Origin of the sequence: Aquimarina algiphila (assembly GCF_007489275.1) — a bacterium.
Taxonomy (GTDB): domain Bacteria; phylum Bacteroidota; class Bacteroidia; order Flavobacteriales; family Flavobacteriaceae; genus Aquimarina; species Aquimarina algiphila.
Window position 1 is genome coordinate 1 of the sequence record NZ_VLNR01000003.1, and the last position, 218,688, is coordinate 218,688.

At 33.2% G+C, this 218,688-nt stretch carries 195 protein-coding genes, 3 tRNA genes, 3 rRNA genes and 1 pseudogene; 119 read left to right on the forward strand and 83 right to left on the reverse strand.

What is annotated here, in order from left to right; all coding sequences use genetic code 11:
- Positions 1–303 precede the first annotated feature (303 nt).
- The 3 genes from FOF46_RS01685 to FOF46_RS01695 form a co-directional block, all read right to left on the reverse strand.
- A complete protein-coding gene (locus FOF46_RS01685; protein ID WP_333924395.1) occupies positions 304–1,089 on the reverse strand; it encodes a glycosyltransferase family 2 protein in 786 nt (261 codons plus the stop codon).
- A 19-nt stretch (positions 1,090–1,108) separates the two neighbouring features.
- Entirely contained in the window at positions 1,109–2,170 is a 1,062-nt protein-coding gene (locus tag FOF46_RS01690; protein WP_143915282.1) for a glycosyltransferase family 9 protein, read from the reverse strand.
- A 73-nt stretch (positions 2,171–2,243) separates the two neighbouring features.
- Positions 2,244–3,059, reverse strand: a complete 816-nt coding sequence (locus tag FOF46_RS01695) for a 2,3,4,5-tetrahydropyridine-2,6-dicarboxylate N-succinyltransferase (protein ID WP_143915283.1) — start codon at positions 3,057–3,059, stop codon at positions 2,244–2,246.
- A 126-nt stretch (positions 3,060–3,185) separates the two neighbouring features.
- Between FOF46_RS01695 and ruvX the strand changes: the two genes are divergently transcribed.
- The 15 genes from ruvX (at position 3,186) to FOF46_RS01770 (ending at position 22,937) form a co-directional block, all read left to right on the forward strand.
- The gene (gene ruvX / locus FOF46_RS01700) at positions 3,186–3,596 is read left to right on the forward strand and encodes a Holliday junction resolvase RuvX (protein ID WP_109437076.1); all 411 of its coding nucleotides are present in this window, start codon (positions 3,186–3,188) and stop codon (positions 3,594–3,596) included.
- A gap of 26 nt (positions 3,597–3,622) precedes the next feature.
- Positions 3,623–4,213, forward strand: a complete 591-nt coding sequence (def, locus tag FOF46_RS01705; protein ID WP_109437075.1) for a peptide deformylase — start codon at positions 3,623–3,625, stop codon at positions 4,211–4,213.
- Between the two features lie 83 nt (positions 4,214–4,296).
- Entirely contained in the window at positions 4,297–4,719 is a 423-nt protein-coding gene (locus FOF46_RS01710; protein ID WP_109437074.1) for a DUF5606 family protein, read from the forward strand.
- A 204-nt stretch (positions 4,720–4,923) separates the two neighbouring features.
- Positions 4,924–6,564, forward strand: a complete 1,641-nt coding sequence (locus FOF46_RS01715; RefSeq protein ID WP_109437073.1) for a CTP synthase — start codon at positions 4,924–4,926, stop codon at positions 6,562–6,564.
- A gap of 189 nt (positions 6,565–6,753) precedes the next feature.
- Positions 6,754–8,643, forward strand: coding sequence for a membrane protein insertase YidC (gene yidC, locus FOF46_RS01720; protein ID WP_109437072.1), 1,890 nt, complete (start codon positions 6,754–6,756; stop codon positions 8,641–8,643).
- A 175-nt stretch (positions 8,644–8,818) separates the two neighbouring features.
- On the forward strand, positions 8,819–9,475 hold the full coding sequence (locus FOF46_RS01725; protein WP_167571724.1) for a toxin-antitoxin system YwqK family antitoxin: 657 nt from the start codon (positions 8,819–8,821) through the stop codon (positions 9,473–9,475).
- Between the two features lie 301 nt (positions 9,476–9,776).
- The gene (locus tag FOF46_RS01730; protein WP_143915284.1) at positions 9,777–10,082 is read left to right on the forward strand and encodes a carbohydrate-binding protein; all 306 of its coding nucleotides are present in this window, start codon (positions 9,777–9,779) and stop codon (positions 10,080–10,082) included.
- 67 nt (positions 10,083–10,149) lie between these two features.
- On the forward strand, positions 10,150–11,487 hold the full coding sequence (locus FOF46_RS01735) for a hypothetical protein (protein WP_143915285.1): 1,338 nt from the start codon (positions 10,150–10,152) through the stop codon (positions 11,485–11,487).
- Positions 11,488–11,963: 476 nt separating this feature from the next.
- Positions 11,964–13,151 (forward strand): tRNA 2-thiouridine(34) synthase MnmA, encoded by a 1,188-nt coding sequence (mnmA, locus tag FOF46_RS01740; protein WP_109437068.1) that lies wholly within the window; start codon positions 11,964–11,966, stop codon positions 13,149–13,151.
- 36 nt (positions 13,152–13,187) lie between these two features.
- Positions 13,188–14,132, forward strand: coding sequence for an NAD(P)H-dependent flavin oxidoreductase (locus FOF46_RS01745; protein WP_143915286.1), 945 nt, complete (start codon positions 13,188–13,190; stop codon positions 14,130–14,132).
- A gap of 9 nt (positions 14,133–14,141) precedes the next feature.
- A complete protein-coding gene (mazG, locus tag FOF46_RS01750; protein ID WP_143915287.1) occupies positions 14,142–14,915 on the forward strand; it encodes a nucleoside triphosphate pyrophosphohydrolase in 774 nt (257 codons plus the stop codon).
- Positions 14,916–15,215: 300 nt separating this feature from the next.
- A complete protein-coding gene (locus tag FOF46_RS01755; RefSeq protein ID WP_143915288.1) occupies positions 15,216–16,742 on the forward strand; it encodes a helix-turn-helix domain-containing protein in 1,527 nt (508 codons plus the stop codon).
- A 204-nt stretch (positions 16,743–16,946) separates the two neighbouring features.
- A complete protein-coding gene (locus tag FOF46_RS01760) occupies positions 16,947–18,410 on the forward strand; it encodes an AraC family transcriptional regulator (protein ID WP_143915289.1) in 1,464 nt (487 codons plus the stop codon).
- Positions 18,411–18,671: 261 nt separating this feature from the next.
- On the forward strand, positions 18,672–21,479 hold the full coding sequence (locus tag FOF46_RS01765; RefSeq protein WP_143915290.1) for a TonB-dependent receptor plug domain-containing protein: 2,808 nt from the start codon (positions 18,672–18,674) through the stop codon (positions 21,477–21,479).
- 24 nt (positions 21,480–21,503) lie between these two features.
- Positions 21,504–22,937 carry a tetratricopeptide repeat protein gene (locus FOF46_RS01770; protein ID WP_109437062.1) on the forward strand — a complete coding sequence of 478 codons (1,434 nt, stop codon included), beginning with the start codon at positions 21,504–21,506 and terminating at the stop codon, positions 22,935–22,937.
- A gap of 88 nt (positions 22,938–23,025) precedes the next feature.
- Here FOF46_RS01770 and FOF46_RS01775 read toward each other — a convergent pair whose 3' ends face one another.
- The 9 genes from FOF46_RS01775 to FOF46_RS01815 all read right to left on the reverse strand — a co-directional run bounded on the left by FOF46_RS01775 (position 23,026) and on the right by FOF46_RS01815 (position 37,340).
- A complete protein-coding gene (locus FOF46_RS01775; protein WP_143915291.1) occupies positions 23,026–26,460 on the reverse strand; it encodes a starch-binding protein in 3,435 nt (1,144 codons plus the stop codon).
- 225 nt (positions 26,461–26,685) lie between these two features.
- On the reverse strand, positions 26,686–27,315 hold the full coding sequence (locus tag FOF46_RS01780; protein ID WP_143915292.1) for a class I SAM-dependent methyltransferase: 630 nt from the start codon (positions 27,313–27,315) through the stop codon (positions 26,686–26,688).
- Between the two features lie 8 nt (positions 27,316–27,323).
- Entirely contained in the window at positions 27,324–29,561 is a 2,238-nt protein-coding gene (locus FOF46_RS01785; RefSeq protein ID WP_143915293.1) for a DUF349 domain-containing protein, read from the reverse strand.
- Positions 29,562–29,701: 140 nt separating this feature from the next.
- A complete protein-coding gene (locus tag FOF46_RS01790; protein WP_109437058.1) occupies positions 29,702–30,433 on the reverse strand; it encodes a shikimate dehydrogenase family protein in 732 nt (243 codons plus the stop codon).
- On the reverse strand, positions 30,430–31,455 hold the full coding sequence (locus FOF46_RS01795; RefSeq protein ID WP_244299550.1) for a DUF368 domain-containing protein: 1,026 nt from the start codon (positions 31,453–31,455) through the stop codon (positions 30,430–30,432). Before FOF46_RS01795 ends, FOF46_RS01790 begins: the two co-directional genes overlap by 4 nt.
- Before the next feature lie 5 nt (positions 31,456–31,460).
- Positions 31,461–32,426 carry a DUF368 domain-containing protein gene (locus FOF46_RS01800; protein WP_109437057.1) on the reverse strand — a complete coding sequence of 322 codons (966 nt, stop codon included), beginning with the start codon at positions 32,424–32,426 and terminating at the stop codon, positions 31,461–31,463.
- Positions 32,427–32,512: 86 nt separating this feature from the next.
- The gene (locus tag FOF46_RS01805; protein WP_109437056.1) at positions 32,513–33,904 is read right to left on the reverse strand and encodes a tetratricopeptide repeat protein; all 1,392 of its coding nucleotides are present in this window, start codon (positions 33,902–33,904) and stop codon (positions 32,513–32,515) included.
- Positions 33,905–34,251: 347 nt separating this feature from the next.
- The gene (locus FOF46_RS01810) at positions 34,252–35,427 is read right to left on the reverse strand and encodes an aspartate aminotransferase family protein (protein ID WP_143915294.1); all 1,176 of its coding nucleotides are present in this window, start codon (positions 35,425–35,427) and stop codon (positions 34,252–34,254) included.
- A gap of 143 nt (positions 35,428–35,570) precedes the next feature.
- Entirely contained in the window at positions 35,571–37,340 is a 1,770-nt protein-coding gene (locus FOF46_RS01815) for an OstA-like protein (protein WP_143915295.1), read from the reverse strand.
- 490 nt (positions 37,341–37,830) lie between these two features.
- Here FOF46_RS01815 and FOF46_RS01820 point away from each other — a divergent pair, with 490 nt between their 5' ends.
- Positions 37,831–39,210 (forward strand): TolB-like translocation protein, encoded by a 1,380-nt coding sequence (locus FOF46_RS01820; RefSeq protein WP_143915296.1) that lies wholly within the window; start codon positions 37,831–37,833, stop codon positions 39,208–39,210.
- A gap of 119 nt (positions 39,211–39,329) precedes the next feature.
- Here the strand turns inward: FOF46_RS01820 and FOF46_RS01825 are convergent, their stop codons facing one another.
- The 11 genes from FOF46_RS01825 to thrS form a co-directional block, all read right to left on the reverse strand.
- Positions 39,330–40,601, reverse strand: coding sequence for an adenylosuccinate synthase (locus tag FOF46_RS01825; protein WP_109437053.1), 1,272 nt, complete (start codon positions 40,599–40,601; stop codon positions 39,330–39,332).
- Positions 40,601–41,071: a Fur family transcriptional regulator gene (locus tag FOF46_RS01830; RefSeq protein WP_109437052.1), complete on the reverse strand. Its 471-nt coding sequence runs from the start codon at positions 41,069–41,071 to the stop codon at positions 40,601–40,603. Before FOF46_RS01830 ends, FOF46_RS01825 begins: the two co-directional genes overlap by 1 nt.
- A gap of 164 nt (positions 41,072–41,235) precedes the next feature.
- The gene (locus FOF46_RS01835; protein ID WP_109437051.1) at positions 41,236–43,449 is read right to left on the reverse strand and encodes a RelA/SpoT family protein; all 2,214 of its coding nucleotides are present in this window, start codon (positions 43,447–43,449) and stop codon (positions 41,236–41,238) included.
- Between the two features lie 169 nt (positions 43,450–43,618).
- On the reverse strand, positions 43,619–44,851 hold the full coding sequence (locus tag FOF46_RS01840) for a M48 family metallopeptidase (RefSeq protein ID WP_109437050.1): 1,233 nt from the start codon (positions 44,849–44,851) through the stop codon (positions 43,619–43,621).
- A gap of 94 nt (positions 44,852–44,945) precedes the next feature.
- Complete coding sequence (locus tag FOF46_RS01845) at positions 44,946–45,755, reverse strand: TrmH family RNA methyltransferase (protein ID WP_143915297.1); 810 nt, start codon at positions 45,753–45,755, stop codon at positions 44,946–44,948.
- Between the two features lie 43 nt (positions 45,756–45,798).
- Positions 45,799–48,561: a PAS domain-containing hybrid sensor histidine kinase/response regulator gene (locus tag FOF46_RS01850; protein WP_143915298.1), complete on the reverse strand. Its 2,763-nt coding sequence runs from the start codon at positions 48,559–48,561 to the stop codon at positions 45,799–45,801.
- A gap of 6 nt (positions 48,562–48,567) precedes the next feature.
- Complete coding sequence (locus FOF46_RS01855) at positions 48,568–48,972, reverse strand: hypothetical protein (protein WP_109437047.1); 405 nt, start codon at positions 48,970–48,972, stop codon at positions 48,568–48,570.
- A gap of 175 nt (positions 48,973–49,147) precedes the next feature.
- A complete protein-coding gene (rplT, locus tag FOF46_RS01860) occupies positions 49,148–49,492 on the reverse strand; it encodes a 50S ribosomal protein L20 (protein WP_109437046.1) in 345 nt (114 codons plus the stop codon).
- A gap of 134 nt (positions 49,493–49,626) precedes the next feature.
- Complete coding sequence (gene rpmI / locus FOF46_RS01865; protein WP_027394180.1) at positions 49,627–49,824, reverse strand: 50S ribosomal protein L35; 198 nt, start codon at positions 49,822–49,824, stop codon at positions 49,627–49,629.
- Between the two features lie 63 nt (positions 49,825–49,887).
- Positions 49,888–50,397 carry a translation initiation factor IF-3 gene (gene infC, locus FOF46_RS01870; RefSeq protein WP_255412242.1) on the reverse strand — a complete coding sequence of 170 codons (510 nt, stop codon included), beginning with the start codon at positions 50,395–50,397 and terminating at the stop codon, positions 49,888–49,890.
- A gap of 81 nt (positions 50,398–50,478) precedes the next feature.
- Positions 50,479–52,425: a threonine--tRNA ligase gene (thrS, locus tag FOF46_RS01875; protein WP_143915299.1), complete on the reverse strand. Its 1,947-nt coding sequence runs from the start codon at positions 52,423–52,425 to the stop codon at positions 50,479–50,481.
- A gap of 807 nt (positions 52,426–53,232) precedes the next feature.
- Here thrS and FOF46_RS01880 point away from each other — a divergent pair.
- The 5 genes from FOF46_RS01880 to rrf all read left to right on the forward strand — a co-directional run bounded on the left by FOF46_RS01880 (position 53,233) and on the right by rrf (position 58,630).
- Positions 53,233–54,754 (forward strand): 16S ribosomal RNA (locus FOF46_RS01880).
- Positions 54,755–54,955: 201 nt separating this feature from the next.
- Positions 54,956–55,029, forward strand: a tRNA-Ile gene (locus FOF46_RS01885).
- Positions 55,030–55,207: 178 nt separating this feature from the next.
- Positions 55,208–55,281, forward strand: a tRNA-Ala gene (locus FOF46_RS01890).
- A 233-nt stretch (positions 55,282–55,514) separates the two neighbouring features.
- Positions 55,515–58,336, forward strand: a 23S ribosomal RNA gene (locus tag FOF46_RS01895).
- A gap of 186 nt (positions 58,337–58,522) precedes the next feature.
- Positions 58,523–58,630: ribosomal RNA gene (rrf, locus tag FOF46_RS01900) — 5S ribosomal RNA — on the forward strand.
- Together the 16S, 23S and 5S rRNA genes with 2 tRNA genes alongside form the textbook arrangement of a ribosomal RNA operon.
- Positions 58,631–58,700: 70 nt before the next feature.
- Here the strand turns inward: rrf and FOF46_RS01905 are convergent.
- Positions 58,701–59,741 carry a LacI family DNA-binding transcriptional regulator gene (locus FOF46_RS01905; protein WP_109438397.1) on the reverse strand — a complete coding sequence of 347 codons (1,041 nt, stop codon included), beginning with the start codon at positions 59,739–59,741 and terminating at the stop codon, positions 58,701–58,703.
- A gap of 138 nt (positions 59,742–59,879) precedes the next feature.
- Between FOF46_RS01905 and FOF46_RS01910 the strand changes: the two genes are divergently transcribed.
- The 5 genes from FOF46_RS01910 (at position 59,880) to FOF46_RS01930 (ending at position 67,343) form a co-directional block, all read left to right on the forward strand.
- Positions 59,880–62,471 carry a TonB-dependent receptor gene (locus FOF46_RS01910; protein WP_143915300.1) on the forward strand — a complete coding sequence of 864 codons (2,592 nt, stop codon included), beginning with the start codon at positions 59,880–59,882 and terminating at the stop codon, positions 62,469–62,471.
- Between the two features lie 90 nt (positions 62,472–62,561).
- On the forward strand, positions 62,562–63,878 hold the full coding sequence (locus FOF46_RS01915; RefSeq protein WP_143915301.1) for an MGH1-like glycoside hydrolase domain-containing protein: 1,317 nt from the start codon (positions 62,562–62,564) through the stop codon (positions 63,876–63,878).
- A gap of 10 nt (positions 63,879–63,888) precedes the next feature.
- The gene (locus FOF46_RS01920; RefSeq protein ID WP_143915302.1) at positions 63,889–64,506 is read left to right on the forward strand and encodes a GNAT family N-acetyltransferase; all 618 of its coding nucleotides are present in this window, start codon (positions 63,889–63,891) and stop codon (positions 64,504–64,506) included.
- 52 nt (positions 64,507–64,558) lie between these two features.
- The gene (locus FOF46_RS01925; protein WP_109438401.1) at positions 64,559–66,160 is read left to right on the forward strand and encodes a sodium:solute symporter family protein; all 1,602 of its coding nucleotides are present in this window, start codon (positions 64,559–64,561) and stop codon (positions 66,158–66,160) included.
- 31 nt (positions 66,161–66,191) lie between these two features.
- Positions 66,192–67,343, forward strand: coding sequence for a glycerate kinase (locus FOF46_RS01930; protein WP_109438402.1), 1,152 nt, complete (start codon positions 66,192–66,194; stop codon positions 67,341–67,343).
- A gap of 296 nt (positions 67,344–67,639) precedes the next feature.
- Here FOF46_RS01930 and FOF46_RS31315 read toward each other — a convergent pair whose 3' ends face one another.
- From FOF46_RS31315 to FOF46_RS01940, 3 genes are all read right to left on the reverse strand, one after another.
- Positions 67,640–67,792: a hypothetical protein gene (locus FOF46_RS31315; protein ID WP_167571725.1), complete on the reverse strand. Its 153-nt coding sequence runs from the start codon at positions 67,790–67,792 to the stop codon at positions 67,640–67,642.
- A gap of 766 nt (positions 67,793–68,558) precedes the next feature.
- Positions 68,559–68,759, reverse strand: a complete 201-nt coding sequence (locus FOF46_RS01935) for a hypothetical protein (protein WP_109438403.1) — start codon at positions 68,757–68,759, stop codon at positions 68,559–68,561.
- A gap of 158 nt (positions 68,760–68,917) precedes the next feature.
- On the reverse strand, positions 68,918–69,097 hold the full coding sequence (locus tag FOF46_RS01940) for a hypothetical protein (protein ID WP_109438404.1): 180 nt from the start codon (positions 69,095–69,097) through the stop codon (positions 68,918–68,920).
- Between the two features lie 405 nt (positions 69,098–69,502).
- Here FOF46_RS01940 and FOF46_RS01945 point away from each other — a divergent pair, with 405 nt between their 5' ends.
- Together FOF46_RS01945 and FOF46_RS01950 are read left to right on the forward strand one after the other, a co-directional pair.
- Entirely contained in the window at positions 69,503–71,146 is a 1,644-nt protein-coding gene (locus FOF46_RS01945) for a helix-turn-helix domain-containing protein (RefSeq protein ID WP_160114325.1), read from the forward strand.
- Positions 71,147–71,271: 125 nt separating this feature from the next.
- Positions 71,272–71,460, forward strand: a complete 189-nt coding sequence (locus tag FOF46_RS01950; RefSeq protein WP_109438406.1) for a hypothetical protein — start codon at positions 71,272–71,274, stop codon at positions 71,458–71,460.
- A 91-nt stretch (positions 71,461–71,551) separates the two neighbouring features.
- Here the strand turns inward: FOF46_RS01950 and FOF46_RS01955 are convergent, their stop codons facing one another.
- Positions 71,552–72,694 carry an acyl-CoA dehydrogenase gene (locus tag FOF46_RS01955; protein ID WP_109438407.1) on the reverse strand — a complete coding sequence of 381 codons (1,143 nt, stop codon included), beginning with the start codon at positions 72,692–72,694 and terminating at the stop codon, positions 71,552–71,554.
- Positions 72,695–73,151: 457 nt separating this feature from the next.
- Here FOF46_RS01955 and FOF46_RS01960 point away from each other — a divergent pair, with 457 nt between their 5' ends.
- From FOF46_RS01960 to FOF46_RS01995, 8 genes are all read left to right on the forward strand, one after another.
- Positions 73,152–74,378, forward strand: a complete 1,227-nt coding sequence (locus tag FOF46_RS01960) for a Glu/Leu/Phe/Val dehydrogenase dimerization domain-containing protein (RefSeq protein ID WP_109438408.1) — start codon at positions 73,152–73,154, stop codon at positions 74,376–74,378.
- Between the two features lie 27 nt (positions 74,379–74,405).
- On the forward strand, positions 74,406–75,875 hold the full coding sequence (nhaB, locus tag FOF46_RS01965) for a sodium/proton antiporter NhaB (RefSeq protein WP_109438409.1): 1,470 nt from the start codon (positions 74,406–74,408) through the stop codon (positions 75,873–75,875).
- 82 nt (positions 75,876–75,957) lie between these two features.
- Complete coding sequence (locus tag FOF46_RS01970; RefSeq protein ID WP_109438410.1) at positions 75,958–76,644, forward strand: MotA/TolQ/ExbB proton channel family protein; 687 nt, start codon at positions 75,958–75,960, stop codon at positions 76,642–76,644.
- 1 nt (position 76,645) lies between these two features.
- Positions 76,646–77,038, forward strand: coding sequence for an ExbD/TolR family protein (locus FOF46_RS01975; protein WP_109438411.1), 393 nt, complete (start codon positions 76,646–76,648; stop codon positions 77,036–77,038).
- 4 nt (positions 77,039–77,042) lie between these two features.
- Positions 77,043–77,936, forward strand: a complete 894-nt coding sequence (locus FOF46_RS01980; RefSeq protein WP_109438412.1) for an energy transducer TonB — start codon at positions 77,043–77,045, stop codon at positions 77,934–77,936.
- An 8-nt stretch (positions 77,937–77,944) separates the two neighbouring features.
- Positions 77,945–79,162, forward strand: coding sequence for a bifunctional folylpolyglutamate synthase/dihydrofolate synthase (locus FOF46_RS01985; protein WP_143915303.1), 1,218 nt, complete (start codon positions 77,945–77,947; stop codon positions 79,160–79,162).
- Positions 79,163–79,231: 69 nt separating this feature from the next.
- Positions 79,232–79,306: transfer RNA gene (locus FOF46_RS01990), tRNA-Val, on the forward strand.
- Positions 79,307–79,691: 385 nt separating this feature from the next.
- On the forward strand, positions 79,692–80,777 hold the full coding sequence (locus FOF46_RS01995; protein WP_109435248.1) for a DUF2652 domain-containing protein: 1,086 nt from the start codon (positions 79,692–79,694) through the stop codon (positions 80,775–80,777).
- On the opposite strand, the gene FOF46_RS02000 is transcribed toward FOF46_RS01995, so the two are convergent.
- Both FOF46_RS02000 and gldJ read right to left on the reverse strand, forming a co-directional pair.
- Positions 80,774–82,051 (reverse strand): UDP-N-acetylmuramoyl-tripeptide--D-alanyl-D-alanine ligase, encoded by a 1,278-nt coding sequence (locus FOF46_RS02000; RefSeq protein ID WP_109435247.1) that lies wholly within the window; start codon positions 82,049–82,051, stop codon positions 80,774–80,776. The two genes, FOF46_RS01995 and FOF46_RS02000, sit on opposite strands and share 4 nt — an antisense overlap.
- Positions 82,052–82,125: 74 nt before the next feature.
- Positions 82,126–83,802 (reverse strand): gliding motility lipoprotein GldJ, encoded by a 1,677-nt coding sequence (gene gldJ / locus FOF46_RS02005; protein ID WP_109435246.1) that lies wholly within the window; start codon positions 83,800–83,802, stop codon positions 82,126–82,128.
- A 979-nt stretch (positions 83,803–84,781) separates the two neighbouring features.
- On the opposite strand from gldJ, the gene porV reads away from it, so the two are divergent.
- From porV to FOF46_RS02035, 6 genes are all read left to right on the forward strand, one after another.
- Positions 84,782–85,951, forward strand: a complete 1,170-nt coding sequence (gene porV, locus FOF46_RS02010) for a type IX secretion system outer membrane channel protein PorV (RefSeq protein ID WP_109435262.1) — start codon at positions 84,782–84,784, stop codon at positions 85,949–85,951.
- A gap of 143 nt (positions 85,952–86,094) precedes the next feature.
- A complete protein-coding gene (locus FOF46_RS02015) occupies positions 86,095–86,577 on the forward strand; it encodes a cytidine deaminase (protein WP_109435245.1) in 483 nt (160 codons plus the stop codon).
- Positions 86,578–86,729: 152 nt separating this feature from the next.
- Complete coding sequence (pdhA, locus tag FOF46_RS02020) at positions 86,730–87,731, forward strand: pyruvate dehydrogenase (acetyl-transferring) E1 component subunit alpha (protein WP_109435244.1); 1,002 nt, start codon at positions 86,730–86,732, stop codon at positions 87,729–87,731.
- A 3-nt stretch (positions 87,732–87,734) separates the two neighbouring features.
- Positions 87,735–89,345, forward strand: a complete 1,611-nt coding sequence (locus FOF46_RS02025; protein ID WP_143915304.1) for a pyruvate dehydrogenase complex dihydrolipoamide acetyltransferase — start codon at positions 87,735–87,737, stop codon at positions 89,343–89,345.
- Positions 89,346–89,428: 83 nt separating this feature from the next.
- A complete protein-coding gene (locus FOF46_RS02030; protein WP_143915305.1) occupies positions 89,429–90,400 on the forward strand; it encodes a M28 family metallopeptidase in 972 nt (323 codons plus the stop codon).
- A 48-nt stretch (positions 90,401–90,448) separates the two neighbouring features.
- Positions 90,449–91,129 (forward strand): SDR family NAD(P)-dependent oxidoreductase, encoded by a 681-nt coding sequence (locus FOF46_RS02035; protein WP_143915306.1) that lies wholly within the window; start codon positions 90,449–90,451, stop codon positions 91,127–91,129.
- Positions 91,130–91,513: 384 nt separating this feature from the next.
- Here FOF46_RS02035 and FOF46_RS02040 read toward each other — a convergent pair whose 3' ends face one another.
- Both FOF46_RS02040 and FOF46_RS02045 read right to left on the reverse strand, forming a co-directional pair.
- Positions 91,514–91,984, reverse strand: coding sequence for a hypothetical protein (locus FOF46_RS02040; RefSeq protein WP_143915307.1), 471 nt, complete (start codon positions 91,982–91,984; stop codon positions 91,514–91,516).
- Positions 91,981–92,802: a hypothetical protein gene (locus tag FOF46_RS02045; RefSeq protein WP_143915308.1), complete on the reverse strand. Its 822-nt coding sequence runs from the start codon at positions 92,800–92,802 to the stop codon at positions 91,981–91,983. Before FOF46_RS02045 ends, FOF46_RS02040 begins: the two co-directional genes overlap by 4 nt.
- A 217-nt stretch (positions 92,803–93,019) precedes the next feature.
- Here FOF46_RS02045 and FOF46_RS02050 point away from each other — a divergent pair, with 217 nt between their 5' ends.
- The 5 genes from FOF46_RS02050 to FOF46_RS02070 all read left to right on the forward strand — a co-directional run bounded on the left by FOF46_RS02050 (position 93,020) and on the right by FOF46_RS02070 (position 98,674).
- Complete coding sequence (locus FOF46_RS02050) at positions 93,020–94,597, forward strand: vWA domain-containing protein (RefSeq protein ID WP_143915309.1); 1,578 nt, start codon at positions 93,020–93,022, stop codon at positions 94,595–94,597.
- 55 nt (positions 94,598–94,652) lie between these two features.
- Positions 94,653–95,456, forward strand: a complete 804-nt coding sequence (locus FOF46_RS02055) for a DUF4349 domain-containing protein (protein ID WP_167571726.1) — start codon at positions 94,653–94,655, stop codon at positions 95,454–95,456.
- Positions 95,457–95,541: 85 nt separating this feature from the next.
- A complete protein-coding gene (locus FOF46_RS02060) occupies positions 95,542–96,138 on the forward strand; it encodes a SprT-like domain-containing protein (protein ID WP_109435237.1) in 597 nt (198 codons plus the stop codon).
- Positions 96,139–96,141: 3 nt separating this feature from the next.
- A complete protein-coding gene (locus FOF46_RS02065) occupies positions 96,142–97,221 on the forward strand; it encodes a mannose-1-phosphate guanylyltransferase (protein WP_143915311.1) in 1,080 nt (359 codons plus the stop codon).
- Positions 97,222–97,228: 7 nt separating this feature from the next.
- Positions 97,229–98,674 carry a DUF389 domain-containing protein gene (locus tag FOF46_RS02070; protein ID WP_143915312.1) on the forward strand — a complete coding sequence of 482 codons (1,446 nt, stop codon included), beginning with the start codon at positions 97,229–97,231 and terminating at the stop codon, positions 98,672–98,674.
- A 28-nt stretch (positions 98,675–98,702) separates the two neighbouring features.
- Here the strand turns inward: FOF46_RS02070 and FOF46_RS02075 are convergent, their stop codons facing one another.
- Together FOF46_RS02075 and FOF46_RS02080 are read right to left on the reverse strand one after the other, a co-directional pair.
- Positions 98,703–99,449 carry a leucine-rich repeat domain-containing protein gene (locus FOF46_RS02075; protein WP_143915313.1) on the reverse strand — a complete coding sequence of 249 codons (747 nt, stop codon included), beginning with the start codon at positions 99,447–99,449 and terminating at the stop codon, positions 98,703–98,705.
- Positions 99,450–99,451: 2 nt separating this feature from the next.
- Entirely contained in the window at positions 99,452–99,706 is a 255-nt protein-coding gene (locus tag FOF46_RS02080) for a hypothetical protein (protein WP_143915314.1), read from the reverse strand.
- A 352-nt stretch (positions 99,707–100,058) separates the two neighbouring features.
- Between FOF46_RS02080 and FOF46_RS02085 the strand changes: the two genes are divergently transcribed.
- The 4 genes from FOF46_RS02085 (at position 100,059) to FOF46_RS02100 (ending at position 102,471) form a co-directional block, all read left to right on the forward strand.
- A complete protein-coding gene (locus tag FOF46_RS02085; protein ID WP_109435233.1) occupies positions 100,059–100,985 on the forward strand; it encodes an AraC family transcriptional regulator in 927 nt (308 codons plus the stop codon).
- 120 nt (positions 100,986–101,105) lie between these two features.
- Positions 101,106–101,498, forward strand: coding sequence for a VOC family protein (locus tag FOF46_RS02090; RefSeq protein ID WP_109435232.1), 393 nt, complete (start codon positions 101,106–101,108; stop codon positions 101,496–101,498).
- A gap of 58 nt (positions 101,499–101,556) precedes the next feature.
- On the forward strand, positions 101,557–101,880 hold the full coding sequence (locus tag FOF46_RS02095) for a winged helix-turn-helix transcriptional regulator (RefSeq protein ID WP_143915315.1): 324 nt from the start codon (positions 101,557–101,559) through the stop codon (positions 101,878–101,880).
- Positions 101,881–101,952: 72 nt separating this feature from the next.
- Positions 101,953–102,471 (forward strand): flavodoxin family protein, encoded by a 519-nt coding sequence (locus FOF46_RS02100; RefSeq protein ID WP_143915316.1) that lies wholly within the window; start codon positions 101,953–101,955, stop codon positions 102,469–102,471.
- Between the two features lie 197 nt (positions 102,472–102,668).
- On the opposite strand, the gene FOF46_RS02105 is transcribed toward FOF46_RS02100, so the two are convergent.
- Together FOF46_RS02105 and FOF46_RS02110 are read right to left on the reverse strand one after the other, a co-directional pair.
- Entirely contained in the window at positions 102,669–103,433 is a 765-nt protein-coding gene (locus FOF46_RS02105) for an ABC transporter ATP-binding protein (protein WP_143915317.1), read from the reverse strand.
- Entirely contained in the window at positions 103,433–104,170 is a 738-nt protein-coding gene (locus FOF46_RS02110; protein ID WP_109435228.1) for an MlaE family ABC transporter permease, read from the reverse strand. Before FOF46_RS02110 ends, FOF46_RS02105 begins: the two co-directional genes overlap by 1 nt.
- Positions 104,171–104,283: 113 nt before the next feature.
- Between FOF46_RS02110 and pafA the strand changes: the two genes are divergently transcribed.
- Positions 104,284–105,921 carry an alkaline phosphatase PafA gene (pafA, locus tag FOF46_RS02115; RefSeq protein WP_143915318.1) on the forward strand — a complete coding sequence of 546 codons (1,638 nt, stop codon included), beginning with the start codon at positions 104,284–104,286 and terminating at the stop codon, positions 105,919–105,921.
- Positions 105,922–106,023: 102 nt separating this feature from the next.
- On the opposite strand, the gene FOF46_RS02120 is transcribed toward pafA, so the two are convergent.
- From FOF46_RS02120 to gcvP, 6 genes are all read right to left on the reverse strand, one after another.
- The gene (locus FOF46_RS02120; RefSeq protein ID WP_143915319.1) at positions 106,024–107,430 is read right to left on the reverse strand and encodes a TlpA family protein disulfide reductase; all 1,407 of its coding nucleotides are present in this window, start codon (positions 107,428–107,430) and stop codon (positions 106,024–106,026) included.
- A 92-nt stretch (positions 107,431–107,522) separates the two neighbouring features.
- Positions 107,523–108,371, reverse strand: a complete 849-nt coding sequence (locus FOF46_RS02125; RefSeq protein ID WP_143915320.1) for a glycosyltransferase family 2 protein — start codon at positions 108,369–108,371, stop codon at positions 107,523–107,525.
- 36 nt (positions 108,372–108,407) lie between these two features.
- Positions 108,408–108,938: a methyltransferase gene (locus FOF46_RS02130; protein ID WP_109435224.1), complete on the reverse strand. Its 531-nt coding sequence runs from the start codon at positions 108,936–108,938 to the stop codon at positions 108,408–108,410.
- 84 nt (positions 108,939–109,022) lie between these two features.
- Positions 109,023–110,081: a 3-oxoacyl-ACP synthase III family protein gene (locus FOF46_RS02135; RefSeq protein WP_109435223.1), complete on the reverse strand. Its 1,059-nt coding sequence runs from the start codon at positions 110,079–110,081 to the stop codon at positions 109,023–109,025.
- Positions 110,082–110,198: 117 nt separating this feature from the next.
- A complete protein-coding gene (locus tag FOF46_RS02140) occupies positions 110,199–110,564 on the reverse strand; it encodes a group III truncated hemoglobin (RefSeq protein ID WP_143915321.1) in 366 nt (121 codons plus the stop codon).
- A 70-nt stretch (positions 110,565–110,634) separates the two neighbouring features.
- Positions 110,635–113,493: an aminomethyl-transferring glycine dehydrogenase gene (gene gcvP, locus FOF46_RS02145; RefSeq protein ID WP_109435221.1), complete on the reverse strand. Its 2,859-nt coding sequence runs from the start codon at positions 113,491–113,493 to the stop codon at positions 110,635–110,637.
- A gap of 137 nt (positions 113,494–113,630) precedes the next feature.
- On the opposite strand from gcvP, the gene FOF46_RS02150 reads away from it, so the two are divergent.
- The gene (locus FOF46_RS02150) at positions 113,631–114,461 is read left to right on the forward strand and encodes a UbiA prenyltransferase family protein (protein WP_143915322.1); all 831 of its coding nucleotides are present in this window, start codon (positions 113,631–113,633) and stop codon (positions 114,459–114,461) included.
- Here FOF46_RS02150 and FOF46_RS02155 read toward each other — a convergent pair.
- The 10 genes from FOF46_RS02155 to FOF46_RS02200 form a co-directional block, all read right to left on the reverse strand.
- Positions 114,450–114,704, reverse strand: a complete 255-nt coding sequence (locus tag FOF46_RS02155; protein WP_109435219.1) for a hypothetical protein — start codon at positions 114,702–114,704, stop codon at positions 114,450–114,452. The genes FOF46_RS02150 and FOF46_RS02155 overlap by 12 nt on opposite strands.
- 58 nt (positions 114,705–114,762) lie before the next feature.
- Positions 114,763–115,017: a hypothetical protein gene (locus tag FOF46_RS02160; protein ID WP_109435218.1), complete on the reverse strand. Its 255-nt coding sequence runs from the start codon at positions 115,015–115,017 to the stop codon at positions 114,763–114,765.
- Between the two features lie 6 nt (positions 115,018–115,023).
- Positions 115,024–115,578, reverse strand: a complete 555-nt coding sequence (locus tag FOF46_RS02165; protein WP_109435217.1) for a sigma-70 family RNA polymerase sigma factor — start codon at positions 115,576–115,578, stop codon at positions 115,024–115,026.
- A 128-nt stretch (positions 115,579–115,706) separates the two neighbouring features.
- Complete coding sequence (locus FOF46_RS02170) at positions 115,707–116,165, reverse strand: SRPBCC family protein (RefSeq protein ID WP_143915323.1); 459 nt, start codon at positions 116,163–116,165, stop codon at positions 115,707–115,709.
- Between the two features lie 8 nt (positions 116,166–116,173).
- Entirely contained in the window at positions 116,174–117,082 is a 909-nt protein-coding gene (locus FOF46_RS02175) for a TIGR01777 family oxidoreductase (RefSeq protein WP_143915324.1), read from the reverse strand.
- A gap of 13 nt (positions 117,083–117,095) precedes the next feature.
- The gene (locus FOF46_RS02180) at positions 117,096–117,977 is read right to left on the reverse strand and encodes a methyltransferase domain-containing protein (RefSeq protein ID WP_143915325.1); all 882 of its coding nucleotides are present in this window, start codon (positions 117,975–117,977) and stop codon (positions 117,096–117,098) included.
- Positions 117,978–118,031: 54 nt separating this feature from the next.
- Positions 118,032–118,445 (reverse strand): hypothetical protein, encoded by a 414-nt coding sequence (locus FOF46_RS02185; RefSeq protein WP_109435213.1) that lies wholly within the window; start codon positions 118,443–118,445, stop codon positions 118,032–118,034.
- Between the two features lie 11 nt (positions 118,446–118,456).
- On the reverse strand, positions 118,457–118,807 hold the full coding sequence (locus FOF46_RS02190) for a hypothetical protein (RefSeq protein WP_109435212.1): 351 nt from the start codon (positions 118,805–118,807) through the stop codon (positions 118,457–118,459).
- A gap of 4 nt (positions 118,808–118,811) precedes the next feature.
- Positions 118,812–119,255, reverse strand: a complete 444-nt coding sequence (locus FOF46_RS02195) for a hypothetical protein (RefSeq protein WP_143915326.1) — start codon at positions 119,253–119,255, stop codon at positions 118,812–118,814.
- 89 nt (positions 119,256–119,344) lie between these two features.
- Complete coding sequence (locus FOF46_RS02200; protein WP_109435210.1) at positions 119,345–119,848, reverse strand: GbsR/MarR family transcriptional regulator; 504 nt, start codon at positions 119,846–119,848, stop codon at positions 119,345–119,347.
- Positions 119,849–120,020: 172 nt separating this feature from the next.
- On the opposite strand from FOF46_RS02200, the gene FOF46_RS02205 reads away from it, so the two are divergent.
- Positions 120,021–122,189, forward strand: a complete 2,169-nt coding sequence (locus FOF46_RS02205; protein ID WP_143915327.1) for a M20/M25/M40 family metallo-hydrolase — start codon at positions 120,021–120,023, stop codon at positions 122,187–122,189.
- Between the two features lie 72 nt (positions 122,190–122,261).
- Here FOF46_RS02205 and FOF46_RS02210 read toward each other — a convergent pair whose 3' ends face one another.
- The 3 genes from FOF46_RS02210 to FOF46_RS02220 all read right to left on the reverse strand — a co-directional run bounded on the left by FOF46_RS02210 (position 122,262) and on the right by FOF46_RS02220 (position 126,593).
- Positions 122,262–124,283 (reverse strand): M3 family metallopeptidase, encoded by a 2,022-nt coding sequence (locus FOF46_RS02210; protein ID WP_143915328.1) that lies wholly within the window; start codon positions 124,281–124,283, stop codon positions 122,262–122,264.
- 575 nt (positions 124,284–124,858) lie between these two features.
- Positions 124,859–125,344: a 5-(carboxyamino)imidazole ribonucleotide mutase gene (gene purE, locus FOF46_RS02215; RefSeq protein WP_109435207.1), complete on the reverse strand. Its 486-nt coding sequence runs from the start codon at positions 125,342–125,344 to the stop codon at positions 124,859–124,861.
- An 88-nt stretch (positions 125,345–125,432) separates the two neighbouring features.
- On the reverse strand, positions 125,433–126,593 hold the full coding sequence (locus FOF46_RS02220) for a 5-(carboxyamino)imidazole ribonucleotide synthase (RefSeq protein ID WP_109435206.1): 1,161 nt from the start codon (positions 126,591–126,593) through the stop codon (positions 125,433–125,435).
- A gap of 166 nt (positions 126,594–126,759) precedes the next feature.
- On the opposite strand from FOF46_RS02220, the gene FOF46_RS02225 reads away from it, so the two are divergent.
- Positions 126,760–127,866 (forward strand): adenylate kinase, encoded by a 1,107-nt coding sequence (locus FOF46_RS02225; RefSeq protein WP_109435205.1) that lies wholly within the window; start codon positions 126,760–126,762, stop codon positions 127,864–127,866.
- Between the two features lie 100 nt (positions 127,867–127,966).
- Positions 127,967–128,965 carry a GTPase ObgE gene (gene obgE / locus FOF46_RS02230; RefSeq protein ID WP_143915329.1) on the forward strand — a complete coding sequence of 333 codons (999 nt, stop codon included), beginning with the start codon at positions 127,967–127,969 and terminating at the stop codon, positions 128,963–128,965.
- Positions 128,966–129,115: 150 nt separating this feature from the next.
- On the opposite strand, the gene FOF46_RS02235 is transcribed toward obgE, so the two are convergent.
- Both FOF46_RS02235 and FOF46_RS02240 read right to left on the reverse strand, forming a co-directional pair.
- Positions 129,116–129,550 (reverse strand): DoxX family protein, encoded by a 435-nt coding sequence (locus tag FOF46_RS02235; RefSeq protein ID WP_143915330.1) that lies wholly within the window; start codon positions 129,548–129,550, stop codon positions 129,116–129,118.
- Between the two features lie 17 nt (positions 129,551–129,567).
- A complete protein-coding gene (locus FOF46_RS02240; RefSeq protein WP_109435202.1) occupies positions 129,568–130,020 on the reverse strand; it encodes a carboxymuconolactone decarboxylase family protein in 453 nt (150 codons plus the stop codon).
- Between the two features lie 311 nt (positions 130,021–130,331).
- On the opposite strand from FOF46_RS02240, the gene FOF46_RS02245 reads away from it, so the two are divergent.
- Positions 130,332–130,943 (forward strand): fasciclin domain-containing protein, encoded by a 612-nt coding sequence (locus FOF46_RS02245; protein WP_143915331.1) that lies wholly within the window; start codon positions 130,332–130,334, stop codon positions 130,941–130,943.
- A 61-nt stretch (positions 130,944–131,004) separates the two neighbouring features.
- On the opposite strand, the gene FOF46_RS02250 is transcribed toward FOF46_RS02245, so the two are convergent.
- Both FOF46_RS02250 and FOF46_RS02255 read right to left on the reverse strand, forming a co-directional pair.
- Positions 131,005–131,658 carry a DUF2459 domain-containing protein gene (locus FOF46_RS02250; RefSeq protein WP_143915332.1) on the reverse strand — a complete coding sequence of 218 codons (654 nt, stop codon included), beginning with the start codon at positions 131,656–131,658 and terminating at the stop codon, positions 131,005–131,007.
- A gap of 74 nt (positions 131,659–131,732) precedes the next feature.
- The gene (locus FOF46_RS02255; RefSeq protein ID WP_244299551.1) at positions 131,733–137,780 is read right to left on the reverse strand and encodes an alpha-2-macroglobulin family protein; all 6,048 of its coding nucleotides are present in this window, start codon (positions 137,778–137,780) and stop codon (positions 131,733–131,735) included.
- Positions 137,781–138,194: 414 nt separating this feature from the next.
- Here FOF46_RS02255 and FOF46_RS02260 point away from each other — a divergent pair, with 414 nt between their 5' ends.
- Positions 138,195–139,553, forward strand: coding sequence for a UDP-N-acetylmuramate--L-alanine ligase (locus FOF46_RS02260; protein ID WP_143915334.1), 1,359 nt, complete (start codon positions 138,195–138,197; stop codon positions 139,551–139,553).
- Here FOF46_RS02260 and FOF46_RS02265 read toward each other — a convergent pair.
- The 3 genes from FOF46_RS02265 to FOF46_RS02275 all read right to left on the reverse strand — a co-directional run bounded on the left by FOF46_RS02265 (position 139,550) and on the right by FOF46_RS02275 (position 141,147).
- The gene (locus tag FOF46_RS02265) at positions 139,550–140,149 is read right to left on the reverse strand and encodes an FMN-binding negative transcriptional regulator (RefSeq protein WP_143915335.1); all 600 of its coding nucleotides are present in this window, start codon (positions 140,147–140,149) and stop codon (positions 139,550–139,552) included. The two genes, FOF46_RS02260 and FOF46_RS02265, sit on opposite strands and share 4 nt — an antisense overlap.
- 5 nt (positions 140,150–140,154) lie before the next feature.
- The gene (locus FOF46_RS02270; protein ID WP_109435196.1) at positions 140,155–140,598 is read right to left on the reverse strand and encodes a DUF1569 domain-containing protein; all 444 of its coding nucleotides are present in this window, start codon (positions 140,596–140,598) and stop codon (positions 140,155–140,157) included.
- Between the two features lie 105 nt (positions 140,599–140,703).
- The gene (locus FOF46_RS02275) at positions 140,704–141,147 is read right to left on the reverse strand and encodes a hypothetical protein (RefSeq protein WP_143915336.1); all 444 of its coding nucleotides are present in this window, start codon (positions 141,145–141,147) and stop codon (positions 140,704–140,706) included.
- Between the two features lie 229 nt (positions 141,148–141,376).
- On the opposite strand from FOF46_RS02275, the gene radC reads away from it, so the two are divergent.
- From radC to FOF46_RS02305, 6 genes are all read left to right on the forward strand, one after another.
- Positions 141,377–142,075, forward strand: coding sequence for a RadC family protein (gene radC / locus FOF46_RS02280; RefSeq protein ID WP_143915337.1), 699 nt, complete (start codon positions 141,377–141,379; stop codon positions 142,073–142,075).
- Between the two features lie 142 nt (positions 142,076–142,217).
- On the forward strand, positions 142,218–143,525 hold the full coding sequence (locus FOF46_RS02285; RefSeq protein WP_143915338.1) for a polysaccharide deacetylase family protein: 1,308 nt from the start codon (positions 142,218–142,220) through the stop codon (positions 143,523–143,525).
- Complete coding sequence (locus tag FOF46_RS02290; RefSeq protein ID WP_109435192.1) at positions 143,515–144,201, forward strand: YjjG family noncanonical pyrimidine nucleotidase; 687 nt, start codon at positions 143,515–143,517, stop codon at positions 144,199–144,201. Before FOF46_RS02285 ends, FOF46_RS02290 begins: the two co-directional genes overlap by 11 nt.
- A gap of 51 nt (positions 144,202–144,252) precedes the next feature.
- Positions 144,253–144,828, forward strand: coding sequence for a hypothetical protein (locus FOF46_RS02295; RefSeq protein ID WP_143915339.1), 576 nt, complete (start codon positions 144,253–144,255; stop codon positions 144,826–144,828).
- Positions 144,825–146,210, forward strand: coding sequence for a DUF5723 family protein (locus FOF46_RS02300; protein WP_109435190.1), 1,386 nt, complete (start codon positions 144,825–144,827; stop codon positions 146,208–146,210). Before FOF46_RS02295 ends, FOF46_RS02300 begins: the two co-directional genes overlap by 4 nt.
- A gap of 5 nt (positions 146,211–146,215) precedes the next feature.
- Positions 146,216–147,010: a hypothetical protein gene (locus FOF46_RS02305; RefSeq protein ID WP_109435189.1), complete on the forward strand. Its 795-nt coding sequence runs from the start codon at positions 146,216–146,218 to the stop codon at positions 147,008–147,010.
- A gap of 48 nt (positions 147,011–147,058) precedes the next feature.
- Here FOF46_RS02305 and FOF46_RS02310 read toward each other — a convergent pair whose 3' ends face one another.
- Positions 147,059–148,336, reverse strand: a complete 1,278-nt coding sequence (locus FOF46_RS02310) for a replication-associated recombination protein A (RefSeq protein ID WP_109435261.1) — start codon at positions 148,334–148,336, stop codon at positions 147,059–147,061.
- Positions 148,337–148,499: 163 nt separating this feature from the next.
- Here FOF46_RS02310 and FOF46_RS02315 point away from each other — a divergent pair, with 163 nt between their 5' ends.
- On the forward strand, positions 148,500–149,261 hold the full coding sequence (locus FOF46_RS02315; protein ID WP_109435188.1) for a rhomboid family intramembrane serine protease: 762 nt from the start codon (positions 148,500–148,502) through the stop codon (positions 149,259–149,261).
- A gap of 11 nt (positions 149,262–149,272) precedes the next feature.
- Here the strand turns inward: FOF46_RS02315 and rlmB are convergent, their stop codons facing one another.
- The 6 genes from rlmB to FOF46_RS02345 all read right to left on the reverse strand — a co-directional run bounded on the left by rlmB (position 149,273) and on the right by FOF46_RS02345 (position 161,147).
- Positions 149,273–150,007: a 23S rRNA (guanosine(2251)-2'-O)-methyltransferase RlmB gene (rlmB, locus tag FOF46_RS02320; protein ID WP_109435187.1), complete on the reverse strand. Its 735-nt coding sequence runs from the start codon at positions 150,005–150,007 to the stop codon at positions 149,273–149,275.
- Between the two features lie 105 nt (positions 150,008–150,112).
- Positions 150,113–151,504: a SusD/RagB family nutrient-binding outer membrane lipoprotein gene (locus FOF46_RS02325; RefSeq protein ID WP_235010918.1), complete on the reverse strand. Its 1,392-nt coding sequence runs from the start codon at positions 151,502–151,504 to the stop codon at positions 150,113–150,115.
- A gap of 11 nt (positions 151,505–151,515) precedes the next feature.
- Complete coding sequence (locus tag FOF46_RS02330; RefSeq protein WP_109435186.1) at positions 151,516–154,698, reverse strand: SusC/RagA family TonB-linked outer membrane protein; 3,183 nt, start codon at positions 154,696–154,698, stop codon at positions 151,516–151,518.
- A gap of 330 nt (positions 154,699–155,028) precedes the next feature.
- Complete coding sequence (locus tag FOF46_RS02335) at positions 155,029–156,078, reverse strand: hypothetical protein (RefSeq protein ID WP_143915340.1); 1,050 nt, start codon at positions 156,076–156,078, stop codon at positions 155,029–155,031.
- Positions 156,079–156,126: 48 nt separating this feature from the next.
- A complete protein-coding gene (locus FOF46_RS02340; RefSeq protein ID WP_143915341.1) occupies positions 156,127–157,869 on the reverse strand; it encodes a SusD/RagB family nutrient-binding outer membrane lipoprotein in 1,743 nt (580 codons plus the stop codon).
- A gap of 14 nt (positions 157,870–157,883) precedes the next feature.
- The gene (locus tag FOF46_RS02345; protein ID WP_143915342.1) at positions 157,884–161,147 is read right to left on the reverse strand and encodes a SusC/RagA family TonB-linked outer membrane protein; all 3,264 of its coding nucleotides are present in this window, start codon (positions 161,145–161,147) and stop codon (positions 157,884–157,886) included.
- 514 nt (positions 161,148–161,661) lie between these two features.
- Between FOF46_RS02345 and rpsL the strand changes: the two genes are divergently transcribed.
- The 38 genes from rpsL (at position 161,662) to FOF46_RS02535 (ending at position 185,779) form a co-directional block, all read left to right on the forward strand.
- A complete protein-coding gene (gene rpsL, locus FOF46_RS02350; protein ID WP_024770883.1) occupies positions 161,662–162,036 on the forward strand; it encodes a 30S ribosomal protein S12 in 375 nt (124 codons plus the stop codon).
- A gap of 23 nt (positions 162,037–162,059) precedes the next feature.
- Entirely contained in the window at positions 162,060–162,536 is a 477-nt protein-coding gene (gene rpsG / locus FOF46_RS02355) for a 30S ribosomal protein S7 (RefSeq protein ID WP_024770882.1), read from the forward strand.
- Between the two features lie 10 nt (positions 162,537–162,546).
- Positions 162,547–164,673, forward strand: a complete 2,127-nt coding sequence (gene fusA / locus FOF46_RS02360; protein WP_143915343.1) for an elongation factor G — start codon at positions 162,547–162,549, stop codon at positions 164,671–164,673.
- A gap of 11 nt (positions 164,674–164,684) precedes the next feature.
- The gene (rpsJ, locus tag FOF46_RS02365; protein ID WP_010181931.1) at positions 164,685–164,990 is read left to right on the forward strand and encodes a 30S ribosomal protein S10; all 306 of its coding nucleotides are present in this window, start codon (positions 164,685–164,687) and stop codon (positions 164,988–164,990) included.
- A gap of 147 nt (positions 164,991–165,137) precedes the next feature.
- A complete protein-coding gene (gene rplC, locus FOF46_RS02370) occupies positions 165,138–165,755 on the forward strand; it encodes a 50S ribosomal protein L3 (RefSeq protein ID WP_143915344.1) in 618 nt (205 codons plus the stop codon).
- The gene (rplD, locus tag FOF46_RS02375) at positions 165,755–166,384 is read left to right on the forward strand and encodes a 50S ribosomal protein L4 (protein WP_109435180.1); all 630 of its coding nucleotides are present in this window, start codon (positions 165,755–165,757) and stop codon (positions 166,382–166,384) included. The genes rplC and rplD overlap by 1 nt, the downstream gene beginning before the upstream one ends.
- A 5-nt stretch (positions 166,385–166,389) precedes the next feature.
- Positions 166,390–166,680: a 50S ribosomal protein L23 gene (rplW, locus tag FOF46_RS02380; protein ID WP_109435179.1), complete on the forward strand. Its 291-nt coding sequence runs from the start codon at positions 166,390–166,392 to the stop codon at positions 166,678–166,680.
- Positions 166,681–166,689: 9 nt separating this feature from the next.
- Positions 166,690–167,514, forward strand: a complete 825-nt coding sequence (gene rplB, locus FOF46_RS02385) for a 50S ribosomal protein L2 (protein ID WP_109435178.1) — start codon at positions 166,690–166,692, stop codon at positions 167,512–167,514.
- 6 nt (positions 167,515–167,520) lie between these two features.
- On the forward strand, positions 167,521–167,799 hold the full coding sequence (rpsS, locus tag FOF46_RS02390) for a 30S ribosomal protein S19 (RefSeq protein ID WP_024770876.1): 279 nt from the start codon (positions 167,521–167,523) through the stop codon (positions 167,797–167,799).
- An 8-nt stretch (positions 167,800–167,807) separates the two neighbouring features.
- The gene (gene rplV / locus FOF46_RS02395; protein WP_109435177.1) at positions 167,808–168,215 is read left to right on the forward strand and encodes a 50S ribosomal protein L22; all 408 of its coding nucleotides are present in this window, start codon (positions 167,808–167,810) and stop codon (positions 168,213–168,215) included.
- An 8-nt stretch (positions 168,216–168,223) separates the two neighbouring features.
- Positions 168,224–168,952, forward strand: a complete 729-nt coding sequence (rpsC, locus tag FOF46_RS02400) for a 30S ribosomal protein S3 (RefSeq protein WP_109435176.1) — start codon at positions 168,224–168,226, stop codon at positions 168,950–168,952.
- Positions 168,953–168,972: 20 nt separating this feature from the next.
- Entirely contained in the window at positions 168,973–169,392 is a 420-nt protein-coding gene (gene rplP, locus FOF46_RS02405; protein ID WP_109435175.1) for a 50S ribosomal protein L16, read from the forward strand.
- 13 nt (positions 169,393–169,405) lie between these two features.
- Complete coding sequence (gene rpmC / locus FOF46_RS02410; protein WP_025666452.1) at positions 169,406–169,600, forward strand: 50S ribosomal protein L29; 195 nt, start codon at positions 169,406–169,408, stop codon at positions 169,598–169,600.
- Positions 169,601–169,612: 12 nt separating this feature from the next.
- Positions 169,613–169,870, forward strand: coding sequence for a 30S ribosomal protein S17 (gene rpsQ / locus FOF46_RS02415; RefSeq protein WP_024770871.1), 258 nt, complete (start codon positions 169,613–169,615; stop codon positions 169,868–169,870).
- 2 nt (positions 169,871–169,872) lie between these two features.
- A complete protein-coding gene (gene rplN / locus FOF46_RS02420) occupies positions 169,873–170,241 on the forward strand; it encodes a 50S ribosomal protein L14 (protein WP_027392543.1) in 369 nt (122 codons plus the stop codon).
- Between the two features lie 13 nt (positions 170,242–170,254).
- The gene (rplX, locus tag FOF46_RS02425) at positions 170,255–170,566 is read left to right on the forward strand and encodes a 50S ribosomal protein L24 (protein WP_109435173.1); all 312 of its coding nucleotides are present in this window, start codon (positions 170,255–170,257) and stop codon (positions 170,564–170,566) included.
- A gap of 2 nt (positions 170,567–170,568) precedes the next feature.
- Complete coding sequence (gene rplE / locus FOF46_RS02430) at positions 170,569–171,120, forward strand: 50S ribosomal protein L5 (protein WP_109435172.1); 552 nt, start codon at positions 170,569–170,571, stop codon at positions 171,118–171,120.
- A gap of 2 nt (positions 171,121–171,122) precedes the next feature.
- Positions 171,123–171,392 (forward strand): 30S ribosomal protein S14, encoded by a 270-nt coding sequence (rpsN, locus tag FOF46_RS02435; RefSeq protein WP_108866676.1) that lies wholly within the window; start codon positions 171,123–171,125, stop codon positions 171,390–171,392.
- A 70-nt stretch (positions 171,393–171,462) separates the two neighbouring features.
- On the forward strand, positions 171,463–171,861 hold the full coding sequence (gene rpsH, locus FOF46_RS02440; RefSeq protein ID WP_109435171.1) for a 30S ribosomal protein S8: 399 nt from the start codon (positions 171,463–171,465) through the stop codon (positions 171,859–171,861).
- Positions 171,862–171,882: 21 nt separating this feature from the next.
- The gene (gene rplF / locus FOF46_RS02445) at positions 171,883–172,425 is read left to right on the forward strand and encodes a 50S ribosomal protein L6 (protein ID WP_109435170.1); all 543 of its coding nucleotides are present in this window, start codon (positions 171,883–171,885) and stop codon (positions 172,423–172,425) included.
- 11 nt (positions 172,426–172,436) lie between these two features.
- Positions 172,437–172,793, forward strand: coding sequence for a 50S ribosomal protein L18 (gene rplR / locus FOF46_RS02450; protein WP_109435169.1), 357 nt, complete (start codon positions 172,437–172,439; stop codon positions 172,791–172,793).
- A gap of 6 nt (positions 172,794–172,799) precedes the next feature.
- Positions 172,800–173,324 (forward strand): 30S ribosomal protein S5, encoded by a 525-nt coding sequence (rpsE, locus tag FOF46_RS02455; protein WP_109435168.1) that lies wholly within the window; start codon positions 172,800–172,802, stop codon positions 173,322–173,324.
- A 10-nt stretch (positions 173,325–173,334) separates the two neighbouring features.
- Positions 173,335–173,514, forward strand: a complete 180-nt coding sequence (rpmD, locus tag FOF46_RS02460) for a 50S ribosomal protein L30 (RefSeq protein WP_027392536.1) — start codon at positions 173,335–173,337, stop codon at positions 173,512–173,514.
- Positions 173,515–173,523: 9 nt separating this feature from the next.
- The gene (gene rplO, locus FOF46_RS02465) at positions 173,524–173,976 is read left to right on the forward strand and encodes a 50S ribosomal protein L15 (protein WP_109435167.1); all 453 of its coding nucleotides are present in this window, start codon (positions 173,524–173,526) and stop codon (positions 173,974–173,976) included.
- Positions 173,977–173,986: 10 nt separating this feature from the next.
- Complete coding sequence (gene secY, locus FOF46_RS02470; protein ID WP_109435166.1) at positions 173,987–175,327, forward strand: preprotein translocase subunit SecY; 1,341 nt, start codon at positions 173,987–173,989, stop codon at positions 175,325–175,327.
- Complete coding sequence (infA, locus tag FOF46_RS02475; protein ID WP_008613577.1) at positions 175,327–175,542, forward strand: translation initiation factor IF-1; 216 nt, start codon at positions 175,327–175,329, stop codon at positions 175,540–175,542. Before secY ends, infA begins: the two co-directional genes overlap by 1 nt.
- A 117-nt stretch (positions 175,543–175,659) precedes the next feature.
- On the forward strand, positions 175,660–175,776 hold the full coding sequence (gene ykgO, locus FOF46_RS02480; protein WP_013621733.1) for a type B 50S ribosomal protein L36: 117 nt from the start codon (positions 175,660–175,662) through the stop codon (positions 175,774–175,776).
- Between the two features lie 2 nt (positions 175,777–175,778).
- Positions 175,779–176,153: a 30S ribosomal protein S13 gene (gene rpsM, locus FOF46_RS02485; RefSeq protein ID WP_109435165.1), complete on the forward strand. Its 375-nt coding sequence runs from the start codon at positions 175,779–175,781 to the stop codon at positions 176,151–176,153.
- Positions 176,154–176,161: 8 nt separating this feature from the next.
- A complete protein-coding gene (rpsK, locus tag FOF46_RS02490) occupies positions 176,162–176,545 on the forward strand; it encodes a 30S ribosomal protein S11 (RefSeq protein WP_025666464.1) in 384 nt (127 codons plus the stop codon).
- A gap of 135 nt (positions 176,546–176,680) precedes the next feature.
- Positions 176,681–177,286, forward strand: a complete 606-nt coding sequence (rpsD, locus tag FOF46_RS02495) for a 30S ribosomal protein S4 (protein ID WP_109435164.1) — start codon at positions 176,681–176,683, stop codon at positions 177,284–177,286.
- A gap of 23 nt (positions 177,287–177,309) precedes the next feature.
- Positions 177,310–178,302 (forward strand): DNA-directed RNA polymerase subunit alpha, encoded by a 993-nt coding sequence (locus FOF46_RS02500; RefSeq protein WP_024770856.1) that lies wholly within the window; start codon positions 177,310–177,312, stop codon positions 178,300–178,302.
- A 60-nt stretch (positions 178,303–178,362) separates the two neighbouring features.
- Positions 178,363–178,842 (forward strand): 50S ribosomal protein L17, encoded by a 480-nt coding sequence (rplQ, locus tag FOF46_RS02505; RefSeq protein WP_109435163.1) that lies wholly within the window; start codon positions 178,363–178,365, stop codon positions 178,840–178,842.
- Positions 178,843–179,051: 209 nt separating this feature from the next.
- Positions 179,052–180,167 carry a glutamine-hydrolyzing carbamoyl-phosphate synthase small subunit gene (gene carA / locus FOF46_RS02510; RefSeq protein WP_143915345.1) on the forward strand — a complete coding sequence of 372 codons (1,116 nt, stop codon included), beginning with the start codon at positions 179,052–179,054 and terminating at the stop codon, positions 180,165–180,167.
- Positions 180,168–180,353: 186 nt separating this feature from the next.
- Positions 180,354–181,643, forward strand: coding sequence for a phosphopyruvate hydratase (gene eno, locus FOF46_RS02515; protein WP_143915346.1), 1,290 nt, complete (start codon positions 180,354–180,356; stop codon positions 181,641–181,643).
- Positions 181,644–181,816: 173 nt separating this feature from the next.
- Entirely contained in the window at positions 181,817–183,103 is a 1,287-nt protein-coding gene (locus tag FOF46_RS02520) for a citrate synthase (RefSeq protein ID WP_109435160.1), read from the forward strand.
- A gap of 214 nt (positions 183,104–183,317) precedes the next feature.
- Entirely contained in the window at positions 183,318–184,232 is a 915-nt protein-coding gene (locus tag FOF46_RS02525) for a dimethylarginine dimethylaminohydrolase family protein (protein WP_109435159.1), read from the forward strand.
- Between the two features lie 85 nt (positions 184,233–184,317).
- Entirely contained in the window at positions 184,318–185,250 is a 933-nt protein-coding gene (gene ctlX, locus FOF46_RS02530) for a citrulline utilization hydrolase CtlX (protein WP_143915347.1), read from the forward strand.
- 118 nt (positions 185,251–185,368) lie between these two features.
- Entirely contained in the window at positions 185,369–185,779 is a 411-nt protein-coding gene (locus tag FOF46_RS02535; protein WP_109435157.1) for an RrF2 family transcriptional regulator, read from the forward strand.
- A gap of 8 nt (positions 185,780–185,787) precedes the next feature.
- Here FOF46_RS02535 and FOF46_RS02540 read toward each other — a convergent pair whose 3' ends face one another.
- From FOF46_RS02540 to FOF46_RS02550, 3 genes are all read right to left on the reverse strand, one after another.
- Positions 185,788–186,411, reverse strand: a complete 624-nt coding sequence (locus tag FOF46_RS02540; RefSeq protein ID WP_109435156.1) for a chromophore lyase CpcT/CpeT — start codon at positions 186,409–186,411, stop codon at positions 185,788–185,790.
- Between the two features lie 80 nt (positions 186,412–186,491).
- Positions 186,492–187,919 (reverse strand): SDR family oxidoreductase, encoded by a 1,428-nt coding sequence (locus tag FOF46_RS02545; RefSeq protein WP_143915348.1) that lies wholly within the window; start codon positions 187,917–187,919, stop codon positions 186,492–186,494.
- Positions 187,920–187,979: 60 nt separating this feature from the next.
- Positions 187,980–188,411, reverse strand: coding sequence for a hypothetical protein (locus FOF46_RS02550; protein WP_109435154.1), 432 nt, complete (start codon positions 188,409–188,411; stop codon positions 187,980–187,982).
- Positions 188,412–188,499: 88 nt separating this feature from the next.
- Between FOF46_RS02550 and argS the strand changes: the two genes are divergently transcribed.
- Complete coding sequence (gene argS / locus FOF46_RS02555; RefSeq protein ID WP_143915349.1) at positions 188,500–190,278, forward strand: arginine--tRNA ligase; 1,779 nt, start codon at positions 188,500–188,502, stop codon at positions 190,276–190,278.
- Positions 190,279–190,415: 137 nt separating this feature from the next.
- Positions 190,416–190,889 carry a GNAT family N-acetyltransferase gene (locus FOF46_RS02560; protein ID WP_109435152.1) on the forward strand — a complete coding sequence of 158 codons (474 nt, stop codon included), beginning with the start codon at positions 190,416–190,418 and terminating at the stop codon, positions 190,887–190,889.
- Here the strand turns inward: FOF46_RS02560 and FOF46_RS02565 are convergent.
- From FOF46_RS02565 to FOF46_RS02575, 3 genes are read right to left on the reverse strand one after another with little or no spacing between them, the layout of a single operon-like run.
- Complete coding sequence (locus FOF46_RS02565) at positions 190,879–193,341, reverse strand: TonB-dependent receptor (protein ID WP_143915350.1); 2,463 nt, start codon at positions 193,339–193,341, stop codon at positions 190,879–190,881. The two genes, FOF46_RS02560 and FOF46_RS02565, sit on opposite strands and share 11 nt — an antisense overlap.
- A 53-nt stretch (positions 193,342–193,394) precedes the next feature.
- Complete coding sequence (locus tag FOF46_RS02570) at positions 193,395–194,300, reverse strand: FecR family protein (protein ID WP_143915351.1); 906 nt, start codon at positions 194,298–194,300, stop codon at positions 193,395–193,397.
- A 55-nt stretch (positions 194,301–194,355) separates the two neighbouring features.
- A complete protein-coding gene (locus tag FOF46_RS02575; RefSeq protein ID WP_143915352.1) occupies positions 194,356–194,871 on the reverse strand; it encodes an RNA polymerase sigma factor in 516 nt (171 codons plus the stop codon).
- Between the two features lie 101 nt (positions 194,872–194,972).
- Here FOF46_RS02575 and FOF46_RS02580 point away from each other — a divergent pair, with 101 nt between their 5' ends.
- From FOF46_RS02580 to FOF46_RS02600, 5 genes are all read left to right on the forward strand, one after another.
- Positions 194,973–195,635 carry a hypothetical protein gene (locus FOF46_RS02580; protein WP_143915353.1) on the forward strand — a complete coding sequence of 221 codons (663 nt, stop codon included), beginning with the start codon at positions 194,973–194,975 and terminating at the stop codon, positions 195,633–195,635.
- Between the two features lie 174 nt (positions 195,636–195,809).
- Complete coding sequence (locus tag FOF46_RS02585) at positions 195,810–197,147, forward strand: fasciclin domain-containing protein (RefSeq protein ID WP_143915354.1); 1,338 nt, start codon at positions 195,810–195,812, stop codon at positions 197,145–197,147.
- A 122-nt stretch (positions 197,148–197,269) separates the two neighbouring features.
- Entirely contained in the window at positions 197,270–199,465 is a 2,196-nt protein-coding gene (locus tag FOF46_RS02590; protein WP_244299552.1) for a fasciclin domain-containing protein, read from the forward strand.
- Between the two features lie 239 nt (positions 199,466–199,704).
- Positions 199,705–201,033, forward strand: coding sequence for a signal recognition particle protein (gene ffh / locus FOF46_RS02595; protein ID WP_109435145.1), 1,329 nt, complete (start codon positions 199,705–199,707; stop codon positions 201,031–201,033).
- 43 nt (positions 201,034–201,076) lie between these two features.
- Complete coding sequence (locus FOF46_RS02600; RefSeq protein WP_109435144.1) at positions 201,077–201,964, forward strand: bifunctional 5,10-methylenetetrahydrofolate dehydrogenase/5,10-methenyltetrahydrofolate cyclohydrolase; 888 nt, start codon at positions 201,077–201,079, stop codon at positions 201,962–201,964.
- A gap of 215 nt (positions 201,965–202,179) precedes the next feature.
- On the opposite strand, the gene FOF46_RS02605 is transcribed toward FOF46_RS02600, so the two are convergent.
- From FOF46_RS02605 to rho, 3 genes are all read right to left on the reverse strand, one after another.
- A complete protein-coding gene (locus FOF46_RS02605) occupies positions 202,180–203,328 on the reverse strand; it encodes an SH3 domain-containing protein (RefSeq protein WP_143915355.1) in 1,149 nt (382 codons plus the stop codon).
- A 608-nt stretch (positions 203,329–203,936) separates the two neighbouring features.
- A complete protein-coding gene (msrA, locus tag FOF46_RS02610; protein ID WP_143915356.1) occupies positions 203,937–204,608 on the reverse strand; it encodes a peptide-methionine (S)-S-oxide reductase MsrA in 672 nt (223 codons plus the stop codon).
- 176 nt (positions 204,609–204,784) lie between these two features.
- Positions 204,785–206,413, reverse strand: a complete 1,629-nt coding sequence (gene rho, locus FOF46_RS02615) for a transcription termination factor Rho (protein ID WP_143915357.1) — start codon at positions 206,411–206,413, stop codon at positions 204,785–204,787.
- A gap of 198 nt (positions 206,414–206,611) precedes the next feature.
- Between rho and FOF46_RS02620 the strand changes: the two genes are divergently transcribed.
- Entirely contained in the window at positions 206,612–207,019 is a 408-nt protein-coding gene (locus tag FOF46_RS02620; protein ID WP_109435140.1) for a DUF4293 domain-containing protein, read from the forward strand.
- A 57-nt stretch (positions 207,020–207,076) separates the two neighbouring features.
- Here FOF46_RS02620 and FOF46_RS02625 read toward each other — a convergent pair whose 3' ends face one another.
- Positions 207,077–207,571, reverse strand: a complete 495-nt coding sequence (locus FOF46_RS02625) for a metallophosphoesterase family protein (RefSeq protein ID WP_143915365.1) — start codon at positions 207,569–207,571, stop codon at positions 207,077–207,079.
- 203 nt (positions 207,572–207,774) lie between these two features.
- On the opposite strand from FOF46_RS02625, the gene truA reads away from it, so the two are divergent.
- Positions 207,775–208,521, forward strand: coding sequence for a tRNA pseudouridine(38-40) synthase TruA (gene truA / locus FOF46_RS02630; protein WP_143915358.1), 747 nt, complete (start codon positions 207,775–207,777; stop codon positions 208,519–208,521).
- Entirely contained in the window at positions 208,522–210,285 is a 1,764-nt protein-coding gene (locus FOF46_RS02635) for an ABC transporter ATP-binding protein (RefSeq protein ID WP_109435138.1), read from the forward strand. It begins immediately after the preceding gene.
- A 16-nt stretch (positions 210,286–210,301) separates the two neighbouring features.
- Here the strand turns inward: FOF46_RS02635 and FOF46_RS02640 are convergent, their stop codons facing one another.
- From FOF46_RS02640 to folP, 3 genes are all read right to left on the reverse strand, one after another.
- Entirely contained in the window at positions 210,302–211,090 is a 789-nt protein-coding gene (locus FOF46_RS02640) for a DUF3667 domain-containing protein (protein ID WP_143915359.1), read from the reverse strand.
- Positions 211,090–211,866, reverse strand: coding sequence for a diadenylate cyclase CdaA (gene cdaA, locus FOF46_RS02645; protein ID WP_109435136.1), 777 nt, complete (start codon positions 211,864–211,866; stop codon positions 211,090–211,092). Before cdaA ends, FOF46_RS02640 begins: the two co-directional genes overlap by 1 nt.
- A gap of 83 nt (positions 211,867–211,949) precedes the next feature.
- Positions 211,950–212,768 (reverse strand): dihydropteroate synthase, encoded by an 819-nt coding sequence (gene folP, locus FOF46_RS02650; protein ID WP_109435135.1) that lies wholly within the window; start codon positions 212,766–212,768, stop codon positions 211,950–211,952.
- A 184-nt stretch (positions 212,769–212,952) separates the two neighbouring features.
- Here folP and FOF46_RS02655 point away from each other — a divergent pair, with 184 nt between their 5' ends.
- The 6 genes from FOF46_RS02655 (at position 212,953) to FOF46_RS02680 (ending at position 218,427) form a co-directional block, all read left to right on the forward strand.
- Positions 212,953–213,495 (forward strand): DUF1599 domain-containing protein, encoded by a 543-nt coding sequence (locus tag FOF46_RS02655; RefSeq protein ID WP_109435134.1) that lies wholly within the window; start codon positions 212,953–212,955, stop codon positions 213,493–213,495.
- Between the two features lie 89 nt (positions 213,496–213,584).
- The gene (locus tag FOF46_RS02660) at positions 213,585–215,258 is read left to right on the forward strand and encodes a BT_3928 family protein (protein WP_143915360.1); all 1,674 of its coding nucleotides are present in this window, start codon (positions 213,585–213,587) and stop codon (positions 215,256–215,258) included.
- A gap of 2 nt (positions 215,259–215,260) precedes the next feature.
- Positions 215,261–216,334, forward strand: coding sequence for an ABC transporter permease (locus FOF46_RS02665; protein WP_143915361.1), 1,074 nt, complete (start codon positions 215,261–215,263; stop codon positions 216,332–216,334).
- Between the two features lie 60 nt (positions 216,335–216,394).
- Positions 216,395–217,147, forward strand: a complete 753-nt coding sequence (tpiA, locus tag FOF46_RS02670) for a triose-phosphate isomerase (RefSeq protein WP_143915362.1) — start codon at positions 216,395–216,397, stop codon at positions 217,145–217,147.
- Between the two features lie 102 nt (positions 217,148–217,249).
- On the forward strand, positions 217,250–218,089 hold the full coding sequence (prmA, locus tag FOF46_RS02675; protein WP_143915363.1) for a 50S ribosomal protein L11 methyltransferase: 840 nt from the start codon (positions 217,250–217,252) through the stop codon (positions 218,087–218,089).
- Positions 218,090–218,151: 62 nt separating this feature from the next.
- On the forward strand, positions 218,152–218,427 hold the full coding sequence (locus FOF46_RS02680; protein WP_109435129.1) for an ATP-dependent Clp protease adaptor ClpS: 276 nt from the start codon (positions 218,152–218,154) through the stop codon (positions 218,425–218,427).
- 149 nt (positions 218,428–218,576) lie between these two features.
- Here FOF46_RS02680 and FOF46_RS32440 read toward each other — a convergent pair.
- Positions 218,577–218,688, reverse strand: a pseudogene (locus tag FOF46_RS32440) (IS982 family transposase); the annotation flags it as partial.

The window sequence follows — 218,688 nt, forward strand, 5'->3', positions numbered from 1 at the left end:
AATCCTTTTAAAACCTTGAGTATTTTATCGTAATTTGCTTGAAAGTTGTGCATATGAATTATAGTGTCGTAACTACAATTTACTGCCTTTTAGCAGTTTGCGCAACTTTTTCTAAATGCACAACGGGTTTCTTTAGTTCTTATGTATAAGGAAGAAGCTTGAAAAAACCTGATAAACCTGTTTTTTCTGTAATTAATAATGTTTTAGTTTGGCATTTTTTAGTTCTGAAACTCAGTTTTCAATATCATTTTTAATGAAAAACTACTTAGAAAAGAATGGTTTAAAAAGGTATAAAGATTGAGTTTATTTTCGATCTCTACGAAGCAACCATAATTTTACATACCTCATAAAGACAGTGTACCCTTGTATGTAACCAATAACCAAACCAGGAAGTCCATCTCTAAACCCACTTTGAATAATATAATGTTTAAAGAATCCCCAGAAAGGTTTGATAACAAAATGATATGGAGTTAATTTACCAGTTTTTTTATCATAATCATTTGCTTGCCACGCCGCATATCTATTCATTTTTGTATAATAAGCATCAAGAGTTGTATATGTATTGTGATAAAATTTGTTTTTTAAAAATGCTATTTTTCCATCTGTTTTTATTTCAGCATGTACTTGTTTGTCTTGGTATGAGCACCGATCTCTATGAAAAAGGCGGATTACTTTATCGTTTCTCCACCCGCTATAATTTATGCGCTCTCCCATAAAATGATTCATACGCTTTATCCAGTATCCAGTTATATTATCAACTCCTGGATTTTCCAAAGTTTTTAAAATTTCATCTTTTAGCTCTGGTGTAACACATTCATCGGCATCAACAAGTATAATCCATTCGTGATTAGCTTGTGGGATAGCCCAGTTTTTTTGTGAAGCAGAATATTCATATTCCCGTTGGATTATAAAATCGGTATACTCCTTAGCTATTTCTATAGTTTTATCTGTGCTAAACGAATCAACCACCATAATCTCATCAGCAAATGATACAGATTCTAATACTTTTCTGATATTATGTTCTTCGTTATAGCAAGGGACAATAGCCGTAACTTTTTCTCTATGTGAAGCTTTTTTTTCTATGATGATTTGGTTTTAGAAATGCAAATTACAAGTTTTTGTTCAAAAAGTTATATAATTGATCAATGAATAATTCTGGTTTGAAATAAGGGTAAAGTTCTAATGATTTCTTTTTAAGTTCTTTACCGTTTTTATGTAAAAATAATCCTGGTAAATAATCTGATAGGTGGACAGATATTTGTGTTTCTCCATCTTCAAACATATTCCAATCTTTTTTATGAATCCAAGGAGAGAAAATAGTAAATGTTGGTATGTCTAACGCTTTTGCCATGTTTACAGCTCCGCCTTCATTACCTATTAAAGAGTCGCAATGCGATAGAATAGCCAGAAATCCACGTAAACTTTTTGCAAACACATCAAAATGAATATGCCTTTGCGTTTTTGGCATAGTAAGGTTGTAAACAGCGCGAGCATCTTTTTCTTGATTAGGGATATAATTAAAAAGGATATTTGCTCCAGTTGTGTTCACTATTACATCAATCATTTTGGCCATATAGGCAAAAGGGAGTGTTTTTTTTGTTTCGCTTCCTAAAACGCTGATCATGATTAAGGGAGTTTTTGATTTGATTCCGTTGGATTCTAAAAACTCCCCTGCTTTTTGTTTTTCTTCTTTCGTTAAAAATATTTTAGGCCTTGTGATTTCGGCGGTAATTCTATTTTCTGGAAAAATTAAACGAAGCCTGTTTTCTATTGCTATACTAGCATTTGTAATAGAGTCAGAACTTCTTTTAATCGTTTTTGTATATAAAAATTGTGTATACCATTTGTGGAAAGACACTTTTGTTGGAGCTCCAGTGAATAGTGTGATAAGATTACTTTCTAACTTCCCGTAAACATCAATGACATGATCATATCTGGTTTCCCGAATCTTTTTTAAAAAAGCGTAGAAAGCCTTTTTACTATCTTGATATTCTTTTTTAAATTCTACAATATGGTCAAAAAAAGGATTTTCTGTTAGAACCGGTTTTGTATTTGAGTTTACTAAATAATCAATAGTCGCATCAGGGTATTCTTTTCGCAATGCTTCACAAATAATAGTGCTTGTGAGCACATCTCCAATCATTTTTTGTTGAATAACCAAAATCTTCATAAGTCGGGGTCAAAAATAATAGAGCTTGCCTAAAAAAAATAAAGACAAGCCCAAAATCTTTATGTATTTTTTACTATACAGCTACATCATACTCTCTAAGCGCTTCATTAAGAGAGGTTTTTTTGTCGGTGCTTTCTTTTCGTTTTCCAATAATTAATGCGCAAGGTACGTTATATTCTCCAGTTGCAAATTTTTTGGTGTAACTTCCTGGTATTACCACAGAGCCAGCAGGAACTATTCCCTTTCTTTCTACAGGAGTATCCCCAGTCACATCGATAATCTTAGTTGATGCTGTTAATACCACGTTAGCTCCAAGTACAGCTTCCCTTTCTACACGAACACCTTCAACAACAATACAGCGAGATCCAATAAATGCATTGTCTTCAATAATTACAGGAGCGGCTTGTAATGGTTCTAATACTCCACCAATACCAACACCTCCACTTAGATGCACATTTTTACCAATTTGTGCACAACTACCTACAGTTGCCCATGTATCTACCATTGTTCCCTGATCAACATATGCGCCAATATTTACATAACTAGGCATTAAGATAGTACCTGGAGAAATATAAGCTCCATGACGTGCTACAGCATTTGGCACCACTCGAATCCCTTTTGCTTCATATCCCTTTTTTAATGGGATTTTATCATGATATTCAAAGATTCCTGCTTCAAGAGTTTCCATTTTTTGAATGGGGAAATAGAGTACAACTCCTTTTTTAACCCATTCATTAACTTGCCAACCTCCTTCAATAGGTTCAGCAACTCTTAGCTCTCCGGCATCTAATAAATTAACAACTTCTCTTATCGCGCTTTGCGTATTTGATTCTTTTAAAAGCTCTCTGTTTTCCCAAGCTTTTTCTATGGTTTCCTTTAGTTGGTTCATCGATTAAAAAATTTTGGTAAAGATAATAGCTTAGTTGGAAAAAAATACTGATTGAGCATATTTTAGGAATCCATTAATAAATAAGGTGTTTTTATAATAATGTTATATTTTTGCAGAAAAATAGATATGGGGCGAATTTTGGCAATAGATTATGGAGGAAAACGTTGTGGGATTGCGGTGACAGATGAATCTAAAATTATAGCTTCTGGTTTGACTACTGTTGACACCAAGGATATATTATCTTGGTTAAAAGAATATATATCTAAGGAAGAAGTCGAACTTTTTATAGTAGGAGAACCAAAAAGATTACATGGAGCTCCTTCAGAAAGTGAGAAGTTGATTCAACCATTTTTAAAAAAAATAAGTGAAGAAATTCCTAATATTCCTGTAAAAAGAATTGATGAACGTTTTACTTCAAAGATGGCTTTTGACACAATGCTTGCTAGTGGGATTTCAAAAAAGAAACGAAGGAATAAGGCGTTAGTAGATCAAATTAGTGCAACGATTATACTGCAGGATTATCTTTATAATCAGTAAATTAATAGAAAATAAGTAAGAAATATATGATACTTCCAATTGTAGCATACGGAGATCCGGTATTGAAAAAAAAAGGAAAAGAGATAACAAAAGATTATCCTAAATTATCTGAATTACTGGATAATATGTTTGAAACTATGTATAATGCCCATGGAGTAGGGTTGGCTGCTCCTCAGATTGGACTTCCGATACGTTTGTTTTTGGTAGATACAGAACCTTTTTCTGAGGATGAAGAATTATCTGAGGAAGAAGTAAATCAATTAAAAGGTTTTAGGAAAGTTTTTATTAATGCTCAAATTTTAGAAGAAACTGGAGAAGAGTGGGCCTTTACAGAAGGTTGTTTGAGTATCCCTGATATTAGAGAAGATGTTTTTCGAAATGAAACTATAAAAATTAATTATTTTGATGAGAATTTTGTTGAGCATACAGAGGTTTATAGTGGATTAGCAGCAAGAGTAATTCAGCATGAATATGATCATATAGAAGGAATTTTGTTTACGGATAAACTATCTAGTCTTAAAAAAAGGTTAATAAAAGGAAAACTGGCGAATATTTCTAAGGGTAAAATTAATTCTGAATATCGAATGCGTTTTCCTTTAGTGAAAAAAGGGAGATAATTTACTTTTAAATATTTATGTTGGTTAATGTTTGATTTTTTAAAACGAACTACTGATATTTGCCAACTTTGAAACGAACATATATGAGCTTAGATAAAATATTAGCAATTTCGGGTAAACCTGGTTTATATGAGTTAAAAACGCAAACACGAAGTGGGTTTTTGGCTGAATCCTTATTAGATGGGAAAAGACTGTCTGTAAGTATTAGACATAATGTAAGTGTATTAAGCGAAATTGCGATTTATACATTCACAGAGGAGGTGCCATTGCGAGAAATCTTTAAAAAGATTCAGGAAAAAGAAAATGGAGAGCAAGCAATAAGCCATAAAGAATCAAAAAATAAATTAGAAGCTTATTTTAGTGAAGTCTTACCAGATTATGATGAAGATAGAGTTTATGTGAGTGACATGAAAAAAGTAATTCACTGGTACAATATTCTTCAAGCAAAAGGAATGAATGATTTCTCTGAGCCAGAAGAAGATAAAGCTTCAGAAGAAGAAGAATAAATACACACTTTTTAATTATAAAAATCCCGTCTGATGTCGGGATTTTATTTTTTGAGCTTGTTGTGAATTCATTTTCAGTTTTTTACGTTGTTAACGGAATATGGAAAAGTTATGTAATATTGATTGATTTTCAATGTATGATTTCGTGACTTCTTTGTATTTTTGCGCAAAATTTTAATACAATCTTACTAATATTTAGTTTACATGGCTAATACCAAATATGTTTTTGTAACCGGAGGTGTGTCTTCCTCTTTAGGAAAAGGAATTATAGCTGCTTCCTTAGCAAAGCTATTACAGGCAAGGGGATATAGAGTTACAATTCAAAAACTGGATCCGTATATTAATGTTGATCCAGGAACTTTAAATCCTTATGAACATGGAGAATGCTATGTAACTGATGACGGAGCAGAAACAGATCTGGATTTGGGACATTATGAAAGATTTTTAAATACACCAACTTCTCAAGCTAATAATGTAACTACAGGTAGAATTTATCAAAGTGTTATTGAAAAAGAACGACGTGGAGAATTTTTAGGAAAAACAGTTCAGGTAGTTCCTCATATCACTAATGAAATAAAAGAAAGAATTCAGATTTTAGGTAAAAGCGGGAACTATGATATCGTAATTACTGAAATTGGAGGTACGGTTGGAGATATTGAATCTTTACCATATATAGAGGCTGTACGTCAACTAAAATGGGAGCTTGGAGATTCTAATGCTTTAGTGATTCATTTAACCCTAATACCTTATCTTTCTGCAGCAGGAGAGTTAAAAACCAAGCCAACCCAACACAGTGTAAAAACTTTGATGGAAAGTGGTATAAAAGCAGATATTCTGGTATGTAGAACAGAACATGAATTATCGGACGATTTACGTAGGAAATTAGCACTTTTCTGTAATGTTAAACAAGAAGCAGTAATAGAGTCTATAGATGCCTCGACTATTTATGATGTGCCTAATTTGATGCTCGAAGAAGGCTTGGATGCAGTTGTGCTAAAACAATTGGTACTTAGAGATGATAACGTTCCTAACCTTGATAATTGGAATAGCTTTTTACAAAGACATAAAAATCCAAAACATCAAGTTACTATTGGGCTTATAGGGAAATATGTAGAATTACAAGATTCTTATAAATCAATTCTTGAGGCGTTTATTCATGCAGGTGCAGAAAATGAAGTAAAAGTTAATGTAGTAAGTATTCATTCAGAATATATTACAGATACAACAATAAAGAAGAAAATTGCTCACCTGGATGGAGTTTTGGTTGCTCCCGGATTTGGTGAGCGCGGTATAGAAGGAAAAATAAAAGCAGTGCAATTTGCAAGAGAAAATGGGTTACCGTTTTTTGGAATTTGTTTAGGAATGCAGATGGCCGTTATCGAGTATTCTCGTAATGTTTTAGGGTTAAAAGATGCCTGTTCTGTAGAAGTAGATGAAAATACTCCGCACCCCGTAATTGATCTTATGGAAGAACAAAAGAGTATTACAGATATGGGAGGCACAATGCGATTAGGTGCATGGGAGTGTGAATTAGTAGAAGGTAGTATTGTGTATGAAGCATACGGAAAGTCACTGATTGAAGAACGCCATCGCCATCGTTATGAATATAATAATAATTATAAGGAGCAATTAGAAAATGCAGGGCTTAAAACCACAGGTGTTAATCCCAAAACAGGATTGGTAGAAATTATAGAATTGCCAAATCACCCTTGGTTTGTGGGTGTGCAATATCACCCAGAATATAAGAGTACTGTGGCTAATCCACATCCATTGTTTATAGCTTTTGTAAAAGCTGCGGTAGAATATTCAAAAAATAGTAAGAATGCCAAAGTGTCACAAGAATAGTAATTGGCTAGATAATTGACAACAGGATATAACAATATATAATTTTTGAAATAAGTATAATAGCAAATTTTGATACCAACTAAGAATTACTAGTATACGAATTCTAATCCGACCTTTGAAAAATAAATAAATATAAATAGACAAAAGCCTTTCTGAGTTATCGGATAAAGGCTTTTTATACTTACATAAATGGAAGAAAAGAAATTTGATCTTAACTCGATAATTGGATTTGCACTTATTTTTGGAATCATCGTTTGGATGTTCTATTTAAATCAGCCGACTCCTGAAGAAATTGAAGCAGAAAAAGCTAAAGAAGAACAAGTAGCAAACGAGAAAGAGGCAGATAATAAGGATACAACCCCAGATTTTGTTCAAGAAAGCAAACCTATTGTTGTTAATCCGCAAGATTCTGTGGCACTCTCAAATGCAAAATCTCAATTGGGTGCATTTGCGTACTCAGCTAGTTTAGCATCTGCAAAGGAGGAATTTACCAAAGTAGAAAACGAAGTATTAAGTTTAAAAGTAAATAATAGAGGAGGATACATTTCTGAGGCATTATTAAAAAACTTTAAAACCTATGATTCTGTACCCGTGTATTTGATTAAGGATGGCAAAAATGCTTCTTTAAATATTAATTTTGGCACTACAGATAATAGAATTCTAAATACCAAAGACCTGTTTTTTGAACCTACAGTGACCAAAAATGGAGAGAATACAATCTTATCCATGAAACTTAAAGTTTCTGACACAAAATACCTTGAGTATAGATATGAGTTAAAGCCAAATGAATATATGGTTGATTTTACAATTCGATCTCAAGGATTACAACAAGTAATTAATAGTAGTCAAACGGTAAACCTAGATTGGAAACTTCAAGGGATTAGACATGCTAAAAGTGCAGCTTATGAAAATCGTTATACAGAACTTAAATATGAGTATGATGGTGATAAAGATGATTATTTGGGAGCAGGAGAGTTTACAGATGATGAAGAAGAAAATGTATCTTGGATAGCATTTAATCAACATTTCTTTACTTCTGTTTTGTTAACAGATACACCATTTAAAAAAGCATCTTTTACTTCAAAAAACCTTGCTGGGTCTACAGATTTGGATGATAAAGATATCAAGGTTACCAAAGAGTTTTCTGCATCTATGCCATTAGAATTACAAGGTGGAGAGCTTAATTATGCTATGGATTGGTATTATGGACCAACAGATTATAGAATTGTAAATACATATGACCGTAATTTGGATGAAATAGTACCTTTGGGTTGGGGAATTTTTGGAATCATAAATAAATACTTATTTATTCCGTTTTTTGCATTTTTAAGTAGCTTCCTTCCTTATGGTATTGCTATTATAGTAATGACTATTATTGTTCGTATTGTTCTGTCTCCAGTGACTTATAAGTCATATGTGTCACAAGCAAAAATGAAAGTTTTGCGACCAGAGATTACAGAAATTAACGAAAAATATAAGGACAATGCGATGAAGAAGCAACAGGAAACTATGGCATTATATGGCAAAGCTGGTGTTAATCCAATGAGTGGTTGTTTGCCTGCATTAATGCAAATTCCTGTTTTCTATGCTTTATTTAACTTTTTCCCAAGTGCTTTTCAGTTACGTCAAAAGAGTTTCTTGTGGGCAGATGATTTATCTAGTTATGACAATATAGCTCAGTTACCGTTTACTATTCCTTTCTATGGAGATCATATTAGTTTATTTCCAATTTTAGCATCAGTTGCAATTTTTATTTATATGACGATGACTACTGGACAAACAATGCAAACACAACAACCAGGAATGCCAAATATGAAATTCATAATGTATTTGTCTCCGGTGATGATGTTATTTTTCTTTAATAACTATGCAAGTGGATTATCATTGTACTATTTTGTTTCTAATTTGATTACCATTGGTATTATGTTGGTGATTAAAAATGTAATTATCAATGAAGATAAAATCCATGCTAAGATTCAGGAAAATAAGAAAAAGCCTAAAAAACAGGGTAAATTCCAGAAAAAGATGAAAGAGCTAATGGAGCAAGCAGAACAGCAAAAAAATACCAAGAAGAAATAATTTATTTTTAAATATCTTATAAAAAAGCTCCTCTTTGGAGCTTTTTTATGCTTTCGACTTCATTTTATCATTATGATTTTATAATATTGGTATACTTTTTGGAAGTTACTTTCGTTGAAATAATGTCCCAAATTAAATAGTAGTTATGCGAAGTATATTGTTATTTTGTGTTTTAATGTTTACATGTTTACCCATTTTAGGGCAAGAGTACAATAAATATGATAGTGAAGGTAAACGACACGGTAAATGGCGAAAGAAATATGATAATAGTGATCAAATTCGATATGAAGGTACTTTTGATCATGGGAAAGAGATAGGGAGTTTTAAATTCTACAAACCTAGCAGCGGTGATTCTCCTACAGCTGTAAAAACATTTTCAAAAAATAGTGATACTGTTAAGGTTAAATATTTTACCCAAAAGGGAAAAGTGATAAGTCAAGGTCAAATGATTGGCAAAGAACGAATAGGGTTATGGGAATATTATCATAATAGTTCTAAAAAAATTATGATGACTGAACATTACTTGTCGGGAAAACTTGATGGAGAGCAACGTACTTATTTTGAAAGTGGTCAATTAACAGAGAGTACTTCATATGTTAATGGAAAAAGACAAGGTAAAAGACTAATTTATTCAGAAAAAGGTATTGTTATTAAGGAGTTTATATACGAAAATGACCAGCTTCATGGTATAACCAAATATTACAATACCAACGGTGATTTGATTATAGAAGGAAACTATAAGAGAGATCGTAAGGATGGTATTTGGAGCTATTACACTGATGGAAAACTATCCGAACAAAAATTGTTTCCCGTTCAAAATAAGGGATTTTAATCGTATAAGATCTTTAAAATTACATGATAATTATCTAAAGAGTTTTTTGAAGCTGTTATATAATAATGGTTAATATTTTTGTGCTTTAGTCTGTGGCTAATACACAACTTTTTAAATATGAATTAATACTTCTTATCCTCTTCTTCTCTTCAAAAGCTATACTTGTAAATTGCAATCTATTCGCAGAGAATTAACCATGTGTGGTAATAAATAGGATATATCTTACAAGGCATACGTTAAATTATTTGGATTTTTGTTTGAATGAACATATTTAGATTAAAAGCATTTAAAAATTTAACGTATGATACTAGAAGTCTTAAAAATTGTATTATTCTTTAAAAAGATTAAGAGAAATGCTATTACAATTTCTTTGTTTTGTTTAATAACGATGACATCGATAGGTCAACAGACAAAATATGGAGGCGGTAATAATATGCCAGGAGTTATTGAGGCTGAAAATTTTGATTTAGGAGGAGAGGGCGCTATCAAAGAAAATAATGGATTGTATGTAAGTCATAATAACGGTAGCCTTACAGGTTTTACCTGTGATAAATCTGTAGTAGGTAATCATGAGAAGTTTATTGTAACTGACCTTACTTCAGAGTAATATATATACTCTTAAAAGATTTTTTAATCATTAATTATATCATAAAACCCTAAAATTTACAAGTAAAATGAAGTCAAATTTGTTTTTAAAAACTTTAAAAGAAAAATTTATTATCGTTTTTGTATTTTGTTTAGTAGCTGTGTTTTCTTGCAATGCTAAAATATTATCGATAATCAATCTAACAGATCATAATGTGGTATTACATAATATTAATACCGATATTTTGAATAAAGAAATTTCTAAGTTTTCTCATGCTAAAAGTTTAAAATTTAAAGGTGATGAGAGTTTTATTAGTGCGTATACTATTGTGAAAAATGAAAGTATCGAACTGTCTTCAAATAGTATTGCTAATCACGCTAACATACCCACACCTTTTTTTGGAGCGGATAGAGAAAACGTATTGGAAGAAGATATTCAATTGTTAGAAGTAGCAGATCAGTATCCATCTAAGAGTTATAATTTTAAGTTAAAGTATAAAGCAAAGAAAGAACGAGAAATTCATTTAGAAATCAGAAGTCCAGAAAATGTTTGGTTAGGATTTAACAAAGTAATCGTAAAAAAAGGATCACGAAAAATAGATCTTGCTGTAGGTTTAGTGAATGAAGCCATAATTGGAAATGGTTATAAAGTAATAGCTACATTGGTTCCGCTAGGTAAAGATTGGAAAGAAAAAATCGTAAATAGTGAAAAAGAATTTAATGTGATACCACAAGAAAATGTTGATCACGCAGAGATGGAAGAAAATCTTGAAATAATGCCTTTGCCAGATCAAAAACCAGCTGATCGCTATACTTTTGAATTAAAATACACAGCAAAGAAAGCAAGAGATATTGTTGTAGAGATCAGGAATCAGCGAAAACAATGGTTAGGATCAAAAAAAGTAACAGTACCAGAGGGTTCTGAAACGATTTTTGTTACTGTAAAAATACCTAATACAGCAGAGATTGCTAATGATTATAAAGCAATATCTTTATTATTACCGGTAGGTAAAGATTGGCAAGATAAAATCAAAAATACTTCTCGAAAATTTAACGTGACTAACGGTACTAAATCAGCCAGTACAGAAGGAGTTTCAACGTATATTCCTCCAAAAGAAGAATTTATTGAATTATTAGAGGTGCCCAATCAAAAAAAGTCGGAGAATTTTACTTTTAGCGTAGAATATGATGTAAATCAAGAACGAGAAATCCAAGTAGAAATTAGAGATCCGCAACATAAATGGTTAGATCTAATGAGTGTTAAAGTAAGTAAAGGCTCAGGAAGAACTAGTGTTATAATGAATGTTCCTAAAAAAATAGTAATAGGTAGTGGTTATACAGCAACAGCTTTATTGGTTCCTGTAGGTAAAGATTGGAGAGATAAGATCAAAACAAGTACTCAAAAATTTAGTGTTGTTCGTCGTTAAGTTTTATATGTTATGGATCAATGTGAATTTCGAAATGCTAAGGGTGAAAAAATATTCAGTCCTTTACCATAGATTACGGATTTAACAGGAAAATTGATACAGAGAAAAGACTTAGGTGTATTAAAGTTAGGTGAGTCTTTGATTTCTCTTTGTGAAATGATAAGCTCAATTAAGACGAATGGTTTTTATTAGTAGAAGTTATATTAGGAGAAAATAGTATACTTAAAAAGAAGATGATGGTAGAATTTTAATTAGTTATTGAATACTGTCGTATTTGTTAAAATGGATATTTGATTTGTCAAATATCCATTTTTTATGAACTGAGCTTTTAATTAGAAAGAATCAACTCTTTTGAGTCTATTATAACATTCCAAAATTAGTTAAAGCTGAATATTCTGATAGCTTGTCTCTAAGATATTTACTTAGTACTTTTGTAAAATAATTATAAAGAATAAAATAAAGAAAGGATTTTTTTGATGAAGAGAGTAATCGTAGGATTATCAGGGGGAGTTGATTCCAGTGTAGCGGCATATTTATTAAAAGAGCAAGGATATGAGGTTATTGGATTATTCATGAAGAATTGGCATGATGATTCAGTAACAATTTCTGACGAATGTCCATGGCTGGATGATAGTAATGATGCGTTATTAGTAGCAGAGAAATTGGGGATACCATTTCAGACGGTAGATTTAAGTGAGCAATATAAAGAACGTATTGTGGATTATATGTTTAATGAATACGAAAATGGTCGTACTCCAAACCCCGATGTGTTATGTAATCGTGAAATTAAGTTTGACGTATTCTTAAAAATTGCATTATCTCTTGGAGCTGATTATGTTGCGACTGGGCATTATTGTAGAAAGGATACGATACGCAAAGAAGGAAAAGAAATTCATCGTCTTATAGCAGGAAAAGACTCTAATAAGGATCAATCTTATTTCTTATGCCAATTGTCTCAGGAACAATTAGCAAAAACGTTATTTCCTGTTGGTGAATTATTAAAACCAGAAGTTAGGGATATCGCTAAAGAACAAGATTTGGTGACAGCGGATAAAAAAGATTCTCAAGGATTATGTTTTATCGGAAAAGTTCGTTTGCCCGAATTTCTTCAACAAAAGTTACAACCAAAACAGGGAGATATTATTGAAATATTATCTTCTGAAGAAAAATATCAACGTACAATACCTCAGTTTAAGTCTAAAAGAGAAGAATTAGAGTTCTTGTCCAGTAAATATCAGTATGACACCAGAGATGGCAAGGTAGTAGGAAAACATCAAGGAGCGCACTACTATACCAAAGGGCAACGTAAAGGGTTGGCTGTAGGAGGAACTCCAGAGCCCCTTTTTGTTATTGAGACTGATGTTGAAACAAACACAATTTATACTGGACAAGGCAAAAAGCACCCAGGTTTGTATAGAAAGGCGTTGTTTATAACTAATAAAGAGTTACATTGGGTTAGAGAAGATCTTAGGCTTAATGTAGATGAAGAACTTGAAGTTATGGCTAGAATTCGATATAGACAACCACTAGAAAAGGCTACATTACACGTTATAGATTCTGGTATGTATGTTGTTTTTGAAAACGATCAAAGTGCGATAACCGAGGGGCAGTTTGTAGCTTGGTATATTGGTGAAGAATTGGTTGGTTCTGGTGTAATCTCATAATAAACTAATTATTTATATATTCTGATTTAGAAATTAATGAATAAAATAAAAGAATTATTCAATATTCAGTACCCGATAATTCAAGGAGGAATGATATGGGCAAGTGGCTGGAAATTAGCGAGTGCAGTAAGTAATGCAGGAGGACTAGGTCTTATAGGATCTGGATCTATGTATCCTGATATATTAAGGGAGCACATACAAAAATGTAAAAAAGCTACAAATAAGCCTTTTGGGGTTAATATTCCAATGTTATATCCTAATCTTGAGGAAATTATTCAGATAATAATCGAGGAAGGTGTAAAAATAGTCTTTACTTCTGCGGGAAATCCAAAAACATATACGGCTTATCTTAAAGAAAAAGGTATTACAGTAGTTCATGTGGTGAGTAGTCTGAAGTTTGCTTTAAAAGCCCAAGAAGCAGGAGTAGATGCTGTAGTAGCAGAAGGTTTTGAAGCAGGAGGGCATAACGGAAGGGATGAAACTACATCATTAACATTAATACCAATAGTTAAAAAAGAGGTAAGTATACCTTTAATTGCTGCAGGAGGGATTGCAACCGGATCTGCTATGTATGCAGTGATGGCTTTAGGGGCAGATGGAGTTCAGGTTGGAAGTCGCTTTGTAGCAAGTGACGAAGCTTCTTCGCATATAGATTTTAAAAAAATGGTGGTAGAGGCTAAGGAAGGAGATACGCAATTAACGTTAAAAGAGTTAGCGCCTGTTCGTTTACTTAAGAATAAATTTTATAATGATGTCACAGAATTATATAGTAAAGGACCTTCTATTGACGAATTAAAAGCATTATTAGGTCGTGCTAGAGCAAAACGAGGAATGTTTGAAGGAGATTTGAATGAAGGGGAGCTAGAAATTGGTCAAGTTTCAGGATTAATTCAAGATATCAAACCGGCAAAGGTCATTGTTGATGATATGATTAAGGAATTTCAAGAAACCAAAAAGAGCATGGAACAAGTCGCTATATAAATATTAAAGATGAATTCGAGAAAAGATCAACTTAATGCTTTTGATAGGTTACTAACTATTATGGATGAGCTTAGGGAGCAATGTCCATGGGATAAAAAACAAACACTGCAGTCTTTAAGGCATCTTACTATAGAGGAGACGTATGAACTTGGTGATGCAATCTTAGATAATAACCTCGAAGAGGTGAAAAAAGAACTAGGAGACTTACTATTGCATATTGTTTTTTATGCTAAAATTGGTAGTGAAACTAAAGATTTTGATATAGCAGATGTAACAAATGAAATTTGCGATAAACTGATCCATAGACATCCACATATTTATAGTGATGTTAGTGTAGAAGATGAAGAAGAGGTGAAACGTAACTGGGAAAACTTAAAGCTTAAGGAAGGGAAGAAAAGTGTTCTTGAAGGGGTGCCTCAATCGCTTCCGGCTATGGTAAAGGCAAGCAGAATCCAGGATAAAGTAGCAGGAGTTGGGTTTGATTGGGAAGAACCATATCAAGTGTTTGAAAAGCTTAAAGAAGAATTAGGTGAACTACAACACGAAGTAGAGGTGCAAGATCAGGAAAAAATAGAATCAGAGTTTGGAGATGTGCTTTTTTCTATGATTAATTATGCTCGTTTTTTAAAAGTAAATCCAGAAGACGCATTAGAACGAACAAATAAAAAGTTTATAAAGCGTTTTCAGTATTTAGAATCTAAAGCAAAACAAAACAACCAAAATTTAATGGACATGACTCTTTCTGAAATGGACATTTTTTGGGAAGAAGCTAAAAGGTTATAGAACATAAACTTCTTTATTTATACCTTCATAAAATGGATTTTATATTCTTTTACGAATTTTCTTAATTCTATCAGAATTTTGGTAAAAAATCGTGTTTTTTACTTAAGTTTTACTTGTAAGAATGCTGTTTTATAACTCTTTTTCTACGGTTTTCACTTATGTATTTTTTTTATTTGCACTTTGTTAACCCCTGTTATTGTTGGTTTTTTGAGTAAGATATTATCGGGACACCCTTTTATAACAAAATTTTAAGAAAAACAAATCGTAAATTAGACGTATTAAACATCAATCAATCAAACTGTGCGGCTAACTCAAAGAAAAACAGAATTATCATTATTGTTTTTCGGTCTTATTTTATTAATATCAGTAAAAGGATATAGTTTATCTTTTGGAGTTGATATAAAAAATGAGAGCGAAAGTTCTTATGTCTCTATCTCATCAATAAAGAATCTTTCCAATAATGATAAATCAAAAACAACTTTTCAGCACAGTAAGGTGTTGGAAAAAGATGCAATTGATTCAACCTACATATATAGAGAATTGGCATTTTCTTATGCAAATGCTAATGAATCAGAATTAGCTTGTGAATTTATCGAGAAATATATAGAATCAACGTTAGATGTTACTTTTGTAGGTCATAGTTATTTTGATCAAATTAGTACTTCGGAAGCACATATTGCATTAGCAAATAAATACCTTAAGCAATTTGGATGGTGGGCAATCTTTTGCTTTTATGTTGCTTTTGTTGGCTTTTTCTTATCTGTAGTTATAAATTTTAGAAAACGTTCTGATAGGGTAGCAAATTTGCTAATGAGCTGTTTTGTATTACTTCACTCATGCTTTATGATTCATATGGCGCTTTACTTTATGAATTATGAGTATTATTTACCGCATACATTATATCTATTTACAACATTTTCATATTTATACGGGCCATTAATATTTTTCTATTTTAAAAGAGTGACCGAGCAATATAAATTTAAACTTACTGATCTCTTACATTTATTACCAACAATATTTCTTGTGATATTGTTATTGCCTATCTACCTCTTACCAGGAGAAGAAAAATTACGTATGGTAATATATTATGAGCGACCTTACCTTACGCTAATTTCAATTTCCAAACTAACTTCTTTATTGGTTTATGGTGTTTTGGTGGTTAGATTATATATAAAATCACTTAAAAGTGAATTGTATGTTGCTAAAATAGTTAAAAACTGGCAGAGGAATATAGTGCTTTTTTGTTCTATATACATACTTTCTTATGCCATATATGCAATATTAAATATGAGTCATATTGGTAGTGGCTTTCTGTTTAATTTTCAAGTAGCTTCGATAGCTGTAATGGTGCTGTATGTTAGCTATTCTGCATTTGTGCAACCTTCACTGTTTGGAAATCTCAAAATTATAGTAACACCTCCTGTAATACAAAATACAGTAGTAAGTAATAATAAATATAAAAAATCAGGACTTACGCAAAGTTTGTCTTTAGAGCTCAAATCAAAGTTGCTGTTTCTTCTAAATGAAGAGAAAATCTATAAGCAAAATGATATTACGCTCCAAAGAGTATCTGAGTTGTTAGAAACAACAAGGCATAATACTTCACAGGTTATAAATGAACATTTTGATCTTAACTTCTTCGAATTAATTAATAAATATAGAATTGAAGAAGCAAAGGAGCTATTAAAAGGAGAGAGGTATAAAGGATTTAATATTATAGATGTTGCTTATGAAGTTGGTTTTAATAATAAGGTAACTTTCAATAAATCTTTCAAAAAATATAATCAAATAACACCATCCGAGTATCTAAAACTGTTTGTTGCATAAATGAATGATGGGGTTGAAGATATCTTTTTGTGATATTTCCCGTTTTTAGTCATAATCAATCTTTTGTGATAACAATATAATTACGTGTAGCAATGTAATTTTTGTTTGTTTAAATCGACTACTCTATAATAACAAGGTTTAGAAAATATTATGTAACAATATTTTTTATGTTATATAGATCATCATAATTTCCTGAGAGTAATTATGCGGCTAACTCGAAGAACACAAACTCTGGTTTTGATTACTATCGTTTTGTTTATTTCATCAAGTCTGTATTCATATGCAAATGAAATTGAGGTAAAAAATAAGGATAAAGATCGCTATACCCTTTTATTTTCAGATAAAATATATAAAAAAGAGTCAAATACGCATAGCGTTGACTCTATTTTGATGTTTAAGGAATTGGCACTTTTCTATGCTAAGAAAAATAAAGCAGAGTTAGCATGTGAATACCTCGAAAAATATATAAAAAGTAGTTTAGATGTCGCTTTTATAGGACATAGTTATTTTGATTCTATTAATAGTTCGAGTTCTTATGTTAAATTGGCAGATAAGTATCATAAAAAATTAGATTTTTGGTGGATACTCTGTTTATATGTAGGTTTTGTTGGTGTGTTTATCTCTATCGTTCTGAATTTCCGAAAGAGATCTGATAAAATTGCAAATCTTTTGATGAGTGTATTTTTGTTTCAACACTCTGTCTTTATTATTAATATTAGTTTGTTGCCGACAAATTATGAATTTTACTTACCGCACTCTCTGTATTTATCAACATTGTTTTCGTTTTTGTATGGTCCTCTTATTTATTTTTACTTTAAACGTGTGATTTTAAAATATAGATTTGTTTGGTTGGATGTGTTGCATTTAGTACCAACAGTTTTACTTCTGTTTTTATTGCTTCCTGTTTATAGCCTACCTGTAGAGGAGAAACTAAGGATAATGCTTGATGATAAACGGCCATATATAACTTTAATCTCAGATGTTAAGCTTATATCCTTATTGGTATATATGATTTTAGTTATTAGAATGTATGTTAAATTGGTTGTTGGTAATTCTCTTATATCCAGAGTACAACATAATTGGCAGAGAAATATCGTTGTTTTATGCTCAATACATATTGTTTCTTATGTTGTTTATAATATTTTGATGATTCGTAGAGTAATAGATGGTTTCCCTGTTCATTTTCAAATCATTTCGATTGCATTATTGATTTTGTATATAAGTTATACGGCATTCGTTTATCCTAGTATTTTTGGTGGAGGATTAAGAATGATTAAAGAGGAAGTGCAAAAAGAGCTAGATAAATATAGAAAATCAGGTTTAACAGAGACACTTTCTATAGAATTAAAGGAAAAGCTTTTATTTCTATTGAATCAAGAAAAGGTGTATATGAAAAATGACATTAATCTTCAGAAATTAGCCGAATTATTGAATACTACTAGACATAATACTTCGCAGGTAATAAATGAGCATTTTAATCTTAATTTTTTTGAATTAATTAATCGATATCGAATAGAAGAAGCTAAAAAACTTTTAAAAAGTGAGAAGGATAAGAAGGTAAATATTATAGACGTTGCTTATGAGGTAGGTTTCAATAATAAAGTTACTTTCAATAAATCCTTTAAAAAGTACAACAGAATTACTCCCTCTGAGTATGTCAAATCCTAATTGTTGACGATTACAATAGCTTTAGTAAATCTTCTTCGGAATGAGGTAAAACCTTATAGGGGTTACCTGTTTTTATGCTTGTCCCACGTTTCTTTGATCTTGTAATCATAATTTAGGAAGGGCGAATGTTATTATTTCCATTTAAACTTTGTTCAAGTTTTGTGAGAGTAAATTTGAGTTAGCCATCAAAATATTCCACCCCTTCCTTTTTATGATTATATCTAATAACTTAAGTATAATTTTTTGAAAAATTTTTTATCTATGAAAGTACATTATTACAAGTTTCTAATGTTTTTTTTCTTTGTATGTAGTTTATCATTTGCTCAGGAAAAAAATGTGTCAGGAACTGTCACAGATGACCAGGGATTACCGCTTCCGGGCGTTAATGTTATTGTCAAGAATACTAGTGGGGGAACGCAAACCGATTTTGATGGAAATTACTCTATATCGGTAAATCGAGGAGCAGTAATTTCGTTTAGTTATGTTGGTTTTGAAACCAAAGAAGTAGTTGTTGGGGATAGCGATACAATTAATATGAAATTATCAGCTTCTGCTTCAGAATTAGAAGAAGTTATTATTACAGGACAAGGTTCTGGTATTGCTAAAAGAAAATTATCTACTACGGTAGATGTTTTAAAAGCAGATGAGATTGATAAGTTGCCTTCTAATCAAATAGACCAATTACTTCAATCTACAACACCTAGTGCACAAATTAGATTAAGTTCTGGACAACCAGGTACTGCAGCAATTATTAGAACTAGAGGTGCAATATCTGCCTCAACTTCAGCTACGCCTATTGTAATAGTTGATGGTGTTAGAGTTGATAATTTGAATTCAAATGCTCAGCTAGGTATTGTTACAGGTGGAGCATCTGTATCAGCTCTAGCAGATATCCCTACAGAATCTATTGAAAGGATAGAATATATAAAAGGAGGTGCTGCTACAACATTATATGGTGCAGATGCAGCGAATGGTGTTATTCAAGTTATTACAAAGAAAGGTACTAAAGGAAAATCTAAGATATTTTATGAAGCCAGAGTTGGTGTAATAAAAGCAACTGAAGATTTTTTAAAATATGATAGAACGGCTGAAGCCTTTTTTGAGCCAGGATTATCTTTAGAACATAGAGTTGGTATAAATGGTGGTGGAGATAAGGTCACTTATAATTTTGGAGGAAGTATCTACGCTGATGACTCTTTTAATGATATTAATAAACAAGTAAGAAGAAGTTTGTCATTCGGTCTAAATGCTAATGTAACTGATAAACTTAGATATCAAGCTTCTTTTTCATATGTAGGAACAGAGACTAATTTGGATTTTAATGCAAATAGTGGTAATGCAAGATTCTCAGATTTTGAAGGTGGTGACTTGGGTGATTTGGATGTTATTTCTGATACTGATTTTGCTCCTATTAGAGAGAATTATGCTTTAATAGGTGCTTTAACGAGTAATGAATCAACAATAAATCGTTTTACCAACTCGAATAAGTTTATATATGATGTAAATGATAATTTACAAGTTAATGCTACTCTTGGTATAGATTATAGAACCGTGGTCCAAAATCAAGCTGTATCAAATGCATTACAAATCTCAAGAGGCGCTTTTCCTGATGGAACATCAGATAGAGGTGCTCTTACAAGAGCTACAAGAAATAATTTTATTGTAACTGGAGATTTAAATGTAACTCATAAGGCAGCACTTGATAACTTTTCTTTTGTTACTATATTAGGAGGACAGTTTTTTAGAAATACAGATAGACAGAATCGAATAGAAGGATCGGGTGGTGTAGATGGTACATCTCGAATTGGATTCTTTCCTACTCAGGTAGCTAGAGATTTTGTATTAGAGAATGCTAACTATGGTTTATATTTTTTAGAAAATATAGGAATATATGATGTTGCCTTTTTAGAATTTGGAGGAAGATTAGATGAAAATACTTCTGCAGGTGCTAATACAGACCCGTTATTTCTTCCAAAAGTTGGTATTACTTATAACATATCAGATCACGATTTTTATTCAGAGAGTGGTATGAGTAACATTCTTTCTAGTATCAAATTAAGAGCAAATTATGGTGAAGCTACCAATTTTGCACAACCTTTTTCAGAGGTTAAAACATTTGTACCTGATGTTTTCCTTGGCGGCTTAGCTGTTCGTTTTGATCAGCCTGGTAACACTGATTTAGTGTCTGAAAGAGTTAAAACTACAGAATTTGGTCTTGACTTAGGTTTTTTAAATAACAGAATCAATTTTAGTAGTACAAGATATGATGGGAAAACAGAAGATGCCCTATTTGTTCCTAATGCTTTACCTTCTTCTGGATTAAGAGCTCAGGTAACTAACCTTGGAGAAATATCAAACAGTGGATGGGAATTTGCTTTAAATGCAGACGTAATTAAAACTAGTGATCATTTACTAAGTGTTAATTTTTCATACAATACCAATGATAACTCTGTAGAAGATAGTGGAGGTTCACCTGCTTTCGTAGTAGGAGGGTTTAATGTAATTGGTTCTGTAATAGAACAGGGACAAAGTTTAGGTTATTTAAGAGGAACTTCTGCAACCAGAGCAGCCGATGGGACATTTACTTTTACTCCTAATGATGCTTTAGGTGATACTTTTGCTCCTAATTTTGGATCGTTTGGAATAAATTATCAATATAAAAACTTTAATCTTTTTATGACTGGTGATTATCAGTTTGGAGGTAGCTATGTAGATTTAAATTTCTTGCTAAGACATTTAAATGGAGTTGATAATACTGGTATACCTGATGACCTTGTTGGAACAACAAGTCCATTTAATTATGTTAATTTCTTTGTTTTTGACAATGACTTTGTGAAAATAAGGAATATAGGAGCTACATATTCTTTTGGAGATAAATTAAAGCCTTTTTCTAATGTAATTCTTGGGTTTACAGCAACAAATCCATTCAACTGGACATCTGGACCTGCTGATCCCGAAATTACTGGTTCTGGAATTGCTGCTCAAAATGGTTTCTCCAGTGGAGGTTTTGCCTATGGAACGGAGTCAGCTCCAAGGATATTTTTAACTTCACTGAAGTTTCAGTTTTAATTAACTTAAAAGATGAAGAATACGATGAAAAAGCTATTAATTATATTATTAACAATTACTTTATTGGTCAACTGTACAGATGATCTTAAAGATGCGACAGATTTTACCTCTGTAGAAAATCCAAACTTATTAGAAGATTCGTTTTTAGGACAATCCAATTCTTCTGGTGTTTGGTTAGAGGGTATGGACAGACAGATGTCTCTTTTCCTTAACGAAATATTAATCTTATCAGAACTAGGATCAGATAATTATGTGAATACACAGACTTTCTATAATCAATTTATGGATAATTTGGAAATTAGAATAGATGACCCTGATATGAGAGATACCCAAAATGACCTTGCCAGATTAAGAGAGATGGCAGATTTTGGTTTAGAAGAAGTAGGGCCTCAAGATCCATTATATAGTGAAGATACAGAGGCTGAGTATTATTTCTTTAAAGGTATGTCAAACTTGTTTGCTGGGATGTATTTTTCAAGAATACCTGAAGAACCAGGTGCAGTGCCTTTGACAACAGAAGAAAACTATGCAAGTGCTATTGCTTCTTTTACTTCAGCAATCGAAAGAAATAATAGTCAACCCGAATATTATTTAGCTAGAGCAAGAGCTTATTACTATTTGGGAAGAAAAGTTGAAGCTGTTGCTGATGCTCAAATGGTTATTACAATGGATAGTGATTTTGTAAGATTTGCTAGATTTGATGAAACAGATACTACTACACAACCAGCGGTTAACATTTTTGAAAATGCATTATATGAAAGAGCTATTTTTGATGATTTACAACCATTGCCGACGTTAGATTTTCTTGATCCTAAATATTCTTTTCTTACACCAGAAGAGGATGCTCCTGTATATTATCTTAAAGCAGAAGAGGCATATTTTATATTGGCAGAAGCCAATTTATCAGATGGTAATGCTTTAGCTGCACAAGGAAATATGACAGATTTGTTAGCTTTAATTGGGACTAGAGAAGTTAGAACAATTGATGACACAACAGAAGGTAGAACTCAAAGAGCACCAGGTTCAAGACCAAATAATTCTGGTGTTGTAGTAAATGGTAGACCTAATTTGGTTTTAGATAGAGATACTAGTGTTATGGTATCTTCAGTTTCAGGAACTTCACTAACACAACCAGAAATAGATGCTATGGCTAATGACGATGCAGCTTTAGAACTTCTTTATAGAACAAGACAGGAAGTTTTTATTGCAGAAGGTATTCGTTTTGCAGATATGGGAGTAAAGTTAGTTATGGATCTTAACGAGATTTTATTAAATGAAAATGTTTCTGAAGGAGATGCTGGTACTATAGCTGTAATTCCTCCGTTTGTTGATGCAGTAAAAAATGATTTGGATGCTATAACTTACGATGCTGATGCGGGAATAGCTAATACTACAATAGATTTAACAGCTATTTTGGTAGCAAATAAATCATCTGATCAAGTATTACCATTTCATTAATTTTTGAAATAATTTAATTTTAAAAAATAACCCACCAGTTTACTACTGGTGGGTTATTTCATTTATATAGGGGGCAAAATATAAAGATTTACTGTTTGATTATTTTTTTCAGTAAAGTATGATCATCAATAGTCATTTTACAAAAATAGATTCCTGAACTTTTTGAATTCATATGTTCACTTAGATTAATAGTATGTTTCCCACTAGTAGTTATTTTACTATAAATAGTTTGAGTAACCCCATATACGTCTATAATTTCAATTTTAATTTTGTTGTCATTATTTTTAGTATACCATTGTATTATTGAATTTTCATTAATAGGGTTTGGAGAAATAGTAATTTGTGAACTAGAAATTGAGGTATCTAATTTGTTACGATTTGGTTTGTTATCATACCACGTCCCATTATAATACCAACCATTTTTACATCTTAAAAGATCAGATGTTTGTGAAGCTCCATTATTACTAAAGATCATATTCGCACAAGAAGTATTTGCAAATGAATAACTATACCACCCATCTCCATTATCTGTCATAAGACTACCTGGCCACATTGTATTATTTTGTGAAGGTGTAAGGTCCCAATAATGAATAGTTGGAGAAGAATAAGAATCTGACCTAAAATAGACAGTTAGGTTTTCTGATACTTGTTCTGGATTTGTATCATACCATGTTCCTTCAAAATACCACCCGCTACCACATCGATTAAGATCTTCAGTTTGATTATTTCCATTAGTGTTAAAAATAAGATTAGTACAAGAAACACCGTCTAATGTATATGTAAACCAACCATTGCTTGCTTCGGTCATGTTTACACCAGGCCAATTAGTATTTATTACTGATGGACTTGTATTCCAAAAATATAAATTAGGGTTGTTCAAAGAACCTTTGTAATGTATAGTCATTGATTCTGTTGAAGTTGAGAAGGTAAACGTATTATTAACTGTATTAGATGCCAAACCTTCAGAATCATATGCAATTGCTTGTATTGTTGTGTTTTCAGTAATTATAATTTCCGAAGTATATAGCCTAGATGAGGTAGACGGATCATCTCCATTTAGTGTGTAATATATATTTGTGCCAGGAGTATTATCTGTGGCACTTAAAGTTACTGAAATGGATTCTCCTTGTTTAAATGAACCACCATTAGGAGACATAGTAAGAGAAGGAGGTGTGTTAGAATTATTTCCCGGTTGATTATCAAACCATTGACCATTGTCATACCATCCATCTTTATTTCTAGAAAGGTCATTGGTTTTTAATCCTCCATTATCATTAAACACAAGGTTAATACTTTCTACTCCTTCAAAAATGTAGGTATACCAATCCGAATTTTCAATTCTTGTCATTTGTGGACCAGGCCAATTGCTAGTAGTTAAGACATCTGGGAGTTCATTCCAGTAATGAACGTTTGCTTGCGACCAGTTTGCAGGTTTTTTAAAATGTATTTGTAAACCTTCGATAGGGCCAATGCTATAGTTTTTTGTTGAAATGTCAGATACAAGGCCGTTTTTGTCATATACAATAGCTTTGATTAAAGCGGATTCGGTTATTGTAAAAGTCCCAGTATATCTTGTACTACTATTACTAGGGATTTGACCATTGGTAGTGTAATAAATTGTATAAGGACTTCCAGCACCTCCAATACCTTCTAAGGTTACTTGAATTGGATTTTCAGACCTAGTAATATTTGGATTAATGATAGCAGTAGGTTGTATAGGTCCATTTACGCAGTTTTCAAAAAAACCACCACCACAACTTCCAATTAATCCCGGACCGTTTAAAACATAAATTCCTGCAGAACCTGAAGTTACACTAAAATTCAGATTACCATTAGTAGCGGCAATCTCTCTACCAGTAACAGCATCTCTATAAATACCATTGGTCATTCCAGAAATAGAAAAAGAAGCGTCCCCATCTTTTGCAAGGCCTACTATAACTTCACTATTCTGAAAAACACGGCGATACGCAACGGCATTTCCAGGAGCATTTTTCCAACTCCACGTTCCTTTTTGTAATGCAGGAACAGCTTTACGAATTGCATTCAATTTTTTAATATGTTTATATATTTTGTGCCCCGGAGCTTGATCCATAATATCTCCGTAATAGGCTCTACCAGTCTCATCAATAGATTTTTGAATACCCGAAGCATCGTGAATATCATTAAATTCTCCAGCTTTGAAGCGCATTTCCGTACCATAGTATACCGTGGGAATTCCACGCCAGGTGAACATAAAATTCATACAGGCGGCTAGATTTTCATCAGAACCCCCATAACGTCTGTTCCAGTCGTTGTTAGGTCCAAAATCATGATTATCTAACCAGGTTACTAATGTAGATGGATCGCTATACAGGTTATCATATCTGGCAGCGGCTTTTACTGTAGGAAATGATTGTCCTTCTTCAAAAGTACCATGAAAAGTTGCTTCTCCGAAAAAATCTATTACAGCTAAATCTATAGGAGCAGAATTGTTTACTGCACCTCGCCAGGTATAATAATGAGGATTTGTTTCTTCGACTGGGTGTAACTCATGACGTTTTTGTGCTACTTCGCCAAAGATGAATAGATCTGGATTTACAGCTTTAAAAGCATCATAGAAGTATAAGATATCTTCTTTGCTCATATGTTTTACCGTATCCCATCGAAAAGCATCTACTCCCATATTAATAAATGTAGTATAGGCATTAACCAAGTAATCTCTGACTACTTGATTTCCGGTATTTAAGTCTGGTGTATCCCCAGCTAAAGCACGATTTTGTAGGTTTTCTACATCATCAAACCCTTGAGCGAATCCATTTCCGGAGTGATGATACCAGTTTGGATCAGAAGTATCAACATAGTTTTCTTTACTGGGGAAATTAAATGCTTCCAAATTTTGATTATAGGGAGGGGGCATTTTAGCTAAATTGGCTCTACTCCAGATTAAACCATCTTCTGGATTAGGAGTTAATCCATCATATGCCCAATTAGAGTTGTCGGGAGCGTACCAGGTAGCTGAAGGGTCAGTATTGTATTTGATTTCAGCTACATCTTTTATTCCAAATCTCCCTGAGTGGTTTGTGACAATGTCCAAAACAATTTTCATATCACGAGCATGAATTTCATTAATTAGGTCCTGAAACGTAGCACCAGGAGATTCTAACCTAGGATCAACTTTGGTAAAATCCCATGCATGATATCCATGATAATCCAATGGACTTCGGTTATGGACTATAGGGGTAATCCATATTGCAGTGAACCCTAAATCTTTGATGTAATCTAGTTTTTGTATAAGACCTTTAAAATCTCCTCTCCACGTGACATCATTTGGATCTGTAATTGTAGGATTTATTAAAGGGTCAGGGTTGTAAGAAGACCATTCTGTTGGAGCATTATTTGAAGAGTCTCCATCAAAAAAACGGGAGGTCATTAAGAAGTAAATAGTTTCTTCTCTAAAATCGGTTTGACTGCTAGTCGATAATGGAGACAGGTATATGGCTCCTGTACATACCGTACAAAATAAAGTAAGTAGTAAATTTTTCATTAGTGTGTGTGTTTGTGTGAAATAAATTGGTTGTAACTATTTGTTTTTCATTTAATTTTTTTTTTTTTGTAAAAAGACAATTTAGATAAAATCTTGAAAGCGTTTTACCAGATTGATAGACGAAAACGTTTTCGTGTTAACAAATACATAATAAACACTCTTTTTATACTTGTAAAAAGTGTTATTATTTCAGCTTTAAATATTGTGAATAAGAGAAACTTAATATTACTCTTTTCTTAAAACGATAAAATTATCTGTGATTTCTAAGGATTTGAATTGAAATTTTTCTTTTATCCAATGCAGTGTTTTTGAAGAATAAAAGAATACATGTGTGGTATCATTTTTATACCACCATGTTTTAAAATCAATTGAAGAGTCATACAGATTAGTTTTACAGTATAGAGCTCCATTAGGAAGTAGAATAGAGTGTAAGAGTTTAAATTCTTTACTAGGAGAATAGAAATGCTCCATTACCTCACAACAAACAATGTAATCATACTTTTTTTTAAGAGCATCATCATTGATGTCAAAAAAAGGATCATAGGTGCTTATATGATATTTATTGTTGTTTAATAAATATGTAATGACAGAATTACTTCCAGACCCAAAATCTAAACCTTTATGGTTTGATGAATAATCATTTTGTACTTGCTCTATAATGGGATACACAAAATTTTGATACCCAGAATCAGTTACATCATTTTGATGTAGTTCATAACGTTCTTTTTCTGCTACGACAGACAAGAAATGTGAAGTATGAAGTAAAATACCATCACATGTAGTACACTTGCAATATTTTTTATTTTGTATTTCAGAATATAGTATAGTTTCTGAATTACAGAGTGTACATCGCATGATGATGACTAAAGTTGTTTAATCTTCTTTAGTTTGGCTTTCCAGACGTCTAAATTCTCTTTGTGTTTTTCAATATTTTTCTTAACATCTCTTACCATTGGATTATCATCCTTGGCATGTTTGAAAAATTGAAGGTTATTTTCGAGTTGACGTATTTCACCATTTACTTCTTCGATTTTTTTACGAATAAAATTCTGTTCGTTTCTAAGTGCACGATCATCTGTTTGTCCTGATAATGTATTTAACTTATTTTCATACTTAATAAGTTCTGTTTCTTTACGGCTTAAGTTAAGCTGCTGAAAAAGGCTATCGAGGACTTTATTATATTCTACTTCTATGTTTTTCTTTTTGTAAGGTACTCTTCCCAAAGTTTTCCAAATAGCAATATTGTCTTTTATTGTGCTAAGGTCAGCCTCTGGATCGCCAGAAAGTTTAATTTCTTTAAGAGCTTCAATATGAGCTTGTTTCTTTTCTAGAGAAATCACTTCTTCTTTATTAGCTTCATTTCTTTCTGCATGAAGCTTGTCAAAATAAGTATTACAAGCGTCTTTAAATCTTTTCCAAATTCGATCACTATCTTTTCTAGGAACATGACCTATTTTTTTCCAATCAGCTTGAATTTTTTTCATGAGTGGAGTAGTAACGGAGTAATCATCACTATCCTTGTTGTCTTCAGCGATTTTAATCAGTTCCATTTTTTTATTTAGATTCTCAAACTGATCTTTTTTGAGACTCTTGTAAAATGCATTTTTATTGCGATTAAAATCCCTAACAGCGGTTTTAAATTCACTCCAGGTTTGTTCATTTACATTTGAAGGAACTTTTCCTGCTTTAAAAAAGTCATCTCTAAGAGCTTCAATTTCTTTTATTTTTTGTTGCCAACCACTATGATTATTTGGGTGTTCAGAACTGACCTTGGTTATTTTTGAAATAATTTCTCTTTTTACCTCTAAGTTTTTTTCAAAAACTTTATCGAGATCTTTGAAGTACGCTTGTCGATTTTCATGAATTTGTCTGGTTAAAGCACTAAACTTTTCCCAAATAGGTTCTCTGTATTCTTTTCCTACCGGCCCTAAATCTTCTTTCCACATTTTGTGAAGTAGCTGTAATTCTCTAAAAGCCCTATTCACATCTGTTTCCTGTGCTAGTTCTGTAGCTCGTTCTATAATTTTAAGTTTTTGCTCTAGATTATGCTTAAAATCTAAATCTCTAAACTCTCGGTTAAGGTGCAAGAAATCATAAAAATTTTCGGTATGATGGTGATAAGTGTTCCAAACTGTATTGTATTTATCTCTAGGAATTGGTCCTGCGTTTCTCCACCTTTCTTGTATACTTTTAAAATGATTATAAGTAGTATTTATATTTTCATCTACATTAAGTAAACCTTTTAATTCGTCTATTAATTCTAATCGTCGTTTAAGGTTTTCCTGTAAGTCTTTTTTTAGATTTTGATAATATGAATTTCGTTTTTCTTTATAGTCAAAATATACAGAGTTAAATTCTTTTTTTATAGGTGTAGAATAATAGAAATCAATTATATCTCCTCCATCTGCTAGAAATTCCTCTTTTTTCTGTTCTACTTCTTCATTAAACTTTTCATTAAACTCATTCTTGATTTCGTCAACATGCTCTTTAATTGCCTGAATTTTTTCATTCCTGATCAAGTCTCTAAGTTCTTTAATCAATTCCTCTTTATTCATGGCATGATAATCTTTCTTCTCTATATCATGACGTTCCTGAGTAGTTTCGTCTTCACTATGTTCTGCAACAGCTTCGTTCATTTCATCCTGAATTTCATCAGGATCATTTTCGTTAGTATCATTAGCGTCAACAACTACTTCTGGTTTTGTAGTTTCTTCTTTTTTAGTTGCAGCACTATTAGAAATTATGGCTTCACCCTCAGGAGTATTCTCATTTTTTTCTGCCTCAACACTTTCTTGTTCTGTAGGAGTTTCTGTCTTTTCCTCTTCTTTTTCTTCAGAATTAGACTCTTTAGTCTCATCACTTTGAGACTCAGGTTGTGCTTCTACAGCATCTGTAATTTGCGGATTGACTATCTCAATAGATGCTTCAGGGTTTTCTTCATTAGATTGTATTGATGTTTCAGTAGGAGTTTCATCTGTTGTCTCTGATGAAACTAATTCTTTATTATCATCAACATCTGAAGTTTCAGAATTTACTTCTAAAGCTTTAGTCTTATTTTCTTCATTTCCATCTGCCTTAGGCAGGTTATCGCTTGTGGACATTGTGTGAACGTTTTTGTTTGTCTCGGCTTAATGCCTGACTAAGATACTAACATATTAGAAAACCTCAAAGTTATTGATAGGTTTTAAGAGTAGTAATAACAAATTTTAGTAAGAATTTTATGACAAAATTTACTAAGAAATCAGGTATTCCAGATTTCCCAGGACTTTTCTGCCTGAAGTATTAACATTCGTAATCCATTAGTTACTGTAGCTCCTTTTTCTTTTCCTTTCTGCATAAAAACAGTTTCTGCAGGATTATATATAAGATCATAGAGTACATGGTTTTTAGTAATATACTCGTATGGGATGTCGGGATAATTTTGGACATCGGGGTGTGTTCCTAATGGAGTACAGTTAATTATTAGAGTGTATGTTCGAATAATATCTTCATCCAAATTAGTATAACTTAGCTCATTAAAGTCTGGATTTCGAGATACAAATGTATATTCGATATTGAGTTGCTGAAGCGCATAAGCAATAGCTTTTGAAGCTCCTCCTGTTCCAAGAATTAATGCTTTTTTTACAGTATTGTTTAATAATGGTTTTAGAGATTCAGTAAATCCATAATAGTCACTATTAAAACCTTTTAATCTTTTGTCTTTATCAAATTTGATAACATTTACGGCTCCAATTTCTTTGGCTATGGGATCCAAATCATGTACAAATGAAATTACTTCTTCCTTATATGGAATGGTTACATTTAGACCTTTGACCACAGGATTGTTAATAATTTCTTTTACATCTTCTATTTGAGATATATCAAAATTCTTGTACTCACAATCTAAGTTTTCTTCTTCAAATTTTTCTGAAAAGTAATTTTTGGAAAATGAATACCCTATGTGTCTGCCTAGCAAACCGTATGTTTTTTTCATTGTGAAGTTTTTTGTGTTCGTTGACCATACCACTCTAACCATAGCACAATAGCGATACCTACAATGATATAGAAAAGACCTATATAGGTTTCTAAAATGGTTAAATCAGGAAAGTAACGATCATAGTTGTCTAAAATGGGATTGCCTAATGCATCAATTTGAGTATTTCCTAAAGTATCTGTTTTGTAAATTTTATATTTCCAAGGCCAAACAACACCTAATGAGCCTGTTATAAACCCTATGATAGCAGCAAAAGTTGCACTTTTATAGTGTTTTAATACATATCCTAAGAAGTGCGATAATGTGACAAGACCGGTTAAAGATCCAATACTAAATACAACAAGTACTTTTAGTAACCGTATTCTATTGGTGTTTTCAGTAAAAGAAAAATCCCAACGAATTAGATCTGCAATGGTATCATATAAAGCATTGACAGAATCAACAAGTAATAATACATAATTGCCAAGTAATATGAGAATAAAAGAACCTGATAATCCTGGTAATGTCATACCTGATACTCCAATAATACCACAAATAAATACAAACCATAGATTGTCATTTTCTTTTGCAGGATCTAATAAACTAATACTAATTCCGACTATTATACTTATTATAATAAGACAAATATTTCGTCTACTCCAATCATCAAAATCTTTTACGATATAATAAATAGAACCCACTATCATTCCAAAAAAAGAAGCCCAGACATATAATTCATAATGAATGATGAGGTAATCCAGAATTTTTGAAACACTAAAATAACTAATTAACATTCCTAAAATCAATAATCCGAGAAACCTACCATTTATGTATCTCCAAAAACTTTTAAATCTAAAATTAATAAACAACTTAAAAGCTTTAAAATTAATCTTTTGAAGAGAGTAAATGAATTCTTCATAAAAACCTGCAACAAAGGCAACTACACCTCCTGAAACTCCAGGGACTTTATTAGCAGCACCCATAGCAAGACCTTTTATAACAAGAAATAATCTATCAGTAAAGGTTCGGGTACTTTGTTGCATAGGTATTAGTCTTCTTTTTTCACAGAAAGACGTTCTAAGATAAGAATTAATAAAAAACCTATTGTTATAAAAAGTAAAACCCAGATGATCTGGGCGTCACCTTCATACTGTGTTGGAAGTATACTTTTTTCAATAAAAGGAACCTTAAGTCCTTCAGAGTTTGTTCTCCATGACAACACTTTTTTCCAGGGCCAAAGTTTATTAAGAGAACCTATCATAAACCCGGTAAGTATAGCTAAAGTGGTATTGTTATGATTTTTAAACATCCAGTTCAGTACTTTAGAGAATAACTTTAAACCTGCAATTGCACCAATACCGATGATAAGAATTTTAGAGACAGCTTGCCACAGAAGATCGATATTCATAGTAACTAATCCATCACGTAATTGATTTAAGATGGAGATGAATGTTTGATATGCTCCTAGAAGCAGGAGTATAAAAGCTCCCGATACTCCTGGTAATATCATTGCAATGATGGCTAAAAATCCACAAAATAATAGATACCAATTGCTATCTGGGGAGGCAAAAGGCTCTGTTATCGTTATAAAATAGGAGAGTACAGCTGCTACAACAATACCCAATATTACTTTTGGTTTCCAGACTTTGATTTGTTTACCTATATAAACAATACTGGCAAGGACTAATCCAAAGAAAAAAGCCCAAAGTAAAAGAGGTTCGTTATGGAGTAGCCATTTTATTAATTTGGCAAGAGATAAGATGCTGATTGCTATTCCAAGGAAAAGAGCTGTCAAAAAGGAAAGATTGTATGTCTTCCAAGATGTTAGGAAGCCTTCTTTTTTCCAAACTGAAAAGAATTTAATGTCTAATCTGTTAATGGTTTCAATTAATTCCTCATAAATACCGGATATAAAAGCGATAGTACCTCCTGAAACCCCAGGAACTACATCTGCAGCTCCCATAGCAAGGCCTTTTATTGAGATTATCAAATAGTCCTTAAGACTTCTTTGCATTTGTGTTGTTTTTGATGTTTTTAATCAAAACAAATGTATGCAATTTTACAATCAAACCTAATACAAAAAAAATGGTCTTTTTAGAATTATTTATATTCTGAAATAATATTTTTAACCAAAGTAAGATTAAAAATCTTTTCGAATAGTTCTTCTAAAACAATATGGTATTCATAGTCGAGTTCTAGAGCCTTTCTGATATGGTATTCACCCTTCTCATAATCTTGCATTTCATAATACAATCCTGCAAGTCTGTATTGTACTTCGGGATTATCAGGGTAAAATTCGATAGCTTGATGTAAACTTTGTATAGCAGCATCAGATTCTCCTAAAAACCTAAGTATATCAAAGCGATTTAACCAGGTTTCTATTTCATAGTTTCCTAATTCTAATGCTTTTCTATATCCACGTTCTGCCTCTTCAAAAAAAGCAAGTCTATTGTTAATTTTAGCATACCTTTTCCAGTATAAAACATTTTCACCATCAATGTTTATTGCTTTATTAGTATAATATAATGCTTTTTGATAATCGCGTTTCCTCATATAAAAATCAGTAATGGCGATCCATCCTTTATCGAGTAAAGGATCTTCATGTACAGTTTTAGAATAATGCTGAATGGCTAAATCATCATTTCCTAATCGCTCATGACATTTTCCTATTCTTAATAGTGCAAAAGAAGTGGGATCATCTAATTCTAAAGTGATTCTATAATTTTCTATAGCTTCATTATATCTTTTTAATTTCTCTAATACTTTTCCTTTTTCAAGATAAGCTCCTATAAAATATTCATCGCTTATAATAGCAAAGTCAAACGCTGCTAATGCTTTATCATATTCTTTTAAATCAAAGTATTGTTTACCAACTTGATGCCAAGCTACCTCACAATAAGGATTTTTATTCAAGAACATGTTTAGATACTCAATAGCTTCCTCATGTTGCTCAAGAAAATCAAAACAATATATCACATTATATAAAGCAGAATAATCTTCATCATCTGCTTCTAAACATCTCATAAAATTGATTTTAGCATTTTCAAAATCATCCATAAATAGATACTCCATTCCTACCAAAGAATATATGTCGGCAGAATCATCGGTATAGCTCAGAGCCATAGTTAAAAGCTCTATAGCTTTTTCATGATTATTTTGTTTTGAGAGAATATTTGCTTTCTGGATGTAGATTTCTTCATTTTCTGGCTCTATAGCATGTAATTGTGCCAAAAGATTATCGGCTTTATCTAATCGGTTTTCAAAAACCAATACTTCTACTTGTAATAACTTTAAATTAACGGAAGATGGGTGTTGAGATAAACCTAGAGAAATTGCCTTTTTTGCTTTGGCAATTTTTCCATTTTCCAGATAGTGATGAATTATAGATTCAAACTCATCTGAATCAAAAAATTTAACATCATTAGATCTCAGCATAGACTCATATCGAGTAATTGAGAAATTATTTTCTTCTTCTTCGCGGTTAAATTTCATACACGTTGATTAAAGATGCTTCATAAATTGTAAAACAGTGAAAATACTTTTTTTGTTTTCCCCAACAAAAGAGAGTATTTAATAACTCCATTACTTAATCTATTTTCGCATTATTGATTTCCTCAGTATTAAAATTACAAATGAAATTGAATGATTATACTTCGATGATCAATTGTTTTTAACAAACTAATTAACAAAATACGTACCATTATATTGATAATGGATTAGAGTTTTTCTTTTTTGTAAGCTATTATGTGATACTGAATTTGTGAAAAGATAGGATGAGATACTTCAATATACGATATTTTTAATGATTTTTTAGTGATCAAGTCTTAAAATTTAGATTTTTATAGCTCATCTAGTACAGTAAGAATAATATTGCATCCTTCTCTTATTTCATTCTCAGATATAGTAAGCGGTGGGGTTATGCGAATTGCACGAGTTTCAAAAAGTAACCAAAAAAGAATGAGTCCTTTGTCTTGACATTTTAAAATAACCTGATTTGTGATCTCTGCAGAAGGAGTTATTAACGCAAGCATTAGGCCTAATCCACGTATTTCTTTAATGAGGGGATGAACTAATAAGGATCTAAATAGCTTTTCTTTTTCTAAAGTAGCTGCCATTAAGTCACTTTCTGTAATTTCTCGTAATGTTGCCAAAGCGGCAGATGCAATTACAGGGTTACCTCCAAAAGTTGTAATATGGCCTAGTTTAGGGTTGTCCTGAAGCTGGTTCATTATTTTTGTAGAGGCCGTAAAAGCGCCTATTGGTAGGCCTCCTCCCATTCCCTTACCCATAACAACTATATCAGGAACACTATCATAATTTTGAAAACCAAATAATGTGCCTGTTCTTCCAAATCCCGGCTGGATTTCATCAAGAATAAGCAATGCACCGACATCTGTACATCTTTTTCTTACTTTTTTAAGGTATTCATTTTTAGGTTCAATAAATCCTGCCCCTCCCTGTATGGTTTCAAGAATAACTCCAGCTGTTTTGTTTGTTATATGTTTTAAATCTTCTTCTTTGTTAAAAGATATAAAGGAAACATCAGGAATGAGAGGTCTGAACGCTTGTTTACGTTCTTCATAGCCCATTACACTCATAGATCCCATTGTATTTCCATGATATCCTAGGTTTGCAGCAATAATTTGACTTCGTCCTGTAGCTCTTCTTGCAAGTTTTAGAGATCCTTCTATAGCTTCAGTACCCGAATTAGTTAAATATGTCTTTTCTAATGGAGAAGGTAAATGATTCGCCAAAAGTTGAGTGAGTTCAACTGCTGGTTGTTGAATGTATTCTCCATACACCATTACATGAAGGTATTTATCCAGTTGTTTTTTTATAGCATCTACAACCTTAGGATGTCTATGTCCTAAACTACATGCAGATACGCCAGCAACAAAATCAAGATATTTTTTATTCTCTATATCATAGATATAACTACCATTAGCATGAGAAACCTCCATAGCCAAAGGGTGAGGAGAAGTTTGTGCTTGATATTTGAAAAAATTTTGTTTCAAAATATATTATTAGTAAATCAATCTGTGCTTTGTTCTATTTCTATACTTAATTTCTGATACTGTCTTTTGGTTTCTTATCAGAGTATTGTAGCGTGGTTACAGTAATACTATCTCTTTGTTTAGGGGTGCGAGCAAGGTCTTGATCAATAAAAGAAGTTTTTTTTTTGATTTTTTTTCTTTTCAGTTTTGATTTCTTCTTTTATGAATTTTTGAGATGGAATAGAATCGAGCTCTTCATTAGTTTTTTTAAGTTCTGCATCTTTTAATTCTTGTTCAAGCAATTGTGATTTTTCAGATTTATTATCTTCTAATCGTTTTACTGTTTCTTCATCAAAAAAATCGGCTTCGTCTTTTGGTAAGGGTATTCCAGTTATTTTTATGAGTTTTGGAGGAGATTCTCCTTTAAACAGATCTGCTTTAGTATTAATGCGCTCTTCTCCTCGCCAATTTAATCCAGAAAGTTCACGTGCATTTAATGGTAGGTCAATTTCGCGATATAAGGTGCCATCAACATTCTGATAATAATAAACATCTTCGATTTCTCTATCATTTAAAAGCATCTTAATCGAACTCGATAGTACTTTGTTAATTCCAATAAGTTTTAGTTCTCCATCGCTTTCTCTTTGAAAGAAGATTGTTTCCGTGTTTTTGTCAATATCAACTTGGTAAATCTCATTATCCTTAAACAAACCGTATAAGATTTGACCTTTTACTTGATTAAATCCTGCTTTTAAGGTGTCTTCTTGTGCAAGAAAAGCATTTTGGTATACAATAAGTGAGTCTAGTTTTTCTGTTTTGGTATTAGAAATAATTTTTATCGTATCACCTGTCATTTGATTTCTCTGTGACCAAATAATAGGTTTACCTATCATTTTGGTATATCCTGTAGTTTGATTTACATTTATTGAATCACTTTTACCACTCATATTACTCTTGTAAATCCTTACGTCATAAAAGCCATTCATTATTCTTTGTTCAGGTTTCCCTGTGATCATGAGTGTATCACTATGGATAAAGATAGAATCTTTCTCCTGTAGTGTGGCAGCAAGTGCTCTTTTGGTAATAAATACAGAATCTTTATCCTTAAATACTTCTGCATAGTGGCCAGTGATTAGCGAATTATTAGCTGTATCTAATACCTTGATGTTGTTTGTTGCAGAAGCGAACTGAATTGCGCTGTTATAAAATATACTATCCCCAAATACGGTACGTTTGTCATAATCTATTCGGGCATTTTTTATAGCATATCCTGTTTTAACCTTAGTGTCATAAAATCCACGTTCACAATATAATGTACTCTCTTTTCCTTTAACCGTAGAAGGTCCATAAAGGTAAGCATGTCCATTTTCTGTATAATAGTCCAGACGATCAGAGTCCACTGTATTTTCTGGATTAACAATTTTTACGGCTGTATTAAATGAATATTGCTTTCTATCCATAAAATAACGACCAATTTGACTTGTTAATGTATTTGAAGAATCTTTTACAGTTCCTCCACTTCTATAATATGCTTGTTGCTTTAACCTGTCAAAAAATAAAGTATCTGTGCGTAATGTATTAGACGGAGTTTCCATGAAAACATCATCCCGAGCATATGCAAATTGAGTATTCCCATTATATTCTGCATATTTACTAGTCATTGTCAGCGTATCTCCTTGCTTTATAATTACATTACCTGATGCCTTGACAAATTTATCTGCACCATAGTGCACAGCATTATCACACCAGATTTCAATTCCTTCATGCTGCATGTACACCTGTTTGTTTACCTTGGCTAAAATTGTAGCTCCAGGAAACCTGTTTTCATTTTTTATTGTACGATCTGATTGCACTTTAATTTGTTTTGCTTCTTGAGCAAAAGATGCCAAAGAAAACAAAAGAGCGAATGTTATGTAGAAAAAATTGTTTTTCAAGTGTTTTAAATTTGTATGCAAAATAACGAAAATTGTATCTAATGATTGTGGCGTACAACGTAAAATAAAAACTTAGTTACTACTAATCAATAACCGTTTGTTATACTGTATGTTGCATTTTTACAAGTCAATTCTATTTAATTTCATAAAAACATAGCTTAAAAAACGATCATAAAGCTTATGAAAATGGGAACACGTGTGATATGAAGAGCATTAAATTTGTCTAAAATTATGAGCGAAAAAAAGTTAAATAAATAAATTTTCGATTTTTTTAACACTTGATCTGCTTAAGCATCAGTAAATTGCGATAGAAAACAACAAAAGGGTACGATAGGTGCTATGGGGATAGCATCATTAACTTTTTTTATTTATTAGTTAAATCAGGACTATGTATTCTAGTGAGTGTTATAGAAATCACTTGGGATATTGATGTGCTTTTTACTAAGGAAAAAGAGTATAGATCGGGACACTATTGACAAAAAAATAATAGATGTTTTTGAAAAAAAACTTTGGGGCTCTATTTTTTTTGTTTTTTTGGGGAGCTGTATTTTCTCAGGAAAAGCAGTTAGAAAAAGCAAATAATGCATTTAAAAACTATGCCTTTATAGAGGCTAGAAAGATGTATTTAAAAGCATTAGAAAAGGGATGTTCATCAATGGAGTTATATGAAAAACTAGGAGATTCATATTACTTTAATGGAGAATTGGAAAGAGCTGCAAGATGGTATGAGGTTTTACAATCTTTATATCCAAAACAAATAACACCTGAATATCAGAACAAGTATTTCAATAGTCTGAAAAGTACTGAAAATAGTATTGAAGAGATTGAGGCGCTTCCCTTGTTGTATGCCAGTGATGATAATAACGAAATCGAAGTTGAGATAAGTAATACGACAATAGGTTATGATATTTCATCATCCGAGGATAAATCTGCAAATTTTATTATTGATGTTTTAAATATAAATTCAGAGTACTCTGATTATGCGCCTAGTTTTTATCAAAATGAATTAGTTTTTGCTTCTTCAAGAAATAAGAATAACTATTCTACAATACTTCATGAATGGAATAATCAACCTTTTTTAGATTTATATGCCACGAATACAGTAAAAACCGATGAAAAGAGTATAACTAGATTAAAGGGGGATATAAATACAAAGTTTCATGAATCATCTGCAACTTTTAGTAGAGATAGAAAAACAGTTTATTTTACAAGAAATAACTATTCTAAAAGAAAATCAAAAACAGATGAAAAGGGAACAGTGCTGTTAAAAATATATAGAGCAAGATATGATAGAGGAAAATGGGGAAGTGTTGAAGAATTGCCATTTAGTAGTGATGAATATTCTGTAGCTCATCCCGCACTATCTCCTGATGAAAAATTCTTATACTTTGCTAGTGATATGCCAGGAAGTAATGGTAAATCTGATTTGTATGTAGTAGAGATAAAAGAAGATGGAAGCTTTGGAACAATAAAGAATCTGGGGAAACAAATTAATACTTCTGGGAGAGAAACTTTTCCTTATATAAGTGATAAAGGTAGACTCTTTTTTGCAAGTGATGGACATGAAGGTTTTGGAGGATTGGATATTTTTATGACAATACCTAAAAGAAATGGCTCAATTAAAGTTTATAATTTAGGAAAGCCAATTAATAGTGTTAAAGATGATTTCACTTTTATTATTAATGAAGAAAATAAGAGTGGATATTTTGCAAGTAATCGTAAAGGGGGAAAAGGTGATGACGATATTTATGGATTTAGGCAAGTAACATCGTTTCCTGAGAGCTATGAAGATAGTAGGCCAAAAACCAGATTAAAACTAGAAAGAGTTATCAAACTTAAACCTAGTAAAGTTAGTACAACTTCATTATAAAGATAGCTTTTAAAGCTAAAAAGCTGTTTTAATTTCTTGAAATTCTAAGAGAGATTTATAATATTTTAATAACATTTCGATGTGATATGCAATCACATCGAAATGTTATTTTTTGTAGTTTACTTATGGATAGTTTGTTTTCTATCTGGTCCAACAGAAACTATTGTTATTGGAGTTTCTAGTTCTTTCTCTAAGAAAGTAATATAATCATTCAATTCCTTTGGTAGTTGAGAAGCATCTGTCATTTCAGTTAGATCTTCTGACCAACCTTTCATCTCTGTGTATATAGGAGTTACATTTTCAGGTTCAATATTGTAAGGTAAATGAGTGATTTTTTTACCTTGATATGTGTATGCAGTACATACTTTTAAGGTTTTAAACCCGCTTAGAACATCACCTTTCATCATCATTAATTTGGTTACACCATTAACATGAACAGCATATTTTAAAGCAACAAGATCTAACCATCCACATCTTCTTGGTCTTCCAGTTGTTGCTCCAAATTCATGTCCTACACGAGCCATAGTTTCTCCATCTTCGTCAAATAACTCTGTTGGAAATGGTCCGCTACCAACGCGAGTAGTGTATGCTTTAAAAATTCCAAAAACGTCTTTGATTTTGTTTGGAGCTATACCTAAGCCAGTACAGGCACCTGCTGCGGTAGTATTAGATGATGTAACAAAAGGGTAGGTTCCAAAATCTATATCTAATAATGATCCTTGAGCACCTTCTGCCAAAATTGTTTTACCATCCTTTTGAGCTTGATGTAAATATTCTTCGCTATCAATAAAAGTTAACGTTTTTAATACTTTTACAGCTTCAAAAAATTCACGTTCTAATTCTTCCAAATCGTATTCTATTTTGGCATCATAGAAATCAATCATAGCTTCGTGCTTATTAGCTAAGGTACGATAGCGTTCTTTCCAATCACTTAATTCTAAATCTCCAATACGAATACCATTTCTACCTGTCTTATCCATATAAGTAGGGCCGATTCCCTTTAAAGTAGAGCCTATTTTGGCTTTCCCTTTAGAGGCTTCAGATGCGGCATCAAGAATTCTGTGTGTTGGAAGAATTAAATGTGCTTTTCTGGATATTAATAATTTGGATTTGTAATCCAAATTAAACTTATCAAGATTATCTAATTCTTTTTTGAAAATAACAGGGTCGATTACAACACCATTACCGACAAGATTAATAGCCTTGTCATGAAAAATCCCGCTTGGGATAGTATGGAGTACATGTTTAATTCCATCAAATTCTAAAGTATGACCAGCATTAGGTCCTCCTTGAAATCGTGCAATAATATTATAATCTTTTGTAAGAACGTCTACAATTTTTCCTTTACCTTCGTCTCCCCATTGAAGACCAAGTAATAAGTTTACAGCCATTAGTTGTCTTGTTGATTAGTTGGTTTCTTTTTAGTGCCGTAGAAATACAAAGAGTGATTTGTAATGTCTACATCAAAAATTTCTTCGATTGTTTTCTTTATAGATTGGATTCTAGGATCACAAAATTCTAATACATCCCCTGTATCGGTTAGAATTAGGTGATCATGTTGTCTATCAAAGTATGATTTTTCGTATTGAGCTTGATTTTGCCCAAATTGGTGTTTTCTTACTAATTTGCATTCCAGTAAGAGTTCTATAGTGTTATATAGAGTAGCACGACTAACTCTATAGTTTTTGTTTTTCATTTTGATATATAATGATTCTATATCAAAATGTTCATCACTTTCATATATCTCTTGAAGTATAGCGTATCTTTCGGGTGTTTTTCTGTGACCATTTTCTTCTAAGAAACTGGTAAACACATTTTTAACGATAACTTGATCGTTTTGTGTAGTTGCTTTAGTACTCATACGTTTAAAAAAGCAAAGTTACATTATTTTTTATTAGCGAGACTCTGATTTTTAAAACGATTATTTAAACGTTTTAAAATTAATTAAATATAACTTATATAAGTTGTGGTAATGACCTGAAAAGAACAGAATAGCAGTAGGTTATAAAGTGTTCTTATATAGAATTATTCTCTGACTACTTTATCAATACCACTTATTTTAGAAAGACTTTTCATTACTGTTTTTAAAGTATTTTTATTTTTAACACCTACAGTTATTTTTCCCGTGAAAACACCATCATTAGTATCAAAGTTCATATTGTAAATAGCGAGATGCATATTGTTAGAAATGATCTGGGTCACTTCATTTACAACCCCAATATTGTCGATACCGTTAAGTTTGATTACTGCTTTGAATTCTTCCTGACTAGAATCAATCCATTTAGCAGGCATAATACGATATGCATAGTTACTTTGTAATTGCAATGCATTCGGACAATTATTTTTATGCACTTTTATTCCTTCATTAACAGTTATAAAGCCAAAAACATCATCCCCAGGTATAGGGTTGCAACAATTTGATAGTTTGTATTCTAACTTCTCTGAATCTTTACCAAAAACAAGTAGATCATATTTTGATGTAATTTCTTCTTTATCTACATCTTTAATGTTACCTCTTCGAATTCTGTTTTTAATAAAATTCATAAAGACATTGCTTCGAGTAGTAGCAAATTCTTTAATTTTTTGGTTGTCAATTGTTCCTATACCAACTCTATAAAATAAATCCAAACTTGTTTTAAGTTTAAAATAAAGAACAAGTTCATTTACTACTTTTTCTCCCATTGTAATTTTTTGGGAACGAAGTTTACGTTTTAGGATAACTTTACCATCTTCTGCTATTTGTTTTCTTTCATCTCGTAAAGCAGATTTTATCTTTGATCGTGCTCTTGCAGTAGTAGAGTAATCCAGCCAGCTGGAAGAAGGTTTTGATTTTGTTGAGGTAATTATTTCGACTTGGTCACCACTTTTAAGTTCGTGGCTTAATGGTACCAATTTGCCATTTACTCTTGCTCCCCGAGTTCTTAAGCCAACTTCTGTATGTACGCTAAAACCAAAATCTAAGGCAGTAGCTCCTTTGGGTAAGGATTTTAAATCACCTTCTGGAGTAAAAACAAAGATTTCTTTAGCATAAAGATTTAGTTTGAATTCTTCTACAAAGTCTACAGCATTGGTTTCAGAATTTTCTAAGGCTTCCTGTAGTCTGTTGAGCCAACCATCTAATCCTTGGTCCTCTTGCCTTTCTTCATTGTTTTTATACTTATAATGAGCAGCGTATCCTTTTTCAGCGATTTCATGCATACGATCACTACGAATTTGAACCTCTACCCATTTGCTATCTGGCCCGATAACCGTAATGTGTAAAGCCTCATAACCTGTTGTTTTGGGTTGATTAATCCAGTCCCTTAATCGAATTGGATTAGGCCTGTAGTAATCTGTAACAATAGAATAGATTTTCCAAGCTATGAATTTTTCATTTTCAGTGTCAGCATCGGACTTATAGATGATTCGTATGGCGAATTTATCATAGACTTCGTCAAATGATACATTCTGTTTCACCATCTTTCTGCGAATGGAGAAAATGGACTTAGGCCTTCCTTTTATTTCATAATTTAATCCTTCTTTATCCAGTCCTTCTCTAATTTTATCAGAGAATCTTTTGATATATTCATCTTGCTCTTCTTTACTCTCTTTAATTTTTTCGAGAATATCCTTATAAACCTCGGGTTCGGTATATTTGAGTCCCAGATCTTCAAGTTCTGTTTTGATGTTATATAAGCCAATTCTATGTGCTAATGGGGCATATATAAATAGTGTTTCAGAGGCGATTTTTACTTGTTTGTCTGGTCGCATAGCATCCATCGTTTGCATATTATGTAAACGATCGGCAATCTTAATGATAATAACTCTAACATCATCATTAAGAGTAAGGAGCATTTTTCTAAAATTCTCTGCTTGTAAGGATATATCTCTATCTTTTTTTAGAGAAGAAATTTTAGTTAAACCATCTACAATACGGGCAACCGTTTCTCCAAACATTTGCTCTATATCGACTAATGTATATTCTGTATCTTCTACAACATCATGAAGTAGGGCAGCAGCAATGGATGTGGCATCAAGTCCAATTTCACTGGCCACAATCTTAGCAACAGCAATAGGGTGAAAAATATATGCCTCACCACTCTTACGGCGTTGATCTTTATGTGCATCTACAGCAATATCAAATGCTTGTCGTATAAGTATTTTGTCCTCTTTGGTAAGATCCCTATAACTAATACGAAGCAATTCTTTGTATTGCTTTGCAATTTTTTTGTTTTCCTCGTCTATAGCAGCTTCGGTCATAACACAAAGTTTTTTAAGAAAGCCCTATTAAGCAATATGTGTGATATCCCCTTAGTCGTATTAGTTGTCAAAAATTATGCCTTATTTTAATAATTAAATAACAATTTTTTTCAATAATAATTAAAAGTACAATTAAGAAATGTAACCACCAAGCACTTAAGTGATGGATTTATTTTCTTAGATTTTTAATCCTTTGTGATAGGGTAGGGTGTGAATAATGAATGAATACCATAGCAGGATGAGGTGTAAGATTACTTAAATTATTTTTTGAAAGCTTTTTTAAACTACTAATTAAAGCTTCATTATTATATGTGTTTTTTGCATAGTCATCAGCTTGGTATTCAAATGCTCTAGATACTACATTCATTATTAACCCAGTTATTTCAGAAATAGGACTATATAAAATTCCGAAGGCTATAAGACCTATATGAAATGAAGGAGTTGCGACTCCAAGAGCTTCAGAAAGAAGTGGATTTGCTATGAAAAGAGATAAAAACCATAATGTCAAACCAGTAAGCGCTATAGATAATAGTAAATTAACGATTACATGCCTTTTTTTATAATGACCTACCTCATGAGCAAGTACAGCAACGATTTCTTCATTATTTAAATCTTTAATTAATGTATCATAAAGAGTAATTCTTTTTTCACTACCAAAACCAGAAAAATAAGCATTTGCCTTGGTACTTCTCTTAGAACCATCAATCACAAAAATATCTTTTAATTGAAATCCCACTTTTTTTGAATAAGCTTCAATCGTATCTCTAAGTTCTCCCGGTTCTAAAGGGGTCTGTTTGTTAAATATAGGTACAATAAGTTTAGCGTAGAACATATTCATTGCTAATGTAAAAATAGATACTAATGTCCAGGCATATATCCAGAATGACCTTCCTGTTAATTCATAAAACCATATAATTAATGCTAGTAGTCCTCCACCCACAACAATCATCATGATCATGCTTTTTATCTTATCAATAAAAAAGGTTTTTATAGTTGTTTTATTAAAACCAAATTTTTCTTCAATTACAAAAATTTTATAATAGACAGCAGGTGTAGATAGAATGTCACTACCAATCATAATAATTCCAAAAAAAAGAAGTCCTATAATAATAGAGTTATTAGAAATGCTTCTTGATATAGTATCTACCCAAGCAAAACCGTCTAAGAAGAAAAATAAAAGCATTATAATTAAGGATACAGTAGAAGAAACTAGTTTGAATTTATAATTTGCTTTCTTGTATGCTATAGATTTTTCATATTCTTCTTCTGGGTATACGTCTAAAAGTTCTTTAGGGATTTCATTATTGTAATGTCTGGCATTAAGTATATCTAATAGAGAATCTATTAAGAAAACAATTACAATGATGGCTATCAGTAAGTAAAATAGGTAATAAGGGGTCATCGGTTTATAGCAAATTAGAGTTCAAACATTTGGGACATGTAAGAATTCGTAAGATAATGAATTTTAATTTATTTTTAATATAATATTAAATCTTTTAGTTTGTAAAGCCCCGTTGACGTTTTGCTTCAAAAATCAAAATCCCAGCGGCTACAGAAACGTTCATTGAGTCTATTACACCATTCATAGGAATAATAATATTTTGAGTGGTATTTTCTAAAAACAGATCGCTTATGCCAGTAGCCTCAGTGCCAACAACAATTGCAGTGGGCTTGGTGTAATCTAATGTATTATAATTTACAGATGCTTGTAATGCTGCTCCATAGATATTCACTTGTTCTTTTTTTAGGAAATTTACGATATCAACTGTTGATCCTGTGGCAATTGTATTAGTAAACAGACATCCTACACTGGATCGTATGATATTAGGATTGTAAAGATCAGTTTTTGGATTGGCAATGAGAACAGCATCTAATTGAGCAGCGTCAGCAGTACGAAGCAGTGCTCCTATATTGCCTGGTTTTTCAGGGGCTTCTGCTACCAAAATAAGAGGGTTTTTAGAAGGTAAAGTCAATTTGTTTATATCTGTATTCTTGGATACTACAACGGCCAAGACCCCTTCTGTCGTTGCACGGTAAGCTAGCTTTTGATATATTTCTGATGTAATCTCGAATAACTCAATTTGATTGTTATAAGTTTTGGCTAGCAATGAAACCTCTTTATAGGTAATAATAGAAGAACAATAATATAATTGGGTAATAGTATAGCCGCCTTGTATTGCTAGAGTAATTTCACGCTTACCTTCAATGATAAAAAGTTTTTCTCTCCGACGAACTCGTGCCTTTTCTTTAAGTTGATTGAGAAATTTTACTTTATCATTCTGCAAGCTTTTTATTTGATTTTGCATAAATGCAAAGATAGTAATAGGCAGGAAAAAATGTTTTCTTTTTTTAGGTATTTAAAGAAGTTGGATCGTTTATGTATTGCTGGACTTCCTTGATGATTTTTGGGTAGTATCCATCTAAATCCTGAAATAGTTTTAAAAGCAGAGAGAATTCTAATTTTTCTTTCGAAGAACATTCTATGTTTTCTAGAATACTGGTTTCTTTTTGTAACCCAATAGTTTTAAAACTTGATTTAAGTTTATGAGCAATTCCTTGTATTACGTTTATATTTTTGTTTTCAATAGCCTCTTTTAATTTTTGATATTCTTCAGGAGTTTCTTCTATAAATATCTGAAGCACACTTTTGATAATTTCTTTATCGTCGTCAAAAGTTTTTTTCAGGAAAGATAAATCGCAGAACTTTTTGTTGTCAGCTATGGGATTAGTATCAGTATGAAAAGAAGTTTTATTTTTTATGTTGGATTGTAAGCTAAAGAGTATTTCTTCTAGAGCTTCCTCACTTAATGGTTTAGTTAAGTAAAAATTCATTCCAGATTCGATTGCTTTCTTTTTTGATTCTGGAAATACATCTGCAGAGCATGCCACTATTGGTAATTGGTTAATCCTGTTATTGCTAGATTTTCGTATGATTTCTGTTGTTTCGGGACCATCCATGACTGGCATATGCATGTCCATTAGTATAAGATCATAAATAGATTCTTCTAATTTTTCCAAAGCAATTTTTCCATTATCAGCAATATCTGCTTTGATGTTCCAGTTAGAAAATAATTGTCTCATAAAAAATTGATTCATTTTATTGTCTTCGACTACAAGAACTTTCATTCCTGATAAGCTGCGCTTATTTTCAGCTTGTGTGGTTAGTTTTTCGTTTTCTGAAGATTTATAACTGCTTTTAGCATAAGTAATAGAAAAATTAAAGGAAGAACCTTTTCCGGGTTGGCTTTCGGCCTTGAGAGTTCCCCCTTGTAGTTCTATAAGTTGTTTAGAAATTGATAAACCAAGACCAGTTCCTTCTATCTTGTTTTTGCCAGGTTTATGGACTTGATAAAAACTTTCAAAAATATTCTTTAGTTTGTTTTTTGGTATGCCTACTCCAGTATCTTTTACAGAAAAATTAATAGTAATATGAGTTTCAATAACTTCTTCTGTTTGTACTTGAATTATTATTTCTCCTTTTTGGGTAAATTTTATTGCGTTACCCAATAGGTTAATTAAAATTTGATTTAACCTAAGTTGATCTCCAATAATGAATTTAGGTACTGAAGAATCAATATGCATAATATACTTTAGTCCTTTTTCATCTGCTTTTATTCTAAAACCTCGAGAGATATTAGTAATGAGTTCTCGAACATTAAAATCGGTATTGTGTAATGTTAGTTTTCCTGCTTCAATTTTAGAAAAATCAAGAATATCATTAATAAGAATCAAAAGATTTTCAGCAGAAAATTGTATGCCATCTAGGTTTTTTCTATCGATTTGTGGAGTACTAAAATTACTTTTTTGTAAAATACCTGTAAGTCCCAGAATCACATTAAGTGGTGTTCTGATTTCATGACTCATATTAGATAAAAATACAGATTTTGCTTTTGCAGATTTCTCTGCTATTACTTTTGCTTCTCTAATTTCATTATCTATAATTTTTCTATTGGTTATATCCCTAAAGAAAGCATTAAAAAGATAATCGTTTTTAGTTTTAATAGCAATAATAGTAAGTTCGATATAAACAATAGAGCCATCTCTTCTGTTAATAGAGGTCTCTACTCTTTTATTTATGAGTTCATCTTCTCCTGTTTGTATATAATTGCTAAAACTGGTTTTTAATTGGTGTCTTAATTTTCTGGGTACCAAAGAATACAAATTCTTACCTATAGTTTCTTCTTTTTTTAACTCTAAAATTATTTCAGCTTGTTTATTCCAGTTTAATACTGTTCCTATACTGTTTACTAGGATTACGGCATCCATAGCAGTTTCTAGAATAGTTGTTTTTAAGTGTTCACTGTATTTTAGTTCTTCTTCTACTTTTTTTCTTTCAACAATTTCTTTGGTCAGTCTCTCGTTTATTTCTTCTAAGCTGTATAGCTGCTTTTGCAGCATCTTATGCATTTGTTGTTTGCTTGGGAAATTAATAAGATCTTTTGAAAGAATTTCTTCTGGGATAACATTAAGAGTAGCGGTGAAGGATTCTAGTAAATGATAGGATTGAAAATGCTTTTTATAGATAATGAGGTAGATGTTTGTAATAGCATTTATCCCTAAACTATTTTTTATTCTAAAAAATATTTGATTGGAGTATTCTAGTAGCTTTTTTCTTTCTTTGATCAGATCAATAGAATTAAAATCATATTCGGTGTCTAGATATTGTTTTATTTGCTGGATTTTTTGATCATTATAGTTGCCGACCAGTTCTGAAGATTTCTTTAGTACGTTCGAGAGAAAAACTTTACATAATATTAATTCTTGTTCCTTTAGTGGATCAAATATTAATTTGAAATTTTTGTATTTGAATAGAGGAGCATGTTGTTCGGCAACCTGATTTCTTATAAAATGTTTACTGGCAAGTTTTATTGTGTTTTTTTCGGTAAGATGTTCTTCGAGAAATAAATATACCTCGGGTAGGGACTCAATCTTTTTGGTGAGAGATAGTCCTTTATAAGCTTTAACCTTTGTTTTTAAGTTAGAGGCGTTTGCATGTATATCAACCTCATTCCATAGAAAATCAATAAGATCTATAATTTTCTGTTCTTCTTGGTTTTTTGAAGGATAAGCTTTCTTGGGGCGAAATATTCTTTTAAACCAATTAATGATCATCTAAGGTCATATTTTACTGGCTTTATATATTTTATAAAAACCCAGCGCAGATAACCCCCATGTAAGAATAAGAGCAATAAACCAGATATAATTACCCGCGGTGTCTCCAAATATATTTTTAAAAATATTATAATTAAAAATATGAGCTATTTGCATATGAAGATGTCCAAGAGCCATTACTACAAATCCCCATGCTAATAGTGTCATTCCTGATCCAAATTTTCCTCCCTTTAATCGTGTTGCTGTTAAGAAGCTAAAAACCAAAGCAATGGCAAGGAATGGCATTTCGAGAAGACCAAAAATCTGTTCTGCACCCATATCACTATCTGAGTGTCCAGTATGATCCTGTGCTAACAATTGTTGGCTACTAGAAAATAAAACGAATGTAAGTAAAAAGTAAGCTTTTTTCATATATGTCGAGTTTTCTTAAAAGTAATGAAAAAATACTGATTAGCATCCCTTTTTATAGTTAAAGTACTTGTTTTATCGACAAAATGCATTTTTGTAAAAACTAAATAGAACAAAAAACCCTGCTATATAGCAGAGTTTTTTTATAAGTGAGATTGTATTGTTTTTACTAAAAGAGTTATTTTACTTTTTCTACAATTGCTTGAAAAGCTTCAGGGTTGTTCATCGCTAAATCTGCAAGAACCTTACGGTTTAATTCGATATTATTAGCTTTTACTTGTCCCATAAATTGAGAATAAGACATTCCATGTAATCTAGCACCAGCATTAATACGGGTGATCCATAAAGCACGGAAAGTTCTCTTTTTGTTTCTACGGTCTCTATACGAATATTGCATCGCTTTGTCAACCGCATTTTTTGCTACAGTCCAAACATTCTTACGACGTCCGAAGTAACCTTTTGCTTGCTTAAGAACTTTTTTTCTTCTAGCTCTTTTTGCAACGGAATTTACTGATCTTGGCATAATTTAAATTTTTTAGTAGTAGGCGGTCGATATTTGACTCTTTTGTTTTATAGTATTTACATCTGTATTAGAGAGTTTATTACTATTGGCCTAACTCCTTGGTTTATATTAATTTTAACCTTATTAAAAAGTGATTACTTCAATCGTAATTGCTCTTTAATACTATTTTCATCGCTTTTGTGCACTAATGTTGAGTGCGTCAAAGCAAGCTTACGTTTTTTAGATTTTTTTGTCAAGATATGACTCTTAAACGCATGCTTTCTTTTAATTTTACCAGTACCGGTAAGCTTAAATCGCTTTTTAGCACTGGATTTTGTTTTCATTTTAGGCATTGTATCCTTGTTTTAATAATCTCACTTAATATTATTACAATTTCCTTTTTGTTAGGAATTTGTTTATTTTTTTGGTGCAATGAACATTATCATTCGCTTACCTTCTAGTTTTGGCATTTGCTCAACCTTACCATATTCTTCTAATTCTTGTGCAAGCCTAAGAAGTAAGATTTGTCCTTGATCTTTATATATGATAGAACGTCCTTTGAAAAATACATAAGCCTTTAATTTAGCTCCTTCGCTTAGGAATTTAATGGCATGTTTTTTCTTGAACTCATAATCATGTTCATCTGTATTGGGACCAAATCTAATTTCTTTAATAACAACTTTAGTGGCCTTTGATTTTAAGGCTTTGTCTCTTTTCTTTTGTTCATAAAGGAATTTTTTGTAATCCATTATTTTACAAACGGGGGGTACGGCTTTAGGTGAAATCTCTACAAGGTCGAGTTCTTGCTCTTCGGCAAGTTGTAAAGCTTTTTTTGTTGGGTATACACCAACTTCTATATTGTCACCTACAAGACGCACTTCATCAACACGAATTTTATGGTTGATTCTGTGAGCATCTTCTTTAATTACTCTTAGTGGTTTTTGAGACCTTCTTCTTCTAATTGCTATGACTTAATAATTTTAGTTAAACTTAATTTTTAGTATTCGTTATCCGTTAAACGGTTTTAAAGTTTTGTTAATTTCTTCGGTTACTAATTTAGAGAATTCTTCAATAGGTATTGCTCCTAAATCTTCTCCTCCATGTTTTCGAACAGAAATTGTATTATCTTTTTCTTCTTGTTCCCCTACGATTATAATATAAGGAAATTTATTCATTTCAGCTTCTCTGATCTTTTTGCCAATCGTTTCATTTCTATGATCCGAGAGGGCGCGAATTTCGTCATTTTCTAACAAATTTAAAACTTTTTCAGAGTATTTTTCATATTTCTCGCTGATAGAGAGTATAATAGCCTGTTCTGGCATGAGCCATAATGGGAAATTACCTCCCGTATGTTCTAATAAGATTGCGATAAATCTTTCCAGACTACCAAAAGGAGCTCTATGGATCATTATTGGTCTATGTAATTCGTTGTCGCTACCTTTATATGTAAGTTCAAAACGTTCTGGTAAGTTATAATCTACCTGGATAGTTCCTAGTTGCCAGCTTCTTCCTAAAGCATCTTTGACCATGAAGTCAAGTTTGGGACCATAGAAGGCTGCCTCACCACTTTCTATTACATAATTAAGACCTTTGTCTTTTGCAGCATTGATAATAGCATTTTCAGCTTTTTCCCAATTTGCTACATCACCAATATATTTGTCGGGATTTTCTAAATCCCTAACAGATACTTGGGCTGTAAAATTTTCGAAACCTAAAGAACCAAAAACATATAAAACTAAATCAATTACTTTTTTAAATTCATTATCTAATTGGTCTGGAGTACAAAAGATATGAGCATCATCCTGGGTAAATCCTCTTACGCGAGTTAAACCATGAAGTTCACCACTTTGTTCATATCTATATACGGTGCCAAACTCGGCATATCGCTTAGGTAAATCTCTATATGACCACGGTTCGCTATTGTATATTTCACAATGGTGAGGGCAATTCATGGGTTTTAATAGAAATTCTTCACTTTCAGCAGGAGTATTTATAGGTTGAAAGCTATCTTCTCCATATTTAGCATAATGACCAGAAGTTACATATAGCTCTTTTTGACCAATGTGTGGAGTAACTACCATTTCATATCCAGCCTTTTTTTGAGCTTTTTTCAAAAATTGCTCTAAACGATCTCGTAAAGCAGCTCCTTTTGGAAGCCAAAGAGGTAGTCCTTGACCCACTTTTTGAGAAAAAGTGAAAAGCCCTAGTTCTTTACCTAATTTTCTATGATCACGTTTTTTTGCTTCTTCTAGTAATTCTAGATATTCTTTTAATTCCTTTTGTTTAGGAAAAGATGTTCCGTAAACTCGTGTTAGTTGTTTATTATTTTCATCTCCTCTCCAATATGCGCCGGCAACACTCATGATCTTTACGGCTTTGATAATTCCTGTGTTAGGAATATGGCCTCCTCGACATAAATCAGTAAAAGTATCATGATCACAAAATGTAATTGTTCCATCTTCAAGGTTTTCAATCAGTTCAACTTTATACTCATTTCCTTCCTCTTTGTATTTGGCTAAAGCATCAGCCTTTGAAACAGCTCTCATTTTGAAGTTATGCTTGCCTCTTGCGATTTCGAGCATTTTATCTTCAATAGTCTTGAAATCTTTTTCAGAGATTGTTTTATCCCCTAGATCAACGTCATAATAAAATCCATTATCAATTGCAGGACCAATAGATAGCTTAACTCCAGGGTATAGTTCTTCAAGGGCTTGGGCTAAAACATGAGATGTAGAGTGTCTAAACGCTGTCTTGCCTTCGTCATCTCTCCACGTAAATAATATAAGGTTACCATCTGTGGTTAATTGGGTGGTGGTTTCAATAGTAGTTCCGTTAAACTTTGCAGAAATTACATTTCTTGCAAAACCTTCACTAATATCTTTTGCGATATCCATAGCAGTAACACCGCTATTATATTCTCTAACCGAACCGTCTGGTAACGTAATCTTGATCATGTTTTTCTAATTAAAGGGGCAAAGATAATACGATAATAAAACTCATACAATATATAAGACATATTTAATTGATGAATTCTTTTGATTATGTGAGATGACTACTATAAAGAGGGGTGAAGGTTAAATTTGATCTGACTTCATTATATATACTAAAGCTGCCTATAATTATTTATGATATGGGATAAAGCTTTTTTTGTGCTCATAAGTTGTAGTTTATCAGACTGTTAAAAAAAAGTTTTAAAATAGTTATGAAAATGTGTTGTCATAAAGAAAAAGGGTTCTATATTTGCACCCGCAAAACGGGGTATTGTTTTGTTTAGTTCATTGAGGTTTGGTTTATTTTTTTGGGGGGTTTAAGATGTTTTAAATTTTCTTAATAAATTTCTTGATATAATAAAAAAGGGTTGTATGTTTGCGCCCGCTCAGAGCGGTTATGTTTTTGAGTTTTTTTTATTGGATTTGAGGTTTAGAAAAACTTTTCAAAAATAAATTAAAAAAAGCTTTGTAGAATAAAAAAGGGTTGTATATTTGCACCCGCTTACAGAAACAGAGCGAAGTTCATAAGTTTAGAGATAGTACAGGAGTAGGGTGTTTTTTACGGCATTTATAAGGTTCGATTCCTTATGTATCAACAGGAATTACTAGCGATGAAGATTGCTTTAGTGATTACAAAAAGTTCATAGACATATTGATTGACAGCGCGTATTAAGACTAGAGATAGTTTTATACAAAGAATAAAGACTAGAAACATCATTGAGATACGAATTATAATTCCGTTGTATTGTTTTGAATAATATTTAAAGACAAACGATGAAGAGTTTGATCCTGGCTCAGGATGAACGCTAGCGGCAGGCTTAACACATGCAAGTCGAGGGGTAACATAAGTGCTTGCACTTGATGACGACCGGCGCACGGGTGCGTAACGCGTATAGAACCTACCTTATAGTAAGGGATAGCCCAGAGAAATTTGGATTAATACCTTATAGTATCCTAAGTGAGCATTCACTAAGGATTAAAGATTTATTGCTATAAGATGGCTATGCGTTCTATTAGCTAGTTGGTATGGTAACGGCATACCAAGGCTACGATAGATAGGGGTCCTGAGAGGGAGATCCCCCACACTGGTACTGAGACACGGACCAGACTCCTACGGGAGGCAGCAGTGAGGAATATTGGACAATGGAGGCAACTCTGATCCAGCCATGCCGCGTGTAGGAAGACTGCCCTATGGGTTGTAAACTACTTTTATAGAGGAAGAAACCGCGATATGTATATCGCTCTGACGGTACTCTACGAATAAGGATCGGCTAACTCCGTGCCAGCAGCCGCGGTAATACGGAGGATCCAAGCGTTATCCGGAATCATTGGGTTTAAAGGGTCCGTAGGCGGGTTTGTAAGTCAGTGGTGAAAGTTTTCGGCTCAACCGGAAAATTGCCATTGATACTGCAAGTCTTGAATCATTATGAAGTGGTTAGAATGTGTAGTGTAGCGGTGAAATGCATAGATATTACACAGAATACCGATTGCGAAGGCAGATCACTAATAATGTATTGACGCTAAGGGACGAAAGCGTGGGTAGCGAACAGGATTAGATACCCTGGTAGTCCACGCCGTAAACGATGGTTACTAGCTGTTCGGACTTCGGTCTGAGTGGCTAAGCGAAAGTGATAAGTAACCCACCTGGGGAGTACGTTCGCAAGAATGAAACTCAAAGGAATTGACGGGGGCCCGCACAAGCGGTGGAGCATGTGGTTTAATTCGATGATACGCGAGGAACCTTACCAGGGCTTAAATGTAGATTGACAGGTTTAGAGATAGACTTTTCTTCGGACAATTTACAAGGTGCTGCATGGTTGTCGTCAGCTCGTGCCGTGAGGTGTCAGGTTAAGTCCTATAACGAGCGCAACCCCTGTTGTTAGTTGCCATCGAGTAATGTCGGGAACTCTAGCAAGACTGCCGGTGCAAACCGCGAGGAAGGTGGGGATGACGTCAAATCATCACGGCCCTTACGTCCTGGGCCACACACGTGCTACAATGGTAGGTACAGAGAGCAGCCACTGGGTGACCAGGAGCGAATCTATAAAGCCTATCACAGTTCGGATCGGAGTCTGCAACTCGACTCCGTGAAGCTGGAATCGCTAGTAATCGGATATCAGCCATGATCCGGTGAATACGTTCCCGGGCCTTGTACACACCGCCCGTCAAGCCATGGAAGCTGGGAGTACCTGAAGTCCGTCACCGTAAGGAGCGGCCTAGGGTAAAACTGGTAACTGGGGCTAAGTCGTAACAAGGTAGCCGTACCGGAAGGTGCGGCTGGAACACCTCCTTTCTAGAGATTTCCTTAATTATTTAAGGAGACACAAGATAGTGCGATGGAATTGTATCGCAATTGTGTTTTTAGTCTTTTTGCTGTTAATTAATAAATTTAGTATTGAGTATTAGGTACTTAGTGCTAAGTTTTAAGTATTAAAGTATTATTATTAGAATAGTGATCTTTGTACTTACTACTTTGTACTCATTACTATATGAAAGTCTCATAGCTCAGCTGGTTAGAGCGCTACACTGATAATGTAGAGGTCGGCAGTTCGAGTCTGCCTGAGACTACAAGATTTAAAATGTAAAAGTTTAAATTTACAATGTAAAATTCGTTTTTATTTTAGGATTTTTCGGTTTTACATTTATAAGTTCATTGATTATATATTGAAAAGGAAATTTTAGAAGTTGAGAATTCATTACTTCATCATTCGGGATTCTGGATTCGTAATTCTGAATTTCAAATAATGGGGGATTAGCTCAGCTGGCTAGAGCGCCTGCCTTGCACGCAGGAGGTCATCGGTTCGACTCCGATATTCTCCACGATTCTTTAGATATAAGGATTTAATAGTTTATAAAGCACAGGATTCATTAGATGAAATAGTCTTTATATTCATTGATTTTATATTTATTATAGGAAAAACGTTCATTGACATATTGATTTAAAAATACGAGCATTAATTGTTTTACAATTAATGAAAAATAAAAGATGTTGATACTGATTTAGTTACTTTATTGGTATCGACAAAAACTAAAAGAGCAAGTTAAAGCAAGACGCATAAGCTAATTAAGGGCGTATGGGGAATGCCTAGGCTCTCAGAGGCGAAGAAGGACGTGATAAGCTGCGAAAAGCTGCGAGGACTGGCACATACAGACTGATCCGCAGATATCCGAATGGGGCAACCCACTATATTGAAGATATAGTATCCTTTCGAGGAGGCGAACCCGGAGAACTGAAACATCTAAGTACCCGGAGGAGAAGAAAACAAAAGTGATTCCGTTAGTAGTGGCGAGCGAACGCGGATTAGCCCAAACCAGTATTGTTACGGCAGTGCTGGGGTTGTAGGACTACGATATGAGTTGTGTAATGAATTAGAATCCTTTGGAAAGAGGAGCCATAGACAGTGATAGCCTGGTATAAGTAAAGATCATTAATTCTAGTAGTATCCTGAGTAGTGCGGGACACGTGTAATCCTGTATGAATCTGGCGGGACCATCCGTTAAGGCTAAATACTCCTGAGAGACCGATAGTGAACCAGTACCGTGAGGGAAAGGTGAAAAGAACCCTGAATAAGGGAGTGAAATAGATCCTGAAACCATACGCTTACAAGCGGTCGGAGCGCATTTATGTGTGACGGCGTGCCTTTTGCATAATGAGCCTACGAGTTACTTTTACTAGCAAGGTTAAGCACTTCAGGTGCGGATCCGTAGCGAAAGCGAGTCTGAATAGGGCGACTATAGTTAGTAGTAGTAGACGCGAAACCGTGTGATCTACCCTTGGGCAGGTTGAAGCTTTGTTAACCCAAAGTGGAGGACCGAACCCGTTGACGTTGAAAAGTCTTGGGATGACCTGAGGGTAGGGGTGAAAGGCCAATCAAACTCGGAAATAGCTCGTACTCCCCGAAATGCATTTAGGTGCAGCGTTGGTATAGTTTTATAGAGGTAGAGCTACTGATTGGATGCGGGGGCTTCACCGCCTACCAATTCCTGACAAACTCCGAATGCTATAAAATGTTTACCAGCAGTGAGGGCATGGGTGCTAAGGTCCATGTCCGAGAGGGAAAGAACCCAGACCATCAGCTAAGGTCCCAAAATATATGCTAAGTTGAAAAAACGCGGTTGAACTGCTTAGACAGCTAGGATGTTGGCTTGGAAGCAGCCATTCATTTAAAGAGTGCGTAACAGCTCACTAGTCGAGCGGTTCGGCATGGATAATAATCGGGCATAAGCATATTACCGAAGCTATGGGATAGAAATATCGGTAGGGGAGCATTGTAGTGACGTTGAAGGTGATTCGCGAGGATTGCTGGAGTAGCTACAAAAGAAAATGTAGGCATAAGTAACGATAATGCGGGCGAGAAACCCGCACACCGAAAGACTAAGGTTTCCTCAGCTATGCTAATCAGCTGAGGGTTAGTCGGGACCTAACGCGAACCCGAAAGGGGTAGTGGATGGACAACGGGTTAATATTCCCGTACCTGCTCACACTAAAAGTGACGGAGGCGAAAAGTTAGTGCGTACTGACGGAAATGTACGTTGAAGGGAACAGTAATGTCCCGATAGTACACTAAGGCTACGGCCGAGGTGATAATCTAGCAAATCGACTTCCAAGAAAATCAAGTGAAGCAGCCCGTACCGTAAACCGACACAGGTAGTTGGGATGAGAATTCTAAGGTGCTCGAGAGATTCATGGCTAAGGAACTAGGCAAAATCGACCCGTAACTTCGGGAGAAGGGTCGCCCATCTTCGGATGGGCCGCAGTGAAAAGGTCCAGGCGACTGTTTATCAAAAACACAGGGCTATGCTAAATAGAAATATGATGTATATGGCCTGACACCTGCCCGGTGCCGGAAGGTTAAGAGGAGATGTTATCTTCGGAGAAGCATTGAATTGAAGCCCCGGTAAACGGCGGCCGTAACTATAACGGTCCTAAGGTAGCGAAATTCCTTGTCGGGTAAGTTCCGACCTGCACGAATGGTGCAACGATCTGGACACTGTCTCAGCCATGAGCTCGGTGAAATTGTAGTATCGGTGAAGATGCCGGTTACCCGCTGTGGGACGAAAAGACCCCGTGAACCTTTACTATAGCTTAGTATTGACTTTGGATAAGTAATGTGTAGGATAGGTGGGAGACTTTGATCATGCGTCGCCAGGCGTGTGTGAGTCATTGTTGAAATACCACCCTTTGCTTATTCGAAGCCTAACATCGCGAGATGGACAGTGCTTGGTGGGTAGTTTGACTGGGGTGGTCGCCTCCAAAAGAGTAACGGAGGCTTCTAAAGGTTTGCTCAGTACGGTTGGTAATCGTGCGTAGAGTGCAATGGCATAAGCAAGCTTGACTGAGAGAGATACAGCTCGATCAGGTACGAAAGTAGAGCATAGTGATCCGGTGGTTCCGCATGGAAGGGCCATCGCTCAAAGGATAAAAGGTACTCCGGGGATAACAGGCTGATCTCCCCCAAGAGCTCACATCGACGGGGGGGTTTGGCACCTCGATGTCGGCTCGTCACATCCTGGGGCTGGAGAAGGTCCCAAGGGTTGGGCTGTTCGCCCATTAAAGTGGCACGCGAGCTGGGTTCAGAACGTCGTGAGACAGTTCGGTCTCTATCTACAGTGGGCGTTAGAAATTTGAGTGGATCTGACTTTAGTACGAGAGGACCGAGTTGGACGAACCGCTGGTGTATCTGTTGTTCCGCCAGGAGCATTGCAGAGTAGCTACGTTCGGAAGGGATAAGCGCTGAAAGCATATAAGCGCGAAACCCACCACAAGATGAGATTTCTTTAAAGGGTCGTGGGAGACTACCACGTTGATAGGCTATAGGTGTAAAGGCAGTAATGTCATAGCCGAGTAGTACTAATAACCCATAGGCTTATGCGCACACTCCGATAGGCAACTATCGGAGTGGAGAATTGCTTTGATAGCTTTGTTTAGTGTTCTTTTTATATCGTATATTAAATCAATATGTTAACTTATTATGTTAGTATTAAGTTTGTAGAATGAAGTATTAAGAGAACTCTTAGTACTGTTTACTTAACTACTTATGACTCTTTACTAATAACAGCTTAAGGTGGTTATAGCAATGGGGCTCACCTCTTACCATTCCGAACAGAGAAGTTAAGCCCATTAGCGCCAATGGTACTACAATCGTGGGAGAGTAGGTCGCCGCCTTCCTTGAAAACCCTTCAATATCAATATTGAAGGGTTTTTTTTATATCTATTATTTATGAGGGATATAGAGAGATTAAGAGATAAGATTACTGGATTCTCTTATGATTAAATTGGTTTTTAATTCAACAGTTTTAGAAGTTGTTTGGATATAATCATCTGATTTTAAGTTATCCCTTAGTGATTGTGTTAAATAAGAAACAGCGTATTTACCAATATCATATCCTGGCTGTTCAATAGATGTTAAGTTAGGCTCAATAATTGTTGCGTTTTTAGAATTACTAAAACCAACAATCGCTACTTCCTGAGGAATACTTATGCTATGATTTTTTAAGGATTTAATTGCTCCAATAGCAGCATTATCAGTAACTGCAAAAATAGCATCAAAATCTAAACCATTTTTTAGTGCTTGATCTACAATTTCTTTTCCTTCATCAATGGATACATTTTTACATTTTATAATACGTTCTTCAAGAACTTGGATGTCATGTAATTTTAGAGCCTTTTCATAACCTCTTAATCTTTTTCTTGCATTAAAAGAATGATCAGGTCCGTTGATGTATAAAATTTTTCTTCTTCCCTGTTCAATAAGATGTTCTACAGCTTTACAAGCTCCTATTTCATCATCTACAATGATTTTAGTACAGGGTACCTTATCAGAAACTTTATCATATAATATAATCGGACATGTATCCATGGCTTCAAGAACATGATCAATATTTTTAGTAAAATTGGTAAGAGAAAGCAACACTCCATCTACTCCTGATCGAATCATATTTTGTAAAATGTCTTTTTCTAATTCATAGCTGTGGCCAGATTCAGATATAACAAGTCTATATCCTTCTTCTCTTGATTGATGAATCATACCATTGATAACCTTTGAACTAAAATCTAGTTGAAGATTAGGAATAACAACTCCAATCGTTTTGGTACTACTATTTCTAAGATTTTGAGCTAAAGAATTAGGAACATAATTTAATTCTTTAGCAAGCCTTTGAACCTTATCTTTAGTTTCAGTACTGATATCCGGATGATCTTTTAATGCTCTCGAAACTGTAGATATGGATAGATTAAGCGAATTTGATAAATCTTTTAATGTAATACTTCTCTTACTCATTTATAAAATAAATTTCAAACGTTTTCGCAAACGTTTGCGTAGTTTTTTTGTTAAAAAATTGATATTATATTAATAATTGGGCTATACATTTATTAAAATATTATTGAAAATTTTAATGCTAATATAACAGACAAGTTTATGAAAAAACTAATTCTAAGTATGTTTTTTATATTTTCTTTATTTTTTGTTAATGCACAAACAGAGATCACGGGGAATATCAAAGACGCAAGGGGCAATCTAATTCCTGGAGCTAATATTTTATTAAAAGGAACTAGCTTGGGGACAACGACAGATTTTGATGGTAATTTTACACTCACTACCGATGTAACAGGAATATACACAATATTAATCTCATATATTGGATATAGTACTTTTGAAAAAGATATAGTACTAGAGAATAAACCAATTCAAGTGAATGCAATACTTACAGAGGGTGGAGAAGCATTGGACGAAATTTTATTGACCGCTACATCAACAACAAGATCACAAAAAGAAACAGCATTATCTATAACTGCGCTAAATGCTGAGCAGCTATCAAAAGTTAATACTAGTAGTCAAGCTGATGTTTTGAGAAGTGTCCCTGGGATAACTACAGAAGGTGGTGGTGGTGAAGTGGCTTCAAATGTTTTTGTTAGAGGGCTACCTTCAGGAGGACAATTTCAATTTAATCCATTACAAATTGATGGGATGCCTGTCTTAAGCACCTTTGGATTGAATTCATCGGCTCATGATGTATACTTTAGGAATGATATTGGTGTCAAAAGTCTAGAATTTGTTCGTGGTGGAGCATCAATTCTATATGGGGTAGGATCAGTTGCTGGAATTATTAACTACACCAGTATCACAGGTTCAGCGGTACCAAAAACTACGATACGTACAGAAGTAGCATCTAATTCGCGATATAAAGCAGATTTTGTAACTAGTGGACCTTTGGGTAATGAGGATTCAAATACATTTTATGCACTTTCTGGCTTTTATAGATACGATGAAGGTCCTTTGAAAACGGGATTACCAACAGAAGGTTTTCAGTTAAGAGGAAATATTAAACAGCTCACTAAAAAAGGGTCAATCACTATCTCAGGTCAATATATAGATGACCAAGTTCAGTTTTTTCTACCATTTCCACTAGAAGGTGGAAGCAGAGATCGGCCTAATGGGAATGATGGAAATGAGATATTAACTTTACAAACGGCTGATGCTAGTGATATTTCTTATGCAACTCCGGATGGGATTTATAATTCTCCAATAGAAGATGGAGTTTCAACTTCGGGTGGGTATATCATGGCGAACTTCAAACAGGATTATGGAACTTTTAAATTAGATGCCAAAGTTAGATATTCAAAGTATAAGCATCAATTTAATCTCTTTTTAGACGGTAGCGGTGTTAGTGGTGCCCGGCCTGTAGAAACACAACAGCAATACCTAGATACAAGAGGACTTGGGGCAGAAACGTTCACGTATTTAAATGGACAAGCGCTTCCTTCGAATGCACTATTATTTGAGAATCGAATATTAGATAGAAGTAGGCCGTTAAGAGAGTTAATGGCTGATATAAAACTTACAAAGACAATTGATTCTCATAATATTACACTTGGAGCATTTCTGTCCAGATCAGAAGCAGGCGATTTTAATGTAATTACAAGATATTTAAGTGAGTTTAATAATCGTCCGCGACTAGTTAATGTATCTAATCATACTGTTAATGGAGTTTCTAATAGAGGTCTTGGTTATCAAAACCGAAATATATCAAGTAATAAAGTTGCTGTGTTTTTAACTGATGAAATTCAGTTAGAACGTTGGAATTTTGATATTGGTGTGAGAATAGAGAGAGCTTCAGGAGATATAGAGAATGAAGGGACTTCATCTTTTTTAGTTGATAATACCAGTATTGATGGGTTAGATAATGTCATATGGGGTAATGGGAGTTTTACAAGAGGTCATGTTTCTGCGACCGATTTTGCAGTCGCGTTGGCTGGATTGTACAAGGTTAATGATGATATGAGTATATATGCTAACTTCTCAAGAGGGTATTTCTTTCCAGAATTAAGAGGAACAAGCTTTGATGGTAATGGTGATCCATCTTCATATGAAGCCGAAAGCATAATACAAGGTGAATTAGGAGTGAAATATGGGACCAGTAAATTTTCTGGGACACTTGCAGCTTATGCAACAGGACTTAATGATAGAAGATCAATCACTTTTATAAATGCCCCTGGTGGAGGATTTACAGAGGATGTAGATGTGCAAAACACGAGAACTGTTGGCTTAGAAGGAACTTGGAATTGGAAGTTTTATGACGCTTTTAGTTTAAGTGGATCTGTTACTTATCAGGAACATGAAATTACAAAATCAGAGAATGATCCGACTTTAGAAGGTAACGAACTAAGAAGACAGCCTAATTTCTTGGCCAATATAGGTGTTCAATATGATAACGGTAAGTTTGATAGTAGTCTTAGATATAATTATACCGGTGATAAATTCTCTAATCAAACGAACACAATTGAGTTAGAAGGTTTCGGGATAGCGAATTTTGATGCTGGATATACTTTTGATCTTACTGATGATGGCGAAACATTGCGTTTAGGAACACAAGTGTTTAATCTGTTTGATGATGCAGGAATAACTGAAGGATCCCCAAGATTAGGAGATGGTCAAACAGAAGCAGAATTTTTTGTAGGAAGACCGATTCTGCCAATTCGATTATTCTTCAATGCTACATTTAGTTTTTAATATTTTCATGATACCAGTTTAATTGTTTTTTAAGAATTAAAAGCATTAGTGGTGTTTTATATAACATCAATGCTTTTTTGAATATATACTATGGATAAAAGAAATTTGATTGAAGAAGCAGAAAAAGTCTTGAATAATAACTTTCAGAAAGAAGGGTTTACAATTCCTTGTGAAGGGTTGTATCCATTCCAATGGAAATGGGATTCTGGTTTTATTGCAATTGGTTATGCTTATTTTGATGTTGCAAAATCCAAAAAAGAAATAACTACATTACTAGATGCGCAATGGGAAAATGGTTTTATTCCGCATATTGTTTTTCACACAGATAGTGACACTTATTTTCCAGGACCTGATTTTCATAAATCTGAATTACATCCACAATCTTCAAGAGAATTCCGTTCTACAGGAATGACACAACCACCGATTACCGGTTTCATTTTAGAGGAAATGCATAGAATTGTGGAAGATAAAGAAGATATGTTGTCTTTTGTTAAAAGTCATATTGATAGAGTATATAAAAATCATGAATATTTTTATGGGCAAAGAGATCCTCGTAATGAAGGACTAGTGTATATTTATCATAATTGGGAGTCTGGAACAGATAATTCACCTATGTGGGATGATATATGGAAAACTATGAATCCTCCAGAATATGAATTTGAAAGAAGAGATACTACTCATGTAGATCCATCTCAACGCCCTTCAAAAAGAGAATATGATCATTACCTACATATTATAGAAATTGCAAAGAATCATAACTATGATGATAAAGCAATAGCAGAAACTTCTCCGTTTTTGATTCAAGATCCATTGTTTAACGCAATGCTTATTAAATCAAATGAATCATTAATCAATTTATATGAAGTAATAGGAGGTCACTCAAACAAAATTGATCAGTTAAGAATATGGCAAAGAAAAAGTATAAGAAGTTTTAATGAGAAGCTTTTTAATAATGAGTTAGGAGTATATGTTCATTATGACCTTAGAAATGAAAAACAGATTTCATTTGTTTCATCATCATCTTTTGCTCCATTGTTTGCAGGGATTCCAGATATAGATAAAGCAAAAGTTCTTGTCAATACAATGTTAGAACGTTTTGGAGGTGAGGATAAGTATTTGTGCGCTTCTTTTGATCCTGCAAATGAAAGATTTAATCCAAAAAAATATTGGAGAGGTCCAGTATGGATTAATCTAAACTGGATGTTGTATTACGGATTAAAGAAATATGGATATGATGAATTAGCTAAGAGAGTTAAAAATGATTCGGTAGAACTTATTGATAAGGCTGGTTTTTATGAATATTTTGATCCAAGAAAAAATATGTATAAGAATATGGAGCATGGTGGATACGGAGGAAGAAATTTTTCTTGGAGTGCAGCATTATTGATAGACCTTTTAAAAGATTAATTTTATAGATATGCATAAGCAAAAAATAAGATTTAATTTTTCAGATACGTATATTTTGGAGGATGATGTGGTGAAATTGGTTCCGCTAGAAGTTGAACATATTAAAAGCTTATTAGAAATTTCAAATGATCCGAATATTTGGATGTATTTTTTTGAAAAAGGAAACGAAATCAAGAATTTAACCAAATATGTCAAATCTGCAATTGAAAACCGAAGACGTAAGAAAGAGTATCCATTTGTTGTGTTTGATAAAAGAAAAAATAGATATGCAGGCAGTACTCGTTTCTATGAATTTATACCAGATCTTAATACTATTAAACTGGGACATACCTGGTATGGAAAAGAATTTAGAGGTACTGGATTAAATAAGCATTGCAAATATTTATTATTTGAATTTATGTTTGAAAAATTAGGGTTGGAAAGAATAGGCTTTGGAGCTTATGTTGAGAATGAAATTAGTATTGCGGCGATGACAAGTGTAGGATGTAAAAAAGAAGGAATATTAAGAGGTTTTTTTCCATCACTTAATGGAAAAGGAAGAACCGATGCTATAGTTTTAGGTATTCTTAAAAAAGAATGGAATGAAAATGTAAAATACCAATTGAAAAATAAATTAAATAAAGTCTGATTATTAAGGAATACTTGTTTTTAGCTGTTGTTAATACATTATACATAACCATATGAATTACTTGGATTATATCATTATCATTTTATACCTCGTAGGGTTTATTGGGATAGGTTACTTTTTTAAAGAAAATAAAACATCTCAAGATTATTTTTTAGGCGGAAAAAGCATGGGGTGGTTTCCTTTAAGCTTATCTACAATGGCTACACAATTATCAGCAATAAGTTTCATCTCGGCTCCAGCCTTTGTAGGCTTGAAAGATGGAGGTGGATTGCAATGGTTGACTTATGAATTTGGAGTGCCTCTAGCGATGGCTTTTTTAATGATTGCGATAATCCCTCCATTGTATAAATCGGGAATTATCAGTGTATACGAATTTCTTGAAAGAAGATTTGATGCTTCTTCGAGATTATTGATAAGTTTTGTGTTTCAGATTAGTAGGTCAGTAGCTACAGGAGTAATGGTATATACGATGTCTCTAATTTTGCAAGCAACCATTGGAATTGATTTCTGGGTATCCATTTTAATAATAGGTGTTATTACTTTGCTATATTCATATCAGGGAGGAATGAAAGCAGTAATATGGGGAGATGTAATACAAATGATCATTCTCTTTCTGGGAATTGTTATTTGTTTGATTTATGGTATTAGCGAATTGGGTGGTTTAGATAATTTTTTAACAAACGTAGATCAAGATAGAATTACTGCAATTGATTTTTCAAAATGGGGATTTAATAATGCTGATAAACAGGATGAATTTGGCTTCTGGCCAATGGTAATAGGTGGTTTCTTCTTATATGCTTCCTATTATGGTACTGATCAGACACAGTCTCAAAGATTATTATCAGCAAGTAATATGTCTACAATTAAAAAACTATTGTTAGCAAATGGACTTTTTAGATTTCCTATAACACTTACGTATTGTATTATGGGGTTAGTATTGGGAACACTTTTAGTAATGGATGTAAATTTTGCACAAGCAATGGATTCGATATATCAAGAAAATATTACATCATTAGAAGGAAAAAAAGCTGATTTAATGGTTCCAGTATTTATAATCCATTATTTACCCAATGGTATTATAGGAATCCTAATTATAGCAATCATGTCTGCGGCAATGTCTTCGCTAAGCTCCACCGTAAATTCCTTATCCGCCGTGACAATGGAAGATTTTATTAAGAGATACAAAAAAGATATTCCTTTGGATCGATATGTAACATATTCCAGGGTGCTATCGGTATTTTGGGGAATAGTATGTTTAGGTTTTGCATTTTTTGCAGGAAATATAGAAGGGACAGTAATAGAAGTCATAAATAAAATCAGTTCCATATTTTATGGGCCTATCCTCGCAGCGTTTGTATTAGCTATCTTAACAAAAAAGACTAGTGCATTTGGAGCTAACATTGGTATTATCACTGGTGTTTTATGTAATATGTATTTATGGTTATATGTTCCCGAAATATTTTGGTTTTGGTGGAATGCTATCGGTTGTCTCGTTACAATCATTATAGGGTATTCGATAAGCTTATTGTTAAAAAACAGAAATAATAATGTATTGGAGACCGTTTTTTACAAACAAAAAAAAGAAATATTTATTCTTTTGGGATATTTTATACTAATCATTTCTATTGCATGGTTTTTACCAAAACTATTCTAAATACAATTAATACTCGAAAAGATATAAGCGAATGAAATTTGTAATTGCGCCGGATAAGTTTAAAGGATCTCTTGATGGTTTTGAGTTTTGTGATGCTGTTGAAGAAGGTTTGCGGCAAGTAATTCCAAAAGCAAAAATAATTAAGCTTCCTCTTGCAGATGGAGGAGATGGAACAATGGAAGTTATTCGATATTATCTAAAGGGCGAAAAAGTCAGTAGTACAATAAACGACCCTCTTTTTAGAAAGATAAGTGCTAACTATCTCTTTAATTCTCAAGAAAAGATAGCATATATTGAAATGGCAGAAGCTTCTGGATTAAAATTGCTAAAAGAATCAGAACAGAATTGTATGAATACTTCTTCTTACGGAACAGGAGAATTAATAGTAGATGCAATAGACAAAGGAGCAGAAAGAATTATATTAGGAATCGGAGGTAGTAGTACTAATGATTGTGGAATTGGAATGGCAGAAGCACTAGGGTATAGGTTTTTAGATTGTGCTGGCAATAAAGTGACTCCTGTCGGAAAGAATTTGTCTTCAATAACAAAAATAAATACACATCATCTTCATCCAAAATTGGCAAATGTAAAATTTGAAGTGGCGTGTGATGTGAATAATCCTCTATACGGAAAAAATGGAGCAGCAAAAATATATGCAGCACAAAAGGGGGCTTCCAAAAGTGAAATAGAATTTTTGGATCTTGGGTTGCGACATTTTTCTAACCTATTAAAAGTAGAGTTTTCTAAAGATGTGCAAAAAGAAAAAGGATCTGGAGCGGCAGGGGGAATGGGAGCGGCAGCAATTACATTTTTAAATGCAAACTTAATATCTGGAATTGAGTTAGTTAAAAGAATGGCAGATATTGATATACATATTAAAGATGCTGATTGGGTGATTACTGGTGAAGGCAGATTAGATAGGCAAACATTAGCAGGTAAAACAATGAAAGGAGTTGTTGATAGTGCTAAAAAAATGAATATTCCGGTAGCTGCTTTTTGTGGAATTGTGGATATCCCAGATAAAGATTACCATCAATTAGGACTAAGATTCTCGACCTCAATTCTTTTGGATATTGTTCCCTTAGAAGAAGCGATTAAGAATAGTTATCAAAACCTAAGATTTTCGGTTATGAATTTTGCAAATGCGATATACCAAAATGAGGATAAAAAACTTGAAGGTTAAAGAGCATGTAAGCTAAATTCTGTCTGTACTAAATTTTAATTATTGATTTTACTATGTGGTATTATGACAAACGATGAACAAAAAGGATTTTAGAAAAAAGACTTGACCAGTCTATATGAGCATTCGGTTAGAACTTTTTTGAGAAAGACAGTCACATTTACTTCTATATCGAAAAGAAATGGAAGAGTCTTTTGTATAATTGAAGCCTTATAGTCCAATAATTTTATATTTAATTTAAGGAGAGGAATTGAAACAATGGATAAGATTTATTTATATACCCATCTTTAGCTTTCTAATTAAAGTACTAGTTCGGTATCGAACCCTGTACCTACAGGCTCTATACGTCGTTCAAGACCTGATGTGTCAATAGCAGTTACTTTAGGCCTGTCTCCTCCATAAACTTTTTTTAGTTGTTTTGCGTTTATTTTAAATTGCTTTAAATTTTTCATAATTAATTTTTAAGAATTATACCTACTCTATTTTTATTAAGCTTTTCGGTTTTCGCAAACTTTAATACAAAAGGAAACATTACTTTATTGATATGTATGGAACATGCTAGAAGGGATTTTGAAAAAACTCTGAATAGGGATGCATTCTGAGCCAGATATGTATTGGGGCAAAATCAAAAGCTATACGCTATAGAGTGAAAAGCAAGGAAACTTGAAAGTTCAGCTGAACAGAGAAACCGTTACCGCAAATTATATGCTGCTTCAATTTTAAATAGTTTTGAAAGTTAGTCTAAGGTACAGGTTCTTGAGGTTCTGCCTAAAAGTGCTAAGGGAAAAGCAATTGGATGTGCATTAAAATTATGGAACAAACTGAAAAGATATATCACTGATGTCATTTTGAGATTTACAACAATTAGGAGGAGAACATCATCAAACTATGGGCTCTAGGCAGAAAGAATTATCCGTTTTTCGGGTTTTCATAGAGCTGCTCAAAAAACTGTAATGTTATATTCTTTATTTACCAGTTGTAAAATTAATATTATAGCCCCATAGTATATGAAATTATGGAGGATAGTGAGGTGTTTTATCTCTTTACTATTTGTGGGGTTAGCCAATTCTGTAGATTTGCTATTAGTAAATTGAATGTATATTGGTTGCTAAACGCTACAATAAGAAAGAAGGATGTTTGGAAACACGATTTATTAGAAGCTTACAATTAATACCAAGCCCTATTTTATCTTTTCGTAGCGTTTAGCAAAAGTTTATTTTATTCAAGATATACAGTAGCAGATACACCACCTCTATCTCGGCACCAGCGGCTACCGCCTCGTTCTACTGAGCTTTCTGATTCTGCAGATGCGCTAAATGATTCTCCATTACCACAAATTACTAAACCATGCCCACCTGCATTGATTTTTGATAATAATTTCTTGTCAATTCTATACTTAGAAAAATTTTTTAAATACATAAAATGTAATTTTAAAGTGTTATTGAATAATTATCTAATCATAAGTAGTTAACATAGAACTTTTTTCGCAATAATTTATATTAACCGTTTGTTTCCGGAATTTATAAGTTAATATAATTACTTTGCTTATTTAAAGTTAAATAATGCTAACTTAATGTTTAGAATATATGATATACCCCTTCTGAATCAAGATATACCAATCTGTTAAGATCATTAGTAGGTGCGGATCCTTCATAACACCTTCCTATACTATGATCACATATACGTGCCCCGCCGACTATTTTTTGTTGTTGACTTTTGCTTAATGTTTTTCCGAAATCTAAAATCGATTTTTTCATAATATATATTTTAATTATTTGATACCACAATATGTTTAGTGTCGTTTGTGATTCTACGACTAAAATTTTTATACATTCATTTTATAGAAAATGATATGAATATACAGGTTGGCTGCATAGTTTTGAGATACTAAAGTATGTGTAAAAGGAAATTTTTTCAAGAGGATCTGGTCAGCATTTATAAATTTTACCTTATCGATTTATAAATTTTACCTTACCATTTTGTAACTTCTAATCCTTTTTAGAATTGTCATGATAACCTTGTTTTTTTGCATTTCCTTTAATATTCTTTGTATGTTTACCCAAAATTTTGTTAAAAACTAATCCTTGCCCTTGGTTAGAGTACATATGAGAGTTATTAGTTTATTTGTAATAATAGGATGCTTTATATCTACATTGTATTCTATGCAAGAACAGAAAGAAATCTATAATAGTTCTTCTGATTCACTAAAAGAGAAGACACTTCAAGAACTCAATACTCTTTTTTGGAATAGTAAAAATCAGGATTCAATAATCAAGCATGAGTTAGCGAATTTTTACATAGTAAAGGCTAAAAAGAATAAGGATAGAGAAAAGATTGCTGATGGATATCAAATGTTTCTTTCTATTTATGAAAAACAACCAGAGATATCATTACGGTATATAGATTCTATTATAAATGTAACAAAAGACTTAGAAAATAATCATTACCCATCCACGGGGTATATGATGAAAGGAAATTTATTAAGTGGAGTTGAAAGATATGATGAATCTTTAGAGGCATATTTAATAGCTAAAAAGTATGCGGAAATTAATGATAACAGTTGGCAATTGATGGGGTTGAAACATAACATTGCCTTATTAAAGACTATTCTGGGGAAAGAGGAGGAAGCATTATTAGTGTTTAAGGAGAATTATAATCATTTCAAAAAACAAGATGAAGTAGAAAAGCCTAGTCAGATCTATATTGCTACATTGTATGGGTTGTCAAAAAGTTACAATCGTCTTAAAAAATATGATTCGGCATATTTTTATTTGCAAAAAGGTATAAAATCTAGTTTATCTAGCAATCGTAAGTTCTATTATTCAGATTTGTTGTTTGCATTTGGGATAAATAGTTACTACAGGAATGAATACAACCCCGCGATTGATAGTTTACAAAAAGCGCTAAATTTATTTGAAGACGATATTAATAAATCACAGGTAAGAATTAGTTATTTATATTTAGGAAAGATCTATTTAAAGATAAAAGAAGAGCCCCGGGCACTAAGTTATTTACAAAAAGTTGATGCTGTAACCAATGATTCGAATTATAGATTAGAGATAAGAGACGCTTTTACTTTATTAATTGATCATTATAAAAAAAGTAATGATCAAAACAACCAATTAAAAGTAATGGAAAAATTGGTACGATATGATAGTATTTCTGCTATAAAACAGAGTCGTTTAAATAACTCAATTGTTAAAAAATATGATACTCCACAATTGATAAAGGATAAAGATCAATTGATAAGAGAAATTGTTAATAATAATAAGCGTTCAACTTATAGGTTGATAGTCTTAAGTGCTTTTGTAATGGTTGGGATAAGTTTTTTATTCAGATATTTTTATAAGAAAAGGAAAAGTGCTTACAAAACTTTGTTGAACAAGGAATTGAAAAGAGTTGAAGTTTTAGAGAAAAAGAATTCCAAATCTGTAAAGACAAGTTTAGACCTTTCTGTAGAGTTAAAACAAGAGATACTTAAGAAGTTAAGTGATTTTGAAAGTGATCTTGGGTATTTGAAAAATGATCTTACTCTAGCTAAGGTTTCAAAAAGTTTAAAAACGAATTCTACTTATTTGTCTAATGTTATTAATATGGAAAAACAAAAGAATTTTGCAACTTACATTAATGATTTGCGAATTGCATATTGTATTTTAAAGATAGAAGAGAATAAAATGTTTAGACAATATTCAATTAAGTCAATGGCAAAAGAAGTAGGGTTTAATAACATTCAATCATTTGCAAAGGCCTTTTCTAAAAATAAAGGGTGTAACCCTGCAGAATATGTTAAAAGGTATAGGGATTAGTTTGCTGTATATAGTTTTATATAAAAAAAACAGGTTAAAATTTATAAATTTTAACCGCTAAATAATTTTGAATCTATGTTGATCAATATTTCTTTTTTATTTTTAACTACTAATTAAAAGATGTTATGGAAAAAAGAAAAATCGGATTAAAAAAAATTAACATTACAAAATTGGGTATCTCAATGCAATATGTAAATGGGGGTAATGATTTAGAAAGAGCTTCAAGACTTGGTAATGATTGTAGTGGAGGAGGTTGTGTTTCTGATATTAAGCCTTGTGTTGGGACTGCTTTTAAAAGAATTGATGATTATTAATATTACATGATTTAGACTACCTAGAATGAACAACAAAAAGCCCAAATCAAGATTAGTGATTTGGGCTTTTAGATTAGAGAATTTTAACTAATTAATCTCTAAGAATGCTTCGTGATATTACGATCTTTTGGATTTCGCTGGTTCCTTCATAGATCTGAGTGATTTTAGCATCTCTCATTAATCGCTCTACATGATACTCTTTAACAAAACCATTACCTCCATGTACTTGTACTGCTTCTATACTAACATCCATTGCAGCTTGAGATGCAACAAGTTTTGCCATAGCTCCTGATAAGTCATAATTTTCGTGATTATCTTTGTCCATCGCTGCTTTATATACTAGCATACGAGCTGCTTCAATCTGTACATGCATGTCTGCAAGTTTGAAAGCGATTGCTTGATGATTCATAATTTCAGTACCAAAAGCTTTACGAACCTTAGCATATTCTTTTGCTAATTCATACGCTCCTGCTGCAATTCCTAGTGCTTGAGCTGCAATTCCTATACGCCCTCCAGCTAAAGTCTTCATTGCAAATTTAAAACCAAAACCATCTTCTCCAATACGATTTTCTTTAGGAACTTTTACATCATTAAAAATTAGAGAGTGAGTGTCACTACCACGTATCCCTAACTTATCTTCTTTGGGGCCAATTTCAAATCCTTCCCATCCTTTTTCAACGATAAATGCATTAATACCTTTATGTTTTTTTTCTTTATCCGTTTGCGCAATGACCAAATAGTAATCTGCAGATCCTCCATTAGTGATCCAGTTCTTGGTTCCGTTAAGAATATAATGATCTCCTTTGTCTACAGCTGTTGTTTTTTGAGATGTTGCATCACTACCAGCTTCGGGTTCAGATAAACAGAAAGCTCCAATAGATTCTCCTGTGGTAAGTTTTGTTAGATATTTTTCTTTTTGTTCTGGAGTGCCATAGGTGTCAAGTCCCCAGCATACTAAAGAATTATTTACAGATACAATAACAGAACAAGATGCATCTATCTTGGATAACTCTTCCATAACCAAAACATAAGAGATGGTATCCATTCCTCCTCCTCCATATTCTGGAGAAGCCATCATGCCTAAAAACCCAAGTTCCCCCATTCTTTTTACTTGTTGAGTAGGAAATTCTTGTTTGTTATCACGCTCAATTACTCCTGGTAATAATTCAGTTTTGGCAAAATCACGAGCTGCATCTCGTATCATTAACTGTTCTTCGGATAATTTAAAGTCCATATTTCTGTATAATTTACTGTGCGCGCATAACACGCAATTCTTACTTTTCGATGAAAATAAATCGAGATAACCTCGTAAATTTTATTAATCCCACAAATATAAGTGATAATATGATAGTTTTGCTGTTTTTTTCGTTTTTTGATATAATGATTTTTATTAGTGTTGTTTAAGAAATTTTTTGAATATGCTTTACTAAATTCTATGATAATATCTCAAGCGAAACATTCTGTTGTTTATTAGCATAATTTTATTTTTATTTATCCTTTTGACGTATTTAGTTTTTTATATTTGTGAAGTCTCATTTTGACTGTAATTTCAATGTATTGTAATACCTTATAATATGACTCAACTCTAACCTCTGTAATGGAGGGATTATTTTATTAAAAAAAAGACAATTATAAAGGATGTTGCTGCAAAAGCATACAGTTATGTATTCAATGGATTGAAATTTAAAAGAATGAAAGAGTTATTAAAAATATACGAAAATAAAGAGCCTGAAATAATTTTTAATTGGAAAGATGCAGAAACCGAAGCAGAAGGTTGGACGGTTATAAATTCTTTACGAGGAGGAGCAGCTGGAGGAGGAACAAGAATGAGAAAGGGTTTAGATATGAATGAAGTACTTTCTTTGGCAAAAACAATGGAAGTTAAGTTTACAGTATCTGGACCTGCAATAGGTGGAGCCAAATCTGGTATTAATTTTGACCCAGAAGATCCGCGTAAAAAAGGAGTGCTTAAACGATGGTACAAAGCAGTGTCCCCATTATTAAAAAGCTATTATGGAACTGGAGGAGATCTTAATGTTGATGAGATTCATGAAGTGATACCTATTACAGAAGAATGTGGAGTTTGGCATCCTCAGGAAGGAGTTTTTAATGGTCATTTTCAACCCACTGAGGCTGACAAAATAAATAGAATTGGACAGCTACGACAAGGAGTGATTAAGGTATTAGAAAATACTATGTTTTCTCCTAATGTTTCCAGAAAATATACTGTTGCAGATATGATTACTGGATATGGAGTTGCTGAAGCTGTTCGACACTATTACGATATTTATGGTGGAGAAGTAAAAGGGAAAAGAGCTGTAGTACAGGGATTTGGAAATGTAGGATCGGCAGCTGCTTATTATCTTTCAGAAATGGGAGCAAAGATTGTGGGAATAATCGATCATGCCGGAGGGTTAATAAATGAAAACGGTTTTTCTTTTGAAGAAATTAAACAACTGTATTTAAATAAAAAAGGAAATAAACTGTATAGCGAAAACCTTATTCCTTTTGAAGAATTAAATAAAAAAATATGGTCGCTCAAAACAGAAATTTTTACTCCATGTGCTGCGTCAAGGTTAATAACAGAAGATCAAATAAGTCAAATGATTAATTCGGGTCTTGAGGTGATTTCTTGTGGTGCCAATGTTCCTTTTGCTGATAAAGAAATATTTTTTGGACCAATCATGGAATATACGGATGAGAGAGTAAGTTTGATACCTGATTTTATCTCTAATTGTGGAATGGCAAGAGTTTTTGCATATTTTATGGAGCGCAAAGTACAAATGACAGATGAAGCTATTTTCATGGATACATCAGAAACCATAAAAAGAGCTATTCAAAGCACTTACAATAATAAACAAACACAAACTAATATAAGTAAAACAGCATTTGAGATTGCTCTCAAACAGCTGATATAGTATTAATCGCATTAATCAAGTACAACTATGTTTAAGTATTTTTTAGGTAATAGTCCGAAATGGTATAAAACTCTAATGATCGGATTTTTAATTTTTAATGTATTTTCTTATTTCATTTTGGGGCCAACCGTGACAGCTTGGCTATTTATTGGAGAATTTATTTTTACTCTAGCGATGGCACTTAAATGTTATCCATTGCAATCAGGAGGGTTACTGGCTATAGAAATTCTAGCATTAAATCTAACAACACCAAAAAACGCTTATCATGAGGTAGATCAAAATCTAGAAGTTGTGTTACTGTTGGTGTTTATGGTAGCGGGAATCTATTTTATGAAACCCTTGTTAATGTATATTTTTAGTAAAGTATTTACTAAAATAAAATCTAAAATGATACTTTCTTTACTGTTTGTGTTTTTAGCAGCAGTACTTTCTGCATTTTTGGATGCTCTAACGGTTACTGCTGTTTTGATAAGTGTAGCAGTAGGATTTTATGGAGTATATCATAAGATTCATTCTGGGTCTGGAGACTATGATGAGAGTGGAGTTTTAGATAAAAAAGAATTAAGTGGTGAAACTCTTGAGCAATTTAGAAGTTTTCTAAGAAGTTTGGTAATGCATGGTGTTGTAGGTACTGCGCTAGGAGGAGTATGTACATTGGTTGGTGAGCCTCAAAATTTATTAATTGGAGAGCGAATGGGATGGGATTTTATAGAATTTTTCCTTAAAATGGCACCAATTTCATTACCTGTTTTAGGAGCAGGGCTTATTACAACGGTTATTCTGGAGACTACAGGGTCCTTTGGTTTTGGTGCAAAATTACCAGAGGTTGCTAGAAATATTATTGAGAATTATACAGAAAAGGAAGATGCTAACAGATCTGATAAATCCAAATACGGACTAATAGTACAGGCTGTATCAGCTCTGCTTTTGATTGTTGGTCTGGCATTACATTTGGCTCCGGTAGGGTTTATTGGATTAGCATTAATTATTGTGCAGACGGCATTTATGGGGATTACAGAAGAGCACCATTTAGGAAAAGCATTCGAAGAAGCACTTCCATTTACAGGTTTGATTGTAGTTTTCTTTGTCATTGTTGCAATGATTCATGATCAGCATCTCTTTAAACCGATTATTGATTGGGCATTATCTCTAGATCCAGGACAGCAGCCTTCCATGTTTTATGTGGCTAATGGAGTATTATCTATGATAAGTGATAATGTTTTTGTGGCTACAGTATATATAGGAGAAGTTAAGCAGGCTTTTGATAACGGAGCAATATCTAGGGAGCAGTTTGAAAAATTAGCAATTGCAATAAATACAGGAACAAATTTACCAAGTGTTGCAACACCTAATGGGCAAGCGGCGTTCTTATTTTTACTAACTTCCTCTTTAGCTCCATTGATTGGATTGTCCTATATGAAAATGGTAAAAATGGCCTTTCCATATACAATAGTACTAGGAGGTATTGGTTTATTGGGAATAATATATATATTGTAAAGAGAAAAAACATACTTAACCTACAGAAATAACGTTAGTATACTAACACTAAATTAACAAAATCAAAATGACGTATTTATCTATGCTTGGTGTTTTAGCCCAAAACACCCCAGAAAATAACCCAGAATTAGAAGAAACTTCATTATCTATTATGGACCTTTTGTTTAGCGGAGGTACCGGTGCTGTAGTTATCATCTCTATTCTTTTTGTATTGCTCTTTGTAGCTGTATATATCTATTTTGAAAGACTCTTTGCAATTAAAGCAGCTTCAAAATATGACGAAGGTTTTATGAGTAAAATTAGAGATAGTGTAGTTAGTGGTAAAATTGAAGCAGCAAAAATTTTATGTGCTCAAACCAATAATCCCGTAGCAAGATTAACCGAAAAAGGAATTTCTAGAATAGGTCACTCTTTAGAGGATATAAATAAAGCTATTGAAAATGCAGGTAGACTAGAGGTATATAAACTGGAAAAAAATGTAAGTATTTTAGCAACGGTTGCAGGAGCAGCTCCCATGATTGGATTTTTAGGAACAGTAATTGGTATGATTTTGGCATTCCATAATTTGGCTTCTAGTTCAGGAACTGCCGATATGGGGGTTCTGGCTGAAGGTATTTATACTGCGATGACAACCACTGTAGGTGGATTAGTAGTAGGAATTGTAGCATATATTGGATACAATCATCTGGTAGTACGTACGGATAAAGTGATTCATAGTATGGAAGCTAACGCTGTAGATTTCTTGGACTTGTTAAACGAACCTGCATAGTATGAATTTAAGAGGAAGAAATAAGGTTAGTCCAGAATTTAGCATGTCTTCAATGACAGATATTGTATTTCTGTTATTGGTATTCTTTTTATTGACATCACCTGCAATTACTCCAGAGGCTTTGGATTTAATATTACCGAAGGCAAAAGGAAAAAGTTCTAATGCGCAGAACATATCGGTTAGTATTACAAATAAACTACAATACTATATTGATGAAGAACGTATAAGTCAAAGTAGGTTAGAATCTGAATTATTATCTAGATTACAAGGAAACAATGAGCCTACCATTATTTTAAGAGCCGAGGAAGGAGTTCCGATAGAGAAGGCGGTTGGTGTAATGGATATTGCGAATAGAAATAAATATAAAGTAATACTTGCGGTAAGACCTGAATAATAATATGATAAAGCTTGATACAAAACATAAAAGAAAATCCTTTATACTGACTATAATAGTTCACATTGGGATTATATTTTTATTGTTTTATCTAAGTTTAAGTTATATAAATCCTGAGGAGGAAAGTGGTATTGCGGTGAATTTTGGAACTACAGAGACGGGATCAGGTAATATTCAGCCTAATAAACCAATCAAATCTACGCCAAAACAAACCACACCAGAAACAACCTCATCTACTCCAGAACCACAAGAAGAAACACCCCAAATCGAAGATAAGGTGGTTACTCAAAATCTGGATGATGCTCCGGTAATTGAAAAAAAACCAAAAAAGAAGCCTAAAAAAAAGGTGGATGAACCTAAGAAAAAACCTAAGCCTTCTGATCAGAAACCTTCAAAGAATCAGACAGAAGAAAAACCTGTTAAGAAGGTAGAGGAAAAGAAACCAGATCCAAAACCAGATAAATCTACTCTGGATATATTGAATAGTTTTTCTAATGGCCCCAAAAGTGATGGTAAAGCCAAAGGAGGGGAAGGTGATGATAGATCACCTGGAGATAAAGGTCGTCCAGATGGAGATCCTAATGCTAAGTCATACTATGGCACAGGTAAAGGACTGGATGGCGATGGGAATTATCGATTAGGAGGAAGGAAAGCACTTAACAAAGAAAAATTTGTTCAGGATTGTAATGAATCTGGTATTGTTGTAGTGAAAATAGAAGTTAATCAAAGTGGTAAGGTAATACGAGCTACTCCTGGGATGAAAGGAACAACGAATAGTGCTTCATGCTTAATGGAGCCGGCAAAGAGAGCTGCTTTGGCTACACGATTTAATAATGATTCTAAAGCTCCCGCAAAACAAGTAGGAACTATTATCTATCAGTTTAAACTTTCCGAATAATATAGCATATGAATTATAGGGAAACTCTCGATTGGATGTTTGCCCAATTGCCAATGTACCAGCGTGATGGCGCTAGTGCATATAAAGTTGATCTTCATAATACCATTAAATTAGCTGCATACTTAGGAAACCCGGAAACCAAGTTTAAGAGTATTCATGTTGCAGGAACCAACGGAAAAGGATCCTCAAGTCATATGTTGGCATCGGTTTTACAAGAAGCAGGATATAAAGTAGGGTTATATACATCTCCGCACCTTAAGGATTTTAGAGAACGTATTCGTATTAATGGTAATGAGATCCCAGAACAGTATGTTGTTGATTTTGTTTCTACATATAAATCCTATTTCGAGGTAAATCAATTATCCTTTTTTGAAATGACAGTTGGGATGGCATTTCTTTATTTTGCAACATCAAAGGTTGATATTGCAATAATTGAAGTAGGGCTTGGAGGGAGATTAGATTCTACTAATATTATTATTCCAGAAGTTTCTGTCATTACTAATATAGGAATGGATCATGTTAAATTTTTAGGAAATACGCTAACAAAGATCGCAGGAGAGAAAGCTGGAATTATTAAAAAAAATGTACCTGTAATAATTGGGAGAACTACACCTGAAACAAAAAAAGTTTTTACAGAAAAGGCTAAAAAATGTAATAGTGATTTACATTTTGCAATAGAATATGATGGTCAGATGTATTCTTCAGATTTACTTGGGGTTTATCAGAAAGAGAATATTAGAACCGTACTGCAAACAATTTTGATCTTACAAAGACAAGGGTGGAAAATTAATGAACCTGCTATTTCAAGAGGTCTTACTAAGGTTGTAGTCAATACAGGATTGTTAGGAAGATGGCAAATCATACATAAAGAGCCTAAGGTTATATGTGATACTGCTCATAATAAAGATGGGTTAACCAAAGTTTTGGAGCAATTATTAGAAGAAAAATACGATTGCCTTCATATCGTTTTGGGAATGGTTAATGATAAAGATTTAGATAGTGTTATGTCTTTATTTCCAAAAGAAGCTCAATATTATTTTTCTAAACCTGATATCCCAAGAGGGTTGGATGCAAAAAAATTAAAGAAAAAGGCTTTAGAGTATAATTTGTTTGGCGAAGAGTATGGTACGGTAAAAGAGGCGTATGAAGCTGCATTACAGGTGGCTACAAAACGTGATGTTGTATATGTAGGAGGAAGCACATTTGTTGTTGCAGAAATAATTTAAATTTTCTTTAAAATTCTTTTGGTAGACTGTAAAACTGTCTTATATTTGCATCCGCAATCGCAAGATAGCGGGCGCTTAGCTCAGTTGGTTCAGAGCACTTGGTTTACACCCAAGGGGTCAGGGGTTCGAATCCCTTAGCGCCCACTTTAAATTAAAAACCTATACAATTTGTGTAGGTTTTTTTCATTTCCAGAAGAAACTCCAAATCAAAAATAAGAGTCTGATACTACCTTTTGAAAGTATAGATAATTTTTCGGGCTATAAATAGGTGATATAAATCAGAATTCTATGAAAGAGGTGTGCACTTGTGTTAGGATCGAATTATGAAGCTTAAAAAAGCTTAAAGAAAGGTAATTTATGTATTTACTAACGATTAAAAGTGTAATCTATCTCTTTAAATTGTATAGATTTGTATAGTATCGCTTATTTGATGTGATAATTGTGTTGTGGTACAAATTGATTTGAACAATGATATATGGAAAACACACATCATTTCTATTAGGTAAATTAGAGTATATTAAATATCTGCATGGCAAATTCATTATTGTTTATCCCTGATATTTCAGGTTTTACATATTTTGTTCAAAATACAGAGGTAGAACATAGTCAACACGTAATTTCTGAGCTGTTAGAAGTTCTTATTAATGCGAATACTCAGGATTTAAAACTGGCCGAGGTAGAGGGTGATGCTTTGTTTTTTTATAAAGAAAATGAGATTCCATCACAGGAAAAGCTTTTAGCACAGATAGAGACTATGTTTACTGGTTTTTATAGTCACCTAAAGCTTTTGGAGAAAAATCGTATTTGTCCTTGTAATGCTTGTGCTACTGCACCAAATCTGCAATTGAAAATTGTAGTACATTGTAGTGAATTGCAGTTTATTACTGTACAGGAGAAACGCAAACCATTTGGACAATCGGTTATTGAGGCTCATAGATTACTTAAAAATTCTGTTCCAAGTGATAATTATGCTTTATTAAGTAGTGAGGTTTCAAAGTTTATAGGTCTTCCGGTTCATTATAAAAGCAAGTTGTATAATTTTGTAGAAGGAAGTGATGTATATGATGGTAAAGAAATTAGGTATGTGTTCTCTGAGATAGATAAAGCCAAATTAAAACTTAATCCATTTGCAATTCCTGAAGTGGTAGATTTTAAATGTGCTCCGAGTGTTGTTTTGACTACAGAGTTTGGTATTTCTGGACAGCAGTTGTTTGAGTACATTACTAATTATAGTTATAGACACTATTGGGTGAATGGAGTGAGTGAATTCGAATATAACCCTGAAGAAGTTACCCGGTTGGGAACAGAGCATGTATGCGTTATTGATGGAAAACGATTGAACTTTACAACAGTTACGAAAGCAGCAAATGGTAATGAAATTGTGTATGGAGAACGTACAACAGATGTCCCAGTTGATGCTCTTTATAATTTTTTTATTATAAGACCTCTATCCGAAAATTCATGTTTATTAACCGTTGAGCTGTATCCCAAGGCTAAATCATTACTTAATAAGTTCTTGTTATGGCTTTTTATGAAAAGAATTTTTAGGAAATCTATGAGTACAACAATAAAAAATCTTGAAAACTTTGTCAAAAACGGGGCTGTTAATGGCTAAAGTAGCTCAAGTATTCTTTCTAGTTGCATTCCTCGAGAACCCTTGATGAGGATCGCATCTTTCTTGTTTTCTAAACTCCAATTGCTCATTAAATCCTCATAAGATTTGAATTTTTTAATTCGAGGATCTTTACATTGAGTGAGAAAAAAATTACTTCCAATTAAGTATATTTCATTAACATTTGTATTACTGATTATATCGGCAATGTTTTGATGTTCTAATGCTGCTGCTTCTCCAAGTTCAAACATATCGCCAAGAAATACAACTTTGTGACTATGGTTTAGTTGGGTAAAACTACTAATTGCAGCATCCATACTGGTAGGATTTGCATTGTATGCATCCAGAATAATAGTGTGATTTCCTTTTTCAAGAATTTGAGAGCGATTATTTTTTGGGATATAAGACTCGATAGCATTTTTAATGAGTTGAATATCTATCTCAAAATAACGCCCAATGGTTATTGCGGCTGCAATATTGGTGAAGTTATAAGCACCTACTAAATTACTGTTTATTGTTAAGTTTTGGTAAGTGGCTTTAACGTTGGGATTAGTTTCTGTTAATTGAATAGTAACATCGGTTTTAGAAGATGTAGAAAAAGTATAAGTATTAATGCCTAAAGAAGCATTTTGAAGTTTTTTGTCGTCAGAATTAAGAAAGACAAGTTTGTTGTTATTTTTTAAATAAGTGTATAGCTCGGTTTTACCTTTTAAAACACCGTCGATACCTCCAAAACCTTCTAGATGTGCTTTTCCTATGTTAGTAATGTAGCCATAGTCTGGGCTGGTAATTGAGGAGAGGAACTCGATTTCGCCCTGATGATTTGCTCCCATTTCTACAATCCCTATTTGCGTGTCTTTAGACATTGATAAAAGAGTAAGGGGGACTCCAATATGATTATTGAGATTGCCGATCGTAGCAGTCGTTTTGAAGCTAGAAGAGAGTACGCTGTTGATGAGTTCTTTTGTGGTTGTTTTTCCATTACTTCCAGTTAGAGCAATAATGGGAATGCCTAAATACTTTCGATGATAAGATGCTAGTTCTTGTAATGTTTTTAAAGCATTATTTACTAGAATGTGCTTTTCAGAAGTCTTGAACTCTTTTTCATCTACTATAGCGTAGGATGCACCTAATTCTAATGCTTTTTCAGCATATGTATTTCCGTTAAAATTCTCTCCTTTTAGAGCAAAGAAGATATCTTTTTTTTTAATTTTTCGAGTATCAGTGCATACGGTATTGCTTTCTAGAAACAATTGATGTATTTGGGCAATAGTCATTAAGTATTGATATTAAAAAAAGCCCTGACAAAATTGTACAGGGCTTTAATATTTATAACGAACTTTAAATAATCTTAATTTCTTGGTTTCTGATGTCTAGGTGTTTTTTGTTTTCTTGCTTTCGTACCAACACGAGACATAGCATTTCTGAAACCGATATAATCTGTAGCCATATATTGAGGCATAAATCTTCTTTGTGCTGGATCTAACCAGTACGCTCTGTCTTTCCAGGAACCTCCTTTGTAGACACGTACTTTATCATCAACGATTGTTGTTCTTTTGCTAGATTCATCATATTTTTTATCCATTTTTGTGCTATCTTCTGCACTAGGGCCTACATAATGAATCGGAGCATTATACATTCTTCTGTTCGGAAGATTTTCGTCTTGATATCCTTCATAGTATCTAGAAGAACTCTTGTCACCATCACGATAGTTCCTGTTATCACTATCAGTAAAGTTAGTTCTCATATAGGTTTCATTATCATCGATAGGAACCTGTAAAATACCACCAGGTAAAACTCTAGATATTATTCTACCATTACTTAAGGTGTCATATACTATAGAGTCTGTCATAACGATTTTTACAGTTCCATCAGGATTGATAGCATTTTTAGTATATACATTTCCTCTGTAGTAGTTAAAGTCATTGTACTCATCATCTACTATAGGTCTGTATACATCAGCAACCCATTCTGCAACATTTCCTGCCATGTCATATAATCCGTAATCATTAGGGTCATAAGACTTTACTGGGGCAGTAATATCAGCACCATCATCACTCCATCCTGCAATACCACCATAATCTCCATCTCCTTGCTTAAAGTTAGCTAATTGATCACCTCTAGTTCTTCTTTGTCCAGAACGAGTGTATTTTCCACTCCAAGGGTATTTTTTTCTACCTCTATAGATGTTATAGCTTCTAATTTCAACTAAACCTAAAGCAGCATATTCCCATTCTGCTTCTGTCGGTAGTCTATACTTAGGTAAAAGTAATCCATCTTTACGTTGAATGTATAAACCTGTAGAGTCGTTGTTTTTTTCATATCTTTCTGAAGCTCTTCCGCCGCGAATAGCTTCATCATTACCTCCGTATGTTTGAGAAGGAGCATTTAAATAAGTATCTGTGTCAAATGTACTTTCTGCAGAAACATCTTCGAAAGGAGCATTTTCTTTAATAACTTGTTCTTCTTCAAGAATTCTTTCATTAACGCGGTTAGTTCTCCAGTTACTAAATTCGATTGCCTGAATCCAGTTTACTCCAACTACAGGGTAATTAGCATATGCCGGATGACGTAAATAGTTATTTGTCATCATTTCATTAAACCCAAGTCGGTTTCTCCAAACTAAAGTATCAGGAAGAGCACCATAGTAAATGTTTCTGTATTTTGGTTCAGTAGGAGGATAAACACCTTTTAACCAATCTAAGTATTCCAGATACATTACATTAGTTACTTCTGTTTCATCCATATAAAAAGATTGAACATGCTGTTGAGTTGGAGTATTATTCCAGTCATGCATTACATCATCCTGTACACGTCCCATAGTAAAGGTACCACCTTCTATAAAAACTAAACCAGGTCCTGTTTCTTGCTCTTTATAATTTGTCTGTACCTGAAATCCACCATCCTTGGAATTGTATTTCCAACCTGTGGCTCTGGAATTGTCACCATAATTGTTCTTCGAACAACTAAATAGTAAAACACTAACGGAAAGTGCCATTAGCGACTTAAAAATAAACGCGTTTCTCATAATCTTAAGTTCGTTAAAGTAGAAATTAGGGCTTGCAATATAAATAATAAACGTTAAAATTACCCTAATTTTTTCAAAATATTATCAATTCACATTTTTTTATGAATTTATAACGACTTTGGATTAACGCAATATTTATAAATTTATTATTATTTTTTTTATAAAACTTGAAAGTTAGAATGAATTTAGAACCGTGTTCTTTTTTGGTTTTTTAATGTAATGAATTTGTTTTCAGTGACTAAGGGGTTGGGTGTGCGATGCTGCTTTTGCTGAAACAAATAGTCTTACAATTGAATAATAGTAAAATTTTCATTCTGAGTTTTAGAGAAAAAAATATGCAAAAAATAAACTCTTAAAATTTTATTTTTTTAAAAAATGAATACCTACCAATGTTTAAAGGTTAATTTTTACTCTAAAAAGCCCTGTGCAACCAACTTTTTTTAATAATTATGTCTGTGAATACTTCAGAATACCTTTTTTTGGGATTAAAAATATATTCGAATTTTATTCTACACGTTTTTAAACAACATTGATATTTATGAAAAATAAAAAGTAGTTGAATTATGAGTTCATATGTTAATATGTTCAAATTAAGGTTAAACAGTAATAAATAACTAAAAACCATATGTATTGCTAAAAAATCTTGTTATATATACATAATTATGTGCAACAGTGTTATTTTAGCTTAGAATTTGGTTGATATTTGAAAGTGTGATAAAACCAACAAATAATGAGTGGTTTGTTTTAATTAAAACAATGAGTGTAAGTGGTTGGTTTTTATTACTTTATGAAAGAATACGGTGGTTGTTGATTATGAAGAAGAAGATATTTTATTAAAATTAAACCTACCGAAAATTGAATGATATATAAGATATCTCTAAATTCGACGTTAATTAATCAGCAACTTGAAAAAATTAAGAACTCAATTATTCTTAATCACTAAATAACTATATATTTGTCAAACTCAATTTTAATGGATATGAAAAGAATATTAATCCTTAGCCTGGTATTTGCAACAATTTTTACTTCAAAAACAAGGTCTCAGGAACAGAACAGAGCGATTACTACAGCCACACCGTTTTTGTTAATTGCTGCTGATGCACGAGCAGCGGGTCTTGCAGATCAGGGGGTTGCAACGTCTGCAGATGCGTTTTCGCAGCAGTGGAACCCTGCAAAGTATGCCTTTATTAAAAATAAGCAAGGCGTAGGGGTTAATTATACTCCGTATCTTAGTAATCTGGTTAACGATATATTTTTAGGGAATGTAAATTATGTTAATCGTATAAATGAAAGAAGTGCTGTTGCGGCAAGTTTTAGATATTTTAGTTTAGGTGATATTGAGTTTAGACAAGGTCCTACAGATGCACCCAATGTGCAAAAGCCAAATGAGCTAACTTTAGATATTTCATATGCATTAAAACTGGATGATCATTTCTCTATGGCAGTAGCAGGACGTTATTTACGTTCTGATTTAAGACTTCAGGGTACTGGTGCCGATGCAAGTGCAGCAGGTAGTTTTGGAGTTGATATCGCAGGTTTTTACCGAAGTGATGAAATAGCTTTTAATTCTTTTAATGGTAGATGGAGAGCAGGTGCAACAATTTCTAATATTGGTCCAAAAATAAAATATGATGATGCAGGACAAGAGAATTTTATACCAACAAACTTTAGATTAGGTGGTTCTTTTGATTTTATCTTTAATGAAGATAACCGAATTACTCCATCGTTAGAATTTAGTAAACTTCTTGTTCCAACTCCGCTGGATCCTGATGCGGATGGTGATGGAACTATTACTCCAGAAGAACAACAAGCTGCAAATCAAGAATATAATGATAAAAGCGCTTTTGGATCTATATTTTCTTCATTTGGTGATGCACCAGATGGATTTAGTGAGGAATTAAAAGAAATTACATGGTCATTGGGAGCAGAATATATGTATAAAGAAGTATTTGCTTTTAGAGCTGGATACTTTAATGAAGCCGAAGAAAAAGGTGCTCGTAAATTTTTATCACTAGGTGCAGGTTTTAAATATAATATTATCAATTTAGATATTTCATATTTATTCTCTACATCTTCTGTTAGAAGTCCACTTGATTCAACGCTTCGTTTTGGTCTTTCGTTTAACTTTGGAGATGAATATTATGATTAAATCATAATATTGTAAATAATATCAAAAAAAGTATCAACTGTAAAGTTTGATACTTTTTTTGATTGTGGTACATTGTGAAGCTCTATTGGATGTTTAATAGGTGTAGAACTAGATGATCAAAAAATCATAAGACAAAAGTATAGATGAAGGAAGTAGAACTAAAATCTATTCTACAGGTATATGATTCATTTGATGAATTACCTGTAGATATACAAAAACTGATGCAACAATCTTTTGAGATTAGAGATAAAGCATACGCTCCTTATTCGGAGTTTCTGGTAGGAGCAGCCTTGTTATTAGAAAATGGCGAAGTGATTTTGGGGAATAATCAAGAGAATGCTTGTTATCCATCTGGATTATGCGCAGAACGTACAGCTATATATTATGCTGGAGCTAATTATCCAGGAATTCCCATTGTTACAATGGCATTATCTGCTAAATCCTTAAAACATCAATTGGTTACTCCAACACCTCCGTGTGGTGCCTGTAGGCAATCAATAGCAGAGTATGAGATAAAACAGAACAAGCCAATAGCTATTTATTTTATGGGAGAGACAGGAAAAGTGGTCAAATCTTCTTCTTTAGCTAATTTATTGCCGCTTATTTTTGATAATTCGTATTTATAACGTTTTCGTTGATTTTATGCGCAAACTCCTTTCTCCTTAATTCCGAATATGTTATTTTTGTTTTTCGTTCTCTTAATAAATAAGGAGGAAAAATTAAATAATTACTAGTTTTTAAACTGGTTTTTTATATATACATCAGCACACAATTATAAATGAAAAAGATCACTAAAGAAGTTTACCTAAATTGGTACGAAGAAATGCTTTTCTGGAGAAAGTTCGAAGATAAGCTGGCTCAGGTTTATATCCAACAAAAAGTAAGAGGCTTTTTACACTTGTACAATGGGCAAGAAGCTATTTTAGCAGGAGCCTTACATGCAATGGATCTTACAAAAGATAAAATGATAACAGCTTATCGTAATCATGTACAGCCTATAGGTATGGGTGTTGACCCAAAACGTGTAATGGCAGAGTTGTATGGTAAAGGAACTGGTACTTCTCAAGGTTTAGGAGGATCGATGCATATATTCTCAAAAGAACATCGATTTTATGGAGGACATGGTATCGTTGGAGGACAAATACCTTTGGGAGCTGGTTTGGCATTTGCAGATAAGTATCATAAAAGAGATGCAGTGACACTTACATTTTTTGGTGATGGAGCTGCTCGTCAGGGATCGTTGCATGAGACTTTTAACTTGGCGATGCTATGGAAATTACCAGTAGTGTTTTGTGTAGAAAATAATGGATATGCTATGGGTACTTCTGTAGAAAGAACAGCAAACCATACTGATATCTGGAAACTAGGACAAGGATATGAAATGCCTTCTGGTCCTGTAGATGCAATGAATCCTATAAAAGTTGCGGAAGCAATGGATGAAGCTATTACTAGAGCAAGAACAGGAGGAGGGCCAACATTTTTAGAATTAAAAACATATAGATATAGAGGGCACTCTATGAGTGATGCTCAAAAATATCGTACAAAGGAAGAAGTAGCAGAGTATCAAAAAATAGACCCTATAACTCAGGTTTTGGATATTATTAAAGATAAAAAATATGCTACAGATGAAGAAGTTGCTGAGATCGATAAAAGAGTAAAAGATAGAGTTGCAGAATGTCAGAAATTTGCTGAGGAATCACCATTCCCAGAAAAGAATGTAATGTACGATGTTGTATATGAACAGGATGATTATCCATTTTTATCACACAAACCACAATAGATTATGGCTACAGTAATTAATATGCCGCGATTGAGCGACACCATGGAAGAAGGAGTTGTTGCGAAGTGGCTTGTTAAAAAAGGAGATACAATTAGCGAAGGAGATATCCTGGCTGAAATAGAAACCGATAAAGCTACAATGGAGTTTGAGTCTTTTTATGATGGAGTACTACTTCATGTAGGAATCCAAGAAGGAGAAACAGCACCAGTAGATCAGTTATTAGCAATTATCGGAGAAGAAGGTGAAGATATTTCTGGTTTGTTGAATGGAAGTGCAGCACCAGCTGCTGATGCTCCAAAAGAAGAAAACACTGAAGAATCGGCGGTTCCAACGTCATCTGAATCTACAGCAATACCAGACGGAGTTGAAATTATTACTATGCCTCGTCTTAGTGATACAATGGAAGAAGGAACAGTAGCAACCTGGTTGAAAAAAGTTGGAGATACTGTAGAAGAAGGAGATATCTTAGCTGAAATAGAGACAGATAAAGCTACAATGGAGTTTGAATCCTTCTATAACGGAACTCTACTATATATAGGTATAGAAGAAGGGCAAACTGCAAAGGTTGATGTGCTGTTGGCAATAATAGGGCCTGAAGGCACAGATGTTTCAGGTTTAAAAGATGGAGTGACTGTTGCTAGTTCAACGGGTAGTGATCAAAAATCTGAGACAGAAGCAAAACCCGAAATAAAAACAGAAACGGCTCCTGTCGCAACAACTAATGGAGGTAGAATATTTGCTTCTCCTTTAGCTAAGAAAATTGCAGCGGATAAAGGAATTGATCTTTCCCAAGTCAAAGGAACTGGTGAGAATGGACGTATCGTTAAAAAGGATGTGGAAACATTTACGCCTTCTGCTCCTACTAGTACTCCAGTATCAACTAACGAAACAACCCCTACACCAATAGTACAAACATTTACTCCTGCAGGAGAAGAGAGTTTTGAAGAGGTAAAGAATTCGCAAATGCGTAAAGCGATTGCAAGAAGTCTATCAGCTTCTAAATTTACTGCACCTCACTATTATTTAACAATAGAAGTGGATATGCAGAATGCAATGGCTTCTCGAAAAAATATTAATGAATTACCCGATACAAAAGTATCGTTTAATGATATGGTGGTAAAAGCATGTGCAATGGCACTTCGTAAACATCCACAAGTAAATACGCAATGGACAGATAATACTACTAAGTATGCTAAGCATATTAATATAGGTGTTGCAGTAGCTGTGCCTGATGGTTTAGTCGTTCCAGTATTACCTTTTGCTGATCATATGTCTCTTACTCAAATTGGAGCTAAGGTTAAGGATTTAGCAGTTAGAGCTCGTGATAAGAAATTAACTCCACAAGAAATGAGTGGTAGTACTTTTACGGTGTCAAACTTGGGTATGTTTGGTATTCAGGAATTTACTTCTATTATTAATCAGCCTAACTCTGCAATATTATCAGTAGGAGCGATTGTAGAAAAACCAGTAGTAAAAGATGGTCAGGTTGTAGTAGGGAATACAATGAAAGTTACTTTAGCTTGTGATCATAGAACAGTAGATGGAGCTACAGGAGCTCAATTTTTACAGACACTAAAACAGTATTTAGAAAACCCGGTTACTATGTTGGCATAGTTTCAAATACTTTAAATAATATTCACAATTAATCCTGTCTCAAATGAGGCGGGATTTTTTATCTTTATCAAAAACATATTCTTATGCAGAAAAATATTTTTATCATTCTGATTGCGATCTTATTTATGAGTTGTAATCAAACTACTACTGCTCAGTCTCAAGTAAAAACAACTGAAGATGGTGGTTTAGGAAAAACCAAGGTTTCAGACGTTGCAGATATTATGAATTTTTTAGCGAGTGATGAGTTAGGTGGCCGGGATACAGGGAGTGAGGGTTTAGAAAAGGCAGCTCAATTTATTGAAGGGGAGTTTAAGAAATATGGTATTGCTCCTTATTTTGATACCTATAGAAATGCTTTTGATGTTAAAGGAACGGCGACATATAATATGGTAGGATACCTTAAAGGAACAGATGCTACTTTATCAAATGAATTCATCATTTTGGGAGCACATTTTGATCATATAGGAACAGGTAAGGAGGTTAATGGTGATACTATTGCTAATGGAGCTAATGATAATGCTGCTGGTAGTAGTGCGGTTATTTCATTAGCCAAGCAGTTTGCCCAATTAAAAAATAATAAAAGAAGTATCCTTTTTGTTTTATTTGGAGCTGAAGAAAGAGGGTTATTGGGTTCTGCACATTTGGCTGAAGTCCTAAAAGAAAAGAATATTAACCTATACACCATGGTTAATTTTGAAATGATAGGTGTGCCTTTAAATGATAAATCCTATAAAGCATATATTACAGGGTTTGAAATGTCTAATATGGCTCAAAAAATAAACGATTATGCTGGATCAGAATTGATAGGGTACTTGGCTAAAGCTAAAGAGTTTCAATTGTTCAGAAGAAGTGATAACTATCCTTTCTATGAACAATTTAAGGTGCCTTGCCAAACCATTTCTACCTTTGATTTTACAAATTATGACTATTACCACCATGTAGATGACGAAGTATCTGAAATGAATTTTGAATTTATGGCAGAACTGATTAATAATTGTGTTCCTGTTATTGAAAAAATGGCGAATACAACTGATAAAGAAATTAAGTTAAATTAACTAAGTACACCTCGCAGATTTTAAATCTATAACGTATATTCATATAGAATGAAAAACATTATCATAACCGGCGCTAGCAGAGGTATAGGCTTCGAACTGGCAAAATTATTTGCCGAAGAGGGACATCAGGTTTTAGCTTTATCCAGAAACGAAAAACCTATTGCTGAACTGCGACATAAAAACATACATTCGTTTTCTTTTGATATCTGTAATACAAGGGATTTAAAAAAGATGACAGATTATATTTCATCCACTTGGAAACAGGTAGATGTTTTGATAAACAATGCAGGTAAATTATTACATAAACCTTTTAGCGAAATTTCTACACAAGATTTTGAGGAAGTATATAAGGTAAATGTTTTTGGAGTAGCCGAAATTACACGTTTGATTTTACCTTTTATGACATCAGGTAGTCATGTGGTTACCATAAGTAGTATGGGAGGGATACAAGGAAGTATAAAATTTCCCGGACTGGCTGCGTATAGCTCTAGTAAAGGAGCAGTGATCACATTAAGTGAATTGTGGGCAGAAGAATATAAAGAAAGTGGTATTGCTTTTAATGTTTTAGCACTTGGAGCAGTTCAAACAGAAATGTTAGAAGAAGCGTTTCCTGGGTATCAAGCACCTCTAACCGCAATAGAAATGGCAAGTTATATCAAAAACTTTTCATTAACCGGGAACTCCTTTTATAATGGAAAAGTTCTTCAGGTTTCTAATAGCACTCCTTAGTAAAGTGAAAAAAGAGTTTTGCATTACATTTACAGTGTTTGGTGGTAAATTTTATCTTTTATCTGCTTTTTTGTTTAAAAACTCTGTTTTATAACTTAAGTGTTTTTTAATAATCTTCAAATTAGAAATCAGAAGCTGTAGTAATGATCTGTTAACTCTTGTAATATTATTTCGAATGATATGTATACCTGTTGTGGTTATGATAAACCATATGTGCTATAGATTTATCCAAAATATTTTTTTAATAGACGACATTTAATGATTTTTATATCGAGTTTTATTGATTGTTGAGTATGTCAATATAACTTAAGTTATACTTAAATTCTAATATAATTAGTTTGGTTATAGAATCCGTCAATAAATTTGACGGATTCTGTTTTTTAACTACAAGTCGGATGTGGATTTAGTTCCTATAGTGTCAAAAGTAATTTTTGTAGTTTTTAATAGTTCTCCTTCAATTTCTATGTTTGAAGTTTTGATAGTAGTGATGATTGTATCTATAGTAGTAGCAAAGACAACTTCTGTTTTTACTGTTTTTATAGAATCCGAAACAGTTTGAAAAGCCCCTATAAAGTTAACTTCTTTGATATTAGTATCTTTAATAGACAGCACACTATTTTGTTTACTTCTTGAACTAAAGTCTGGATGAGATTTTTCTAACGTTTCTTTGTCAATAAATTCCTGTAGTTTTTGTGTAATTAGGATGATATAAGCTTCATTTTCTGAAATGATAGGACGACTATCTTCTTCTAATGCTTCAATAGTTTCTGAAGCTTCCATGTCTAATTCTTTTGAAGGAGCTTTAGCGCAGGCAAATACTAATGTCGATATTATGATGTACACAAACTGTTTCATGATTTTACTTTAAATTTAAGTTTAACAATTTGTCCGTTTAATCTACGAGATTCTATAATTTCAATATTCTTTAAGCTTTTTGTAGGGGTAGTTAATTTATTTATAAATTCATCTTTTGTATGTATTTCAATACCTAATCCATAAGGCAAAACCTGAAAAATAGTTGCGTTATTTGCTATTATTCTGGATAGTTCTTTTTTCCTGTTTTTCCAATCTTTTACCTTTCCGTTAGCATAATAATGTAACATCAGCGCATAATCATCTGTTTGGATTTGTAATTCCTCTTGTGTGTCAGAAGAAGCTATTCTGTATATGGTATCTGTCTTATGATATGGAGACTGTATAATGAAATGAATAAAATCATCTTCTGTTTTCCAGGTGAAACAACCCAAACTATCGCTTTTTGAATGAAAAGGAGATTCTTTATCATTTAGTATGATAATATCTATAGGTATTTTGGTTAGAGGCTGATTTCTATCTTGATCAATAAAACAAAAGGTAAATGTTCTTTTGGTAGGGATTAAAAAGTAGATAGAAATGAATACACCAAACCCAAAAATTACTATCCAAAACCATTTGGGGATAGTAAAGGGTTTTGCAGGGTTGGAATCGATATTATGATTATTTTTAAAATCATTCCAGTTGATATAACCACAATATCTAGAAAGTAGATTTAAAATATCTACACGGGGTAATTTCTCTGAGGAGTTTTTGAAATAACTATAAAATGATTTTTCACTAATAGTCGCTTTAACTTGTTTTTGCAAATCTTCCTGAAAAACGACAATATCTTGCCCTTTCCACTCAGCAATATCCACGCTCGAAGCGTTATTTGCAGTTAAAAAATGTTGTGTAACTGCTTTTTTTAAGAGATCGAATAGTATTTTTTCTTCAGAAGTAATAATTGTATGATTTTGATAATAAGGTGTTTGTGTTTTGTAAAATGATTTACAATTGCTTTACAAGTGTTCTACAATAGATTCATCTGGTTAGCTTTTAAGTTTGTTTTCAGATAACAATATAAAAAGTATATAGATGAAAACAAAGGTGATTAAAAAAATCAAAGTAGTATTTATGGGATTATTAGTTTTAAGTATTGGTTCTTGTAATCAATTACCTAAAAGAGTCAACCATATTAATGAATCTGGTATTACAGAAGAAGAAGTTGATTTCGAATACAAATTAGAATATTTAGAGGGAGTAGATAAGAATTCAGAGGAGTATCAAGAAATACTAGAGAACAATTTTAAAAGGGTGAGTTTTTCGCCGGTCTCTACTTTTTCTATAGATGTTGATAGGGCATCATATAGTAATATTCGTAGAATGATAAATAATGGACAAGAAATCGAAAAAGATGCTGTTAAAATTGAAGAAATGATCAATTATTTTAAATATGAATATGATCAGCCAACCGATAAACATCCATTTGCAATTCATACAGAATCAGGAGCTACACCATGGAACAATAATACAAGATTGGTGAAAATTGGATTAAAAGGTAAGGAAGTACCTGTAGATTACATTCCAGCTTCTAACTTGGTGTTTTTGATAGATGTTTCAGGATCCATGGGGGAAACAAATAAATTGCCATTATTGAAAAGCGCATTGAAGCTGTTGGTCGGTCAGCTTAGAGAAAACGATAAAGTTTCTATTGTGGTATACGCAGGAGCAGCAGGAGTTGTTCTTGAACCCACTTCTGGTGACGATAAACAGAAAATTATACAAGCATTAGAGGATCTTATGGCAGGAGGTTCAACAGCAGGTGGAGAAGGTATTGAGTTAGCCTATAAAATAGCTGAGGAAAATTTTATTAAAAATGGGAATAATAGGGTGATTTTGGCTACAGATGGAGATTTTAATATAGGTGAAAGTTCGGATAAAGAAATGAAGAGGCTTATTGAAATTAAGAGAGAATCCGGAGTGTTTTTAACTTGTTTAGGGTTTGGGATGAATAACTATAAAGATAGTAAACTTGAAACATTGGCAAATACAGGTAATGGTAATCATGCATACATTGATAGTATGCAAGAGGCACAACGTGTATTAGGAACCGAGTTTGGCGGTACGTTGTTTACCATTGCTAAGGATGTAAAAATTCAAGTCGAATTTAATCCAGCAAAGGTTACAGCATATCGTTTAATAGGATATGAAAATCGATTGCTTGATGACGAAGATTTTATTGATGATACCAAAGATGCTGGTGAGTTAGGAAGCGGTCATACTGTCACTGCTCTGTATGAGGTAATACCTAAAGGAGTAGAAAGTAGATATCTCAAAGATGTTTCAGATTTAAAATACGCCAATAAGACGGAGAAAAACAACTATGGTAATGAAATGTTTACCGTTAAGGTAAGGTATAAAAACCCAAAAGAAAATCAAAGTATAGAAATGTTACATGTCTTTACGATGGATACAGAAATAGAAATGTCAACAGATTTTCAATTTGCTTCTTCTGTTGCTTGGTTTGGAATGAAGTTAAGGGATTCTAAATACCTCCAGAATCAGAATACAGAAGATATCATATCTCTAGCTCAAAATAATAAGGGTAAAGATGTTTTGGGTTATAGAGCAGAGTTTGTAAGGTTAATTAGTAGTTATGAAGGAGCAAAGTAATATTAAAAGTATGGGATTTAGATTCGCGAAAATATATTTTTGTTTAAGTGTTTTTATGTGTTCAATCTTCTCTTGTTCTAAATATGAGAACAAATATGATGAAAGTATCGCATTAGAGGAAACAGGAGAAACTGCTCTTTTAAATACACATCAGACTGAAGATGCTGGAGGGATAGAAGTAAAAAATAAAAATGTTATAAATAATCAGATAAAAATCATCAGAAATGCGAATTGCAGAATCAAAGTTGCAAGCGTTGAAAAAGCAACAATATTAGCAAAGAAGATTGCTTCAGAACATAACGGATATATTTCTGATGAAAGATTTACAAATACAAATTATGCTAAAGAAAATCGTTTCACTATCAGGATTCCTCAGAATGAATTTGATGTGGTGCTTGATGGTGTTTGTGGGCTGGCAGAATTTGTGGATTATAAAAATATTTCTACTGTAGATGTAACAGAAGAATATGTAGATATAACTTCTCGGTTAAAGACAAAATTTGAAGTAAAACAGCGTTACGAAAACATTTTAAGAACCAAGGCTAAGACAGTAGAAGATATTCTAAAAGCAGAAGAAAAACTGAGTAAACTTCAGGAAGAAATTGAGTCAGCACAAGGAAGATTAAATTATTTAACCAATAAAGTGTCTTTTAGCACAATTCAAATAGATATTTATGAGACCATTATCCCTAAAGAAGAACCAGCAGAGTATCGCCCAGGTTTCTTGGACAAAGCAAAACAAGGCATGTCATTTGGTTGGTCTATCATAGAAAATCTAACGTTGCTATTATTTTATATCTGGCCATTATTAATTTTAGGAACTTTGATTTTTGTGTATTTTAAGTGGATAAGGAAATAAAAAATAATAAATTAAGCGTACTATTCTGGTGCGCTTAATTTTGTATTTTGCAAAAGCAAAAAGGAAGATTAATAATTTTATACGCTTGAAAGAAATATTAAGGAGATATATTCCAGAACGATCTGTAGATAGGGCATTTGATTTGGTTGTAAAATGTAATGTACATCTTAAAATCGTTAATGAACGAGTTACCAGACATGGAGATTACCGCAAAATGCCTGATGGAAGACATCAGATTACAGTAAATGCCTCTCTTAATAAATATCGTTTTCTCATTACACTAATTCATGAAATTGCTCATTTGGTCGCTTTTGAACAGTATGGGAGATTCATAAAACCTCATGGTGTAGAATGGAAAAATACTTTTCAGAAATTGATGCTACCTTACATTAATCCAGAGATTTTTCCATCTAAGCTATTACCTGTCATAGCGAATCATTTTAAAAACCCAAGAGCAAGTAGTGATACTGATGAGAAATTAGCATTAGCATTAAAACAATTTGATCCTGCTAATGATAAAAATTATATCTTTGAATTACCCCTAGGAAGTGTTTTTCGATTATATAATGGAAAAATCTTCAAAAAAGGTAATAAGAAAGTAAAGCGCTATGAATGCGTAGAACTTGATACAGGAAGAGTTTACCTTTTTAATCCAAACGCAGAAGTTGAATTATTAAACTGACTTATGAACAAAAATTATTATGCTATTCTTATGGCGGGCGGAGTAGGCTCTAGGTTTTGGCCAGTAAGTACAACAGAATTTCCGAAACAATTTCATGATATGTTGGGTACAGGAGAAACTTTAATTCAACGTACTTTTTCTCGTTTAACTAAGATTATTCCAAAAGAGAATATATTTATTCTTACTAATCAGCGTTATAATGATTTGGTTTTAGAACAATTGCCAGAAGTACAACAGAAGCAGGTAGTTACTGAGCCAGCGATGCGTAATACAGCACCATGTATCCTGTATGCATCATTAAAAATTCAAAAAGATAATCCTGATGCAGTAATGGTTGTAGCGCCAAGCGATCACTGGATTGAGGATGAAACCGCCTTTATAGCAAATTTAGAACAAAGCTTTATAGCTTGTTCTAAAAGCGATATTCTCATGACTTTGGGGATTCAACCAACATTTCCTAATACAGGCTATGGATATATTCATTATGATAAAGAAAGCAAAGTTGCAAGAAAAAAAGTAATTCAGTTTACTGAGAAGCCAGATTATGATACTGCAAAACAGTTCTTGAGTACTGGGAATTATTTATGGAATGCAGGAATATTTATTTGGAGTGCTAAAAGCATTATAACAGCATTTAGTAGATTTCAAAAAGAAATGACTGCATTATTTGAAAAAGGAATACAGGTGTATAATACCAAGGAAGAAGGTGATTTTATCAATACTAATTACCCGCTAGCAGAAAATATATCTATTGATTATGCCATTTTGGAAAAAGCAGAGAATGTATATGTATTTCCTGCAACATTTGATTGGAATGATTTAGGTACCTGGGGATCATTATATGATAAACTAGATAAAACAGAAGCAAATAATGCTGTCGTTAATGCTAACGTTTTGGCAGTAAATGCGTCTAATAATATGATTAGAACTTCAAGCGATAAAATTGTCGTAGTTGATGGTTTAGAGGATTATATCATTGTTGATAAAGAAGATGTACTCTTGATTTACCCTAAAAGCAAAGAACAGGATATTAAAGTAGTACTTAAAAAAGTAAAAGAAAAATACGGAGAACAATACGGATAAATTTATTATGGAAGAGAATACCAACCAACCGATTCCTGATCAGGAAGAGATGGCAGAATCAGTAAAAAGAGATGCAAAAGGGCTTTTTGAAAGTATAAGCCAATTTCTTTCAGAACTTTTGGATATTCGATCAGAAACAGACAAAGATCAAACAATTGAGGATGTTAAAAATGATATTCCATTTAAAGGACATACTGCTTGGATTCTTATTTTTTCGGTATTTGTAGCATCTATAGGTCTTAATGTAAGTTCTACTGCTGTGGTTATTGGAGCGATGTTAATTTCTCCATTAATGGGGCCTATCGTAGGAGTAGGTCTATCTATTGCTATTAATGATATAGATACATTAAAAAGATCTATGGTCAATTTAGGAGTGATGGTAGGCTTAAGTGTAATTGCCGCTACACTTTATTTTTGGGTTTCTCCACTAACAGAATTAACTCCCGAATTAGAGTCACGAACAGCTCCTACTATTTTGGATGTATTGGTAGCAGTTTCTGGAGGCCTTGCATTAATTATCGCAAAATCCAAGAAAGGTACAATGCCTAATGCTATAGCAGGAGTAGCAATTGCTACTGCTTTAATGCCTCCTTTGTGTACTGTAGGATATGGTATAGCAGAGTGGGAGTTAGAATATGCCATAGGTGCTTTGTATTTATTTTCAATCAATGCGATATTTATAGCATTGTCAACATTTACGGTTGCAAAATTATTACGTTTTCCGATGATTCGTTATGCAAATTCTGCAAAGCGAAAACGTATTGCTCAACTTGCTTCTTTACTAGCTATATTTGCTATGATTCCTGCAAGTTATACATTTTATGTAACTCTTAATGAGAGTAATGCTAAGAGAGATTATAAAGCTTTTATGCTAAATGAGATTGATGCTAATGAAAACTTATATCTACGAAAAGATTTCTATGATTATGATAACGAATCTATAAAACTATATTTTGATGGAGAAATCACAGAAGCAACAGTAAGCGATTTGCAAAATGAAATTAAAAAGTATTCGAGTATTAGTGATTTTACATTAGCTATAAATGGAAATAAATCAAGAGGGATTGACCAGATCTCAAAAGCTTATGATCGTTCTATTGAGCAATTAAATCGTTTAGAAAAAGATAATGATAAACTTCTTGATGAAATTGAAGATCTAAAAATCCAGATAGCCGGATTAGAAACTCAACTTAAAGAGGCAAATAAAGTAGTGCCTGTGGATGTAATGCCTTATAGTAGTATTGCAAAAGATGCAAAAATCAGATTTCCAGACCTGGCAGAACTTGGATATGGTGAAGTGTTGAAATCGAATTTTTTAAAAGTAGATACAGTACAGGTTATTTTTCCTAGATGGAAATTTAAAGTATCAGATAGTCTGAATCAAATTAGGGTGAATGCATTACAAAAATGGATAACCAAGGAAATGAAAGCTGATACGTTACATATAGAATAAGTAAGAAGTGTAAATGGAAATTACATTATTACTTACATACATCAGTATCTAGAACGGCATCAGAAATACCACTTATAAAATCGCATTGTGATATAGATAAAATATCTAAGGAATTGTTTTGTAGATCTACGCTTCTAAGTGCCGTAAGATTTTCAATACTGTCTGGCAGTTTTGTTAGCTTATTGTCATTTAAATACAATTCTGCAAGTGTTTTAAGGTTTCCAATACTATCAGGAATACTTGCTAATTGATTATTAGATACACTTAATGTTATAAGTGCTTTAAGGTTTCCAATACTAACAGGAAGCCTTGTTAATTGATTCCAATATAAAACAGCATCTTCAAGTGCTGTAAGATTTCCAATACTATCGGGAAGACTAGGTATTTGATTATTAGATGCATTTAATGACATAAGTGCTTTAAGGTTTCCAAAACTATCTGGGAGAGTAGTTAATTTGTTGTTAGATACATCAAGGTATTCAAGCGCTACAAGGTTTCCAAAACTTTCAGGAAGACTTATTAATTTATTATGATTTAAAAATAAGTGTGTAAGTGTTTTAAGGTTTCCGAAACTTTTAGGAAGACTTGTTAATTGGCCTAGACGCAGCCTATTAGATGCGTTTAATATTTTAAGTGATTTAAGGTTCCCAAAACTATCCGGAAAGCTTATTATTGGATTATAATCTAAATATAATTTATAAAGCATGATAAGGTTTCCAAAACTATTTGGCAGCCTTGTTAATTGATTATCAGATAAAACTAATTCCGAAAGCATTGTTAGGTTCCCAAACTATCTGGGAGTTTTGCTAATTTATTATTATGTAAATCTAATTTGGTAACTCTTCCGTGCACTACAGTCACACCTTTCCAATCCTCTATGGTATTTGTAGTAATGTCCCAACCTAAAGTATTATCTTGATTTGCTTTATAGATATCTATCAATATGGAACGATCGTCTTGAGCAACGCCAATACCATATAAAAATAATCCCATCACTATAGATAGGTACTTAACAAAACATGTGTTTTTCATAAAACAGTATCTATTTTTAAGGACAAAGATGATAGTTTCAAGATCTGGATACTACCCTTTTTTCAGGGTTTTATCCATAAGTATAGCTACTATGTGTTCGAATGGTATTCTTTATGAAAAATGAAGAACATGAAAAATATGTATTGTACACGATTAAAATTAAAAAACCTAAGTAAATTGTAAAAATGACGAAATACTCAATGATATTTTCTTAGATAAATTAAAAGATTAAAAAGAGTCTATACAACAGGAAAAAAAAGAATAAATTAGATGCGTATTTCTAGTCTTAAAGGTTTTTAAAACCTTTGAGTTTTATGTTAATTATGGTAATTAATACAATACCAAAAAATAAATGATAATTTCAGAAAACGAGATTCGCAAAGATTATATTAATCGAGTTAACAAAGCTCTAAGATTTATTGATGATCATTTGGACTCAGAATTATCATTAGAGTCTGTTGCTAATGCGGCTCACTATTCGCCATTTCACTTTCATAGAATCTTTAAAGCGATGGTTAATGAAACTCTTAATGCTTATATTACAAGAAGGCGAATTGAAAAAATGGCTTCTATTCTGATGCACAAAAAAGAAGTACGTATTACAGAGCTTTCTCTTCAATATGGTTTTAATAGTAATTCTGCATTTACCAGGGCTTTTAAGAATTTTTACAGTGTATCTCCTTCAGAATTTAGAAAACTAAATCCAGGAAAATTTAGCAAGATAAGTAAAGTAGAAAGCAAGAATGGTCAAGAAAAACTGATCTTCGAAAAATATATTTGCAATATTAATAATCATTTAAATTGGATTAAAATGAATGCAAATATTGAAATTAAAGAAATACCAGAATTACATTTTGCCAGTAGCACTCATATTGGAATAGATGGAATAGAAAATGCCTTCGAGAGAATGTTAAAATGGGCTAGATCAAAAAGGTTATTGGATAATCCTGAGACTAAAATGACAAGAATTTTTCATGATAGCTTTAAAATAACAGCAGAAGATAAAGTGCGTATGAGTATTTGCGTACTCACAAATGAACCTTTTGAAGAAGAAGGGGAAATAAGTAAAGTTCAAATCAAAAAAGGAAGTTGCATCGTAGGCCGTTTTGAAATTACACCTGATGATTTTGAAAAATCCTGGAGCGGGATGTTTGTTTGGATGAGTAATAACGGATATAAAAGAGCAGAACAAAATCCATTTGAAATTTACCATAACGATTTCCGTAAACACCCAGAAAATAAGTGCGTAGTTGATTTATATATTCCGATCGAAAGGTAGAGTGTCAATATCATGTGTTACAATTATATGTTAGAAAACACATTGTTTTGTTTTACATTTTGTATTGGATTGAGATATGAGATAATAAGATTTTTGTATACCCTCGATAAAAAAGAAATTATGAAATTTGCATACACCATTATTTATGTAGAAAATGTTCCTGAAACCATTGATTTTTATGAGAAAGCATTTGGATTTAAAAAGAAATTTATAACACCAGAAAATGATTATAGCGAATTGATTTCTGGAGAAACAACAATTGCATTTGCATCAATAGAATTAGGAAACTCTAACGTTAAGGACGGATTTATAAAAAGCTCACTTCTAGAAAAGCCATTTGGAGTAGAATTGGCATTTACCACAGAAAATATTGATTTTGATTTTGAAAAAGCAATTAAAGCAGGTGCCATCGAGGTAGAAAAACTTATAACTAAACCTTGGGGACAAAAAGTTGGATATGTTAAGGATAATAATGGGTTTTTGATTGAGATATGTACTCCAATCAAGAATTGATAATTATCGACATTCATACGATTTATTTATATCTTCATTTTTGAATGAAATTTGAAACATGAGTGCATACCAGAGAAAAACCCCGTTAAAAAGTGATTGCGCTATAGAAAAGGCATTACATGTTATTTCGGGGAAATGGAAGCCCGCAATACTCAATGAGCTTTTGAAGAGAAATACTAGGCTTAAAGATATTCAAAAAGGCCTTCCCGAAGCTTCAAAAAGAGCATTAACGCAACAGTTAAAGGAAATGATTGATGATGGACTAATTCAAAAAAAGGATTTTAATGAATTTCCTAAACGAACCGAATATTCAATTACTGACTTAGGGACCAAACTTTCTTCAGTTTTTGAAGAACTTTCAAAATTTGGAAATACTTTATAGGGTAAAAATTACCCCTTATTTGATAATTGCTTTAAACAGAATAGCTTTGCTTTTTAATTAAATATATTCAAAATGAATAAAAAAGGAGTGCTTATTCAGGGAAGTTCGAGAAGCAAAGGAAACACTAATATAATTGTATCTTATATTAAAGAAAGGACAGGGTTTGATGTTATAGATTTAAAATCAAAACGCATTAGTGCATATGATTATGAATCAGAAAACATTGATGATGATTTTATTCCTTTAATGAAAGAAATTGTGGACACCTATGATATTATAATTTTTGCTACTCCTGTGTATTGGTATGCTATGAGTGGTGATATGAAAATATTTTTTGACAGAATAACAGACTGCTTGAAAATTGAAAAAGAGATCGGAAGAAAATTGAGAGGAAAAATAATGGGTATGGTAAGCTGTGGTTTTGATGCAGAGCTTAAGAATGGATTCACTATGCCTTTTATAGAATCTGCTAATTATTTAGGTATGCATTATCTTGGGGATATACATACCTGGATAGAGGGGGGAGCAATTTCTGAATCTTTGCAAAAAAAACTTAATAGTTTTATTGAAGAAAAAATAAAAATTATATAAAATTACTTAGTACATTTTTTTATGTATAAGATTATTTAAGATATACTGAATGAATAAAAAAGAATGAAACTAGAAGGTTTGTAGACTATAGCTTTTAAAACATTTACTATTTTATTGAAATTTTAGAAAATAAAACTTTTCTGAATAAGACAAGAGCTAATTACTACTAAAAAAGATAGACTTACTTTTCTTAAAATTTATAACCTTTTTATCTGCGCGTCACGTACTTTTTTGAAAAGGTTAGATGAATATACAAAATCGGTTACAGCTTTGTTATCAGTTTTGAAAATCTGGCTTTTGTCACCTTCCCATTCTAGGTATCCATTTTTAAGGAAAACAATCTTTTCTCCGATTTCCATTACAGAGTTCATATCGTGAGTGTTAATCACAGTAGTGATGTCATATTCTTCTGTGATTTCTTTAATGAGATTATCAATGACAATTGCTGTTCTTGGATCCAGTCCAGAATTAGGTTCGTCACAGAATAGATATTTTGGTCTGGTTACGATAGCTCGAGCTATAGCAACTCGTTTTTGCATCCCTCCACTAATTTCAGAAGGAAGTTTGTTATTTGCATTTTCAAGATTAACTCGATTCAAAACCTCATGAACTCTCTCAAGCATATCATCTTTTTTCTGCTTGGTAAACATCATCAAAGGAAACATTACATTCTCTTCTACTGTCATAGAATCAAATAATGCACTTCCTTGAAAAACCATTCCCATTTGTTCTCTTAAATCTCTTTGTTGTTCTTCGGATAGTTCAGAATATGTGCTGCCATCATAACATATAGCGCCTTGTTCTGGAGTAAAAAGACCAAGTAGACATTTTAAAAAAACAGTTTTTCCACTTCCACTGGTACCAATAATAAGATTGGTTTTACCTCGATCAAAGGTAGTAGTGATTCCTTTTAAGATTTCCTCTCCGTTAAATCCTTTATGTAGGTTTGTAACTTCTATCATTAGCTTAATAATAACTGTGTGAGTACATAATTAGAAATAATAATAACTACTGTAGTCCATACAAAAGCAGAAGTACTTGCTTTACCAACTTCTAATGCACCACCTTTCATGTAGTATCCATGAAATGATGGTATTGTAGCTAGTAAAAAAGAGTATAAAAACGTTTTAATAAATGCATAGACAAGATGATATGGGATGAATTCTTCTCTAAGCCCAGTTAAAAAATCTGATGTAGAAACAAATCCACCATAGACTCCAGCAACATATGCTCCAAATATACCTGTAAACATTGCAATTGCAATAACAAAAGGATAGGTGAGCATAGCAATGATCTTTGGGAAAATTAAGTAATTAAGAGAATTAATACCCATAACCTCAAGTGCATCAATTTGTTCTGTAACTCTCATTGTTCCTATGCTTGAGGTGATAAAAGAACCTACTTTACCGGCCATAATTACAGAAATAAATGTCGGCGCAAATTCGAGGATAACCGATTGTCTTGAAGCAAAAGCAATAAGTTTTTTTGGTATTAAAGGATTTGTAAGATTAAGTGCAGTCTGAATCGCAACAACAGCTCCGATAAAAAATGCAAGAAATACAGTTATACCTAAAGAACCAATAATGAGATCATCGATTTCTTTAAATATTAGATTTCGTATCACAGAACCTTTAGTCATTCGACTAAAAACTCCTTTTAACATTAAAAAATATCGACCAATATCGTCTAAGTAAAACATGCTGCATAATTAGAAAGGCTAAAATAGAAAAAAAAATAGCTACAGCATTTAACCTTCTATTAAAGTTTTACATTTGTACAAATAGTACTTTAGCGACTTAAATTTATAAAGTAATGACAAAGAAAGTATTTCTAATAACATGGTTAGCCTTACTGTGTATTCCTTGTAATTCGCAGGAGAATAAGATTAATAGTTCACCAAAACTTGTTGTTGGTATAGTAGTAGATCAAATGCGATATGATTATATCACAAGGTTTTATGGTAGATTTGGAGAAGATGGATTTAAACGTATGATTCGAGAGGGGTATAATTGTAAGAATAACCATTTTAATTATGTACCTACATATACAGGACCCGGCCATGCTTCTGTTTTTACAGGAACAACACCGCAAAACCATGGTATAATCTCTAATCATTGGTATGATAAGTTTAGTAAAGAGATGGTGTATTGTGCTAGTGATGCTTCAGTTAAGGCAGTAGGTTCAGAGAGTGATATGGAAAGAATGTCGCCTCATCGTATGAAAACCTCCACCGTAACCGATCAAAATAGATTACATACCCAGTTAAAGGGAAAAACTATAGGAATTGCAATAAAAGACAGAGGAGCTATTTTGCCTGCAGGGCATTCTGCTAATGCGGCATATTGGTTTAGAGGGAAGGACGAAGGAAAATGGATCACAAGTACATACTATCGAAATGATTTACCAGGTTGGGTTGAAAAATTTAATAACTCTGGTCAAGCCAAATCTTATTTTAAGGTATGGAATACATTGTATGATATTAAAACATATACCGAAAGTGGTGAGGATCAAAATAAATTTGAAGGAGGGTATAAAGGAAAAGAGACAGCTACATTCCCTTATGACTTGGCTAAATTAAAAGATGAAAATTCTGGATATGATATTTTAAAATCATCTGCATTTGGAAATAGTCTAACGGCTGATTTTGCAATAGCAGCGATTGAGGGAGAAGAATTAGGTGCTGATGAGGTTACAGATTTTCTAACGGTTAGTTTTTCTAGTACAGATTATGTTGGACATAATTTTGGAGTAAATTCAAAAGAAATTCAGGATACATATTTACGATTAGATAAGGATTTGGGACGTTTCTTTACTGCATTAGATACAAAAGTAGGTAAAGGAGAGTATACAGTTTTTTTAACAGCTGATCATGGAGCAGTTCATGTACCTTCTTACTTGCAGTCGGTTAAAATTCCTTCGGGCTATTTTGATAGAGATGCTTTTAAAACCAAAGTGGAGACATTTGTGAAAGAAAAGTTTAAAGTAGACGGATTGATTGAAAATATTTCTAACAATCAAGTGTTTTTTAACTATAAAACATTGTCAAAAAATAATGTTGTGTCAGAAGAATTGCAGAATGCAATAGCTCATTTTGTATTACAAGAAGATCAGATAGACAAAGTTTTTACCAGAAGTCAATTGCAAAATGGAGAGTTTTCTTCTGGTATTGTAGCTTTGGTACAGAAAGGATATAATCAAAAAAGAAGTGGAGATGTGGTTATTGTTTTAGACCCCGCTACGATTTCGTATTCAAAAACCGGTTCTACTCATGGAAGTGGCTTAAATTATGATACCCATGCTCCATTATTATTTTTTGGTCATGGTATTAAAAAGGGGAGCACAACAAGAAAAACACATATACCAGACATCGCTCCAACAATTTCTGCGTTGCTAGGAATTACTTTTCCAAATGGAGCGACTGGAGATGTATTGTCATTTGTTTTAGAATAATTAAATCAATACATACAATCGTAATAGTAAAAGGCTAAATCTTATTATCAATAGGATTTAGCCTTTTAAGTATGTCTTGATTTTTAATCAGAATAACTTCATTTATATTTTTAATTCCTTGAAAACATCAAGAAGTTTGGCATCAGATGGTCTAGGAGCACTGGCACTTACAATTTTACCGTTTGGGTCTATTAAAATGAACCTAGGTATTCCCTGTATCCCATAATCAACAATAAATTGAGAAGACCAATTGTTGTCGGCGAATAATTGAATACCGCCTAACTCTTTTTCTGTAACCATCTTTTTCCAAGCATCGTGTTGTGCTTTTTTATCAATAGATATACTAACGAATTCGATATTTTTATTATGAAATTCTTTTTCTTTTTTTTTAAGATGTGGAATTTCAGCTTTACACGGGCCACACCAGGTTGCCCAAACATCGATATATACGTATTTTCCTTTAAGGTCGTTTAGCGAAGTAGTTCCACCTGCAAAATTTTCATAATTATTAAATACAGGAGACTCATTTCCTTTAACTAATTGCTTTACTTTTTCGAATTGTTGTGTTAATTCACTTTTAAACTCTTCATCATCAGAGGCCGCCATAATCATGTTGTACAATTCAACAGCGTTATCATTCCTAGGAGAGACTTGATAAGCAATATTTTTAATCAAAATATTTCTAATATTTTTACTTTTAATCTTTGATAAGCTTTCCATTTGAGCTTTGTCAAACGGGATGTTATCTGCATCAGCTTTTTCGCTAGAGATTCTGTCAAAGACACTCATTACTAATCGTCTGTATGCTTGAGAAGATTCAAAATCTTTAGAATTATCAATATCAAAACTTGTTAATTCATCAAGGAAGCCTGCGGGAGTCTTATATCCTGTTTTTTTTGTGTAATATGCATGATTTCCTTTAAAATCATTAATCATAGATAGATATTCATAATGATTATCACTGGTTTGGATTGAGACAAATTCGGGGTTTATATTGGTAAACTTTTTCAAAAGTTCATTTTTAGCTTGCTCTTGTTTTAATGCTTCATTTTTGAATTCTTTAGCATCTTTGCTAAATAGATTTTTATATCCTTCAGGTCCTTCAGATAAAAAGCTTTCCTGTAATAAAAGTTTTTCTGCTAAATAGTTGTTTTCGTCTGAGCCAGCCCCTGTATATTTTATACTTTCATCAAATTCTTTAACATCAATTGATAAATTTAATTGATTTCCAAAATCTAAATATATACTAGAACGTTCTTGACCAATTATAAAACCATAAGTACCTTTAGTATCTATTTTTAAGGTGTCAGAAAATGTACCATCTTCTTTAATTACTATAGTTTGACCGAAATTATTACCATCTCCATATATTTTAATTTCATTTTCTACGGCATTCTTTACTGTTCCTGAGAAAAGAACATAATCTACTTTTTCAGTTTTGTTTTCTTTATTGCAAGAAACTAAAAATAGTACACAGCCTAGTGATAGAAGAAAAGATTTGATTTTCATGAGTCTATATTTTGAATGAGTTATGGGTTGAATATAAGAATTTTACAATGTCAATTTCAAAGCGTTAGCTATACTTTAAGATTTAAATAATGCTAGATCAATTTTTTTTTCATCTTTTTCCAGCGCAGATTCCTAATAAACTTTCCTTCAATTGGTGAAACGAGAAATGTTTGCTTTTTCTTTTTAGCTTTAAAATATCCTGCCAAATAATCTTTGATGAGTTTGGGTTGTCCTTTCCGTAACGCTAATTTGACAGAAGCTATTAAAGTAATCAAAAGACCATATCGCATACGGTAAAAAGCTTCTCCTTGTTTATATTTTGATTTTGAGTTATATGTGTTACCGGTAGGCTTTAGATGTTTTACATGTAGTGATGCATCTGTTTTAATTTTCCAATTATGGTATTGAGCTAATAATTCGTCTACGGTATCCCATCCCATTGCGGGTCTAAGACCATTAATGTCTTTAAAACATGCTTTTCGATATGCTTTTAATGCTCCCCGAATATGATCTTTGTTAGTTAAGTTTTCTAATTTCCATTCCTGATTTTTTTGGACGTAACAAAATCCTCCTGCAATTCCTATGCTACTATCTTTTTTAAAAAGTTCTATGATTTGTTCTATATAATTTGAAGGGAAAATCAAGTCAGCATCAAATTTACAAATGATATCATAATCAGTGTCAAGTGTTCTATAGCCTTGATAAAAAGCATTGATTACTTTACTGCCTGGCATATGTTCTTCTGAAGAATTGGTATCGATTAAACTTATGAAATCGTATTGATCAATAAATTTATTTACGATATCTACCGTAGTATCTGTGGAGTTGTCATTAACGATAACTATTTTTTGAGGTAAGACAGATTGTGATACCAAAGACTCAATAGTTTTAGCAATGAATTGTTCTTCGTTATGCGCTGGTATGACAATATATGTTTTCAAGAAATAGTATAAATTTAAATTTATAGAAGAAGCATACTAATTACTTTTGATTCTTTCTGCGTATACAATATAATACCTTGGTGTAAAAAATCGTAAAAGTGGGCGAAATCCAATTTTTTTAATAGGATGTGTCCATTTATCTCTGGCTATGATCTTCCACCCGGCTTTTTCAAGAAGCCAATCAAATTGCCAGTCTTCAAATTCATGATAATGTCGATCCCAAGGGTCGGTCTTACTTCGATAGGCAGGGGAGAACCATAATTTTAAGGGAATGGAGGCTACAAGCTTATCTGCTTTACAATCTCTTAAGACGTTAAATGGGGCGATAAGATGTTCAAAAATTTCAAAGGCCGTTAAGACTTCAACGGTATCAGTCTGGACAGCTTTGGTGTCAATGTCTAAATCTTCACCAGAAGTGTTTGAAACCGTATAGCCTTCCTTTTCCATGAAGTCCACAAAAGGATTTCGAACTCCTAAATCTAAAATAGTAGCGGGAGCAGGGACATTGTCTCTTAAAAATTCTAATGTTTTTTGATATCGTTTGTGAGGAAAAGTTCCTTCGTACATAATAATTAGGTCAATAATTATGATTGTAAAAATAGACAATTACATAGATTACCGAGATAGATCTAAAAGAATTTTATCAATGGATTAAAATTGATATAGGAAAGCATTAATGTTCATACCGGCTCCAACACTGGCGAATAATAAGATATCTCCTTTGAGAATAGATTGATTTTTTATTTTCCCCTTTAGAATCAGGTCATATAGTGTTGGAATTGTAGCAACACTACTATTTCCTAATTTTTGGATACTCATAGGCATAATATGATCAGGGACTTTTTGTTCGTAAAGGCTATAAAACCTTTTTACAATGGCCTCGTCCATCTTTTCATTTGCTTGATGGATAAGTATTTTTTTGACATCAAAGATATTAAAACCTGTCTTGTCAAGACATGCTTTCATTGCATTAGGAACATGGTTTAAGGCAAATTCATATATTTTTCTTCCATGCATCTTGATATATTTATTATGGTCTGAAGAAGTGTTGTTATATGTTTTTCCAAAGAACAAAAAATTACTTTCTTCAAAGGTGTAAGAAGCACTAACGGAAGATATGATCCCTCCCGATTCTTTTGTGTCTTCTAATATTACAGCACCTGATCCATCAGAATAGATCATAGAATCACGATCATGTTTATCGATAACTCGAGATAAAGTTTCTGCTCCAATGATAAGACATTTTTTTGCCATACCACTTTTAATGTATGATCGGGCTTGTATAACACCTTCTATCCACCCAGGACAACCAAAAAGGACATCATAGGCAACACAATATGGGTTTTTTATTTTTAATTTGTGTTTTACTCTTGCGGCGAGACTAGGTACGGCATCGCCTTGTGCAGAATTTTTGGTTACGTCTCCAAAGTTATGGGCTACAATAATATAATCAAGCGTTTCTGGGTTAATTCCAGAATTACCAATAGCTTTTTCGGCAGAAAGAAATGCTAAATCAGAAGTATTTTGTTGAGCAGAGGCATATCTACGCTCTTCAATACCAGTGATTTTTTTGAATTTGTCTATGACTGTAGTAGTGTCATGTTCGATTTGAACGCCGTCATTATTAAAAAACTGATGATTAACAAAATCCTCATTTTTCTCAATTTCACTAGGGATATAGCTTCCCGTGCCCGTTATTTTGATATTCATCGTTCCCAAATTGTATGTTGTACAAGGTAAGGTAAACATATGGGATTACTTTATTATGCGTGCATAATATTTTTTACAACGCCCAAACTTACTTTTGAAGTCAGAAATAAATATAAATTACTCAATTTTCAGTTGCATAACTGTGGCAATAGATAGCGCTCTTGTTTTTATAAGTTCTGCTTTTTCTCCTTCGAAATTAATATCTACTGTGTTACGAAATAGGGATAACCAAGTATCAAAATGAACTTTTTTAATTTTTTTTTGATTGTCTAAGTTTTTATGAATCCGGATTACATTTTTTTTATATCCTCCTGTTCTAAATAATTGTTGTTCCCAAAAATCTGTAATCTGCGGAATATGTTCTTTAAGATTGATTTTTGCGATTTCGGTAAAGTAAATACCTATCATAGGATCAGCAAATGCTTCCTTGTAAAATGTTTCCATTAGAAATATGATATCCTTTCGTGATGTAATATCTTTCATAGAATTTTGAGTTTAATCAAAAAGAGGCAACTATATAGTTGCCTCTTTTATAATTTGTATAGCTTAAATGTTAAGCTTCGGCTTCCATATATTCTTCAATAGGAGTACAGGTGCAAATTAGGTTTCTGTCTCCATAGGCATCATCTACACGTCTTACGGATGGCCAAAATTTATTTTCTGCTATATACGATAATGGATATGCTGCTTGCTCTCTTGAATATGGGAAATCCCAATTATCATCAGTTAACATTGCCAACGTATGAGGAGCATTCTTCATAACATTATTTGTGTTATCTGTAGTGATCTCTGCTATTTCCTGACGAATTGAGATCATTGCGTCACAAAAACGATCTAATTCTGACTTACTTTCACTTTCGGTGGGCTCTATCATCATAGTTCCTGCAACAGGAAAAGAAACTGTTGGGGCATGAAAACCATAATCCATAAGGCGTTTTGCTATGTCTGTTACTTCGATACCATTGGCTTTAAAAGGCCTGCAATCAATAATCATTTCATGAGCAGCTCTTCCTTTTTCGCCTACATAGAGCACACTATAATGGCCATCTAGTCTTTCTTTTATATAATTTGCGTTTAGGATTGCATATTCTGTAGCTTGCTTTAACCCTCCAGCTCCAAGCATGGTTATGTATCCATAAGATATTAAACATGCCAATGCAGATCCCCAGGGAGCTGCAGAAATTGCAGTAATGGCCTGATCTCCTCCAGTACTAATAATTGGATTACCCGGTAAAAAAGGAGCTAGTTGTTTGGCAACGCAAATTGGTCCAACTCCGGGGCCACCTCCACCGTGAGGTATTGCAAATGTTTTATGTAAATTAAGATGACATACATCGGCTCCAATAGCCCCGGGGTTGGTTAAACCAACCTGGGCATTCATATTAGCTCCGTCCATATATACTTGACCGCCATTATCATGGATAATTTTAGTAATCTCTTTGATTGCTGACTCATATACACCATGAGTTGAAGGATAAGTTACCATTAAAGCAGCAAGGTTATCCTTATGTTTTAAGGCTTTTTCTCTAAGATCCTCTACATCAATATTTCCTTCTTCGGTAGCTTTGGTAACAATTACTTTCATTCCCGCCATTACGGCTGATGCAGGGTTAGTTCCATGTGCAGAAGAAGGAATTAAGCATATGTTACGATGATGATCACCTCTCGATTCATGATAAGCACGAATGACCATTAAACCAGCAAACTCTCCTTGTGCACCAGAGTTAGGCTGCAAAGATGTAGCTGCAAAACCAGTAATCTCTGTAAGTTGATCCTCAAGTTTATTTAATACCTCTTGATATCCAATAGCTTGATTTATAGGAGCAAAAGGATGAATGTTACCCCATTGTGGATCACTGAGTGGCAACATTTCTGAGGCAGCGTTGAGTTTCATGGTACAAGAACCTAACGGAATCATAGAATGATTTAAAGAAAGATCTTTACGTTCTAGTTTTTTGATATAACGCATCAATTCTGTTTCAGAATGATAAGCGTTAAATACTTCGTTTGTTAAGAATTCGGTATTACGTTTTAAGTTTTGATCAATAGAATTTATATCTTCTATTTGTTCTATCTTATCAATAGTCTTACTATTAGTTACTTGTGCAAAAATTTTGATAATTGTATTTACATCTTCAATCGTCGTAGCCTCATTAAGAGAGATAGAGACTGTATTTGCGTCTGGATAGAAAAAATTAACTTCAAGGGTTTCGGCAGCTTTTCTAACTACGTTAGCATCTGCTTTTATACGTATAGTATCAAAATATGTTGCGTTAAGTTGTTCAAATCCTAAATTTTCTAGAGATTTAGCTAAAGTATTGACAGTTGCATTAACTTTTGAAGCAATATAGGTCAACCCTTCTGGACCATGATATACTCCATACATTCCAGCCATAACAGCAAGTAGTACTTGAGCTGTACAAATGTTTGAGGTAGCTTTATCTCGTTTGATATGTTGTTCTCTGGTCTGTAATGCCATTCGCAACGCTCGATTTCCATTTAAGTCCTGTGTAACTCCAATGATTCTACCGGGGATATTTCTTTTAAATGCTTCTCTTGTAGCAAAGAATCCAGCGTGTGGTCCACCATATCCTAAAGGAATTCCAAAACGTTGTGTAGTCCCTACTACAACATCAGCATCAAAACTTCCTGGTGATTTGAGCATTACTAAACTTAAAATATCTGCAGCAACCGCTACTTTAATTTCAGATTGATGTGCTTTTTGCACAAAATCGGCATAATCATAGACTTGTCCAGATTTACCCGGATATTGCACAATAGCACCATAGAAATCAGTAGAGAAATCAAAGTGTTGATGATCACCTATTACTAATTCTATACCTAAAGGAATTGCTCTTGTCTTTAATAAAGAAAGTGTTTGAGGAAGTATTTCTTCGGAAACAAAAAATTTATTAACCTCATTTTTTTTCTGTGCTCTAGAGCGAACTGCAAATAACATTGTCATGGCTTCTGCTGCTGCCGTACTCTCATCTAGTAATGATGCATTAGCCAATTCCATACCGGTAAGATCACAGATCATGGTTTGATAATTTAACAATGCTTCTAATCTACCTTGAGCAATTTCTGCTTGATATGGAGTATAAGCTGTATACCACCCTGGATTCTCAAGGATATTACGTTGAATAACTGCAGGTAAACATGCTTCATGATATCCTAAGCCTATATATGTTTTAAAGACTTTATTTTTTGCAGAAAGCTTTTGCATATGTGCGGAATATTCTTGTTCACTCATAGCAGAAGCAAGATTGAGTGGGTTTTTTAGAAGAATATCATCAGGAACAGTTTCATAGATAAGTTGATCCATAGAATCAACCTTTATTGTATTTAACATATTGCCTAAATCCTTTTCTGATGGACCAATATGGCGCAGTTTAAAAGAGTCAGTTTTCATAGCGAAAAAAACAGTTGAGATTAAGACCGCAAAAATACATATTTAAACCATAAAAATTTCACAATAAATTAACCATAAGGTATCAAGTTTTTAACCAATTTCGGGGTGTTATTAACACATACCCCTAAATTTATAACGTGAAAACCTTAAAAAGTATATTTAGATTTTACATCCATGGTAGTATACATGTTGCTTTAGCAAGTGTTTCTTTGGTTCAGATTACTTTAATGAAATATGGTATTTCGAGTGCATACATGTTTCTTTTCTTTAGCTTTTTTGGGTCTGTTACTGCTTATAATTTTGTGAAATATTCTAATGCATCCAAATTGTATCACAAAAGATTAACAAAATCAATGAAGGGGATTCGTGTATTAACGATTCTGAGTAGTTTGTTATTCACATATCTGGCATTTAAATTTTCTATCGAAATTCTTTTGTATATGATCCCACTTATTGCACTTACAGTGCTTTATATTGTACCTGTTTTTCCAAATAAGAAAAACTTGAGGAATGTTGCGGGGGTGAAAATTTTCATTATTGGTTTAATTTGGGCGGGTACTACTGTTATGATTCCTGTAGTTTTTGCAAAAGGGAGTTTTAATTTGGATTTTTGGATAGAGATGGTACAGCGTTTTCTTTTTATCATAGTAATGATGTTACCTTTTGAAATAAGAGATCTTCAATATGACGAGGCCACTTTGGAAACGGTACCACAGAAAATCGGAATAACAAGAACAAAAGTTTTTGGGAGTATATTACTAGTCGTTTTTTTGTTGCTAACGGCTACAAAGGGAGGATTGCTTCCCTCTGTAGAGATTTTAAGTACAATCTTAGTAACTACAATTAGTTTATTGTTTTTATGGGGAACAGAGAAAAAACAATCAGAATATTATTGTTCTTTTTGGGTAGAAAGTGTTCCTATTATGTGGTTGGGTATAGTAATCCTTCTACAGAATTTATTTGGTTAATTGTTCCTGTAGTTTTTGTTTCATAACTTCCTTGTCAGTAGAAGGTATTGACTGAATATTAGATTTATCCATTGCCTTAGTAAGCTTTCCATTCCTCTTTGAATATGCTCTCGTCATTTTACAATACATCAACCTAATATTAAGTTTGATAAGTTCTATGAATGTAGCTTCACCATACTGGTTTTTATCACAGATATACTTCGCTTCTTCACAGGATACAAATAGTCTAGTAGTTTTTTCCATTATACTATTATCGTAATTCTTTTATTTTGGGGTATTATATTTATGTATATGTCTTATGTTATTCAGACATTTTTTGTTTTAGTCTTTCTTTCATCGATTCTTTTTCTGATCGATTAATACTGATGACTTTTGGATCTTTTACTAATTTTGTTAATTTCATGTTTTTTGCAGTATATTTTCTGCATGCTCTACAATATATCAAGTGTATATTAAGTTTTACTTTTTCCCAAAAAGTAGCCTCTTTATACTGATTCTTATCACAGAAGTGATTTGCTTCTGAGCAACTGACTAAAATTCCCTTTTCTTTACTCATTTTTTATTAAAACCAATTTTTTTCTAAACATTCGGCCATTGCCGTACGGGCTCTATGAATGATAACCCATAGGTTAGACGCAGTAATATCAAATTCATTACAAATAGCTTCTGTATCGAAACCTTGTATTGTTTTCATTTTAAAAATAATGGATTGTTTTTCGGGTAGTTTTTCCATACAGTTATGTATTGCTAAACCCAATTCATCATTTTCTATTTCGCTTTCTGCATTACCGTCAAAAGGATCAGCAACTCTCTCTTCTAACCAATCACCTTCAGTTTCAGAATCAGTGCTATAATTAATTCTTACCTCTGCTTTACCTTTATTACTATTAATTTTTCTGTAATGATCAATGATTTTTCTTTTCAGGATGGAAATCAGCCAAGTACGTTCACTAGCTTCTCCTTTGAAATTTTTCATGGATTTAAGCCCGGCAAAGAACGTTTCTTGCACTAGATCTTGTGCGATTTCTTTATCATCAACTCTGACAATGGTATAGTTAAACAGATAATCACTGTACTTATCCACCCATGTGTTGGGGTCTATGGTGTTTGTTGACATGGTCTTTTCTATTGTTATGATCACCAAAAATAGGATAAAAAGTTGAATCTTATAAATGCTTTACCGAAAGAATACTCTATACGAATATTTATTTAATCTATACTAAATAAAGATCTTAGTCTTATTTTTTAGATTTCCTTACGTTCTAAGTGTAATTTTATTGATCTATTACGCGATAATAAGAATTTTGTAAGATGATTTTTTATGGCAATACTGTTTAGAATTCTTCCCAGAAAACCTAAAGGGACTTTATATTCTATTATGTCAATCATCTTTGTGCCTGATGAGGTTGTATTAAAAATATGCTGATGCCTAAAACTTTTAAAATGCCCATTAACCATTTGGTCTGTAAAGTGATTGGGGTAGTTATAGGCTGTGATTAAACTTTGATGTTTAAGATAGAAACCAAAATGTTTGCCTTTCCATGTAACGGTTTCATTTAATTCTATTAATCCAGAAATTCTTCCAGAAATTGCTTTTTCTTTTGTTTTGCTGGCAGATTCTACATGAAAATCTATACTTCTTGCCAAGTCAAACACTTTTTCAATAGGAGCATTTATTTTAGTAGTAAGGTGTATTGTTGTCATAAATAGTATTATGTAAGAGAAATTAAAGCGAGTTCGAGATCTGGATATAAAAACTGAAAACCATTATCTATAAGTTTTGAAGGAATTACATTTCTACTTTTGAGTATAAGTTCTGTATCTGTCCTTATAATTCGGGCTCCCAGTTCTAGTATTGGTTTTGGGATCGGAATTGCGATAGGGTTTTTTACAATTTTATTAAGTGTATTCATGAAGACCAAGTTAGTTGATGGTTTGGGAGCTACAATATTGATTACATCTTTAATATGTGAATTGTTTATTATAAACTCTACACTTCTTGCAAAGTCTACTTCGTGTATCCAGCTCAGTTTTTGATCCCCAGGACCTTGTTTTCCTCCTAAACCGATTTTTGTCAATCTTAGAATTGGGGGGAAAGCTCCTCCTTTTTTACCTAAAACAATAGAGGTTCGTAGTGCAATTTTTCTGGTCTTAAGAGTTTGTTGATTAAAAAAAGTTTTTTCCCATGATGTAGCGACATCAACAGAGAATCCACTACCAATTTCTCCGTCGGTTTCATTCATTTCTTTATCCAAAGAATGTCGATAGATGGTAGCCGTAGACGAATTTAACCAAGTTTTAGGTGGGTTTTTACACTTATTGACAGCTTCTCCTAAGATAGCGGTTGATGCTACTCTCGAGTTTAGAATGAGGTCTTTATTTTTTTGAGTGTATCTACAATCTACTGATTTGCCAGTCATATTAATAAGAACATCAGCATTTTCTAGTGTTATTGCCCAGTCTCCAATAGTTTTGGCATCCCAATGCACAAATCGAATATTATTTTCTGTGTTACTTTTTCCACGGGTTAAAATTATAATGGTTTCTGCTTTTGATTTAAAATACCTTACCAGTACTTCTCCAAGGAAACCTGTTCCAGCTGCGATTACTATTTTTTTCATTTCTTTTCTAATTTTATTTTTCTGCAGTGATTAGGTAATACCCAAAACTTCTCATGTGCAAGCCAGAGAGTAATGCGAATAAAGACCCTTTAAGGTTTTTCCAGCTTTGTGGTTTTAATGATTCTTTTCTAAAAAGTTTTTTGAACATAAAACCAGTGATAGCAAAAGGTACATGAAGTACAGAGGGAGCTACTCTTGCAGAAACATCTTCTATAACTATATTCTTGAAACCAATCTGTTCTAAAGTAAGCTTTATTTTATCCATACTTCCTAAGCCTTCTAGACTCCATCCTTTACAAAGTTGTTCATAACAATAGTTGCTTCCGACACATAAGTCTTCTTCATCTTTTTTTAAGAATGCATCTGCAATAACGAGTTTAGCACCTGGTTTTAATATTCGATATGCTTCTTTGAAAGCTGCTGCACTATGTCCAGAATGACAAAAGCTCTCTATAGCATAAGCACCATTTACGCTATTAGTTTTAAAAGATGTACGCGTATAGTTTTCTTCAAGAATCAATCCGTTCATATTCTGTAATCTTTTGTTTCCCTCACTAACCTGAAAAGGAGATACTGTTACACCAATGATACGTAGTAGAGGATATTTTCTAAGTGCATATCGCATAGCCCCACCGATTCCGCAACCCAGGTCAGCAATTAGTGCGTTTTGTTTTGAAACTTGTAAACGATCAAATACCTGCCCATTCATCTCGTTTAGCATAGTATCTCTTTTGAAAATACTGGTTTTAAACGGGATATAATACCCAAAATGCATATTGAAATCTTTACTCCAGAATTCATAATCCTCGGTTGCTTCATCATAAAACCTGATTATTTTTTCTTTGGTAGCGGATCTTTTGAGTTTTAGTTTATGTAATATGGTAAGTGTACTCATAACATTGCTATTTAACAGAGTGAAAAAAATACTCTTTGATTAGAACTAATTAATTTATAATCGAACTTCTGGACCTTGAGGCCTGGATACCTGAGATGACATTGCCATTCTTTTATTTGCTTTTTTTCTTCCTCTGAAAAATAAAAAGAGATTAAGGAATAACATGATGCCCAAATAAATGGAGAAACCTCCTATTTTAGAGCTTAAAACCTCGACTAGGTTTTGGTAGGTATTCTGAAATTGATAGGCATTAATTTTAAGGATTAGTAGAGCCCAGCCAATGTTTAAGAGATAAAAACCAACCTCAAATAATCGATTTGTAGCCAAAGCAATATCTTCTTTACCTTTAAAAATATCAATCATAAATGTTTTTCCGTTTTTGAATAGTGTTTTTGAAACGAAATAGGTTAGAATGATTGTAATAGGTAGATAAATCATATATCCGATAAAAATCTTAGAAGTTTCCATAAGTGTTGTATTTATAGTTTTTTACTAGTTTTAATAAATTTTGTAATCCAAAACAGATTGAAATAATGTAATGAAGCCAAAGCACATATAATGATGGCGGTATGATATGATATAATTTCTAGCATTTGAGGTAGATTGAGTATAGTTGACCAATTGGATAAAGTAACTACTGCGTATCCAATATTTAATAGATAATACCCCGTTAAAAGTAAATTGTTGATTCGTATACCATATTCTATATCATCGGGAATAAGATTAGAAATAAAAATATTTCCATTACGATGACAGATAGAACCCACTTTAATAATAATGATTAAAGTTATGAGTAAATAAATACTATATGCGATTAAGTTTAGGTTCATAGTTTTAATTGTGATTAAAAAAACCAATACAATTGTGAATAGTTAATAAGCTGTATACCAGGGTAAAAAGAATAAATAGACCATTCATAAAGTATCCGCCAATTTTAAATATTTGCTTTTTCGGGATTTCATACATGGGATAATAAGCTATTTGAGTAGCTACTTTTCCAACCCAGTACGCTGCTATTAATCCCGTTAAAGCAATTGCAAGGGGTGATTGTTCTTTTAAGTATGATGGGATCAGAATTGCAATTAATCCAAAGGAAAAATTAAGCCCCTGTATGTATCTTCCGTAAGTTTTTGCTATTTCTTGATTAAGGGGCTTTAGTTGTTTTACATCATTATACCAATCAAACACTCTATGCCTGATATAAGGGTAGATTAATGCGGTAAATATTTGGCCGATTCCTCCTATGACTATTAACCAGATTGGGATATTGAATTTCATATTTCGATTATTTTAAAGTTTCAGAAAAAACTGAAAGTATAATTGAAAATAAAAAGGAGTCTCCTCCTTCTTACTTTAGAATATTATTTTTATTTAATTAATTTTACCAATGCTTTTGTAATCCAATTATGATCCTGACCAACCACCTTATTCATCATAATGTCAAGGGTGTCTGCCATTTCGTGCAATGCTTTGGTTTGCTTTATTAATTCTTTTGTTTTGGCGGTGCCATCTTCATCAATATTCGAAACATCTTTTAAAATCTTGATGGTTGGTTTTAATTCTCTTCTACTTCTTTCTTTAGCAATTTGTCTTGCCAACTCTTGTACATCCTTCTCAGAAGTGAAATATTCTTTTCGTTCTCCCATTTTGTTTTCTTTGAAAACAATTCCCCAATCCATTAATTGGCGTAAATTCATGCTTGTATTCCCTCTGGAAATCTTTAATTCTTCCATGATATCTTCCATGGACATCGGTTCTGGTGAAACTAATAATAAGGCGTGTATTTGTGCCATGGCTTTATTAATTCCCCATAAAGATCCTAGAGATCCCCAAGTAGAGATAAATTTGTTTTTTGCTTCATCATAATTCATAGTACAAATATATAAAAAATTCTAAACTTTCAAAAAATATTGAAAGATATTTATGTTTATAATGAAAATTCACTTAAGCTTAAGTGTATACAGTTATTATTTTGCGGGGATACCATTTTTGTTAAAGGTTGATTTTGTGTAAGTTATAAGTCTAACACAAACTCATATAATAATGAAAAAATTTAATCGAATTATTTCAACACTTTTGCTATGCTTTTTTATGATGCATAGTTTTGGTCAAGAGGCAAGCAACATGTTTTTTGCTACAATGCAAACCAAAGATGCCCAAGGGCTCAAAATTAATCATCCAGAGGACATTAAAATCATTGATTCTGCTAATGGATATAGTGCAGTAATGCTTAGTCCTAATGCTGCAGAAGAATTACATCACAAAGTATTAGTTCATGGTCCCGGGTTTATTTATGAGACCTCAGAAAAGGCTGCACTTCAATCTATCCAAAACATTAATAAAAGAGAGGTTCAGAAGATGAGCACCAATTTTTCTATTACACAAGATGCTTTGGTACGGCAAAGTCTTGATTTGGTGAATAATGTTAATATTGCTAATCAGATTCAGGAGCTGGAGAATTATGGTACACGGTATCATACAACAAATAGTGCTCGTCAGGCTGTTTTGGATTTAAAAACAAAATGGGAAGGTCTCGCGCAAGGAAGAAGCGATGTTTCTGTACGCATTGTAAACCATAATAGTACAGCAATGCCATCTGTTATAATGACAATAACCGGAACGGAGGAGCCAGGTGAATTTGTCATCATTGGAGGGCATATTGATTCTACAACAAGAAATAATAATAATTCAAATGCTCCGGGAGCTGATGATAATGCTTCTGGGATATCAACTATTACAGAGGCAGCCAGAGTATTATTTGCAATGGACTTTAAGCCTAAACGCACTGTAGAATTTATGGCTTTTGCAGCAGAAGAAGTGGGACTTAGAGGATCCAAAGAAATTGCAGAAGATTATAAAAGTCGAAATGTAAATGTAGTAAGTTATATGCAATTAGATATGACTAATTATAAAGGCTCGACCAATGATGTATATGTTTCTACAGATTCATATAATGATGATACCTTGAATGATTTTCTTATCCAGTTAATGAATTATTATAATGCTTCAGGAACTCATAAAATTACTTATGGTACATCACAATGTAATTATGGCTGTTCTGATCATTATAGTTGGGCACAGCAAGGGTACGATGTAACTTTTCCATTTGAAGCGACATTTAACGAGAGTAATCCAAATATCCATACAACACGAGATACGTTTGATAGATCTCCCACACCTAATGCAACACATGCGGCTAAATTTGCAAAGTTAGCTTTAGAATACCTGATCGAAATATCTAATGGAGTAACCACAGGAGGTGGGGGAGGTAGCCAATGTACATCTAATATTACTGCATTTCCATATCAACAAGGATTCGAAGGTACTATTGGAGCCTGGTCACAATCAACTTCAGATAACTTAAATTGGACTATAGATTCAAATGGAACTCCTTCTAATGGAACAGGACCAAGCAGTGCGATAGAAGGGACTTCATATATTTATGTAGAAGCTTCAGGAAATGGAACAGGATTTCCTAATAAGAGAGCAATACTTACTTCTCCATGTTTTGATTTCTCGGGACTATCAACAGCTACGCTAAGTTTTCAATATCATATGCTAGGTAGTGCAGTAGGAAGTTTATCTGTAGAAGCTAGTACTGATAGCGGGACTACATGGACAAGTATTTTTAGTAAATCAGGGTCACAAGGAAGCAACTGGAATATAGCAACAGTTAATCTTGATGCATATACTGGAGGTGAAGTACAATTAAGGTTTAATGCGTTAACTGGTAATAGTTGGCAAGGAGATATTGTTATTGATGATATAAAGATGTCTGAAACCTCTGGAGGAGGGAATACAGATATTTGTGCCGGGGTCGCTCCATATAACTCCTCTGTTAGCTATCAACCTGGGGATCAAGTAACGTATCAGGGTAGTTTATATGAAAGAACCAATACAGGTTGGAATCGTATTGGTGAATGTGGACCATCTGCAAGAAGTTCAACAACGACAAAACTTATAGGTGATACTGCATTACTTGAGCTTTTTCCCAATCCGGTAGATGGGGAATATGTCACGGTTACTGTCAATAATGATTTATGGAAATCAGGTAGTATTCTTGTTGTGGATATTAAGGGTAATATTTTACAAGAGTTGAAGCTTCAGAACAAAATTACTCAGATCAATACCTCTAAGTTTTCTTCAGGAATTTATTTTTTGACACTTTTTAATGGAGCAAAGAGTTATACTAAACAAATGATAAAGAAATAATGTAACTAGTCATAAGGAGCGTAGTTGAGGTAAAATATACTTTTTCAACTACGCTCGATATGACATAAGATTTTATTTAATCAAACCAGCACGTTTTAAAAGTGCTTCAGGTTTAGGATCCTGTCCACGAAAACGTTTGTATAATGTCATAGGGTTTTCGGTTCCTCCCTTTGATAATACATGTTCCTTAAACTTGCCAGCAATTTCAGTATTAAAGATTCCGTTTTCTTTAAAATATTCAAAAGCATCAGCATCTAATACTTCAGCCCATTTATAAGAATAATACCCAGAAGAATAACCGCCTTGAAAAATATGTGAAAAAGCAGTACTCATACAGTTTCCTGACACATTAGGATATAAAGAAGTTTCGGCAAAAATCTTTTTCTCATGCTCTTTAACATTTTTAATAGCACTTGGATCTCCGGCATGCCATGACATATCTAATAATCCAAAACTTAGTTGCCTTAGTGTTGTCATTCCTTCCATGAAAGTGGCAGATTCTTTGATTTTTTGTACCAGTTCCATAGGAATAACTTCTCCTGTTTCATAATGTTTGGCGAATATTTCAAGAGCTTCCTTTTCGTAGCACCAATTTTCCATTACCTGGCTCGGCAGTTCTACAAAATCCCAATATACACTAGTTCCTGATAATCCCGGATATGTTGTATTGGCTAACATACCATGTAATGCATGACCAAACTCATGAAATAAAGTAGTAACTTCATTAAATGTCAATAATGAAGGTTTACTTGGGGTGGGTTTTGTAAAATTACAAACGATAGAAACATGTGGTCTTATGTTTTCATTATTTTTTCGCATTTGAGATTTATATGAAGTCATCCATGCTCCATTTCGTTTTCCGGGTCTAGGATGAAAATCAGCGTAAAATAATGCGATAAAATTGCCTTCTAGATCAGTTACGTTATAGGTCTTAACTTCTTCGTGATATTTATCTATAGTATTGATTTCTTCAAATTGGAGTCCAAATAATTTAGATGCTATTGTAAAGACACCATCAATTACATTTTCTAGTTTGAAATATGGTTTCAATTTTTCATCATCAAGATCAAAAAGTTTTTGTTTCAATTTTTCAGAATAATATGCGCCGTCCCATTTTTGCAATTGATCAATTCCATCAAGATCTTTAGCAAATGATTCGAGTTGACTAAATTCTCTTTTTGCTGCTGGTTTTGCTTTATCTAAAATTTCGTTTAGAAAAGAAAAAACAGTATCAGGAGTTTCTGCCATTCTTTCTTCCAGAACATATTCTGCATGAGAAGAATACCCAAGAAGTTGAGCACGCTCATGTCTAAGTTTGACAATTTTTAAAACAATTTCCTGATTATCAAGCTCATCATTGTGGAATCCTTTTGCACCAAAAGCAAGAGCTAGTTTTTTGCGTAGTTCACGATTATCGGCGTAGGTTATAAAAGGAATATAGCTGGGATAATCAAGAGTCACTAACCAGCCATCTTTGCCTTTTGCTTCTGCCATTGCTTTAGCAGCTTCTTTAGCTCCTTCAGGCAAGCCAGCTAAATCAGACTCAATAGTGAGTAGCATTTCAAATTTGTTAGTCTCAGCAAGTATATTTTCACCAAACTTTAAACTTATTGTTGAAAGTTCTTTATCAATTTCTCTAAGCTTTTCTTTCTTTTGATCAGGAAGATTGGCTCCATTTCTTGAAAATGATTTATACCTCTTTTCAAGTAATCTAGATTGTTCGGGAGTGAGTTGTAATATATCTTTCTGTTGATAAACAACTTCAATTTTTTTAAATAAATCAAGGTTAAGTGCAATATCATTACTAAACTCAGAAAGTAAAGGAGATGCTTCTTGTGCTATTTTCTGAATTTCCTCATTTGTTTCAGCACTATTTAAGTTAAAAAACACACTGGTAACCCTATCTAATAATTCTCCAGAATAATCAAGGGCTTCTATAGTATTGGAAAAAGATGGCTTTTCTGTATTAGAAACTATGGCATCAACTTCTTTTTTTGCGATATTAATACCGTTTTTGATAGCTGGTAAAAAGTGTGATGATTTTACTTCTGAAAATGGCGCTGCATCAAACGAGTTTAATAATGGATTTTTCATTGTTATATTGATAATTTCTTTTGTTGTTAATTATTTATGTTCTTATATCGAAAAAAATGACCTTTTGTCGAAGAACGTCTCTTAGTTATATCGATTTTAAACCAAACTAATTTTTATACTAATAGATTTGATCAGGTTTATTAGTATGGTCAAGTATTAAAATGGAATGTTATTTTTATTTGGGGTATGAATATTAATAATTGTTTTAATACGAAGACCAAATATATCGAAAGGGCTGCAATTTTTGCAGCTCTTTCTTTCTATTTTGAGCCAAAAAGGAGGTTTTTTTAAAGAAATTTTATGATTGTGTCTGTTTTTTCGATCAAAAAAGTGTTCTAAAAACGACAAAAAATGCAATTCGTCGACAAAAAATGCAATTCGTCGAAAATTGTATAAATTTTATGACTACTTTTATTGTGTAATTAAAGTAAGGTTTTACCTTTGTTGTAGGTTTTAAGAGTAATGGTCTTACAATGAATTTTTTTGTGTAATATATTTAAGTTGGTTAATAAATATTGTTATATTCTTTTGTGAGACCTGATATTCAAGAGAGCCACTGAAAAGTGGCTCTTTTTTTATTTCTTTATTTGCTTCGCTCCTTCGATTACCTTCTGTTTTAATCCTTCTTTATATACTAAAACCTTATCCAGAACACAAGTGTCACCTGTCCCTATGATCTGAGCAGCCAAGATACCTGCATTTAGAGCTCCATCCAATGCTACCGTAGCAACAGGAACCCCACCCGGCATTTGTAAAATTGATAATACAGAATCCCAACCGTCTATAGAGTTACGTGATTTAACGGGAACACCTATAACAGGTAAAGGAGATAATGATGCTACCATACCAGGAAGGTGAGCTGCGCCACCTGCACCAGCAATAATAACTTTAATACCACGGTTATGTGCATTTTTGCCGTAGTCAAAAAGTTTTTCTGGGGTACGATGTGCCGAAACGATATCTACTTCGACTTCAATGTCAAAACCTTGTAATATTTCTATAGCTTTTTCCATTACAGGCATGTCACTTGTACTACCCATTATAATTCCCACCTTGCTCATTATGATATGTATTAATGTTGTTGTCTTTATTATTTAATTTTGATAAGCCAATTTATGTTTAGAGATAAAATAGATTTCCCTAAAGTTATTATGTGTTACTAATCACTTTGATTGTATTTTTTACTTTTTGGGCAATTTCTCTTGCTTTATCAATGTCTTGATGAACAATAGTGACGTGCCCCATTTTTCTGAAAGGGCGTGTTTGTTTCTTACCATAAATATGTGGTGTCACCCCTTTCATTTTCATGATATCCTCTATGTTTTGGTATACTACATCGCCTGTATAGCCTTCGGCACCTACCAAATTTACCATAATACCAGCTACTTTACTTTCAGTGGCTCCAAGAGGTAAATTCAGGATTGCTCTTATGTGTTGTTCAAATTGATTTGTATAACTTGCTTCTATACTGTAATGCCCACTATTGTGAGGTCTGGGAGCAACTTCATTAACAAGAATCTGGTCGTCTTGGGTTTGAAACATTTCTACAGCTAAAACACCTACGTGTTCAAATGCCTGAGATACTTTTTCTGCAATTTCAACAGCTTTTCTGGCAATTTTTTCTTCTATTCTAGCAGGACATATTACATATTCGACTTGATTAGCTTCTGGATGAAATTCCATTTCTACCACAGGATAAGTTTTAATTTCGCCACTTACATTACGAACAACAATTACTGCTAATTCATTTTTGAAATCAATTAGACTTTCAGCAATACATTCTGTGTCAGGTAACTTTACCAGGTCTGCGCCATATTTTACCACTGTAACTCCTTTGCCATCATATCCACCTTGCGTACTTTTCCATACAAAGGGAAGTTTGATTTTATTGCTGGTGATTCCTTCAGTAAGATGGGCTTTATTAGAAAACCTGGTAAAAGCAGCTGTAGGGATTTTATGTTCCTGATAAAAAAGTTTTTGCCTGCCTTTATTTTGTATTTTTTCTAATGTTTTAGCACTGGGATATACTTTCTTCCCTTCTTTTTCAAGTTGAACTAAAGCTTGTAAGTTTACGGTTTCAATTTCAAATGTTAAGATGTCTACTTTTTTTCCAAAGTTATAGACGGTTTCATAATCCATTAAATTACCTTGTTGAAAATGATCACACGCTATTTTGCAAGGGGCATCAAGATTGGGATCAAGAACATGAGTTCTAATGTCATACTTTCGAGTTTCATATAACATCATTTTGCCTAGTTGACCGCCTCCTAATATTCCTAGCTTAAAGTTCGATGAGAAAAAATTTGTCATTGTAGGGTTTCAAATTTGCTTTAAAATGACAAAAATAATTTTTTCAAAAGGAATAACCATAATATTGTAAGGTAAATGCAATAGCTAAACTATTATAAGTCTTATTTGTAATTACTATCTTTGCGCCTTTAAATCAAAAAATAAGTAAGGGTAATTACAGAAAAGCATGATAAAACTGCACGACTTAGAGTTTGTTCCCTTTATTAGCGAGGATGAAATTGCAGTTGCAATAGATAAAGTGGCTATAGGATTAAACGAAGATTTAAAAGATCAAAACCCTTTGTTTATAGCAGTGTTGAATGGTGCTTTTATGTTTGCTTCAGAGGTTTTGAAGCGATTTAATTCTAATTGCGAAATTAGTTTTGTAAAACTGGCATCTTATGATGGTACCAAAACTACACATCAAGTTAACGAATTAATTGGGTTAAATGAAGATGTGTCAGGTCGAACGGTTGTCATTCTGGAAGATATTGTAGATACAGGTAATACGGTAGAGGTATTGACTACATTGTTAAAAGATAAAGGTTGTGCTACTCTTAAAATAGCTACTTTGTTTTTTAAACCCGAGGCTTATCATAAAGAAAATACTATAGATTATATAGGGATTGAAATCCCAAACAAATTTATTGTGGGATATGGATTAGATTATAATGGATTAGGTCGTAATCTCACTGAAGTTTATCAACTAAAATCAAGAAACATGACAAATTTGGTGTTATTTGGCCCTCCAGGAGCAGGAAAAGGAACACAAGCAGAAGTTTTAAAAGAGAAATACAATCTGGTGCATATTTCTACCGGAGATGTTTTTAGATATAACATAAAAAATGCTACAGAACTAGGTACGTTGGCCAAATCTTATATAGATAAAGGGCAACTTGTACCAGATGAAGTAACTATTGATATGCTTAATGCCGAAGTTGATAAAAATACTGATGCTCAAGGTTTTATTTTTGATGGCTTTCCCAGAACTGAAGCTCAAGCAGAGTCATTAGCGTCATTATTAGCATCAAAAGGTTCTGAAGTGAGTGCTATGGTAGCCCTTGAAGTCGATGATGAGGTATTAGTGCAACGATTGTTAGAAAGAGGAAAAACATCAGGGCGTCCAGATGATGCTGATGAAGGAGTGATTCGTAATCGTATTAAAGTATATTATGATGAGACCGCAATTTTAAAAAACTACTACCAGAAAGAAAATAAATATTTTGGAGTTAATGGAGTAGGTGCCGTAAATGAAATTACTATTCGCTTAAGCGAAACTATCGATAATTTGTAGTCCAGAGTTTAAGAGAACTACAATTACTATAGATGGAAAGTTAAATTTTACCTTTTCGGGCTATATACTGTAAATACCGAACAAACGAGAAAAGAGAATTATGACAGAAGGAAATTTTGTAGATTATGTAAAGTTGCATTTGACTTCCGGAAACGGAGGTAAAGGTTCTGTGCACTTACACCGTGAAAAGTATATTACCAAAGGAGGACCTGATGGTGGAGATGGAGGACGTGGAGGACATATTATTTTACGTGGTAATTCTAATATGTGGACATTACATCATCTTAAATTTAAACGTCACTTAAGAGCCGAGCATGGAGGTCATGGTAGTAAAAGTAGAAGTACAGGAGCTGATGGAGAAGATATTTATGTGGATGTACCTCTAGGAACCGTAATACGGGATACCGAGACCCAGAATGTTATTCATGAAATTACTGTAAATGGCCAAGAATACATAGCCGCTGAAGGAGGGATGGGAGGCCGAGGAAACTGGCATTTTAAAAGCCCAACAAATCAAACTCCTCGTTATGCTCAACCAGGAATAGAAGGCCAGGAACATAATATCACCTTAGAACTTAAGATATTGGCAGATGTAGGTTTGGTAGGGTTTCCTAATGCAGGGAAATCTACATTGTTGTCGGTAATCACATCAGCGAAACCTAAGATTGCGGATTACGAGTTTACTACCTTAAAACCAAATTTGGGTATTGTAGAGTATCGTGATTTTCAAACCTTTGTTATGGCTGATATCCCGGGTATTATTGAAGGAGCTGCAGAAGGAAAAGGTATTGGTCATCGTTTTTTGCGTCACATTGAGCGTAATTCTACTTTATTGTTTCTGGTTCCTGCTGATGCTCCAGACATCAAAAAACAATACGAAATTCTATTAGATGAATTAAAGCGTTATAATCCCGACTTATTAGATAAAGAAAGGCTTTTAGTGGTTTCTAAATGTGACATGCTTGATGAAGAGTTACAAGAAGAGTTAAAAGCTGAACTTGATGAACAACTTAATATTTCTTACTTGTTCATTTCTTCAGTTGCTCAACAAGGATTACAGGAATTAAAGGATAAATTATGGCAAATGTTAAATACTTAATCTTGTTATGAGTTGAGTGTTCTTATTTATGGTTAGTGAGTCATATTTATTTTAGAATTTAGAATAATAGTTTTTTTAATATTATATCATAGGCTGATTCTTTGCGAAAAGAAAGAATCAGCCTTTTTTATTAGAAATAACTTTAATACTCTAATCACTATTTTTTTTATCGAATAACATATCGATTTCAAGATACTTTTCGTTGATCAAGCTTAATCCAAAACCGGCTGCTGCTGCAGAGAATACAGAGTAGTCCAAAGGAGCTTTAATCCCTGTGGTAATGGTCATTGCTACTCCAAAAATGAGAATCAAAAAACCGCTTAATTTTCCGGATAGAGAGGTTTTAAAACCGATTAACAGAAATATAGCTAATACAATTTCAGCAGCAGTTGCTACAACTCCAGTAAAATTTATAAAATTTTCCGGAATCCATGGATTAAGTAGTTTGGTGTATTCGATAAAACTGCTCCAATTACCCCAGGCTGATTTTTCCTTTGGCCACATTCCAAAACGATCTGCCACTGCAGATAAAAACCCTATAGCAATACTGACTCTTATAAAGAGTTTGATATAAATAATCTTCATGTACTACATATTTACAATTAACTTTGAGAGGGTTCAGGAGTCAATAAAGTAGCTCTGCCTATTCTGTTCCACACGTTGATGCAGCAAATGGCCATTATAATATCAGCGACTTTTTCTTCTCCAAATGTTGTGATAGCTTTTTGATATAATTCATCACTTAATCCTGATAGAGAAATGTTAGTTACCTGTTCTGTCATTGCAAGAATAATTTCTTCTTGTTCTGTAAAAAATGGAGATTCTTCCCAAAATGGTAATGCATGAATTCTATACTGTTTTTCACCCTTTTCAATGGCTTCTTTGATATGCATTTGTACGCAATATGCACATCCGTTTATCTGTGAGCCTCGTATTTGTATTAAAAGAAATTCTGAATTGGTTAATGAACTCTTTGTTAAATTATGATGTAAAGCAAAAATTGGTTCATAAGCTTTTGGACTAACCTTATTAATATTAATTCTGTCTTTTTTCATGATATATGATTTTATGTATTTAAAACAAAATTCGGGATATGACAAGACTAAAAAATTAATCTTGATTAAGAAATTTTAAATATCTACAGAATAAAAACGAATACTAAAAGAAGCTCTACAGATAATAAATTTAGATATGTAACTAAGCAATCTCAACTATATTTATGGCATAATGATGATACGAAATGCCTTTAGGTTTAAAAAAACAGAAGCAATGATTTAGGATTTTATTAAGATTTATTTAACCAAAGATTACCAAAGGAAATTATACTTGTCGCGTTAGAAAACTCTAAAACTGAAAACTCTTTATAATGAAAATTAGAAATATATTACCTTTTTTTGCCTTATCTATAATAGTGCTAACCGTTTCATGCAATGAGTCTGAGAAATATAAAGTAACAAAAGATGAAAATGGGAAATTAATAGCCCAAAAAATCTCTGAGATAAAGGAAATAGGAGAGGTAGAAGAAACATTGCCTACTATTATTGAATTTACATCGGTAGATAAAGGGTTTTCTACGTTATCAGAAGCTATTAAAACAGCTGAGCTTACAGAAACATTTACACAAGATGGAGGATTTACAATCTTTGCACCGATAAATATGGCGTTTGACAAATTGCCTCCTAAGTCAGCAGAGAAATTGTTGAAACCAGAAAATAAAGAACGATTAGCAACAATATTAAAGTATCATATCATCCCTAGTGTAATTTCAAAAGAAGATATTGTTAAAGCGGTACAGGAAGGAGGAGGAAGTATTCCTTTAAAAACTCTTGAAGGATCTCGTATTACTGCTTCTTTAAAAGGAGGCACGGTATACCTAATAGATAAAAGTGGTAATGGAGGAAGATTAATCACTACTAATGTTGAGGCTTCTAATGGATTTATTCATACGGTAGATGCAATCATGATGCCTAAAGAATAGCAAATACCCGTCAGTTTAGTGAAATAAAAAGAAACGACTTTGTATTCAAAACAAGGTCGTTTTATTTGTTTTTATACATAGCTATTAATCCAAAATCATATGGAGTCCATAGACAAGCTTTCATATTACTTTGTTTTAATCCAGTATTTATCCAACTATTACAGGTGTTGAGACAAGTATAGTTTCCAAGAGCCTCATAGAAATCGTCATTTTTGGTGTAGCCTAAACCAGGTAACAGCACTTTTTTATTTTGAAAATCTAATCGAAATGTGTCACTTATATAGAGGTTAATTTGTTTTAATTGTGCTTGATTTATTTTTATTGCCACCCAATTTTTTTGAACTGAAGAATATCTAGTAACATGTAATAATGCTTGACTATTAAGGAACAATGCTTGAAATCCGTTCATAAAAGTAAAATCAGCCCAGGTAGGAGTCTCTACATAAAAGTTTTTATCTCCCCATCCAAATGAGAAATACCGAGTTTGGGAATTGTATACCTGATCCTTTAGGATAGTTTTGTTTAAATCGTTTTTTGCAATAATGATTTCCAGATGTATACCATTAGAGTTTAGATATACAGTATGTGTCATTTTGTTCTTGTTTTCTTGTTTGTTTACAGGTATATAGGTAAGGATTAATGATATTATAATATATAACATCGGAAGAGCGAGAAATACTCCTATAGATTTAAATACTTTTTTAATGATCTTCATATTAGGGGATGTATACTATAATTAGACCTCACAAATTGTGAGGTCTATAAAAATACTTAAAAAATAATTTTACATTATTGTATGTTTACTCTCACTCCTTCAGAATGACTAGAGAATTCTGGAGCATACATGCTTTGTATTGTGGTAATACCATTAGAAAAATTCCCTTTATTGTTTACTCTTAAATCATATTCAAAAACATAGACTCCTTTAGGTAAATAGTCAAAGAAAAAGTTAGTCGAGGCATCTTTAGTACTTTCGTAATACCCAAGACCATCTTGCCATTTATATTGTGAAATCACATTAATGGGTTCTAAACCAGAAGCTCTCATGTCTTTCATATGTACAAATTCCATAGTACGATCAGATCTCAATTCAATTCGTACCCGAACCAAATCACCTAATTCTAATTTGGTTTTAGAAGTAATTTCTGTAATTTCTTCTCCTTTATCAGTATTCTGCTTAACAAACAATTTTTTCTTTAAAGATAATGGAGTTTTAGCGGGAGTGATTTTATCTAGATTCTCAAAATATTGCCAGTATAAAGCTCCCCAGGCAATACCTTTCCCTTTTTTAGAGATTTTGGCCGTAGCCATATTCGGTTGTATTTCACTTCCATTCCACGAAGTCTTAAAATAACCGGTTCCAGCTTCTACTTTTACGTCTTCTAAAGTAGAAGGATCGATTTTTTGATCACCTAAGACAATATCTACCATATCGGTAACAGATAACCAATCGCTTCCTTGGAGTAACAGTGCATATACAGCTTCAGAAGTAGCTTTAGTGGTTTTCCATCGATTAGTTTGTTTATTCTTAAGTAACCATATTTTTAGATTATCAATGATTTTCGTTCGTTTTGGTTCTGTTTCGACTTCGGCAAAGACTTCAATCATAAGAGATTGTGTTTCAATAGGTGCTTGATACCAATACCAACTATTGGTGTTTGATTTCCAGTACATTCCTAATTCTTCACTAGAAACACTTGTCTCATCCAGAGATCGGATAATTTTAGTAGCGCTATTGCCTTTGTCATTACGATGTAATATAAGAGCAAGCATTCCTTTTGCATATAGTCCCTGACTTAGCCAGTATTTTTCTGATTGTCCCAGATAGTAAGTCCAAGCCTCATTAGTATTTTTGGCTCTTTTAATATCGGGGAAGAAACTTCGCATATATAAATAATGAATTTGCGTATAGCTCAAGTGATTTTTGTTGATATCAATTTTATTCCTTTTACAATAGCGTTTAAGCTCTTCATATTCTCTCACAAATTCTTGATCAAGAAAACGAACTGCATTTTGTAGCATGTTATTTGTATCTCCATTAAATTGCTTGATGCCAAGCTTCTTTAAATGTCCAAAACCAGAGGCAATATGTTGAGTGATATATCGATTTTCTCGACCTCCCTTAAACCAGGGGAAACCTCCAGAAGGATATTGAGACTGCTTTAATTTATTAAGAGCAGATTGTAACTCATTATTCATTTTATTAAGGTCAAACAGTAATGCAATTCTCTTCTTTTGCTCTGTTTCACTTTGTGCATCACGTAACCAGGGAGTCTCTTGGATCATAAGAGATTTTAATTCCTGGTTTTTTTCTAAATTACTTAATAATGCATCAGTCGATTTCCATTGATTAAATACTTCCTGAATCCTTGGGTTAGAGTTGGCAATGTGACTTGCCAGCGTATTTGCATAATACCTAGAAAAGGTTTGTTCTGAACATTCATAAGGATATTCCATCAAATATGGTAATGCCTGTACAGCATACCATGCAGGATTAGAAGTCATCTCTAATGTGAGCTTATGATGTTTTAACGTACTAGAAGTATTATCCTTTAATTTATTTAATGTGAATGTTTTGGTTTGATCAGAACGAATCCACATAGGCAGTGTTTCTGTAACTAGCATGCGATTAGTTAAGACAGGCAATACATTTTGTTCTCCATCAGAGAAATCTCCTGCTTTAGCAATAATTTTGTATTGTACTGTTTGTATATTATCCGGAATTTGTAATTCCCAGGATACATTGGTATTTCCTTTTGTTTTTACATTAAAGTCTTGTCGAACATTATTGTTTTGTAATTCTGTATCTATTGCAGTATTGGTCATTGCATCGAATAATTGTAATTCGACAACACCGCTAAGGTCTTTTGTCGCTAGATTAGATATCTTAGAGCTCAAAACAATTTTATCCCCTTCTCTCAAAAATCTTGGAGGATTAGGAAGAATCATCAATTCTTTTTGAGTTACAGCTTCCAGAGTTGTTGTAGTTGCATTGAGTTCTTTGGTATGTGCTAATAATTGTAGTTTCCATTTGGTTAATGCTTCTGGAGCAGTAAAATTGAAACTTACATTACCTTCGGCATCCGTAGTCAAGTTTGGAAAGAAAAAAGCAGTTTCCTGAAGGTTTTTTCTAATCTTTACTCCTTCCAGAGAAGGCTCTTTTTTATCTTCTTTTGCATCCACAGAATCCTCTTTTTGTTCACGTGCGAGTCCCCCAAGAGCTTTATCATCATTCTCAATTGAGTTGAGTTCAGCTTCTTCAGCTACAATTTCATCGGCCATTCCTTCTTTTTTGGACATGGAGGCCATCGGTGATGGGGCAGAAGCAGATTTCATCATTTTGTTTCTACTTCTAAAATAATGTTGTTGTCCAAAATATAAGCCATACCAGTTAAGCTGGTCATATCCCTGAGTTCTAGAATAGAAGTAGTTACTACTTTGGTTTTCTATTCTAAAACTTTCTATTTCAAAACCCTTTGTGGCCAGTCTTCTCGATTGCGTTCTGTATATTGGTCTGTTTATCGGGTTGAAATACCATTGATGTGGTCTAAATTGATCTAAAGATGCATCGTACATACTTGCTAATAGTTCTGCACTTACTTTATCTCCTTGGGGTCCTTTTATAGTAAAACTCCATGTCTCTTGTTGACCAGGAAGTAGCTTATCTCTAAATGTTTTAGTTTCTATACTAAGTTCTGTTGCTTCATAAGGCACAGCAATTGTGATTGCTCCACTTTGATAACCGTTATAGTTTAGGTAACTATAACTTACAGAGAACCCTCCAAGATCTTCTTTTTCAATAGGAATCTTGATGGTTTTACTTCCGTTAGAAAGTTTGATTAGTCTCGTCTCAATAATTTGATAATTTTTTTCAATATCTACTGTAATGGTTATATCTTTTGAGGCAGAGCTTAATTTTACAATCGCTTCATCTCCAGTTTTGTATGAAGCTTTGTTGGTAGTGATCTCAAACAATTGCTGATCACTAATACTTTTATCTCCTTGGTCATATAAAGTAATATATTGTATGTCTTTTACTTCTTGTCCGAATCGATCTTTAGTATTTAGTTCTACAGCGTATTTACCTGATTCCCATTTTTTGATGGTACCAAGATCAAGTTGTTGTGTTCCTTTTTCATTCTTTTCTGTTTTAGAAGTATTAAAGGTTTTTTCTAATACAACTTTTCCTTTTTGCCATTGTCTATAATCATGTTCATTCTTAAATGCATCATGCGGAAACAGTTTTTTGAACTCTTCTTCTTTAAACCCTTCATAATCTGGAGATTTCCAGGGGCGAATACGTATAGGTGTAGAAGGAGCTTTTAGTTTAAAAACTTTGATTGTTCCTTTTGCCGCAATTGGTTCATTATTTAAGTTTAAAGTGGTTACTGTGAATTTATGATCTTTTTCAGTTTTGTCAATTTTATTTTGAATAGTTACAGCAGCGGTCAATGCATGATAACCGACATTAACTATCGTAGAGGAACTTCTTGTTTCTCCATTGATATCGATAACATCTGCAGTTACTTCATAATTAAAGATAGGAAGGTTTTCCTTGGATACATTTAGATCAGGAATTGCAGCAAAATCAATCGTATATTCTCCTTTTTCATTTGTTTTGGTTTCGCCGTGTGTGATTTCTTGTGATTGTGTTGAGTACCTTGGGTACCAATAGCACCAACTAGGGTATTGCACCTTACGATGTACACGATATACTACTTTGGCATCAGTAATTGAGCTTCCTGCATAAGCTGTTGCTACTCCGGTAAGTGTGATAGAATCATTTACTTTATAAGTCTTGGTAACAGGATTAAATTTAGTCTCAAATTTAGGGCGTTTATATTCTTCGACCGAGAAAGAAGTACTATGGTAATTATTCGTCTGAATAGTATAATTACCTGTTAATCCTGAGGAAGGAAGTATGAATTCTCCATTAAAAGAACCGTAATCATTTGTTTTTAGAGTTAGGGTTTTTACTTCTTGATTATTTACATCTCTAAGAGTTACAAAAGTGGTTTGATTTGACTGCACGCTAAAGTCTTCCTTACCCGAAGAGGACATCATAATCCCTTTAAAATATACCGTCTGTCCAGGTCTATAAATACTACGATCAGTAAATAGAAAGGTAGAGCTAATATTTTCATTATTACGATTAGGGTTATATCCTTGATTTAGGTAATACCCTTCAAATCGGGCTTTATCATTTTCATACGATACGGTGATGTTAACATCATAATAGTAGGTGTTTAATGTTAGATAAGCTTGACCTTTTTCATCGGTTACTAAAGTTTTGTCGAGCTTGTTACCGTATCCTCTCTGGTTATCTGTTTTGAAATGTATTTTTGCATTAGGGATTGGAGCTCCGTTATTACGATCTAAAACCTGAAATATTGATTTTTGTGGAGTTCTATTTTCTATTAATGCTAAATTAGTAATCTGAGTCGAGCCAAAAGAAAACATACTTTCTTTAGAAAGCTCTTTTGTAATAGTACCTAGAATTAAGTATGAACCTTGATCTAATTCTGGTAATAAAACCTCTGTAGTATGACTTTGGTAATCATACTCGTTACATATTTCAGATTCCCATGTTTTACTAACTTTTAATGCGCTTAAGAATTTTATTTGATCTTCTGTTTGATATAAATCATTTAAGTTTTTAAGCTGTTTTGGAGTAATTTTTAAAGCTTTAAAATAAAGTTTGTCTAAATTCTTATATGTAATTAATAATCGACCTGAAGTCTGAATTGGAATATATTTTTCTGTCTTAATATCAATCTGATATTGAAGAATTTGACTCTTTAATGATTTACATTTGTTAGCAGCTCTTGAGTCTGGGAATTTTTTGCTTACAGCATCGCATAAATCGATAGCTTCTTTTAATTTCCAACGATGTGTTTCATTTTCTTTTGGAATATAAGATGAGGCTTGTTCTTTATAAAGATTTGCAATTTCATGATCATATAAAGCAGAAGCTTCGTGAGAAGAGAAAAATGTTTTTTCTGATTTCAGAGACTCCAGAAGAATAGCTTCTTTATCATTAAAAACGGCATTTTGATATATAAAATTAATACGCTCAATGTTTACTTCGATAAGCGCCTCGGGTGTTGTATCTTTTTTATGAAATTGAATTAAATTTTGAAACAATTTCAAAGCATTAAACTGCAATGATAAAGAGTCTTTGGTTTCTATTTTTAAAGATGAAAAAGTAGTGTGTTCTTGTAAATATTTTTTATCGTCTATTGCAAAGGCATATGCCGGTTTTGTAATATTGGTTTCAGAAGTTTTGTAAAAATCTAAAGCATTATGCGTTAAAAAATCATAAAGCGTGGGTCTGTATTTTTTTGAGCCAGATGAGGTGCTTAAAATTTCATCAAATTTCTTTAGTTCTGTTTGTTGTGCTAATACTCCATTCTGAAGAGATTTTTGATAATATGTATGCACTTCTGCGAATAAAGTTTCTAAATCCCAGGTCCTGAAATCTTCTTCATCGACTTTTTCAGAAGTTTGAGTTCTGTTGTAAAATTTCCATCTATTTTGTTGAAAATATTGCCAGTATAAGTTAGCAAGGATACTTTCTAAGATATTTTGTTTAGGAAATACACTCTGACTAATTTCATTTTTTAAATCCTTAATAATAGTAAGCTGCGCATTTTCTTCAAGAGTAAGCATGTATTTTGCCTTATGAATTAAAGCCTTTATGACCTGATTGTCATTATTTTCTTTTTTTGCATTACTATATATTGCTTCTACTAATTCTACCGCAGATTTTGGTAGTCCTTGTTGATCAAAAGCTTTTACTTTTTTCCAATCATTTTGATAATCATTTTGACTATTCATAGTATATAGGTTTAATATACATAGTATAATAAGGATGATATGTTTTTGCATCATAATGGTTTTAGGCTGTTAAACAAACGTAAACAAGTGTTATGCCATTGTGTTTGGTAACGTCTTATAATTTGTAAATAACATTATAAAGCTACGTATTTGAAATGAGCCATAACAATTTTGTTGATATAAATTAAAAATCATCGTTGTACTGATTTGACCACTAATAAAATAGTTAATAGTATTATATAAAATGACTATTGAGGGAAATCCCCGTTTTGTTTAGGAATCCTCGCTTAGAAATGAGGAAAAGATTTAATATGTGTGTGTTTGTTGTCTTTTTGACGTGTTATTTTTCATGACTTCATTATTTTATAAGCTCGTTGTTAATTGTATCTTTACCCTTAGATTTAAGAGTTAATTATGCGAGTACATTTTATTGCAATAGGAGGAAGTGCCATGCATAACCTAGCCATTGCTTTGCATCAGAAAGGATATCAGGTAACAGGAAGTGATGATACTATTTTTGAACCATCAAAATCGAGATTAGATCGGTATGGTTTACTTCCTGCTGAATTTGGCTGGTTTCCAGAGAAAATCAGTTCTGATCTTGATGCAATTATTTTAGGGATGCATGCCAAGGGTGATAATGCAGAGCTTCTTAAAGCACAAGAATTAGGACTAAAAATCTATTCATATCCAGAATTTTTATACGAACAATCAAAAAATAAAACTCGTGTGGTCATAGGAGGATCACATGGAAAAACAACTATCACCTCCATGATTTTACATGTATTGCATTATCATGAAAAAGAAGTTGATTATATGGTAGGAGCACAATTAGAAGGTTTTGATACTATGGTTCACCTTACCGATGAGAATGATTTTATAGTTTTAGAAGGAGATGAATACCTGTCATCACCGATTGATCGTAGACCAAAATTTCATTTGTACCAACCTAATATTGCTTTAGTGAGTGGTATTGCATGGGACCATATTAACGTATTCCCGACTTTTGATAATTACGTTGATCAGTTTAAAGTTTTTATGAACTCTATTGTTAATGGAGGAGCATTAGTATATAATGAAGAAGATGTTGAAGTAAAAAAACTAGCCGAGTTAACAGAAAATCCAATCCGTAAGTTTCCATATACTACACCAATGTATAGAGTAGAAGATGGGGACACTTTATTAGATACTCCAGAAGGAGAAATGCCAATTGAAATTTTTGGAGGACATAATTTAAGTAATCTAGCTGGAGCCAAATGGATATGCCAGCATATGGGAATTGATGAAGATGATTTTTATGAAGCTATTGCTTCTTTTAAAGGAGCTTCAAAACGATTAGAAAAAATTGCAGAAAGTTCTAATGCGGTCGCATATAAAGATTTTGCACATAGCCCGTCTAAAGTAAGTGCTACTACCAAAGCTGTAAAAGAGCAATATCAAAATAGAAAAGTGATCGCTTGTTTAGAATTACATACGTATAGTAGTTTAAACGCAGAGTTTTTAAAAGAGTATGAAGGTGCTTTAAATTCGGCTGATGAAGCTGTGGTCTTTTACTCTCCACATGCGGTAAAAATCAAGCAATTAGATGAAGTTTCAGAATCTCAAATAGCTCAAGCCTTTAATCGTAATGATTTGGTTATTTATACCGATCCAGAACAATTTCAACATTATTTGAAACAAAAAGATTTTACCAATTCTGCATTATTATTAATGAGTAGCGGTAACTATGGAGGGTTAGATTTTGATGAGGTAAAACAACTTGTTGAAGACTAGAAGTGATTTTTAAATAATTGATTCACAAAGTCTTCAATATTGTTTTGATTGTTTTTGATTAATTCTTGTTTTGCATTTTCTATATCTGCAGGAACTTTATCCTGACTCAATTTAAATTTCCCTTCCCAATGTTGTATGTCAATTTCAAAACCGTGAATATAGTTAATAAGACGATTCATCCTTTCGTCATTGTGATCCAAAACAAATCTATGATTCGGAGCTTCTAGGTATTCGGTCATAGTCACTATGGATCTTTTAATAATATCAGAGTCTTTAATCTCTTTTACAATTCCTCTGGCATGAGCAATGATGTAGTTCCATGTCGGTAATGATTTGGTGGTATAGATTGAGGGAGAAATATATGTTTGAGGTCCCTGAAAAATAGCAGTGACAGGATAATTGTCTTTTAATAATTCTACATGAGGGTTATTTTTATCAATGTGACCTACAAGTTTATCATTGTGGAACACTAAAGGAACATGTGTCACAAAAGGTGTTTTTTCTTTAGCAGAAACTAAAGTTGCAAAAGGATACTCTAAGGCTACTTTTTTAATATTTTCAATATTATACTCTTGGTGATGTTTTGGTGGATACACAGTAATTATACATTAAATTGTTGAAGATGATGATCAAGGTGTTTGTATTGCATTTTTCCCCATTGTTCGTTTGTGAAATTTCCAAACATGGGATGCGGATCCCATTCTTTTTTATCTTTTTGATTAGAAAACTCGGTTACTAAGCTTAAGAGTATTTCTTTTTCTTTTTCAAAATTCTTTTGTTCAATAACTTTGAGTTTAGAATGTGTAGGCAAATTTTTCCTCCAAGGCTTATCATTGTACATTGATTTCTTGAAGAACAATTTTGCAAACAGGTTGGGTTTAAGCTCTGGATGTTCTTTTCTTAATGCAATTTTTAAAGGAAATTGACAATGATGAAACATCTGTGAAATATTCATTTTCCCCCAAACTGGTCTACTCGATACAGATAATTGATGAATGCGATTTTCAATTTCATGTTGAGTAGATTCTTCAAACAAAGATTTCATAGGACTTAATTTTTAAAATGATCATACTCAAAAATAATATATTTAAAAAAAACAAAGGCTAATCGTTACGATTAGCCTTTGTTAAAATATGTATATATATGTTTTTTAACTTACTTCATCAAAGAAAAGACTTAAGAAACCATCTAAATCATCATTGGTTGCAATGTCTTTTGGAGTACCCAAATTGATCATTAAAGGTTGATCTTTAATAGTACCATATAGAAAGTACTGAAACGTAGTTCCCATTTTAAACTTATATCCTTTTAACTGAGATCCAAAAGAAGTAAAAGTTACTTCACTTTTAGAACTATTACTTTCAGCAAAAGCACTTATCGTAGCATCAAAAACTGCAGATAACATATCATCAGTATAATAATCCCACTTTATAGATGTTCCATTACAAGCTTGCAATTCATACTCTGATTGAGCTTGGCAACCATTAGGCACTTGTATGTTATTTCCTACTAAATTAAGAAACGAAATCTTCTTATCCTGCCCGTAAAAACTCAATGTTGCAAGAAGTAAAACGAAAGTAAAAATATTCTTCATAAATAGGTTAATTTGAAGTTGTTAAAATGTTCATTTTTCAATTAAGGGTGCCCAAATATAGTAAAACTTTCATTTTCAAACAAATAAATGGGGTGAATTTCTAAAGAATTGTTAAAAATACCACTTGGTTTTTATCATATTTATTCTTCAATAATACATTGTGTTTGAGATAAATAGTTTATATTTTTGGACAGATAGTCCTACTTTTTTTAACTATTAAATTGATGACATGAGTAAATTAAATGCTTCATTTTCTATCAAGGAATGGAGTGAAAATGATCGTCCAAGAGAGAAATTAATCGCTAAAGGGAAGAATGTATTAACAGATGCAGAACTTGTGGCTATATTAATAGGTTCGGGCAATCGAGAAGAGAGTGCAGTGGGATTAAGTAAACGCATTTTGGCTAGTGTAAATCATGAGATAAATGCTTTAGGTAAATTGTCTTTAAAACAGCTGATGAGCTTTAAGGGAATTGGTGAGGCAAAAGCAATAACTATTGTTGCTGGGCTAGAACTGGGTAGAAGAAGAAAAGATGAAAGTGTTGCTAAAGTTTCAAAAATCACATCTAGTAAAGACGCTTTTCATCTATTTCAACCTATTATTGGTGATCTTGAGCACGAAGAATTTTGGGTGTTATTTTTAAATAATGCAAATGATGTAATTCGTAAAAAACAAATTAGTGTAGGAGGAAAAACAGGAACCTTGGTGGATGCACGTATTGTTTTTAAACTAGCCTTAGAATATGGAGCTACTAGCTTAATAATTGGACATAACCATCCAAGTGGTTCTTTACGGCCCAGTCAATCTGATAAAAACTTAACGCAGAAATTAAAAGCAGCTGGTTCAACATTGGATATTAAATTATTAGATCATATAGTTGTTACAGAAGATCGTTATTTTAGTTTTGCAGATGAGTTAATATTATAATTGTGTTATTTTAATTAAATAAAAAGTAGGGTATTTCTGGACCTGTTTGTTGTAGGTATAGAATAGTTTGAAAAATAAAAACTTACTTTTAAGAATATTAAAAAGTTTGGAATATTAAAATAGAACATTCTATAAAAAATATATGTTACTAATTCACGTACAGAAAATTACTCCTAGAGTATCCTATACTTTTAAACAAATTTGCAAGCGAATTTTGGGACTTAATGTTGATTTGACTTCCAAAATAGAAACTTTTATAGCGCATGAAGGTCCTAAACTGTCGTATGGAAAACAGCCTTTAGGTAAGGAATTGTATTTTCAAAGTGCAGATTTACTCTTTGAACATGGGTTAAACGATCTTGATATACAGGTTTTTGATTGGGAAGAAACGAAATGTTTTTTTGAAGTAAAACATAAAGACTCGGCTTTACCATTTGATATTTTTGCTGCTACTTTTTATTTGCTAACTCGATATGAAGAATATCTGCCTCATGTAAAGGATGCTATGGGACGTTTTCCAGCAACAGAGAGCATTGCATATACTCATGATTTCTTACACGATCCTGTTGTAGATATTTGGTCTTATAAATTTAAAGAAGTACTTCTTGAAAAATATCCCGATATTATGTTTCAAGAAAAGAAATTTACAATTATACCAGTCATTTCTGTACATCAAACGTTTGTATATAAAAACAAGGGTATTCTGCGATCTGTAGGTGGAGGTTTAAGGGATTTATGGAAATTAAGACTTGACAAGTTAGGGGATAGAATAAAAGTGCTGATTGGCCTTAAAAAGGATCCTTATAATACATTTGATTTTATAATAAAGCTTCAGAAAAACAAAAGGAGAAAAGCTAAAGTATTATTTGGATTAGGAGATTATTCTAATTACGAAAAAAATGTTGGCTACAATAGGCCACAACATCAAACCGTTATTAAACATATAGCTGATTATATGGATGTAGGTCTTAAAGCATCTTATGAGGCTGTTTGTGATTTATTGGTTTTAAAAAAGGAAAAATTACGTATAGAAACGATTTTAAACAGGAGATTACGGTATACAATGTGTTCTTTTTTTAAAATAAAATTACCAGAAGCATATCGTAATTTTATTGAATTAGAAGTCGGTGAGGATTATTCAATGGGGTATTCTAAGTATGCAGGATTTCGTGCAGGAACATGTTCTCCATTTATGTTTTATGATTTAGATTATGAAGTACAAACTCCTTTAATAATAAACTCCTTTTGCTATGTGAATTTAGGGACTAAAAATGATATCAGTGATTCGTTATCTGCTAAAAAAGAAATTATAGATTATATAGAAAAAGTTAAAAAGGTGAATGGAGTTTTTATTCCGATTTTTAGTAATGTATCTCTTAGTGACCTTGAGCAACAACCTTTTTGGAAATCAATTTTAGAATTTATTTGGAATATAGAGGATGAAAAATAAAATAGAACATATCTTTTTTGATCTGGATCATACGCTTTGGGACTTTGATAGGAATTCGTTATTAGCGTTTAAACTGATTTTTGAGAAGTTTGATATTGATATTGATATCAATATTTTTTTAAAGACGTATCAGCCAATAAATATGAAATATTGGAAATTGTATAGGGAAGAAAGAGTAAATAAAGAGGAGTTACGCAGAGCAAGACTTATAGAAGCTTTTATGTGCTTTGAGAAGAATTTTTCTATAGGAGTAATTGATGATATATCTGAAGATTATATAAATTTCTTACCACTTCATAATTATTTGATTGATGGTACTCAAGATTTATTAGAATATTTAAACCCAAAATATGAATTACATATTATCACCAATGGGTTTGAAGAGGTGCAAAACCAGAAGTTGTTAAATTCGGGTATACGTCATTATTTTAATACAATTACTAATAGTGAGGAAACAGGAGTAAAAAAACCAAATCCATTTATTTTTGAACAAGCAATACAGAAATCTGGTGCAAAATTTGATAACAGTATTATGATAGGGGATAATTATGAAGCTGATATTAAAGGAGCTGAAGCAGTGGGTCTAGATACCATCTGTTTTAATTATCACAAAGAAGAGTTGCCTTTTCAGAATATTCAAGTTTCTGAATTGAAAGAAATTAAAAACTATCTTTAGTGTAAGTATTTGTATTTTAACTAATTATAAAAAAAAAGAACACGCCCCAGAATGAAGACTAAAAAAAACTATGTATTGCTATACATTATATGCTTGATTGCTTGCATGACTTCTTGTGTAAAAGATGTGGATTTTGATCAAGCAGAGGATGTGGTGTTGACTCCAGTTTTTGAAGTAGATTTTGTGTATTCTAGATTTGACACCGATCGATTTATAGATCCAGGTATTGATCCAAGTATTATAGTGCCCGAAGTTATTGTTAGGGATACATTAAATTATGATCTTCTAAGCACTGATTTTATAGTTGATAATCTGGAACGGGTAGAATTAACTTTCGAATTCAGGAATACTATTGAGAGGGATTTTGAATTTACTCTTGGGTTTCTGGATGATAATAACGTCTTAATAGGACCTTCTTATACCATTACAGCCAATGCCGGTAACGGCGAAGGTACAACACCAATTGTAACTACACAGATAATTACGTTAGATAATGCTACGATTAATATATTGGCAACTACGGCAAAACTAATTTCTGCAATACGTGTTCAGAATTTAAATAGCTCTTTGCGTGGAATTCTCGAATTGAGGTCTAAGGGTACTTATTTCTTTAATTACGACTTATGAGAGCTATCCTATTATTTGCTATAAGCTTGTTAAGTCTTTTTGGGTATTCTCAAAATAAAGAGACTTTATATGATTTTACAGATCTTCCTCAATCCTTGTTGCTTAACCCAGGAGCAGATGTGAGGTTTAATTATCATCTTGGAGTACCTTTTTTATCTCAAATTCATGTCAATGCTGGGCTAAAAGGGGCTTCGCTTTATGACGTTTTTGCAGATGATGGTAGGGATATTAATGATAAAATAGAAACTACACTTAATACATTGACAAGTAAAGACTATCTAACTGCTACGCAACAATTAGAAATTGTAAGTTTTGGTTGGAAGAGTAAAAAAAATGAGAAAATCTATTTTTCTGGAGGGATTTATCAAGAATTAGATGTTATCGGTTATTTTCCCAAAGATTTTGCTGTTTTGGCTTACCAAGGTAATCAGGATTTCCTTAATCAGTCATTTCGTTTTTCTACTATAAGTGGTTCTGCAGAGCTACTTGCTGTATATCATTTTGGATATACTAAAAAAGTCAATAAAAGCATGACTTTTGGGGCAAGAGCAAAACTTTATTCTAGTATATTTCATGCTAGAAGTGCCAAAAACAAAGGAACTTTTACAACGTTAGAAACGCCGCAAGGAAGTAATATCTACCAGCATGTAATAAGTAATGCAGATGTCACACTTAGAACATCTGGGTATAGAGGTCTTAAGGATTTGGAAGGGAAAGAAATTGCAAATAAGTTGATTGGCAGAGCTCTTTTGGGAGGAAATTTAGGGCTTGGTATTGATTTAGGATTTACTCATAAAATAAATGAACAACTTGCAATTACAGGTAGTGTGAACGATTTAGGAGTCATTGTATATAATAAGGATGTAGAAACCTATCGCGCACGGGGTAATTATGTGTTTGAAGGTTTTGAAACTCCAATTCAATTCTCTGGTCAAAATCCTGAAAACTTTTTGGATGAACTAGAAGAAGCTATTCCTTTGGATACATTAAGTACAACGTATGTGACGATGCGACCACTAAAATTTAATGGATCAGTTAAATATTCTTTTAATAAATATGATGATGGAACATGTAATTGTTATCTCGAAGGAGAGCAACCTCCTTATCTGGATGCTTTTGGAATACAGTTGTTTAGTCAGTTTAGACCCAAGAGACCGCAATACGCAGCTTCATTGTTTTATTACAAGCGTTTCTTTAGTTTCTTAAGAACAAAACTAACATACACGATTGATGATTATTCATATAATAACATAGGATTTCTATTATCTACCCATATTGATAAAATTAATTTTTATATTTCGGCTAATAATTTACTAGAATATACTAATCTTGCAAAAGCAAGAGGTGCTTCTTTGCAACTGGGGTTTAATATTATAATGTGATACATATGTTACGTACTTTGTTTTTAGGGCTTGTTTTAATTTTTACGCTCAGCAGTAATGCTCAAAAAAATATTAATGATTATAAGTATATAATTGTTCCTGAAAGTTATGGTTTTCTAAAGGGTAATGATACATATCAACTTAATTCGCTCACGAAGTTTTTATTTAATAAATATGGGTTTAAAGCCTTTTTACAGAGTGATAATTTGCCTGATGAACTTAGAAGGAATGGTTGTTCTTCATTAAGAGCTGATGTTAAAAAGAGAAACGGTGTTTTTGTTACAAGGCTTACTATTGAATTAACAGATTGTAGTGGTAAGGTGGTGTTTTCATCTTCAGAAGGAAGCACTAGGGAGAAAGATTTTAAAAAAGCGTATCAATTAGCCTTAAGAGATGCATTTAAAGATGTAGAGGCTCTAAATTATACGTATAGTGGTTATAAAGAAGAAATTGTAGCCCAAAATGAAAATGCACCTACGAAAGAAGAAGTAGTAAAGAAAGAAGAGCCTAGGGTAGAGGAAGTAATAGCTAGTGCTCCTGTTTCAAAGGAAGAAATTACTTATTTATTTAATGATACCGGTTTTGTTTTTAAGAAGCAAGAATATGGATTTGAATTATTCCAAAAAGATGAGAAAGTTGCTATAGGGAAACTTTTTAAATCCACAAATGGAAAGACGTATATCGTGAAAGCGGGAGATTTAAGCGGAAATGGATATTTTGATGCATATGGTAATTTCATTTTGGAACGCATCAACCCCGTTACGAATAAATTGATCACTGATACCTTTGCAAGACAATAATCTATTTATGATCAAGAGGTAGTTTTGATGTATTTTATGGTTCAATAACTAGTATTTATACTTATCTCCCCATCTTGTTTTTAGAAATGTTCTAAAACCATTTTCTCGCTGATTATCTCCTGGATTATATAATTTGGTATTCGTAATTTCTTTTGGTAAAAATTCTTGTTTAACAAAGTTATTCTCATGCTCGTGTGCATATTTGTAATCTTCTCCATAACCTAATTCTTTCATGAGCTTAGTAGGAGCGTTTCGTATGTGTAAAGGAACAGAAAGATCTCCTGTTTGTTTTACTAATTGCTGCGCTTTATTAATGGCCATATAAGAAGCATTGCTTTTTGGAGAGGATGCTAAATACACAGCGCATTGACTTAGTATTATTCGGGCTTCTGGGTATCCAATAGTGTTCACTGCCTGAAAGGTATTGTTTGCCATGATTAAAGCTGTAGGATTAGCATTTCCAATATCTTCAGAGGCTAATATAATCATCCTTCTAGCGATAAATTTAAGGTCTTCTCCTCCTTCAATCATTCGCGCAAGCCAATAAACAGAAGCATTAGGGTCACTACCGCGAACAGATTTGATAAATGCTGAAATAATATCATAATGCTGTTCTCCAGTCTTGTCATATCTAACTGTGTTTTGCTGAACTAGTTTTGATACAAGATCATTCGTAATTGTAATTTTATCTTGATCCTGACTTGAGATTATCAACTCGAAGATGTTAAGTAGTTTACGTGCATCGCCGCCACTTAGCCTAAGTAAGGAATCCGTTTCTTTAAGGTTGATGTTTTTAGGTTTAAGAAACTCATCCTCGCGCATTGCCCTTTTTAACAAAGCTTCTAATTCTTCTCTCCCAAATGGATTAAGAGTGTATACCTGACAGCGTGATAGGAGTGCAGGTATTACCTCAAAACTTGGGTTTTCTGTTGTAGCACCTATAAGAGTAATCCACCCTTTTTCTACTGCTCCTAATAAAGAATCTTGTTGAGATTTGCTAAAACGGTGAATCTCATCAATAAATAAAATAGGGTTTTTGGCAGTAAATAACCCTCCGCTGTTTTTTGCTTTGTCAATGACTTCTCTTACTTCTTTTACACCGCTATTTATTGCACTTAGTGTGTAGAAAGGCCTTCCTGATTCATTTGCAATGATATTAGCCAAAGTTGTTTTCCCTACTCCAGGAGGGCCCCAGAGTATAAGGGAAGGAATGAGTCCTTTTTTGATCTGTTGAGTCAACGACCCATCATTGCCAATTAGATGTTCCTGACTAAGGTATTCTTCTAATGATTTGGGACGTATACGTTCTGCCAAAGGTTTGTTTATATCCATACGTACAAAGTTACGAAGCTTCCATCAATCTAAATAGAAAATAAATCAACAGACAAATGAGTTAATATGTTTAAGGATGTAAGACTAAAGTTTAAAAATACTGCCATTTTAACCGAACTTGATGTTTTGGAATTTTTTTTGATATATTATAGATGTTATGAATGAAGAAAGTGATCATTTTAGATTTAATACCGGGGTGATAGGGTATCCTTTATTATTCGTATTGCTAATCTGGATTGTGTTTTGGATTGAAGTTAGATCAGGGATTAATTTTAATGATTTTGGAGTTTATCCAAGAACGGTTGTTGGGTTGCGAGGTATTATATTCTCTCCTTTTATTCATTCAGATCTTACTCATTTATGGCATAATACATTGCCGTTAATGATATTGTCAGCAGCATTGTTCTTTTTTTATCAAAATAACGCCTGGAAAGTATTGTTTGTAGGAGTGTTCCTAACGGGCTTTCTTACATGGTTATTGGGCAGGCCAGCAAATCATATTGGAGCAAGCGGAGTAATTTATATGCTTTTTGGGTTTTTATTCTTTAAGGGAATTATTGCAAAGCATTTTAGATTAATAGCTTTGTCCTTTATTGTTGTTTTTATTTATGGTAGTATGGTAATGTATGTGTTGCCAATTGATCCCAAAATTTCATGGGAAGGCCATTTATCTGGTATTATATCTGGTGCTATATTAGGTTTTTTTGTAAAAAGAGGGGTAGTGAAAAAACAATTGTATACTTGGGAATCTGAAGATTATAATCCTGAGGAAGATGAATTTCTAAGGCATTTTGATGAGCATGGTAATTTTATAGAAAATATAGAACAAGAAGATGCAGAAGAAAGTGTGGAAATAATTTATGAGTACAAAACCAGAACCGAAGGAGATAATAAACCACCAACGCCAGACGTAGAATGATGGACTAGTTGTTATAAGCGCTGTCTAATGGCTTCGTACAGAATTACACCGCAAGCAACAGAAACGTTTAAAGATGCAATGTCACCATACATTGGTAATTTTGCACTTTGGTCCACTAATTTTAATACTGAAGGAGATATGCCTTTTCCTTCACTTCCCATAATAATTGCAGAAGGAATAGTTAAATTTGTGTCATAAATAGTAGACTCTGCTTTTTCTGTAGCAGCCACTACTTGTATGCCAGATCCTTGTAAATAAAACATAGCATCTTTGATATGATCTACTTTACAAATTGGGATTTTAAAAACGGCACCAGCAGAAGTTTTAATGGTGTCTGCATTCACAGGAGCTCCCCCTTTTTTCTGTATGATGATACCATCGACTCCTGTGCATTCTGCTGTTCTAATAATAGCACCAAAATTACGAACATCAGAGAGTTGATCCAGAATTAAAAACAAAGGTGTTTTTCCTGATTCTATTACATTCATTACAAGGTTTTCAAGATCATAAAAATCAATAGGGGAGATGTAAGCTACAACACCTTGGTGATTGTTTCTTGTCAGCCTGTTTAATTTTTCTACAGGAACATAGGTAAAAGTGATGTTATTTTTTTTTACCAAACTCATGAGTTCTCTAGATAGTTCGCCCTGCAACCCTTTTTGAATAAATAGTTTGTCAATGCTTTTATTGGCAGTTATTGCTTCTATAATGGCTCTAGTGCCAAAAATAAGAGATTCATCTTTCATATGGATCAAAGATATATATAATAGAAATTAGTTTTGAATATTATATATAAAAAAAGAGGTTATCCACAGATAACCTCTTTTAAATTTTTAATAGTCTGACTTTTATTAGTCAAAAGCCCAAGTTGCACCATCTAATAAATGACTTCCTTGTCTAGAAATAGCTTCCTGATAAGGACCAGGGTTAGATACCCTTTCAGAAATTGGATACAACCAACGTCTTGGGATTACACCTGACGGGTTAAATCCATTTGATCCATTTGCATTTGGTGTCAAAGCAGGATATCCTGTTCTTTTATAGTCATTCCAAACTTCAATAGGTGTGTTGCCATATAAAGCTTTATATTTTTCAGCAATAATAGCTTCGATATCAGCTTCAAGAGTTCCTCCTAATGCTAAACCAGCAGTATATGTCGTAATATCTCCAGCGGCAACACCGATGAATTCCATATTAGCAGTCACAGCAGCAACTAAGGCTGCAGTACCATCTCCACCAGTTCTTTCTAAAGCTTCTGCTTCAATAAATTTCTGCTCGGCATAAGTCATTAATAAACCTGGAGCATCAAATCTTGACCAGAATAAATCTGTACCACCATCTACATAGAATAATGGATTTGCACCAGAATTATCTATGTATATTGGTTTTCTTGGATCACCAGTCATCAATGCATCAAATTGTGGATCAATGATCATAGTATTTGGTCTTCCTTGTCCAAAAAGTCCTAAAGCATTACCACCATTTTGAGTATTCTCAAAGTTAAATTGAGCTTGATCAGCATTGCTATCCATCGCATTTGCAATCGCAGTAAGTGCGCTATTTGCTGCATTTGGATCTCTTTTTGTTAATTGGATATAGTAACGAGCTTTTAAAGCGTTTGCCACTTTTATCCAACCAGCATTACTAAGAGTCACTAAACTTCCTTGAATTGAACCAAGATCATCAGTAGCTAATAAATCTGCTTCTGCCTCATTTAATAATCTGAATATTTCAGCATATATAGACTCTTGAGTATCATATGCAGGGTTTAGGTTTTCTTCTCCAACAAAAGCTTCAGAGAAAGGCACATCACCCCAAGAGTTTGTAGTCATACCTAAGTTAGCCGCAAGATATATTTTTGCAACACCTCTACTATTTACTCCTTCAGTATCAGTACTTCTATTAATGATGTCAACACAATCTCTCATAGAACCTGTATAGATACCAGTATCCCAAAAGTTATCAGTATCAGTTTCACCAATTACATAACTGGTATAAGCTACCTGTTGTGCATCAAAACCTATCCATTGTTGCATTACAATTCCTGATAGACGACCTAGTCCTGCTGTAATATTTCTATGTGATTGCGTTTGCATAATTGGCATAACCGCATTTATAGGAATAATATCACCACCTGGACGGGTAGGGTCTTCGTTTGTAGTACCATATTCACATGATGTAAGCGTTAAAGCTAATGCCATCATGAAAATAAAAACCTTATTGATTTTATATATTCTTTTCATTTTTACTTTTTTTAGAAATTAAGTTTAAGTGAAACGGCATAACTTCTAGTATTTGGTTGGTTAAAATATTCCAGACCAATACCATTAGAATCTCCAGTTAGGTTAGTTTCAGGATCGATACCAGGGTAATCAGTATCTAACCATAGGTTTCTTCCAGAGAAAGTAATAGAACCAGAAGTAATAGGAGTACCATTTAATAACTTCTCTCCTAAGTTATAGCTTATAGAAGCTTCTCTTAGACGAACCCAAGATGCATCATATACACTATCTTCTCCAACTCCTCCAAAACCATATCTAACCCATCTGTTAGCACCTAAACCTCCGGCAGGATCAGCTAGAGCAACTTGCTGAGTATTTGGTTGACCTGTAGATTGTACAACTCCTTCAAATACGAAATCTGTAATTCCTCTTTGATCTGCTGTAGTTTGACCAACTCCGAAGTAATCAATGATACCACAAGTACCACACCATACATCACCACCCTCTCTTATATCAAATAAGAACGATAAAGAAAGGTTTTTATAAGAAACAGTGTTTTTAATACCCATTTGCCAATCTGGTATTGGATCTCCAATTACACCAGATGTAGGGTCAACAATTGGGAAACCAGTATCGTCAATTAATACATTACCACTATCATCTCTTAAGAATCTGTCACCAAATATTGCTCCATAAGATTCTCCAGGAAGTACTCTAGAAGAAACTGAAGTAAATCCAGCTAAAGTAAATGATTCAACTCCAGGAGCTAATTCAATAACTTCAGAATCATAAGCAGTCCAGTTTACATTAACATCCCAAGAGAAATCATCTGTACGAACAGGTGTAAAGTTAGCACCAATTTCAAAACCGTTATTTTCAATCTTACCTACATTAGCATTACGACCATTAAAACCAGTAGAAGGAGCTACATCAACAGCAAATATCTGCCCGGTAGTTTCTTTATCGTAATAAGTAATATCTAAACCAATTCTATTGTTGAAGAATTTTAGCTCTCCACCGAATTCTAATTCAGTAGTTTCTTCTGGCTCAATTTGCTGACTTCCAGATTGTCCACTTCTTTCTAAAGCAACAGCTCCAAATAAAGGAAATTGATTTCCAGGGTTAATAAAACCGTCACCACCAGCAACACCACCTTGATAGAAAGTTTGCGTAGCATATATTGGTGCATCATTACCAGTTCTACCGTAAGATGCTCTTAATTTACCATAAGTAAATACGTCACTTTCGATAAGTTCACTAAATACAAAACTTAAACCCGTACTATAAGATAAGAAATCGTTGTTGTCTTCAGGTAAAGTAGAAGACCAGTCATTTCTAACAGAACCATTAATAAAGATCATGTCTTTGATTCCAAACTTAGCGTCGGCAAAAATTGCATCTGTCTTTTTCTTAAATACTGAATTTGTATTAACCTGAGTTGAAGAGTTTGAAACATCAAAGAATCCAGGTATAGTTAAACCATCAGCTTGTACACTTCTTCTTAAGAAATCACTTTGGTAGTTTTCATAACCTAAAATACCATTAAAGGTAATGTTCTCAGAAATGTCTTTATTAAATAAGGCTAAGAAATTAGCTGTAATATCTTCATTAAAAATATTATCATCAAATACTCTACCTCCAGGATTTGCAGCTGAGTTGATATCTTGAGATGCTTTTCTAACATCACTATATCTGTCATACGAATATCTTCCTTGTAATGTTAACCAATCCATAGGTCTGTACTCAAAAGATAATCTTCCTGTAAATCTGTTTACATCATCACTAGATGGGTTTTTTGCAACAGTCCAGAACGGGTTATCATATACACCAGCTCTATAGCTTCTTTGAGTACCGTCAGGCAATTGGAATACAGAATTAGTTTCTGCAGCATCTCTACCTGTTAATCCGTTACCATTATCAAAAGTTGGAGTTGTTCTTAACAAACCTAGCATAATACCAGAGATGTTAGATCCTCTTTGCACTCTTCGTCCACCTGAGTTTACGAATGAACCACTTGCAGAGATTTCGAATTTTTCAGAAAGATCAGCAGTAATATCTGCTCTGAAAGATCTTTTGTCAAAGTTTTCAGTTGGAGCAACACCTGTTTGATCTAATTTACCAGCAGATAAATAATATCTTACAGTTTCAGTACCACCTCTTACAGATACGTTAAGATCTGTTAATAAACCATTAACAAAGAAGTCATCTACATGATCATAAGATTCAGCAGCTCTCCCATTCCCTGTTCCAGCTGGAACTAATCTTCCGAATCTGTGGTATGGGTAAGAAGTGTCTCCGTCGTACTCGAGACCAGAGATAGCTGGACCCCAGCTAAAACCTTCTTGTGTTTCAGGTCCTCTGTAAGTAGGAACTCCACCTACTGGTCTACCTTGAGCAAATTGTCTTTGTAAATCTGGTGTTTGAGTAATTTCACTAATTTGAACAGTTGAGCTTACAGAAACAGTAGGAGCACCAATTTTACCTTTTTTCGTAGTAATTAATACAACCCCGTTAGCGGCTCTTAAACCGTATAATGTTTGTGCAGCAATACCTTTAAGGATTGAAATACTTTCAATATCGTTTTGATTGATATCGATTGCTCTGTTCGAGATGTCAACTCCATTAGTAGCATTTCCTGTACTTGTATTATCAATAGGGACACCATCAACAATAAATAAAGGAGAGTTACTTCTTGAGATAGAAGTATTACCACGAATTCTAATGTTAGCGGATGCACCAACAGAACCTGAAGACGTTACAACCGAAACCCCAGGAGCTTTTGCTGTCAAGGAACTTACTAAGTTAACCTCACCTGTGTTTTCAATTTCATCATCTGCGACTGTTGCAATTGCATAACTCAAGGATCTTGGTTTTGCCTTAATACCTTGTGCAGTTACAACAACTTCTTCCAATTCTGAAGCAGAAGCTGATAATTGAATATTGATGGAGTCACCATCCCCGATTACAACTTCTTTAGTGTCAAAACCGACATAACTAAAAGAAAGTACTGCACCCCGATTCGCTTGAAGGGTATAATTACCATCAAAATCAGTTTGCGTACCGCTTGCTGTATTTTTTACAACAACATTAACCCCAGGAAGAGGTAACCCTTTATCATCGGTTACAGTTCCTGAAATTGTTTTTTCTTGTGCAAAAGTGAATTGCACAACAAACGCTAGTAGTAGCGTTAAAATTCCACTAAACTTTGTTCTCATTTTACAATTTATTTGAATTAGCCAGTTCCAAAAATCATAATAATATCTTTATAAAACAACTTTTTGTTATTAAAATTTAAATTGCAGCTATTTGGATATATCCAAATTGTTAGATGTTGTTGTAGGTAAGTTATACGGTGGTTGTGAAGTTTTTTGTGTTTTTTAATTTGTTTAAGTGTCAGATAATGAACAACTTCTTAAGAGGTTGTTAAATATTGAGTTGTATTTGTTTTGTTGGTCTTGTGTCAAGTTGTAAAAAGAGGAGATTTTTAATTGAAAACCTCCTCTTTTTATAAGAAAAACTGTATTCTGATAGCTTTTTTATGAAGATTAATCGTCTTCAGCCTTAAAAAGTACAGGCCATGTTTTGCTATCTGGGCGAGTCAATACGACCGTTCCTCTATCTCCTGCAGAGTTGCTGAAGTCTATGGTAATATCTGTTCCCATTATCTGTGTTATTTTATAGGTATAGGTGAATTCTTCTTCATCATTAGTGTCTTCTTCTACTATGATTTCACCATCAGCCACTAGTTTAGTGCAATCCCAAATAATTGTTCCTTTTGAGAAATTAATTGTGTTAAATGTTCCTGTATAGCAATTATCAAATTGCCCAAAACTTAAATCGGTGGTGCTATATTCGCCTCTATCTTCATCTTCTGTCCAGGTTACTTCTCCACTCGGAAGCGACATGCTGTTGCATTGACTTCTTCCGCCTGGTGCAGGAATCAAAGAGGTTACATTATAAGTATATGTACCTGCAAGAGTCTCTGTGATAGTACATCCAATTGTTGTTCTGTAAGTATATGGTGAAGAGAAATATGAACCTCCTGATACATTCCCATTGGCATCATCAACAGAAAATGTCCTTCCATCTTTAAGTTTAAGTACAAATCTAATTGCAAAATCATCTTTTCCTTGAAGTTTACTTTCATCTACTCCTGTAAATGTTAAAAATTCATCTGCAGTAAAGGTAATTACAGAAATAGGCACCCCTCTTTCTCCAGGTTGGAAATCAGAAGCTGTTAATGTTCTTATAAGTCCTTCTTCGGTTGATAAGTCATCGTCGTCATCGTTTATTACTCCATCCATGTTAGTGTCGATTCGCGTATTTTCAACAAATCTAGCATAGATTTCAATTTGGTCTAGCAACTCTCCATTTTGATTGTCTTGTTCTTCTAAAGTGAGTGTGTAATTGGCTCCTTCGTCAAATTCTAGCAATAGGTCATTATAAATAAGGTTGTTGTTAATGTCAATTGTTCTTAATACTCCACCGCTTGTAACGCTTTCAAGTATTACGTCCACCGTTTTGTCATCACTGCCACACCCAAGGATTAAGCCTGTAAGGAACAGTATATTTAGATATTTGATTATTCTTTTCATTTTTCTATATGTTTTGTTTTAATCTTTTAAGTTTTAATTAGATTAAAATTAGTTAGCGATTGGAAATAATGGCGAATCGGCATTGTTGTCCCAAAAAACCTTTTGATCCAAATTTTGTTTAGGGTCTACAGATGAATTGTTGGTTGTTAAATCTGCTGGATAAGGAAATGATCTGATAAAATTACCTGTAGCAGGAAATGGTTCTACGTTTGGTTGTAGGGTTGTTGGGTATCCTGTTCTTCTGTAGAAGTTGTATGCATCTATTCCATTTCCAAACAAAGCAATCCAATATTGTTCTGCTATAACATTCCATCTATCAACTGGTGTTGCTGCTGCATCAAAATCTGCAAGGCGATTATTAATGAAGGTATTGATTTCGGTTGCATTGGGTTCGAATACTAGATTGGCAGAGCTGTCTAAAGATCCGAATGTGGTTACCTTGCTTATTGATTTTGTTATAGCGTTTGATAAAGCTGTTCTTGCAGAAGAAGTGTTCATTTGTTCCATGGCAACTTCTGCTATCATAAAATCAACCCAAGATGATAGTAGTATAGGTGTAATTCCTGCTCCTTGGCCCCCATCACCTTGTTGAGTTCCTTTAAAGCTACTATCGTCGAAGCGACCAGCTGCAGGATAGACACCAAAATTTGTTCTTAAAAAACCGTCTGGTGGTACTCCGTCATCATCACCATGATCACGTCCCCAATACCCATTATTTAAATAACAAAACGTAAATCCACCATCAATGTAATGCTGGGGAGCACTTTCTAATGAACAGCTTAGTGTTTCTTCGTTTGGGGCTGTTTCTGCTCCTGGAACAACATTTGTTTGTCTATAATAATAATACCTTATTCTTGGGTCATTTTCATTAGGGTCGCTCGGAATGGACATTAGGTTCATTAACCAGTTTGACATATATTCATCAGCACCATCTCCTTCGTAGTTGTTGGCGTATCTAGGGTGACGATTGTCAGGTTGAATTTCGTTTGTCCCCCAAGAGAATTGAAAGTCTTCATCAGCACTTTGGATATAATCACCATCACTAATAATGTTATTGAAGTTTGTAATAGCTTGAGCATCAACTAATCTTTTCTGAAGGTAAATCTTCATTTTTATTGTATTGGCTGCTGTAATCCATTTTCCCCAATCACCATTATAATAGAAGTCGTTATCGGGTTCATCGGTAACGTCTTTATTGAAATTTGAAATAGCATTGTCTAATAAGTTTAGTGCAGCATCATATATTAAAGCCCCATCATCTACTTTAGGATTTAGATTTGTACTTCCCTGAAGAGCTTCACTATAAGGGACATCGCCAAAAAAGTCTACTAAGGTTACGATAATATATGCTTCAATAACTTGGGATATCGCCAAATGGTGATATAAGTTGTTTTGAGTAGCGATCGGTTCAAGTGCTCTTGCGTCTGCTAGAATTCCATTAAATCTTTGACTATGGCCATTTTGATCAGGAAATGATACTCCGGTGGATTGATATGATCCACTCCATAAGTCATTAAAATCTGAAGGGGAGTATACGTTTTGGTAGTCCCTTCCATTCATGTTGTCTATTCTTGTGACCTGACTACCAATGGCGCCAAAGCGTTCAACGACCTTTCCAAAATCTACTTGAATTGAATTTAGAAATAGATCAGGGTTGGATTGAGAAGGGTCTAATAGATTAGGGTTCTCAGTAAGGTCTAGCTCTGTGCTTTCACAGGCGGTAAATAACATTCCTATAATCAGAATGATAATTACTGATACTTTATATGATATTGATTTTAGTATATTCATGATTGTTTTTTTTATTAGAAAGAAGCTTTAATACTCATACCATACCTTCTTGAACTCGGTCCGTTTAAGAAATCAAATCCACGACCATTACCAACACCAAGTCCGGCAACGTTAGGGTCAAAATTGGTTCCATCAGGTATGTTAAAAGCATCGAACCATAAATTATATCCGGTAAGATTTATACTTACTGCTCCAAAAGGAGTTTTATCTAAAAATTTAGTTGGGATGGTGTATCCTAATGATAGTTCTTGTAGTCTAAGTACGGTTCCGTCAAACACACCCAATTCATCCGGGCCAAACAATACATTCGAAAAGTAAAAAGTGGAATTGTTTATTTGGATATTGTTTTGGGAGCCATCATCTCTAACTCCTGGCAAAATAAATGTGTTTTCACGATCTACTGTGTCGGTTGTTAGTCCTCTGCCTAATAAAGTAGATACGGTTCTAGAGTAAATGTCTCCTCCTTTTACAAAGGTAAATAAGAAACTTAAGTTGAAGTTTTTGAAGGAAAATGAATTATTTACATTTAACAAATAGTCTGGGTTAGGATCTCCTATTACAAATGTTCCTTCTTCCTCTCTATAGTTACCAGCATCATTTACTAAAAATTCTCCATTATCGTTTCTTTGAATTCGACTTCCTACAATTACTCCAAGTGGTTCTCCTTCAATAGCGGCATTACCTAAGTTAGAAAATCCAGAATATACTATGATATCTGTATCTGCACCAAGATCTTCAACTGTTGTTTCACTGGCTGTAAAATTGATATTGGTGTTCCAGGTGAATCCATTGTTGACCTGTTTAACAATGTCTACACCTAAATCTACTTCAAATCCATCGCTTTTTATTTCCCCAATATTTTCACTTCTTATGGTGGCTCCAGTAGAAGGATCTAAAGGCCTGTCTATAATAAGGTCTTTGGTTGTTCTGTTGTAATACGAAGCGTTTAGGTTAATGCGATTCTTGAAAAACCTAGATTCTATACCAAATTCTATTTCATTTAATCTTTCAGGTTTTAAATTTGGATTCCCTTCTCTTGGAGGAATCGAGTTGGTTACAACATCATTCCCGCTATCAGAATTCTGAAAGTTTTGAGTATCTAAATCTAAAGTAACAGCTACTGGGAAGCCAGTGGGAAAGTTTGCAGATGTACCGTATCCGGCTCTGACCTTTAAATAATTTATTCCATTATCAGTCCTTAGTCCTTTAAATGCGGTAGTTGGTAAGAAAGAAACACTTGCGCTAGGGTAAAAAATAGACCTATTTTCTGTGGTTAAATTAGAAACCCAATCATTTCTTCCGGCTAAAGCAAGATAGAGCATTTTTTTATAGTCAAAATCAGCTTGACCATATAAACCGACTATGTTTCGTTCTTGTTTAAATTCAATCTCATCTTGGTTGAGAAAGTTAACGTGTCTAAATACGTCAAACTCTACTTGACTGCTGCTCGCAACACCGTTACGTTCGAAGACTTCTCTTCTGCTGGTTCCTCCTACATTAAATGTCATGCCAATGTTGTCGTTTAATGCAAAATTTCCATTAATGATAATATTGTGATCGAAGATGGTATTAATGTTGGTCCAGGTTTGGTAAATTCCACTTCGTAAGGCGGCGTCATCACTAACCCCTCCTTTGTTTTGTTGGTTGATGTTTGATTCAGTGTAGTTGTCAATTCCGAATCGATAGATTAGATTTAGATTGTCGGTAAAGTCATATTGTAACGTTCCGTTACCAAATACTCTATTTGTTGTTTGTCTGTTTAGGGCATTGTTAACCGTCCAGATAGGGTGTTGTATGCTATTGTTTTGTCGATAATATACGCTTGATCCATCTTGAGGATTCTCAGATGGTAGTCCAATTAAGTCTACACTTCTTGGAGTGAAGAATAATTCTCCAAAAACTGAAGAGCCTGTTCCGAATGATCCATTACCTCTACTTGCAGAGACAGGTGGTGATCTGAAATCTGTTTTAGAGTAATTTAATGTATTAGAGATTGTAAATTTATTAGACAGGACGGCTTTTCCTCCAAATCCAAGTGTATTTCTTCTTAGTGTGTTTCCTGGGGTGAAACCTTCATCTTCTAAATAACTGTAATTAGCATTGTAGCTTAGTTTGTTATCTGTTGATGTGCCTCTAAAATTAATTGCTGTATTAGCGACAGTTCCGGTTTTGAAGAAATTTTCAACGCTATCATATGGTCTCCATTCATAACGAGCTCCTGCAAATTCTGGAAATGCTGCGGGGATACCTGTAGCTGAAGCAGCTGTACTATATGGATGCGCTAAGGTGCCATCTTCATTAAAACCTCTATTGGGGTCGCTGTCAATACCATTTCCCCATCCGGCAACTCCTTCTCTTTCAAAACTTGGTCCCCAGTTACTAAAGAACCATCCGAATGCTTGGTCGAAACCGTTTCCATATTGATTTTGATAATCGGGGAGAGATGCGATTTCATTAAAAAATAATGATGAAGTTATCGTTACTTCATTCTTTTTAAGTGCATTTCCGGCAGATCCATTTTTTGTGGTGATTAGGATAACTCCATTTCGTCCTGCTGTACCATATAGTGTTGCGGCCGCAAGACCTTTTAGTACATTAACGCTTTCAATACTGTTAGGGTCAAGGTCTAAAAATCTACTTGAACCGGAGTTTCCGTCTACAAAATCGTTCTGACTGTTTCCGTCATTTGACCCTTGTGAATTGGTGTCGCTACTAAAAGGAACTCCGTCAACAATAAATAATGGTTGGTTGCTTCCGCTAAAAGAACTTAATCCTCTAATAACAATATTGGTTCCTGATCCAGAAAGACCATTTTGTTGAGTGATGTTAACTCCAGAGGCTTTTCCGAATAAGACACGACCAATATCTCCTTCGGCTCTTTGTTCTAATTGTTCGTTTTTAACCTCTGCAACAGCATATCCAAGAGCTTGTTTCTCTCGTTTTATACCTTGAGCTGTGACAATAACTTCTTCTAATTGAGAGGCAGAAGATTCTAATTGAATATCAACTGTGTCGCTGGTTCCTACGGTTACTTCTTTGTTTGTAAAGCCGAGATAACTAAAGACCAGTATGTCTCCCTGGGATGCTTGAAGGTTGTAGTTTCCATCAAAATCTGATTGGGTACCAGTGTTCGTGTTTTTGACAATAATGTTTACTCCTGGTAAAGGTGAGCCAATGTCGTCTGTGATTTTACCTGTTATGGTTTTTTCTTGTGCAAAAGAAAATTGCACGACTAATGCTGTAAAAAGCATTAGAATTTGCTTCCTTGATGATTTCATTGTGTGTGATTTATTTAAATTGGTCAATTTCAAAATTCACAATAAAATAGCATTAAATAGGTGTATTTTTGATTATTTTAACTTTTATTAAGATTTTTAAATGTTAAATTATAATAATTTAATAATCATTTTCTTTTTTTTCTTTAAAATGATTGTTTCTTTTTTCTACTTTGATTTTAATGCTTAAAAAAGGGGCTTGTGTGTTGTGGTTAGGTCTTGTTTGATGTGTTATTGTGTTGTGTTTTATGTAGTATAAGGTTGACTTAAGTGGCTATAATGATGTGTCTGTAGTTTAATGTTGTGTTTAAGATTTTGTTTGATTAGATAGTGTTAGTTTTGAAGCTTGGAAATAATCATAATCTCATTGTTTTTGTTCGATAAGTTTTGGGTGATATATTTAAATGAATAAAAATTAATCAATTAGGATTTGATTTGCTGAAAAATATTTCTACCTTTGCAGCCCTTTTAAAGGGAATGTTATAAAAATTATTTAATATATAGTGTAAAGCAAATTATGCCAACAATTTCACAATTAGTAAGAAAAGGTAGAGCCAAAATAACTAAGAAGAGTAAATCGGCTGCTTTGGATTCGTGCCCGCAACGCCGCGGTGTTTGTACGCGTGTTTATACTACTACACCAAAAAAACCAAATTCAGCTATGCGTAAAGTAGCTCGTGTTAGGTTAACAAATGGTAAGGAAGTAAACGCATACATCGGTGGTGAAGGTCACAATCTCCAGGAGCACTCGATAGTATTAGTTAGAGGTGGAAGGGTAAAAGATTTACCAGGAGTTAGATATCATATTGTTCGTGGAGCTTTAGACACCGCAGGTGTTGAAGGTAGAACACAACGTAGATCTAAGTATGGTGCAAAACGCCCTAAGAAGTAATTAAAAAACTTTAAGAAGAAGACATGAGAAAAAGAAAGGCTAAAAAAAGACCAATTTTGCCAGATCCACGTTTTAACGATCAATTAGTGACTCGTTTTGTAAACATGATGATGTGGGATGGTAAAAAGTCAACTGCTTTTAAAATTTTCTATGATGCTATTGACATTGTAGAAGAGAAAAAACAAAATGACGAAAAAACGTCATTAGAGATTTGGAAAGATGCATTATCTAATGTAATGCCACATGTGGAGGTTAGAAGTCGACGTGTAGGTGGAGCTACTTTCCAGATTCCAAATCCAATCAGACCAGACCGTAAAATATCTACCGCTATGAAGTGGTTGATTCAGTTTTCTCGTAAAAGAAACGAGAAATCTATGGCTCAGAAACTAGCAGCAGAGATTATTGCAGCAGAAAAAGAAGAAGGAGCAGCGGTTAAGAAAAGAGTAGATACTCATAAGATGGCTGAAGCAAACAAAGCATTCTCACACTTTAGATTTTAATCATTAAGAAATGGCTAGAGATTTAAAATATACAAGAAATATAGGTATTGCTGCGCATATTGACGCAGGAAAAACTACAACTACAGAGCGTATTCTTTATTATACGGGTGTAAGTCATAAGATAGGTGAAGTGCACGATGGTGCTGCTACGATGGACTGGATGGAGCAAGAGCAGGAAAGAGGTATTACAATTACTTCGGCTGCTACTACATGTGAGTGGAAGTTTCCAACAGAAAATGGTCAGCCGATAGATGATACCAAAGGTTATCACTTTAATATTATTGATACTCCGGGTCACGTTGATTTTACGGTTGAAGTTAACCGTTCTCTTCGTGTTCTTGATGGATTGGTATTCTTATTTAGTGCGGTTGATGGCGTTGAGCCACAATCTGAAACTAACTGGAGACTTGCTGATAATTATAAAGTACCTCGTATAGGTTTTGTAAATAAAATGGACCGTCAAGGATCTAACTTTATGGCAGTTTGTCAACAGGTTAAGGATATGTTAGGGTCTAATGCAGTGCCGATTGTAATGAATATTGGTGATGAGGCTGATTTTAAGGGAATTGTAGATTTGGTTAAAAACCGTGCTATTGTTTGGCATGATGAAACGCAAGGGTCTACATTTGATGTTATTGATATCCCTGAAGAATTAAAAGCTGAGGCTGCTGAATTAAGAGGTAAGCTTATTGAAGAAGTTGCTGCTTATGATGAAAACCTTTTAGAAAAATTTATGGAAGATGAGGATTCTATTACAGAAGATGAAGTGCATGCTGCTCTTCGTGCTGCTGTAATGGATATGAGTATCATTCCAATGATTTGTGGATCTGCATTTAAGAATAAAGGAGTACAATTCCTTTTAGATGCGGTATGTCGTTATTTGCCTTCTCCAACGGATAAAGATGGTATAGTAGGGGTGAATCCAAATACAGATCAAGAAGAATTGCGTAAACCAGATGTAAAAGAGCCTTTTTCGGCACTTGCATTTAAAATTGCTACTGATCCTTTTGTTGGTCGTTTGGCATTCTTTAGAGCGTATTCTGGTCGTTTAGATGCTGGTTCTTACATTTTGAATAATCGCTCAGGTAAAAAAGAGCGTATCTCTCGTATTTATCAGATGCATTCTAACAAACAAAATGCAATAGATTATATAGAGGCAGGAGACATTGGAGCTGCAGTAGGGTTTAAGGATATCAAGACTGGTGATACTATGTCTGATGAAAAAAATCCTATTGTTTTAGAATCTATGGATTTTCCTGATCCTGTAATCGGTATCGCGGTTGAGCCTAAGACTAAGGTAGATGTTGATAAATTAGGATTGTCATTGGCTAAGTTAGCTGAAGAAGATCCGACATTTACAGTAAGAACTGATGAAGCTTCTGGTCAGACTATTATTTCTGGAATGGGTGAGCTTCACTTGGATATTATTGTTGATCGTTTAAGACGTGAATTCAAAGTGGAGGTGAACCAGGGTCAGCCACAAGTAGAGTATAAAGAGGCTATTACAGCAGCAGCTGATCATAGAGAAGTTTATAAGAAACAATCTGGTGGTCGTGGTAAGTTTGCAGATATTGTATTTACTATTGAGCCAGCTGATGAAGGTCAGGTGGGACTTCAGTTTGAGTCTACAATTAAGGGAGGTAATGTTCCTAAGGAATTTATACCGTCGATTGAGAAAGGATTCAAAATGGCAATGGTGAATGGGCCGTTGGCAGGATATGAGGTGGATGCTATGAAAGTAACATTGAAGGATGGTTCTTATCACGATGTGGATTCGGATCAGCTATCTTTCGAATTAGCTGCTAAATTAGGTTTTAAAAATTCAGCAAAAGCTGCTAAAGCCGTAATTATGGAGCCAATTATGAAGTTAGAGGTTATTACTCCAGAAGAAAATATGGGTGATATCGTAGGTGATCTTAACCGCCGTAGAGGGCAAGTGAGTGATATGGGAGATCGTGCAGGTGCAAAAACTGTAAAAGCTACTGTTCCACTTTCAGAGATGTTTGGGTATGTAACAACATTAAGAACATTGTCGTCTGGTAGAGCAACGTCTACAATGGAATTTTCTCACTATGCTGAAACTCCTTCTAATATTTCAGAAGAAGTAATCGCAGCTGCAAAAGGAGTTAACGCTTAATTATTACAGAAATGAGTCAAAAAATTAGAATAAAACTAAAATCTTACGATCATAATTTGGTGGATAAGTCTGCTGAGAAAATCGTAAAGACGGTAAAGAGTACTGGTGCTGTAGTAACTGGGCCAATTCCATTGCCAACACATAAGAAGATTTTTACAGTATTACGTTCTCCGCACGTTAATAAGAAATCTAGAGAGCAATTTCAATTAAGTTCTTATAAAAGACTTTTGGATATTTATAGCTCGTCTTCAAAAACAATTGATGCGTTGATGAAGCTAGAATTACCAAGTGGAGTAGAGGTTGAGATCAAAGTTTGATACAGCTTTTAAGTAAGAAGGTCTTACGATAAATGTCCCAAGCTGCGCGCAAGGGAAAAACGGCAAAAAAATACATTCAGGGTTGAAGTATTTTGACCCTGTTTTTTTGCAAAAATAAAAATGAATACTAATTAATAATTAATAAATATGTCTGGGTTAATAGGAAAAAAGATCGGTATGACCAGCATCTTCGACGAAAATGGAAGGAATATTCCATGTACAGTTATCGAAGCTGGGCCATGCGTGGTTACCCAAGTCAGAACTAAAGAGGTTGATGGTTATGAGGCTATTCAGCTAGGTTTCGATGACAAAGCAGACAAAAATGCTACTAAAGCGGCTTTAGGTCACTTTAAAAAAGCAGGAACTGTTGCTAAACGTAAAGTTGTCGAATTCAAAAGTTTTGAGGAGGAGTACAAATTAGGAGATACAGTAACAGTAGAGCATTTTGCTGAAGGAGAATTTGTTGATGTTTCAGCAACTTCTAAAGGAAAAGGTTTTCAAGGGGTTGTGAAAAGACACAACTTTGGTGGTGTAGGTCAAGCAACTCATGGTCAGCATAACCGTTTAAGAGCTCCAGGTTCTATAGGTGCTGCATCTTATCCTGCAAGAGTTTTCAAAGGAATGAAAATGGCAGGAAGAATGGGTGGAGATCAAGTAAAAATTCAAAACTTAAGAGTGTTAAAAGTAGTTCCTGAAAAGAATTTGCTTGTTGTTAAAGGATGTGTTCCTGGACATAAAAACGCTTATGTAACGATTCAGAAGTAATGAAAGTAGCGGTAATTGATATAAACGGAAAAGAAACAGGAAGAAAGGCAGACCTTTCTGATACTGTTTTTGGTATTGAGCCAAACGATCATGCTGTGTACTTAGATGTGAAACAATACTTGGCTAATCAACGTCAAGGAACTCATAAGGCTAAGGAACGTGCAGATATCGCAGGTAGTACTAGAAAGATAAAGAAACAAAAAGGAACAGGTACTGCCAGAGCAGGTAGTATTAAGTCTCCTATTTTTAAAGGAGGGGGTAGAGTATTTGGTCCAAGACCACGTAACTATTCGTTCAAATTGAATAAAAACCTGAAAAGGTTAGCGCGTAAATCAGCATTGAGTATTAAGGCAAATGACAAGGCAATTACGGTTGTAGAGGATTTTACTTTTGATACTGTAAAAACTAAGAATTTTACTGCTGTTTTGAAGTCTTTAGGGCTTGAAAACAAAAAATCTTTGTTTGTGTTGGCTGAGTCAAATAAAAATGTATATTTGTCGTCACGCAATTTGAAAAGTTCGGAAGTTGTAACTGCTTCAGAATTAAGTACTTATAAAATACTTAATGCTAATAGTGTTATACTTTTGGAAGGTTCTTTGAAAGGAATTGAAACGAATTTAAGTAAATAGAAGCCATGAGTATCTTAATAAAACCTATTATTACGGAAAAGGCTACTGCAGATAGTGAAGTGTATAATCGCTATGGTTTTGTAGTAGATAAGAAAGCGAATAAGGTAGAGATCAAAAAAGCAGTTGAGGCTGCTTACGGTGTATCTGTTACTAAAGTTCGAACATTAAATGTCCGTCCAGACCGTAGTACACGTTATACAAAAACGGGTATGGTCACTGGTAAAACAAGTGCATATAAAAAAGCAATTGTACAGGTGGCGGAAGGTGAAGTAATTGATTTATATAGTAATCTTTAAGACTAAAAAATGTCAGTAAGAAAATTAAAGCCAATTACCCCAGGTCAGCGTTTTAGAGTAGTAAATGGATTTGACGCCATTACTACTGATAAGCCGGAAAAAAGCCTATTGGCTCCGAAAAAAAGATCTGGAGGTAGAAACAGTCAAGGAAAAATGACCATGCGCTATAAAGGTGGTGGTCATAAAAAAAGGTATCGTATTATTGATTTTAAGCGAGATAAGCAAGGAATCCCTGCTACAGTTGCTACAATAGAGTACGATCCAAACAGAACTGCATTTATAGCGCTTGTTAATTATCAGGATGGTGAGAAGCGTTATGTTATAGCTCAAAATGGTTTGCAAGTTGGTCAAAACATAGTTTCTGGTAGTAACGTTGCTCCAGAGATCGGAAATGCAATGCCATTAAGTGATATCCCTTTAGGAACTATTATTTCTTGTATAGAATTACGTCCAGGTCAAGGTGCCGTTATGGCTCGTAGTGCTGGTTCGTTTGCTCAGCTTATGGCAAGAGATGGTAAGTTTGCTACTGTAAAATTACCTTCTGGAGAAGTAAGGATGATACTAGTTAATTGTATGGCTACTATTGGAGCGATATCAAACAGTGATCATCAGTTGATCGTTGGTGGTAAAGCAGGTAGAACAAGATGGCTAGGTCGTCGTCCACGTACTAGACCTGTAGCGATGAACCCTGTCGATCACCCAATGGGTGGTGGTGAAGGACGTTCTTCTGGAGGTCACCCACGTTCTAGAAAAGGTCTTCCTGCAAAAGGATATAGAACCCGTTCTAAGACGAAAGCGAGTAATAAGTATATTGTAGAACGTAGAAAGAAATAATAAGATATGGCACGTTCATTAAAAAAAGGACCTTACGTTCACTATAAGTTAGAGAAAAAAGTGGCTGCAAATGTTGAAGCTAACAAAAAATCAGTAATCAAAACGTGGTCAAGAGCTTCGATGATAACACCTGATTTTGTAGGTCAAACAATCGCAGTACATAATGGTCGCCAATTTGTACCTGTATATATTACAGAAAACATGGTGGGACATAAATTAGGAGAATTTTCGCCAACACGTTCCTTTAGAGGCCACGCTGGTGCTAAAAATAAAGGTAAAAAATAATTTAAGTCATGGGAGTTCGTAAAAGAGAAATGGCAGATAGAATTAAGGAAGAGAAAAAGCAGATTGCTTTTGCTAAACTTAATAACTGCCCTACATCACCTCGTAAGATGCGTTTAGTAGCTGATCTTGTACGTGGTGTAAAAGTTGAAAAGGCGCTTCAGATTCTTAGATTTAACCCTAAAGAAGCATCACGTCGTTTGGAGAAGTTATTGCTTTCAGCAATAGCTAATTGGCAGGCGAAAAATGAAGACGCTAGCATCGAAGATGCTGATCTTTTTGTAAAAGAGATCCGTGTAGACGGAGGAAGTATGTTAAAAAGACTTCGTCCTGCTCCACAAGGTCGTGCACACAGAATAAGAAAACGCTCTAATCACGTTACAATTGTGGTTGCAGCAAACAATAATACACAAAGCTAATAATAGATATGGGACAGAAGACAAATCCAATCGGAAATCGCCTTGGTATTATCAGAGGATGGGAATCCAACTGGTATGGAGGTAATGACTACGGTGATAAACTTGCCGAAGACGATAAGATTAGAAAGTATGTACACGCACGTTTATCAAAAGCTAGTGTATCTAGAGTAATTATTGAGCGTACGCTTAAACTTGTAACCGTTACTATCACCACTGCCAGACCGGGTATCATTATCGGAAAAGGTGGACAGGAGGTAGACAAGTTGAAAGAAGAGCTTAAGAAAATTACTGAAAAGGAAGTTCAGATCAATATTTTTGAAATCAAAAGACCAGAACTTGATTCATTTTTAGTAGGATCTAGTGTAGCAAGACAGATTGAAAGTCGTATTTCATATCGTCGTGCTATCAAGATGGCTATCGCGGCTGCAATTAGAATGAATGCAGAAGGTATTAAGATTCAGATTTCAGGACGTTTGAATGGGGCAGAGATGGCACGTTCAGAGTCTTATAAAGAAGGTCGTATTCCTTTATCAACATTTAGAGCTGACATAGATTATGCTTTAGTAGAAGCTCATACTACTTACGGTAGATTGGGTATTAAAGTGTGGATCATGAAAGGTGAAGTATATGGTAAAAGAGAACTTTCTCCTTTAGTTGGTTTATCCAAGAAACAAGGAAAAGGTGACAACCGTGGAGGTGGACGAGGAGGTAATAACAAATCTCGTCGTAGAAAGTAATTTTTTAAAGTAAATTAACAATGTTACAGCCTAAAAGAACAAAATTCCGTAAACAACAAAAAGGACGTATGAAAGGTCTTTCCCAAAGAGGACATACACTTTCTAACGGTACCTTCGGAATTAAATCATTAGATTCAAGTTTTGTTACTGCTAGACAAATAGAAGCAGCTCGTATTTCTGCTACTCGTTATATGAAAAGAGAAGGTGCTCTGTGGATTAAAATTTTCCCGGACAAGCCTATCACTAAGAAACCTCTTGAAGTACGTATGGGTAAAGGAAAAGGTGCTGTTGAGTATTGGGCAGCAGTAGTAAAACCAGGAAGAATTTTATTTGAAATAAGTGGTGTGTCTTATGACGTTGCTAAAGAAGCATTACGTCTTGCAGCACAAAAACTTCCTGTAAAAACTAAGTTTATCGTAGCTAGAGATTATCAAGCTTAATATTTGAGAGACTATGAAACAATCAGAAGTAAAAGAATTATCTACAGCTGAATTACAAGAGGAACTTGGTAAATCTCAAAAAGCGTATTCAGATTTAAGAATGGCTCATGCCATGTCACCGCTAGAAAACCCTTTACAATTACGTAAAGTAAGAAGATCTATTGCGAGAATGGCTACAGAGCTAACAAAAAGAGAATTAAACGGTTAATTCTGCTGAAAGATGGAAAAAAGAAATTTAAGAAAAGAACGTATAGGTGTTGTTACTAGTAACAAAATGCAGAAATCAATTGTGGTTGCTGAAGTTAAAAAGGTAAAACACCCGATGTACGGAAAGTTCGTGTTGAAAACGAAAAAATACGTTGCACACGATGAAAAGAACGACTGCAATATTGGTGATACTGTAAAGATCATGGAAACAAGACCTATGAGTAAAACCAAATGCTGGAGATTAGTAGAAGTAATTGAAAGAGCGAAGTAATTATGGTACAACAAGAGTCTAGATTAAAAGTAGCAGACAACACAGGTGGTAAAGAAGTTTTAGTCATTCGTGTTTTAGGTGGTACAAAAAGAAGATACGCCTCTGTAGGAGACAAAATCGTTGTCAGTGTAAAAGAAGCAACTCCAAATGGAAACATTAAAAAAGGAGCCGTTTCTACTGCAGTTGTAGTTCGTACCAAGAAAGAAGTGCGCAGACCAGATGGTTCTTATATTCGTTTCGATGATAATGCATGTGTTCTTTTGAACCCTGCAGGAGAAATGAGAGGAACACGTGTTTTTGGTCCTGTTGCAAGAGAACTTCGTGACAAGCAATTCATGAAGATTGTTTCACTAGCGCCAGAAGTGCTTTAAAACATTTGTAAAGATGACTAAGCTAAAAATAAAATCAGGAGATACAGTACGAGTTATCGCTGGAGACAATAAAGGTCAAGAGGGTACGGTGCAAAAAGTATTGAAAGATAAAAACAAGGCGATCGTAGAAGGTGTTAATTTAGTTTCAAAACACCAAAAGCCTAGTGCAACAAATCCACAAGGAGGAATTGTAAAACAAGAAGCACCTATTCATATTTCTAATTTATCGTTGTTAACTTCTAAAGGAGAAACTACAAGAATTGGATATAGAGTAGAAGGAGATAAGAAAGTGAGATTTTCTAAAAAATCTAATGAAGTAATATAATTATGGCTTATATCCCAAGATTAAAACAAGAGTACAAAGACAGAGTAATGTCAGCTCTTACAGAAGAATTCAGCTATGATAATGTAATGCAAGTACCAAAGCTTAAAAAAATTGTTTTAAGTAGAGGTGTTGGAGCTGCAGTAGCTGATAAGAAGTTAATCGACTATGCAGTAGACGAATTAACAACTATAACTGGTCAGAAGGCTATAGCGACAATTTCTAAAAAAGATGTTGCTTCTTTCAAATTACGTAAAGGAATGCCAATTGGAGCAAAGGTTACGTTAAGAGGAGAAAGAATGTATGAGTTTTTAGATCGTTTGATAACTTCTGCCTTACCACGTGTTAGAGATTTTAGCGGAATAAAAGCTACAGGTTTTGATGGTAGAGGTAATTACTCATTAGGTATTCTGGAACAGATTATTTTCCCTGAAATCGATATTGATAAAGTAAATAAGATTTCTGGAATGAATATTACCTTCGAAACTTCGGCAAAAACCGATAAAGAAGCAAAATCATTGTTAACCGAACTAGGATTACCTTTTAAAAAGAATTAATTATGGCTAAAGAATCAATGAAAGCCCGTGAGGTGAAAAGAGCAAAAACTGTAGAGAAATATGCTGAAAAACGTAAAGCTTTAAAAGAAGCTGGCGATTATGAAGCATTACAGAAGTTGCCTAAAAATGCTTCACCAGTTCGCAAACATAATCGCTGTAAGCTAACAGGAAGACCAAAAGGATATATGCGTCAATTTGGAATTTCTCGTGTTACTTTCAGAGAAATGGCGAATAAGGGATTAATTCCAGGTGTTACAAAAGCTAGTTGGTAATAATAAATTAAATTAATTGGTTTAAGGTTCGATTAAACAAATTGAAAACCAATACCAAAAATTAAATACAATGAATACAGATCCTATAGCAGATTATTTAACCAGAATTCGTAATGCAAATAGTGCTCAACACAGAGTGGTTGAGATCCCTGCATCGAAGGTTAAAAAAGAGATCACTAAAATATTATTCGATCAAGGATATATTTTGAGTTATAAATTTGAAGATAATACTACACAAGGTACTATCAAGATAGCACTTAAGTACAACAAGTTAACTAAAGAGCCAGTTATTAAAGAGTTACAGAGAATCAGTAAGCCAGGTTTACGTAAGTATGCTGGGTCAAATGATATTCCAAGAATTCTTAATGGATTAGGTATTGCGATAGTTTCTACTTCTCACGGTGTAATGACCGGTAAGCGCGCTAAGCAAGAGAACGTAGGTGGTGAAGTGCTTTGTTACGTATATTAACAGTATAAAAGGACAAAAGAAATGTCAAGAATAGGAAAAAATCCAGTAACTATTCCGTCTGGTGTCACTGTTGAAGTGACAGGTAATGTTGTTACTGTTAAAGGAAAATTAGGAGAGCTTTCTCAAGATATCGATAGTATCGATGTGAAAGTAGAGGAAGGCCAGGTAGTTTTAGAAAGACCTACTGAAGCTAAAGATCATAAGGCAAAGCACGGTTTGTACAGAGCTTTGATTAATAATATGATAGTTGGTGTTTCTGAAGGATTTACTAAAGAGTTAGAATTGGTAGGAGTTGGTTACAGAGCTTCTAATCAAGGTCAGAAATTAGATTTGGCTTTAGGATTCTCTCATAATATAGTTTTAGACTTAGCACCAGAAGTTAAGGTTGAAACAATTTCAGAAAAAGGTAAAAATCCTATAGTAAAATTAACTTCTCATGATAAGCAATTGGTAGGACAGATAGCAGCTAAAATTAGAGGCTTCCGTAAACCAGAACCTTACAAAGGGAAGGGAATCAAATTCGTAGGAGAACAATTAAGAAGAAAAGCAGGTAAATCTGCATAATAACTAACGTTATGGCATTCTCAAAAGATTTAAGAAGATTAAAGATAAGAAAGCGTATCCGCGGAAGTGTAAGCGGAACAGAACAACGTCCTAGATTATCTGTTTTTAGAAGTAATAAAGAAATCTATGCTCAGGTTATAGATGATGTAACTGGTAAAACTATCAGTGCTGTTTCTTCAAGAGATAAAGACATTGCTTCGGCAACAGGAAATAAAATAGAAAAAGCAAACTTGGTAGGGAAAGCGCTAGCAGAAAAAGCTAAGAAAGCTGGTATCGAGACTGTGTCCTTTGATAGAGGAGGATATTTATATCACGGTAGAGTAAAATCATTAGCAGAAGGTGCTAGAGAAGCAGGACTTAAATTCTAAGAAATTATGTATCAGAAATATAAAAACGCAGAATTAGTAAAACCAAGCGGACTTGAACTTAAAGATCGTTTAGTTGGTGTGCAACGTGTGACTAAGGTAACAAAAGGTGGTAGAGCATTTGGTTTCTCTGCAATTGTTGTTGTTGGTGATGAAAATGGTGTTGTAGGTCATGGTTTAGGAAAGTCTAAAGAGGTAGCAGAAGCTATCGCTAAGGCAGTAGAAGATGCAAAAAAGAATTTGGTTCGTATTCCATTACATAAGGGTACTTTGCCACACGAACAAAAAGGTAAGTATGGTGGAGCAAGAGTATTGCTTTTACCTGCTGCAACTGGTACCGGGGTAATTGCTGGTGGTGCTATTCGTGCAGTATTAGAATCTGTAGGAGTACATGATGTACTTTCTAAGAACCAAGGATCGTCTAACCCACACAATGTGGTGAAAGCAACATTTGATGCTCTGTTACAGATGCGTAGTGCGCAGCAGGTAGCAGCTCAAAGAGGTGTTTCACTAGAGAAAGTGTTTAAAGGATAAATCAGGAACGATGGCAAAGATTAAAATTACTAAAGTAAAAAGTGCAATTAACCGCACTCAAAGACAAAAGAGAACCTTAGAAGCTCTGGGTCTTAAAAAGATCGGCCAGGTTGTGGAGCATGATGATACTCCGAATATCCTTGGGATGGTAAATAAAGTTAAACATTTAGTTTCTGTAGAAACAAAATAATTAAAGCAAATGGATTTAAGTAACTTAAAACCTGCTGCAGGTTCGGTAAAAAATAATAGTAAGCGAGTAGGTCGCGGACAAGGTTCTGGTAAAGGAGGAACTGCTACTCGTGGACATAAAGGAGCGAAATCAAGATCTGGTTATTCTAAAAAGATCGGTTTTGAAGGAGGACAAATGCCACTTCAAAGACGTGTGCCAAAGTTTGGTTTCAAAAACATTAACAGAAAAGAATATCAGGGGATTAATTTAGACACACTACAAAAGTTAGTAGATGATGGAAAAATTAAAGATATTGCGGATCTGGATGTGTTTTTAAATACACGTCTTGCTGGGAAAAATGATTTGGTTAAAATATTGGGAAGAGGTGAACTGAAGGCTAAATTAAAAGTCTCAGCTCACAAATTTACAGCCACTGCAAAAGCTGCGATAGAAGCAGCAGGTGGTGAAGCAGTAACCTTATAATAGACAATTCATGAAATTTATTGATACAATAAAAAACATTTGGAAAATCGAAGAGCTAAAGAATAGAATTTTAGTTACACTAGGACTTCTTTTAGTATATCGATTCGGAGCACAAGTAGTACTTCCAGGAATAGATGCCTCAGAACTAGCAAACCTTGGTACACAGACCCAAGACGGTTTGCTGGGACTCCTTAATGCATTTACAGGAGGAGCTTTTGCTAATGCTTCAGTATTTGCACTAGGTATTATGCCATATATATCTGCTTCTATTGTAGTGCAGTTAATGGGAATAGCAATTCCATATTTACAAAAATTACAAAAAGAAGGAGAGAGCGGTAGAAAAAAGATTAACCAAATTACACGTTGGTTAACTATTGCTATTACTTTGGTTCAAGGGCCTGGGTACATTTATAATTTATTTGCTACACTTCCTCCCTCTGCATTTAGTGCTGAAATAAGTCAAACAGTTTTTGTTGTATCTTCTGTAATCATAATATCTACTGGTTGTATTTTTGCAATGTGGTTAGGTGAGAAGATTACAGATAAAGGTATAGGTAATGGTATCTCCTTATTGATTATGGTAGGTATTATCGCTACACTTCCGCAATCATTTGTACAGAACTTTTCTTCAAGAGTTTCTGGTGATGGTGGTGGAATGATAATGGTTTTAATTGAGCTTGTTATCTGGTTTGTAATCATTTTAGCTTCTGTTCTGTTAGTAATGGCTGTTCGTCAGATACCAGTTCAGTATGCGAGAAGAACAGCAGGTGGTGGATATGAGAAAAATGTTTTTGGATCTCGTCAATATATACCATTAAAATTAAATGCTTCTGGTGTAATGCCAATTATCTTTGCTCAGGCAATTATGTTTGTTCCTGCGGCGGTTGCTGGTCTTTCAGATTCAGACGCTTCGCAAGGTGTGGCAGCTGCTTTTAGTGATATTTTTGGACTTTGGTATAATGTTCTATTTGCGGTGCTTATTATTGTGTTTACATATTTTTATACCGCAATTACAGTACCTACAAATAAAATGGCAGATGATTTAAAACGTAGTGGAGGTTTTATTCCGGGTATTAGACCAGGAAGTGAAACTTCAGAATACTTAGATAAGATAATGTCACAAATTACATTGCCAGGTTCAATTTTCTTAGCTTTAATAGCAGTATTCCCTGCAATAGCGGTTAAGTTATTAGATGTGCAACAAGGTTGGGCGTTATTTTTTGGAGGAACATCACTACTTATTATGGTAGGTGTAGCAATTGATACGATGCAACAGGTTAATTCATATTTGTTGAATAGACATTATGATGGATTGATGAAAACAGGTAAAAACCGTAAAGCAGTAGCATAATGGCAAAGCAACCGGCAATAGAACAAGACGGAAGTATTATAGAGGCATTGTCTAATGCAATGTTTCGAGTTGAGTTAGAAAATGGTCACGTTGTGACTGCCCATATATCTGGTAAAATGCGTATGCATTATATAAAATTATTACCAGGAGATAAAGTGAAGTTAGAAATGAGTCCTTATGATTTAACTAAGGCTCGGATAACATATAGATACTAAATAAATTAAGAATATTGTAAATTAAGATTTTTTGTGTACTTTTGCAGGCTGAAAAATCTTGTTACTGATTCATTTTAAAATATGTTTCGACGTGTTTTAGAAATTAAAAACAAAGAGATGAAAGTTAGAGCATCAATAAAAAAGAGAAGTGCCGAGTGCAAGATTGTGCGTAGAAAAGGCCGACTTTACGTGATTAATAAAAAGAATCCTAGATTTAAACAAAGACAAGGGTAATTATGGCAAGAATTGCAGGGGTAGATATACCTAAACAAAAGCGAGGAGTTATAGCATTAACCTATATCTTCGGAATTGGTAGAAGTAGAGCTAAAGAGATTTTAGCAACTGCCAAAGTAGATGAGAGTATAAAAGTTTCTGATTGGAATGATGACCAAATTGGTCTTATCCGTGAAGCCGTTGGAGCCTATACCATAGAAGGAGAATTACGTTCTGAAGTACAGTTGAATATCAAACGTCTTATGGATATAGGATGTTACAGAGGTATTCGTCATAGAGCTGGTTTACCGCTTAGAGGACAACGTACTAAGAATAACTCTAGAACACGTAAAGGAAGAAGAAAAACAGTTGCTAACAAGAAAAAAGCGACTAAATAATAAGTAGTATGGCAAAGTCAACTTCAAAAAAACGTAAGGTAATTGTTGAGTCTGTTGGAGAAGCACACGTAACAGCTTCTTTTAACAACATTATTATCTCACTAACAAATAAAAAAGGAGACGTTATTTCATGGTCTTCTGCTGGTAAAATGGGCTTTAGAGGTTCTAAAAAGAATACTCCTTATGCGGCTCAATTGGCTGCAGAAGATGCTTCTAAAGTTGCTATCGAAGCAGGACTTAAGAAAGTGAAAGTATACGTAAAAGGTCCAGGTAATGGTAGAGAATCAGCAATACGTTCTCTTCATAATTCAGGAATTGAAGTTTCAGAAATCATTGATGTAACTCCAATGCCTCATAATGGATGTCGCCCTCCTAAAAGACGTAGAGTATAATTTTATCCCGAACATTGTTCGGGATCTTTATTATATATAAATTAAAATAAGTAAGTAAATCTAAATGGGGAAAAATGATTATCGAAGGAAAGAGACCTTAATTCATAATCATCCTCAGTAACTAAATTATTAATAATGGCAAGATATACTGGTCCAAAAACTAAAATCGCTCGTAAATTTGGTGAAGCGATATTCGGAGATGATAAATCATTCGAAAAAAGAAATTACCCTCCAGGGCAACACGGAAATAACAGACGTAGAGGTAAGAAAAGTGAATATGCTATCCAGTTAATGGAAAAGCAAAAAGCAAAATATACTTATGGTGTTCTAGAACGTCAGTTCCGTAATATGTTCGAAAAAGCTACACGTGCACAAGGTATTACTGGTGAAGTGTTACTTCAGTTATGTGAATCACGTTTGGATAATGTAGTATTCAGAATGGGATTAGCAAATTCTCGTAGAGGAGCAAGACAATTGGTTTCTCACAGGCATATTACTGTTAATGGTCAACAAGTTAACATTCCGTCTTACCAATTAAGAGCTGGAGATGTGGTTGGAGTAAGAGAAAAATCAAAATCATTAGAAGTAATTCAAAATTCTCTTGCTAATAATAGCAAAGTATATGAGTGGATTACATTCAATAACGATACTAAAGAAGGTACTTTTGTGTCGGTTCCGGCAAGAATTCAGATTCCGGAAAATATAAACGAACAATTCATTGTCGAATTATACTCTAAGTAATAACTCTAAGAAGAAAAAATAACATGGCAATATTAAATTTTCAGAAGCCCGATAAAGTTATCATGATCGACTCTACTGAGTTCGATGGTAAATTTGAATTTAGACCATTAGAACCAGGGTATGGATTAACAGTTGGTAATGCTTTACGAAGAGTTTTGCTATCTTCTTTAGAAGGATTCGCTATAACTTCTCTTAGAATAGAAGGTGTAGATCATGAGTTCTCTACAATCTCTGGAGTAGTAGAAGATGTTACAGAAATTATCTTAAATCTTAAGCAAGTACGTTTTAAGCGTCAGATAGAAGATATAGATAATGAATCTGTTACTATTTCTATTTCAGGTCAAGAGCAATTAACTGCTGGAGATTTTCAGAAATTTATTTCTGGATTTCAGGTATTGAATCCTGATCTAGTTATCTGTAATATGGATAAAAAAGTAGCACTTAACCTTGAGATTACTATTGAAAAAGGTAGAGGTTATGTTCCTGCTGAAGAAAATAAGAAAGCTAACGCTCCTATTGGAACCATTTTTACAGATTCTATATACACTCCGATTAAAAATGTTAAATATAGCATTGAGAATTATCGTGTAGAGCAAAAAACAGATTACGAAAAATTAGTTTTCGAAATTGTAACTGACGGATCTATTCATCCAAAAGATGCATTAACTGAAGCTGCTAAAATATTAATTCATCACTTTATGTTATTCTCTGATGAGCGTATTACATTAGAAGCTGATGAGATTGCACAAACAGAAACTTATGATGAAGAATCACTTCACATGAGACAATTGTTAAAAACAAAGTTGATCGATATGGATCTCTCTGTACGTGCACTTAACTGTTTAAAAGCTGCAGAGGTAGACACTTTAGGAGACTTAGTATCTTATAATAAAAATGACTTAATGAAGTTCCGTAACTTTGGTAAGAAATCTTTAACCGAGCTTGAAGAGCTAGTTAATGTTAAAGGACTTAACTTTGGTATGGATCTTTCTAAATATAAATTAGATAAAGACTAATCCATCATATTTTGCTCCCCAGAAAGGGTTGAAGCAAGATGATGATTAAAATTAAATGTCATGAGACACGGAAAGAAAGTAAATCATTTAGGGAGAAAAACGGCACATCGTAAAGCTATGCTTGCGAATATGGCTTGTTCTCTAATAGAGCACAAAAGAATCAATACTACAGTTGCAAAAGCAAAAGCGCTTAAGCAATTTGTGGAGCCGTTAGTAACTAAATCTAAAGAAGATACTACTCATAACCGACGTATTGTTTTTAGTAGATTACGCAATAAATATGCAGTAACCGAACTATTTAGAGACGTTGCACCAAAGGTAGGAGATAGACCAGGAGGATATACAAGGATTATTAAACTTGGAAATCGTCTAGGTGATAATGCTGATATGGCAATGATTGAACTAGTGGATTATAACGAGTTATATAACGCTGGAAAACCTGCAAAGAAGAAAGCAAGAAGAAGAGGAGGAAAAGGAAAGAAAGCTGAAACTGCTCCGGCGGCACCAGCTAAAGAAACTGCTAATTCTGAAGAAGAATAAATGAATAGTGTATATCACACATAATACTAAAAGGATAAACGTTCGCCGTTTATCCTTTTTTTTTGAATAATTGTAATGGTTTAATTTCCGCCTTAAAGGAAATATGTTGTTAAATTAAATAGAAGATAACAGAATTTGAAATTATTATAGTAACAATATAGTTACTTTGTAGATTCTGAAAGATTTTTGAAAACAATAAACGTAAATAAATGAAATATCAATCTCGAAAAAAAGCAATCCTGTTATTAGCTGATGGTACAATTTTTCACGGTAAAGCTGTCGGTAAAGAGGGTAGTGCCTTTGGTGAAGTATGTTTTAATACGGGTATGACAGGTTATCAGGAGATTTTTACTGATCCTTCATATTATGGACAATTAATGGTTACCACTAATGCCCATATTGGTAATTATGGTACTAATGATGAAGAGGTCGAGTCAGATTCTGTAAAAATTGCTGGACTTATAGTAAAGAACTTTAGTTATGAATATTCTCGTGACCTTGCGGATAGTTCTTTACAAGAATTTTTAGAGAAAAATAACCTCCTGGCAATTTCTGATGTAGATACACGGGCTTTAGTAAGCTATATTAGAGATAATGGAGCGATGAATGCTGTCATTTCAACTGAAATAGATGATATAGATAAATTAAAAGAACAATTGGCAGCAGTGCCTAACATGAATGGTTTAGAGTTGGCCTCAAAAGTTTCTACATCTGAACCTTATTTTGTTGGAGATCCTAATGCTACTTATAAAATTTCGGCATTGGACATAGGGATAAAGAAAAATATTCTTCGTAATCTAACCCAAAGAGATGCTTATGTAAAAGTGTTTCCATATAATGCCACCTTTGCAGAGATGAGTGAATGGGGTCCTGATGGATATTTCTTATCAAATGGACCTGGAGATCCTGAGCCATTAACAGAGGCTATCGCGACGGCAAAAGATATTTTAGCTAATGACTTACCACTTTTTGGTATATGTTTAGGGCATCAGGTTATTGCATTGGCTAATGGGATTAGTACTTATAAAATGCATAATGGGCATAGAGGAATTAATCATCCTGTAAAAAACCTAATTACAGGTAAAGGGGAGATTACTTCTCAGAATCATGGTTTTGCAATACATAGAGAAGAAACTGAAAAACATCCTGAGGTAGAAATAACACATGTGCATTTAAATGATCATACAGTTGCAGGGATTAAAATGAAAAATAAGAATTGTTTCTCTGTACAATACCATCCAGAAGCTAGTCCGGGACCAAATGATTCAGTTTACTTATTTGATCAGTTTATTGAAAATATTAAGAACGCAAAAATTACTGCGTAAAACTTAGATTGTTTAAATGATATGTAAAGCATTTTTGCAATGTATTATGCTATAACGTTATAGTTGATAACTTGACTATAACATTGTGGTTTTACTAGTAAATTAAGACTTTTTTGAAGGGATTAAAGTTTACTGGTTTTGTATATTGCGAAGAATTAAAATTATCCAACAAAATAAATTAAAGACATGAGTGTAATTATTAATATTCACGCTAGACAGATCTTAGATTCACGTGGTAACCCAACTGTAGAAGTAGACGTGATTACTGAAAATGGTGTTCTAGGAAGAGCAGCGGTTCCTTCTGGAGCGTCCACTGGAGAACACGAAGCTGTAGAGTTACGTGATGGAGGTAAAAACTATATAGGTAAAGGAGTGCTTAAGGCTGTTGAAAATGTAAATACAATAATTGCTGAAGAGTTACTAGGCTATTCTATATTTGATCAGAATTTATTAGATCGAACTATGATAGAACTTGATGGAACTCCTAATAAATCAAAACTTGGGGCGAACGCAATTCTAGGTGTTTCTTTAGCGGCTGCAAAAGCAGCTGCAAATGAATTAAACATGCCGTTGTACCGTTATGTTGGAGGAGTGAGTGCTAATACACTTCCTGTTCCTATGATGAATATAATTAATGGTGGATCACATAGCGATGCGCCAATAGCATTTCAAGAATTTATGGTGATGCCTGTAAAAGCTGAGAATTTTACTCATGCCATGCAAATGGGAACAGAGATCTTTCATAATCTTAAGAAGGTATTACATGATAGAGGATTAAGTACTGCTGTTGGTGACGAAGGTGGTTTTGCTCCGACTTTAGATGGTACAGAAGATGCTTTGGATTCGATTGCTCTAGCTGTGGAAAAGGCAGGATATAAATTTGGAGACGAGGTAATGGTTGCTCTAGATTGTGCCGCAGCAGAATTTTATGTTGATGGTAAATATGATTACACCAAATTTGAAGGAGATACCGGAGTAATTCGTACAAGTGAAGAGCAGGCTGATTACCTTGCAGAGCTCGCTTCAAAGTATCCTATTATTTCTATAGAAGATGGTATGGACGAAAATGATTGGGATGGTTGGAAATACCTTACAGATAAAATAGGAGATAAAGTTCAGTTAGTTGGAGATGATTTATTCGTAACCAATGTTGAAAGATTGTCTAGAGGAATTGAAAATGGTATTGCAAATTCAATTCTTATTAAAGTTAATCAAATAGGAACACTTACCGAAACTATTGCAGCAGTTAATATGGCTCATAATGCGGGATATACTTCTGTAATGTCTCATCGATCTGGTGAAACCGAAGATAATACAATAGCAGATTTGGCAGTAGCTTTAAATACAGGACAGATAAAAACAGGTTCTGCATCTAGAAGTGATAGAATGGCAAAATACAATCAATTACTTCGTATAGAAGAAGAATTAGGTGTTGTTGCTTACTATCCAAAAGAGAACGCTTTTAAGATAAAATAATACGATATATTAATAGTAACAAAGAGGCTATCTGAAAAGGTAGTCTCTTTTTTTTTGAATAATTTAGGAAATAGGTTGTAAGGGTAAAAATCATCTTACGATTAATAACATATTAACACTATATTTCGTAATTTAGCGAATCTACAATAACAGCAAAATTCTAAAATAATCACATGTCAAAAACAGCTACGTTAGAAATCGACGGTAATAGGTATGAGTTCCCAATAATAGAAGGGACAGAGAATGAATTAGGAATTGATATTAAAGCACTTAGAGGGGTAACTAATGGAGTTACTACAATTGATCCAGGATATAAAAATACTGGAAGTTGCGAGAGTGCTATTACTTTTCTAGATGGAGAAAAAGGAATCTTAAGATATCGAGGATATTCTATCGAAGAATTAGCAGAAAAAGCAGATTTTTTAGAAGTTGCCTACTTATTAATTTTTGGAGAATTACCTACTGCAGTGCAATTAGAAAAATTCGATAAAGATATTAAGGAAGAATCTCATGTAGATGAGGATATGAAAAAAATCTTGGACGGGTTCCCTAAAAGTGCTCATCCAATGGGAGTATTGTCTTCTTTAACAAGTGCATTGATTGCTTTTAATCCAGGATCTGTTGATGTTGATTCTGAAGAGGAAATGTACAATGCTATTGTAAAAATATTAGCAAAATTTCCTGTACTTGCAGCTTGGACGATGAGAAAAAGAAAAAGTTTACCATTAGATTATGGAGATAGTTCTTTAGGTTATGTAGAGAATCTGCATAAAATGATGTTTGCAAGACCTAATAAAACATATGAGCCAAATAAATTAGTCTATGATGCACTTGATAAATTGCTAATTCTTCATGCTGATCATGAACAAAACTGTTCTACTTCTACAGTAAGAATAGTAGGTTCTTCTCATGCTGGATTATTTGCGTCATTATCTGCAGGGATATCTGCACTATGGGGACCTCTTCATGGAGGGGCAAATCAGGCAGTTATAGAAATGCTTGAAGCTATTAAAGCAGATGGTGGAGATACGGCAAAATATATAAACAAAGCTAAAGATAAAAATGACCCTTTCCGTTTAATGGGATTTGGACACAGGGTATATAAGAATTTTGATCCTAGAGCTAAAATCATTAAAAAATCTGCAGAAGAAGTGCTAGGTGATTTGGGTATCGAAGATCCTGTTCTTGATATAGCAAAGGGACTATCCTCTGTTGCTTTAGAAGATGAATATTTTGTACAACGAAAATTGTATCCAAATGTGGATTTTTATTCAGGAATTATTTATAGAGCGTTAGGTATTCCAACCGAAATGTTTACTGTAATGTTTGCTTTAGGAAGATTACCTGGATGGATTGCTCAATGGAGAGAAATGCGTCTTCGTAAAGAACCAATAGGGAGACCAAGACAAATATATATTGGAGAAAATCATAGAACGTTCAAAACAGTATCCGAACGTTAAGATGTAATAATATTATGTAAAAAGGCGTTGAGTTATATTCAACGCCTTTTTTGTTAGATTGATAAGATGAGCTTCTCTAAAGATGCTCATTTTTCGAATTTAATAAAAGAATTGATATTTTTTTGCATAAAATTGGTTTTCAGAGATTGTCTATTTATATATTTGCCTAACTACTCGGGTTAACATAATTATTTACACTTAAAAACTTATTTTTTTGCAACTAAATATACAGAACGAAACGTCTAGATTAAGAGCAGTGGTTTTAGGAACGGCAAAGAGTAATGGTCCAGTTCCAAAAATAGAGGAAGCTTATGATCCTAAGTCTATTGAACATATAAAGGCAGGAACGTATCCTGAAGAATCTGCTATGGTTACAGAAATGGAATCTGTGGCCAAAGTTTTTGAAAAATATGATGTAAAAGTATATCGTCCGGATATAATAAAAGATTATAATCAAATCTTTGCAAGAGATATTGCTTTGGTAATAGAAGATAAATTTATCAAATCTAATATCCTTCCTGATAGAGAAAAAGAAATAAAAGCAATTCAATATGTTATAGACCAAATAGATCCTGATAAAGTCTATAAAGCTCCGTCAGAAGCTATTCATTTTGAAGGCGGTGATATCATGGTACATAATGATCATATATTTATTGGGACATATAAAGGTGATGATTACTCAGATTGTATTGTTGCCAGAACAAATATGAAAGGGGTAGCCTATATACAATCTCTTTTCCCAAATAAAATAGTTAAAGAATTCGATCTTAATAAGTCAATGAAAGATCCCAGAGATAATGCATTACATCTGGATTGTTGTTTTCAACCCGTAGGAAACAATAAGGCTATCATCCATAAAGAAGGTTTTAGAGATGTTTTAGATTATGAATATCTTGTTAATCTATTTGGTAATGAAAACCTTTTTCATATTGATAAAAATGAAATGTATAATATGAATTCGAACATTTTTTCTATAGCAGAAGATGTTGTTATTTCAGAGAAGAATTTCACAAGATTAAATACTTGGATGCGTAGCAATAATATCATAGTAGAGGAAGTCCCTTATGCAGAAATAGCAAAACAAGAAGGGTTATTGCGTTGTTCTACAATGCCATTAATAAGAGATTAATAAAATATACAATACTATTTATTAGTATATCATTTAGAGAAGTAAATATTATATACTATCTCGAATCTTAAAAAAAATAAAACAGATGAGACAAGTAACGAATACCATAGTTATGATTCGTCCGGTACAGTTTAGGATGAATGAGCAAACAGCTGTAAATAATTATTATCAAGAGAATCCTGGTATTATTGCAGAGAAAGCTAATGTAAAAGCACAGCAAGAATTTGATCAGTTTGTAGCTTCATTAAAAAAAGTTGGAGTTCAGGTTATAGTGATTGATGATGACCCCAAAAATGATACTCCAGATTCTATTTTTCCTAATAACTGGGTGTCTTTTCATGAAAATGGAGATGTTGGTTTATATCCTATGTTTGCTGTTAATAGAAGAAAAGAACGTAAACCAGAGGTTTTAAATCAGATAGAAGCTACAGGTTTTGAAATAAAAAACATTGTGGATTATACTTCTGCAGAAGATGAAGAACTATTTCTAGAAGGTACAGGAAGTATTGTGTTGGATAGAACTAATAGAAAGGCTTATTGCGCTTTATCTGCTCGAGCAGATGAAGGGCTATTCATCGAATTTTGTGAGGATTTCGAATATACCCCTGTTGTTTTTATTGCATACCAAACTGTTGGTAAAAAAAGACTTCCAATCTACCATACTAATGTAATGATGGGGATTGGAGAAACATTTGCGGTAGTATGCCTGGAGTGTATAGACGATAAAAAAGAACGAAAAAACCTTATTGATCATCTAAAGAAAGATGGAAAAGATATTATTGCAATTACCGAGGATCAGGTTAACAATTTTGCAGGCAACATGCTTCAAGTTGTAGGTTCGGGAGATAAGCGTTATCTTGTCATGTCATCAGCAGCATTTAGAAGTTTAAGTAAAGATCAAATAACCAAGATAGAAAAGCATTGTGCAATTCTACATAGTGATCTTAATACTATTGAAACTTTAGGAGGAGGAAGTGCACGTTGTATGATGGCTGAAGTTTTTCTTCCAAAAAAATAGATATAGGATTGAAGTGTATTAAAGTATTTCTTCTGGATATATCCTTTTGCTATTAGTTGTATATGCTATTTGGTTGGATAAGAAAATAGTAAATATGTATAGGTGAAATAAACAAAATATGCTTTCAAAAAAAACAAAATATGGCTTAAAAGCGTTAACATATATTGCTAGAAAAAGATGTGAACATCCAGTTTTAATATCAGAAATTGCAGTTAGTGAGAATATTTCTCAAAAGTTTTTAGAGAGTATTTTGTTAACGTTGAGGAAAACCGGGTTTTTAGGATCAAAAAAAGGTAAGGGCGGGGGATATTACTTAATTAAAGAGCCTAAAGAAATAACAATGGCTTCTGTGATTAGAGTTTTAGAAGGTCCTATAGCTATGCTCCCTTGTGTGAGTCTTAATTTTTATGAAAAATGTGACGATTGTCCCGATGAGGATAAGTGTGCTGTCCATAGTGTTATGATAGAAGTAAGAGATAATACACTTAAAGTTTTGGAAAACAAAACTTTGGAAGATTTTATAAATTGAAATTGATATTAATTTTTTGCTAATCTTTTATATTTAAAAGGACCTCTAATTTTCCCCCAAACCTGTTTTCCTTTTTCATCATATCCTCTTGTCCATATTGATATTTTATCCTTACTAACTACAAAAGAACTAGAGATATAATCTACATGATCAATGCTGCTAGAGCAGGTTCCTTTATTTGTTTTTCCAGAATATATGGTCGAAGTTTTTTTCTTAAAATATACCTGACACCCTTTTCTGATTTGTAAACTATCCAAAGTCAACTTGTCAAAAACTTCTATGTCTTTCCACCCTAATTTATAATCTTTTTCATTAAGAATTCTGTACCCTGTACTTTTAAAAGTAATTGAATCTATTCTGTCATAATTTATTATTCTCTGACTGTACACATAATTGTTTTCTTTTACTGCCGACAATTCAGAATATATCCAATATCCAGGTTTATCTTTCCAGATTCTTACATTTATCATATGCGAATGGGAAAAGCCATTATCTTTTTTTGATTGTTCTTTATTAGAGAATTCACCAATCATTAATGTTGCCAAATTATGTAATTCTATATCTTTTATAGGTTTAGAATTGCAAGAATTAAATACAATTAATAGAAAAATAATTGGTAAAAATTGCTTCATATAGTTTTTTACTAAATATATGAAAAAATGTCAAAAAAATGCAATTTACCGATAAAACTTAGCGTTTTATCCTAGTAAAATTAATTTAAAGCAGCAATTTTACGAATCATACCTCCAAAAATAAAATAATGAAAGGGCACCATGATATACCAATACAATCTTCCCCAAATACCTTTGGGTCTAAAAGTAGCGGTTTGATGTAATATATTGTTTTCATCAATGTCAAATTCTAGCCACGCTTCTCCAGGTACTTTCATTTCGGCAAATAATAATAAACGCATATTATTTTTATCAGCTACAAGTACTCTCCAAAAATCTAAAGCATCCCCAGAAAATATCTCATCTGCGTGTGTTCGCCCTCTTCGTAAACCCACACCTCCAAAAAATTTGTCAAAATACCCTCTGATTTTCCACATCCAATTTCCATAGTACCAGCCCGTCTCTCCTCCGATTGCCCAAATACGATTTAATGCTTTTTCTGAGTTCATTAGTTTAATCTTTTTTTGATCTTTAAAGCAACCACGTCTGGGTACAGTAATATATTTTTGAATATCTTTTTCAAAACGTCCACTAATCATAGAATCCTTCCAGCTAGAAACAACTTGGTTTTGCTCTATTTTTATAAATGCTAATTCTAAAGCCTTGTCATACGTCATTGGTGAAATACATAAAATTTCTTGAAGACGCTTATCATTTGCGATTACAGGAATACTCATACTGTCTACTAGATTTAGTGCTAACTTATATGAGGTCGAAGTAACAAAATATAACCAATATGACGATAATTTTGGAGTCATGATAGGTAATGTGATGATGTATAATCGAATTCCTCTTACTTTTGCATACGACATCAACATTTCTCTATAGGTCAGAACATCTGGTCCACTAATATCATATGATTCATTATAGCATTTAGAGTTTCCAAGAACACCAACCATAAAATTAAGTACATCCCTAATCGCTATAGGTTGAGTTTTGGTGTTTACCCATTTTGGAGTAATCATTACAGGCAGTTTTTCGCATAAATCCCTAATGATTTCAAAAGAGGAACTGCCAGAACCTACGATTATACCAGAACGTAAAACGGTAAGGTTGTAATTTCCTTTGTATAATGTTTCTTCAACATTTTTTCTTGACCATAAATGTTTAGATAAATTCTTCTCATTAACAATACCGCTCAAATAGATTACTTGTTTTATGTTGGTGTGCTTAACATATATATTGAAATTTTTAGCAGCAATCTCTTCTTTTTTATCAAAATCACTTGTAGAGGAACTCATAGAATGAATTAGATAATATGCCGCATCAATATCTTTGGGTAATAAAGAAGTATCAGGTGTGTCTAAAAAATCTATTTCGACGATTTCTACTCTTTCTTTAATTTCCTGATCAATAGAAAGTCTATTCTTATCTCTAACACAACATATTACTGTATGCCCAGCATTAAGAAGTAAGGGTAAAAGTCGCATTCCAATATATCCATTGGTTCCAGTAAGAAGAATTCGCATTTTTAATGTTTAAGGTACGAAGAAATTAACTTAGATACATAAGAATTATTTTTTCATTTTCTATAAGTCATGAATGTTAGAAGGACTGTTATCTATTTTATAGGACAAGATTTTTTTTACAAATTTGTGTATTGCTACATCATTTTTTAATGCTCTAAACTTAATAAAATAGTGATCTCGGTAGATTGAGTATTCTTCGGCTTTTCCTTTGTAAATATTTAGTTTATAAAAAGGGATGACTAATAGGTATGTTTCTAATCTCACATGAAAACCTATTAGAATTCCTTTAGGTCTTAATTCTATATTGCAGGTGTTTAGTGTGTTATCAAGTATAAGTAAGTTGTGTATTTGGATACTACTTTCAGTTATATGAAGTTTAGGAGAGCCGATACCTCCTAGTTTAATACGTTGTTTCAAGGTAAAAGGAGCGCCAACTTCGTGATTTATCTTTTTGGTTAACTCAGGATTTTTGTATGAGTTGTTGACTAACATTTTTTTTATTTACAATATAGTGAAATGAAGAGGGAACGCCTATGGAGACACTATAATTTCTATTATCTTTGCAGCTTAATTTTAGAAGATGAGTTTACAAAGAACCATTTCAGAAAAAGTAAAAGAAGCCGTACAAGAGTTGTATGGTGCTGGTCTGGAATCTGTAGAATTACAAGCAACCCGAAAAGAATTTGAGGGAGATATAACTGTAGTAGTATTTCCAATGCTTCGTGTAGTAAAAGGCAATCCTGTACAGATAGGAGAGGCTGTTGGAAAATATTTGGTTTCCAATGTAGATGAAATTAATGATTTTAATGTAGTCAAAGGATTTCTAAATCTTGTCATTTTGGATGCTTATTACCTTGAATTTTTCAATGGTATCAGAAACGATGTAGCATATGGTTTTGTTGCACCTTCTAAAGAAGATAAATCTGTAATGGTAGAGTATTCTTCACCAAATACAAATAAACCCTTACATCTTGGTCATGTTAGAAATAACCTGTTAGGATATTCTGTAGCAGAGATTATTAAGGCGAGCGGTAAGAACGTATATAAAACTCAGATTATTAATGATCGTGGAATACATATTTGTAAATCAATGCTTGCTTGGCAGGAATACGGAAATGGAGAAACACCAGAATCTACGAATCTTAAAGGGGATAAACTGGTAGGTAACTACTACGTGAAATTTGATAAGATCTATAAAGACCAAATAGCACAATTGATCAACGAAGGTAAAACAGAAGAGGAAGCAAAGAAAGAGGCTCCAATTTTGATAAAAGCTCAGGAAATGCTTCGTAAATGGGAGTCCGGAGATGAAGAAGTGGTTCAACTTTGGAAAATGATGAATGGATGGGTTTATGAAGGCTTTAATCAAACATATAAGACTCTTGGAGTAGATTTTGATAGCTATTATTATGAAAGCAATACGTACCTTCTGGGAAAAGATAATATCGAAGAAGGTCTGTCTAAAGGTGTTTTTTATAAGAAAGAAGATGGATCTGTTTGGTGTGATCTTAGTGCAGAAAAACTAGATGATAAATTGGTACTGCGTAGTGATGGAACTTCTGTTTATATGACTCAGGATATTGGAACAGCGATTCAACGTATTAAAGATAATCCTGATGTTGGTGGAATGATCTATACCGTAGGAAATGAGCAAGACCATCATTTTAAAGTACTATTTGCTATTCTAAAAAAATTAGGATATGATTGGGCAAAACATTTACATCATTTGAGTTATGGTATGGTAGATTTGCCTAGCGGTAAGATGAAGAGTAGAGAAGGTACGGTAGTCGATGCAGATGATTTGATCTTAGAAATGGCAAAGACCGCTGGAGACATCTCTAAAGATCTAGGTAAATTAGAAGGATATACAGAAGAAGATAAATTAGAGGTATATAACACCATAGGTTTAGGTGCTTTAAAATATTTTATTTTGAAGGTGGATCCTAAAAAACGTATTCTTTTTAATCCTGAAGAATCTGTGGATTTCCAAGGAAATACTGGGCCGTTTATACAGTATACATATGCTCGTATTCAGGCAATTTTGCGTAAAGCTGATTTCGAATATTCTCAAACAATTACTAATATAGACTTACAACAAAAAGAAAAGGAACTCATTAAGCAATTAGAGTTATATCCCGATGTTATCCAAAATGCAGCAAATGAACTTAGTCCTGCAATAGTGGCAAATTATACATATGATTTGGTAAAAAGCTATAATTCGTTCTTTCAGAATGTATCCATATTTGGAGCAGATACAGACTCTGAAAAAATATTCAGAGTGCAATTATCAAGTTTGGTGGGGAGCACTATCAAATCTGCATTTCAACTTTTAGGAATAAATGTTCCAGAGCGAATGTAGACTTATGTGTTGAAAATCAATGCTTTTTGGATTTAAAAAGTGAAGGTTGTCGATTTTTTAGTTCTTTCGTCTAAAAGTATAAGGTAAAAATCAGAGATAATTGCTATCTTATAGGTCATGTTTTTTATTTTTGAAGTATGAAATGCGAAGTATCTAGAGCAACTAATCAAGATTTACCTTTGATGCAACGTTTGTTTTATCAAACGGTTACTACATATGGCTCGATGATATTTACAAAATCTGAAATCAAAATTTACTCTCGATTAGCAACAAATAAAATCTATTGGCAAAATAAGTTCGAAAAGGATTTTATCTATAATGCTAAACTAAATGGTGAGATCGTAGGTTCTTTTTCTATGGACAAGAAAGGAAATATAGAATATATTTTTGTTCATATGAATTATCACGGACAAGGAATTGCTAGTGAGTTGTATAAGTCTATTGAAGAGATAGCAATACGTTCAGGTATTACCGTATTAACTACTCAAATAAACCTATTAACTCGCTCATTTTTTGAGAAAAAAGGTTTTGAAATTGTAAAAAATGCTGTACAAGTTGTTGGAGGTGATGAGGTAATAACATATAGCGGAGTTAAACACATTAAAAGTTAATTCTAAATACAACGTTGGGCGTAAATCCTAGTCCGAACTGCCTAACTTCTTCCACATTTTGAGTATTATTTGTTCTATAGTAATTGTTAACTATATTTTCCTGACTTAAGATATTCCAAACCGATACACCTAAGAGACTATTCGTGTTTTTAAAAAGTTTAAAATTATACGTTGCAGATGCATCCCATCTGGTGTAATCTTCTATAGTATCACTATTAGGGTGATTATAATTAATACTGCCATCTTCACTAATTTCATCCCCGGTGATAGGAATTGTAGTAGGTTTACCACTATGCCAGTTGATACCTGTAGAAAATTTAAAATTGTCAAGAGTATATGAAACAGCAAAGTTGATATTATGTCTAATATCTATATTATTAGGAAAATCTCGTTCACTCAATGTATTAAATGAATACATGTTGGTAGCATAAGAATAACTCAACCATGCACTCAATTTCTCAAATCTCTTATTGATTAAAAAATCCACCCCTTTTACCGTGTAACTACCATGATCAGATTCAAACTCAAGCTGGTTTTGAAATCCTTGACTTTGTGATAAAATACCATCAATATGTTTATAATAAGTATCGGTACTAACTAACCAGTTATTATGATTGTAACTCAACCCAAGAGATACTTGTTGGCTTTTAAGTATTGGTATATTATTGTCATTAGAAAGTACCCATTTCCTGTTTTCTACTCCTAGGAAATCATTTTGTGATTCTATAACTTGAGAGGTTATCTGACTTTTCAATTCTGCAAGTGTTTCTACAGTAAAGTGATCAAGAAATTTATGATTAAAACTCAAACGAGGCTCTGCGATAAACGTATCGAATTTGTCAAAATAGTTAAAACGTACCCCGAGATTAAGGTGAGTATTGTTATTTTTTGATTTAAGCTCGACTTCAGAAAAAATACTATTGGTGCGTACTACTTCTTTAATAAGATCTCTAAATGTAGGATTATTTACGTCCCTAAGATTTGTGATACCGGTTTCGTTAAATTGATACCCAGATTTTACATTAAAATTGGAGTTAATTTTAAGAAGTGTATTCAACTTAATTCCACTTTCTAAAACTTTATTTTCTTGCTGTAATCGCTGATCGTTAAAAATATCTGAATTTATAGCTTCTAAGGTAAAACTAGTGCCATACATAAGGATTTCACTTCTAAAAAAGTCATTCCACTTTCTTTGGTACCAAATACTTCCAGTACTATTATTTTGATTTACATTGCTTTCTCTGGCAATATTAACCTGGTTAATAGTAGCATTCTCCTGAAAATCTAAGTTATTTCTAATCACCAAAGCGTTTACTTTGATAAGGTCTTGTGGAGTCAATTGGTATAACCAACGCAAACTTATGTCATAAAAAGAAAAATCATCATTTGTATTAAAAGTGTTATCAGTGGTGTTTAGTACTTCAGAATCCTGAAAAGCTTTGTCAAAGTATTGAGTGTATGTTGGAGTTTCTAATACTTCGCTTATAGATTTACGCATTGATAACTGTAAAGATGATTTTTTTCCTAAAGGAGTGTCAATATACCCATCAATACTAATCATATTAATTCCTAAACTTATATCACGCTCTTTGTTAATCTCATTACTTGTGTTCATCGATATAATGCTAGAAACGCCACCACCATAACTTGCACTAGATCCGTTTCGAATTAATTGTACGTTTTTGGTTAAGTAAGGATTAAATGCAGAGATGAGTCCAAAAAAATGTCCGGATTGATACATCTTAATTCCATCCCAAAGAATAAGATTTTGATCATTGGTTCCTCCTCTTACATTGATGTCAGAAACTGTTTCTTCTACACTTAATATACCAGGTAAAGCTTGGATAGTCTGTAATAGATCAGGTTCTACCAATCCAGGAAGGATACCAAAATCATTATAATCAATACTTATAGATCCATCAGATTTTTTATCAATACCTTTTATTAAATAGTCATTTAGGATAATTTCATTTAAATATTGTACTTCTGGCATCAAAACAATGGTGATACAGGGAGTATTAATAAGTTCTTTAGCAAGAAATGTTTGTGTTTTAAAACCTATAAAACTAATACGCACTAATTCATTTATATCCTGTATCTCAAGATTAAATTCTCCTTTTTCATTGCTAATAACTGCACTATTTCTTGTTTGTATGGTAGCATTAGAAATTCTTTTTTCATTTACAAAAGATTGTAAAATTCCGCAGATTCTGTTCTCGTTTATAGTAAGGCTTAATACAATGTTTTTTGCACTTAAGAATGTATAGTTAAGAGGTGTGTTTTGTTCTAAATATTGAATGATTTCTTGTAAATCAGATATTTCTGGTGGGTTTAATAACGTAATCCCTTTGATGTCATTATCTGCATAAGAAAAACTACAATCAAATTTTTCCTGTATTTGATTTAACAATGAAAAAAGAGATGTAGAGTTCTGTTCAGGCTGAGTATACATCTGAAAGAAAGTAAAAAATAAAACAATAAATAAAGCTGTGATTTTGGTTTTGATCACTCTTTGTATAAGGTTATGTTATTGTCATTGATCTTATATTTCAAACGCATAGGTATAGTAATAGATTGTATAGCAGTTTGAATATCTGAATGTACAAAATTACCCGTAAAAAGTTTATTTTGATCTATATTATTTGCAATAATAGTGACATCATATTGTCTTTCAAATTCCTTAAGAATATAGGAATAAGGAGTGCTGGAAAACATACTTTTGTTTTCAATCCAATCTGGTTGAATAATATTTGTTTCTCCTTTTGAGATTACATTTTTAAGTATTTTAAAAGTCTTTCCTGCAGGCAATTTAACTATGTTTTTGTCATAAGTTACACTTACGAGACCTTCATAACAAATGACTTCAAAGTAATGATCACGATGTTTAACATTAAATTGTGTGCCCAATACACTTACTATACCAGACGACGTTTGTACATCGAATTTTTTTCCTTTAGCAACTTTAAAATAAGCCTCTCCTTCTAGTTTGATTTTACGGTTGTTTTCCCAATCTTTTTCCTGATATGAAATAGATGATAGAGCATTTAATTGAACCACAGTATGATCAGGTAATTCTACAGATATTTTTTGACTGGCTAATGAATCAACTGTTGTCTCAGTAGTATAAAATAGAGCAAAATAGGTGCCTATTCCTATGACAAATATTGCTGCAACTCTCATTAGAATAGTGATATAATGTTTTGATGCGGCAGTACTTTTGTGATCGATAAGAGTGGTCTTTAAATCTTCTAAATTAGATTCGATATCATATTCGGGAGCTTTAAAATTCTTTGCAGTATCCGAAATTCTGACATAAGAATCATAGGCATTTAAATTCTTAAACGCCTCTGATTCTGTATGCGTGAGTTGTGCATTATTCAACCATTTATTTATGAGATCTTTCTCTTTCATAGCAAGATTTCTATCTATATAACAATTGTATTTAAAAAATTCCTACCCTTACGTATTAAATTCCTTCAATTTCTTTTCTGAGCTTTTCTAGTGCACCGTATATTCTTTTCTCTACAGCTTTTCTTGAAATACCTAGTAATTCAGCAATTTCTTTATGTTTTTTTCCTTCTGCTCTATTAAGCAGAAATGCTACGCGTTGAGGTTCAGTAAGTTTAGAAAGGGCTTTTTGATATTTTTGAAGGTATTCTTTTTCTTCTAAGATAAATTCAGGGTTTTCATTGGTTTTATCATTGTGTTCTATTTGCTGAAACTTTAATTTTACTTTATTGTGTTTTATTTGGTTTAATGATAGGTTGTTTACTACGGTAAAAAGAAAACTTCTTGCTTTTTGGAGTGAGATTTTTTTACAATTATCCCAAAGCTTTATAAATGCTTCCTGTACCTTATCTTTTGGATGAATGTGCTCTCCATATTTATAATATATAAAGTCATGCAATTCTTTAGCATGTTTTTTAAAAAGTTCTGAGAATAACTTTTCCTCACAAACATTCTCAAATAGATCTTTTGGCATTAATTTTTTTGTTAAAATTAAAAAAAATAGTTTTTATACGTAGGAGTTTTATCTTGTATATTGTTTTATTTTAAATTATTAAGGAAAATAACGCTTTGAAAATGAAAAAAATAATATTGTGCTTTTTTGTAGTGACAAGTTTAGCATTTATAGCGTGCCAAGAGGAAGAGAGAGAGTTAATTACTCCAGCAGAGGATACTACAATTCCTAAAAATTCTCAATTGGCAGGTTTAATGAAAAATATAGTAACTCATGATGGATCGTATGATGATGTGGTGGATAATGCCAATTGTTTTAGTATAAATTTGCCATATACTATTTTGTTAAACGGCAATGAAGTCATAATTGATCAAATCGATGACTATGATAATTTGTCTAATTCTGATGTAATCGAAATTCAATTTCCAATAACAATAACACTGCTTAATCATCAAGAAGAACCTGTTGCAAGTCAGTTAGCTCTTGCTGTTTTTGCAGGGTCTTGTAAATCTGTTGATGACGATATAGAGTGTATAGATTTTATATATCCTGTGCAATTTTCTACCTTTGATAGTAATACGAATCAGTTACAAACCGTAGATATAGATCATGATGCAGTGCTATTCAGGTTTATGTCAGATTTAAATGATAATACTTCAGTAAGTATAAATTATCCAATTGATTTATTACTTCATAATGGTGAAAAAGTAGATGCTCAGCATAATGAGGAGTTATTAAGTTCTATAATGGATGTAGCTTCAGCATGTGATGAAAATGATAATTAATAAAAATTAAGACATAAGAAATGATAAAAAGTCGTTATTTTGAATAACGACTTTTTTGTTTAACAGATTTTATAAAAAATTAAACAAAAAGTTAAAATAATGCTAAAATCACTTTAGAGGGTTAGAGTTTTATTTTGTAAGTTGTTTTATGATCGAACAATAAATTGAAAAACCATGAAATTCAAAACCCTTTTTAAAACAGTCTTAATTACTTTTCTCGCAGTAACTGTTTTTTCTTGTAGTGATGATGACGATACAACCTTTCCATCCACATCTACAACAATTGCTGACTTTGTAGCAGAAAATGCAGATTATAGTTCTTTATTAGCAGCTTTGCAAAAAGCAGAATTAGTAGAGACGCTTTCTGGTAACGGACCTTTTACTGTATTTGCACCTAATAATGCAGCTTTTGATGAGTTCTTAACCGCAAACGGATTAACATTAGAAACAGCAACTAAAGATCAATTAACTCCGATATTGCTTAACCACGTTTTAAATGTTAAAGTTACTTCTGGCGAAATAGAAACCGGTTACGTTACTAACGTTGCGGACTTTAGTTCTTATATCTCAAAATCTGGTAGTGAGGTTAAAGTTAATAACCAAGCTACGGTAACAACTGCAGATGTTGATCGATCAAATGGTGTAATCCATGCAGTAGATAAAGTAATTAGTATTCCAAAAATGATTGATTTTGTAGCGATCGATCCTAATTTGTCTTCTTTGGCAACAGTAGCAACTGATAACAGTGCTACGGTAATTTCTGCATTAAGTGATGAAGCTAGTAGTTTAACATTGTTAGCGCCAAATAATGCTGCTTTCACTGCATTAGGAGATGTTTCAGGATTGTCTTCTACACAACTTGAACAAATTCTATTAAATCATGCAATAAGTGGTAAATTACAGTCAACAGATTTATCTACAGGATATGGTAATACTTTGGCAACTTATGGAACTACAGATAAAAACTTAAGTATATATATAAATACTGATGGAGGAGTAGAATTTAATGGTATCTCTACTGTAACTACAGCAAATATTGTAACAAGTAACGGAGTGATTCATATTGTAGATGCAGTAATAACACTTCCGACTGTTGTAACTTTTGCTACTGCAGATGCTAATTTTTCAACCTTAGTTGCAGCTTTAACTACATTAACGCCTTCTACTGAGTTTGATGCTATTTTAAACACAGCATTAGGAACAAGTCCTGCGCCTTTTACAGTATTTGCGCCTAATAACGATGCATTTGCAGCTATTACGGTACCAACAGACGAAAATGATGTGGCGGCAATTTTAAATCATCATGTTGTTGCAGGAAGTAACGTAACTTCTGATATGTTAGCAAGTACTCCTATGGCAATGACTTTAAATGGAACTATTACTTTAACGGCTATGCCTCCAACAGTTAAAGGAGCTACTAATATGGATCCAAGTAATATAGTCGCTGCAGATGTACAAGCATCAAATGGCGTAATTCATGTTATTGATCAGGTATTGTTACCTGTAATGTAAAATACCACCCATTCCTTATAAAAATTTCTAGGCTGTTTCCTGTTTTCAAGTTACATTTTTAGGTAACAGCCTAGATGTTTTACACACATAATCTTTATTCACTAATTTTAAAACTTACTAAAATGAAAACGCTAATCAAAAGGTTAACGGTACCCTTCTTGTGCCTTATTTTAATGAATTTTCTTATCACTTCATGTGAAAGTGATGATAGTGCAACTACCACGTCAGAACAAGGTGTTGAATTTGAAGAATCCAAAATAATTAGCTTCGATGCTATCGAAGAGATGACAAAAAATATAATGGAGGGCGAGCTATCCGTCGAAGAAGATAAGACATCTAATGACGATAGTAAATTCTTTGGTTTTGACATCAGTAGAGAAAAAAGAGTATATGATTTCTCAGGAACTGTTAATAGTGGAGCTGCAGTTGGAACAGAGTTAGTAGGAGAGTTAAAACTTAATTTTACGTTATATCATTCTAGTTTTACTATTGTAAGAGGTAATTTAGAGTTGCCAGATGGCACAAAAGCGAGAACTCGTGGTGCTATTATTAGTGATGGAATAGTGTATCTTATTATAAACCCTCCAGGACAAGATCTGATTTTTGGTATCGGAAGGGTAGGAGAAGAAGGAGATTTAGAAGGAAGTTTTAGGTTATTTACCTCTTCTGGTGTTGGAAGAGGAAGTTGGGAAGCTAAATTAACAAATACAGTTTTTCCTGACAAGACTATAGTAGAACTTATTATAGAAGATGGTCGATTTACATCATTAGTTGGAGCTTTACAAGCAACAGATTTGGTAGAGCCACTTACAGGTGATGGGCCTTTTACAGTATTTGCACCAACAGATGATGCATTCGAAGCATTGGATCAAATACCTGCAGCAGATCAGCTAAAAGAAATTTTGTTATACCATGTAGCTAGCGGTAGATTAAATACGCCAAAACTACTTGAGCAAGAAATGATTGAAACCCTACAGGGAGAAAATATAAAAGTAAGCCTTAATGATGATAATGAAATTGTTATTAATGATACGGTAAAATTACTTTCTGCTAATATCGGAGGAACCAATGGTGTTGTACAAGTAATTGATGCCGTTTTACTACCGCCATCCACTCAGCCATTACAGAGTATAGTAGAGATCGCTGTTGCAACTCCAGAATTGTCTACATTGGTAGGAGCATTACAGTCTGCTGATCTTGTTGATGCTTTAAGTGGAGATGGTCCTTTTACAGTTTTTGCTCCGACAAATACTGCTTTTGATGCTCTGGATGCAATTCCTGGTGGAGATGCATTAAAAGAGGTGTTATTATATCATGTTGCTGCTGGTAAATTTGCAGCCGCAGATTTACTTGAAAAGCAAACGGTTACCACGTTACAAGGAGATGAGGTTACTATTGAAGCAGACGTTGATGGCAATGTGTTCCTTAACGGAACTATTAAAGTTGCTTTAGCCGATATTGAGGCTTCTAATGGTATTGTGCATGTAATAGAGGGAGTTTTACTTCCGCCTACAAATTTACCATCAATAGTAGAATTGGCCATTGCAACTCCAGAGTTGTCTACATTGGTAGGAGCATTGCAGTCTGCAGATTTAGTTGATGCTTTAAGCGGAGATGGTCCTTTCACGGTTTTTGCTCCGACAAATGCTGCTTTTGATGCTCTGGATGCAATTCCTGGTGGAGACGCATTAAAAGAGGTGTTATTATATCATGTTGCTGCTGGTAAATTTACAGCTGCAGATTTACTTGAAAAGCAAACAGTTACTACGCTACAAGGAGATGAAGTTACTATTGAGGCAGATGGTGATGGCAATGTATTCCTTAACGGAACTATTAAAGTTGCTTTAGCCGATATTGAGGCTTCTAATGGTATTGTGCATGTAATAGAAGGAGTTTTACTTCCTCCTACAAACTTACCATCAATAGTGGAATTAGCCATCGCAACTCCAGAGTTGTCTACATTGGTAGGAGCATTGCAGTCTGCAGATTTAGTTGATGCTTTAAGCGGAGATGGTCCTTTTACAGTTTTTGCTCCGACCAATACCGCTTTTGATGCTCTGGATACAATTCCAGGTGGAGACGTATTAAAAGAAGTATTACTGTATCATGTAGTTTCTGGAAAATTTACTGCGCAAGATTTATTGCAAGAACATACTGTTACTACTTTGCAGGGTGAAAAAGTAACTATTCAAAGAAATTATAGAGGTCAAGTGATCCTAAATCATCGAATAAAAGTAGATATTGCTGATATTGAAGCTTCTAATGGTATTGTACATGTGATTAAAGGAGTGTTAATTCCACCTTCTTTTACCCATTAAAAAGAGTGAAAAGTTGTATAAGCAATCATGATTCATATTTTTATGAGTTTTGATTGCTTTTTTTATTGTTGAATTTTTACTGAAAATAAACTAAAAAGTTCATCTGTTTTTTAAATAAGTTTAGCGTTTAATTAGGAATCTATAATTCTGTAATTGTGGGCTTTCTTTATACATTTCAAATCCTTAAATTTGCACCGATCTATCGATAAAGATAGTGTTTTCATAATACCAGAAAATATATGTTTGATAATTTAAGTGATAAGTTAGATAAAGCCTTACACATTCTAAAAGGGCATGGACAGATAACAGAAGTAAATGTTGCTGAAACTCTTAAAGAAGTACGTCGGGCCTTGGTAGATGCTGATGTAAATTATAAAATAGCAAAAGAATTTACTGCTACTGTAAAGGAGAAAGCTTTAGGTCAAAATGTACTTAAAAGCCTTAAACCAGGACAGTTGATGGTAAAACTTGTCAAAGATGAATTGACAGAATTGATGGGAGGAGATGTAGAAGATATTGATTTATCTGGGAAACCATCAATAATTCTAATGTCAGGATTACAAGGTTCTGGTAAAACTACTTTTTCTGGAAAACTTGCTAATTTTCTAGCCACTAAGAAGACAAAAAAACCGCTTCTTGTTGCTTGTGATGTATATAGACCGGCTGCAATAGATCAGTTACATGTAGTTGGAGACCAAATTGGTGTAGAGGTTTTTAGTGATCGTGGTAATAATGATCCTGTTGCTATTGCAAAAGCAGGTATAGCACACGCAAAAGAAAACGGATGTAACGTTGTGATTATAGATACTGCGGGGCGTTTGGCTGTGGATGAAGTTATGATGACAGAGATAGCTAATATTCATGAGGCAATTACACCTAATGAAACACTATTTGTGGTTGATTCTATGACAGGTCAAGATGCAGTAAATACAGCAAAAGCCTTTAACGATGTTTTAAATTTTGATGGAGTAATCCTTACTAAACTCGATGGTGATACAAGAGGAGGGGCAGCAATATCTATTAAATCTGTTGTAAATAAACCAATTAAGTTTATTGGTACAGGAGAAAAAATGGAAGCTATTGATGTTTTCTATCCTTCTCGTATGGCAGATAGGATTCTTGGGATGGGAGATGTAGTATCTCTTGTAGAGAGAGCTCAGGAGCAATTTGATGAAGAAGAAGCTAGGAAATTACAAAAGAAAATTGCTAAAAATCAATTTGGATTTGATGATTTCCTAAAGCAAATTCAACAGATTAAGAAGATGGGTAATATGAAAGACCTAATCGGAATGATCCCTGGGGCAGGAAAAATGATGAAAAACATGGATATTGATGACGATGCTTTTAGACATATTGAAGCTATTATTCATTCTATGACTCCGGAAGAACGATCAAAACCACAAATCATTAATTCTAGTAGAAAAAAACGTATCGGTAAAGGTTCTGGCACATCGATACAACAGGTAAATCAATTACTTAAACAATTTGATCAGATGAGTAAGATGATGAAAATGATGCAAGGAGGCGGTGGAAAACGGATGATGCAAATGATGGGCAAAATGCGATAAGTATAAAACTAAAGATAATATTATTATAAGGTAATTAGGGGGAATGGAAATATTAGATGGAAAAAAAGTAAGCAACGATATTAAGGACGAAATAGCTGTTGAAGTTCAAAAAATGAAAGAACGCGGCGAAAAAGTCCCACATCTTGCAGCAGTATTGGTAGGAAATGATGGAGCGAGTTTAACCTATGTTGGTAGTAAAGTAAGAGCTTGTGAGAGAATAGGCTTTGAATCTACTTTGGTTAAAATGCCAAGTACTACAAGTGAGATAGAATTATTAGCTAAGATCAAAGAGCTTAACGAAAATGATGATATCGATGGTTTTATCGTTCAATTACCACTACCACCACAAATTGATACGCAAAAAGTTTTATTAGCGGTAGATCCTGATAAGGATGTAGATGGTTTTCACCCAATGAACTTTGGGAAAATGGCATTAGATATGTCTACTTTTATTCCTGCAACGCCATTTGGTATTTTAGAATTGTTAGAACGCTATAATGTAGATACTAAAGGGAAACATACAGTAGTTATTGGAAGAAGTCACATAGTAGGTAGACCCATGAGTATTTTAATGGGTAGAAAAGGATGGCCTGGGAACTCTACAGTGACATTAACACATAGTCATACTAAAAATATAACACAAATTATTTCTCAGGCAGATATTGTAATTTCTGCATTAGGAGTGCCTAATTTCCTAAAAGCAGAGATGGTAAAAGATGATGCTGTGGTTATTGATGTAGGAATTACAAGGGTAACTGATGAGTCTGCTACAAAAGGATATAAGATTGTTGGTGATGTGGATTTTGAAAATGTAAGCAAAAAAGCATCTTTTATTACACCGGTTCCTGGAGGGGTAGGACCAATGACAATTGCAATGTTACTTAAGAATACATTATTGGCAAGAGAAAGGCATCGTAGTAATAAAAAATAAATTTTATTACGCGAAAATATAAATTAAAGTATTAAAAAAGCCTGCTAAACATTATGTTTAGCAGGCTTTTTTAATTGTATAAGATTAATTCTGCTAGAATAATCTTTATAATACATAAAATCCAGAACTCTTTTTTGAGTTCTGGGTCTTATGTTACATTTATATTTTGGTGATTATATATGTAGTATTTTAATATTGTTGATAATTAATGCTTTTTAGTTTGCATTAAATTTTTCAGCAGAAATGTTATCATCACTTCCAGTAGAATATCCACCTCCACTAGGCAATAAATCAAGTGCTAAGTTGTAAGAAGGAACATTAATACCTTTTGAAGTCTTAACAGTATTAAAATCTAAAATCTGTTTTCCTTCTTCATAAAGTGCATTCTTAGTGAATGTACCGAATTTTTTACCATCAACAACAGTTTCTCTCCAGTCTCTACCGTAAGCTATTTTTAAATAGTATTCACCAACTGGTACGTTTCTAATAAATTGTGTAGTGTTTGAATTGATATAGGTAACACGAACTAACTCATCGTCAGCTTTGGTTTTACCCATTTTGTACATTTTAACAACTACTTCTGTATTTTTTCCTACTTTAATTTTTAGGTAGTTATCAAGTTTGTAGTCAAACTTACCTTTAAAATTAAATGATTTTGGAGTTGCACCAGACTTATAGGTCTTTTTCTCCCAACTAGAATACTTGTCTTCTCTAGATACTTCTATAGAAGCAGCTCTAGGAGTACTCGTTGTTGTAGAAGAACCGTAAGAAGGAGATGCAGACTCAATAGGAGCAGAAGTAACAGCACTACCTTTAGCAGCTCTTCTGTTTGCTTCTTCTAGTGCTCTTCTAGTTTCTTCTGTATCAGCCAGTGCTCTTTTTGCAGTAGCATCTTGTGCTCTTTTTGCAGCTTCTGCTTCAGCAATAGCTTGTGCTGCATTAGCTTCAGCTTCTCTTTTTAAGCGTTCCGCATCAGCAATAGCTTTTCTTGCAGCTTCTTCAGCAGCTCTTTTTGCGGCTTCAGCTCTTGCGATAGCCTGAGCAGCAGCTTGTTTTGCAGCTTCTCTTTTTGCAGCAGCTTCTTTTGCTGCTCTTTCTGCGTCAGCAATACTGCTGTCTTTTGTTAAATTTTTGGTTAGTACAAAACCATTCATACTCTTGTACTGTATAGCACTCCAGTCTCCATAGTTAGAACTCATAATATATACTTGAGTTCCTTGAGGAACTTCAGCAATAGTATTAAAGTTTAAACCTGGACCACTATGTACTGATAATTTACTAACAGACATTAAGTATTGTCCATCTTGAGCATGAGACGAAAAGGTAATCACCAAAAGCAGAATAAATGTAAAAATAGATTTCATATCTCTTGTTTTTAAGTAGATTGGGTTATAATTCAAATTCAATATTAATATTTTCTTAACTTAAAATGTTATAAAAAACATAATTTACCATCAAAAAATCGAACTCCAAAAAAGGTGCCAAAAATAATTTAGCGCTAATTCAATACTTTAATACGATGTATTAAAACTATCAAAAAATACAATTTTTAAAAGAACATTTTATTTGTTAATAGTTTGTTTTTCAGTGCGTTAATTCGTTTTTGCTCTAGCAAAACTTCAATATTTACGATTAAAATACTGAAAAGAAAACCATTAAATCAGACTCAAAAGTAATGTTTTAATATGAAAAACACAACTTGTTTTCATTTTATTTGCATAAAAATAGTGTTTTCTTTACATCAAATTGTGTTTTTCAACGATTTTTTTTAGCATTACAACCGATTTGATTCATTTTTTATAAGCTTCTTGTCGGTTTTGTATTTTGAGTTAAAAAGACAAAATAAAATTGAAAAATGTCTAATTTTATGGGGTGTCCGGGATGTATTGTTTTTAACACAGCTTTAACAACGCGGTTATTATGTTGTTATCACTAAATTTATTCCGGTTTAAGTAACGAGATATATCTGTTTTTAGTGTTTTTCTTTAATAAGATTAGGAAATTTTCTTTGAAATTTTAATAATCGAGGTATAGAAACATTGCGAATGTAAGGGTTATTTGGATTTCTTTTCTCATAATCCTGGTGATATCCCTCACCTTTCCAGAATTTTTGAAAAGGCATAACTTCTGCAGCAATTCTTTTGTTTAGCTTTTTAGAAAGAGCTTCCTTTTTTTCTAGTATTATTTGTTTTTGTTCGTCGTTTTGGTAAAAAATAATCGATCTGTATTGTGACCCATGATCTGGGCCTTGTCCGTTTACTTGAGTTGGATTCTGTGATCCAAAATAAACATCAACAAGTGTTGAGAAGGAAACAAGTTTAGGGTCGTATATTATTTCTACAGCTTCGGCATGTCCGGTTCGTCCCGTATTGCTTGATTGGTATGTTGGGTTTTCTGTATGTCCTCCAGAATACCCTGAGATAGATTCTTTGACTCCTATTACACTTTCATAAACGGCTTCAACACACCAAAAGCATCCACTGGCAAAATAAGCTCTTTCTAATCCGTCAACGGATTCAACCTGTACAGGGGTTATATTCTGTTTTTGGCTATTTTCTTTTTCGCCTTTTACTGATTGACTATTACCTTGACAACTGGATAGTAATAACGTTGCACTCCATAATATATATAATATATTCTTCATAGTGTATATTTTTTGTGTTTGGTCAACTTCTTTTTAAAAAACTTTCAGGTGACTGGGTTTAAAAAGTAAAATTAAATAGAAAAAATATAATGTATAGGGTGGTGGTAAATAAAAAGACGGCTATCAATTTTTGATAACCGTCTTTAATTTTTTTATGTTCTTTGGTGTTACAATATTTATCCATTCATAGAAATCAGGAATTCATCATTGTTTCTAGTTTGTTTGAAACGCTCATTAATAAATTCCATTGCTTCAACAGGATTCATATCTGCTAAGTATTTACGCATTACCCACATTCTCTGAATTGTTGTTTCGTCAAGTAATATGTCATCACGACGTGTACTTGAGGAAGTAAGGTCGATGGCTGGGAAAATACGACGATTAGATATTTTACGATCTAATTGAAGTTCCATGTTACCTGTACCTTTAAATTCTTCAAAGATGACTTCATCCATTTTGGATCCTGTTTCTGTTAATGCCGTTGCAATAATAGTAAGTGATCCTCCATTTTCTATGTTACGAGCGGCACCAAAGAAACGTTTTGGTTTGTGTAATGCGTTAGCATCAACACCACCACTCAATATTTTACCACTAGCAGGTTGTACTGTGTTATATGCACGAGCAAGTCTGGTAATAGAATCTAATAGTATTACCACGTCATGACCACATTCGACTAATCTTTTTGCTTTTTCTAAAACAATGTTAGCAACCTTTACATGTTCGTTAGCTTCTTTGTCAAATGTCGAAGCGATTACCTCTCCTTTTACATTACGTTGCATGTCTGTAACTTCCTCAGGTCTTTCATCTATAAGTAGAATCATTTGGTATACCTCTGGGTGATTTGCTGCAATTGCATTGGCAACATCCTTTAGTAGCATTGTTTTACCAGTCTTAGGTTGTGATACAATCATACCACGTTGTCCTTTACCTATAGGTGCAAAAAGGTCCATTATCCTAGTAGAAATGGTACTTTGTCTTTCTGCTAGTTTAAATTTTTCTTGAGGAAATAGCGGAGTCAGGTGTTCAAAAGAGACTCTGTCCCGCACGACTTGAGGGTCAAGACCATTAATTTTATTTACCTTAATAAGAGGGAAATACTTTTCTCCTTCTTTAGGGGGTCTAACCTGTCCTAATACGGTATCTCCTGTTTTAAGTCCAAAAAGACGTATTTGTGATTGAGATACATAAATATCATCAGGAGATGAAAGGTAGTTATAATCACTTGATCTTAAGAATCCATAGCCATCTTGCATGATGTCTAGAACTCCTTCACTTTCAATAATGGCATCAAATTCGAAGTCTGGTTCTTTATAACGATTTCTGTTATCCCGATTTCCGTTTTCTTTTTTGTTATTGTTTCGAGACTGTTGCGGTTGTTTGTTTTGTTGAGATTTTTCATTACCTCTATTTCTGTTGTCTCTATTTTGCTGAGGTTTTTTCTTTTCAGAATTGTCATTGCTTTTTGCAATAGTGTCCTCTGGTGCAGTTGGTTTTGTCTCGTTTTTTTGCTCCTGTGGTGCTTTTGTTTCCTTGTTAGCGGGAGCAGGTTTTCCAGTTCCTTCAGGTTTTCGGGCTCTGGGTCTTCTCTGGCGAGGATTTGGTTTTGGTTTGTCAGAATTTACTTTTTCTGAAGTCTCACCAGGTGTATCCTTTTTTACTGCATCAGGATTTGCTGCTTGGTGATCTAATATTTGATATACTAAATCTAGTTTTTTTAATGTGCGAAATTTGGGTACATTAAGGTTTTTCGCAATCTCTTGCAATTCAGGAAGCTTTTTTGCTTTTAATTCAGAAATCTCTAACATTTAAATGTGTTATATAATTTACGTTTAGATATAAATTTTCTAAAGAAGAATTCTAGGAAAATTTTGTTTTGAAGGTAAGTAACCTTAGTTGAGAAGGTTACAGGTTTTGCGTTGCAAGTATACAACTTTATTTTAATATTTTGCACATATTTTTAAAAAGAAACTCTTATTTTTGCTTTTCCTTAAGAAAAAAATGTAATGATACAAAGGATTCAAACTATTTACCTTTTATTAGCAGCCATAGTCTCTGGTGTGCTTTGTATGTATTTACCATATGGGTTAGGTGAAAATGGTGAAGAGTTATATATAAAGGAGGATTTTTTTCTTCTAGGAGGGTTTATGGGATCATCGATGCTATCTTTGATTTCCATTTTTTTATTCAAAAATAGAAAGCTTCAGTTTGTACTGGGGCGTCTCAATATCTTATTAAACTTTATTTTACTAGGAGTATTTGTTTATTGGTCACTAACATTACCTGGAGGATCTGATCCTATGAAGGGTATTGGGAAATTCATTCCTATTATTTCTATCGTTTTATTAGTGATGGCCAACAAGGCTATTAAAAAGGATGAAGATCTTGTAAAATCTGTAGATCGATTACGATAAACCTAAAATCTTAGTAGTATTAGTGCGTTAAAACCCGGAGTATGCCAACTCCGGGTTTTATTTTTTCCCTAATTCGATGACCTCTAAATTTTCAATATTGCCAGAGTCTACAGTAAATCTAAGCATTGTTCTAACTTTATGAAATCCATGTTTTCCTGCGGCTCCAGGGTTCATGTGTAGTACACCATTTTTTTTGTCTGGTATTACTTTAAGGATATGAGAATGTCCACAAATGAAGAGTTGTGGTGGGTTGGCCTTGATCTCGTCTCTAGTGTTTATATTGTATTTGGGAGGATATCCACCAATATGGGTTATCCAAACCGACACTCCTTCGCAAACAAATCGTTGGTGTAAAGGATATGTAGCTCTGGCTTTATCATCATCGATATTACCATATACAGCTCTGAGAGGTTTCAGAGATTCGATAGTGTCAGTTACTTTAAGGTCTCCAATGTCCCCGGCATGCCATACTTCATCAGCTTCATTTATATAATGAATAATTCTGTCATCAATATAGCTGTGTGTATCACTAAGTAAAAGAATTTTTTTCAAAATAGGATTATAATTATGAGTTATAGAATGATAGAAAAACAGAAGACGAACCATAACTTCTGTCTCCATTTTTAAAGTATATTTGCCTCTGCTTTGTGCAAAAATAGAATATTACTTTTTGAAATGATGTTAATGTATAGTTTACCTTAATCAATACTTTATACATTTTGGTTGAATGATATTTAAAGATATATAATTAATAGATGAGATATTTTTTAGAACTTTCCTATAACGGAACTCCATATCATGGATGGCAACGACAACCAAATGCAATTTCGGTGCAGGAAGTTTTGGAACAGGCATTATCTACATTATTAAGAATTAAAGTTGTTGTTGTAGGCGCAGGAAGAACAGATACAGGAGTTCATGCAAAACAAATCATGGCACATTTTGATTATGAAAATAGATTAGAATCAGAAGAATTAAAATATAAGCTTAACGCAATTTTGCCAGCACAGATTGCTGTTTATAAATTGAGTAGAGTAAGAGACGATGCTCATGCTCGTTTTGATGCGATAAGTAGATCATATGAGTATTATGTTACGATGCTTAAGGATCCTTTTAAGATCAATGCTTCATATTATGTAAAGAAACCGTTGGATATCGTTGCAATGAATGAAGCTGCTAAATTACTGTTAAACTACACTAATTTTAAATGCTTTAGTAAGTCTAAAACCGATGTAAAAACGTATAATTGTACGATAACAAATGCTTCTTGGGAGATTGAGAATGATCAAATGATATTTAAAATTTCTGCAAATCGTTTTTTAAGAAATATGGTAAGAGCAATTGTAGGAACTCTCATCGAGATTGGAGAACATAAATTGAATAAAGAAGATTTGATACATATTATAAAGAGTGAAGATCGTAGCCAGGCTGGATATTCGGTACCGGCTCATGGTCTATATTTAACAGCAGTAGAATATCCCAAAATAATATATAGTATATAGATGGCAGAAAAGAGTGGTAAAGCTTTTGATTTTAAATTATTCAGACGGTTGATTACATATACTAATCCGTACCGACTGACTTTTTATTTTGTAGCCTTTTCGGCTATATTATTATCAATATTTGCTGTTTTAAGACCGTACCTGTTACAGCAAACAATTGATAAAACAATTATACCAAAGGATAATGAACTTTTGATATTCTTTATCAGTTCGATGGTTGGAGTTCTTTTGTTGGAAGTTATTTCGCAATTCTTATTCATATATTTTGCTAATTGGTTAGGGCAAGGAGTGATTCGCGATCTTAGAATAAAGCTATTTGAGCATATGCTTGGCTTTAAAAAGCAATATTATGATCAATCTGCGGTGGGTAGATTGGTAACAAGAGCAGTAAGTGATATTGAAACTATAGCCAGTATTTTTAGTCAGGGATTATTTATGATTATTAGTGATCTCTTAAAGATGTTAGTGATTCTTGGTTATATGCTATATCAAAGTTGGCAACTTACCGTATTAGTATTAGCAGTTTTACCTTTAATAGTATATGCTACCAGAGTTTTTCAGAAAAAGATGAAAGCAGCTTTTGAAGAAGTAAGAACTCAAGTATCTAATTTAAATTCTTTTGTACAAGAGCGAATCACCGGGATGAAGATTGTTCAGTTGTTTACCAGAGAAGAAACTGAATATTCTACTTTTAAAGAGATCAATGAAAAGCACAAAAAAGGGTGGATAAAAACAGTTTGGTATAACTCTATATTTTTTCCTATTGCAGAGATGTCTAGTTCGGTCGCTATAGGATTGATTGTGTGGTTTGGTGGGTTAAAAGCAGCTCAGGGTGATGTAATTACATTGGGAGTAGTTATTGCTTTTATAGAATTGGCTCAAATGCTTTTTAGACCATTACGACAGATTGCAGATAAGTTTAATACGCTACAAATGGGGATGGTTGCTGCTAATAGAGTATTTGCTATTTTAGATACTGAATCTAAAATTGAAAATAATGGAGAACTGATGCTCGATAGTGTAAAAGGGAAAATTAAATTTGAGAATGTTAGATTCAGTTATATTAAGGATGAAGAGGTTTTAAAAGGGATCTCATTTGATGTTGAAGCAGGAGAAACTGTTGCTATAGTTGGTGCAACTGGAGCAGGAAAATCAACCATCGTTAATCTGTTAAGTCGATTCTATGAAATAAACAATGGTGTGATTTCTATTGATAATACAGATATAAAAGATGTAGAATTAAATTCGTTAAGGAGTCATATTGCTGTAGTGCTACAAGATGTGTTTTTGTTTGCAGATACCATCTTAAATAATATTACTCTTAATAATCCTCATATTCTCGAAGAAAATGTACATAAAGCGGCAAAAGAAATTGGAATCCACGATTTTATAATGAGTCTTCCGGGAGGATATGAGTATAATGTAAAAGAAAGAGGGGCAATGCTCTCATCTGGACAACGACAATTATTATCTTTTTTACGAGCTTATGTAGCTAATCCAGGTATTTTGGTATTAGATGAGGCTACGTCTTCTATAGACTCTCATAGTGAGCAGCTCATCCAGGATGCTACAAATAAGATCACAAGAGGCAGAACTTCTATAGTTATAGCACATCGATTAGCTACGATTAGAAATGCTGATAAGATTATCGTAATGGATCAAGGCGAAATTGTAGAACAAGGTAATCACAACGAATTGCTAGAGATTAATGATGGGTATTATAGAAGCTTGTACGAAGTTCAATTTGCTACCGTTACGGAGTAATGATGCCTTCTTGGATTTATTTAGCAGGGATTTCCATAGCTCCAGTATGAGCCATGATTAAGCCTATAATTATTCCTATGATCAAGTAAAATATTACTCCAAAGAAGAAAAATAACAAGGTTTTAATAAGTGTTCTCTTTAGATTAATTTGATAAAGTCGTTTTAAAACGTATGTAATGTAAATGATATATATAGAAAATTGAATTATCATTATATTAAAGATATTATCAAACCAAAAAGTAATCGGGAGTAATATGATTGTCATAAAAGCTACTATATGCGAATATGCATATAGATAAATAACAAAGTGTTCTGTTAAGTTATATTTTTTATAATTCCAGAAAACTAATCTTGATAATAATGCGAGCACTGGTATTAACAACAGATTTAATAGTGATTGATATTTAAAAGTGAAGTCTAGAGCAATTTCTTGAGATGCTATTTGCTCTTCTGGAAGAGAACTAAATATTTTGTTCATAAGTTCTGCTAGTCTGTTTTTTGCCAAAAAAGAATATATCCCAGTAATGGTTATAGAGATAGCAAAATAACTAAATGCATTTATGTATCGTTTTCTAAGTCCATTTATAAAACCATCAATTACTTCATCAGGTTTTGTGAATAAATGTAAAAAAGTTCTGAAAAACGAATTGTCTAGATTAAGAAAGCGATCGGCAAATTCATGAAGCAAGTTTTTAAATGTAATTCGTTTGTTGATTTTTTTAGCTCCGCAATTGGGACAAAAATTATAAGTTTCTATTTGTTGATTACAATTCTTACAATTTGTGATAGGTATTAATTCATTCATTAATCTAAATCCCTTTTTATTTTTTCTATTAACTCTTCCTCTGTTTTATATATAACAAACTCTCCATTTTTAATATAAGAGAGTTTACCAGTTTCTTCACTTACTACTAGAGCCAAAGCATCTGTTTTTTCGGTTATTCCAACTGCGGCACGATGTCTAAGTCCAAAACGCAAAGGCATATTGTTGTCATTCGTAACTGGTAAAATTGCTCTTGTGGCTACAATGTGATTATCTTCTATAATCATTGCGCCATCATGAAGCGGACTATTTTTGTAAAAAATACTTTCTATTATAGGAGTATTAACTCTTACATCCATAGAATCACCAGAAGTTTTGACAAAATCTAAAGAAGTGGTTCTTTTTATAACAATAAGAGCACCAGTATGAGTCTTACCCATTTCTATACATGCGGTGACAATAGCAGGGATATTGGTAAGGCTGTCTTCAGGAGTATCCCTAATAAATTTTAGTTGTCTTAGGAATTTACGTCTTCTTCCAAAATTAGTAGAACCGATCATTAAAAGAAATTTTCGTATTTCTTGTTGAAAAACGACAATTAAAGCAAACATTCCTACTCCAATAAATTCTCCTAAAACACTACTCAGCATCTCCATAGCTAAGAATTGTGTGAGTTTCCAGACTAGATAAATAATTACGATTCCAATAAAAATATTAATCGCAGCTGTACCTTTAACCAACTTATAGATATAGTACAATAAGAAAGCAACAAGTACAATATCAAGTATGTCTAGTATTCTAAGGTTTATTAAATCCAAATGTCTGGTGTTTTTGTAAAAATAGAAAAATTAGTGAAATTTAGATTTGAAAAGCTTAAAAAGCATTTTTAAATCTAGGTTTATTATAGATGATTCATCAGGTTTAAGCATTCCATGGCTTCTTTAACATCATGAACTCTTAATATAGAAGCTCCATTAAGTATTGCCACTGTATTGAGCGCAGTAGTACCGTTTAAAGCTTCTGAAGGGTTTAGATGTAATGTTTTGTATATCATAGATTTTCTTGAAATTCCAGCTAGAATTGGTAGGTTATGAAATTGTAACAGCTTTAGATTTTTTAAAAGCTCAAAATTTTGAGAAATGTTTTTAGCAAAACCAAATCCTGGATCTATAATAATGTCATTCACTCCGTGTTTTTTTGCTTCGGCAACTTTTTCTGAAAAATAAGTGTTTATTTCAAGAATAAGATTATCGTATTGATCTAGCGTTTTCATAGTTTGTGGAGTTCCTTTCATATGCATCATAATATATGGGACTTCTAATTCTCCTACAGTAGGAATCATATTTTGATCCATATTTCCAGCAGAAATATCATTAATAAGTGCTGCTCCGGCTTTTATACATGCCGTTGCGATTTCACTTCTAAATGTATCTATTGATAATAAAATTTCAGGAAATTTATCTAGTAGTAATGATACTATAGGTAATATTCTTTTTTTTTCCTGTTCGGTAGAAATATGATCCGCTCCTGGTCTGGATGAATAAGCTCCTAAATCGATAAAAGTAGCTCCTTCGAGAAGCATTTGTTCCACTTTTTTTAAGATCTCAGTTTCGTTTTTATACTTTCCTCCATCATAAAAAGAATCCGGAGTTAAGTTAAGAATACCCATCACTTTTGGAGTAAATAAATCGATTAGGCGGCCTCTGCAATTGATTGTCATTTTTGAAGTTTGATTGGTTTATCGATAATGATTTTTAATGCTCAAATGAAATTGATTAATAGTCATTTCGATTAAGATTGGTAGCATTATTATGGCTCATTTCACATTTTTTGTTTCTAAACTTGAGGTATGATTTTTTTAATTCCCATATTAAAGCGAAATTTACGCAAAATTCAACAGTTTTATGCAAGATACGTCTACACAATATGACGCAGTGATTACAGTATGTCGTGATCTATTTGTCAAAAAAATGAAAGATTATGGCAGCGCATGGAGAATACTACGTCTCCCTTCTTTAACCGATCAGATTTTTATTAAAGCTCAACGTATACGGAGTTTACAAGAAAATGAAGTACGTAAAGTAGATGAGGGAGAGGTTCCAGAATTTATAGGGATCATTAATTATAGTATCATGGCATTGATTCAACTCGAAAAAGGAGTTGCCGAACAACCAGATTTATCTTCAGAAGAAATTTCAGTATTGTATGATAAACATATTGATATTACAAAAACATTAATGATGAATAAAAATCATGATTATGGTGAGGCTTGGCGTGATATGAGAGTAAGTTCGCTTACTGATTTAATTATTCAGAAGCTATTACGAGTGAAACAGATTGAAGATAATAAAGGAAAAACTTTGGTTAGTGAAGGGATTGATGCGAATTATCAAGATATGATTAATTATGCTGTTTTTGCAATGATTCATCTGGGTGAAGCAAAATAGTGATTTGTATAAAATACTGTTAAACTAAAAATGACATAGTGTATTCATAACTATATTGTGAAATTATATAAAAACATTAGGGCTTAAAAATGAAAATACTCGTTAACTTTTCCAGAATATTTGTAGCTGCACTTTTTTTATTTTCAGGATTTATTAAACTAAATGACCCTTTAGGGTTTTCATATAAACTTCAGGAGTATTTTGGAGAAGGTGTGCTTAACTTAGAATTTTTGATTCCGTTTGCGCTTTTGATAGCGGTTTTTTTGGTGATTTTCGAAGTGATATTAGGAATTACCTTGTTATTAGGGTACTTGCCAAAGTTTACAGTATGGTCGTTATTGTTAATGATTGTCTTTTTTACATTTCTTACGTTTTATTCGGCGTATTTTAATAAGGTTACAGATTGTGGGTGTTTTGGAGACGCCCTACCATTAACTCCTTGGGAGTCTTTTACAAAAGATGTAATTCTTTTAGTTCTTGTATTGGTTTTATTCTTTGGTAGAAAATATATAACACCTATTCATCCATTAGCGATTCATAAATGGGTTGTTTTTGGTTCTTTTACTGCTTGTTTGGCTTTTGCGTATTATGTTTTAATGCATATGCCTGCTTTTGATTTTAGAGCTTATAAAGTAGGAGTCAATATACAAGAGGGGATGGCAGTTCCGGATGATGCACCAAAGGCAGAGTTTGCATACCATTGGAAATTTAATGTAAACGGACAAGAAAAAATTGTGACTACTAGTGGAGATTATCCAAAAGTAGATGGTGAATTTATCGAAGTTGAAACAGAAACTGTAGATGAAGGATATGAACCTCCTATCCATGATTTTGCAATAGAAAAGAATGATATTGATTATACTGTTGAATTTCTTGAAAGAGAAAATTTAATACTGATTGTAACTTATAACTTGTCTAAAAGTGAAGCTGAAGGTTTTAATGCGGTAAGAGATATTACAAATAAAGCGATATCTCAAGGTTATGAAGTAATTGGTCTTACAGCTTCTACTCCAAAAGATATATCGCAGGCGAAGCAACAATATGATCTTAACTTTGATTTTTACACCACTGATGAAACTGCACTGAAAACAATATTGCGTTCTAATCCTGGGATTGTAAAACTTAAAAAGGGGACTATAGTAGAAAAGCTGCATTGGAATGATGCAGAAAAACTTACACTGGAAAAAGTTGACCCACCTAAACCTAAAGTTAATAGAGAATTAAAAGCTCAATTAGATAGTATTATTAATTTAGGTCCAAAATCAGAAGATGGAAGCCTACAGCATGATATTTCGTGGGAACAAAGAAAAGAAATTGATAGTACGCAATTGGTTTATGTAGAAGAGGTATTTAAAAAGTATGGATATCCTGGTAAAACTTTAGTTGGTGATTCTCCGACGAATGTAATTGCTTTGCATGTGATTATGAATTCTAATAAATTCGAAGAATATTATCCTTTAATTAAAGCAGCTGGAGAAAAAGGAGAATTTGGTTCTGATTACGCTGCTATGGCAGAGGATCTTCATCTGGTAAAGCAAGGTGCGGCGCAGACGTATGGAACATATATTGAAACTATAGATCAAAAAGAAGGAAAACCGATTAGTTTGATTTGGCCAATTAAAGATCCTGAATCTGTTAATCAGAGAAGGAAAAATGCTGGATTAAGCGAGACTATAGAGGAGTATTGTCAACGTATTTTAGGGGTTCCTTATAAATTGTATACGTTAGAAGAGGTTGAAGGGCTTATAGAAAAGAATAAATAATAATGATTAGTTACCTTATCAGTAAAATAGGATATGCTTTACTTACTTTATTAGGTGTGGTAACGGTAATTTTTTTGCTTTTTACATTACTACCAGGTGACCCGGCACAAATGATGCTTGGACAGAACGAAAGTGAAGAGCAATTAAATAATGTAAGAAAGAAGTATGGTTTTGATCAGCCTATTTCTAAGCAATATTTATACTACTTAAATGACCTTTCACCTATTTCATTTCATAGTTTAAATCCCGATGATTTTTCGCATTTTGAGAGCGAAAAATATTCAGCGATTCAGTTATTTAAAACTGATCAAAGTGTCACAGTACTTAAACTTCCTTATTTAAGAGAATCTTTTCAAAAGAATGGAAAATATGTTAGTGAAGTAATAAGTGAAACATTGCCAAATACAGCGGTTCTCGCAATCTCTGCAATTTGTATTGCCATAATTGTAGGAATCCTAATGGGGATAATAAGCGCGTTGACCAAAGATCAATGGCCGGATAAGGTAATTCAATTGTTAAGTACATTAGGGATGAGTGTTCCTTCTTTTTTTAGCGCAATCATTTTTGCATGGTTATTTGGTTATGTGTTACAGGAGTTTACTAATTTAAACATGACAGGAAGTTTGTATGAAGTAGATGATTTTGGAGAAGGGAGTTATATTCAATGGAAAAATTTGATCCTGCCATCTATAGTACTTGGTATTAGGCCACTAGCCGTAGTTACTCAATTAATGCGTAATTCTTTATTAGAAATAATGAGTCAGGACTATATACGTACTGCAAAAGCAAAAGGACTTTCTATGTTTCAAGTGATTAGAAAGCATGCATTAAAAAATGCTCTTAATCCTGTAGTAACGGCTATTTCTGGATGGTTCGCTTCAATGTTGGCAGGAGCAGTATTTGTAGAATATATTTTTGGATGGAACGGATTAGGAAAAGAAATTGTTGATGCACTTAACACCTTAGATCTTCCGGTAATCATGGGAGCTGTTTTGATTATAGCAACTATGTTTATACTAATCAATATATTTGTCGATATTATATATGGATGGCTAGATCCAAGGATAAGAATATAGTCACTCACCGCTTTGTAATCGTATAACCACACTTTTAACCAAAACATAAAATTTAAATTAATGAGAAAAAAAATTGTAGCCGGAAACTGGAAAATGAATAAAAATCTGGCAGGAACCAAGACATTACTTTCAGAGTTGAAAACAGAACTTGGACAATCATCGAATGCAGAGATAATTGTAGCACCTACTTTTACTAATTTATATGGTGCTGTAGAAGCTTTAAAATCATCTGATGTTACTGTTGCTGCACAGAATATGCATCAGGCAACAAATGGTGCTTATACAGGAGAGATTTCTGCTGATATGCTTAAAGATATTGGAGTGGAAACTGTGATTTTGGGACATAGTGAACGAAGAGCGTATTTTGGAGAAACAGATGCTTTACTTGTAGAAAAAGTAAATACAGCGCTAGAAAATAATATGACTATTATTTTTTGTTTCGGAGAAGAATTAGAAGATCGTAAGAGTGATCATCACTTCTCTGTAGTAGAAAACCAATTAAAGAACGGTCTTTTTCATATTGCAGAGACTAACTGGAAAAATGTAGTTCTTGCATACGAGCCTGTTTGGGCTATTGGTACAGGAGAGACGGCATCTCCAGAACAAGCTCAGGAAATGCATGCTTTTATCCGTAGTGCAATTGCAAAGGCCTATAATCAAGATATAGCCGATGCAGTTTCTATTCTATATGGAGGAAGTGTTAAGCCAGCTAACGCCGAAGAAATTTTTGCAAAACCAGATGTAGATGGTGGATTGATCGGAGGAGCATCATTAGATGCAAAAAGTTTTGCAGCAATTGCAAACGCAATCTAGAAGTATCATAAAATTAAATACATTTAAAAGCATCCTCTTTATTATGAGGGTGCTTTTTTATTAAGCTAAAAGAGTACCTTTGCAAAAGCATAAAAAATCAACATGTCGAATACAAAATATATAGGATATTATTTTAAAGTTTCACCCCAAAAACCTGCAACTGAGATCTTAATTGCAGAATTAGGTTATGCAGGATTCGAAAGCTTCGTAGAAACCGAGGAAGGAGTTAATGCATTTATTCAAAAAGGAGAATGGAATAAAGAAATCCTAGAAGGGATTTATGTGTTGAATTCGGGAGAATTTGAAATACACTATACTATAGAAGAAATAGAGCAAATCAATTGGAATAAAGAATGGGAAAAGAATTTTAGCCCTATTATTGTCGATGATATTTGTAGTGTAAGAGCTCCATTTCATGAAAAACCAAATACTACATACGATATTGTTATAGAACCCAAGATGTCTTTTGGTACTGGCCATCATGAAACTACTCATATGATGATTCAGCATATTTTAAAAAATGATATGAAAGGTAAAAAGGTATTGGATATGGGTTGTGGTACTGGAGTTTTAGCAATTTTAGCCGAAATGAGAGGAGCTGAGCCAATAGATGCAATAGATATAGATAATTGGTGTTATTTAAATACTGTAGAAAATATAGAACGTAATAATTGCGAGAGTATAACTGCTTATGAAGGAGATGTTTTACTTCTTTCAGAAAAGAAATACGATGTTATTATAGCTAATATTAACAGAAATATATTGTTGCAAGATATTAAGCATTATGTGGCATCCCTAAACCCTAAAGGGAAATTGTTTTTAAGTGGGTTTTATAAAGAAGATTTAGAAATGATTACTAGAGAGTGTAAGAGCAATACTTTGAATTATATTGATCATATCAGTAGAAATAATTGGATAGCAGCATCTTATGATTTAAAATAACATATTGATTGATTGTTATATGTTATAAGTTATTATATTTGTATAAAATAATTTACCTCCCTATGAGTACTCAAGAAAAGGTTTTAGAAGAGGTTCTAGAGAAAACCGTTGATCAAAGTAATAATGAGATCGTGTTGTATAATGACGACGTAAATACATTTGATCATGTAATAGAAACATTAATATATACTTGCGAGCATACTCCTGTACAAGCAGAACAATGTGCTTTATTGGTGCATTACAAAGGAAAATGCACGGTAAAAACTGGAGTGTATGAAGAATTAGTGCCTCGTTGTTCTAAGCTGTTAGATGCAGGCTTAAGTGCAGAGATTGTATAAAAGAATCAAATAATTATATCATTTTTAAGCCTATATATTGGGCTTTTTTTTATGTTTTTTTTTCTTCCATTGGGATGAATAGTGTATTTACATCATGTTATTTTTAAGTACAATTTTTCTTGATTTGTTATATATAACCCGTTGTGCATTTAGTTAATATTAATTTTTAGGTTGTTTATATTTCTGTTGAATTCAAACCTATTGATATATTGAATAATGGTCATTGCTGTGATCTTTGATAAGATTCTATTTTTAAATCCC

What these genes read in the sequence shown, in the direction of transcription:
- FOF46_RS01690 (WP_143915282.1), bottom strand. Translation starts at nt 2,170, where the DNA reads ATGAAGATTTTGGTTATTCAACAAAAAATGATTGGAGATGTGCTCACA.
- FOF46_RS01695 (WP_143915283.1), bottom strand. Translation starts at nt 3,059, where the DNA reads ATGAACCAACTAAAGGAAACCATAGAAAAAGCTTGGGAAAACAGAGAG.
- ruvX (WP_109437076.1), top strand. Translation starts at nt 3,186, where the DNA reads ATGGGGCGAATTTTGGCAATAGATTATGGAGGAAAACGTTGTGGGATT.
- def (WP_109437075.1), top strand. Translation starts at nt 3,623, where the DNA reads ATGATACTTCCAATTGTAGCATACGGAGATCCGGTATTGAAAAAAAAA.
- FOF46_RS01710 (WP_109437074.1), top strand. Translation starts at nt 4,297, where the DNA reads ATGAGCTTAGATAAAATATTAGCAATTTCGGGTAAACCTGGTTTATAT.
- FOF46_RS01715 (WP_109437073.1), top strand. Translation starts at nt 4,924, where the DNA reads ATGGCTAATACCAAATATGTTTTTGTAACCGGAGGTGTGTCTTCCTCT.
- yidC (WP_109437072.1), top strand. Translation starts at nt 6,754, where the DNA reads ATGGAAGAAAAGAAATTTGATCTTAACTCGATAATTGGATTTGCACTT.
- FOF46_RS01725 (WP_167571724.1), top strand. Translation starts at nt 8,819, where the DNA reads ATGTTTACATGTTTACCCATTTTAGGGCAAGAGTACAATAAATATGAT.
- FOF46_RS01730 (WP_143915284.1), top strand. Translation starts at nt 9,777, where the DNA reads ATGATACTAGAAGTCTTAAAAATTGTATTATTCTTTAAAAAGATTAAG.
- FOF46_RS01735 (WP_143915285.1), top strand. Translation starts at nt 10,150, where the DNA reads ATGAAGTCAAATTTGTTTTTAAAAACTTTAAAAGAAAAATTTATTATC.
- mnmA (WP_109437068.1), top strand. Translation starts at nt 11,964, where the DNA reads ATGAAGAGAGTAATCGTAGGATTATCAGGGGGAGTTGATTCCAGTGTA.
- FOF46_RS01745 (WP_143915286.1), top strand. Translation starts at nt 13,188, where the DNA reads ATGAATAAAATAAAAGAATTATTCAATATTCAGTACCCGATAATTCAA.
- mazG (WP_143915287.1), top strand. Translation starts at nt 14,142, where the DNA reads ATGAATTCGAGAAAAGATCAACTTAATGCTTTTGATAGGTTACTAACT.
- FOF46_RS01760 (WP_143915289.1), top strand. Translation starts at nt 16,947, where the DNA reads ATGCGGCTAACTCGAAGAACACAAACTCTGGTTTTGATTACTATCGTT.
- FOF46_RS01765 (WP_143915290.1), top strand. Translation starts at nt 18,672, where the DNA reads ATGAAAGTACATTATTACAAGTTTCTAATGTTTTTTTTCTTTGTATGT.
- FOF46_RS01770 (WP_109437062.1), top strand. Translation starts at nt 21,504, where the DNA reads ATGAAAAAGCTATTAATTATATTATTAACAATTACTTTATTGGTCAAC.
- FOF46_RS01775 (WP_143915291.1), bottom strand. Translation starts at nt 26,460, where the DNA reads ATGAAAAATTTACTACTTACTTTATTTTGTACGGTATGTACAGGAGCC.
- FOF46_RS01780 (WP_143915292.1), bottom strand. Translation starts at nt 27,315, where the DNA reads ATGCGATGTACACTCTGTAATTCAGAAACTATACTATATTCTGAAATA.
- FOF46_RS01785 (WP_143915293.1), bottom strand. Translation starts at nt 29,561, where the DNA reads ATGTCCACAAGCGATAACCTGCCTAAGGCAGATGGAAATGAAGAAAAT.
- FOF46_RS01790 (WP_109437058.1), bottom strand. Translation starts at nt 30,433, where the DNA reads ATGAAAAAAACATACGGTTTGCTAGGCAGACACATAGGGTATTCATTT.
- FOF46_RS01795 (WP_244299550.1), bottom strand. Translation starts at nt 31,455, where the DNA reads ATGCAACAAAGTACCCGAACCTTTACTGATAGATTATTTCTTGTTATA.
- FOF46_RS01800 (WP_109437057.1), bottom strand. Translation starts at nt 32,426, where the DNA reads ATGCAAAGAAGTCTTAAGGACTATTTGATAATCTCAATAAAAGGCCTT.
- FOF46_RS01805 (WP_109437056.1), bottom strand. Translation starts at nt 33,904, where the DNA reads ATGAAATTTAACCGCGAAGAAGAAGAAAATAATTTCTCAATTACTCGA.
- FOF46_RS01820 (WP_143915296.1), top strand. Translation starts at nt 37,831, where the DNA reads ATGTTTTTGAAAAAAAACTTTGGGGCTCTATTTTTTTTGTTTTTTTGG.
- FOF46_RS01825 (WP_109437053.1), bottom strand. Translation starts at nt 40,601, where the DNA reads ATGGCTGTAAACTTATTACTTGGTCTTCAATGGGGAGACGAAGGTAAA.
- FOF46_RS01830 (WP_109437052.1), bottom strand. Translation starts at nt 41,071, where the DNA reads ATGAGTACTAAAGCAACTACACAAAACGATCAAGTTATCGTTAAAAAT.
- FOF46_RS01835 (WP_109437051.1), bottom strand. Translation starts at nt 43,449, where the DNA reads ATGACCGAAGCTGCTATAGACGAGGAAAACAAAAAAATTGCAAAGCAA.
- FOF46_RS01840 (WP_109437050.1), bottom strand. Translation starts at nt 44,851, where the DNA reads ATGACCCCTTATTACCTATTTTACTTACTGATAGCCATCATTGTAATT.
- FOF46_RS01845 (WP_143915297.1), bottom strand. Translation starts at nt 45,755, where the DNA reads ATGCAAAATCAAATAAAAAGCTTGCAGAATGATAAAGTAAAATTTCTC.
- FOF46_RS01850 (WP_143915298.1), bottom strand. Translation starts at nt 48,561, where the DNA reads ATGATCATTAATTGGTTTAAAAGAATATTTCGCCCCAAGAAAGCTTAT.
- FOF46_RS01855 (WP_109437047.1), bottom strand. Translation starts at nt 48,972, where the DNA reads ATGAAAAAAGCTTACTTTTTACTTACATTCGTTTTATTTTCTAGTAGC.
- rplT (WP_109437046.1), bottom strand. Translation starts at nt 49,492, where the DNA reads ATGCCAAGATCAGTAAATTCCGTTGCAAAAAGAGCTAGAAGAAAAAAA.
- rpmI (WP_027394180.1), bottom strand. Translation starts at nt 49,824, where the DNA reads ATGCCTAAAATGAAAACAAAATCCAGTGCTAAAAAGCGATTTAAGCTT.
- thrS (WP_143915299.1), bottom strand. Translation starts at nt 52,425, where the DNA reads ATGATCAAGATTACGTTACCAGACGGTTCGGTTAGAGAATATAATAGC.
- FOF46_RS01905 (WP_109438397.1), bottom strand. Translation starts at nt 59,741, where the DNA reads ATGAGTAAGAGAAGTATTACATTAAAAGATTTATCAAATTCGCTTAAT.
- FOF46_RS01910 (WP_143915300.1), top strand. Translation starts at nt 59,880, where the DNA reads ATGAAAAAACTAATTCTAAGTATGTTTTTTATATTTTCTTTATTTTTT.
- FOF46_RS01915 (WP_143915301.1), top strand. Translation starts at nt 62,562, where the DNA reads ATGGATAAAAGAAATTTGATTGAAGAAGCAGAAAAAGTCTTGAATAAT.
- FOF46_RS01920 (WP_143915302.1), top strand. Translation starts at nt 63,889, where the DNA reads ATGCATAAGCAAAAAATAAGATTTAATTTTTCAGATACGTATATTTTG.
- FOF46_RS01925 (WP_109438401.1), top strand. Translation starts at nt 64,559, where the DNA reads ATGAATTACTTGGATTATATCATTATCATTTTATACCTCGTAGGGTTT.
- FOF46_RS01930 (WP_109438402.1), top strand. Translation starts at nt 66,192, where the DNA reads ATGAAATTTGTAATTGCGCCGGATAAGTTTAAAGGATCTCTTGATGGT.
- FOF46_RS31315 (WP_167571725.1), bottom strand. Translation starts at nt 67,792, where the DNA reads ATGAAAAATTTAAAGCAATTTAAAATAAACGCAAAACAACTAAAAAAA.
- FOF46_RS01935 (WP_109438403.1), bottom strand. Translation starts at nt 68,759, where the DNA reads ATGTATTTAAAAAATTTTTCTAAGTATAGAATTGACAAGAAATTATTA.
- FOF46_RS01940 (WP_109438404.1), bottom strand. Translation starts at nt 69,097, where the DNA reads ATGAAAAAATCGATTTTAGATTTCGGAAAAACATTAAGCAAAAGTCAA.
- FOF46_RS01945 (WP_160114325.1), top strand. Translation starts at nt 69,503, where the DNA reads ATGCAAGAACAGAAAGAAATCTATAATAGTTCTTCTGATTCACTAAAA.
- FOF46_RS01950 (WP_109438406.1), top strand. Translation starts at nt 71,272, where the DNA reads ATGGAAAAAAGAAAAATCGGATTAAAAAAAATTAACATTACAAAATTG.
- FOF46_RS01955 (WP_109438407.1), bottom strand. Translation starts at nt 72,694, where the DNA reads ATGGACTTTAAATTATCCGAAGAACAGTTAATGATACGAGATGCAGCT.
- FOF46_RS01960 (WP_109438408.1), top strand. Translation starts at nt 73,152, where the DNA reads ATGAAAGAGTTATTAAAAATATACGAAAATAAAGAGCCTGAAATAATT.
- nhaB (WP_109438409.1), top strand. Translation starts at nt 74,406, where the DNA reads ATGTTTAAGTATTTTTTAGGTAATAGTCCGAAATGGTATAAAACTCTA.
- FOF46_RS01970 (WP_109438410.1), top strand. Translation starts at nt 75,958, where the DNA reads ATGCTTGGTGTTTTAGCCCAAAACACCCCAGAAAATAACCCAGAATTA.
- FOF46_RS01975 (WP_109438411.1), top strand. Translation starts at nt 76,646, where the DNA reads ATGAATTTAAGAGGAAGAAATAAGGTTAGTCCAGAATTTAGCATGTCT.
- FOF46_RS01980 (WP_109438412.1), top strand. Translation starts at nt 77,043, where the DNA reads ATGATAAAGCTTGATACAAAACATAAAAGAAAATCCTTTATACTGACT.
- FOF46_RS01985 (WP_143915303.1), top strand. Translation starts at nt 77,945, where the DNA reads ATGAATTATAGGGAAACTCTCGATTGGATGTTTGCCCAATTGCCAATG.
- FOF46_RS01995 (WP_109435248.1), top strand. Translation starts at nt 79,692, where the DNA reads ATGGCAAATTCATTATTGTTTATCCCTGATATTTCAGGTTTTACATAT.
- FOF46_RS02000 (WP_109435247.1), bottom strand. Translation starts at nt 82,051, where the DNA reads ATGACTATTGCCCAAATACATCAATTGTTTCTAGAAAGCAATACCGTA.
- gldJ (WP_109435246.1), bottom strand. Translation starts at nt 83,802, where the DNA reads ATGAGAAACGCGTTTATTTTTAAGTCGCTAATGGCACTTTCCGTTAGT.
- porV (WP_109435262.1), top strand. Translation starts at nt 84,782, where the DNA reads ATGAAAAGAATATTAATCCTTAGCCTGGTATTTGCAACAATTTTTACT.
- FOF46_RS02015 (WP_109435245.1), top strand. Translation starts at nt 86,095, where the DNA reads ATGAAGGAAGTAGAACTAAAATCTATTCTACAGGTATATGATTCATTT.
- pdhA (WP_109435244.1), top strand. Translation starts at nt 86,730, where the DNA reads ATGAAAAAGATCACTAAAGAAGTTTACCTAAATTGGTACGAAGAAATG.
- FOF46_RS02025 (WP_143915304.1), top strand. Translation starts at nt 87,735, where the DNA reads ATGGCTACAGTAATTAATATGCCGCGATTGAGCGACACCATGGAAGAA.
- FOF46_RS02030 (WP_143915305.1), top strand. Translation starts at nt 89,429, where the DNA reads ATGCAGAAAAATATTTTTATCATTCTGATTGCGATCTTATTTATGAGT.
- FOF46_RS02035 (WP_143915306.1), top strand. Translation starts at nt 90,449, where the DNA reads ATGAAAAACATTATCATAACCGGCGCTAGCAGAGGTATAGGCTTCGAA.
- FOF46_RS02040 (WP_143915307.1), bottom strand. Translation starts at nt 91,984, where the DNA reads ATGAAACAGTTTGTGTACATCATAATATCGACATTAGTATTTGCCTGC.
- FOF46_RS02050 (WP_143915309.1), top strand. Translation starts at nt 93,020, where the DNA reads ATGAAAACAAAGGTGATTAAAAAAATCAAAGTAGTATTTATGGGATTA.
- FOF46_RS02055 (WP_167571726.1), top strand. Translation starts at nt 94,653, where the DNA reads ATGTGTTCAATCTTCTCTTGTTCTAAATATGAGAACAAATATGATGAA.
- FOF46_RS02065 (WP_143915311.1), top strand. Translation starts at nt 96,142, where the DNA reads ATGAACAAAAATTATTATGCTATTCTTATGGCGGGCGGAGTAGGCTCT.
- FOF46_RS02070 (WP_143915312.1), top strand. Translation starts at nt 97,229, where the DNA reads ATGGAAGAGAATACCAACCAACCGATTCCTGATCAGGAAGAGATGGCA.
- FOF46_RS02075 (WP_143915313.1), bottom strand. Translation starts at nt 99,449, where the DNA reads ATGCTTTCGGAATTAGTTTTATCTGATAATCAATTAACAAGGCTGCCA.
- FOF46_RS02080 (WP_143915314.1), bottom strand. Translation starts at nt 99,706, where the DNA reads ATGAAAAACACATGTTTTGTTAAGTACCTATCTATAGTGATGGGATTA.
- FOF46_RS02085 (WP_109435233.1), top strand. Translation starts at nt 100,059, where the DNA reads ATGATAATTTCAGAAAACGAGATTCGCAAAGATTATATTAATCGAGTT.
- FOF46_RS02090 (WP_109435232.1), top strand. Translation starts at nt 101,106, where the DNA reads ATGAAATTTGCATACACCATTATTTATGTAGAAAATGTTCCTGAAACC.
- FOF46_RS02095 (WP_143915315.1), top strand. Translation starts at nt 101,557, where the DNA reads ATGAGTGCATACCAGAGAAAAACCCCGTTAAAAAGTGATTGCGCTATA.
- FOF46_RS02100 (WP_143915316.1), top strand. Translation starts at nt 101,953, where the DNA reads ATGAATAAAAAAGGAGTGCTTATTCAGGGAAGTTCGAGAAGCAAAGGA.
- FOF46_RS02105 (WP_143915317.1), bottom strand. Translation starts at nt 103,433, where the DNA reads ATGATAGAAGTTACAAACCTACATAAAGGATTTAACGGAGAGGAAATC.
- FOF46_RS02110 (WP_109435228.1), bottom strand. Translation starts at nt 104,170, where the DNA reads ATGTTTTACTTAGACGATATTGGTCGATATTTTTTAATGTTAAAAGGA.
- pafA (WP_143915318.1), top strand. Translation starts at nt 104,284, where the DNA reads ATGACAAAGAAAGTATTTCTAATAACATGGTTAGCCTTACTGTGTATT.
- FOF46_RS02120 (WP_143915319.1), bottom strand. Translation starts at nt 107,430, where the DNA reads ATGAAAATCAAATCTTTTCTTCTATCACTAGGCTGTGTACTATTTTTA.
- FOF46_RS02130 (WP_109435224.1), bottom strand. Translation starts at nt 108,938, where the DNA reads ATGTACGAAGGAACTTTTCCTCACAAACGATATCAAAAAACATTAGAA.
- FOF46_RS02135 (WP_109435223.1), bottom strand. Translation starts at nt 110,081, where the DNA reads ATGAATATCAAAATAACGGGCACGGGAAGCTATATCCCTAGTGAAATT.
- FOF46_RS02140 (WP_143915321.1), bottom strand. Translation starts at nt 110,564, where the DNA reads ATGAAAGATATTACATCACGAAAGGATATCATATTTCTAATGGAAACA.
- gcvP (WP_109435221.1), bottom strand. Translation starts at nt 113,493, where the DNA reads ATGAAAACTGACTCTTTTAAACTGCGCCATATTGGTCCATCAGAAAAG.
- FOF46_RS02155 (WP_109435219.1), bottom strand. Translation starts at nt 114,704, where the DNA reads ATGGAAAAAACTACTAGACTATTTGTATCCTGTGAAGAAGCGAAGTAT.
- FOF46_RS02160 (WP_109435218.1), bottom strand. Translation starts at nt 115,017, where the DNA reads ATGAGTAAAGAAAAGGGAATTTTAGTCAGTTGCTCAGAAGCAAATCAC.
- FOF46_RS02165 (WP_109435217.1), bottom strand. Translation starts at nt 115,578, where the DNA reads ATGTCAACAAACACCATAGACCCCAACACATGGGTGGATAAGTACAGT.
- FOF46_RS02170 (WP_143915323.1), bottom strand. Translation starts at nt 116,165, where the DNA reads ATGACAACAATACACCTTACTACTAAAATAAATGCTCCTATTGAAAAA.
- FOF46_RS02175 (WP_143915324.1), bottom strand. Translation starts at nt 117,082, where the DNA reads ATGAAAAAAATAGTAATCGCAGCTGGAACAGGTTTCCTTGGAGAAGTA.
- FOF46_RS02180 (WP_143915325.1), bottom strand. Translation starts at nt 117,977, where the DNA reads ATGAGTACACTTACCATATTACATAAACTAAAACTCAAAAGATCCGCT.
- FOF46_RS02185 (WP_109435213.1), bottom strand. Translation starts at nt 118,445, where the DNA reads ATGGAAACTTCTAAGATTTTTATCGGATATATGATTTATCTACCTATT.
- FOF46_RS02190 (WP_109435212.1), bottom strand. Translation starts at nt 118,807, where the DNA reads ATGAACCTAAACTTAATCGCATATAGTATTTATTTACTCATAACTTTA.
- FOF46_RS02195 (WP_143915326.1), bottom strand. Translation starts at nt 119,255, where the DNA reads ATGAAATTCAATATCCCAATCTGGTTAATAGTCATAGGAGGAATCGGC.
- FOF46_RS02200 (WP_109435210.1), bottom strand. Translation starts at nt 119,848, where the DNA reads ATGAATTATGATGAAGCAAAAAACAAATTTATCTCTACTTGGGGATCT.
- FOF46_RS02205 (WP_143915327.1), top strand. Translation starts at nt 120,021, where the DNA reads ATGAAAAAATTTAATCGAATTATTTCAACACTTTTGCTATGCTTTTTT.
- FOF46_RS02210 (WP_143915328.1), bottom strand. Translation starts at nt 124,283, where the DNA reads ATGAAAAATCCATTATTAAACTCGTTTGATGCAGCGCCATTTTCAGAA.
- purE (WP_109435207.1), bottom strand. Translation starts at nt 125,344, where the DNA reads ATGAGCAAGGTGGGAATTATAATGGGTAGTACAAGTGACATGCCTGTA.
- FOF46_RS02220 (WP_109435206.1), bottom strand. Translation starts at nt 126,593, where the DNA reads ATGACAAATTTTTTCTCATCGAACTTTAAGCTAGGAATATTAGGAGGC.
- FOF46_RS02225 (WP_109435205.1), top strand. Translation starts at nt 126,760, where the DNA reads ATGATAAAACTGCACGACTTAGAGTTTGTTCCCTTTATTAGCGAGGAT.
- obgE (WP_143915329.1), top strand. Translation starts at nt 127,967, where the DNA reads ATGACAGAAGGAAATTTTGTAGATTATGTAAAGTTGCATTTGACTTCC.
- FOF46_RS02235 (WP_143915330.1), bottom strand. Translation starts at nt 129,550, where the DNA reads ATGAAGATTATTTATATCAAACTCTTTATAAGAGTCAGTATTGCTATA.
- FOF46_RS02240 (WP_109435202.1), bottom strand. Translation starts at nt 130,020, where the DNA reads ATGAAAAAAGACAGAATTAATATTAATAAGGTTAGTCCAAAAGCTTAT.
- FOF46_RS02245 (WP_143915331.1), top strand. Translation starts at nt 130,332, where the DNA reads ATGAAAATTAGAAATATATTACCTTTTTTTGCCTTATCTATAATAGTG.
- FOF46_RS02250 (WP_143915332.1), bottom strand. Translation starts at nt 131,658, where the DNA reads ATGAAGATCATTAAAAAAGTATTTAAATCTATAGGAGTATTTCTCGCT.
- FOF46_RS02255 (WP_244299551.1), bottom strand. Translation starts at nt 137,780, where the DNA reads ATGAATAGTCAAAATGATTATCAAAATGATTGGAAAAAAGTAAAAGCT.
- FOF46_RS02260 (WP_143915334.1), top strand. Translation starts at nt 138,195, where the DNA reads ATGCGAGTACATTTTATTGCAATAGGAGGAAGTGCCATGCATAACCTA.
- FOF46_RS02270 (WP_109435196.1), bottom strand. Translation starts at nt 140,598, where the DNA reads ATGAAATCTTTGTTTGAAGAATCTACTCAACATGAAATTGAAAATCGC.
- FOF46_RS02275 (WP_143915336.1), bottom strand. Translation starts at nt 141,147, where the DNA reads ATGAAGAATATTTTTACTTTCGTTTTACTTCTTGCAACATTGAGTTTT.
- radC (WP_143915337.1), top strand. Translation starts at nt 141,377, where the DNA reads ATGAGTAAATTAAATGCTTCATTTTCTATCAAGGAATGGAGTGAAAAT.
- FOF46_RS02285 (WP_143915338.1), top strand. Translation starts at nt 142,218, where the DNA reads ATGTTACTAATTCACGTACAGAAAATTACTCCTAGAGTATCCTATACT.
- FOF46_RS02290 (WP_109435192.1), top strand. Translation starts at nt 143,515, where the DNA reads ATGAAAAATAAAATAGAACATATCTTTTTTGATCTGGATCATACGCTT.
- FOF46_RS02295 (WP_143915339.1), top strand. Translation starts at nt 144,253, where the DNA reads ATGAAGACTAAAAAAAACTATGTATTGCTATACATTATATGCTTGATT.
- FOF46_RS02300 (WP_109435190.1), top strand. Translation starts at nt 144,825, where the DNA reads ATGAGAGCTATCCTATTATTTGCTATAAGCTTGTTAAGTCTTTTTGGG.
- FOF46_RS02305 (WP_109435189.1), top strand. Translation starts at nt 146,216, where the DNA reads ATGTTACGTACTTTGTTTTTAGGGCTTGTTTTAATTTTTACGCTCAGC.
- FOF46_RS02315 (WP_109435188.1), top strand. Translation starts at nt 148,500, where the DNA reads ATGAATGAAGAAAGTGATCATTTTAGATTTAATACCGGGGTGATAGGG.
- rlmB (WP_109435187.1), bottom strand. Translation starts at nt 150,007, where the DNA reads ATGAAAGATGAATCTCTTATTTTTGGCACTAGAGCCATTATAGAAGCA.
- FOF46_RS02325 (WP_235010918.1), bottom strand. Translation starts at nt 151,504, where the DNA reads ATGAAAAGAATATATAAAATCAATAAGGTTTTTATTTTCATGATGGCA.
- FOF46_RS02330 (WP_109435186.1), bottom strand. Translation starts at nt 154,698, where the DNA reads ATGAGAACAAAGTTTAGTGGAATTTTAACGCTACTACTAGCGTTTGTT.
- FOF46_RS02335 (WP_143915340.1), bottom strand. Translation starts at nt 156,078, where the DNA reads ATGAAAAGAATAATCAAATATCTAAATATACTGTTCCTTACAGGCTTA.
- FOF46_RS02340 (WP_143915341.1), bottom strand. Translation starts at nt 157,869, where the DNA reads ATGAATATACTAAAATCAATATCATATAAAGTATCAGTAATTATCATT.
- FOF46_RS02345 (WP_143915342.1), bottom strand. Translation starts at nt 161,147, where the DNA reads ATGAAATCATCAAGGAAGCAAATTCTAATGCTTTTTACAGCATTAGTC.
- rpsL (WP_024770883.1), top strand. Translation starts at nt 161,662, where the DNA reads ATGCCAACAATTTCACAATTAGTAAGAAAAGGTAGAGCCAAAATAACT.
- rpsG (WP_024770882.1), top strand. Translation starts at nt 162,060, where the DNA reads ATGAGAAAAAGAAAGGCTAAAAAAAGACCAATTTTGCCAGATCCACGT.
- fusA (WP_143915343.1), top strand. Translation starts at nt 162,547, where the DNA reads ATGGCTAGAGATTTAAAATATACAAGAAATATAGGTATTGCTGCGCAT.
- rpsJ (WP_010181931.1), top strand. Translation starts at nt 164,685, where the DNA reads ATGAGTCAAAAAATTAGAATAAAACTAAAATCTTACGATCATAATTTG.
- rplC (WP_143915344.1), top strand. Translation starts at nt 165,138, where the DNA reads ATGTCTGGGTTAATAGGAAAAAAGATCGGTATGACCAGCATCTTCGAC.
- rplD (WP_109435180.1), top strand. Translation starts at nt 165,755, where the DNA reads ATGAAAGTAGCGGTAATTGATATAAACGGAAAAGAAACAGGAAGAAAG.
- rplW (WP_109435179.1), top strand. Translation starts at nt 166,390, where the DNA reads ATGAGTATCTTAATAAAACCTATTATTACGGAAAAGGCTACTGCAGAT.
- rplB (WP_109435178.1), top strand. Translation starts at nt 166,690, where the DNA reads ATGTCAGTAAGAAAATTAAAGCCAATTACCCCAGGTCAGCGTTTTAGA.
- rpsS (WP_024770876.1), top strand. Translation starts at nt 167,521, where the DNA reads ATGGCACGTTCATTAAAAAAAGGACCTTACGTTCACTATAAGTTAGAG.
- rplV (WP_109435177.1), top strand. Translation starts at nt 167,808, where the DNA reads ATGGGAGTTCGTAAAAGAGAAATGGCAGATAGAATTAAGGAAGAGAAA.
- rpsC (WP_109435176.1), top strand. Translation starts at nt 168,224, where the DNA reads ATGGGACAGAAGACAAATCCAATCGGAAATCGCCTTGGTATTATCAGA.
- rplP (WP_109435175.1), top strand. Translation starts at nt 168,973, where the DNA reads ATGTTACAGCCTAAAAGAACAAAATTCCGTAAACAACAAAAAGGACGT.
- rpmC (WP_025666452.1), top strand. Translation starts at nt 169,406, where the DNA reads ATGAAACAATCAGAAGTAAAAGAATTATCTACAGCTGAATTACAAGAG.
- rpsQ (WP_024770871.1), top strand. Translation starts at nt 169,613, where the DNA reads ATGGAAAAAAGAAATTTAAGAAAAGAACGTATAGGTGTTGTTACTAGT.
- rplN (WP_027392543.1), top strand. Translation starts at nt 169,873, where the DNA reads ATGGTACAACAAGAGTCTAGATTAAAAGTAGCAGACAACACAGGTGGT.
- rplX (WP_109435173.1), top strand. Translation starts at nt 170,255, where the DNA reads ATGACTAAGCTAAAAATAAAATCAGGAGATACAGTACGAGTTATCGCT.
- rplE (WP_109435172.1), top strand. Translation starts at nt 170,569, where the DNA reads ATGGCTTATATCCCAAGATTAAAACAAGAGTACAAAGACAGAGTAATG.
- rpsN (WP_108866676.1), top strand. Translation starts at nt 171,123, where the DNA reads ATGGCTAAAGAATCAATGAAAGCCCGTGAGGTGAAAAGAGCAAAAACT.
- rpsH (WP_109435171.1), top strand. Translation starts at nt 171,463, where the DNA reads ATGAATACAGATCCTATAGCAGATTATTTAACCAGAATTCGTAATGCA.
- rplF (WP_109435170.1), top strand. Translation starts at nt 171,883, where the DNA reads ATGTCAAGAATAGGAAAAAATCCAGTAACTATTCCGTCTGGTGTCACT.
- rplR (WP_109435169.1), top strand. Translation starts at nt 172,437, where the DNA reads ATGGCATTCTCAAAAGATTTAAGAAGATTAAAGATAAGAAAGCGTATC.
- rpsE (WP_109435168.1), top strand. Translation starts at nt 172,800, where the DNA reads ATGTATCAGAAATATAAAAACGCAGAATTAGTAAAACCAAGCGGACTT.
- rpmD (WP_027392536.1), top strand. Translation starts at nt 173,335, where the DNA reads ATGGCAAAGATTAAAATTACTAAAGTAAAAAGTGCAATTAACCGCACT.
- rplO (WP_109435167.1), top strand. Translation starts at nt 173,524, where the DNA reads ATGGATTTAAGTAACTTAAAACCTGCTGCAGGTTCGGTAAAAAATAAT.
- secY (WP_109435166.1), top strand. Translation starts at nt 173,987, where the DNA reads ATGAAATTTATTGATACAATAAAAAACATTTGGAAAATCGAAGAGCTA.
- infA (WP_008613577.1), top strand. Translation starts at nt 175,327, where the DNA reads ATGGCAAAGCAACCGGCAATAGAACAAGACGGAAGTATTATAGAGGCA.
- ykgO (WP_013621733.1), top strand. Translation starts at nt 175,660, where the DNA reads ATGAAAGTTAGAGCATCAATAAAAAAGAGAAGTGCCGAGTGCAAGATT.
- rpsM (WP_109435165.1), top strand. Translation starts at nt 175,779, where the DNA reads ATGGCAAGAATTGCAGGGGTAGATATACCTAAACAAAAGCGAGGAGTT.
- rpsK (WP_025666464.1), top strand. Translation starts at nt 176,162, where the DNA reads ATGGCAAAGTCAACTTCAAAAAAACGTAAGGTAATTGTTGAGTCTGTT.
- rpsD (WP_109435164.1), top strand. Translation starts at nt 176,681, where the DNA reads ATGGCAAGATATACTGGTCCAAAAACTAAAATCGCTCGTAAATTTGGT.
- FOF46_RS02500 (WP_024770856.1), top strand. Translation starts at nt 177,310, where the DNA reads ATGGCAATATTAAATTTTCAGAAGCCCGATAAAGTTATCATGATCGAC.
- rplQ (WP_109435163.1), top strand. Translation starts at nt 178,363, where the DNA reads ATGAGACACGGAAAGAAAGTAAATCATTTAGGGAGAAAAACGGCACAT.
- carA (WP_143915345.1), top strand. Translation starts at nt 179,052, where the DNA reads ATGAAATATCAATCTCGAAAAAAAGCAATCCTGTTATTAGCTGATGGT.
- eno (WP_143915346.1), top strand. Translation starts at nt 180,354, where the DNA reads ATGAGTGTAATTATTAATATTCACGCTAGACAGATCTTAGATTCACGT.
- FOF46_RS02520 (WP_109435160.1), top strand. Translation starts at nt 181,817, where the DNA reads ATGTCAAAAACAGCTACGTTAGAAATCGACGGTAATAGGTATGAGTTC.
- ctlX (WP_143915347.1), top strand. Translation starts at nt 184,318, where the DNA reads ATGAGACAAGTAACGAATACCATAGTTATGATTCGTCCGGTACAGTTT.
- FOF46_RS02535 (WP_109435157.1), top strand. Translation starts at nt 185,369, where the DNA reads ATGCTTTCAAAAAAAACAAAATATGGCTTAAAAGCGTTAACATATATT.
- FOF46_RS02540 (WP_109435156.1), bottom strand. Translation starts at nt 186,411, where the DNA reads ATGAAGCAATTTTTACCAATTATTTTTCTATTAATTGTATTTAATTCT.
- FOF46_RS02545 (WP_143915348.1), bottom strand. Translation starts at nt 187,919, where the DNA reads ATGCGAATTCTTCTTACTGGAACCAATGGATATATTGGAATGCGACTT.
- FOF46_RS02550 (WP_109435154.1), bottom strand. Translation starts at nt 188,411, where the DNA reads ATGTTAGTCAACAACTCATACAAAAATCCTGAGTTAACCAAAAAGATA.
- argS (WP_143915349.1), top strand. Translation starts at nt 188,500, where the DNA reads ATGAGTTTACAAAGAACCATTTCAGAAAAAGTAAAAGAAGCCGTACAA.
- FOF46_RS02560 (WP_109435152.1), top strand. Translation starts at nt 190,416, where the DNA reads ATGAAATGCGAAGTATCTAGAGCAACTAATCAAGATTTACCTTTGATG.
- FOF46_RS02565 (WP_143915350.1), bottom strand. Translation starts at nt 193,341, where the DNA reads ATGTATACTCAGCCTGAACAGAACTCTACATCTCTTTTTTCATTGTTA.
- FOF46_RS02570 (WP_143915351.1), bottom strand. Translation starts at nt 194,300, where the DNA reads ATGAAAGAGAAAGATCTCATAAATAAATGGTTGAATAATGCACAACTC.
- FOF46_RS02575 (WP_143915352.1), bottom strand. Translation starts at nt 194,871, where the DNA reads ATGCCAAAAGATCTATTTGAGAATGTTTGTGAGGAAAAGTTATTCTCA.
- FOF46_RS02580 (WP_143915353.1), top strand. Translation starts at nt 194,973, where the DNA reads ATGAAAAAAATAATATTGTGCTTTTTTGTAGTGACAAGTTTAGCATTT.
- FOF46_RS02585 (WP_143915354.1), top strand. Translation starts at nt 195,810, where the DNA reads ATGAAATTCAAAACCCTTTTTAAAACAGTCTTAATTACTTTTCTCGCA.
- FOF46_RS02590 (WP_244299552.1), top strand. Translation starts at nt 197,270, where the DNA reads ATGAAAACGCTAATCAAAAGGTTAACGGTACCCTTCTTGTGCCTTATT.
- ffh (WP_109435145.1), top strand. Translation starts at nt 199,705, where the DNA reads ATGTTTGATAATTTAAGTGATAAGTTAGATAAAGCCTTACACATTCTA.
- FOF46_RS02600 (WP_109435144.1), top strand. Translation starts at nt 201,077, where the DNA reads ATGGAAATATTAGATGGAAAAAAAGTAAGCAACGATATTAAGGACGAA.
- FOF46_RS02605 (WP_143915355.1), bottom strand. Translation starts at nt 203,328, where the DNA reads ATGAAATCTATTTTTACATTTATTCTGCTTTTGGTGATTACCTTTTCG.
- msrA (WP_143915356.1), bottom strand. Translation starts at nt 204,608, where the DNA reads ATGAAGAATATATTATATATATTATGGAGTGCAACGTTATTACTATCC.
- rho (WP_143915357.1), bottom strand. Translation starts at nt 206,413, where the DNA reads ATGTTAGAGATTTCTGAATTAAAAGCAAAAAAGCTTCCTGAATTGCAA.
- FOF46_RS02620 (WP_109435140.1), top strand. Translation starts at nt 206,612, where the DNA reads ATGATACAAAGGATTCAAACTATTTACCTTTTATTAGCAGCCATAGTC.
- truA (WP_143915358.1), top strand. Translation starts at nt 207,775, where the DNA reads ATGAGATATTTTTTAGAACTTTCCTATAACGGAACTCCATATCATGGA.
- FOF46_RS02635 (WP_109435138.1), top strand. Translation starts at nt 208,522, where the DNA reads ATGGCAGAAAAGAGTGGTAAAGCTTTTGATTTTAAATTATTCAGACGG.
- FOF46_RS02640 (WP_143915359.1), bottom strand. Translation starts at nt 211,090, where the DNA reads ATGAATGAATTAATACCTATCACAAATTGTAAGAATTGTAATCAACAA.
- folP (WP_109435135.1), bottom strand. Translation starts at nt 212,768, where the DNA reads ATGACAATCAATTGCAGAGGCCGCCTAATCGATTTATTTACTCCAAAA.
- FOF46_RS02655 (WP_109435134.1), top strand. Translation starts at nt 212,953, where the DNA reads ATGCAAGATACGTCTACACAATATGACGCAGTGATTACAGTATGTCGT.
- FOF46_RS02660 (WP_143915360.1), top strand. Translation starts at nt 213,585, where the DNA reads ATGAAAATACTCGTTAACTTTTCCAGAATATTTGTAGCTGCACTTTTT.
- FOF46_RS02665 (WP_143915361.1), top strand. Translation starts at nt 215,261, where the DNA reads ATGATTAGTTACCTTATCAGTAAAATAGGATATGCTTTACTTACTTTA.
- tpiA (WP_143915362.1), top strand. Translation starts at nt 216,395, where the DNA reads ATGAGAAAAAAAATTGTAGCCGGAAACTGGAAAATGAATAAAAATCTG.
- prmA (WP_143915363.1), top strand. Translation starts at nt 217,250, where the DNA reads ATGTCGAATACAAAATATATAGGATATTATTTTAAAGTTTCACCCCAA.
- FOF46_RS02680 (WP_109435129.1), top strand. Translation starts at nt 218,152, where the DNA reads ATGAGTACTCAAGAAAAGGTTTTAGAAGAGGTTCTAGAGAAAACCGTT.